We start from the raw sequence: 230,078 nt of genomic DNA, 5'->3' as shown, positions 1-230,078 counted from the left end.
CAGCGCGTTGATTTCCGCCGTGGTTGGCGCATAGACGAAATTCGGATTGTAAATATCGCCGTTGAAAGTCGGCGTGACATCGATCGTGACGCCGGATTCGCTTTGGACGAGGGGCGTCGATGCGTCGATCTGCAGGACGATCGGATTGGCGACCGTCAACGTCACCATCTCGGGGCTGCCGCTGCTCGCCTCGGTCGTAATCGAATCGGACGCCGACAGCGTCATGATCTTGCCGTCGGCGCTGATCGAAGCGATCGTATAGGTCTTGCCGGCGGCGGTCGAATTCGCCGTCGAACCGGACACGCGCAATTTCTGGCCGATCTGGAACCCGTCGGCGCTGAAATTGCCGCCGTCGGTACGCGTGATCGTCGCGGACGCGCCGCCCGAAGCCGCGGTGAAATAGACCTCGGCGCTGGCCGAAACCGGATCGACGATGCTGGCGATCTTGTAGAAATTCGGCGCCGTCGTCGCGTTGGCGTCCGCCACGCTCTCGGCGATCAGGGTGACGAGCTCCGGCGTCGCCTCGGTCTGCACCGCGTCGCTCGCCGAAAGCGTGATCGTTTTCGCGGTCACGCTTTGGATCGTATAGGTCGTGGCGCCGGGTGTCCCATTGAGCGGCGATCCGCTGACGCGCAATTTCTGCCCGGCGACGAAGCCGTCGGCTATGAAGCTGCCGGTGTCCGTGCGGGTGATGGTCGCGGCATTGCCGCCGGAGGCCGCGGCGAAAGTGACCTCGGCGGACGATTCCACGCTGCCGGTGAGCGAAATAAATTCGCCCGCCGCGAGATTGCTCCAGTCGCCGCCATCGGTGCGGGTGATGGTGTTCGCTACCGTGTCGATCGTAACGGTCGCGGTGGTGGCCGTCGAGCTGATCGTGTCGACGCCCGGATCGTTGACGGTCTGATAGGCGCCGCCGGCGCCGAATTCGGCGTTCAGCGTCTGATATTCGGCGAAACGCGCGTTCAGTAGGGTCTGGATCGCGGCGCTGTCGTAATGGAGCGTATTCACGTAGTAATCGAGTTCCGCCGCGGTGAGCTGCGGGTGGAAGGTCGCATCGAACGCCGCTCCGCCATCCGCCTGCTCGTGGCGCCAGGTCCAGTAGGTTTGGTAATCCTGCGTTTGCGACGCGACATAGGAATTGATCGTCGAGGCGACCTTTTGCGCATAGCCGGTGTCGTCGGTGAGGCCGAGATTGCTCCACACGCCGCTCAGCAATTGATTATAGGTGCGCGCGTCGACGACGCCGGGCTTGGCGGCGTCATAAAGATTGCCGTTCGGCACGTCGATCCAGACATCGCCGCCCGTGGTGATATTGTTCAGCCGCATATCGCCGCTGAACTGTTCGATATAAACGTTGGTCTGGGCGGTGATGGTGACATGGTCGCTGAGCGGGATCGTGGTCCCCGGCGGCAGGGCGCTCGCCGGCGTGTCCAGAATCAGCGGATGGGCGACGCCATTGCCGATTCCGCCGGAATGCGCGTCGAGCGTGATCGCACCGCCTGACACCAGCCCCTGGTAAAAAGTCGAGGCGTTCATCTGGCCGACGACGATGCTTCCCGCGGCCGAGAGATCGACCGACCCCAGAGATTGAGCGGCGACCAGGTCGATCGGCAGATCGCCGGTCGCCTGCGAGATCGAGATATTTCCGGTCGCGGTCGTCGCATGCAGGCGCGAATAGCCGGACACGTCCGGATTGGCCGCCGGAACCAGCGCCACGCCGCGCCCGGTCTCGCTGGCGACGAGCGGGGTGCTCGGATCGAGCGTCAGAACGGAAAGGCCGGGCCCGGACACGCTCTTGACGATATAGACCTGGTTGCTGGCGGTGGCGTTCTGCTGGCTGGCGCCGGTCGCGCCGGTATAAGACAAGGTGAAGGCCATCCCCGGCGCGAAACCGTCCCAGCCGCCGCCGTCCGTCCGCGTGATCGTTCCCGCGGCCGCGTTGAAATTGACGGTGGCGTCGACAGGCGCGCCGATGTTCTGGCCGCCGACCTTGGTCGTCAGCGGCGCTCCGTCCCCGCCGATGCCGGTCTGCGCCGAGAGAATGACCTGATTGCCGCCGACCGATCCGGCGGTTCCGGAGGTGATCGAACCCGTTGTCGTGATCGAGGTCGTTCCGGTCGGATTGACCAGGGCGCCGTCCACGATCACGTCGGCGTTGGAGTTGATCGCGATGGCGCCGGTCTCATTGCCGAAGAAATGGATTCCAATCGCGCGATGCGCCGAAATATCCTGGGTGTTCAGGATTTCGAGGCCGATGTCCTCGGCGAAATCCGCGGTGATGCTGGTCTTGCCGTACCAGGTGGTGTCGGTATGGGTCGCGATCGGCTGGAGCGGTTGGGCCGGCGCGCTCGTCGTCACCGTCTGCGACGTGAACGTATAGGCCGTGTCGTTCTCGCTGGCGCTCAGGTAGAAGTACGGTCCCGCGCCTTCCAGATGCGGGACGCCCTGGACGATCGTCGTATCCCAATGGGTGATGTCGGTCCCGAGGTTGATCAGGCCGATCCAGTCGCTCTGGACGATGCGGGTCGCCAGATGCTCCTGCTCGGAAATGCCGGTCACCCACTGATAGCGCCAATCGACGTCGGGCTGGTAGATCTGGTCGAGCCCTGAATTATTGGCGACATTCTGCGGCCCGCCCGAGGCTTGCGTCGTGGTCGTCACCACGCCGTTGTTATCCTGATAGAGCGTGGTCTTGACTCCAACCGGCTTGTGCGTATTGGGGTCGAGCGCATAGCCGGAGGTGTCGTTGATCAGAATGGTTCCCGCGCCGCGGCTCGACACGTCGAGACGGTTCACTTCGAGCGCAAAGCCGGTCTGGTTGTCGACATTGACAGCCGCATAGCCGCCCAGGGCCTTGATCTCGCCATTGGCGGTGTTGACGATATTGCCCGTCATTTCGATGTCGCCGCCATTGGCCTTGAGGTCAGTGACGATGATCTTGCGCGCGATGGGATCGAAATAGACCGAGAAGTCGCTGTTGGATTCATTGACCAGCAGGACGGGCGTCGCGCCGCCGCTCGCGATGATGTTGTTGATATCGCTGACGGCTTGCGCGCCGAGCGTCAGGTCGTATTCGGACTTGCCGCTCTGCACCAGGCCGTTCACATTGATGTAATTGGCGTTGATGATGATCTTTTGGGCGTAAAGCGAAGGCGTCGTGGGGATTTGCGCCAGGATGGCGTTGACGTCCGTCGCGCTCGCCGCCACGACGCCCGGCGCGGTCTGCGACGGATTGTTCGGATCGTAGGAGCCCGTGGTCGCGGCGTCGAAGGCCTTGTATGCTGCGCCAGCGACCTCTTCGATCGAACCGGATTCCGGCAGATTGATGAACAAGGTCCCGCCGGCCACGATCGTCAGACTATTGGCGACGATCGGCGCCAGTTGGTCGATATTGCCTTTGCCGTCAGCGTTGGTCGGCGTCACGGTCTCGATGGTGACATTGGCCGAAGGCGCGTCAATGCCGACGCCGCCGGACGCCAGCGAAGTAATGGTGATGTCCGGCCAGGGGTAACTGGTCGTATTATTGTTCTGAATATTGTTGAGATAATTGATGTCGAGGCTGTTCTCGATCAGCACGGTCGGATGCGACGCCGGATTGATGGCCGGGATCGCCGTGAAGCCGGCGGTCAACGCCGTGAACGAGGCGATCGGTGCCCCGCCGTCGGAAATCAGCTGATTGTCATGCTGGATATTCTGGTTGTTCTTCGCCTGGATCTGATCGTTAGAGGTCCATTGGTCGCCGTTGTAGTACAGGCCGCCGTTTTCGTCGGGGATGATGACTCCCTCGATGTTCAGGAAGGCCGGCGTTGCGTTGTTGATCGTGACATTGATGTCGTTCGGCGAAATGAACTGGCCCGAGCCGCCGAGTTCGTCGCCGACGACGAAGATGCGGCCGGCGTCGGCGTAGATCGGCGCCACATCCACCGCCATCACCTGGACGTCGACGGGAACGACGACCTGGTTGCCCTGACTGTCCGTCTGGAACTGCAATAATCCCTGCGCCGCGAGCTGGGCTTCCAGCGACTGGATCTGCTGCTCGTAGAACGCCTTCAGCGTCGGGTTGTTGTCGCCATATTGCGCCAGGATCTGCTGATCGGCGTTGATTTCATCGACCGTCGAAGCGCCGACCGATTGCGTCGTGGAGACGAAGGAAACGCCGGGCGACGCATCATAGCCCGTGACCTGACCGGTATTCTGATCCCAGCCCGTCAGATAGAGGTGCTGATTGCGATTGATGCCGGTCTCGACGATGCCGTCATTGGTGATATTGGCGCGCGTGACCGTCAACGTGTCGGTGTTGGCGAGGGCCAGAACCGCCGCATTGGCGCCTTGCGCCTTGAGCAGGCTGTTGGAGAGATCGCTGACCCAGCTTTCCGCCTTGGCGAGGCCCGTCATCGTATCGGTGTCGCCGAACTGGTCGGTCATCAGATTGGCGGTGCGCGCGGTGCTGAGATGCGCGCTGCTTCCGATCGTGATGGCGTCGGTCTGGATCAGATAATCGGTCGCGCCGATGCTGCTGATCGGAATCAGCGAGCCGGCGAAGCCGTCGTAGCGCGCCGTAATGTTGTAATGATCGACATTATAGGCCGCGTCCGCGCCCGCTGAGAGGTTCAAATCGCCGTAGGCGGTGACCGTCGCGCCCGAGCCGAAGATGACCTCGTTGTCGGGACGAATATCGGCGGTCGCATAACCCAGCGTCGCCGTTCCGGCGCCATAGGTTTCCGTCTCCACTTCCTGATCGACCGAACCGCCGCCGCGCGCCGAAATGTCGATCGCGCTGGCGCTGGAGAGCGCGGCGCCGGCGTCGACCAGCACTTTCGCTATGTCGGTGTGCGAGACGATGCCGGCATAAACCGCCGCGCCGGAAACGGCGCCGCCGGTGGTGAAGGCCACGGTGTCATAGACCGCGAAATCGTTTTTCGCCGCGAGGACGAAGCTGTGGTTGTTGTTGCTGACGCCCGGCTCGGTGATCGAGGCGTTCGCGTCGACTTCGACGATCGTGGTGAAGCTGATGTTGGTGTGGTCGCTCGCGCCGGCCCCGCTGGCGAGGCCGCCGGTGTCGCCCTTGATGTTCTGGGTCGTCGAGCCGGTGAGCGCAGGCTTGTCGGCATGGCTCGCCGCATTGATCGACACGCCGCCCGCCTTGATCTGCGCGGAGGCGCCGACCGTCGCGGTCGTATGGGCGGTGATGTCGTGCTCGATCTCGCCGCCTGCTCCAGCGAACAGGCCGCCAGCGAAAGTGGTGATCTGCGAGTTGAAGGTCGCGGTCGTGTCCGCGCCCAGCGAGAACGCGCCCGAGAGGTAGATCGTCGATCCGCCGCCGATCGTCGCGCTGGTCGTGGCGTTGTCCGAAGTGTCGGCGACCGAGGACGAGCCGGAGACGAGGCCGCCCGAGCCGGCGTTGGTATAGGCGAAATTGTCGTTGTGGCCCTTGGCGCTGACGCTCAGGCTGCCGTCGGAAAGCGCCAACGTTCCCATATGCACATTGGCGCCGAGATAGGCTTCCGTGTCGGTATTCGAATTCACCGTCGACGAGGCGAGACCCGCCGCGACAATGCCGAAGGAATTACTGTCGGCGCTGGCCTTCTGGCGCGTCGAATTGACCGCGCTCACCACGGTCGCGCCGGCGACGCTCAAAGTCGCGCCAGCCGCGATGAAACTCTTGACCTTGCTGTTGTTGTTGATCACCGCATTGGTGCTGGTGACGCCGATGAGCGCGCCGGCGGAACCCTGCGAATCGACGATGGCGTCATAGCCGCTCGCCGGCAGGACCGTATGCGCAAATACGGAAAGCGCATTGGCGGTAATCGAATCGGAAGCGCCGACGGACGCCGTCACATTGGGGTTGATGGTGATTTCGGTCAGAGAAACGCCGACCGCGAGCCCGCCCGCCGACACGCCGAAGACGTCGCCTTCAGTCTTGAACGTGGCTTTCGCCTCGACGCTGACGAGGCTCGCCGCATCGACCGTGGCGTGGTCGCCGATCGCGGCGGTGACGGCCGGGTCCGCCGTCAGGAAGGCGAAATTCGCCGTGCCGGCGCCGATGCCGGCGGCGATCGCATAGGTCTTCAGAGTCGCATTGACGGTCGAGCTCGCCGTCACGCTGAGGGACGCGACGGGCGAGCTGCTGCCAATATCAGCGTAGGAATCGACTGTCGCCGAGACGCTGCCGTCGACATTGAGAATGGTGAAGGTCGCGCCGGCCGCATAGGCGCCGACATTGGCCTGGCCGGCAAGCTCGGAGAAATTGCGCGTCGCCGTAGCCGACAGCGAGACATTATTGGCGAAAAGAACATTGCCGAGCGTCGCCTGGGCGACGCTGCCGTCGGTGATCGCGACCACGGCCGCGCCGAGGCCGACGAAGCCGACCTGGAGGCCAAGCGAAACGGCGTCGACATTCTCGACCAGATTGGCGTTCACGCCAATATTGCCGCCCGACGAACTCGTGCCATCGTTGGACGCATCGACATTCTCATTCAGCGTCATCACCGTCACCGAGGCGCCCGCCCCGACGACGCCGCCGGCAACCTGACCGAGCCGGGTGGTGACATTGAAGGAATCTGTCGCCTGCACGCCGACGCCCTGGGCGCCATAAACCGTGGCGCCGGCGTCAACTTTCGCGGTCGTTCCGGGAGGAGACTGCGGCGCGTTGTTTTCGGCCGCCTTGATATTGGCCGACTGCAACGACGGATTGTTGTTGACCGTGCTTTGCGCGGAGCCCTGGTTGGTGTTGATGAGGCTCGACGATCTGCCGCTGCCCGGCGTGGTCGAGGTGAATCCGCCTAGCTTTCCGGTCGCTGTGGTCGTTCCCGTCTGCGCCTGATCGGCGGCGTTGCCATCGGGCGACTTGCCGTTGGGTTGGAGGCTGTTCTGCGAATCGCCGTCACTGTTTTGATAGGTCGGCTGGATTTGCGACCCGACGGACCAGACCAGAATCGACGCGCCGACGCCCACCGCGCCGCCGGCGCCGCTGATCACATAGCCGGTCAGGTTCTTGATCGCGGCGGCGTTCACCTCGACATTGTCCTTGGCGTAAAGCTGCGCGCTCGGCTTCACTTCCGCCGCCGTATTGGCGTTGATGATGGCGACGTCGACCGCCCCGGTGACGCCGACGAAGCCGCCGGCGACGCCGATGACATAGGCCTGGAATTCGGTGTCGTCGGAGGCCGCGACATAGACGCTTTGATCCGAATTGCCGGTTCCTGGATGAGCCTCGTTGATCTGGGCGCTCGAATTGACGGTCGCCAGAGTGGTCGTGTTGATGACCGCGACGCCGACCGCGCCGGACACGCCCACGAATCCAACGCCGCCCGCGGCGACGATATGGGTGATGTCCTCGGTGGACTGGGCCTGGACGATGACGCCATGGGCCGTGGTCGTGTCGAAGGACGAGCCGCCGCTGATCGTTCCGGTCAGGACGCCGCCGACGCCGCCGCTGGCGCCGAGCCCATCGACATGGGCGTAGCTTCCGATCGTCGCCTCGGTGTCCTTGCCGACCACCATGACGCCGACGGCGCCGCCGACGCCGACGAAACCGCCGGCCAGAGCGCCCGACAATTCGAGTACATGAGTCGTGTCCTGAGCGGAGATGAAGACATCGCCTCCGGCGGAAACGACGGCGTAATCGCCGATCGAGGCGATCGTGACATTACTGACCGTCAGCACGTCCACGACCGCGCCGACGCCGACCGCGCCCGCGGCGACGCCAATGCCGACCATGACGATGTCTTCATTGCCGGTCGCTTCGACCGCAATATTGTTGCGCGCCTGGACGTTCGCATGGTCGCCGATCGTCGCGCGAACCGTATTGTCGATGACATTGACCCCGACGGCGGGCGCCACGCCGACCGCGCCGACGCCGACGCCGACGCCCAAAGTCATGTGGTAGAAATCGTCGCCAGCCCCGACGAGCACCGACTGGTTGCTGCTCGCCCCTGAAGCGCCGTTCACCGTGGCGTTGCTGCCGATATAAGCCTCGGTGTTGTTGGTGACGACATCGACGCCCGCCGACACGGCCACGCCGACCACGCCGCCGCCCAAAGTGAGCACCAGCGAGGTGATCTCGTCCTGATTGGTGGCGGCGACCGCAACGCCGTGGAAGCCGCTTTGCTGATCGACCGAAGTCGTGCGCGCGCCCTGGAAGGCCGGATCGTTGACCGACTGGCTCTGGCCGCTGCCGGTGAGATCCATGCCGCTGATTTGCGGCGTCCCCACCTGCCCTCCCGACTGGAAGGACGAACGGTCGCCCGACTGCGCCGACTGAATGGCGGACGAACCCGCAGTGCTGCCTTCGATGCCCTGGGCCGCTTTGATCGACTGGTTCGAGCCCGCTCCTTGCGAGGTGAAGGCGATCGCGTTGCTGTTGGCTTCGGCGTCGGCCCTGGTGTTGTAAAGCTTGAAATTGCCGCCGCCGATGTCGCGGACGTAATAATCGGCGCCGCTCGTCAGGCCATGAATCGCCGCGCCGCCGTCGCCGGCGTTATAGGCGACCTGGTCGCCCGTTTTCAGACCGGTCCCCGTACCGAGGTGAATCGTGCCCGCGCCCGTGCTGACGGCGCTCGACGCGAAGGTTCCGCCCGCATTGGGCGTGAATGTCGGCGCGGAATTGTCGACGCCCGTGTCGATGCGCCCGGTGTTCACCGCCAGGCCGAGGCCGTTGCCCTTCCCGCTCACATTGGCGCCGTCGCCGATGAAAGACTTCGTGTCCTTGCTGAAGACATTGACGCCGGCGCCCGCGGCGACGCCGACCTCGCCGACGGCGAGGTCGCCGACAACTTCGGTGATCTTGCTGGCCTCGTTGGCCGATATCACGACGCTGCCGCCGGCCGTCACATTGCCGGCGCCGTAATTGACGGCATTGTTGTAATAGGTCGAATTGTCGTTGGAATCGTTGTCGTGGCCGATGAAGGCGAGCGTGTTCACGTTGAAAATGTGGACCCCGGCGTCGACGCCGACCGAAACCTGGCCGACCGCGATGCCGGCCGCGACCGAAATCAGATTTTCCTGAGAATTGGCGGTGACCTGGATGTCGCCGTCGGCGGTCAGGGTCACGCCGGAATCGATATAGGCGTAGGTCGTCTTGCTGTAGGTCCCGACATCGGCGCCGACGCCGACGCTGGCGCCGCCGCTGCCGGCCAGCGAGCCCGCGACCGAAATCACCGAGGTCGTGTCGGACGCCGCGACATCGACGCCGCCGGTCGTGATCGTGATATTCGCGCCGTGCCCGATATAGGCCGTGGTCGTTTCGTTCAGAATATTGATCGGCGCCGAGCCTGCGACGCCGGCGTCGCCGCCGACGCCCGCATCGACCGCGATCGAAAGAATGTCCTCGCTCTCCGTGGCCGTGACGTTCAACCCGTCCGCCGTCACATGCGTATTGGCGCCGACATAGGCGAGCGTGTTGTCGGTATGTAGCATGATCGCCGCCACCGCTCCGACGCCCGCCGTGCCGCCGAGGCCGATGGCGCCGGCGAGCGGGGTGATCGTGAAGGCGTCGGTCGCCGCGAATGTGTCGACGCCATTGCCGTTGAGCGTTCCACCGTCGGCGAGATAGGCCCTGGTGTCGCCATGGATGTCGGCGACCGCGACCGAACCCGCGACGCCGGCCGTGTCGGCGCCGCCCGCCGTCATGACGATGAGCAGCATATTCTCTTCGGCGTCGGCCTTCACATCGACCTTGCCGCCCGCCCTGACGCTGGCGTCGCCGATATAGGCGTAGGTCGTCTTGTCGAGGACCTCGACATCGACGCTGGCACCGATGCCCGCCGAACCGGTGGTCAGGCCGAGCGCGCCGGCGATCGTCGTGATGTCGGTGTTGTTGACCGCATGAACCGAAAGGGTCTGGCCCGAGCCGAGGATGCCCACGTTCTGGTTAATCTGTGCGGAATCGTCGACATAGGCCTTGGTCGTCAGGTTGAAGACATCGACCGTGACCGCGCCGCCGACGCCGACGTCGCCCGTGCTCGCCCCGCCTGCGACCGCGATCGTGGTCGCCGAGGGCTTCAGCGAATCCGGCAGCATCGGAATGTCGATCGTCGAGCGATTGACATCGGTCTCGGCGTAAATCGCCGTCGCGCCGCTGGCGTCCGAAGCGCCGGCGATATAGGCGGTGGTGGTGACGTTGAGCACGGCGACTGAAACCGCGACGCCGACCGCTGTCCCCTCGGAGAAGCCGACGCCCGCCGCGACGGTTTGCGGCGCCAGGGTCGCATTGGCGGTGACATTCACGCCCGCTGTTGAATTCAGCGTCGAACCGCTGGCGGCATAGGCCTCGGTGTCGAAATTATTGATGATGTTGAGGCCGACCGAGCCGGCGACGCCGACGTCGCCCGAGCCGCCGCCCGCCGCGGCGCCCCAGGCGACGAAATTGTCCGACTTTCCGGCCGGCGTGATCGCCTGGATCGTGATCCCGTCAGCATCGACCTTCGACCCCGTGTCGACATGCGCCTTGTTGGTGGCGTTGATCACATTCAGGCCGACGCCCGCGGCGATATTCACATTGCCGCTGCTGAGATTGATGGCCGTGCCAACGCCCTTGGCGGTCGATTCGACGTCGGATTCCGAGTCGATCTTCGCGGATTTGGCTTTGGCGGTGATGACAGCCGAATTGGTGACGCTGGCCGCCGCCGTGACCGACATGACACTGACGCCGACCGCCGCCGCGATGCCGACGCCGCTGCCGCCTTCGCCGGATTCGGAATTGGATTTGGAATTGCCCTGACCGGCGCTGTCCGAGGCGGAAGGCATATTCTGGGTGCTGGAGCTCGACGTGGTCGAATTGTCGTTGACCTGGTGATCGACCTGGCCATCGGCGCCCGACTTGCCGCTCTTGCTGTTCTGTTCCTGGGTGTCGTCCTTCTTCTCGCCGCCGGAGGCCGCGACGGCCTGGACGTCGCTGATCGCCGTCGAATTGGCCATTAGCGTGAAGGCGCCGCCCGTGGTGGTCATGCTGCGCGCGAGTTGCGCGGTGACATTCTCGTTGATGACGGCGACGCCGACCGAGGCCCCGATTGCGACGCTGTCGCTGTTGGCCTCCGCGTCGGCCTCTGTCTTGAATTCGCCGTCATGAGTGGCGGAAATGGTGACGTCGCCGGAGCCAGTAATGGTCCCGCCCGTGCCGACATAGGCCGTCACCGTATCGTTGATGACCGCAACCGAAGCGCCGACGCCGATCGCCGCCGAACCGCCCGAGGCGCCGTTCTGACCATGGGTGAAGACGTAATCGACCGACGACGCCGTGAGCGAGAACGCGCCCGCCGTTCCCGACCACGCCACGCCATCTGCGATCTCCGAATTGACCGTGTTGTTGATCACATTGATCGCGACCGAAGCGCCGATTCCGACCTTGTCGCCCTTGCCGCCGCCGTCCGACGGCGTCGCCGCGGAGAAATTGGTCATGGAGACGGCGGAGGCGATGCTGACGTCGCCATTGACCGTCAGGCTCGCCGTGCTGGGGCCGGCAGAGCCCGGCGTCAAGCCGACGACCGCCTCCGTATCCGTGGTGACGACATTGACCGCCACCGAGCCCGCGACGCCGACGCTGCTGCCGCCGCCGCCGGATTTCGCCGTGGTGATGAAGGAATCGGATTGGTCGATCAGCTTCTGGCTGTCATTGCCATTGCCGGAGATCGTGATCGCCTTGCCGTCGATGGCGTCATTGCGGGAGGCCGCGAGCTGGAATTCGCCGGCGCCGAGTTCGATCACATAATAAGTATCGCCGCTGGTCAGATTGGTGATCGACGCGCCGCCCTTGGCGTCATAGACGATGGCGTCGCCCGTGCGCAGCCCGGACCCCTCGCCCAGATCGAGGACCGTATATTGCCCGTTGCCTTGGAAATTGATCGGGTCGAGAAGATCCGGGGCGCTTACGCCGGCGACAGTGACATATTTATAGAATGTCTGCGTGCCCGAACCTTGGGATGTCAGATTCTTGAGCCCAGCTGTTCCGCCGTTCTCAGCATTTTCCTTCGTATCGTAGAGTTTGACCTTGCCGTCTTCGCCGACGTTGACGTAATAACTGTCGGTGCTGTGCAGCCCGCTAATATCGCTGCCGCCACCTGTCACACCGTCATAAAGAACTTCATCGCCGGTCTTCAGACCCGAGTTCAGGCCGAGGAAGATGGTGTCGCCGGTCGTGTCGACGACTTGTTTGGTCGTCGGATCCATATTGATTTCGCGCTGCGCCATGGTGGCGGACACGGTCAGGCCGGCGGCGTTGATGACTGTCGCATTGCCAATATAGGCGAGATTGGTCACGTGAGCGACATCGACGGAAACCGCCGCGCCGACGCCCACTTTCGCCGTGCCCGCCGCGCTGCCGTCGGCCATGGCGTGGCCGTCGACATTGGCCGCCGAGGTCACCGCGAGCGCGCCGCCAGCGGTGACGTGGCGCGAATCCGGAATATAGGCCTTGGCCGTTCCATTCTCGATCGTGACCGCGACCGCGCCGGCGACGCTGACGCCGCCGTCAGACGTCTTGCCCTTGCTGCTGCTGGCGCCTTGCGTTCCCTTGGCGTTCGAATTGACCTCCTTCGAGGTCGTGTCGGCGTTGCTGGTTTCCTTATTGGTCGTATTGTCGACTGACTGGTCCGTCCCATTGTCGGAATGATTACCGGATCCGTTGTCGCCCTGGCCGCCCTTGACCCCGGCCTTGGCGCTGGATTCGCTGAGCGAGATCGTGCTGGCGGCGAAGCTGACGTCGCCCGCCCCCGCGCCGTTCAGGTCGCGCGCCGTGGTCGCGATCGCGGTGTCGTTGACGACCGAGACAGCAACCGAAATGCCGACGCCGACATCCTCGGATTCGGTGTCGCCCTCGGCCGTCGTGATGACCTTGTCCTGCAACGCCGCCTTGTCGTCGAGCGCGCCGCTGAAGCTCAGAAGACCCGCCGCGCCCTGAGCGCCGATCTTTGCCTCGACGTCATTATTGGTGACCGAAACCGCGACCACCGGGGTGACGCCGACCGACCCCTTCGCCCCGTTTTTCGCCTCGGTGTCCATGTCCTGGCCGAGGCTGGCGTCGAGGGTGACATCGCCGGCGCCCGTGATCGACGCGCCGTCCGCCATCTGGGCCAAAGCAGCATTCTGGCCGTAATTGATCGCGACCGACAGGCCGACGCCGACCTTGGTCCCGTCGCCGCCGCCGTCCGCCGGCAGCGCTTTGGCGACGTTGGCCACGTCCGCATCCGCCGCGAGCTTCAATTCCCCGCCGTGAAGCGTGGCGCTCGGGACGCCGAGGCCGCCTGCAGGATAGCCGGCGTCGGCTTCCGTGTCGGTAAAGGTGACATTGATCGCCAGCGAGCCGGCGACGCCGATATTGCCGCCGCCCGCGCCCGAAGTCGCCCAGGCGCCGAAACGATCGCTCTTCTCGACCAGAGTGTCGGCCGCTCCGGTCCCGGCGACCGAAGACAGGATCATCAGGCCAGTCGTCCCGCCAGCCTCCGCGTGGTCCTGCGTGTCGTAAAGCTTGAGCGTGCCGTCGTCCTGAACGTTGACGTAATAGGTCTCGCCGTCCGTCAGGCCCGAAATCGCCGAATGGCCGCTGGTCGCGTGATAGACGACAGCGTCGCCGGTCCGCAGCCCCGAGGGGCCGACGTCGATGGTGTTCTGCGCCGTATCGACCTTCGCGTTCGGATCGAAGGTCAGCGCGCGCTCGCCCTGCGTCGCCTCGATGTCGAGGCCCCGCGCGTCGATCGTCGCCTGGCCGACATAAGCGAGATTCTTGGCGTTGGCGTAATTGATCGCGACGCCGACGCCGACCCCGACGCCGCCCGCGCCCGCCCCGCGCAGGGCCTGCATCGCGCCCGCGCCTTGCTTGCTGCTGTCGAAATGGATGTAATTGCCATTGCCGGCCTGGGCGTCGCTCTGCTTGGCGTAAAGGCGGAATTTGCCGCCGCCGGTGTCATGGACGTAATAGGTCGCGTCTTCGGTGAGGTTGCCGATCGCCGTGCCGCCCTCGCCCTGGAAATAGGTGACCTCCGCGCCATTGCCGAGGCCGCTGTTGGCGCCGAGATTGATCGTGCTGTTGGCGTAATCGACATTGCCGCCGGAGCCGACGTCCGCGGCGTTGAATTCCTTCTCGCCGATCACCGCGGAGCCGGTCGCCGCCGCGGTTCCGTCGACAATGGCCGAGGACTTCACGCTGAGTTCGCCGCCCGAGGCGGTGACATTCCGCGAATCGCCGATGAAGGCCGTGGACGAGCCAAGCTCGATATTCACGGCGATGGCGCCCGCCACACTGACCGTGCCGCTCGAAGTCGAGGCGGACGGAGACTTGTCGCCCTCCGTCCCCTTGGTCGTCGTGCCGCTCTTCGCCTTGCCGGCGGCCGTGCTCGCCTCGCTGTCGGCGAAGCTCTTCTGGCTGTTGGTCTTGTTGTCGACCTGCTGGCTGCCGCTGCCGCCCTTGCCGTCACTATTGCTGCCGTCGTCGGCCTCGCCGCCGGCGACGCTCGCCTTGGCGGTCGATTGGCTCGCCGACATCAGGGTCGAAAGGAAAGCGGCGGCGCCGCCGGCCGCAATGTCGCTGTATGTCGTCGAAAGCGAGGAATCGTTGACGACATTCAGCGCAATCGAAATGCCGACTCCGGTGCTCGACGATTTGGTGTCGCCCTCGGCATTGGTCACGACATTGTCGCCAAGCGTGGAGCTCGCCTTGAAATCGCCGCCGATCGAAAGATTGGAGTTGGCTCCGACGGTCGTATGCGCGTCATTGTCGGCGACCGCGATCGCGACCACCGGCGTGATCGCCGTGGCTCCCTTGCCGCCGTTCTGCGCCTCCGTCTCCATCACGTGGTTGGCGTTGGCGTCGAGCTCCAAGCCATGCGCGCCGGTCAGCGTCACCGAATTGCCGATGTAGCCGGCAGTCGTATCCTCGCCATAGTTGAAGGCGACGGAGGCGCCGATTCCGACCTTGGTCGCGTCGCCGCCCCCGTCGGCCGGCTTGGCCGAGGCTGTGCTTTCGACATCCGCATCGGCGCTGATGGTGACATCGGGATCGCCATGCAAGGTGACGGTCGCGCTGTCGTCGATATAGGCCTTGTGCTCAAGCACGGTCACATTGACGGCGAGAGAACCCGCGACGCCCACATTCGACGCCCCGCCCGCGCCGGAGGTGGCGTCGGTGGTGAAGCTGGTCGTCCTCGGGGCTGTGACGGTCACGCCCAGAGTTCCGGCGGTGATGTCGTCGGCTCCGGTCAGATAAGCGTCCGCGTCGCGGACCGCGACATTGACGCCGACGCCCACGCCGACGCCGGTCGCGCCGGAGGTCGTGGAGGAGCCGTCGGCGGTGACCGACGCATTGTCGGCGGAAGCCGCCGTCACCGAGGCGGCGCCGGCGCCGGCGTTGATCGTTCCATTGTTCACATAGGCCGTGGTCGCGCCCGTATCGACGCTGACCGCCACCGCGCCCGCCACGGAAATGCTTCCGTCGCTGGTCGAAGCGTTATTGTCCGACAAGGTCTTCTGGCTGGTGTAATTGCTCTCGCCGGAAGCGTCGCCGGAACTGCCCGACGAGCCGCCCTGCGAGGACTTGGCCTCGACCGTGATCGTGCGGTCCGTCGAGGCGCCGATGGTGACGGAGCCGCCGTCGACGGTCGCATTGTCGACCTTGGCGATCGTGTCGCCATAGATGGTTGAAACCGCGACGCCGGCGCCGGCGCTGGCGCCGCTCGCGTCGCCCTTGGTCGTCGCATCGAGCGTGCTGTTGGCGTTCAGATTGGCCGCGCCGGAGGTCGCATTGACCAGAGCGCCGCCCGTTACGGTCAGAGTCGCGCCGCTGGAATAGGTCACATTCGAGATCGCCGCATCGGCGGACGCGCTGCCGCCGCCGCCCGGCGTCGTCGTGGCGCTGATCGTGACATTCGACTCGGCGGTCGCCGTCACCGTGGCGGCGATGAGCTGTGAACTGCCGTCGATTGCCACTTCCGGATCGGCCGCCCCCTGAATCACGACCAATTGCACCGTCGCCTGATCCGCGGCCGCGGTCATCGTCCCGTCGATCTTGGAATCGAGCTCGATGCTGCCGGCGTTGACGACGGAATTATTGGTTATGGCGATCGTCGACGTCGAATTGTTCGAGATCAGCGCGCCCGAAATGGCGCTCATCCCGAGGCCATTTGTGGAAGCGGTCACGTCGTCATGCGCGGTCGCCTTGAACGCGCCGGAAACCTGATAATTGGCGCCGCTCAGGGTGACCCCGGCGTTGTTGAAGACGAAAAGGCCGCTGGTCAGGGCGTCGGAAGCTTTTTGGGACGAAGTGAGCGAAAAATCGCCAGTGATGCTGGCGTGGCCCGAGGTCGTAATATCGGAATCGCTGGTGATGGAAATGCCGAAGCCGATATTCGGATTTGTCGCCGCATCGACGCTGAGGTGATCCGGGTTGGACGTGGAGCCGCCGGCGATCGCCTTGCCTTCTTCGAACGAAATGACCAGACCGCCATTGGGGCTGAAAAATGATGAATTCAGCAGATTGAACGTATCGAGATCGACATGAAGCGTATTCGAATTCGACAGGCCGAGGGACGTGCTCAAGTCGATCGAAACGCTGTTATCTGACCCGGCCTGCGTGAATGTGGCGACTTGCGCTCCGCCGGCCGAATTGAGATCGAGAGCAAAGCTTCGCGCGCCCGTCGCGACGAGATAGAAGGCCTGCCCTGACGCCGCCGTCGAATAGGAAAGGTCGGCCGACATCAAGAGGCGCGGCTCGACCGGCTCCAGGGCGTAAGCCGGACGGCGCTTCGGCTTGGCGCGGAAATATTCCGGCCCCGACGGCTTCTCGGCCGCCTTCGAATCAAGAGGAGCCCGCGCCGCCGTTGAAGCCGCCATTGCATCGGAGCGCGTGAAGGAGAATTTTCTGACGATGTCCCGCCAGGATGGGATTTTAAAAACCGGCGCGGCAGGCTTGCGGCGAATATTCGGCTTCATCATCGTCTCCTGTGCGGGAACGACGGCGAACGACGTGAAGCAAGCTTTCCGGAAGCGCCAGACGCCGGCCGAGCGACCGGACGCTCCGGCTCGATCGGTCAGCCTGCCAATGCCCCGGCCAAGGCCGTGGCTTGAAAATCAATACGAACTATTTTTGCGCCCCCTGAAAACCTCTGCGGACCATCTCACCCTGCCCGCAGCAACCGCTCACATCCATCGCCCCCTCTGAAATCCCGTTCGGTCTAATCTATATTTTTTTGGTCCTCTTCGATTAAGGACCATATTGTTCAAGGCCAGATTAAACCTCGGGCGTGGCGTTTTGCAAGACCAAAATCCAGTTCGGGAAGTTTTCGACGTCACATTTTTTTGCTTTTGCACGAGTTATGAGCCGTTTCTTACAGTTTAAGTTTGAACATATAAAAATACTTCCGATCGCCTCCGACGCGCCGGAAAGATCGCCCCGCTCCTGCTCGCCCTCGACAAGCCAATTGCCCAGGCCGCCGGAAAATTCCACAGAGAAGGCGGAGCCTATTCCGCGATTCTTCGCCATCCTTTCATGCAAGCATTGCGCTAGAATACGCCATAATAACCGCTCTTCAGGATCTGCAGCGCGCCATCCTGCAGCCGATAATCGAACCCGGCGTCAAACAGAAGATGATCGAACTGCGATCGGTTATCGTGAACGAACGTCTTTATTTCCTGCGGATAACCCTGCCATTCCAGGAACCAGATCAGCTGATCGACGTCGATTCCGGAGAAATAGACGCAATCATGGGTCTGTTTGTTGGCGACGCAGATCGTCCGGCAGGAGCGCAACTCGGGACGAAGCACGGCGTCGAGGGGAACGATGGTTTCGTCGAAAACGCCGGAATTGGCGATTTTCTTGGCGGCGTCGCGCAATTGCGTCGTGGCGTCGAAGAAAAAGTAGAAATTCTCCAACCGGGTCGATCCGGCGCGCAAAGCATAGGCGACCCCTGATGAAACGTCGCTGCCCGGATTGCCGACATACATGTGGATCACGTCGATCTCACGCCTGCCACAAGCCAGATCATCGTCGATATCGAGCGAAAACATGAAATAATTCAGGGATTCAGGTGGGGAGATGCGGCAGCGCGCCAGGGGCGCCAGAGCGTCGAGGACACGCGACATGGAAATTTCGCGCTGGCGGCGCTGGTAATCGTAAAAATAGAATTCCCACGCGAGACGCCCGGCGATCTGCTTGACGCCGAAGACCGAGCGCCACGGCCCGAGTTTCTCGCGCAGCGCATCGACCATGGCGTAGGCCTGAGCGTCGACGCCCGCCCAAGCGAAGGAATTATATAATAAATTGATCGACCGGAACTTGTCCTCGGCTGGCGCGGGCCGGTCGTATTCCCAAAGGCAATAATTGAGCGCGCGGTCCGTCTCGCAGGAATATTCGATTCTTTCCGCCAGCGTCATATGTCCGCGCTCCGAGATTTACGCCTCGATCACCGGGCTCAACTATTGCTCATCTGCGCGTTGAAACGTGGCAAGGCGACGACGCCATAATAGATATTGAAGAAATCGGCGCCGTCGCGATGCAGACCGCCGGCGACATGTCCGAGCGGCATGGCGCCGATTTGGTCGTATAAGGCCTGGAACTGGCCCGGCCGAATATGGAAACGGCTCCTGACGCGCTGCAGAAGGGCGTCTGCGTCACGCACCTGCAATTTGGCGTTGTAGAGGTTCAGATCGAACGAGCGCCGGGCGTTTTCGGTTTCTTCGACTTCGAGGAACTGAAGCTCCCTGGCGTCGGCGCGGCTTGCGGCGAGCCGCAGAAAGGCCTCGGCGATCGCCAGAGATTCGGCGTTGCCGCCGCTATATATATCTTTCAGACGCGCGCTGACGCCGTCCGCGTCGAGGAAAGGCCGCCACATATATCGGGTCGTCACCGCCTCGGCGCGCATCAGACTCCATTTGAAGGCGAGATGCAGCAGGACGGCCTCGCCGGAAGAGGCGGCCGCGGCGGCTTCATCGGCCGGAACGGCCCGCTCGAGATAGAGTTTGCAGACGATATTCCGCGCATCGCCCTCGAAGCCGAAATGAATGCATTTGGCCATTGCGAAATTGCGCGCCGCTTCGTCGCGCAAGCGATCGGGCATGGCCATGCGCTCGCAAATCGCCAGCGCGCTTTCGCATTTGTCGCCGGGGATATCGGAAGCATTGACGGTCAGGAGAAAACGGTTCGAGCGGAGCTCCGCCTCGCTCGCCTGGAACGAGCGCTCGTAAAGGCGCGGCGCCCCCCAATCACCGACCAGCCCCAACAAGGTCGCGGCCTGCGCGCCGGAGCGATCGGGCGGCCGCTGTCCGGCGCGAGGTCCTCCCGCGGACATCGCATGCGCCGCGTCCGCCGGCGACAGGCCCATGGCCTCCACCCGACGCGTCTCCTGGAGATGCGGCTTCAAGGCCTCGGTCAAGGTCTGAGCGAGCCGGCGCGCCGCTTCAAGAGGAATTCTGACGCGGTCGCTCACGGCGACGACCACGCCTTCCGACGGGCCCAATTCCTCGGCCCGGCCGAATTCGAGCACGATCTCGCCCTTTTCCAAAACGATCTGGAAGGCGTCGGCGATCTGCGGCGCGGGCAAGTCCATTCAATCCTCCCTCGGCAAAGGCGCAAGCAGGTCCGCCTGCCAGCCGAATCTGTTCACATAAGCCGTGTTCAGGCCGAGGCATCGCCGCGCCCCGCACTCATCCCGATGCGCGCATTGGTGGAAGCCGTTGCGCATGAACTGGACCCAGAATTCGGGATCGATGACGAGCTTCGGCTGGCCGTTGTCGAGCGCGTCGCCGAGGTCGCCCAGCAGGCATTGCGGAAAATTCTTCACCTCGGCGCGCCGCCCCAGCGCGCGGGCGCGCAGAATCGCTTCACGGAGATAGGGCAGCGTCTCGGCATGATCGACGATCAGATTCTGCTCGTCCGTCTCCCGCATCGGCCAATAGGCCCAGAACTCCATCTGGACCAGGCGCCGCAGAGGCGCAAGCGCCGAGACCACCTCGGGCAGAGCGCGATAGCTGCGCCTCGTGATCACGGTGTTGGTCAGGCTGACCACGCCGGGAAAGGCGTCGAGATTTTCCAGCCCGCGCATCGTCTGGGCGAACGATCCCGCGACGCCCGTGATCGCATCATGGGTCGCGGCGTCGGCGGCGGCGACGCTGACGAAATATTCGTCGACGCCCGCTTCGACCAGGGCGCGGCAATAATCCGGATCGGCGAGGCGCGCGCCATGGGTCTGGATGCGCACATGGTCGAAGCCGCTGTCCCGGGCGCGGCGCGCCAGCGCGGGCAGATCCGGGCGCAAAGTGATTTCGGCCCCCGTCAGGGTCAGCCCCTTCCATTTCCGCTCGCGCGCATTGGCTGCGAAAAGCGCGTCGAGCGCTTCGTCGGACTGGGGGCGCAGCCAGTCCATGGTTCCTTCAATCATGCAATGGACGCAATGGAAATTGCAGCGGAAATGGACCGCGAACTCGACGTAATCGCTCGATCGAAAGAGCGGCGCGCCCATGGTCAGCCGCTCCCGGCCGCTTTGCGGCCTGTGACGACATAGAAGGGAGAGTCGAGGAAAACGTCGCGCGCCTGAATATTTTCGAGCCCGAAAGCTTCGAACTGCGCGACATAATCGGAGGCCGGACGATAGGAATTGAAGAACAGCAGGCTTGGAATCAGTGAGAAAGGCGCGGTCACGTCGCGAAACCGCAAGGGGCCGCGCTCGAAAATCAGGATCGTCCCGCCCGGCTCGAGCGCAGCGATCGCCTTGGCCAGGAAGGCGGCGGCGTCTCGCGCCGGCCAGTCGTGCAGCATCGATTTGAAGGTGATCAGATCGTAGCCGCTCGGCAGGTCCTGATGGCGCAGATCGCCTTTGACGAAGCCGATGCGGTCCTGCTCGGGCTCGCCCAGAATATGCTCCAGGCCGATCTCGCAGACGAGCGGCAGGTCGAACACGGTTGCGCGCAGCCGGGGCGCGCCCCGGCAGACCCGCAAGGCGAATTCGCCGCTGTTGCCGCCGACGTCGAGCATGCGGCGATAGGTGGAAAAATCATGGGCGGCGAGCGCCGCGGGCGCCTCGTAGCGCGTCAGGGTCGAGGTGAGGCGCATCCAGATGCGAACGCGCCGATAATTGTCGCTCGAATATTCGAAACATTTTCGATAATCGAACAGCTGAAAAAGACGCGCCTGCGACATGAAATTCGTCGGCTGGCGCACCATGGTGGTGAAAAGATCGGCGAAATCGGTCAGGACGAATCCGGCGAAATCCAGTTTGGCTTCGAGCAGATCGCGATACTGCAGGGCCTTCCTGAATTTGGCGGTCAGTCGCACGTCGCCCGAATGCTCCTGGATCACGCCGCCAGCGACCAGAAGGTCGATGAGAAGTCGCATGCCGGCGCGATCGGCGCCTACCGCTCGGCCGAGCGCTTCGCTCGATCCGCCATAGCGCGCCCGGACCAGGCGGTCGATCAATCCCAACTCGAACGCCGTCTTGAGCGCGCGCGCGTCGACCAGAGTCTTGAGGAATTCGTCGACGACGAGATGCGGCGCCTCGGGGCGCCAATCGACCGATTCTATGACGGAAAAATCGGTCATGGCCTCAGCTCTTGGTGTCCGCGGTCACCCCGCCTTCGGTCGTGAGCCGCGCCAGCATGTCGCAAAGGCGCTTGGCCGCCACCGGCCCCATGACGATCCGGCGCTGCAGCCGCGGGCTCAACTCGATCCCGTCCGCGGCGCAGACCAGGTCGCCGAAATCGATCGCCACATGATCTTCGCGTGCGCGCGCCGTCGCCAGAGAACTGGAAATTTCCCGCTGGCGGGAGCGATCCCAGCGGACGGGTCGCGCGCGTTCGTCGGCTTCGGTCATTGGGGCTTATCCGGAAGATTGGCGATGCAACGGATTCCCGCGGGAATCTTGTTGCCGGGGTTGGCGAGCGTGAGCCGCACGCGGAAAGTGTCGCTGGCGGCGTCGATGATCGGATCTATGACGTCGATCCTGGATTGAACGGTCCGGTCGACCGGCGCCGCCAGGCGCAGCTCGACGTCGTCGCCGACCTTGACCGAACCATAGCGCCTGCTCGAAAGGACGAGATCGACGGTCAGGGGATCGACCTGGGCCAAAGTGACGATGGGCGTCGTCTCATAGATGAACTCGCCCGGCTGCAGCTTGATTTCGGTGACGATCCCGTTCAGTGGGCTGCGGATGAGCTTGAGGTTGTATTGCGCCTGCGACCGCGCCGCCTCCAGTTGCGCAATCTTGCGGTCGTCGCCGGCCTTTTCGATCGCGATCTCGTCCTGGGCGACCTTGGTCCGGGCCTCGTCGACGTCGTTGAGCCTGGACCACATGTTGTTGGCAAGCTTCTGCCGGCGCGCCAGTTCGCGCTGGTTCCAGGCCAGGTCCGCTTGCGCCGCGCGCAGCGCGGATGTGCTCTCCGCCCGGAATTTGTCCAGCGCGAGCTGGGCCTCCTCGACGCTGGTGTCGAGCTTGCCGATGATCTGGCCCTTGGTGACGACGTCGGCGCGATCGACCCTGAGTTCGGCCAAGACGCCGAAAACGCTGCTGCCGAGCTGGACGACCTGTTTCGGTTTGACCAGACAGGCGGTGGAATCCGCCAGGACCTCCGCGCCGGCAGCCTGGGGGAGGAAAGCGGACAGAAAGAAACAGAACGCAAGAATGCTTGGATTCATTTGTCGCATGGCGCGACGATAATTCGGTTCGCATCGACGATCCAGCGCTGTTTCAATGATGCCGGAGCGCGCTCGAATGTTTAACCCTTTTGCCGGGTGACGGCCGAAGCAAAACGACGATCTGCGGCGTTCGTCTTTGCAGAGCGGGCGATCCCTTGAGGATCAAGCTCCCGCAAGGGAATTACAAAGAACTCGTCAACTTCGATAACGTCCTGGATCGGCTCTTAGAACAGTTTCCATTCGGTCGGAATCGGAAGAATGCTATAGTTAATTGTTTTGACGCATATTCTTGTCCCAAAAGTCTGCAATTTTTTGGGAATACTCTAAATCGCCGCGGCGTCGAAGGCGGCGACGCTCGCGGCGCCGCGGGTTGCGGCCTGAAAGAAACCTTCGGCATGGGGGAGGACATGGCCGGCGAAATGTTGCGCCAGAGCGATTTTGCCGCGCAGGAAGGCGGCGTCGCCGCCGCCTTCGCCGAGCAGTTCCGCCGCCCGCGCCGCCTGACGCGCCAGCAGCCAGAAGCCGACGGTGATCCCGAACTGATGAACGAGCGGCACGCCGGCCGCCGCCGTCTGCGCCGGCGCGGCCGCATTGGTCGCCGCCACCCATTCGACCGCATATTGCAGCCGCGCGGCGGGCCCGGTCAGCGCCTGTCCCAGAGCGACGATTTCCGGCTGCGGCGCGCTTTCGAGTTCGGCGGCCGTCGCGCGGAGCGCCTCGATCAGACGCTCCGCCGCCGCGCCCTTGTCGCGCGCAATCTTGCGGCCGACGAGATCATTGGCCTGGATCGCGGTCGTGCCCTCATAGATCGGGGTGATGCGGGCGTCGCGGAAATGCTGGGCGGCGCCGGTCTCTTCGATATAGCCCATGCCGCCATGAACCTGGACGCCGGTCGAGGCGATCTCGACCGCGCTTTCCGTGCACCAGCCCTTCACCACCGGAATCAGAAGATCGACCATAGCCTGCGCCGCCGCCGCTTCCGTCTCGTCTGGCGAGGCCTGGGCGAGGTCCATCCCTCCGGCGGCGAAATAGGCCAAAGCCCGCATCGCCTCGACCTTCGCCTTCATGTCGAGCAGCATGCGCTTGACGTCGGGATGATAAGCGATCGGCGCGCCGCTCTCCGCGCCGATCGGCCGGCCCTGGATGCGCTGGAGCGCGTAATCGCGCGCCTGCTGGAAGGCGCGCTCGGCGATGGCCACGCCTTCCAGGCCCACATTGAGGCGGGCGTGGTTCATCATGGTGAACATATATTCGAGGCCGCGATTGGCCTCGCCGACGAGAAAGCCGACCGCGCCCTCCTTGTCGCCGAAGGACATGACCGCCGTCGGGCTGCCGTGGATGCCGAGCTTATGCTCGATCGAGGCGCAGATGAGATCGTTGCGCGCGCCGAGCGAACCATCGGCGTTGACAAGGAATTTCGGGACGATGAACAGGGAAATGCCCTTCACCCCGGCGGGCGCGTCGGGCAGGCGGGCGAGCACCAGATGGATGATATTGTCGGCGACGTCGTTCTCGCCCCAGGTGATGAAGATTTTCGTTCCCGTGATGCGAAAAGCGTCGCCGTCGGGAACGGCCTTGGCGCGGACGGCGGCGAGATCCGAGCCCGCCTGCGGCTCGGTCAGGTTCATCGTGCCGGTCCAGGTCCCGGCGACCATTTTCGGCAGGTAAAGGTCCTTCTGCGCCTGCGAGCCGTGATGGTCGATGGCGGCGATCGCGCCAAGGGTCAGCATCTGGCACAAGGAAAAAGCCAGATTGGCCGCCGTCCACATTTCCAGCACCGGCGTCGAAACCAGATGCGGCAGGCCCTGGCCGCCGAACTTCAGCGGCGCCGGCATGGCGTGCCAGCCATTGTCGCAAAATGCGGAAAAGGCCTGTTTTATTCCGTCCGGCGTTGTCACGACGCCGTCCTTGCAGACGCAGCCCTGCTTGTCGCCCGCGCGGTTGAGGGGGGCGAGGATATCGCCGGCGAATTTGCGCGCTTCCTCGAAGATCGCTTCGACCAGATCTTCCGAAACCTCTTCGTTCCCTGGCAGCGCCGCGATCCTGTCCAAGCCGCCGATCGCCTTCATCGCGAAAATCATGTCTCGGATCGGGGCTTGATAGGCGGTCATCTGATTCTCCGGAGTGGGGCGCGGCCGCGCCAAGCTAACCGCCGCCCTCGACAAATTCAACGTATGTCCATCTCGTTCGGCCGAAGGTAAACTCATCGGCCGGTGGGTGGATAAGGAAGAGAACCATGTTCAGGCTTCCGGCGCGGATCGGTCTTTTCCGGCTCTCGCTGCTCGCGGTCGTCGTCGGTCTTGGGGGGCGGCCTCGGCGCGGTGATCTTTCGCGACCTCATCGGCCTCTTCCACAATATCTCCTTCCACGGCCGCTTCGATTTCTCTTACGACGCCAATGTGTTCACGCCGCCAAGCCCTTTCGGCGCGTGGGTGATTCTCGCGCCAGTGATCGGCAGCCAGATCGTCACTTTCCTGGTGCAGACCTTCGCGCGCGAGGCCCGCGGCCATGGCGTGCCGGAAGTGATGGACGCCATCTATTACAATGAAGGGCGCATCAGGCCGATCGTCGCCACGATCAAATCCCTGGCCTCGGCCATATCGATCGGCACCGGCGCGGCGGTCGGGCGCGAGGGTCCGATCATTCAGATCGGCGCCTCGCTCGGCTCCACCCTCGGCCAGATCGTGCGCATGGCGCCCTGGCAGCGAATCACTTTGGTCGCCGCCGGAGCCGGCGCCGGAATCGCCGCCACTTTCAACACCCCGATCGGCGGCGTCATGTTCGCCATCGAACTGATGATGCCGGAAGTGAGCGCCCGCACCTTTCTGCCGGTGGCGCTGGCGACCGGCGTAGCCACTTTCGTCAGCCGGCTTTTTCTCGGCATCCGGCCAGCCTTCAACGTGCCGGCCAATCTGCTGGTCGATCACGCCGCCACTTTGACGCAACTCCTGATCAACGGCGCCATCGGCTTGCTTGCAGGCCTCGTCGCCGCCGCCTTCGTCCGTGGCCTCGCCTTGCTCGACAGCCTCTATGAGCGCATCGGGAACGGCTATCTGCGCCACGCCATCGGCATGCTGACGGTCGGCGTCCTGTTCTATTCACTGTTTCTCCTCAACGGGCGCTATTACATCGAAGGCGTGGGCTATGCGGCCATCGAGGCCATTCTCATGGGCAGGCTCGGCGCGCCGGCGCTTCTGCTGGGGCTCATGGCCGCAAAACTCTATGCGACGACGACGAGCCTGGGCTCCGGCGGATCGGGCGGCATCTTTTCGCCGTCCCTTTTCATGGGCGCGACGCTCGGGGCGGCGGTCGGAGCCTCCATCCATCATTTGGCGCCGGGAACCGGCCCCGACATCGCCAATTGCGCCATTGTCGGCATGGCGGCCATGGTCGGCGGGGCCACGGGCGCGGCCATGACCGCCGTCACCATGCTGTTCGAAATGACCCGCGATTACGACATCGTCATGCCGACGATCATGGCGACGGCCTTGGCGATTGGCGTGCGCCGCCTGCTCAGCCGCGAGGACATATACACCATGAAGCTGGTCAGCCGCCGGCATTTCGTGCCCAAGGCGCTGCACGCCAACATGTTCATGGTGCGCCCGGCCAGCCACGTGATGCGGAACGATCCCATCCTGCTGCCGGTTGACGCCGATTTCTCCGCCTTCCTGCGCGATCCCGCCTATGCCGGCGGCATGAGGCATGTCGTGGTGACGCATGGCGAGCGGCTGGTCGGCGTGATCCGGGTCAACATGGCTTTGCGCCGGGGCCTCGAACAGTCCTATGCCGGCGTGCGTGGGCGACATCGCGCAAAGGAATTTCATCATCGCCCGCGAAAACGACGTCATGTTCGACGTCGTCTCGCGCATGGCGCGCCGGCGCCGCGGTGGTGATCGGCGACAATCTTCGCCCGCGCGCCAAAAATGTCGTCGGGATCATCACCCGCGAACATATCGGCGATTCGGTCGCCGAGGGCCTCAAGCCCTATAGTTGAACCAGCCGCGCGCTTCGTCACGCCGGGGGCGGCGTCATACCGAGAAGAGCGGCGGCGGCGATCACGCCAAGCCCCAGCGCGCCTTCGACGGCGACCGACCAGAGCAGCCGCGCCAGGGCGGCGCTTTCGCCGGCGCAGAGCTTTGGCGCGGCGACGAAGCGGTTATAGACGGCAAGGACGAGCATCGCGCTCACCAGCAGCGATTTGCCCGCGACGATCCGGCCATAGAAGGTCTGCGGCCAGGACGCCGGATCGAGCGCATGATGGAAGCCGGCGTTGAGAAGCCCGGTCGCGACGACCGCGACCACGGCGAATGTCGCCGTGACCGAAAATGACGACAAAGCGGCGCAGGCCTCGCTGGCTTTTCCTCCGCGCGCCGCGCGCAGGACCAGGAACAAAGAGGCGATTCCCCCGATCCACGCCGCGCCGGAAAGCATGTGGAGGCTGTAGACCGCGATCATGAAGACGCCCCAAAGCCCCGCGCCCTGGGCGGCGTGGCCGAGCCAGGCCTGATCGATCAGGAGCCCCGCGGCGACCAGTATCAGCCCGAGGCGGCGCGGCGCGGCGCCGACCGGCAAGGCGGCAAGGCCGAGCGCGGCGGCGAACAAAGCGAGGCGGATTTCGACGATCGGGCCGAATTGGGTCTGAGTGAAGAACAGGCTCAGAATTGCCGGATCGACGGCCTGATCGAAGCCGCCGGCCATATTGGCGATGATCCCGGCGAGCCAGCCGAGGCCCGACAGGACCGCGACCGGCGCCGTGAGACGCAGGACAAAGTCGCCGGCGCGCCGGGCGCCGGTTGCGCCGGCGCCCGCGTAAAGCCAGAAGAAAGCCGATCCGAACAGGACGAAAACCGACGAGAAATGGAGCCAGCGCGTCACGAACAGAACGGAGGGGATCAGCAGGCCTTCGGCGGCGTCCATGTCACGGCGCGACCGTGAATTTGTAGGACCCGGAGGTATGGTGGGTGTCGACCGAAACCACATGCCAGCGCACGACATAGGTTCCGGGCGCGAGTTTGCGTCCGATCGACACATGAAGGGTCGCGGGACTCGACGGATCGACCCTCGCCTTGCCCTTGGCTATGGCCCCGCCCGCCGCGGAAGCCAAAGTCACGCCCGAAAAGGCGGGCGCGATATTTTCCGTAAAGTTCAGCGTCAGTTCACGCGGCGCGCCCTGGACGCTGGAGCCGACCGCGGGAACGGCATGGTCGAGAAAGGCATGCGCCCAGGCCGGCGCATTGAAGGCCGACACATTGAAAGCCGCCGCCACGGCGAGCGCGGCGACGAAGCTTTTGGCTCGAATGTTCATCTTCACCCTCCTCAATAGTGGCCGCGCGGCTGCGGCGGGCCGAACAATGGCTTGCCGATCGAATTCGGCGCGATGTCGTCGAGGAAGAAATCGACGATCGCAAGCGCGCCGATATGGGTTCCGCTGGCCGAATTGATCGGGACCTGCGCCATCACGCCGACTTCGAAATATTGCCCGATATAATAGAGCGACGGGCCGACCACGCCGGTCGTGACATTGGTCCCGAAATCGCCGGGCGTATTGGGCGCGAGATTGCTGACCGGCGTGGTGAAATCGGCCTCGAACGCGGGGATCAGCCGACGGAACAGCCACGGCAGCTCCTGCACATAGGAATTCATGTAGAACAGGCTGTATTGCAGGGTTGCGCCATAGGCGATCGTGGTCGGATTCTCGCTGCCGTCGGCGTTATATGTGCTGGCCGGAACCGAGAAGTCATATTCCCCGGTGATCGCCAAGGGCTTGAGCCAATCGGCCGAGGCGTCGCCCAATCCCTTGCCGGCGAAGAGCTTGAAAGTGATCGTCGAAAAAGGGTCCGAGGGCAGTTCGGCGCTTTGCGGGCTACCGGTATTGCCCCATTCGACATTGACCGCGGTGGCGATGATCGATTCGGCCGCGGGATTTTGCCAGATCACATATTTGAGCTCGGTCTCGATATTGGACCAGCCATGGGCGTTCGGGCGCTGCTGCCAATTATAACCGCCCGAGCCGACCGAAAAGCCGAGATCGGCGGTAATCGTCTTCATATATTCCCAGCCCAGCGAATAAGTGAGGGGTCCGGGCGAGCCGTCGGGATTGGCGAGGGTCAGATAGGAAAAGGTCGGCAGCGACAATTCGTCGTTGACGCCGGGGTCGTCGATGGTCTGCGTCGCGGGAAAGACGCGATTGCCGACGATCGTATGGGCCCGCGCCTGCGAGGCGAAGGCGGCAAGGACCGCGCAAGCGGCGAGAATGGAGGTTCTGGGCGCGCAAAGCCGCGCGCGCCCACGCAAGGAGCGGTTCATTCTGGTCTCGTGAAATTGGTGTGGCCGGGATGCGGTTCAGGCGCGCGCCGGAAGGCCGCGCCAGCGAAAGGCGCGGGATCAGGCCAGGATCGGGGGACCGCGCGCCCGCGGCTTATTCAGCGGCGGCGCGCGCGGCGGCAGGCGCGGCGCGGGAAGGGAAATTTCGTCGATCGCCAGTTCGTCGGCGCGAACCACGACGACCGGCGGCGGCGCGCCCGGAAGCGCGCAGCCGAGCGCCTGGCACATCGGGCAGAAATCGGACGAGCCATGGGCGTGTCCGTCGCCCGGCGTCTGATGGTGGAAGCAGCCCGGCGCGGCGGCGCCGACCGCCGCGACATCGCCGGCGGGACGCGGCGCGGCGGCGAACAGGCCGAAACCCTGGACCAGGAAGGCGAGCGCGGCGAGGCGCGCCAGCCAGGCCCGCCAGAAATTCCCGCTCCTGCTTTCCGCCAGCGCGCGCGCCAAAGCCGGCCCCCCGATTCAACCGACGCTAGCATTTCGCCGGCGCGGCGGGCAATTCATTTCGGTAAATTTAGACCGGCTCTAATCCTCGACTCCCTCCGGCGCGACCGAGGGTCGCATCGCGGCCGGCGGGGCGCGCTTCGCCTTGGCGTCCCGCTCGCGGCTCATGCTCAGATGACGCAGAGCGTCATAGATCGGCTCATCGCCCAGAAGCGTCGGAACCAGCATGGCGGCGAAACATGCGCCGAGCATGGGCAGGAGCAGGCTGGTGTTGGCGGTCATTTCGGTGACGAGGACAATGCCGGTCAAGGGCGCGCGCACCACGCCCGCGAAAAAGGCCGCCATGCCGACCAGCGCGAAGGACTCGGGCCGGATCGCGGCGCCGGGAAACACCGCCTGGAACAGGCTGCCGAGCATCAGGCCGGATTGCGCGCCAAGCGTCAGCATCGGCGCGAACAGGCCGCCGGGCGTTCCCGCGGCGTAGGAGACGGCCCCGAGGCCGAAGCGCAGCAGAAAGATGAGGGCGAGCACGACGAGATCGCCCTTCCCGGAAAGCGCGCTCTGGGTGAGCGGGTCGCCGCCGCCGACGAGATCCGGCGCGAAAAAGGCCAGGGCGCCGACGCCGGCGCCGATCGCGGCCGCGCGCCAGACCGGCCGGATCCGCAAGCGATCGGCATAGGCCATGGCGCCGAGAATCGCGCGGTTGTAGGCGATGGCGAGCAGACCCGCGACGCCGCCAGCGACCATGAAGAGGGTCTCCAGAGGCATCGAGGCGGGCGGCAGCGCCACGACATTGAAATCGGGGGCGTCGCCGATCAGGACGCGCGCGACCACGATAGCGGTTGCGGAGGCGGCGAGCGCGGCGATTGCAATATGGTGCTCGAATTGCTGCACCAACTCCTCGAGCACGAAAACCGCGCCGGCGATCGGCGCGTTGAAGGCGGTGGCGAGGCCGGCCCCCGCGCCGGCCGCCAGAAGCACGCGGCTGTCAGCCGGCCGCAAGGGAACGAAGCGGTCGATCACATTGGCGATGCTGGCGCCCATCTGCACGCTCGGCCCCTCGCGGCCGAGCGCGAGGCCGGAGCCGATCGCCAGCACGCCGCCGATGAACTTGACGGGCAGGAGGATCAGCGGCGCCGGCGCGCTCAGCCCCCGCAGCACGGCCTCGACATGGGGAATGCCGCTGCCTGCGGCATGGGGCGACAGGCAGCGCACCATGCAGGCCGCCGCCGCCGCCGCCGCCGCGCAAACGAGAACGGCGGCGGCGAGTCCGAGAAGGTGATGGCCATGCGCCCAGACCAAGCCTTCGGCGCGCAGACGGTCCGCCGATTCGAGAGTCATCCGGAAAAGCGCGCCGACGAGGCCCGCGCCGACGCCGGTCGCCAGGGCGAGAAGCGAAAGCGGGACAAGCCCCCGCGATTCCTTCTCCCCTTCCGCCAGCATCCGCAATTGTTCGTTCATCGGCCCATCGCCCCTGCTTTTCGCATCGCGCCATCATGCTTTTCGCATCGCGCCATCATGGCGGCAAAGCGCGCGCGGGCAAGCGGCGCCTTGGCAAGAAATTTCATTTGACAGGCGCGGCCATGCGGGTTCGGATAAGTTCAAGGTCGTCATCGGACTGTCGGACGCAGGCTCTAGCCTGGTCCGGCCGCGGCAAGTTGAATCCTCGCGCCCCAATCCCTCGCGCCCCAATGGAACCCTCGCATGGCGCTTGACCCGCTCATCCTGTCGCGAATCCAATTCGCCTTCGTGGTCAGTTTCCACATCATTTTTCCCTCCTTCACAATTGGCCTCGCGGCCTGGCTCGCGACCATCGAGGGCATGTCGCTGGTCACCGGCCGTCCGGTCTATCGGCGGGTGTTCGATTTCTGGCTCAAGGTCTTCGCGCTTTCCTTCGCCATGGGCGTGGTCAGCGGAATCGTCATGGCTTTCCAGTTCGGCACGAACTGGAGCGTACTGGCCGAGCGCACCGGCTCGATCCAGGGGCCGCTGCTCGGCTACGAGGCCTTCACCGCCTTTCTGCTGGAGGCGTCTTTCTTCGGAATCATGCTGCTTGGCCGCGACCGGACGCCGCGCTGGTTCTATTTTTTCTCCTGCTGCATGGTCGCGCTCGGCACCATGGCCTCGTCCTACTGGATCCTCGCCAACAACAGCTGGATGCAGGTTCCGCTCGGCCACAAGATCGTGGATGGCAAGATCATTCCCGACGACTGGAAGGCCATTCTGCTCGGTCCGGTCCAGCTCATCCGCTGGCCGCATATGCTGCTCGGCGCCTTCCTCACCACCAGCATGTGCGTCGCCGCGACCGGCGCCTGGCATCGCCTGCGGAACGAGGCCTGGGAGGAATCCCACGTCATGCTGGACTGGGGCCTCGGCCTCGCCGCCGTGCTGATCCCCGCGCAAATCCTGCTCGGCCATGTCGCCGGCGATCTCGTCCACAAATATCAACCGGCTAAATTCGCGGCGATCGAGGCGCGCTGGCATGACGAACAGCCCGCCTCCGAAGTGCTGGTCGCCTGGCCGGACGAGCGGGCGGGAAAAAATCTTTACGCCATCTCCGTCCCTGATCTCGGCAGCTTCATCGCCTCCGGAACCTGGGATTCGAAAGAGGTCGGCGTCGATTCCTTTCCGGCGCAGGACCGCCCCCCGGTGGTCGTGCCCTTCTGGGCTTTCCGCATCATGTTCGGCATGGGCCTCGCGATTCTGGCCATATCCTGGCTGGGCCTCGTCCTGCGGACGCTCGGCTGGCTCGAACACGCGCGCTGGTTCCTCTGGCTGACCCTGTTTTCCTTCCCCACCGGCTTTATCGCCGTGCTCTGCGGCTGGTTCACCGCCGAGGTCGGACGCCAGCCCTGGGTCGTCTACGGCCTGCTGCGCACCAAGGATGCCGTCACCCCCTCGCTCACGACGCCCGTGGCCGCCGCTTCGCTGATCGCCTATATCCTGGTCTATGCCCTGATCTACGGCTTCGGCGCGGTCTATTTCCATCGCCTGATGCGCGACGGGCTGACCCAGAAGACCCGAGCCGCCGCCGGCTATGATTTTTACGCGGAGAGGCCGTGATGAATCCCGCCGAAATGACCCAGGCCGCGCCGTCCCTTCTTGCTCTGTTCTGGGCGGGCGTCATCGCCTTTTCCATTTTCGTTTATGTCGTGCTCGACGGCTTCGACCTCGGCGTCGGCATGTTGTTCGGCACAACCCGCGACCGCGACCTGCGCGACGAAATGATGGGCGCGATATCTCCTTTCTGGGACGGCAACGAAACCTGGCTGGTGGTCGTCGGGGCCTCGCTGTTCGCCGCCTTTCCCGCCGTCTACGCGATTTTCCTGCCGGCCTTCTATCTGCCGGTCCTGCTCCTGCTCATCGGCCTGATCTTCCGTGGCGTCGCCTTCGAATTCCGTGGCCGCGGCGGACCGTCGAGCATCTGGAGCACAGGCTTCTGGCTCGGCTCGGGCGTTGTCGCCTTCGTCCAGGGCGCGGCGGTCGGCGCGATGATCCTCGGCGTCGACGTCAGGAACGGTCAGTTTGCCGGCGGCCCGTTCGATTGGCTGCGCCCCCTCCCCGTTCTCACCGGAATCGGCCTGATGTTCGGCTATGGCCTCCTCGGCGCCGGCTGGCTGATCCTGAAATCGCCGACACGCCTGCGCGACTGGGCCTATCAGCGCGCTCCCTTCCTGGCCATCGGCATGGCGGTCTCCCTCCTTCTCGCCTCGCTCCTCACCGCCATTCAGGCGCATGGCGTCATGACGCGGCTGGTCGAGCGGCCCTGGGCGGCGGGTTTCTTCGTGGTTGGCCTCATCGCCTTGGGCGGCGTGCTGCGCGGGATCGCCAGACGCCGCGACGCCCAGCCCTTCGCCTTCACGATTCTGTTCTTCCTCGCCGCCTTCGGCTTTCTCGCGGCGGCCTTCTGGCCCTATATGATTCCCTATAGCGTCACGGTGGCGAGCGCGGCGGCGCCGGACAAGTCGCTCTCCTTCCTGTTCTGGGGCGCGGGCGTGGTCGCCTTGCCGGTCGTGCTGATCTATTCCGTGGTCATTCACGCCGTGTTCCGGGGCAAGCTCCAGATCAGCGGGCATTAGGCCCCCAACCGACGCCATCCGGATAGAAATGACCGCATTCCGCCTGATCGAAGTCGTCCTCCTGGTGATCGCCGGCCTCCTGCCGATCATGAACCCGTTCAGCACGGCGCCGCTGCTGATCGCGCTCACGGCGGGGATGACAGCGGAGGAGCGCAACCGGCAGACCCTGCTCGGCTGCGTCTATGCCTTCTGCATCCTTGCGACTTTTCTCGTGGCGGGCCGGTTCATCATCAGTTTCTTCGGCATTTCGCTCGAGGGCATCAGGATCGCCGGCGGCCTCCTGGTCTCGACGCTCGGCTTCCGCATGGTCTTCCCCAAGGCGGAAACCGGCGACGAAAAGGTCGCCGCGCAAAAGGACATCGCCTTTTCGCCCCTCGCCATGCCGTCGCTGAGCGGCCCCGGCGCCATTTCCGTGGTTCTGGCGACTTCGGCGCAAATCCCCAACGACAGGATCGTCCTTGGCAATATCGTGGTGATGATCGGGATCGCCGTCACCGCCTTCATCGCCTGGCTGGTGCTGCGCGGTTCGATCTATCTCGTTCGCTTCCTCGGTCCCACGGGCATAGACGCGCTGACGCGCATCTTCGGCTTTCTGCTGATCTGCATTGGGGTGCAATTCGTGCTGATCGGCGCGACCGACTATTTCGTCCCGCTGTTCACCGGCGCGAAATGAGCCGCCAAATGCGCCTCACGCGCCGTCCGAATTCAACGGCATGACCTGTTTCAGCACGCGGTCCTCGCCGAACAGGCATTTGAACTGCTTCCGGCCTTCCGCGCCCTTGTCCGCTTCGCCATTCATCTCGAAACCGTTCGTGGACGGCGCGGCGGCGGCCTCCTCCTTGAAGCGCAGCTTGTCCTGCGTGACCCCATAGAGCTTGGCGGCGCTGGCGACGCAGGCGCGCAGCATGGGCAGTTCTTCCGCGCCCTTCACCGGCGCGGGCGGCTTTGCGGCGGAGCCGGCGCCGGAAATCTCGATCGTCATGGAATATCTGCAGGTCTCATGGCGCCGGGCCGCGCTGCGCATCAGAAAGACCTGGGCGCGATATTCCCCGTTCGCCGTGAGATTGGCGGCGAATTCATTGCCATTGATCGACCCGGTATGAACGGCCATTGCCGCGCCCGGGGCGAAGACATTGAAATAACAGGCCGTGTTTTTCGGCGCGAACAGGATCGAAATGGCCTGCCCGGCCCGGGCCTCGAACAGATATTTGACGCCGTCATAGCCCTTGATCTTGCCGGAGACCGTCGCCGATATGGAGCCCGGCTTGAATTTGACCGTCTCAATCCTCTCGGCGGCGGCGGCCACGCCAGTCGTGGCGATCAGCGCGCTGAGCCAAAGACCGCCTCCCGCCATTCGTCCCCGGAACGAAACCGCCATGCCCCTGCGCCTCGGCTCTCATGAGCCGATGCAACGATAAGGAGCGCATTCGAGCGCTTCAACCCTCGGATTTCCGCTCTTGCCGGCTCAGACCAGGCCCTTGAGCTTGACCGGCTCCCAACCGTTCACTTCCATCTGCGCCGCCAGCAGGACCGCGCGGGCGACGGCCTGTTCGTTCGCGCCGACGTCCGAAAAGGGCGTCCGTGGATCGAGCGCGACCTCGGCCAGCTTTTCCTCCCGCGCGACGACGGCGCCCGGCCGGCGCAGGCCGATCAACCGCCCGGCGCGCGGCGCGACGATGGGCGTCGCCCCGACATGGCCGAGAAGATCGCCTTTGCCGATCCTCGCCCCGATGTCGCGCGCGGCGCGGAAGCGTCCGTCGTGCGGCGCGAGGGACAGGCCCGCGGAATGGAAGCCGATCTCCGCCCGGGAGGCGTCGGCGGGCGCGCTTCCCTTGCGGATCACGGCGCCCGGATCGAGCCCTTCGGTCGCTATGACAAGATCGCAATCCTCTCCCGCGACCGGTCCCGATCCGAGACCCATGCGCAGGGGCGCGTTGAATTTCCCATCCTGCGCGCCGCCGCTTTCGCCTGCCGCATCCAAGACAATGTCCCAGGGCCAGCGCTCGACCGTGCTGGCGACCCGATGGGTCAGGACGGGGATGAAATTCTGCTGGCGCATTCCCGCCAGGAATTCGTCGGCGCGTCCGGTTACGCGCGCCTCGACGCCGTCGAGAACGGCGTCGCCATCCGACCACGCGTCAGCGAAGGACATTTTCCGGCGCAGGACCTTCGGGTCGCCGGACTGATGCATGGCCACCGCATTGCCGGCGAGGAACAGCAGCCGCGCCGCCGCGGAAGCCAGGGGTCCCAGCCCCAGAACCAGAATGGAGATTTGCTCGCTTATCATGGTGATCGCCGCCTCCGCAACCGTTCGCGACCCGATCGAACCGCGAGCGACTTACAATCGCATGGTTTCGCGGCGCTTTCGCGATCAATTCCGCGTGCCCTTTCGCACGCCGCTCAGGCGCCCATGCATGATAAGCAAAAAACCTGCCGCGATTGACGCCCCCCGGGCTCAATCCGCCACCGGCGCGAGCCGGACGCTTCCTGCGCCTTTGCGTTCGTAATATGTTCAGGCAAGCGCGATGCGATTCGCGGGATCGGAGAAGAAAGTGAGCGCCGCCGCTTTTCTCGGCAAACTCAACGAAGCGCAGCGCCAGGCCGCCGAAGGCGCGGCGGACAGGCCATTGCTGATCATCGCCGGCGCGGGCTCCGGCAAGACCAATACGCTCGCCCATCGCGTCGCCTTTCTGATCGCCTCGGGCGCCGATCCGCGCCGCATTCTGCTGATGACTTTTTCACGCCGCGCGGCGACCGAAATGTGCGGTCGCGTCCGCCGCATCTGCGCCGAGGCGCTGGGCGGCAAGGCCGGAGCCTTGACCGACGCCCTCCACTGGGCCGGCACCTTCCATTCCATCGGCGCCCGGCTATTGCGCGAATATGCGCCGCTGATCGGCCTCGACCCGGATTTCACCATCCACGACCGTGAGGACAGCGCCGACCTCATCAATCTCGCGCGCCACGACCTCGGCTTGTCCAAAACCGAGAAGCGCTTCCCGACCAAGGCGACCTGCCTCGCCATCTATTCCCGCGCCGTCAATGCGCAAGCGCCGCTCGACGAGGTGTTGGCGAGGCATTTCCCCTGGTGCGCGGGCTGGAGCGATGAACTGCGCGCGCTGTTCGCGTCTTATGTGGAGGCCAAACAGGCGCAAAACGTGCTCGATTACGACGATCTGCTGCTTTATTGGGCGCAGATGGCCGCGGAACCGACGCTCGGAAGCGAATTGGGCGCGCGTTTCGACCATGTGCTGGTCGACGAATATCAGGACACCAACCGCCTCCAGGCCGCGATATTGCTCGGCCTCAAGCCCGACGGGCGCGGCCTGACGGTCGTCGGCGACGACGCCCAGTCGATCTATTCCTTCCGCGCGGCGGAAGTGCGCAACATTCTCGATTTTCCTTCGAAATTCTCGCCGCCGGCCGAAATCGTCACCCTGGAGCGCAATTACCGCTCGACCCGGTCGATTCTCGCCGCCGCCAATGGCGTGATCGCTTACGCCAAAGAGCGCTTCACCAAGAACCTATGGACCGACCGCCTCTCGGCCGAGCTTCCCGCCCAGGTCGTGGTCGCTGACGAAGCAAGCCAGGCGTCTTATATCGTCGAACAGGTGCTGGAGGCGCGCGAGGCCGGCGAAAAGCTCAAAAGCCAGGCGGTTCTGTTCCGCGCCGCCCACCACAGCGGCCCGCTCGAAGTCGAATTGACCCGGCGCAACATTCCTTTCGTCAAATTTGGCGGCCTGAAATTTCTCGATAGCGCCCATGTCAAGGATTTGCTGGCTCTTTTGCGCTTTGCCCAGAATCCGCGCGACCGGGTCGCCGGTTTCCGCCTGCTCCAGCTTCTTCCGGGCGTCGGCCCCTCGACCGCCCGGCGCGCGCTCGACGAAATCGGCGGGGAAAGCGAGCCGCTCGCGGCGCTGGCCGCTTTGCCGGCGCCGGCCAAATCGGGCGATCACTGGCCGGATTTCGTCGCCGCGATGACGGATATCGGCCGGCGCCAATCCGGCTGGCCAGCGGAAATCGCCCGCGCCCGCGCCTGGTATGAGCCGCATCTCGAACGTCTGCACGAGGATTTCGCCACCCGCCAGATCGACCTCGTCCAGCTCGAACAGATCGCCGCGACCTATCCCTCGCGCGAGCGTTTCCTGACCGAATTGACGCTCGACCCGCCCCAGGCGACCAGCGGCGAGGCCGGCCCTCCGCTGGTCGACGAGGACTTTCTGATCCTTTCGACCATCCATTCCGCCAAGGGGCAGGAATGGAAATCGGTATTCTTGCTCAATGTGGTCGACGGCTGCATCCCCTCCGACCTCGCGACCGGAACCAGCGCCGAAATCGAGGAAGAGCGCCGCCTGCTTTATGTCGCGATGACCCGCGCCCGCGACCGTCTCCATCTGATGATCCCGCAGCGCTTCTTCACCCATGGCCAGCATGCGCGCGGCGACCGCCACGTCTATGCCGCGCGCAGCCGTTTTCTGCCCGACGAACTCACGCCTTTGTTCAAAAAAGTCGCCTGGCCCCGGATCGCCGCGGAGGGCGCTGCTTCCGGCCCCCGGCCCCAGCTTCGCGTCGATCTCGGCGCGCGCATGCGCGGCATGTGGCGCTGAACGCGGCAGGGATCATTTGCCCAGATAGGACCTGATCTCCTGCTCCACTTTCTTGCGCTCGTCCGGCGTCAGCTTGTTGGTCTGGGCGTCGAGCCAGGAATCGCGCAAGCCCGCCGCGGCGGAAAGAATCGCCCATTTCGCGCCCTCGATGCGATTCTGTTTCAGGCCGCGACCGGCGAAATACATGCGCGCGACACGGTTTTGCGCGATGGCGTTGTTGCGGTTGGCGGCGCGCAACAGCCAATTCGCTCCGCTCGCCTCGTCGGCCGGAACGCCGTCGCCATTGAAAAGAGCGATGCCATATTCGACTTCCGCCGCGAGGAAACCTTCTTCCGCCCCGCGCTTGAGCCATTCCGTCGCCCGGGTCCGATCCTTCTCGACGCCCTTGCCCTCGCGATAAAGCAAAGCGAGCGCGTAAGCGGCGTCGGGAAAGCCGAGTTCGGCCGAGTGGCGGAAGTCCGCCGCGGCTTTCGGGAAATCGGAGGCGACGCCATTGCCTTCGAGCGCCATGACCCCGAGATTGAACCAGGCGCCGGCGTGATCCTGCGCGGCGGCCTTTTCGAGCCAGAAGGCCGCCTTGGCCACGTCCTTGGTCTCGCCCTTGCCGGTAAAATAAGCATTGCCGAGCGAATATTCGGCGTTCCTGTCGCCCTGTTCGGCGCTAAGCTTGTACCAATTCATGGCCTCGGCGACATTTTGCGGCGCCCCGACGCCCTGTTCGAACAATTCAGCGATGAGGGTCATCGCCGCCCCGTCATGGGGATCAGCCTGAACGCGCTTCATCGCCTCCTCGAAGGCGGTGCGGTAATAGCCGCGCTGATAGGCGCCATAGGCGAGATCGGGCTCACCCGGCGCGAGGCGCGCGTAAGACGGGCCGGCGACGAGAACGGCGGCGACGGCCAGCGCCAGGCGGACGAGCCGGCGCCTCACGCCTTGGCCTCCACGCGGTCGAGCGCCGCCTGGGCCTCAGCGACGGCGGCGGCAATCCCGCGCGGATCGGCAAAGAATTTCGGCCCCAGCGCGACGAATTCCGCTCCCGAGCGCGCCAAAGTCTCGACATCCGCCGTCTCATGGGCGACCGCGACGCAGGGAACGTTGAAAAGTTCAGCCCACCAGGACGCGCGCTCGGCGGTCGCGGCGGCGCTGTCGGCGCCGGGATCGAGCGCGCCGAACATCAGATAATCGGCGTCGCTCTCGCCCGCCAGCATCGCCTCGTCGCGGCTGGCCAGCGCGCCGATTCCGACGATGCGTTCGGGCTTGAGGCTTTCGAGGGCCGCAGCGAAATTGTCGCCAAATCCCTCGACATGGACGCCGTCGGCGCCCGCGCGCGCCGCGAGGGCGGCGTCGTCAGGCACCAGCAAAGCCGCGCCGGCGCCCTGGACCATCGGCGCGAGCGCCTTGACGATTTTCTTGCGCGCGCCCTCGTCGAGAATCGCGAAGCGCAGCAGCACGCAGGCGACGTCGCCCGCGCCCAAAGCGGCCTCCACGGCCGGGGCGACGGCGTCGGCCTCGGCGGCCGGCGGCGTGATGAGATAGAGGCGCGGTTTGATGAAATCGTTCATGAACTCGGCAATACAGCACGACGCCTGGACATCGGCGCCTCCGCTCCCCGCATAGGGCGCCCACCTTTCGACGGACCATGCGGGGAGAGGGAATGAGAGGCGTGTCGAATTTTGACGGCAAAAATGGGGCCACGGACGCCGCAGCCCCATCGAAACCGGAAATCCGGCGCCGATCAGGCGGCCTTGGGCTCCAGTTCGCCCGAGGCATAGCGCTTGGCCATTTCGGCAAGCGTGTAAACTTTCTTGATCTTCGAGGCCTGGCCGGCCGTGCCGAATTCTTCGAGGCGCTGGCGGCAGATCCGGGTCATGGCCTCGGTCGCCGGCTTGAGATATTTGCGCGGATCGAATTCGGCCGGCTGCTCGGCGAACACCTTGCGGATCGCGCCGGTGATCGCCATGCGGTTGTCGGTGTCGATATTGATCTTGCGCACGCCATGCTTGATGCCGCGCTGGATTTCCTCGACCGGCACGCCCCAGGTCTGCGGCATCTTGCCGCCATAGGCGTTGATGATGTCCTGCAATTCCTGCGGCACCGAGGACGAGCCGTGCATGACCATATGCAGGCCCGGCATTTTCTGATGGATTTCCTCAATGACATTCATCGCCAGAATGGCGCCGTCGGGCTTGCGCGAGAACTTATATGCTCCATGCGAGGTGCCCATGGCGATGGCGAGGGCGTCCACCCTGGTTTCCTTGACGAATTTCACCGCGTCGTCGGGATTGGTGACGAGCTGGTCGTGCGACAGACTGCCCTCGAAACCGTGGCCGTCTTCCTTCTCGCCCATGCCGGTTTCGAGCGAGCCGAGCACGCCGAACTCGCCCTCGACCGATATGCCGCCAAGATGGGCCATGTCGGCGACATATTTGGTGACATTGACGTTATAGTCCCAGTCGCCGGGCGTCTTGGCGTCCTCTTTCAGCGAGCCGTCCATCATCACCGAGGTGAAGCCCGCCTGCATGGCGGAGAAACAGGTCGCCGGGCTGTTGCCATGGTCCTGATGCACACAGACCGGGATCTGCGGATAGATTTCGACCAAAGCGTCCATCATGTGCTTGAGCATGACGTCATTGGCGTATTGGCGGGCGCCGCGCGAGGCCTGGATGATGACCGGCGCATCGAGCGCCGAAGCCGCGGCCATGATGGCCAGAGCCTGCTCCATATTATTGATATTGAAGGCCGGCACGCCATAATCATGTTCGGCGGCGTGGTCGAGCAACTGGCGAAGCGTGATGCGGGCCATGTTTCCGTCCTTGTGAAAATTTCCGTCCTTGTGAAAAAAGACTTGCGCCCGCGCTTCCGGCGGGCCGGAAGCGCGGGACATCGCTCGATGTCAGGCGCGAAGAGCCTCGACGCCCGGCAGAACCTTGCCTTCCATCCATTCGAGGAAGGCGCCGCCCGCAGTCGATACATAAGTGAATTTTTCGGCGACGCCAGCATGATTGAGCGCCGCCACCGTATCGCCGCCGCCGGCGACCGACAACAGCTTGCCTTCGCCCGTCAGGCGCGCGGCGAAACGGGCGACGGCATTGGTCGCGGCGTCGAAGGGCTCCAGTTCGAAGGCGCCGAAGGGGCCGTTCCACACCAGGGTCTTGCAGGCGGTGAGGACGCTCTCGACTTCCGAGACCGATTTCGGCCCGGCGTCGAGAATCATATCGGCGTCGCCGACATGATCGACGCTGATCACATGGGACGGCGCATGGGCCTTGAACTCCTGCGCCACGACGGCGTCGACCGGCAGCACGATCTGGCATTTGTTTTCGGCCGCCGTCTTCAGAATTTCGCGCGCGGTGTCGAGCAGGTCGTGCTCGCACAGCGACTTGCCGACCTTCTTGCCCTGGGCGGCGAGAAAGGTGTTGGCCATGCCGCCGCCGATGATCAGGAAATCGACCTTTTTCGTAAGGTTGCCGAGCAGCTCCAGCTTGGTCGAGACCTTGGCGCCGCCGACCACCGCCGCCACCGGGCGGGCCGGATTTTCGAGCGCCTTGGACAGGGCTTCGATTTCCGCCTGCATCGTCCGGCCGGCATAGGCCGGCAACTTTTTCGCCACGCCTTCGGTCGAGGCGTGGGCGCGATGGGCGGCGGAAAAGGCGTCGTTGACATAGACGTCGCCGAGTTCGGCGAGCGCGTCCACGATCGCCGGATCGTTCTTCTCCTCGCCCTTGTGGAACCGGGTGTTTTCGAGCAGCAGAATGTCGCCGTCAGCCATCTTGACGATGGCGGCCGCGGCCGGGGCGCCGATGCAGTCATTGGCGAAGGCGACCGGCTTGCCGAGGCGCTCGGCCAGGGCGGCGGCGACGGGCTTCAGCGAATTGGCTTCGTCGGGACCGTTCTTGGGGCGCCCGAAATGGGCAAGCAGGATGACCTTGCCGCCCTTGCCGGAAATTTCGTTCAAGGTCGGCAGGATGCGGTCGATGCGGGTGGCGTCGCTCACCTTGCCGTTTTCCATCGGCACGTTGAGATCGACGCGGACAAGCACGCGCTTGCCCTTGAGTTCGGCGGAATCGAGGGTGCGGAAGGCGGACATGGCGGCCTCTGGCGAAAAAGACGAAAAAAAGGCGCGCTTCTCGTGAAGCGCGCCCGGGTTCGTTCAGATCAGTTTGGCCATCGCGACGGCCGTGTCGGCCATGCGATTCGAGAAGCCCCATTCATTGTCGTACCAGGACAGGACGGAGACGAAGGTTCCGTCCATGACCTTGGTCTGATCCATGTGGAAGATCGACGAATGCGGGTCGTGGTTGAAGTCCACCGAGACGTTCTTGTCGGTGGTGTAGCCCAGGATGCCCTTGAGCGGGCCTTCGGCCGCCGCCTTGATCGCTGCGTTGACCTCGTCCCTGGAGGTCGCGCGCTTGGCGATGAACTTGAGATCGACCACCGAGACATTCGGGGTCGGCACGCGCAAGGCGAAGCCGTCGAGCTTGCCATTGAGTTCTGGAAGGACGAGGCCGACCGCCTTGGCGGCGCCGGTCGAGGTCGGGATCATCGACAGAGCGGCGGCGCGGCCGCGGTAGAGGTCCTTATGGTACGTGTCCAGCGTCGGCTGGTCGCCGGTATAGGAATGGATGGTCGTCATCATGCCCTTTTCGATGCCGATGACGTCATTCAGCGCCTTGGCGACCGGGGAGAGGCAATTGGTGGTGCAGGAGGCGTTGGAGACGACCATATGATCCTTGGTCAGCTTGTCGTGGTTCACGCCATAGACGACGGTGAGATCGGCGCCGTCGGAGGGCGCGGAGACCAGGACGCGCTTGGCGCCCGCATGCAAAAGGGTCGCCGCCTTGTCGCGGGCGGTGAAGATGCCGGTGCATTCCATGGCGACGTCGACGCCGAGTTCAGCCAAAGGCAGGGCGGAAGGGTCCTTGATCGCCGTGACCTTGATCGGGCCGGTTCCGACGTCGATCGTGTCGCCCTCGACCTTGACCACGCCAGGGAAGCGGCCATGGACCGAATCATAGCGCATCAGGTGAGCGTTGGTTTCGACCGAGCCAAGGTCGTTCAGTCCGACGACCTGAATGTCGGTGCGGCCGGATTCGACGATGGCGCGCAGGACATTGCGGCCGATGCGGCCAAAACCGTTAATAAAGACCTTAACTGCCATTTCGATGCGCTCCTTGGTTCGTTCCATCCAAAAAAGACGGCGTTTTTGTCGCTCCCCCAAATTCCGGCATATTTTTGTCGCCGGATTTCGTAGGTGACCCTTTAATCTGTTTCCCGCCGCCAACGCAACTACGCGCAAGCCGAATCTGCGACCTTCGTATTATATTCCTGGCGACATCCAGGCTTCGCGGACGGGCGCCGCGGCGCCGCGCTGGCGATTTCGCGCCGAATGTGGCGATTTGCCGCGGAGGCGGACGAAACGGGCGCGGAAAGGACGGCGCCCGGCCCCGCTTCTTTTCCTGTGGTCTTAGCCGTCAGGGTCTTGGCGGCGCGCGGGACAATGATAGATTGTAACGATCGTCCGTTCTCCTGGCGCGCGAGTGAAAGCATCCCTTTGTCCCCGACGCTGAACGAACAGACACCGCCCGACGCCGCTCCCGATCAGGCGGTCGGACGCGGCGATGGCGCAAGCGGGCAGGATCGATACGACGCCGCGCGCCGGCGGCTGCGCGCGGCGTTCGACGCGCTCGACGCCGCCATCAGCCGGCAGGCGGAGCGCGCCGGCGAACAGGCGGATCAGTTCGCGGAATATTCGGCGCTGCAGGACGACCGTTCGCGGCTCGCGATCGAGCTCGACGCCGCGGCCCGGCGCGCGCGGGCGCTGGAGGCCGCCAATGGCGAGGCGTCGCGACGGATCGAGCGCGCCGCGGCGGCCGTCCGCGCCATAATCGCGGATTCTTCCCACCAATCCCGCGATCCTTCGGCGGACGCCGGAGAGAGCGAGCCAGATTCATCCACGTCCTTCGGGGAGGCGTGAATGGCCCAGGCCGTCGTCACCATTGCGGGCCGGACCTATCGCATGAATTGCGACGAGGGCGAGGAGCCGCATATCGAAGGCCTCGCCCAGATCGTGGACGCCAAAATCGCGGAGCTGCGCGGCGCCTTCGGCGAGATCGGCGACCAGCGCATCACGGTCATGGCCGCGCTGACCATCGCCGACGAACTGGTCAGCGCCCGGAAACAGCTCGCGGCCGGGAATGAGGCGGCGGCGCGGGCGCGGGCGGAAGCCGAAGAATTGCGCCGCCGCGAGGCGGAATGGGCGGAGCGGGCCGCCGAGGCGCTCAACGAGGCGGCCGAACAGGTCGAGACGGCCGCGCGCGCCCTCGGCGACGAGAAGAGCTGACGGCGCGCGTCAAGCCTCGCCGTCCGGCACGGCGCCGATCCGCGTCGCGTCGATCTGGGCGAGCATCGCGATCGCCCGGGCGCGATTATAGACCTTCAGCTTGCGCAAAATCTCGCCGACATGGGCCTTGACGGTTGTCTCGCTGATGCCGAGCCGATGCGCGATCACCTTGTTCGGCAGGCCTTGCGCCAGCAACTCCAGCACGCCTTTCTGCCGCGCGGTCAGCCGGTCGAGGCGCGTGAACAGATTGTCGTCCTTTTCCGCCGGCCCGCGATCTGCCGGCGTGGGCGGCGCCGTCATCGCGGTGGCGATCTTGCGCGCCGAGAGGAAGAATTCCTGGAGCCGTTCGCTCACCGACTCGCCCTGGCGGCGCGCCAGAGCGATCTGGCGCCTCGCCAACTCGCCGGGCGTCTGCGCCGCGCTCAGCGCCTCGAACAATTCGACCGTCGCGAGGGCGCTTTCGTGCAGCGAGCGCAACGCCCGCAACTGGAGATCGTGGAGTTCCGCCGCGACCTTCACATTCCGGCTTTCCGCCGTCTCCGCCGCCTCTTCGACGGCTGTCTGCAACAGGTCGAAGACCATGCGCGTCTGGCGCGCGAACAGGCTGTCCACGCCATTGGTTTCGGATATCGGCGCAGAGGGCCCGGAAAGGTCGTCCGCGGCGCGTTCCTCGTCCGCCGCCGGCGTTTCGCACGGCGCGAAACTCTCAGGCTGCCCTTGGGGTTCCTTGTAGCTCGCCATAGATTGATCCTGCAATGAACGGAAAGGACGGCGTTTGTTGCGCCGCAGCACGCTTCCACATTTCTATGTTGCAATGCAGCAAATCTTCTCGCGGGGCCATTGTACTTTCGACCCTCTCAAAAAGCCGTCTTCGAAAATTGCGAGACTGGCTTTCCGCGCGCCTGAAAAAGATATAGTGCGGCCTGCGCCGAAACGAAGGAGGATCGGAGAAAATCATGGCGGAACAGCTTTTTACTACCAAGCAACGCTTCGAACTGTCCGAATTGCGCACCGTCGGCGGCGCGACCATCCGCAATGTCGCCATCGGCTACGAGACTTACGGCGCCCTGAACGCGGCGCGCGACAACGCCATTCTGGTCGCGCATTATTTTTCCGGCACAAGCCATGCCGCCGGCCGCTATCGGCCGGAAGACCCCCTGCCCGGCTATTGGGACGCGATCATCGGGCCGGGCAAGGCGGTGGACACCAATCGTTATTTCGTCATTTCCTCGGACACGCTGGTCAATCTCAACGCCAACGACCCGGATGTCATTTCCACCGGACCGGCCAGCCGCGATCCGGCGACCGGAAAACCCTATGGCCTGAGCTTCCCGGCGGTCGCCATCGCCGATTTCGTCCGCGCGCAAAAGGCGCTGGTCGAATCGCTTGGCGTCACGCGGCTGCGCGCGGTGATGGGCCCGTCGATGGGCGGGCTTCAGACTTTCGAATGGGCAGCCTCCTATCCCGAAGCCGTCGAGCGCATCATCCCGGCGATTTCGACGCCCCATTTCACCGGCTGGCTTACGGCCTGGCTGTCGATCTGGACCCAGCCGATCCGGCTCGACCCGAACTGGCGCGGCGGCGCCTTTTACGACGGCGCGCCGCCGAGCGCGGGGCTTGAGGCCGCGATGCGGGCGATGACCCTGCACGCCCTGCAAAGCGCCTGGGCCGACGGCGCAGGCGGCCGCGCATTGGCGGCGGGCGCCAATTCCGCCGACATCGCCGCCCTGCCCTTCGCCATCGAGAAGACCCTCGAAGAGGCCGTCCGGGCGCGATCGCCGTTCGGCGACGCCAATCACATGCTTTATCTCGCGCGCGCCAACCAGACCTTTATTCCCGGCGCTGGGGCCGGCGCGCGAAGCGTCGCCGAGGGGGTGGCGCGAATCAAGGCGCCGACCCTGCTGATCCACGCGCCCGACGATCTGGTTTTCCTCCCCGAATGGGTCGAGACGACGGAAGCGGCCTTGCGCAGCCAGGGCGTGGCGGTCGAAACCGCTAAGCTTTCCGGCCCATACGGCCATTACAACGGCGTCATGCAGATCGCCCAGGCCGCCGACCGGATCGCCGATTTCCTCGCGCGCCCGATTTAGGGCATAGTCCGCGGCCGGACCGGGACGGGCCCGAGGCGAAGGTTCGAGCAGACCAGTTTCACCATGGCCAAGAAGACCAAGACCCCCAAAAACGCGGCGCCCGCACGGCCCAAGCAACGTTGGGCCAGCAGCCTGAGCCTCACCATGCCGCTCTCGCGGGCGCGCAAGCTCGCGGGCGACCTCTACGAGGCGGCGAGCCTCGCGCTTTGGGCCGAGGCGATCGACGGCGCGGCCGAAACGAAAAAAGCCGACCTCGTCCGCCTTCAGGACTCGATCTGCGACGCCGCCGATTTCCTCCGCGAGGCGCGGGCGACCAATCCCCGCCATCTCCAATTGTTCCTGGTGGCCTGCTTCGACCGTGATGGCCTGCCCACCACGGAGCCCCGCTTCGTCACCGCGGCGAGCGAAGCGGAGGCGATCGCGATCTGGCGCGAGGCCTTCAAGGGCGAATTCGGCCGCAAACGTCCGCAGGCCCGGCCGGCGCCGGCGCTGGCCGCCGCGCCCGGCCTGCACGATTGAACCGGCCCGCCAGCCAGCCAAGCTTGCCGATGCGAACAAGAATTTTTATGACCTTGGCGATGGAGCCGAAGGGAGCCGCCAGAATATGATTCTTTTGGGGCAAGCGCGTGGACGGGACAATAATTTCGACCTGATCCGCATCGCCGCGGCCTTCGTCGTTCTTTTCGTCCACAGCCAGGCTCTTTCCGGCGGCGGCGGATTCGCGAATCTGGCGGGCGTCCGCGATTTCACCATTGGCGCCGTCGCCGTCGACGTCTTTTTCTTCACCAGCGGCTTTCTGGTCGCCGGCAGCCTGATTTCCCGCGCCAATATTTTCGAATTCGCCTGGGCGCGCGCCTTACGCGTGTTTCCCGGCCTGTGGCTGATGATGATCGTCACCGTGACCGTTCTCGGCCTGTTCGTCGGGCCCTTGCCGGCGACGGAATTTTTCTCGTCGCCAATCACCCGCGACTATCTCCGGCACGGCGCGACCCTGATTAATGGCGTCAAATTCTATCTTCCCGGCCTGTTCCTGACCAATCCCTATCCCGGCGTGGTCAATGGATCGCTTTGGACCCTGCCGGTCGAATGGCGGCTTTACGAATATCTGGCCGCCGGATGGGTCGTGCTGGCGCTGAAGCCCGCATGGCGGATTCCCTTCTTCCGCTATGCGACGCCCGCCGTCGCCCTGGCTTTGGCTTTTGTCGTCACGCGCGCCTTTTTCCACAATGGCGCGCGGGCGGGCGCGCTGGTCCCGCAAGCGATGTTCTTTTATGGCGCCGCCCTGCAGATGTGGCGCGCCCGGATCAAGCTGTCCTATTTCCGGTTCGGCCTCATCCTCGCCGCGCTCGGCGTCGCCGCCTTGAACAGCGGCGCCTTTTTCCTCGTCTATCTGGCGGCGCTCGGCCCGCTCACGCTCCATTTCGCTTATCTGTTCGGCGGCCCGATCCGCGCCTATAACCGCCTCGGCGATTATTCCTATGGCCTCTACATATACGCCTTTCCGATCCAGCAGAGCCTCGTCGCCGCCATTCCGGGCGTCACCGCGATGCAACTCAATCTCTATGCCTCGGCCCTCGCGCTGACCTGCGCGGTTCTGTCGTGGCATCTGGTTGAAAGGCGCGCCCTGAACTGGAAAGCCGTTCCGGCCGAGGCGACCGAGCGGCTTTTCGAACGGCTCCGCGGCGGCTTTGCCGGTTGGCGCGCCCGCAGCACGGCGTAAGCCGACTTTGGCGCCGCGCCAAACTGGTCTTATATGGCGGAGCACAACGATCTCCTCCAACCAGAAGGCGGGAATGCGAAGGCAAGGCCAGCAGGCGCCGATTGCAGACAGAAGCGTCCGGCTCGCGCCGGTTCTCCGCGAACTCTGGCCCTATGTCTGGCCGAGCGGGCGTCCCGATCTGCGGCGCCGGATTTTCGTGGCTCTCGGCCTGCTCGTTCTCGCCAAATTCGCGACGGTGGCGACGCCTTTCGCCTTCAAATGGGCGATAGACGCCCTGGTCGCGATGACGAAAGGCGGCGCTTCCGCCAAGACCCTCGCCGGCCCGATCGCGCTGACCTTCCTCTATGGCGCGCTACGCGTGGTCATGGCCGGCCTGACCCAGGCGCGCGACGGGGTTTTCGCCGATGTCGCGATGAATGCCGTCCGCCGTCTCGCGGCGGATGTCTTCGTCCACCTCCACGCCCTGTCGATGCGCTTCCATCTCGAGCGCAAGACCGGCGCGCTGACCCGCGTGCTGGAGCGCGGCCGCAACGCCATCGAGACGCTCACGCGGATGGTGACGCTCAACGGCCTGCCGACGGCGCTGGAATTCACGCTCATTCTCGGGGTGATGCTGTTCCATTTCGACTGGCGCTATGCGGCGATCACGCTCGCGACCATCGCCGCCTATCTGAGCTTCACCCGGCTCGCCACCAACTGGCGCATCGGCATCCGCCGCTCGATGAACGAAAGCGATTCCGACGCCAATTCCAAGGCGATCGATTCGCTGCTCAATTACGAGACGGTCAAATATTTCGGCGCGGAACGGCGCGAGACCGCGCGCTACGACCGCTCCATGGCGCGCTACGAGCGCAACAGCGTGAAAAGCTATGTCTCGCTCGCCGTGCTCAATTTCGGCCAGGCCTTCATCTTCACCCTCGGCATGGTTTCGCTGATGGCGCTGAGCGTGACGGGCATCCGCGCGGGGCGATACAGCGTCGGCGATTTCGTCATGCTCAACGCCATGCTGATCCAGCTCTACCAGCCGCTCAATTATATGGGCCTGCTCTATCGCGAGGTAAAACAGGCGATCGTGGACATCGACATGATGTTCGAAATCCTGAAACAGCCCAACGAAATCGCCGAGGCGCCCCACGCGCCGCCGCTGCGGGTGACTTCAGGCGTCCTGCGTTTCGAGAACGTCCATTTCGCCTATGATCCGGCGCGGGCCATCCTGCGCGGCGTCAGTTTCGAGGTTCCCGCCGGCCGCACCCTTGCCCTCGTCGGCGCCTCGGGCGCCGGGAAATCGACGATTTCACGGCTGATCTTCCGCTTCTTCGACCCCCAGCACGGCCGCATCCTGATCGACGGCCAGGACATAGCCAAAGTCTCGCTCGCCTCGCTGCGCGGCGCGCTCGGCATGGTGCCGCAGGACAATGTGCTGTTCAACGACACCGTCCGCTACAATCTCCTCTATGGCCGTCCCGACGCGACCGAAGAGGAGATGCGCGAGGCCGCCCGCCTCGCCCAGATCGACAAATTCATCGAAAGCGCGCCGGGCGGCTATGAGGCCCAGGTCGGCGAGCGCGGCCTGAAACTTTCCGGCGGCGAAAAGCAGCGCGTGGCCATCGCCCGCACTTTGCTCAAGGCGCCGCCGATCCTCGTGCTCGACGAAGCGACGAGCGCCCTCGACACCGTGACCGAGCGGGACATCCAGGGCGCGCTCGACGAAGCCGCGCGCGGGCGGACCACGATCGTCATCGCCCATCGCCTGTCGACCATCGTCCATGCCGACGAAATCCTGGTGCTCGACAAGGGCAAGATCGTAGAGCGCGGCAGCCACGAAAGCCTCCTCGCCCTCGACGGCGCCTATGCCGCGCTGTGGCGCCGCCAGTTGCGCGAACGGGACGAAGCCGAGGCTTCGCCGGAGGAGGCGGCGCCGGCGGTGACCGCGCCTGAGGCGGAAGACATCCGCCACGACCGCGACGAGGCGCTGCTCAGGGCCTCCGAAATATAGGATTTGCCGGCCTATCCCGGCGCCGAGGAATTCATTGCCGCACAAATCCGTGCTTATTTGAATCTTATGCCAAAAAAATTGCGTTTTCATATATTTGAGAGCAGGATCAACAAATATCCGGCGGCGAGAATGCAGGCATAACCTTGGCGTTACGTTAGGAGCGGCGCCATGAAACTGATCATTGCCATCATCAAACCCTTCAAGCTGGAAGAGCTGCATGCGGCCCTGACCGCGCACCAGGTCACGGGAATGACGGTCAGCGAGGTGAAGGGCTACGGACGGCAAAAGGGGCACAAGGAAATTTATCGCGGCGCGGAATATTACGTCGAGACAATCCCCAAGCTCAAAGTGGAGATAGCGGTTGCGGCCGAGCAGGCCGACGCCATCGTCGAAACCATCATGCGAACCACGCGCACCGGCCAGATCGGCGACGGCAAGATCTTTGTCGTCGACGTCCAGCGAGCCTATCGCATCCGCACCGGCGAAACGGATCAGGCGGCGCTGTGAGGGCGGCGGTCGTCGGCATTTCGCCGACTGTCCCGAAACCAGCCGATTTCGTGTTTGGAACGTCCTTCGCCGCGAAGCGGCGCAACAAACGAAACCGGCGTCAGTGCGCCCGGCCGATACAGAAATCGACCGCGTCGAGCAGCGCCTTCTTCCAGGGAGAATCATTGAATATCCCGAGGGCGTCGCGGGCCATGGCGCCGTAATGACGGGCGCGCTCGACTGTATCCTCGAGCGCGCGATGCTTCTTCATCAGCGCCAGCGCATTTTCGAGATCGCCTTCGGCGCTCTGGCCCTCTTCCAGCGCCCGCTTCCAGAAGGCGCGCTCGGATTCCGAGCCGCGCCGGAAGGAGAGGACCACCGGCAGAGTGATCTTGCCCTCGCGGAAATCGTCGCCGACATTCTTGCCGAGCTTGGCCGACTGGCCGCCGTAATCGAGCGCGTCGTCGATGAGCTGGAAGGCGATGCCGAGATTCATGCCATAGGCGCGGCAGGCCTCGATCTCGGCCTTGGGCCTGGTTGCGACGGTCGGGCCCACCTCGCAGGCCGCGGCGAACAGCTCCGCGGTTTTGGCGCGGATCACCGCGAGATAGGCGTCCTCGGTGGTCTGGGTGTCCTTGGCGGCGGAAAGCTGCATCACCTCGCCTTCCGCGATGACGGTTGCGGCGACCGAGAGCACGTCGAGACAGGCGAGCGAGCCGACCTCGACCATCATGCGGAAAGCCTGGCCGAGGAGGAAATCGCCGACGAGCACGCTCGCCTCGTTGCCCCACAGCATGCGCGCCGCGAGTTTTCCCCGGCGCATGTCGCTCTGGTCCACGACATCGTCATGGAGCAGGGTCGCGGTATGCATGAATTCGACCGCCGCCGCGAGTTTGACGTGGCCTTCGCCTCGATAGCCGGAAAGACCCGCCGCGGCGAGCGTGAGCATCGGCCGCAGGCGCTTGCCGCCCGAGGAAATCAGATGTTTGGCCACTTCCGGGATCATCGCGACGTCGGAGCCGGTGCGCGCGAGAATGGTCTGGTTGACCCGGTTCATATCCTGCGCGACGAGGGCGGCGAGCCGCTCCAGACCGGATTCGCTGGATTTTTCGTCGAAAGGTATGACCAGACCCAAGGCGCGTTCCTCACTCTGCAGCGGGCGCGACCATAGTGCGCCGGGCGAAAAAGGGAAAGCCGCTTTTTCGCCACGAAGAGGGCGGCAAGCCTCGCCGCCGGATATTGCCAGCCTCTTCGCCCCGTCCTAAAATTTGGCGACCTCATCGGGCCGCGAAATGATCGAACTGCTGCGCACCAACGACATCGTGCTGATTTCCGCCATCGAGGCCCTGCTGCGCGAAGCTGGCGTCTATTATTTCGTCGCCGACCAGAACATGAGCGTGCTCGAGGGCTCCGCCGGCTTCCTGCAACGCCGGGTTTGCGTCGCCGACGACGAGGCGGACAGGGCGCGGCGCCTGCTGCGGGAGGCGGGTTTTGGCGACGAATTGCGCGAGGCCTGACCCGGACGGCCTGTTCGACGGCGGCCTTCTGTTGCATCAGCCGGCGCGCGGCCATCGCGTCGGGGCGGATGCGGTTCTGCTCGCCGCCGCCGCGCCCGCCGTCCCGCGCGGCCTCATCGTGGACGCCGGCGCGGGCGTCGGCGCCGTCGGCCTCGCCCTCGCGCTATGGAACCCGCTGGCGCAGGCGGCGCTTCTGGAAAAGAACCCCGCCGCCGCCGCGCTCGCCCGGCAAAACATACCGCTCAACGGATTGGAGGGCCGCGCCCGCGTGGTCGAGGCCGACCTGTTCGACGTCGCTGCGCGCAAGGCCGAGGGGCTCGCCGAGGCCGCCGATCTGGTCGTCACCAACCCGCCTTATCTTGCCTGCGGCGCGGCGCGGTCCTCGCCCGATTCCGATCGCGCCATGGCCCATATGCTGGACGAGGGCGGGGCGGAAAAATGGCTGCGCGCCGGGCTCGCCCTGCTGCGCCCCGGCGGAATTTTCGTGGCCATTCATCGCGCCGACGCGCTCGCCGATCTATTGGCCGCGCTCGAGGGGCGGCTCGGCGAACTGCGCGTACTGCCGATTTTTCCACGCGAAGGCGAAAAGGCGGTTCGGGTGATCCTGCGCGGGCGAAAAGGCTCGAAGGCTCCGCTTGCCCTCCTGCCGGGCCTCGTCCTGCACGAGGCCGACGGGCGGTTCACGCCAGCGGCGGCCGCAATCCACCGGCAAGGCCGGCGGATATTTCCGGACTGAATCGAAAACCGGCCCGCAGGCCGGTTCGCGACAGCTCATTTCATTGATAGCAGTAGCGCACCCGGCGCCAGCGCAAGCCATAGCGCGTATGGACGCGCACGCGGCGGATGTAGCAATGGACATAGATCGGAGCGCTGTATACGGGCGCGTCGTAATAGTCGTCGTCCCAACCCCAGCCGGCCCCCAACCCCAGCCGGTACCCCCAACCCAAGGCCGGAGCGATCACCGCGCCGCCCCAAACGGGGGCCGCCCCAGCCGCCGCCCCAGCCGCCGCCGCGCCAACCGCCGCCACGAAAGCCGCCGCCATGCCAACCGCGGAAACCGCCGCCGCGAAAGCCGCCACCGTGGAAACCACCGCCATGGAAACCACCGCCATGGAAGCCCCCGCCATGAAAGGCGAAGGCCGGTTCGGAGAGCAGGAGCGCGCCGGCCGTCATGGCCGCCAGCGACGCCGCTTTGATCAATTTGTTCGATAACGCCATAGCGAAACCTCCTCGAACCCGATTCACGGGACCATGTGCTGGCGCCCCTGAACCAGACCTGAACGCAACGGCCACGCTTTCGTTCCCGGAGGCGCGCAGGAGGCGTGGATTCCGGCGGAAGGGGCGGCGCCCCGCCCGAGAGCCTGGACGCCGCCAAAGTTGGGTATCGACCCGGGCGACGATCGTCGCCCGGCGCGGCGACGTCGGCAATATTCGCAAACGTGCCGGCGCCGGCCGCCGCCGCGGTCCCAACGCAGGTCCTATATCGCTGTTCCACAATGAAATAAATTTTAGGAAAAGCGCCGCGCCGCGCCTGTGTTGACCGGCCCTGCCCCTCCCTTTAGGTTGCGCGGCCAACCCAAATGGGCCCCAAAGCGAGCCTTGGACCGCGCAATGAGCCAGACTGCCGCCGAAAACCCCTCACTCGACCCGAAAAAGAGTTTTCAGGGACTGATCCTGACCCTGCAGAATTTCTGGGCGCGGCAGGGCGCGGTCATCCTTCAGCCCTATGACATGGAAGTCGGCGCCGGCACCTTTCACCCGGCCACAACCCTGCGCTCGCTCGGCAAAAAGCCGTGGAAAGCGGCCTATGTGCAGCCCTCGCGCCGCCCCAAGGACGGCCGCTATGGCGAGAACCCGAACCGCCTCCAGCATTATTATCAATATCAGGTCATCCTCAAACCGAGCCCGGACAATCTGCAGGAGCTTTACCTGCTATCGCTCGCCGCGATCGGCGTCGATTCCGCGCTTCACGACATCCGCTTCGTCGAGGACGATTGGGAGAGCCCGACCCTGGGCGCCTGGGGGCTCGGCTGGGAATGCTGGTGCGACGGCATGGAAGTGTCGCAGTTCACTTATTTCCAGCAGGTCGCGGGCGTCGAATGCGCTCCCGTCTCGGGCGAGTTGACCTATGGGCTGGAGCGCCTCGCCATGTATGTGCAGGGCGTCGAGAACGTCTATGACCTGAATTTCAACGGCCTCGACGGCGACGACCGCATCACTTACGGCGACGTGTTCCTGCAGGCCGAGCAGGAATATTCGCGCCATAATTTCGAAGCCGCGAATGTCGAAAAGCTGTTCGGCGATTTCGCCCGCGCCGAAGAAGAATGCAAGGCGCTGCTCGCCTTCGGCGAACAAGGCGACGCCAAGCATCATCTCATGGTGCTGCCAGCCTACGATCAGTGCGTCAAGGCGAGCCACGCCTTCAACCTGCTCGACGCGCGCGGCGTGATCTCGGTGACCGAGCGGCAGAGCTATATTCTGCGGGTGCGCGAACTGGCCAAGGCCTGCGGCGCCGCCTGGATGAAAACCGAGGGCGGAGGTTTTTGAGGTCCACCCCTCGCGACGGCTCGGCCATAGCCCTTCGCAAGATGGACGTCACCAGACCGGAAGTCGCATTCGCTCCCGAAAAGCCGCCCACCCGCCTCCCCTTCCTTTCGTAAAGTCCGTCATGTCCGACCTTCTGTTCGAACTTTTCTCCGAGGAAATTCCGGCCCGAATGCAGGCGCAGGCCGCCGCCGACCTGAAAAAACTCGTCACCGGCGCATTGATCGAACGCGGCCTGACTTTTGAGGCGGCGGAAAGTTTCGTCACGCCGCGACGTCTGGCGCTGAATGTCGTCGGCCTGCCCGCGCGACAGCCCGACCAGCGCGAGGAAAAGAAAGGCCCGCGCGTCGGCGCGCCCGACGCCGCGATCCAGGGCTTTTTGAAAAGCGCCGGGCTGGCCTCTCTGGACGAGGCCAGGATCGAGACCGACAGGAAGGGCGGCCAGTTCTATCTCGCCGTGATCGAGCGCGAAGGCCGGGCGACGCTCGACGTGCTGGCCGAAATCCTTCCCGACGTCGTGAAAAATTTCCCATGGCCCAAATCCATGCGCTGGGGAGCGCTGTCGGCCGAGCCGACCGCCCTGCGCTGGGTGCGCCCGCTCCATTCCATTGTCGCGACTTTCGGGCCGGAAACCGAAGACCCGGAGATCGTGCCGTTCGAAATCGGCGGGATTGCTTCCGGCAATGTCACTTACGGCCATCGCTTCATGGCGCCGCAGCCGATCAAGGTGCGGCGCTTCCATGATTATCTTATAGGGCTCCAGGCCGCCAAAGTCGTGCTCGACCCCGCGCGGCGACGCGACATCATCCTGCATGACTGCAAGGACCACGCCTTCGCACAAGGGCTGGAGCTGGTCGAGGACGAAGGCCTGCTGCACGAAGTTGCGGGCCTCGTCGAATGGCCGGTCGTGCTGACGGGCGAGTTCGACAAGAGCTTTCTGGACATTCCCGACGAGGTGATCCGCGCCACCATCCGCGCCAACCAGAAATGTTTTGTCCTGCGCGACCCCGAGACGGCGCGTCTCGCCAACAAGTTCCTGCTGGTGTCGAATGTGATTGCGAGCGACGGCGGCAAGGCGATCGCCGCCGGCAATGCGCGCGTCGTGCGCGCGCGCCTTTCGGATGCGCTCTATTTCTGGCAGACCGATCAGGCGCCTTTGCCGGACTTTTCGGACCAAGGCAAGCCGCTCGACCAGCGCCTCGCGAAATTGCGGGCGCTGAACATCGTGTTTCACCAGAAGCTCGGCACGCAGGGGCAGCGGGTGGACCGGATCGTCGCGCTAGCGCGCCAACTGGCGCCTTTGGTCGCCGCCAATCCCGAAAAGGCGGCCCGGGCGGCCGAATTGGCCAAGGCCGATCTGGTTACTGAAGTGGTCGGCGAATTCCCCGAGACCCAGGGCCTGATGGGCCGCTATTACGCCGAACTGCAAAACGAGGATGGCGAACTCGCCGCCGCGATCGAGGACCATTACAAGCCTCAAGGCCCGAACGACCTGATTCCCGCCGCGCCGGTGAGCATCGCGGTTGCGCTCGCCGACAAGCTCGACACGCTCGTCGGCTTCTGGGCGATCGACGAAAAGCCGACCGGCTCCAAGGATCCGTTTGCTTTGCGGCGTGCGGCGTTGGGGGTGATCCGGATTATTCTCGAGAACGGGCTGCGGCTGAAGCTTGGATATTGGATAAATGGAGGCCTCCATTCATTCACGTGGATACTGCAGCGCCAAGAATCTGTAGAAAATAATGCTCGTATATTCGCACTCGGCGGTGTGCCAGTAGATCCCACACCATCAGAAGAAGCCCGAGAAAAATATTCGCCATACGAGGCAGATTCAAAGACTGTCGATTTGTTAAATTTCTTCGCCGACCGCCTCAAGATCTATCTCCGCGACCGCGGCGCGCGCCACGACCTGCTCGACGCCGTCTTCGCTCTGGGAGAGGATGATCTGGTCATGATCAAGTCCCGCATCGACGCGTTGGAAAATTTCCTCAAGACCGAGGACGGCGCGAGCCTCCTCGCCGGCTACAAGCGCGCCGCCAATATTCTAAAGGCCGAGGAGAAGAAGGACGGCGCCGGCGCCTTCGAAAAACATCCCGAGCCCAATTTGCGCATCGAGCATGAGGAGCATGTTCTGGCCGCCGCGCTCGACCGCGCCGAGCGCGAGGCGCAGGAGGCGGTGAAGGCCGAGGATTATGAGGGCGCCATGCGCGCACTCGCCAAATTGCGCGCGCCGGTCGACGGCTTTTTCGACAAGGTCACGGTCAATTCGGAAAACCCCGATCTGCGCCGCAACCGCTTGCAAATGCTCGCGCAACTGCGCCGCGCCATCCACAGCGTCGCCGATTTCTCGAAGATCGGCGGCTGAACGGATTCATGTTGTTTCTCATTGATCGCGACTCGTCGCGATCAATGAATCCCTCGCATCAGCTCGGCGTCGCATTCGCTCCTGACCGGTTCTCGTTAACGAGAACCGGCGTCATTCCTCCAGCACGCCGGTCGGCAGGCCGTCGAAACTCAAGCTGTTCTTCTCGCGCCAATAGGCGCGAATGCCCTCGTCGCCCTTGCGCTCGGCCCATTTCACCAGCGTGTCGCGCTGGCCGGCGAAATCCATCAGCGGCACGCCATAGCCGCAGGAGGTGATGATCTCCTCCACCGCGACATCCACGATCTGCCGCCTGCCCGGCAGGTCCGCGAAAAAAGGCGCCAGTTCGTCCCAGCCGGGACCGCCGACGCCGATCGCTTTGCCCTTGCCGTAAAGCCGCAGAATATTGGGCGGGCCCGAAAAGGCGCAGAACATCAAAGTGATTCGGTCGTTGAGGCGCAGATGGGCGGCGGTCTCGTTGCCGCTGCCGGTGAGATTGAGAAAGGCGACGCGGCGCGGCCCGAGCATCGCGAAAGTCCCGTCGAGCCCTTTGGGGCTGAGATTGACCCTTCCCTCAGGCCCGGCGGTGGAGACGAAAAAGATTTGTTGCCCTGCCATGAAGGAGCGCAGATTTTCGTCGATCGCCTCGTGCCTCTTGGCCATGGCCTGTCCTTAAATTATTTGCCCTTGCATAGGCAAGGGCGCCCGCCGGCGCCGGTCGGCGCGGATGCCCTCCGCCCTCTTCAAGAGCCGGCGGCATTGTCTAACCCCAGCTCCAGCCGCTTCTTGCGGCTCAGTCCCGCGGCGACGAGAACATAGGACGCGCGGATCAGATCGCGCAATTCTTCTCCGTCCACGTCGAATCCCTGCGCCTGAATCCATTTCAGTCCGCGCGAGGCGAGATAGGGCGCGGGCCGAAAGCCGGGCCTTTCGGGGAGAACCATGAAAGCGATTTCGCTCGCCTTGAAGGAAAAAGCCGGCGCCTCTTCCGTGCCTCCGCCGATGCAAAAGACCTTGCCGCCAACCTTCCAGACATGATGGCCGCCCCATTGCACGACATGGGTCGTCGCCGGCAGGGAAGCGCAGAAGGCGTTATATTCGTCGTAAGTCATGGCTGAATTTGCCGTTCCAGCCTCAATGTTATACGGATCGCGGCCTCAACGAAAAGAGGCCTGCATGAACAGCATCGCGCTCGAAGCCGCCCAAAGAAGCGTCGAAATCGAAGCAGCCGGCGTCGCCAGCCTTCGCGCCGCGCTCGACGGCGAACTGGGCGCGGCGCTGGAAAAGGCGATCGCGACCATCCGCGCGGCGCGCGGGCGCGTGATCGTGAGCGGCATGGGCAAGAGCGGCCATATCGGACGCAAGGTCGCGGCGACCCTGGCCTCGACCGGAACGCCCGCCTTTTTCCTGCACCCGGCCGAAGCGAGCCACGGCGACCTCGGCATGGTGACCCAGGACGACGTGGTGCTCGCCTTTTCCTGGTCGGGCGAGACAGTGGAACTCGCCGACCTCATCGAATACGCCAAGCGTTTCGCCATTCCGCTGATTGCCGCCGCCTCGCGGCGCGACAGTGCGCTCGGGCGCGCCGCCGACATTCTGCTGGAATTACCGCAGGTCGAGGAGGCCTGCCCCAATGGCCTCGCGCCGACGACTTCCACCACCATCCAGCTTGTGCTGGGCGACGCCCTCGCCGTGGCCCTGATCGAGGATCGCGGCTTTTCGGCGCAGGATTTCCGCCAGTTCCACCCCGGCGGCAAGCTCGGCGCGCGGCTGCACAAGGTGGACGACCTGATGCACGCCGGCGAGGACATGCCGCTCCTGTCCGAGAGCGCCGCCATGAGCGAGGTGATCCTGACGATGACCGGAAAAAGATTCGGCTGCGTCGGACTCGTGGACGACAAAGGCCGGCTTTCCGGGATCATCACCGACGGCGATCTGCGCCGTCACTGGAGCGATCTGCTCCAGGACAAGACCCCGCGCGAGATCATGACCCGCGCGCCGCTGACCGCGCCGCGCGGCGCTCTGGCCTCTTCCGCTCTGGAGACCATGAACCGGCGCAAGATCACGGTGCTCTTCATCGTCGAAGACGGCAAGCCGGCCGGCATTTTGCACATCCACGATCTTTTGCGCGCGGGCGTGGCTTGAGCGCGGTCACGCCGTCCCAATAGCCTTCTCCATCGAACGGCCGCGTCTGGAACAGCTGCGACGGCGCGGCGCACGCGAGACCGACGACCATCGCCGCTATGAAATGACGGAGGGATGACGGGACGGGCTGTCGCCAACGCCATTCGAGATATCCAGGTCGAAGGCGGCGGCGAACAATTCCTTTGTATATTTTTCCCGCGGCTTCGCAAAAATCTCATCCGCCGCGCCCTGCTCCACGATTTTGCCGTCGCGCATCACCGCGATTTGCGAGGCCAGCGCCTTCACCACCTTGAGATCGTGGCTGATGAAGAGATAGGACAGTTCGCGTTTGATCTGGAGGTCGCGCAACAAATCGACGATCTGGGCCTGGACGGAGCGGTCGAGCGCCGAGGTCGGCTCGTCGAGCACGATGATTTCCGGATCGAGCGCCAAAGCGCGGGCGATGGCGATGCGCTGGCGCTGGCCGCCGGAAAATTCATGCGGATAGCGGTCCATGGTCGCCGGATCGAGCCCCGTGTCGGCCAGCGCCCGGGCGACCACGGCGCGGCGTTCCGGCGCTGACAGGCCCCTGTCCTGGATCAGCAGGCCTTCCTCGACGATCTCGGCGACGGAGAGGCGCGGCGACAGCGAACCATAGGGATCCTGGAAAACGATCTGCAACTCTTTGCGCAGGGGCCGCATCTGACGGGCGGACAGGCCGTCGATATTGCGGCCGAGATAAAGAACTGGCCCATCGGAGCGGATCAGGCGCAGAAGCGCGAGGCCGAGCGTCGTCTTGCCCGAGCCCGACTCGCCGACGAGAGCAAGCGTCTGGCCTTTTCGCAACGCGAGCGACACGCCGTCCACCGCCTTCACATATTCGGCCGCGCGGCCAAAAAAGCCCTTTTTTATCGGGAACCACACTTTCAGATTTTGGGTCGCCAGCACTTCCTTCGCATTGGGATCAGCCTGCGGCGCCGCGCCGCTCGGCTCGGCGGCGATCAGCATCTTGGTGTAGTCATGGCGGGGCGCGGCAAAAATCTGTTCGGTCGCGCCGGTCTCGACCACCAGGCCCTGTTTCATCACCGCGACCTCATCCGCCATGCGGCGGACGATGCCGAGATCATGGGTGATGAACAGAATCGCCATGCCGTGACGTTGTTGCAGGTCGCGCAGCAAGGTGAGGATTTGCGCCTGAACCGTAACGTCGAGCGCGGTGGTCGGCTCATCGGCGATGAGCAGATCCGGATTGTTGGCGAGCGCCATGGCGATCATGACGCGCTGGCGCTGGCCGCCGGAAAGTTCATGCGGGAAGGCGTCGAGCCTTTTTTCCGCATTCTGCAGGCCGACCTCCTGCAGGAGTTCGAGCGTGCGCGCGCGGCGCTTTTGCCGCGAAGACATGCCGTGAACTTCCAGAATTTCGCCGATCTGGCGCTCGATCCGGTGCAAGGGATTGAGCGAAGTCATCGGCTCCTGGAACACCATGCCGATCCGCGCGCCGCGCAAGGCGCGCAAAACGGATTCGTCGGCTTTCAGCAGTTCACGGCCCTGAAAACGGATTTCGCCGCCCAGGATTTTCGCGCCCGGCGCCAGCAGCCGCACGATGGAGAGAGCGGTGACAGATTTGCCGGAGCCCGACTCGCCGACGAGGCCGAGCGTGCGCCCGCGCTCCAGCCGCAGCGACGCGCTCTCGATCGCGAGCGACTCGCGGCCGGTCGGCCCGAAACCGACGCTGAGATCCCTGATTTCCAGCAGCGGCGCATCCGGGGCCATCAAAAGCCCTTTCTCGGATCGAAAGCGTCGCGCAAAGCCTCTCCGGTGAAGACCAGCAGCGACAAAGTGACCGCGATCACCGCGAAGCCCGACAGGCCGAGCCAGGGCGCCTGGAGATTGCTCTTGCCCTGCAACAGGAGTTCGCCGAGCGAGGGCGAGCCGGGCGGCAGGCCGAAGCCCAAGAAATCAAGAGAGGTCAGCGTGATGATCGAGGAACTGAGAATGAAGGGCAGGAAGGTCAAAGTCGCCACCATGGCGTTGGGCAGGACGTGTTTGACCATGATCTTGCGATCGGGAAGGCCGAGCGCCCGGGCGGCGCGGACATAATCGAAATTGCGGGCGCGCAGAAATTCGGCGCGCACGACATGGACCAGATTGACCCAGGAAAAGGCGAGCAGGATGAAGAGCAGGACGAAAAAGCTCGGCGTGACGATGGCCGAGAGGATGATGAGCAGATAGAGGCTCGGCAGCGACGACCAGATTTCGATGAAGCGCTGGAACAGAAGATCGGTCAAGCCGCCGAAATAGCCCTGGATCGCGCCGGCGGTCACGCCGACCAATGAGGATATGCCCGCGAGCAGCAGGCCGAACAGCACCGAAATGCGGAAGCCATAGATCAGCCGCGCGACGACGTCGCGGCCCTGGTCGTCGGTGCCGAGCCAGTTCCATTCGATCTGGCTGCAATTTTGCGCCTTCCCGCCCGAAAAAGTCTTGCCTTGGGCGCATTGCTTGTTGGTCAGCATCCAGGTCGGCGGCGAGGGCGCCGGCACGGGCAGCGCGAAATTATGGGTGTCGTAGGAATAGCGGACCGGCGGCCAGATCAGCCAGCCATGGGCCTCGATTTCCTTGAATATCACCGGATCGCGATAATCGGTCTCGGCCAGGAAGCCGCCGAATTTGTCTTCCGGATAGTTGATGAAAGTCGGAAACAGCAACTCGCCCTTGTAGGAGGCGAGGATCGGCCTGTCGTTGGCGATGAATTCGGCGCCGAGCGACAGGATAAAGGCGATCAGGAACAACCAGAACGAGAAATAGCCGCGCCGGTTGCGCTTGAAACCCTCAAGGCGGCGGCGGCTGATCGGCGAAAGCGCGAACATCACGTCTCCCGCGTCTCGAAATCGATGCGCGGGTCGATCCACGCATAGGTCAGGTCGGAGATCAGATTGATGACGAGGCCGAGCAGAGCGAAAATATAGAGATTGGCGAAGACCACCGGATAGTCGCGGTTGAGGGTGGATTCGAAGGAGAGCAGCCCGAGTCCGTCGAGCGAAAAGATCGTTTCGATCAGCAGCGAGCCGGTGAAAAAGGCCGAGAGGAAGGCGCCGGGAAAGCCGGAAATCACGATCAGCATGGCGTTGCGGAAGACATGGCCGTAAAGCACGCGCCGCTCGGTCAGGCCCTTCATCCGCGCGGTGATGACATATTGTTTGCGGATTTCGTCGATGAAGGCGTTGCGGGTGAGGAAAGTGGTGGTGGCGAAGGCGCCGAGCGTCAGCGCCGAGACCGGCAGCACGATATGCCAGAGATAATCCTTGACCTTGCCCAACAAAGTGAGCTGCGCGAAATAATCGGAAGTGAGGCCGCGCAGAGGAAAAATCTGCCAGAACGAGCCGCCCGCGAACAGCACGATCAGCAGAATGGCGAAGAGAAAGCTCGGAATGGCGTAGCCGACGATGATGACCGCCGACGTCCAGATGTCGAAGGCCTCGCCCTCGCGCCTGGCCTTGGCGATGCCGAGCGGAATCGAGATCACATAAGACAGGAAAGTCATCCACAGGCCGAGCGACATGGAAACCGGCAGCTTTTCCTTGATCAAAGTGATCACCGGCTCGTCGCGAAAATAGGAGCGGCCAAAATTGAACGTCGCGTAATTGCGGATCATCAGCCAGAAACGCACGAGCGGCGGCTTGTCGAAGCCGAACTGCTTTTCCAGCTCCTTGATGAATTTGGGGTCGAGCCCCTGAGCCCCGCGATATTTGCCGGAAAATTCCGAGGCTGCGCCGCCGCGCCCGGCGGCGATCGCGCTGTTGGCCCCGCCGAAGCGCGCGGTCGCGCCGGAATCCTGCCCCTGGATTTGCGCCAGGACCCGCTCGACCGGCCCGCCCGGAGCGAATTGCACGATGACGAACGACAAAGCCAAAATCCCGAACAGGGTCGGGATCATCAGCAGAATGCGCCGCGCGACATAGGCCGCCATCAGCCCTTGGCCTTTGTCGCCGCGGCCTTTTCCGCATCCCACCACCACAGAGAGGAGATGCCGAGATCGAGCTTGGGCGTCTCCTTGGGCCGGCCGAAATCATTCCATGCGGCGATGCGGCGATAGGGCGAATACCAGTTCGGAATCCAATAGCGCCCGGCGCGCAAAACCCGGTCGAGCACGCAGCAGGTCACAGTCAGTTCGGCGCGCGACTGGGCCTTGAGCGCCTTGTCGACGAGAATATCGACCGCCGCGTCGTCGATGCCGCCGAGGTTCAGTCCGCCCTGGGTCTTGCCCGATTTGGAGCCGAAATAGGCCAGCAATTCGTCGCCGGGCACGCCGCCGATCATCTTGCGGTCCACGATCATGTCGAAATCGAACGTGTCGAGCCGCTGCTTATATTGCGCGGAATCGACGATCCGCATGCGCGGCGCGACGCCAAGCAGCTGCATGTTCTTGAACATGGGCTGCGCGACCTTTTCGAAAGCGGTCGTCGTTTCCAGAAATTCGAAGGCGAGCGGCGCCCCGTCGGGCAGCAGCAATTGCCCGCCCTGCCGCTTGCAGCCGGCGGCTTTGAGAAGCTCATAGGCGCGCTTGAGCAAAGTGCGATCCTGGCCGGAGCCGTCGGAAACCGGCGGGACGAAGGGCAGGCCGAACACCTCGTCGGGAACTTTTCCACGCAACGGCTCCAGGATTTTGAGCTCTTCCGGCGAAGGCAGGCCGACCGCCTTCATGTCGGTGTTTTCGAAATAGCTCACCGTGCGCTTATAGGCGCCGTAGAACAGGTTGCGGTTGTCCCATTCGAAATCGAGACAGCAGCCGAGCGCCTCGCGCACGCGGGGGTCCTTGAAGACGGGACGGCGCAGATTGAAGAAAAAGCCCTGAAATCCGGGGCTGCGCCGATCGGGAATCTCCATCTTGATCACGCGGCCGTCGCGCACTGCGGGAAAATCATAGCCCGTCGCCCATTCGGAAGCGGTCGAGGACTCGTGGAGGTTCACGGTTCCCGCCTTGAAAGCCTCGAAGCCGACCGCGCGCTCGCCGAAATAATCGTAACGAATGAGATCGAAATTGTTCTGGCCGACATTGACCGGAAGATCCTTGCCCCAATAATCGGGAACCCGCGCATAGGCGATGTAACGGCCCTGTTCGAAGGCCCCGATCTTGTAAGCGCCGGAGCCGAGCGGCGGCTGCATGCCCGAGCGGGAAAAGTCGTGGACCTTGTAGTAAGCCTCGGACAGGATCGGCTGGCCGGCGATATTGAGGATCGAATCGCGCCCGAAATTTTCGTGGAGGGACACGAGAACGACGTCGTTGGCCTCGGCCTCGGCCTTGTCGAGGTCGCGCAGCAATTGCTGGATCAGGGGATGGCCCTTTTCGCGCAAAATATTGAGCGAAAAGACAACGTCCTGCGCGGTCATCGGCGATCCGTCGTGAAACCGCGCCTCGGGCCGCAAGTGGAAACGATATTGGCGTTTGTCGGCGGAAATCTCGACCGCGCGCGCGACGAGGCCGTAAAGCGCATTGTCCTCGTCCAGGCTGCCGGCCATCAGGCTGTCGTTGACGATCGACAGGCCGATCGCCGGATTGCCCGCCAAAATATAGCCGTTGAGCGAATCATAGGAATTCGCCACCGCCTCCATCAGCAATTGACCGCCCTTGGGCGCGCCAGGTTCGGCATAGGGAAAATTCGGGAAATTCTCGGCCAGGTTCAGATCGCCGAAGGACGACAGGCCATAGGACTTGCGCCAGCTTTCCGACGAAGGCGCGGGCGAAATCTTGGCGTCGTCGGCGCGCGCGGACAGGCCGAACAGGGGCAGAGCGGCGGCGGAAAACATGGCGGCGCGCCGCGTGACGGTGAGATGTTTCAACAATGCCAGGGAGCCTCTGGAAAAGAGGGCTGAAAGATTCGCTGGCCATTATGTCGATTTTGCGCCGGCGCGTCGCCTCCAATTCGGAAGTCCAATGCGCAACGGCGTTGCCCGTGCCCGCTCCCCGACCTATATGTCGGATGTGTGGACCGGCCGAGCCATCGGCGAGGCGAATCCGCTGGGACGGCCCGCGCAGATCAATGAGTTACGGGAGGCGCTTGCGATGCCGGACAAAGAAATTCAGCAGCTCAACGAAAAGCTCGAAAAGCTTACCGAAGCTTTGCGCAAGCGCACCCGTGAATTCCAGGAAACCGGCAGCTTCTCCGATCTGCGGCGCAAATTCGCCAATGACATCGAAAAGAAAAACGACGCCCTGCGCGCCAAAATTTCGAAGGCCGCCCAGAACAAGGATTCCTGGGGCTTCGTCAAGGCCGAGCTGTGGCGCGACTATGAAGCGATGATGAATGAAATGTCGACTATCAACGCCAGCGTCGATTCGGACGCGCTCAAGAAATCCTGACGTCCCTGGCCCGCGCGGTCACTTCGTCTCCGGCGGCCGGGCGTTCCAGTCCTTGGCCGCCGCGAGCTCCGACCGCTTGAACAGCCGGAATTCGCAAGGATAGATCGGCGCGAACAGGCTTACGGCGGTTCGCAGCCACGCCTGATCGGCCACCACCGCCACGCGGCGAAAATCCTTCCAGTGGCGCAGGCCGACGCTGGCGTCGTCCCACATGGCTTCGAGATCGAACCCCTCGAAATCCTCGGCGATGGCGTAGATCATGCTGACCGGACCATGGGCCGCGGCCGCCTCCAGTTGCGGGGTCAAGGAATCCCGATAATCTGCATGGGTCACGCGCCCATGGGCCTCAAGGCCCAGAACGCCGGGGGGAAGCCCCTCGATCGTGCGGAACATTGCGGCCTCCTCGCTCGGATGGGGACCTTTGCGTCTCCCGGATGCATTCTAGCGCAAAAACGCCTTCCTGGCCCTCGCCGCCGCGATATTTGTGGACGCGGCGGCGATCGCGAGGTCAACGAATGGTTTTCTCGTCCGGCGCGCGCTTCCGGCCGGTGACCATGGCGCGGACGAGGTTTTCGCCATGCTCGACGCTTGCGAGCGCGACGCCCGCAAGATGGAGCGCCACAAGGCCGACCATGGCGTAAGCGCCGGCCTCATGCGCCTCCTTCAACAGATGCGACCCCCAAAAAGCGTCTGTTGTCAACAACATGCCGGTCATGGTCAGATAGGTCAGCAGGCCGAACATGACGAGGATCATATATCCGCCGGCGGGATTGTGCCCGATATGGCGTGGAGCCTTGAGACGCAGACTCTGGCGCAGGAACGCCAGAACGTCGCCGAGCGGTCGCAGGAAATTGGCGAAACGCGCATGGCGCGGCCCGACGAAGCCCCAGATAATCCGCAGGATCACGAGCGACGCGATCGCATAGCCTGCCCATAGGTGGAGCCAGGCGATTTCGTCGCCGGTCACGAAGGCGATCGTGAACAGCGCGACGAGACTCCAATGGAACAGACGGACGAAAGGGTCCCACACCGCGACCGTGGCCGGCGGCGTCACGCCGCCGGCCTGCCCGGTCATCGCCGGAGCGGCCATCAATCGTCGTCCTTTTCCGCGGACTTGCCGGCCTCCTTGGCGACGCCCGAGGCATCGCCGCCCGCGACGATCACGCCCGTCGTCGGGTCGACGAAAAGCTCGCCCTTCTTGCCGGTCTTGTCGATCACGTAGAATTCGCCGCAAGCCTTTTTGATTTCGGCGTCACGGATCTGATAGCCTTGTTCGGTCACCTTGGCCTTCAATGCGTCGAGCGAGAGATAGGCCTGCGCCGGCTTGTCGGTGCAAGGGCGGCCGAGGCTTTCGGCCTGGGCGGCGCCGACGCCGCCAGCCAGGGCGGCAATGCTCGCGAGAACGGTCAATTTGCGCATCTGTGTCCCTTTCATGCGCCCGGTCCGATGTCGCCGGGCGATGGCGGGAGTTATGGGGGAGGCCGCATGACAGCCGGCTGATGATCGTCGTCAGCGACTTGTCAGCTTCGATCGGCGATGATCATGAATGGACTGAGGAGGGTTCTATCTTGTCGCGCGCGCACCCGGCGCTATTCGCTTTGGCGCTATTCGCTTTGCCGCTTTTTCCTGCCGCGCCTGTTCCGGCGGCGGCGGAAGCGGGTCGTCCCGACCAGGACGACGCGCGCGCCGCCGTCGAAAAAGGCGCCATCCTGCCGCTCGAAACCATTCTCGTCCGGCTCAAGGGACGCCTGCCCGGCGAGATCGTCAAAGTGAAGCTCGAACACGAGCGTGGCGTCTGGGTTTACGAATTCCGCGTCATCGATGGCCAGGGCAGTTTGCGCGAGATCGAGGTCGACGCGGCCACGGGCGAAGTCACGAATGAGGGAGACCATTGATGCGCATCCTGCTCGTCGAGGATGACGACCGGATCGCCGGAGACGTCGCCCACGCCCTCACGGCGTCCGGCTATGTCGTGCAGCGCGCCAAGGACGGAGAGGACGCCTGGTTCCTCGGCGATACCGAGGATTATGTCGCCGTCGTGCTCGACCTCGGCTTGCCGCGCATGGACGGTTTGGCGGTGCTGAAACGCTGGCGCGAGAATGGCCGGACGACGCCCGTTCTGGTGCTGACGGCGCGCGGCTCATGGAGCGAAAAGGTCGAGGGCATCGACGCCGGGGCGGACGATTATCTCGCCAAGCCGTTCCGCATGGAGGAACTGCTGGCGCGCCTGCGCTCGATCATCCGGCGATCCGCCGGCCATGCGTCCTCGATCGCTTCGGTCGGCGAACTCATCCTCGATGAGCGCGCGATGAAATTGAGCCTCGGCGGCGCGCCGGTCGATCTGTCGCCGCTCGAATACCGGCTGGTGGCTTATCTCATGCTGCGCCGGGGGCGCGTCGTGCCCCAGCAGGAGCTGCTCGAAAACGTCTACGGACAGGACGAACAATCCTCCAACGCCATAGAGGTCCTGGTCGGCCGGGTCCGCCGCAAGATAGGCGGCAAATGGATCGAGACCCGGCGGGGCTTTGGTTATCTGATGCCGGAAAATCCAGGGTGACGCGGCGCTCGCTCCGACTTCGCCTCGCACTCGCCGGGGCCTTGGCGATCTGCCTGGCGCTCGCGACCGCGGGCGCGGGCCTGACGTTTCTGTTCGAGCGCCATGTCTATCGCACTTTGTCCGACGACCTCGAAACCGATCTCCGCCAGCTCATCGGCGGACTCGAAATCGACGCCGCCGGCAAGCTCGTCATGGCGCGCGCGCCTCAGAATCCGCGTTTCGACGAGCCCCTCTCAGGGCTCTATTGGCAGGTCAGCTCGGAAGGCGCGCTGCTGCGCTCGCGCTCGCTCTGGGACACGACTCTTACGCCCCCGCAAGACCGGCTGAGCGAAGGCCTGACCCATTATCACCAGGTTCAGGGGCCGGGCGGCAAGCTTCTGCTGCTCGTCGAGCGACGCATCCTGGTTCCGACGCCGCGAGGCCGGCTCGCCGCCCGCGTCATCGTCGCCAGCGACCTCACGCGCCTGCGCCAGGCCCGCGACGCTTTCGTCGCCGATCTGGTCCTGAGCCTGGCCGCGCTCGCCCTCTTTCTCGGCCTCGCGACATGGCTTCAGCTCAGCCTGGGCCTGCGTCCGCTGCGGCGCCTGCGACAGCAAATCGCCGAAACCGTCGCCGGCCAACGCCACCGTCTTGCCGAGGACGCCCCGGACGAGGTGATGCCGCTGGTTCGCGAGGTCAATCAATTGCTGTCCGCTCAGGAACGCGCCTTGGAGCACGCGCGCAGCCGCGCGGCCGATCTCGCCCACGGCCTCAAGACGCCGCTGGCGGGTCTGGCCGGCGAGGCGCGAACCTTGCGACGCAAAGGCGACGCGGAAATCGCCGACGCCCTGGACTCGATCGGCGAGACGATGCGGCGCCATATCGAGCGCGAACTGGCGCGCGCGCGCATCGGCGCCGCCGCAACGCGGAGCGGGCGCTGCGCGACGCCGTTGAAAGAGGTTGTGGACGCCTTGATCCGAACCTTGGGCCGCACCGAAAAAGGGGAAAAGATCGCCTATGTAAACGCGATCGGGCCCAGCGTATCGGCGCCATTCGAGCGTCTGGACCTCACCGAACTCCTGGGCAATCTGCTCGACAACGCGACCCGGCACGCGGCGTCGCAAGTCCGCGTGTCCTGGAGCAGCGAAGTTTCGGGCCCCTCGATAAGGATCGAAGACGACGGGCCAGGCCTCGATCCCGCGCTTGAGAAAATCGCGCGCCGGCGCGGCGGAAGACTTGACCAGGGCGGCGGCGCCGGTCTCGGTCTCGCGATCGCGACGGACATTCTCGACGCCTATGGCTGGCGCATGGACTTTTCGCGTTCCACTTTGGGCGGGCTCGCCGTTCGGCTTTCGCAGGCGGGTCCCGACCCAAATAACGAGGCGTGATCGCAGCGGCGCTAGACGAGTTTCCAGAACAGCGACGCCCAGACGAGGCAGCCCAGAGAGGTCGCGCCGGCAAAGGCGAAGGTCGCGGCAAGCTGGCGCGCGAGCGCTGTCGTCTTGGTCCGCGCGATGCTCCAGGCGAGCCACAGCGACCAAACGCCCGCGCCGATCAGCAGCATGGCGCGCAGGGCGTCGAGGAAGGGCGGAACGATTCCCTCAGCCTTGAGCATGGTCACGGTGAGCGAGGACAGTCCGAGGAAGACGCCGCAGCCGGCGACGGGGATCAGGCCTTGCGCGAAATGATGGAAGGTCTTGGACGACCACGGGCCGCAGGCCCGCGCCGCCAAAGCGAGGAAAAAGCTCAACGCAAATCCCATCGCCAAGGTGATGGCGCCGATATAGATGAACAGCGTCACGCCATCGAGCGGGGTCATCGTGTCGTTGATCTGGGGATAATTGGTCAGCACATACCAGGGCAGGACCGGCTCCATCGGCCAGATCAGATTGTGACTGGCGAGCCGGTCGGCGAGAAATTGCTTTATCGAGACATAGAGATCGGAATTGGTCCAATGGAAAGCGGCCGCGGCGACGCCGAGCAGGCCGAACAGGATCAGCGCGCTCTGCCAGGGATTGGTCATGTCCCCGGCGACATGGACGATCTCGTGGTTGGGCGAGCGCCGCGCGAGGGTCACCGCGCCGCGATAGTCGCTGCAGCGCCCGCACATATGGCAGGTTCCGGCGCCGCGCATGGCGCGCACCGGAACCAAAGGCGCGCAATTCAGCGCCGCGGAATGGTCGCCGCGCTGTTTCGGCCAATGGGCCCAAGCCTCGCGATCGACCCGGAAATGCACCGGCGCCAATTTGGCGAGCAGGTTGAAGACGCCGTTGACCGGGCACAGGAAACGGCACCACACGCGCTTGCTGCGGCCCCAGAAATAGCCGACGCCGATCGCGGCGAATGTCGAGCCGCCGAGCACCAGCAGCGCGGGGCCGGGATATTGATAGACGCTGGTCATCTGGCCATAGACCGTCGTCAGCACGAAAGCGACGAAGGGCCATCCCTTCCATTGCAGCCAATGCGGGATGGCGCCGCCGCGCCCATGTTCGGCCGCGCGCTCGGTCAGCGCCCCTTCCGGGCACAAGAGCCCGCACCACAGCCGCCCGACCAGCACCATCGAGATGAGGACGAAGGGCCACCAGACGCCCCAGAACGCGAATTGCGCGAATAAGGTGGCGTTGTTCCAGATATGGGCGGCGCCCTGGGGCAGCGGCAGCACGGCGGGGACGACCAGCAGCACGGCATAGACGCCAACCACCGCCCATTGCAGGCGGCGGATGAGTTTTTGATGATCGCGCAGCCAGATCCCGAGCCGGGCCAAAGCGGCGTCGATCCGGGAAGGTTGTTGGAGCGCGGCGCTCACTGCGACGCGGTCCGAGGTCGATACAACAACCATGCTATGGCGATCCAATAGCTAAGGAACACAAGGAGTTCGGTGAGATCCGGCCGCGCCCGCCAGCCGGTGAGCGAGGAGAACAGGCCGCCGAAGCCGCCGCCGTCCGAAAGCCAGGCGGAGGCGTCCCACAAATGGCCGGAGAGGCGCGGCAGCAAGCCAAGGGAGGTGAGATTGTCGGCGGAATTCAGCAGCAGCGAACCGGCAAGCAGGAGCAGCATGACCTCGGTGATCCGAAAGAACAGCCGCCATGACAGGATGCGGCTGCCCCATTGCAAAGCGGCATAGGTCAGGACCGCGAGCGCGAAGCCGCCCAGGACGGCGACGCCCGCCGAGATCAGCGCCGTCCCGCGCGCGGCGGAAAGCGTGCCGGCGAGGAAGACCACGGTTTCGGCGCCCTCGCGCGCCACGGCGATGGCCGCAAGGGTGAAGACGCCCCACCAGTTGGAATTGTCGGCGGCCTTCTGGAGCGCGGTTTCGAGGTCGCGCTTGAGGGTGCGGCCGTGCCGCCGCATCCAGAACACCATCTGCACGATCAGGACGCAGGCCAGCAGCATCAGCCCGGTCTGGAACATCTGTTGCTTGTCGTCGTCGAGTTCGTCGCCGAACAGCATGATCGTCGCGCCGAGCGCCGCCGCGCCGAGCAGGCCGGCGCCGACGCCCGCCCACAAAAAAAGGCGGCCGCGCGTGCGCCCTTCCTCGCCTTGATGTCCGAGCCAGGCCTGTAGAATGCCGATGACCAGCAAGGCTTCGATGCTCTCGCGCCAGACGATGAAGACGATATTGCCGTACTGACCCACTTCAGACTCCTCCCCGGCCAAAGCTCATTTCGCGACCAGCACGGCGGGCGGCGTTTCCGGATGGAAATCGTCGAAAAAATCATATTCGCCGGGGTCGAGATTGCGAATGACCATCGTGGTGGTCGCGCCGGGCGCCAGCACCTTTTCCTTGTGCAATTGCTTGCTCTCGAATTCCGCCGGCCCCTTGCCCTTGTTGACCAACTCGATCTCGAAGGTCTTGTTGGCCGGCACTTCGAGCCGGCGCGGCTCGAACTTGCCGTCGGCGAATTCGATGCGGAAGGTCGGCGCATCGTCGGCGCGCGCGGCGCCGGCGGGCGCGCCGAGAAGAACGATCAGGCAAAGCAGAGCGCCGGATTTCATGTCAATAGGCGCCTTTCTTACCCGTTCCGGCATAAGTGAATTCGAATGTGGCGTCGAAGGGCTTGAACCAGGGCCCGACCCCGGTTTCCTTGTCGACATGGCGGCCGAAATGAACGCGGGGATTGTCGCTCGGCGGCTCGATATGGAGGACGAGCTTGTAGCGGCCTGGCCCCATCAGCTTGACATTGTCGCCATAATGCGGGCCGTCGGACGCCGTCATCGGCATGAGGTCGCCGGCGCGTTTCTCGGCCGCGCCTTCCTTGGTCAGCTGGTATTTGACGACGAGATAGGGCATCCAGTCGCCCGTCGCAAAACCATTGGGATTGTTTTTGGTCGCATGGATATCGGCTTCGAGATGGATGTCGGACTCCTTGACCGGGAGCATCATCCCCGGCGGATCCATCTCGATCGGCTGAAGATAGACCGCGCCGACCTCCATGCCGCCGATGATTTGCGGCGCGCCAACCGGTGTTTCCTTGGCCAAGGCAAGGGTTTCCGCGCCGAGAAGGACGGCGGCGGCGAGCAGGGCGCGGGACGGCAGTTTCTTCATGTTTCGACCTCCAATGCCGCCGAGTTTCTTTATCGGCCGCCATCGCGCAATCAAATCCCGCTTGTTTAGAAAATTTCTAATTCGATTTGCCGGGGAGGCGCAGGGCGGCCTCCAGGGCCGCGTCGAGTTCGGCGGCGGGAATTTCCTCCACCACGGGCCCGCCGGCATGAATCAGGACGCAGCGCACTCGTTTCCCCGGATAGAGCCGCGCCGCGCCGGCGCGATAAAGCGCAAGCTGGGCGACATGAGCCGGACGGCGCTCCGGGCTTGGCGCGCCGGTCTTGTAGTCGGCGAGCCACACGCCGTCTTCCGTTTCCGCCATGCGGTCGATGGCGCCGACGATTTCGACAAAGCCGCCGCCGGGCTTTTCGAGGCGCGCGGCGATGCGCGCTTCGGCGATCGACCTTGCCCCGAACAGGGGCTCAAGCCGCGGATCGTCCAGCACGGCGATCGCCGCCGCGACAAGTTTTTCCACGCGCCCGGCGCCAGGCCCCTGCGCCGCAAGGTCGCGCAGCGCGGCCGCGCGGCGGGCGTCCCGGGGCAGGTCAGGGAGGAATTGCAGCAGGCGATGGACGAGACGCCCTTCTTCCAGGGCCTGCGCGCGCTGCGGCGAGGGTGCGGCCTCCGCCGCGCGCTGGTCGGCGCCCTCGAACGCGCTCGAAGGCCGCAGCGGCGGCGGCGCGGCAAGTTCGGCGGCGGCGGGCGCGAACAGCCAGGCCGGCGGCGGGGCGGCGCGCGTTTCCTCCCGAGCCGGCGCGGCGGCGGGCGCTTCCAGGACCGTTTCCGGCGGCCCGAAACGCATAACCTTCTCGTCCCCACCCCAGGGCGCGGGAGCCTCGACGGCGCCTTCCCCCAGAGCGTTCTCGATCATCGCCCGCCAGCTTTCCGGCGCAATCGCGCGGGCGCCGCGATGGCCCGCGACATAGAGGCGCTCCTCGGCCCGGGTCATCGCGACATAGAGCAGCCGGCGATATTCCTCGCCCGCAAGTTCCTGCCGTTTTTGGCGCGCATCCGCCACCGCGGCGCAATCGAAATCCTTTTTCGGCGACCAGGCGAGCTGATCGCCTTTCGCGGTCGCCAGAGGGAAAAGCGCGCCGTCCTGATTGGCGGCGGGCGCGCCGCAGACGTCCGGCAAAAAGACGATTTTCGCTTCCAGTCCCTTGGCGGCGTGGACCGTCATCACCCGCACGAAGGAAGAAGTGAGGTCCATGTCGCGCTTGATCGAAACGTCGAGGCCCGCGACCTCGCCGAGAAAAGCGGCGAGCGAAGGCGCGCGGGCGCGCTCGTGGGCAAAAGCCAGATTGAGGAATTCGTCGAGCGCGTCGCCCGCCTCCGGGCCGAGCCGCGACAGAAAGGCGCGACGGGCGCCGAGCGGGCCGAGGAGACGCGCGAAAAAGGCGAAGGGCGGCAGGGCGCGGCCGAGGCGGCGCAACAGATCGAGTCGGGCGCAGGCCTCCTGAAATCGCTTTTCGCCGGACGCGCGCAAAGCCTCTTGCAGCGCGCCGCGCCGCAAAGGCGCGACACAAAGCAGATCCTCGTCATCGAAACCGAAGACCGGTGTCTTGAGCGCTGTGGCGAGGGTCAGATCGTCCTCCGGCAGCAGCGCCGCGCGGCCAATGGCGACGAGGTCCATCACGGCGATATGTTGGGCGAGCTGGAGCCGGTCGGCGCCCGCCGCCGGCACGCCTTTTTCGCGCAGGGCGCGGATCATGGCGTCGAAAAAGGCGTCGCGGCGGCGCACCAGGATCATGATATCGCCGGGCCTGAGCGCGCGGCGCGCGCCGTCTTCGTGAACGGTCTCGCCGGAACCGGGCTGGAGCCAGAGCCGGATCGTCTCGGCGATGCGCCGCGCGTCGGCGACGGGCGGATCGGCCTCGTCGCGAAAATCGAGCGGCAGGCGCCAGTCGCGGCTTTCCTCCTTTTCGCCGGGCTCGATCACATTCCAGATTTCGATCCGCGCCGGCAGGTCGCGCTTGAGCGCCTCATGCACGGTGCGGACATGGTCTTCCTGCGCCGACAGGCCACGAAAATGCTCCGGCTTCTCGAACACCTTGTCCACGGCTTCGAGCACGCCGGGCGCCGAGCGGAAGGAGAGCGTCAATTCAACCGGCTCGAAAGGCATTTGCGCGGCCTTCGCGCGTTTCTGAAACTCCGCCTTCTTCGTCGCGAACAGTTTCGGCTCGGCGCCTTGAAAGGAAAAGATCGACTGCTTCTCGTCGCCCACCGCGAAAAAGCTGCGCAGGCGGCGCGCCTGACCCGCGCCGGCGAAAAAATCCCCCGACAGCAGATCGAGAATGTCCCATTGCGCGGCGCTGGTGTCCTGCGCTTCATCGACCAGAATATGGTCGATCCCGGCGTCAAGTTTTTGCAATATCCAGCGCGCCGAGGAGCGCTTCAGCATCTCGCCCGTACGGGCGATGAGATCCTCGAAATCGAGAATCTGCCGCTCGGCCTTGATCGATTCATAGCGGTCGAGAATGGCGTTGACGACGACGATCAAGGCAAGGCTGCGCTCGGCGGTTTCCGCCGCCTTGATTTTTCCACGCAGCATGTTCAGCCGGTCTTGCTCGCGTGTGAGTTCGTCGAGGAGATCGGGCCGCGCTTTGGCCAGATCGGCGGTCAGCAATTTTTTCGCCGGCTCGCCCTTGAGGGTGAAGAAGACGGTGAACAAGGCCTCCCGCGCCGCATCGAACGCGCCGGCCTTCCATGCGCGATGCGCCTGCTCGAAGGCCTCGGCGTTCGCCGCATCCGTCTTCTTGCCGCCACGCAGGAAAGCCGCGAAATCGAGCCAGCGTCGCGGTCCGACGCCCTGTTCCAGCATCGCGCCGCGCAAGGCTTCCGGCGTCTCTCCGGGCGCGACGCCGAGCGCAGCGCTCAAAGCCCCGGGCGCGGCGGCGCGGAACGCGGCGCGGCGCGAAAGGGCCTCATTGAGCAGCTTGTCGAAGACGAGGCCTGCGTCCTGCGCGACGCGCGCCAGCGCCGCGCCGAGCCTTTGGTCATGTTCGGCCTGGCGCAGCGTTTCGCGGCGGGCGCGCGCGATCAATTGCTGCTGCTCGACATCCTCGACCACGGCAAAGCCGGCCGCGACATTGGCCTCGAAGGGCGCGGCATGGAGGACGCGCTCGCAGAAGGCGTGGATGGTCTGGATTTTCAACCCGCCCGGCGTCTCGACGGCGCGGGCGAAAAGTTTGCGCGCGAAATCGAGTTCGTTTCGCTCGCGCGGGCGCCCGGCGCCGGTCGAGCCAATCGCCTCGCGCAGAGCCTCGTCGTCGAGCGCCGTCCATTTCGCGAGCGTCTGGAACACGCGCGCGGCCATATTGGCGGCGGCCGCCTTGGTGAAAGTCAGGCACAGGATGCGCCCCGGCGCGACGCCCGCGAGCAGCAGGCGGATGACCCTTTGCGCCAGCACATGGGTCTTGCCGGAACCGGCATTGGCGGAGACCCAGGCGGAATTCTTAGGGTCCGACGCCAGAGCCTGCCGCGCCCGGGTCGCCTCGGGAATTTTCCGCGCGCCGCTCATGAATCGTCCCCGCCTTCACCGCCCGCTGCCGACCATTCGCGGGTCCGCGCGAGATGGTCGTAATCATTATAGCGCAGGGCGAATTGCGGAAACGGCCGCGCCGGATAGCCCTTTTTCGGATCGCGGAAATCGTTCAGCAATTCGATGAGCGCTTCATAATGTTCGGCGATGAGGTCGCCCAACGGCTCACCCTTGCCATTGGCGACCCGACGCGCCTTGTCCTTGCCGCCGCCAAGCGGAACATAAAAGGCGTCGGCTGCCTCGCGCATGCTCACGCCGTGAAAGGCGCCTTGCGACAGCATGGCCGCCTCCAGGGTGAGTTGCGGCGACCAGCCCGCGCCGACTTCCTTGTTCGAGGGCGCACGCCCGCTTTTGTAGTCGACGACCGCCGCCGTTCCGTCCTTGAGCAGTTCGATGCGGTCAGCCTTGGCGGTGAGGGTGAATTCCGAACCGTCGCCGAGCGGAATTTGCAGGCGTCCGCCAAGCTCGACCTCGACGCGCTCGATGAGAGGACGCCGCTCCGCCTCAAAGCTGAGAAAAACATCGAGCCCCTGCAGCAGGCGCGGCCAGCGGAACGCCAAAAATTCCGGGTCGGCACCGAAGGCTGCGAGCCGGTCCCGCGCCAGCCCGATCAACTCGTCGCGCGCATGTTCCGGCAAAGGTCCGGCGGGGTGGCGCCGGCAGAACTCCTCCAGCGCCTCATGCAGGGCCGTACCGATTTCCCGCGCGCCATACTCCTGATCGAGCTCTGGCAGGGCTAGAAGTCTTAAGATGAACTCCGCATAGATGGCATAGGGATCGCGCCGCAAGGTTTCGATTCGCGTCACCGACAATTTTTTCGGGCGCAGAGCGAGGTCCGGTACGGGCGCGGGCCGCCGTAAAGGCGGCGCGAGCGGCGCAGCGTCGAGTTGGCGCGCCAGTTCGAGCCAGCGGGCGCCGCGCGCGCGCAGCTCCTCGAAGATCGGGGCGCCGGCGAGCGCCTCCATGCGCTGAAGAAAGCGCGAGGGCGTGGCCGGCGCGCCGCCGCGCTTTTTCGCCCGGCTCAACACCACTTCCGGCGCTCCGAATCCCTGCACGAAATCATGGGCGGTCTGACCGATCCGCCGCTCCGGCGACGACAGGCCGAGTTGCGCGCGCATCGCCCGATTGAGGAAACAGTCGGTCTCGCCGCGCGGCGGCCAGATCGTCTCGTCCAATCCCGCCATGACAAGTCGATCGACCCCGATGAGGCGCGCCTCCAGCAGGCCAAGAATCTTGAGGCGCGGATGGGCGCGGGCCGCGCCGCGTAAAACCTGCTCGCCGATCAGGGCGTCAAAAAAGGCCGCATAGCTCTCGGCGTGAAAGGTGAATGTGGCGTTGGCCGAAGTTTCCAGTTCGGCAAAAAGCCTTTCGAGCGCCGCGCCGTCGTCGCCCGCGGGCAGCACGCTTTCATCGCCGGCGACGATCAGGCCCAAAGCCTTGCGATGGGCCGCGAGCCAGGGTTTTAGATCGGTTTCGCCGGCTTGCGCGAGCGCGCGCAGGGGCGCGAAAGCGGCGTCGAGTTTTTCCGCGAAATTTTCGAGCGCTTCCCAGTCGGCGTCCGAAATTTCCCTCTGGCGCGGATGGGCGTGTTCGCCCCCGGCCGCCGCGCGCGCGGGCGCGATGTGGTCGCGCCAGAAATCGCCGGCTGCATCGCAGCGCAACACGCCAATCTCGAACAGGCGCGCCAGCCGCTCGGCCTCTGCGCCGAGGCCGAGCGAGAAAGCGGGATGGGAAACCAGCGCCGCCCAATCGGCGCCCGCGCCTTTGAGCGCCAGCAGGATCAGCCGCGATAGCGCGCCGGCGGGCGAAGCGGCGAGCGGAGCGCCGCCCGAATCGTCGATCTCGACATTCCAGCGCAAGAGTTCGGCGCGCACCCGTTCCGCCAAGCCGCGATCCGGCGTCGCCAGAGCCGCGGTGAGGCCGTCATGTTCGAGCGCCTCGCGCAAAATGACCGCGATGGCCAGAGCCTCCTCGCGCTCGTCCGCCGCCTCGACGAGCGTCACGCCGGCCAGCGCCGCCTCCAGCGCGCCCGGCTCTTGCGCGGCGCGCCAGCGCGGCCACAGATCGGTGCTGTCGGCGGGCCGAAAAGCTTCGGAGCAAAAGGCGTCGCGCGCGGCCTGCGCGCCTTGCGCTTCGCCGAGCGTGACGATTTCGGCGCGCGTCACGCCGATGGTTTCGATCAGCCGGGCGAGAAAGGCCTGGGGATGGGTGGCGCAGGGCTCGTCGCCGTTGCGGATGGCGGCGAAGGATTCTTCGTCAAGGCGCAGATCGAGCCCCGGCAGGACGACCGCGCCCCGGGGCGCATAAGCGATCGCCTTCAAGAGACGCGCGGTGACGATATTGGACCCAGTCGAACCGACGGCGATCACAGGATCGCTTTCATGCGCCGCCTTTTCGATCGCGCGCGCGATCAAGGCCTGCTGGCGCGCCGCCTTGTCGACGAAGCCGCGCTCCTGCTGGACGGCGGGCCAGGCCCTCATCGCAATGTCGAGAAAGTTGAGCGTGATCCGCCAATATTCGTCGAATTCGCCGTTGATATTTTTCAGGCGCGCCCAGTCGATATTTTCGATGATCATTTCGTCGATCAGGGCGGCGAGATCGCCCGAGAGGCGCCAGGCGTCGGCGGGATGGGCGGCCACCAGCAGGCTTTCCGGCGCATGGCGGATGGCGCCGTCGGCGTCGATCGAGACGATCGCCTGGCTCAAGTTGCGCGCCCAGGCGAGAATGAGATCGCCCAGAATCATCCGCCGCTCGATGTCGCCTGCCGCGCGGGGCAAAGCCGGATCGAGCGGATTGTCGAAAGCCGTCTCGTCGCGCTCGCCGTCGAGCGCGCCGAGCGGCAGGATGCGCGGCAGGAGAATGGCGGGATTGTCGCTTTGGCGGGCCAGCTCGGCGGCGAGCGCGCGGCCGGCGCGGCGCGTCGGCACATAGATCGTCGTCTTCGCAAGAGCCAGCGGCCCGGATTCGCGCGACAGGCCGGGAACGACCCGGCCGTCGAGCAACGCGCTTGCGAAGGTTTCGAGGAACGGCGCGCCGGGAGGAATGGTGAAGACGCACGGCATGGCTGTTCGACCCTGGTTCTAGTGCACATTTTCGAAAAGCTGCAGACTTTTTGACAAAAATACGCGTTAAAACAATGAAGTATAGCATTCTTCCGATTCCGAACGACCGGAAACTGCTTGTCTTATGACTTTTGGCGCCGCAAAGGCGAAAAAACCTGCGCGATCTCAGGCATCGGGCGCTCCTTGCGGCTCGGGGTCAGGCGACCGCCGCCCGATAAATCCGTTCCGCCTTTTCGACGGTCTCGGGCGCGCCGACATGGAGCCAGCGGCCCTTGAGCGGCAGACCGAACAGGCGGCCCCGCTCCGCCGCCGCGAAGAAGAAGGGCGCGAGCCGGAACGGCTCCAGCGGGCAGCCCTCGAACAGCGACGATTTCACGATCCCGACGCCGCTATAGACGTAAGGCGCGCTTTCGCCCGGCGCGGGCCGCGACAGCCGCCCCTGCGCGTCGCGGAAGAAATCGCCGCGTCCCTCGACCCCGAGACTGGTCTTCCTATCGGCGAGCAGCAGGAGCACGTCCATTTTCGCGCCGTCCCAGGCGCGGGCGAGGCGCGCGACCTGCGGCTCCGGCTCGTCGATCCACAAAGCGTCGGTATTGCAGATGAAAAACGGTTTTCCGCCGAACGCCTTCAAAACCTTGACGATGCCGCCGCCCTGGTCGAGCAGCAGGTCGCGCTCGTCGGAAATGGCGATCCTGGGAATGCGTCGCCCCCGGAGATGATCCTCGATCTGGTCGGCGAGCCAATGGACATTGACGATGGCCTCTTCGACGCCGCCCTCTTCGAGCCGGTCGAGCACATGGTCGATCATCGCCTTGCCGCCGATGCGCACCAAGGGCTTCGGCAGCGACAAGGTGATCGGCCTCATCCGGGTTCCAAGGCCCGCCGCAAAGACCAAAGCCTTTTCCGGTCCCCCGCTCACGCGACCGCCTCCTCTGCGAACAGAAGCGGCAGATATTGGTCGAACCACGCCTTGAGATCGGCGAGCGCCGGGTGGCCGAGGTCCTTCTTGAGATAGTTTTTCACCCGCGGCATGTGGGCGAGATAGGCGGGCTTGCCGTCGCGCCTGTCGAGCCGGGCGAAAATGCCCAGGATCTTGCACGCGCGCTGCGCCCCCATGATCGCGTAAGATGTGGTGAAGGCGGCGACGTCGAAATTTTCCTCGGCGTTCTTGCGGATGAAGGCATAGGCGCCGAGCAGCTTCAGCTCCAGTTCGTCCGGCACGGTCACGCGGGCGTCCTGCAGCAGCGAGACGAGGTCATAGGCCGGCGGCCCGAGCACGGCGTCCTGAAAATCGAGCAGGCCGACACGCTGCGGGCCGCTGCGGTTCGCAAGCCAGAGCAGATTCGGCGAATGATAGTCGCGCAAGGTCCAGGTTGTCGGCGCCGCCACCGGGCCCGCAAGAAGCGCGCGCCAGGCGTTCTCGAATTGCGCCCGCGCGCCGGAGGCGAGCTGGACGCCGAGAATATGGGGCGCATACCATTCGAGCAGCAGTTCGACCTCGATGAGAAAGGCGTCGAGATCGTAATGCGGGAGGCGATAGGTCCCGCCGGAAAAGGCGATCTCCTCCGGCAGGCTCCGCCCATGCAGCTGGGCGAGAAGGCGGATGGCCTCGGAATAGCGCTCCGGGCGCGGCCCCCCCTCGCCGACCATGCCCTCGTCGCCGAGATATTCCAATACGGCGAGGCCGGCGGCGAAATCGGCGGCGAAAAGGCGCGGCGCGGAAAACCCCTGCGCGATCAGTGCCTCGTCCATGGCGATGAACGGCCGGATATTTTCGGCGAGATGAGCAATCGCGCTATAGGGCTTGCCGCCCTTGACCGGCGGGCCGTCGGTGCGCGGCGGCATGATCATCAGCACCGCCTTGTCGCCGTCCGGCTTGATCAGCATTTCATAGGCGCGGGTCGAGGCGTCGCCCTGCATGTGTTCGCGCTCGGCGTCGTCCCAGCCGCAGCGTTCGAGAAGGTTTTGCGCGCCGCGCAGGCGGATCAGGCGGCTCGCGGCGTCGCCATGGCCGACGATTTCGGCGCGGCGGTAATCCGGTCCGCGCTTCATATCCGCGTAGAGGGCGACGTCGAGCCGGTCCGCCGAGAGCGCGGAGCCGGCGCGCTCGGCCCATTCGACGATCACCAGCGCGCCCTCGGCCGCCTCGTCCCAGCCGAGTTCGGCGAGTTCGGAGGGGTCCTTCACCCGGTAAAGATCGGCGTGGACGATGGGAAAAGCCTCGGCGCCATAGACCTGCATCAGGGTGAAGGTCGGGCTCGGGACTTCAAGCTCGGAATCGCCCGCAAGGCCACGGATCAGGGCGCGGGCGAAAGTGGTCTTGCCGGCGCCCAGGTCGCCGCTCAAAGTGACCAGATCGCCGGCGCCGACCATGCCGGCCACCTCCTGCGCCAGCGCCCGCGTCGCCGCTTCGTCGGGCAGCTCAACCCGCCAGATCGGCTCGCTCATGCCCGCCCCTCCGCCTTTGCTTCGTCGTTCGGGCGGCATTCAATCTGGCCGCCCCGAGTAGGGAAAATGCAGGTCACGACCGTCCCTTCTCCCGGCGCGGAATCGATATGGACCTGGCCGCCATGCAGTTCGACAAAGGCGCGCACGATCGACAGGCCGAGGCCGACGCCGCGATGGCGGGAATTGACGGTATGGCTCTCGAATCGGCCGAACACCTTGTCGAGCAGTTCCGGCGGGATGCCGCGGCCGCGATCGGTGACCTTGAACACGATCTCGCCGTCGCGGCGCAATGCGGCGAGGGTGACGACCTGGCCCGGCTCGGAAAAGCCGATGGCGTTGGAGAGCAAATTGAACAGGACCTGGCGGATGCGCTGGCCGTCGGCGCGAAAGGAGCCGATGTCCGGCGCGGCGACGATCGACAATTCGACATGGGATTCCGCCAGCCGGTCCTGGAGGCCTTCCACGGCCTCGCGCATGGCGCGCTGGATATCGACGTCGCCGAGTTGCAGCTCCATGGCGTCGCGGTCGATGGTCGCGAGATCGAGAATATCGTTGATGATCGCGAGCAGCGCGGCGGAGGATTTCATGACATAGCCGGCATATTCACGCTGCTTCTCGTTGAGCGGGCCGACGCTGTTGTCGCCGAGGAGCTGGATGAAGCCGATGATATTGGTCAGCGGCGAGCGCAACTCGTAAGAGAAATGATGCACGAAATCATTGCGCAATTGCTCGGCTGCGAGCAGCGCCTGATTGCGCTCCTTCAGCGCCCGCTCGACATTCACGCCGTCGGTCACGTCGATGAAGGTGAGCAGCGTGCCGCCGTCGGGCAGCGGCGCGACGGCGCAATCGACGACGGCGCCGTCGCTGCGGCTCATGCGCCGCTCGAAACCCATGCGCACCGAATGGAGGCCGGCGACCGCCGTGCGCAGTTCGGACCAGACCCCATCGTCGGCCAGAAGCGGGCTGCAGGCGGCGGTGATCGTGTCGATATGGGGCCGCTCCGCGACCACGTTCGCCGGCAGGCGCCACAGGCGGATGAAGGCGGGATTGCAGAATTTCAGCCTGCCGTCGGCGCCGAACACCGCAACGCCCTCCTGCAGCGCGTCGAGCGTCTCGCTCTGCACCCGCGCCAGCGAATTATATTGCGACTCGAGCGCGAAGCGCTCGGTCACGTCGTCGAACAGATATGTGACCCCGCCTTGCGGATTGGGGTCGAAGGCGACGCGCAGGGTCCGGCCGTCGGGAAGGTGCCAGACCTGCGGCGCCGGCTCCAACGTCTGATAGACGCTGTGCAGCGCCGTCTTCCAGCCGCGATAATCGGCCTGTTCGGGCAGGCGGCGCGCGGCGCGCAGGCGGTCGAGAATTTCGGAATCCGACGGCCCCTGTTCGAGAAAGGCCTGGTCGAGCCCCCAGAGATGCCGATAGGCGGCGTTGGCGAAGACGAGCTTTTTCGAACGGTCGAAAATCGCCACCGCGGTGGCGATCTGGTCGAGCGTGCGGATATGGGATTCGACCTGGCGCGCATGGTCGGCGCGCAGGGCCTCGAGCTCGGCGAGATCGTCGGCCACGCCGCCGCCGCCGCCGGGCAGCGGCGCATCGAGCACGTCCACCAGCCGGCGAACCCCCTCGACCACGACATGCTCGCGCCGGCGCCAGACATTGCCGGCCTGGCGCGCGCGGGCCGCCGCCTCGCGCGCCGGACGGTCGAGCAGCTCCAGCCCGCGCGCCACCGCGTCCTGCGGGTTCTTGGCGTCCACCGCGCGGGCATAGGCCGCATTGACCCAGTCGAGCGCCTGGTCCGGGCCGCGCGTCCACACCGGATGATTGCTCAGGTCGAGCAGGCCGCGCAGCACCTCGAGCTGGGCGTTCTGCTCGGCCTGGACCTTGCGCAGCCGCATCAGTTCGAGCCGGTCGCCAGAGACGTCGCGCACCCGCATGACGACGCGGCTGCCGATCGCCCGGCCCTCGGCTTCAAGATGACGGCCGCTCTGGCTGACGAGGTCCTGCCTGAACCCCTGGCCGCGCTCGCGGAGAAGCGCGACATTGGCTTCGAGCGCCTGGGCCTGATCGGGCGGCAGCCAGGCGCCGAAGCCAAGCACTCGGCGCGGCACGGGCGCGTCGAGCACCAGGCTGACGTCGCCTTCGATCTCCGGCTCGCCATGCGCCCCGCCCCAGACCACGACGAATTGGGTCTCCGAGGCCAGAAAGGCGCGGGCGCGCTCGACCTTCTGGCGCAATTGCTCGATTTCGGCGGTGAGTTCGGTCTCGCGCCGCGACCAGCGCTGCCGGCCGGCGAGATGCAGCAGAGCGGTGATGGTGGCGAAAACGACGAGCCCCGCGCCGAGCGACAGGCCGATCGCGGCGTCGGCGCCGGCAAAGCCGGCGATCGCCTGTCCGCGCGCGCTCGCGCCGGCGAGGAGGAGGAGCGGCGCCGAAGCCAAGCCGGACGCGAGGCGCAGACGCGCGGCGCGACGCGAATCGGTCTTCCTTCCTCGTTGCGGCATGAACGGCCTTCCCTCGCCTTTTGGGGCCGCCGCCCCGCGCGAATCATCTCAATGTACCTTCTCGATTCATGGTTAAGAAAGGGGAACGAAATGAAAAACGCCTCCGGCGGCGCCGAAGGCGTTCGAGATTGGCATAGGCGCCACAGCGCGCGGGATTTCTTAAATTGGCACTCGCTTGAAAGCGAGGGCGCTAGCCGGCGTCAGTAGCGGTAATGATCGGGCTTGAACGGCCCCTCGACCGGCACCGACAGATAGTCCGACTGCTTCTGGTTCATGATCGTGAGCTTCACGCCGATCTTGTCGAGATGAAGCTTGGCGACCTTCTCGTCGAGATGTTTGGGCAAAGTATAGACCTTCTTGCCGTAATGGCCCTGGCGGGTCCACAGCTCGATCTGGGCCAAGGTCTGGTTGGTGAAGGAGGCCGACATCACGAAGGACGGATGGCCGGTGGCGTTGCCGAGATTCACCAGACGCCCTTCGGACAGCAGGATGATGCGCTTGCCGTCGGGGAATTCGATCTCGTCCACCTGCGGCTTCACATTACTCCATTTCAGGTTGCGCAGGGACGCGACCTGAATTTCGGAGTCGAAATGGCCGATATTGCAGACGATGGCGCGATCCTTCATGGCGCGCATGTGGTCGATGGTGATGACGTCCACATTGCCGGTCGAGGTGACGAAAATATCCGCGCGCGGCGCGGCGTCTTCCATCGTCGTCACTTCATAGCCTTCCATCGCCGCCTGCAGCGCGCAGATCGGGTCGATTTCCGACACCAGCACGCGGCAGCCGGCGTTGCGCAAGCTCGCCGCCGAGCCCTTGCCGACGTCGCCGAAGCCCGCGACCATCGCCACCTTGCCGGCCATCATCACGTCGGTGCCGCGGCGGATGCCGTCCACCAAAGATTCGCGGCAGCCGTAAAGATTATCGAACTTGGACTTGGTGACCGAATCGTTGACGTTGATCGCCGGCCACAGCAGCTTGCCTTCCTTCTCCATGATATAGAGACGGTGGACGCCGGTGGTGGTTTCCTCGGTCACGCCCCGGATCGCCATGGCGCAGCGGCCGTAAAAGCCGGGATTGCCCTTGAGACGCTTCTTGATCGCGGCGAACAGGACTTCCTCTTCCTCATTCGTCGCCTTGTCGAGAAAGGCGACGTCGCCCTGCTCGGCGCGCAGGCCCAGATGAATGAGAAGGGTGGCGTCGCCGCCGTCGTCAAGAATCATGTTCGGCGTGCCGCCGTCGCCCCATTCGAAGATGCGATGGGTGAATTCCCAATATTCCTCAAGGCTCTCGCCCTTGACCGCGAATACCGGGGTTCCGTGCGCGGCGATCGCGGCCGCCGCATGGTCCTGGGTCGAATAGATGTTGCAGGAGGCCCAGCGCACCTCGGCGCCGAGCGCCTGGAGGGTCTCGATGAGCACCGCGGTCTGGATGGTCATGTGCAGGGAGCCGGCGACGCGGGCGCCCTTGAGCGGCTGGGCGGAGCCATATTCGGCGCGGGTCGCCATCAGGCCGGGCATTTCGGTCTCGGCGATGGCGATTTCCTTGCGGCCCCAATCGGCGAGCCCGATGTCGGCGACGACATAATCATGGGTGAGATGGCTGACGTTCATGACTTCCCATCCTGTTGCGACGTGCGGCTTCTATATCAGCGCGAGGCGCACAAGGCAATAAACATATAAGCAAGTCTTTATATGACTATTCCGAATCGCGCGCCGCCTGCGCCGCGCGAAAAGCAATCGCCTTGTCGCCGATGTTCAGGCCGATCTGAAAGCTTTCGGCGATGCGATTGGCGCGGGCGACGAAGAAGCGCGCCGCCTCCGGGGCCAGGACGTCGCGCGCGGTCGCCGCGAAGAGGTCGAGCCAGGCCTTGAAATGATGCGGCTCGAGGCCGAGCGCCGCATGGGCCGGCAGGGGCCGGCCATTGTAGCGCCCGGTCCGCAGGCCGATCTGCGACCAGAAATCGGTCAGCTTCGAGAAATGCTCCTCCCAATGGCCGGCGAGCTTTTCTTCGAAAATCGGACCGAGATCCGGGTCGGCGCGGGCGCGGGTATAGAATTCCCGCACCAAACGCGCCATCATTTCCTCGGTCAGGCCTTGCGGCGGCTCCTCGAAATCCGCCGAGCGGATGGCGAGAGGGTGTGGCATGTCATTGTCCTCGGACGAATTTCAGACGCGCCGACGCCACGGGGCGGCGGCGCGAAAATTTGGTTTGGCGTTGGCTCGGACACTTTGCTACATGGAGGTGCGCCGGGATTCAATATTTCCGACCGACGCCGCTCCCGACGACATCGGCATGCGCCTTTTCGGCGGCCAGAGCGCGGACGGGACGGCCGAACGCAACCAGGGGTGCGCCATTGACTTCGGTTTCGAATGACCAGCAGACGATGATCGACCAGATCCTCGACGTGATCGCCACCGAGGGCATGATTCCTCGTGACAAGCTACAGGACGACGCCACCATCGAAAGCCTCGGCCTCAAGTCCATCGATCTCGTGATGATCCTGACGGCCATTGAAGAGAAGTTCGACGTCTATATCCCGATGGACGGCTCGTTTCAGGAGGCCAAGGATCTGAAAGACCTGGTCGAGGCGATCAGCGCCCATATCCTCAAGGAAAAAGCCGACAAATGACTTCCCGACGCGTCGTCGTCACGGGGATGGGCGCCGTTTCGGCGGCCGGCGTCGGCGCCGACCTCCTCTGGCATGCCGCGCGTGACGGAAAACCCTGCATCGGGCCGCTGGAGGTGCGCCAGCCCTATGGCGGCCGCATCAGGATTTCCGCCCAGGTGCGCGATTTCGACATCGAGGCCCGGCTCGGACCGCAGATCGCGCCTTTCGCCGACGCCTTCACAGCTTACGCCCTGGTCGCGGCCGACGAGGCGATCGCCCAGGCCGGGCTTGACCCCAAGGAGCGTCAGGGACCGCGTTGCGCGGCTTTGCTCGGCACCGGAATCGGCGGCCTCAAGACGATCGACGACGGCATTTACAGCGTCTATTTCGCCAACAAGCGGCCCGAGACGCTGACCGTGCCCAAGCTCATTCCAAGCGCCGGCCCATCCATGCTCTCCATGCGCTATGGCGCGACCGGGCCCTGTTTCGCCCTCGCCAGCGCCTGTTCCTCGGGCAGCCAGGCGGTCGGGCTCGCGACGCAGATGATCCGCGCCGGCATGATCGACCGCGCCATCGTCGGCGGCTCCGAGGCCTGCGCCACCAATGGCTCGATGCGCGCCTGGGAGTGCCTGCGGGTGCTGACTCCCGATCTCTGCCGCCCCTTTGCGAAGAACCGCAACGGCATGGTGCTGGGCGAAGGCGCCGCCATGTTCGTGCTCGAAGCCGAGGGCGCCGCCCTGGCGCGCGGCGCCGAGCCGCTCGCGGTCATCGCCGGCTATGGCACCAACAGCGACGCGCTGGACCCGGTGCGGCCCGACGCGACGTCGGCCGCCGCCTGCATGGCCATGGCTCTGGAAGACGCCGGCCTCGCGCCGCAGGACATCGATTATGTCAACGCCCATGGCACGGCGACGGTGATGAACGACGTCACCGAGGCGCAGGGCCTCAACATGGCCTTCGACGGCCATTGCGACAATTTGCTCGTCTCCTCGACCAAACCGGTCCATGGCCACGGCCTCGGCGCGGCGGGGGCGCTGGAGCTCGTGATCTCGATCATGGCCCTGCGCGAACAGATCGCGCCGCCCAATCTCAACACCGAAATCCAGGACCCCAAATGCCTGATCCGTCTGGTCGGCCCGGAGGCGGTGAAGACGAATATCCGGGCGGTTTTGTCCAATTCCCTGGCCTTCGGCGGCATCAACGCCTCGCTGATCGTCACGCCCTTCGACGCGGCCTGAGGTCGACGCCATGACGCCGCCCGTGCAGCGCGCCGGCCCCCTTCGCGTTTTCACCCCCGCCGAGGCGGTGCGCGCCTTCCGTCGCGAGACCGGCTGGCGCGACGAGAACGGGCCGCCGCCGGCGAGCTTCCCGGTCGTGTGGATGCGGTTGCCGGAAATCGGCGAGCCGATCCGCGCCGCCGCGCAGGAAGTTGGCCTTCCCGTCCACGAGGCGCAGCATTTCGACTATGTCCGGCCGCTGGAAACCGACGCCTCCTACGATCTGATGCTCGAATTGCGGCGCGAAAGCGATCCGATGCGGCTGATCGCCACGGCGGAGGTCTTCGACCTTTCCGGGGCCTTCGTCGCCCGGGTCATATCGACTTTGCGGCTGATCGATCCCCAATCGGTCCCGCCCCTGCCGCCGGAGGACGCACCATGATCGCCGAATGCGTCGCGCCGCGTTGTGGCGAAAAACTCCCCGCCTTGACCATCGGCCCGTTCTCCGCCGACCATCTCGCCCGCTATGCCGAAGCGTCGGGCGACAGCAATCCCCTCCATCTCGATCCCGCCTTCGCCCGCGGCTTCGGCTTTCCCGCCCGCCCGGTTCACGGCATGCGGCTGCTCGCCGCTTTCGAGCCCTTGCTCGCCGATTGGCGGCCCGATCTCGTCCTTCTCGACCTGCGCGGCCAGTTCCTCACCCCGGTGCTCGAAGGGCAGAAGGCGCTCTTGACCGCGCGCGTCGCCAAGATCGAAGGGGACGGCGCCCGCTTTATCGCGGTGGTGCGGCTGGTGGCCCAGACCGAAAGCGGCGCCCCGGCGCTGATGGGCGAGGCCCGCCTCGCCCCCGCGGCCAAGCCGCGACCTTGAGCTACGGCGAAGAGTCGGATGGACGCGCGGCGCCGATTTGACTATCCAGACGACGTCCGCGCCGTCGCTCGATCCGGAGGCCTGTATCCATGACCGACTTTCAGCCCCAGAATCGCATTATCACCGTCTTCGGCGGCTCCGGCTTCATCGGCCGCCATCTCATCCGGGCGCTTGCCCGCGACGGCTGGCGCATCCGCGTCGCGACCCGACGTCCCGACCTCGCCTTCCACCTCCAGCCGCTCGGCCGCGTCGGCCAGATCAACGCCGTCCAGGCCAATATCCGCTATCCGGACTCGCTCGCCGCCGCCCTGCGCGAGGCCGAGGCGGCGGTCAATCTGGTCGGCATTCTGGCGCCCTGGGGCAAGCAGACTTTCGACTCGGTCCAGGCCGAAGGCGCCGGCGCCGTCGCCAAGGCGGCCGCCGACGCTGGAATCGCCAATTTCGTCCATGTCTCGGCGATCGGCGCCAACGCCGATTCGAAATCCGCCTATGCCCGCACCAAGGCTGCGGGCGAGGCCGCCGTTTTGTCCGCCTTGCCCTCGACGAAAATCCTGCGTCCCTCGGTCGTGTTCGGCCCCGAGGACCAGTTTTTCAATCGTTTCGCCACCATGGCGCGGCTCATGCCCGCCCTGCCGCTGATCGGCGGAGGCCAGACGAAATTGCAGCCGGTCTATGTCGGCGACCTCGCCGAAGCCGGCGCCCGCCTGCTGCGCGGCGAGGGCCAGAACGGCGCGACCTATGAGCTCGGCGGTCCGGCGGTCCGAACCATGAAGGAATTGCTCGAATTCACCCTGGCGACGATCCACCGCCGCCGCCTGCTGACGCCGCTGCCTTTCGCCGCCGCCGCCGCTTTGGGCTCGATGATGTCGATTGCGAACAAATTGCTGCTCGGCGCCCTGCCGGCGGATTTCGTCTTCACCGCCGACCAGGTCGAATTGCTGAAGCACGACAATGTCGTCTCGCAACAGGCCGAAGCCGAAGGCCGCACCCTCGCCGGCCTCGGAATCACGCCCGAATCGATCGAGGCGGTTGTCCCGAGCTATCTCTACCGCTTCCGCAAGACGGGCCAATATGCCGGCCAGCGCGCGGTGTGACGCCGCGTCGCCGTTTGTTCGCGCCGCCCGCCGTCAATGTTTCTCACCGGGACAATTATGCTCGTCCATCAGGCATTTGACTCGGTCGATCGTCTCGTTGGCCTCGCGGACGGCGCGTTCCGATTCCTTGGCAAGGCAGGTCCGGTAGCGAAAAACCGCGGCCACATAGGCTTCGACCGATTTCTTGCACGATTCGTCGATCGCTTTTCGTAACTTGTCCGGTTCGACGCAGCTCGGCCGATAGGGAGGCGCGCAATAGTTCCAGCCCCAGCGGTCGTCACCGGCTCGGGCGCCGGTGGAATAAACAAGGGCCAGCGCGGCCGGACCAACGAATCCGATGAAGCGTCGTCTGAAATCGATCGATCCAAGTCGCCGCATCGCAATCGCCGCCCAAATCCGAGAGGGGCATGTTAGCACGGTCGCGCTATCGGGGCGCGACGGCGCGCGGGGCCGTTCGTGGGTCTGTCAGCCTCTTGTATACCCGCGCCATCAAGCCCACGCCAAACAAAGGCGTGAGCAGATTGAGCACCGGCGTGGCAACGAACAGCGCGATCATGAGGCCGGCGACGAAAATCATCAACCTGTTGGCGCGGCGCAAGGCGCGCGCGTCTTCGAGCGGCTGGAAGCGCATCGCCGCGAGCTGAAAATATTCCCGGCTGAACAGATAGGCGTTGGCGACGAAAAAGACCAAGGCGTTGAAGCCGGGCAGCAGCCAGAGGGCGAAGGCGAGGAGATTGACCAGCAAGGCGACGCCGGAGAATTTGATCGCCAGAACCATCGAAGTCAGCGGCGGAACCGCGTGCCCGCGCCGGCCGTCAGGGTAAATCCTGGCCTCGACGTGATCGGCGAGTTCGTCAAGGAAAAACCCGGCAACCAGCAGCACGACCGGCGCGATCAGAAAGATCAGGCCCACGAAAAGCCCGAGCCCCGCCGCGACCTCGATCACGGTCTTGAGCCAGGGCGCGCCTGCGAACCATGGCGCGCCGCCGGTCGCCGCCCAGATCGCGAACCGCTCCAGCGCCAGCCACAGCATGGCGAGCAGGAGCAGGGTGAGGCCGAGCGACTTGAACAGCACCGTGCGGAACGGCGACGAGAACATGTCGCGGAGACTGGCGACGGCGTCGTTGATCATCGGGGCGCCTGAAACGGTAAGCGCGGGGTCAGGCCGCCGCGTCCGAAGATGATGAGGCCTGGGTCAGGATAGCATAAAGCGCCGGAGCATCGCGCGTCGCCCGGATCTTGGCCAGCACTGCCGGATTTCTGAGCAGGCGCGCGATCACCGCCAGCGCCTTGAGATGGTCCGCCCCGGCGTTTTCCGGAGCGATCAGCCCGAACAGCAGATCGACTGGCTGGCCGTCGAGGGCCTCGAAATCGATTCCGCGCTCCAGACGGGCAAAAATGCCGAAAATGCGCGGCGCCTGGAGCAATTTGCCGTGCGGAATCGCGATTCCTTCGCCCAATCCCGTCGAATTCAGCTTTTCCCGCTGCATCCAGGCGTCAAAAATCTCGCGCGCCGGAAGGCCGGAGACCTCCGCCGCCTTTTCGCTCAGTTCCTGCAGGGCCTGCTTTTTGCCGTTCACCCGCAGCGAAGGCAAAATAGCCTCGGGAGCCAGAAGATTATCAAGCGGCATGAGGGTCGTTTTCCGTCAAGACGCCGATCACGACGCCCGCCAGAGCAAAATCCGCGCCGGCGTCGCCGGCGCTCATGAAATCGCGAACGGCGGCGCGGGTTCCGCACGAAGGCGTCCCCGTCGCCCCAAGCAAAAAATGAACCGCGATCACGCGGAGCCTTTTTCACCGGCGGTTGGATCGATCCAGCCAATATTGCCGTCGAGCCGCCGGTAGATGACGTTCACGCGGCCGGTGGTCGCATGGCGGAAGACGAGGACGGGCGCGCCGGTCAGGTCGAGTTCGAGCACGGCGGCCGAAACCGAAAATTCGTGGAGCAGCTTTTCCGATTCGGCGATGACGGCGGGTTTGAAATCATTTTCGGCGGGCGCCTCCTCGGCCTCGTCGAGGGCGCCGAGAACGGTGTAGCGGATCGGCTCGCCGATCGGCGCGGCCTCGCGCGACGAGGCCGAACGGTCCTTCAGCTTACGCTTGTATCGGCGCAGGCGACTTTCGATGCGCGCTGCGGTCTGGTCGAAGCTGGCGTAAACCTCCTGGGCGCGACCTTCCGCCTGAAGGGTGACGCCGGAGGCGAGATGCAGCGTGCAATCGGTGCGATAGCCGGAGCCCTCGGGCTCGATCGTTACGTGGCCGGTGACGGAGCCGTCGAAATATTTGCCGGTCGCCGCATTCAGCTTCTCGGAAACATGCGTGCGCAGAGCCTCGCCGATATTAATATTCTTGCCTGAGATCCGCAGGGGCATCCGTTGTTCCAATTCTTGTTCAAAGCCTTCTGCCGGAGCTCTCCCATGGCTCCGTGCGGCGGGGCGGGCGCCGCCGCCGCGCGAGGTCCGGGGTCGAGCCCGGGCAATCCCCCAAGGGTTAGAAGCCTCCGCGACCGAAGTCAATAATGCTTCTCGGGCGCGGCCGCCGCCCGGGATTTGCGCCGCAAAACAGAAGCCTCGCGCCGACCGGCCCTGGAGCGGGGGCTTACCCGGAAACGCCTGGCTTAGAAGGCCGAGGGCGCCTGTTTCTCGCGCCGCCGTTCGACGGAGGATGGAATCCGCAGGCTCTCGCGATATTTCGCGACCGTGCGCCGGGCGATGTCGATGTCCTGCGCTTTCAGCCTTTCGACAATGGCGTCGTCGGACAGAATGGCGTCGGCGGTTTCCGCGTCGATCATCTGCTTGATCTTGAATCGCACCGCTTCCGCCGAATGGGCGTCGCCGCCGCCATGGGCCGCGATCGAGGCGGTGAAGAAATATTTCAGCTCGAACAGGCCGCGCGGCGTCGCCATATATTTGTTGGAGGTGACCCGCGAAACCGTCGATTCGTGCAGGCCGACGGCGTCGGCGATGTTTTTCAGATTGAGCGGCCGCAGATGTTCGACGCCATGAGCGAGAAAGGCGTCCTGCCGGCGCACGATCTCGGTCGAGACCTTGAGAATCGTCCGCGCCCGCTGCTCCAGGCTCTTGGTCAACCAGTTGGCGGTTTGCAGACATTGCGACATATAGCTCTTGTCTTCTTCGGCCCCCCCCTTGCGCGACACCGTCGCGACATAGGCCTGGTTGACGAGAACGCGCGGCAAAGCTTCGGAATTCAGCTCGATCAGCCATGAACCGTCGCGCGCCGCGCGCACGATGACGTCGGGCGCGACCGGCTGGATCGGCGCCCCGCCGAAGGCGCGGCCGGGCTTGGGATCGAGACGACGGATTTCGGCCATCATGTCCTTGAGATCGTCGTCGTCCACCCCGCAGATCTTGCGCAACGCCGGAAAATCGCGGCGCGCGACCAGAGGCAGATTGGCGACCATGGCCTCCATCGCCGGGTCGAAGCGGTCCTGCTCGCGCAATTGCAGGGCGAGACATTCGGCCAGATCGCGCGCGCCGACGCCGGTCGGCTCGAAAGTCTGGACGAGGAAGATCACCTTCTCGACCCGCTCCAGCGGCGCGCCCAGCCTTTCGGCGATTTCTCCGGCGCTCTCGCGCAAATAGCCGGCTTCGTCGATGGCGTCGATCACCGCGAGGCCGATCATCCTTTCGACCGAATCGTCGGTCGCAAGCGCCAATTGTTCGCTCAAGAACTCGGCCAGAGTGCTCTGGCCGGCGACATAGGCCTCGATGTTCGAAGCTTCGCCCGCCGCTTCTCCGCCGCCGACGCCCGACCAGGCCGAATCGGACAGGCCCATGGCTTCGAGCTTGTTCTGCTCCGCGGCGGGGCTGAGGTCGCGGTCGCCGTCGAAGGCGTTCTCAATCTCGGACCCGAGGCTTTCCGTCAATCCCTCGGAGGTGGTGGCGAATTCGGGCGTGGCCCAGTCGCCCTCGCCCGGATCTGCGGCAAATTCCGCCGTCATTTCGCCGGCGGCGGGCGCCACGGGGGCGTCTATGCCGGTCGGCGTCGGATCGGGCCCTTCTTCGGCGCGCTCCAGGAGAGGGTTGCGCTCAAGCTCCTCCTCAACGAAAGCGGCGAGTTCCACGCTGGAATATTGCAACAGCTTGATCGCCTGCAACAATTGCGGCGTCATGACCAGGGACTGGCCCTGTCGAAGCAACATCTTGGCGGATAGAGCCATACCCAACTCGCAACTCGACGCCCAGGCCCCTCACGCGCCCACGGGACGCGGCCTGTTTTTTGCATACACTGTTTTTCAGAAGACGGCCACGAAAAAAATTAGCGCAATTCCGAACGACGCCGATCGGCCAACGCCAAACAAGCTTCTGTTCCGGCGTCGTTTTACATTCGGAAGCTCTCGCCGAGGTACAATCGGCGCACGTCCGGATTGGCGACGATGGCGTCCGGATCGCCCTCGGTCAGCACATGGCCGGAATGGATGATATAGGCGCGATCGATCAGGCCCAAAGTCTCGCGCACATTATGGTCGGTGATAAGCACGCCGATGCCGCGCCCTTTGAGATGCTGCACCAGATCCTGGATGTCGCCGACCGCGATCGGGTCGATGCCGGCGAAGGGCTCGTCGAGCAGCATGAAGGAGGGATTGCTGGCGAGCGAGCGCGCGATCTCGCAGCGGCGCCGCTCGCCGCCCGAAAGCGCGATCGAAGGCGACTTGCGCAGGCGCTTGATGTCGAATTCCTCCAGCAGGGCTTCGAGCTGCTGGGCGCGGCGGTCGCGGTCGGGGTCGGCGATCTCCAGCACCGCGCGAATATTGTCCTCGACGCTCAAGCCCCGGAAAATCGATGCTTCCTGCGGCAGATAGCCGATGCCAAGGCGCGCGCGACGATACATCGGCAGGCCGGTGACGTCATGGCCGTCGAGTTCGATCATCCCCTTGTCGGGCTTGATCAGCCCGGTGATCATGTAAAAGACCGTGGTCTTGCCGGCGCCGTTCGGGCCGAGCAGGCCGACGGCCTCGCCACGGCGGACGTTGAGGCTCACGTCCTCCACGACGCGGCGGGCCTTGTAGCTTTTTCCGAGATGATGGACGTTGAGCATGAATCCGCCGATCGCTGGCCTAAGCCGTCAATGCGCGCGCCTGGCCGGCGCCGCGGGCTGCGGCGCGCCCGGCTTCTGGCCCTGGTCGCCGGGGACGATCAGGCTGCGGACCCGCCCTTTCGAGGACACCACCGCCTGCCCGGTCGCGAGGTCGTAGGTGAGCTTGTCGCCCCGCGTCACGTTCTCGCCCTGGGAGAGCATGACATGGCCGATGAGGTAGAATTTGTCGGCCGGCTTGTCGTAGAGCAGCGAATCGCCGGTTCCGACCTGATCCTTGTTGGTGATCACAATCGGGCCCTTGCCTTCCATGCGGCGCAGGCCGGAATTGGCGGCGGCGCCGGGTCCCACCGTCTCTTTCTTGGCGGCGCCCGGCTTGCTGTCGAAGAAGATGAGCAGCGACGAGGCCTTGAGCCGCGTGTCGCCCTGCACGGCGATGACATTGCCGGTGTAGATCGCCTTTTGCTGCTTGTCGAAATAATCAAGCTTGTCGGCGGAAATATGGATCGGCTCACGGCTCGACGCCCCCGGCAGCAGCAGCGCCGATCCTTGATCCGGCTCCTTTTGCGGCGCGGCGCAGGCTGGCGCGGCGGCGAGGGCCGCAGCGAAAAAGACGGCTTTCGCCGCGCGGGAGCCCAGACGTTTCATTGCGTCGAATCCTTTTGGGGCGCGCCCGGCGCCCGTTGCGGCGGCTGGGTGAACTCGGATTTCACATCGCCTGAAAATGTGATCTGTTCGCCATTTTCGGACGATAGCAGGTGATCCGCCGAGACCCAGCCATTGGCGAAATCCAGCCGCACCGGCTCGTCCGAATGGAAGATGTTGGTCTTGAAATTCATCGTCGCGCTGCGCAGCGACAGGACGAAATTCGCGCCCTTGATCCGGACATTGCCGGACAGGTTGAGCACCTGCGCCGTGCTGTCATAGGTCCCCGTGTCGCCCAGGATTTGGGTTTCGCTGTCGTCGGCCATGCGCAGTTTGGCGTCGAGCCTGGTCAGCAGCGTGCGCGTCGGATCCTTGGGATTCTGCACCCCCGATTCGGCGGTGACGTCATAGGGCTTGCCGTCGCGGCGCAGGCCGGTCAGGCGGGGATGCTCCATGGTGATCTTGTCGCCGCTGATGCCGAAACGATCGAGCGACAAATGAAAGTTTTCCATGTCCTCGGTGCGGAAATAGGAATACCAGACAATCCCGAAGGTCGCGCCCACCGCGCCGATCAGGATGGCGCGGCGCAGCCATTTGACCAGCGCGCTGTGGCGCGCCGCCGCGCGGAACGCGCGAGCCCGGCGCGAAGAGGCGGAGGAAAAGCCGTCGTCGATCTGCCTGTCTCCTTCGCCCGCCATGACCTTGTCCTGCGCCGCCGCGGCGCCCGCCGTCATCAACATGACCTTTCGACAAATTCGTGGCGAAGCCGGTCAAGAAAAGCCGAATGAACGTAATCTGAATCCAAAAAACCGCTCCAATCCGGCCTTTGCATGGCGAAGGGCCGGCGTCAGCTATGCGCGAAAATGTCGGCGTCCGTCCAACCGAGAAGGTCGAGTTCGGCGCGCGTGGGCAGAAAATCGAAACAGGCCTGGGCGATGGCGGCGCGATTTTCGCGCGCGAGCAGGGAATCGAGCTTCTCGCGCAGGGCGTGGAGATGCAGAACGTCCGAGGCGGCATAGGCGAGCTGGGCCTCGCTGAGGCGCTCCGCGCCCCAATCGGAGGTCTGCTGCTGTTTCGAGATTTCGACGCCGAGCAGGTCGCGCACGAGTTCCTTCAGGCCGTGGCGGTCGGTATAGGTCCGGGTCAGCCGCGAGGCGATCTTGGTGCAATAGGCCGGGCCGACGCGCAAACCGAAGGTTTTCTGCAAAATGGCGAGGTCGAAGCGCGCGAAATGAAAGATCTTGCTCACCGCCGGATCGGCGAGCATGCGGACGAGATTGGGCGCCGCGCTCTGGCCCATTCCGATCTGGCTCCGGGCGATCTGGACGAGATCCGCCTCGCCGTCGCCGCGCGAAAGCTGCACGAGACAGAGCCGGTCGCGGTGCGGATTGAGCCCGAGCGTTTCGGTGTCGATGGCGACGCTCGTGCCCGGCTGGTAGTCATCGGGCAGGTCGCCGTGGTGCAAGCGAATGGTCATGACGCGTTCCATCCCGCGCCGCGCCTTGTCGCGGCGCGCGGCGCGCAAGCCCTAACATCGCCGCCCCGGGCCGGCAAGGCGCCCCGCCCGCTTCAGTCCGGTTGGGGTTTCGCCCGCGACGATTTCACCGCGCCACGCTGCTTTTTGCTGTCGAGCCGGCGCTTTTTCGAGGCGAGCGTCGGCCGGGTCGGCCGGCGCGGCGGCGCCGGCGGGCGCGCCGCCTCGCGGATCAGCGCGATCAATCGCTCGAGAGCGTCGGCGCGGTTACGCTCCTGACTACGAAATTTTTGCGCCGCGATGATCAGATCGCCGCTGGCGGCGAGCCGGCGGCCGGCGAGAGTGATCAGCCGCGCGCGCACGGCCTCTGGCAGACTCGGCGAAGCCAGCACGTTGAACCGCAATTGCACCGCCGATTCAACCTTTTGCACATTCTGCCCGCCGGGGCCGGAGGCGCGAATGAAATCCTCGCGCAATTCGGATTCGTCCAGCGCGATGGAATGGGTGATCCTGATCATGCGCCCTCTTGCGCGCGGGCCCCGGTCCGCGAATCGCGCGCAACTGTTGCCGATTGCCCACAGCCCCGCGCCGGCTTTCTGTCTAATATGAGATTCGCCGGCGCCGCCAGCATTTTCGAGACTGAATTTTAGACCCGATGATCGACCGCAACATTGAGGACAAGGCGTCGGAGGACGCCGCCAATCTTCTGCTCAGAATCGGCGTGGGGGCGGCCTTCATCGCGACGCCCCTTTTCCAGCTCGTCTCGCAGCGCGCGATCTTCATCCTGCCGCCGGTCGCCGGCGCGCTCATCCTGGGCGCCGGGCTCGTATTGGCGCCCCGAATGAGGACGCGGGACATTTTCGCTTTTCTTCTGTCCGCTCCCGGCCTCGCGGGGGCCTTTCTCGCCTTCTGGATGCTGCTGTCGCTGCTGTGGACGCCTTTCCCCTCCGAGGCCGCGCCGCGCCTGATCAAGGCGCTGCTGACGCTCGCCTGCGTCCTGCCGGCCGCCGCCTCGCTCCCCGCGCGCACCCGCGCCGCCAATCTCTATTTTCTGCCGCTCGGCGTCGCTTTGACCGCGGTCGGGGCGCTGATCCTCGCCACGCCCCTCCTGTCCGACGGCGTCGAGACGGAAGCCAGGGAAAATCTCGGCATCGGGATGGACGCGGCGCTGCTGCTGCTGTGGCCGGCGCTCGCCGCGACCCATTTGCGCCAACGCGCGACCCTGTCGGCCGCGCTCGTCATCGTCGCGGTCGCGGCGGCCGTCGCCGTCCCGGCGCCGGGCGCCTTGGCCGCGACCGCGCTCGCAGGCCTCGCCTTCGCCTTCGCGCTCAGGGGCCCCCGCCGCGCCGGCAAATGGCTCGGCCGGATCGGCGCGGCCCTTTTCGTGCTCGCGCCCCTTGGTCCCTTGCTGCTCAACCTGAAGGCCGGGCCAGACGCGCCCCATTGGCTGGTGAGCCTGAAACTCTGGCGTTCGCTGATCGTCAACGACGGCGTGCGCCTGATCACCGGCCACGGCTTCAATTTCGTCAGTTCGGGCTTCTGGCGCGGCTATATGCCGCCCCAGGCGCCGCGGACCATGCTGTTCGAAGCCTGGACCGATCTCGGCCTCGTCGGCGTCGCCGCCGCCGCCGTCCTGACCCGGCTGGCCTATCAGGCCGCGGCCAACCAGTCCGAGCGCCTGGCCCCGTTCTGGATCGGCGCCCTGACCTATGTTTTCGCCATGGGCCTGTTCGGTCTTGCCACCACCCAGGCCTGGTGGATCACCACGCTGGCGCTCGGCCTCGCCGCTTTCGCCTTCGTGGCGCGCGGCGATTACAAGACGGCGCGGCCCAGCCCGCCGCGCTGAGACCTTACGGCAACAGGTCCAGCACTTTTTCCTTGGGGCGGCACAGGCGAACGCCCTTGGGGCTGACGACGATCGGGCGCTCGATCAGCACCGGATGCCGCGCAATCGCCTCGAACAAAGCATCGTCGGACAGAGCCGGATCGTCGAGGCCCATTTCCGCGTAAGGCGGGGCTTTCCTGCGCAGGATTTCACGGACTGTCAGGCCGGCGCGGGCCAGAAGCTTTTCCAGTTCGGCGCGACTGGGCGGGTTTTTCAGATATTCGATGATTTTGGGTTCGATTCCGACGTCACGAATCATGCCGAGCACATTGCGCGACGCGCCACAGGCCGGATTATGATAGATCGTGACTTCGTATGCGCTCATGGTTGTTCTATCCGCTGAGTTCTTCACGGAGGATCTCCAGCTCCAGCCATTGATCCTCGGCCGCCGCCAGTTCGGCCTCGGTCCTGGCGAGCAGCGCCGTCGCGTCATTGAACCTTTTCGGATCGCGGGCGTAAAGCTCGTGATCGGCCAGAATTTCATGGAGCCTCAAAGCCGCCGCGCGCAATTTCTCCATCTTTTCCGGCAGCGTCTCCAGCGCGTGCTTTTCCTTGAAACTCAGCCGGCGTTTTTGTTCCGCGCGCGGCGCCTCGACCCGCGCCGGCTTTTTTTCGGCCGGCTTCGGCTTGGCGGCAGGTCCGACGCCAGCCCCGCGCTGCGCGACCATGTCGCTATAGCCGCCGGCATATTCGATCCACTTTCCTTGGCCCTCGGCTGCGACCACCGAACCCGCGACCCGGTCCAGGAAGTCGCGGTCATGGCTCACCAGCAGGATGGTGCCGGGATAATCGCCGAGCATTTCCTGCAGAAGGTCGAGGGTTTCAAGGTCGAGATCGTTGGTCGGCTCGTCGAGCGCCAGAAAGTTCGAAGGCAGCGACAAAGCGCGGGCGAGCAGCAGCCGCGCCCGCTCGCCGCCGGAAAGCTTGCCGGTCGGCGTGCGGGCCTGTTCGGGCGCGAATAAAAAATCCTTCATATAGCCGATGACATGCTTCTTCTCGCCATTGATCTCGACCCAATCCGAACCGCCGCCGGTCAAAGTGTCGGCCAGCGTGGCGTTGGGGTCGAGGGCGGCGCGGCGCTGGTCGAGCGTCGCCATCTGGAGATTGGTCCCGAGCCTGATCGTCCCGGAATCAGGTTCCAGCGCGCCGGTCAGCAGATTGATGAGCGTCGACTTGCCGGCGCCGTTCGGCCCGACCAGCGCCAACCGGTCGCCGCGCAGCATGCGCAGGCTGAAATTCCTGACGACAGCGCGGTCGCCGAAGCTCTTTGAGACATTCTCGGCCTCGACCACCAGTTTGCCGGAAACCTTGCCCTCGGCGACGCTGATCTTGACCTCGCCGACTGATTTTTTGGCGTCGCGCTTCGCCTGGCGCAGGGTGGCGAGGCCGGCCATGCGGCGGACATTGCGCTTGCGCCGCGCGGTGACGCCATAGCGCACCCAATGTTCTTCGGCCGCGATCTTGCGATCGAGCTTCTGGGCGTCGCGCTCCTCCTGCTCCAGCAGCGCGTCGCGCCAGGTCTCGAAATCCCCAAAACCCTGGTTGAGCCTTTTGGTGACGCCCCGATCGAGCCAGATCGTGACCCGCGACAGATTTTGCAGAAGGCGCCGGTCGTGGCTGATGAGGACGAGCGCCGAGCGCAGGCTCGCCAATTCGCCTTCCAGCCATTCGATCGCCGGCAGGTCGAGATGATTGGTCGGCTCGTCGAGCAGCAGAATATCCGGCTCGGGCGCGAGAGCGCGGGCGAGCGCGGCGCGGCGGGCCTCGCCGCCCGAAAGATTCTGCGGGCTTTCGTTCCCGGTCAACCCCAGCGCATGGAGCAGATAATGGGCGCGATAATCCCCGTCGCTCGGCCCCAGCCCGGCGACGACAAAGGAAAAGACATCGTCGAAGCCCGAAAGGTCCGGCTCCTGCGGCAGATAGCGCACCGTCGCGTCGGGCTGGAAAAAACGCTCGCCCTTGTCCGGCTCGATCTCGCCGGCGGCGATCTTGAGCAAGGTCGATTTGCCCGAGCCGTTGCGCCCGACCATGCAGATGCGGTCGCCGCGCTCGACGACGAGATCGGCGGCTTCGATGAGCGGCTTGCCGCCAAGGGTCAGACCGACGCCCTGCAGGGCGAGAATGGGAGGAGCCATGGAGGCATGAAACGCAAAACGGCCGCCAGGGCAAGGGGCGATGGAACATGCCATTCGCTGGCGGCGCAGATGCGATGGCGGCCACCGCCGGAAATACGCTGAAAGCAAAAGTCGAACGCCGCCCGAATTTGACGGCGCCCGACTTCATTTCGGTGGATCGCGCGGCCTATTCTTATTGGACGAGATGCGGCGCGGAATTGACCGCGTTGATGAATAATTGATTCAATGCCGCCGTGATGTCGCCGTCCGTGCTGACCTCGGCGAAGAGCTCCGGCGACGATGCGCAGCTCTGCAGGTTGCTTGAGACCTGAGACATGAACGGCGCAACGGTATTATTGTACCAGGAATTGCTCGTCACCGGATAATAAGTCGTGTAAAGCACCGCGATGCGAATTCCGCGCGCCTTGATGGTCGAACAAAGAACCGTGTTCACGGGTTGCTGGCAACGGTAAAAATTGCCGTAACTGTTCGAAAAGCTCCAGACTTGCGATGTATTGCAAGAACTGTTCTTGTAGAGAGCAACGTCGTCGACGCCGTCGGTGACGATCAGCAACACGCCTTGTGGCGAATCGCCGGCATTATTGGTGCCGCTGCCGGGATTGGCCATGACTTTTGTGTTGTTCATGGTTGTAAGCGCGTTATTGAAATTGGTGCCCGCGTCATTATTGTACGTTTTCCCCGAGAGGGTGACGGTCTTATAGGTGCTGGTCCCGGTTGGGTAGGTATAGGATGAGCCGCTCGCCAGATAGCTGTTGTCGGCCATCAATGGCGGCGTGATCGCTGAAATCGCCTTCTGCATCGAGGACACGTTCGCATCCGTCACCGGCTTGAGAGCCAAAAGTTGCGTGGCGCCGTCGCTGAAAGTATGTGCGGACATCTGATAGGCGATTTGCTGGCCAGGCGGCGCCGAACTATTGTATTGATCCATCAAGTTGTTTGCGGTCGTGACGAGGCCCTCGGCCGCCTGACGCACATTGTCGATTCGCAAGGTGATCCCGTTTTTTTCCGCATAGGTGTAGCTGTCGTTCGTGCCCCAGCCCGGATAATGTGAAAGTTCGGGATCCTTGAAATCCGTTTCATGGCAGGCGAGGGCGCAACCGGTGTTTTTCACCATCGTATTGATCCCCGCCGTGGTCGCGGGAAGCTCCATCGAGGGAGAGGAATCCAGCAGCACATAGAAATTGATATTGGGCGCCGTGGAGACATTGGCGACCGACGAGATGGTGAATTCGGTTGTCGGGCTGTGTTCCAAAGTACCGAAAAAGTTGTTGACCGAGACCGTCGCAGTGACTGTGACCGTGCGCAATTTACTGTTCATCACGATCGAATCGTTCACGTTCACGCACAAGCCCGTCGCGCCCGCAGTAGTACCTGTAGTACCTGTCGAGCAATAGCTACCGTTATTGTAATTGATATTGGCGCCATTAACCAGCGCCGCTTGAGCCTTGAACATTGCGATTGCAGCGGCCTGGGCGGTGGTGGTGTCTGCCGCGAACATTGCGGGGGTGGTCGCGGCGAGCGCGGCGGCGTCGGCCACCGCGCTCATCCGTCCGTGAATCATTGCGTCGCGTGTATAATCGATCGCGATCCCGCCCATGAGCATCATCGGAATGACGGCGAAGCCGAAAATAATCGCGACATTGCCGCGACGGTCGCGCGAAAAGCGGCCGAGCAATTTCCTGCATTTTTCTTCGATATGCTTGCTCATGTGAGCCTCAATTCGTGTAGGGAACGGTCGAGGAAATGCGTGGATTTTCGTAAAACGTGGAATTGAAGACCGTTGGGCTGACGATGATCCCATTGAAAACTGGGGTGAAGGTAAAGCTCACGCTCGCATATATGATCGATGTATTCGCCTCCGCCAATCCGGCCGGCAAAGTGACCTTGGCCCCCTGCGACAAAGCCGTGCCGTTAATGGCCTGGCTCCAGGTCACGGTCGTTTTGCCGGAGCCGTCCGTGGTCAGTTCCGCGACGACGACCGACGTGTTGGACATGTTGTAGGGCGACACGATCTGCGCCGATGCGTTCAGGATCGCCGTCATAAGGCTGGCGTTGACCGATGGCTGACGGGCGACGAGGTCGGCGATCGTATGAGCGGTGATCGTAAGCTTGCGCTTCGTGCTCATCGCATCAGTGAGGTTATATTCGCCTATGAGGAGCAGCAGGGCGATAGGGACAACCAAAGCGAATTCGACGGCGGTCACGGCGCGGCGGTCGCGCAAGAAGCGCGACGCCATCGACAAGCGCCTCATCCATGGCCAAGGACCGAGCGACCGCATTTTCAATTTCCCGCCCCCTGCAGGTTGTAAGGTTCGACCTGGAAAACCGCGGTCGACATCAAGAGACGCTTTCCGTTGGAGAGATTGGCGAGGTTGAGGCCAAGCGGCCCGAGATAGACCGGAAACTGATACATCACCCGCAACACGAGAATGCTTGCCGCGCCGCCGGTCTGGAACTGCCAATTGTTGGTGACCTTGCCATTCGAATCATAGGTCAAGGTCGGCGCGGACAAATTGGCCGACGAGAAGGAAGAGACATCCTGGAGATCGACCATTACGCCGCTGGGGCAAGTGAAAAAAACCGGCAGATTTGGACAAATGGCGGAGGTAAACTGGCTCGCGGTGAGCCCGGCGTTTTGCACCTGGCCGGTCAACAATTGCCGCGCGGCCTTCTCCGTCGCCGTCTCCAACAGATTGTCGGCGAGGTAAACTATGCCGATCTGGAAAATGGCGAAGAGAATTGCAAAAAACGGCAATGCGATCAGGGCAAATTCGAGCGACGCGATGCCACGCCGGTTGGCGATGAATGAAGTCAAAAGCCCGCGGCCGGATCGCGCCATCTTATACACAGCATCTGTCCATTCGATGCGCGCCACCTGATTGACCCGCGTTACGCGAGAAAAGCGCTCGAATGCTAATGTTGAGTTACATGAACGATCCAAAAACGGCTTGATTCGCCATGTTTTTTGTGATGACATCATTCATTGGGAAAGACAGTTAATAATATTTTGTGTTAAACAATATTTGTAAAAAGCGAATGCAGCCCCCTTCGCGCCGCAGATTTCTCATCAATACTTCATTGACGAGAAAGGGCTTTTGGCGCGAACGCGGCGCCTGCCGCTTCCGCCGCAGCGCGCAGCAGGAAAAGCTTCGCCGTTAATTCTCGTTTGTCCCACGTCGCGGGCTAAGGTCCGGACTCATGACCTGTCGCAGACGGTCGCCGGGATGGAAACGGCCATTGGCGAAGGCCGATTCGCCCCGACTGTTTTTTTCGTGAACCGCGGGCTAAGGTCCGATCCGACGAAAATCATCACTTCAAGGTTTCGAGATGGATCGCACCGCCGTCGCCGCCGCTTTCGCCGCGCTGGAAGCCCATCGGGTCGAAATCGCGGCGCGGCGAACAGTCGAATTCTTTGCCGAAGACCAGAAAAGATTCGAGCATTTCTCTGTCCGCCTCGACGATCTGCTCTACGATTATTCGAAGAACCGCCTGACCAAAGCGACGCTTGGGCATTTGTTCGATCTCGCCCGCGCGGCAAGGCTCGAAGCGCGGCGCGAGGCTTTGTTTTCCGGCGACAAGGTCAACAATACCGAAGACCGCCCCGCCCTCCACATGGCCTTGCGCAATTTCTCCGGGGAGCCGGTGCTGGTCGATGGCGCGGACGTCATGCCGGCGGTCGAGGCCGAGCGCGCCAAAGTCGCCGCTTTCGCCGCGGCCGTGCGCGGGGGGGCCATCCGCGGCGCGCGCGACGATAATTTTACCGATGTCGTGAATATCGGGATCGGCGGCTCGGACCTCGGCCCGGCCATGGCGGCGCGCGCCCTGTCGCCCTTCACGTCGCCGGAGTTGCGGGCGCATTTTGTCTCCAATGTGGACGGCGCCGACATCGCCGACACGCTGGCCGCCCTCGACCCGGCCCGGACCCTGTTCATCGTCTCCTCAAAAACCTTCACCACCCAGGAGACCATGGCCAACGCCGCGAGCGCGCGGGCGTGGGTCGTCGCCTCCCTGGGCGAGGCGGCGACAGCCGATCATTTCGCCGCCGTCTCGACCAGACTCGACAAGGTCGCCGCCTTCGGCATCAGGCCGGAACGGGTGTTCGGCTTCTGGGACTGGGTCGGCGGGCGCTATTCGATGTGGTCGGCGATCGGCCTCAGCCTCGCGCTCGCCATCGGCCCGGAAAGATTCGAGGATTTTTTGCGCGGCGGGCATGACGTCGACCTTCACTTCCGCAACACCCCGCTTTCCCACAACATCCCCGTCCTCATGGGCCTGATCGGGGTCTGGCATCGCAACATCTGGGATTTTCCCGCCCAGGCCATCATTCCCTACGACCAGCGCCTTGCCCGTTTCCCGGCCTATCTCCAGCAGCTCGACATGGAGTCGAACGGCAAGAGCGTGACCCGCGACGGCGCGCCGTCGCCGCGCGCCACCGGAGCCATCGTGTTCGGCGAGCCCGGGACCAACAGCCAGCACGCCTTCTTCCAACTGCTCCATCAGGGCACGGAAGTGGTCCCGGTCGATTTCCTGGTCGCCGCCGAGCCGATCCATGCCGACGAAAAGCATCACGAATTGCTCGTCGCCAACTGCCTCGCCCAGAGCGAGGCCTTGTTGCGCGGGCGAAGTGAATGGGAAGCGCGCGACATCCTGCGCGCCCAGGGTTTTTCCGCGGCGCGAATCGACGAACTTGCTCCCCACAAGACCTTTTCCGGCGACCGGCCCTCCTCGACCCTGCTCTATCGCCGGCTCGATCCGCGCACTTTGGGCCGGATCGTCGCGCTCTATGAGCATAAGGTTTTCGTCCAGTCGGTGATCTGGGACATCAATCCCTTCGATCAATGGGGCGTGGAGCTCGGCAAGGAATTGTGCAACCGGCTCGCGCCGCTGGTTTCCGACGCCAGCGCCGATCTAGCCGGCCTCGACGGCTCGACCGCCGGGCTGATCGCGACGCGGCGCGCGTTGACGGCGAGCTGAGAGAAGACCGTCCGCCATGAGTCGCGGCCAGAAGAAATATTGGTTCCCGGCCAAACGCTACGGCTGGGGCTGGGGTCTGCTGGGAACATGGCAGGGATGGCTCGTTCTTGGCGCCTATTGCGCCTTCGTGGTCGCAAGCATCGTCGTTTTCCCCCCGAATGCGGCGCCAGCGGCTTTCATTCTCGCCAACTGCCTTCTCGCCTCGGCGTTCGTGGCGATCTGCCGGCTGACCGGCGAGCCCCCGCGCTGGCGCTGGGGCGATCGCGACGAGGATTAGCGCCTATTCGTCCTCGCCGAATTTATTGGCGATGAGCGCCGCGAGCGCCTCCACCGCCTCCTGCGCCTGCGGGCCGGTCGCAGCGACCGTGATGGTGCTGCCGATCCCCGCGCCAAGCGTCAGAATGCCCATGATCGACTGGCCGCCGACGGTCTCGCCGCAGCGCGACACCGTGATCTCGGCTTTGAATTGTTCGACGCAATGGACGAATTTCGCCGTGGCCCGGGCGTGCAGCCCCTTGCGGTTGACGATTTCCATCTCGCGGGTTACCGCGCCCTCAGGGGGTGGGGGGGTCGGCGGGCAACCGCAGGGGCCGGCGTTGTCCAATTGGCTCATTTCCCACAAAGAATCTTGCTGGCGACATAAATATATTTTCGTCCCGCCTCGGCCGCCTGGCTCACGGCCTGTTCGATCGGGGCCTCGTCGCGCACCGAGGCGAGCTTGATCAGCATTGGCAGGTTCACCCCGGCGACCACCTCGACATGAGCGCCGTTCATCACCGAAATCGCGAGATTGGACGGCGTTCCGCCGAACATGTCGGTCAGGACGACGACTCCGCCGCCCGAATCCACCCGCGCGATGGCGTCGATAATGTCGCGCCGGCGGACTTCCATGTCGTCCTCGGGACCGATGGTGATGGTCGCCAACTGAGATTGCGGCCCGCAAACATGCTCCAGCGCCGCGCGAAACTCCGTCGCCAGATGGCCATGTGTTACTAGCACCATGCCGATCATCGACAATTACCGTCCTGTCCTCCCCCGCGCCGGGTTCCCACCCGCGCCGGACGGCGCGCGGAGGGCCAGCGGGTCGGCGACGGGGCGAAGCGCCCCCTCTCAAAGCCGCTCCAGCCGCCATGAAATCGCCGAATTCCAGACCGGCCATTTTCGTGTTTGCAGCGCACTTGGCAAGCGAAATGAGCGATTGGCGTCAATTTGTCGAAACTTCGTGCAGGAATGCCACGATGGCCGCGACCGAACGTTCCGTCGCCCGCGCCGGCAGGCGCAGGAGGGGAATATCGCGCAACCCATGGAAATCGCAAGTTAATTCATTGGATTCCGGCATCCTGGAGCAATCGGCCCGCTCCTGATCCGATTCGAGATCGACGATCAGGGCGAGAACCGCGTTTTGTTCGAAATCCTGAGGGAGGAGCCCGATGCCGCGCCATTCGGCAAGGCCGGCAACGGCGTGATGCGGGCTCAGCACCGCCCTTCCGCCGCGAATACGCGCGAGCACGCAGTCGTCGCCCACCAGACGGGCGAAATCGCCACGGCGACGCCAGGCATCGACCAGGGCGAGCGCCAGACTCGACTTGCCCACACCCGACCGCCCGCGAATCAAAACACCCTTCTCGCCGAGCGCCACGGCGTTGGCGCTGATTCGAAAGGGTGGATCAGCCTGCTGTCGCGCCATCGCGCGCCTCATTCCGCCGCCGGCAGGAAGACGATGAAGCGGGCGCCGAGCGTTGCGCCTTCTTCGTCCATGCGGTTTTCAGCGCGGATGGTCCCGCCATGGGCCTCGACGATCTGGCGCGAGATCGAGAGGCCGAGGCCGGAATTCTGACCGAAGCTCTGGTTGGGGCGGTCGGTGTAGAAACGCTCGAAGATCCTCTCGAATGCATGAGCGGGAATGCCCGGCCCGTCGTCGTCGACGACGATCTCGAAACCGGCGCGCCGCGCTTCCGCCTTCTCGCCCACCTCGCGGGCGCGGCGCACGGTCACGCGCACCTCGCCGCCCTCTTCGGAGAAGGTGCGGGCGTTGTCGATCAGATTGTTGAAAACCTGCCCGAGCCGCGAATCATGGCCGAACACCAGCCAGGGGCGAGACTGCGCGCCCGGGGCCGCATCAGCCTCGACTTTTACGCGCACCTTGACCCGATCCTCGCGCTCGACCTCATTGGCGGCGTCAACCAGGGCGCGGACGAGCTTGGCGACGTCGAGCGGCTCGCGGTCGCCGCGCGCGAGTTCGGCGTCGAGCCGCGAAGCGTTGGAAATGTCCGAGATCAGCCGATCGAGCCGGCGCACGTCGTGCTGGATCACCTCCAGAAGCCGCGACCGCGCGGCGTCGGTCTTGGCGATCGGCAGGGTTTCGACCGCGCTGCGCAAAGAGGTCAGCGGATTTTTCAGTTCATGAGCGACGTCGGCGGCGAAGCGCTCGATCGCCTCCATGCGTTTGAACAAAGCGCCGGTCATGTCGCGCAAAGCCCCCGACAAATGGCCGATCTCGTCGTTGCGGTCGGTGAAGTCGGGAATTTCCTGTCGCGACTTGACGCCGCGCCGCACCCGGTCGGCGGCCTCGGCGAGCCGGCGCATCGGCTCGGCGATCGTCCCGGCGAGCGCCGCGGAGAGCAGGAACATCACCGCCGCCGAAACCAGGAAGATGCGCACCAGGGCGCGGCGTTCGCCGGCGATGGCGTTGTCGATGTCGCTGCCCTGCGTCGAGAGCAGCAGCGCGCCGCGCACGGTGCGGAAGCGCTGGATCGGCTCGGCCACCGTCACCACCGTTTCGCCGCGCGAATTGACCCGAACGAAGGATTTCTCGTGGCCGTCGAGCGCGGACGCGACTTCGGGATAGCGGCGGCCGTTGGCGACGCCGATGTCCTGATAGAGCGGCAGATGATCCGTATTGATATTGCCGTGGAACAGGTCGCGCAGCCATTCGAGCCAGTGTGGAGCCTCCTCCTGGCCCGGCGGCGGCAATTCATTGCGCAATATGTTGGAGCGGACGGCGAGCGAGCGCGAATCGAGCAGCAGATAGCCGTCGCGGTCATAAATGCGCGCGCGGGTCTTGGTCGGCGAGACGAGGCGGCGCAGGAGCGGGCCGACCCGATCCGGGTTGATCGAGAATTCGAGCCCCGATTCGGATTCCTGATCGAGCCCGTAGCTCTGGCCGGGGGCGAGCTTCAAAAGCTTTTCCGGATCGATGGTGATGGCGTCGGCGTCCACTGTCGCCGACGATGCGATGGCGGCGGCGATGATCTCGGCCTGGGTGGTGAGGCTCTGGACGCGGGCGTCGATCAGGCCCTGGCGGAACTGGTTGAGATAGAGAAAGCCGACCAGCAGAGCGAACAGGCCGCCGAGATTGAGGAAAACGATGCGGCGGGTCAGCGACGAGGAGAAACGCGACACGAAACGCCGCAAAACGGCGCGCACGGCGACCGCCCGGCGCATGACGCTCGGTCGCGACGGCAAGGCGCGGCGCGCCCCGTCCGGCCGCTGGGGCGTTTCGTCGCTCTCCAGATGTTCCGGACCGACGCGCTCGTCCACAGCCGCCCCCGTGGCGTTACTCCTTGAAACGATAACCGACGCCATAGAGCGTTTCGATCATCTCGAATTCATCGTCCACCATCTTGAACTTCTTGCGCAGCCTTTTGATGTGGCTGTCGATGGTGCGGTCGTCGACATAGACCTGGTCGTCATAGGCCGCGTCCATCAAGGCGTTGCGGCTTTTGACCACGCCAGGACGCGTCGCCAGCGCCTGAAGGATCAGGAATTCGGTGACGGTCAGCACCACCGGCTCGCCCTTCCAGGTGCAGGCGTGACGCTCGGGATCCATTTTCAGGTTGCCACGCTCCAGGATCTTCGCCTCGGTCTCCTTCTGCGCCGCCGCCTCCTTGGGATTGGCGCGGCGCAGAATGGCCTTGACCCGTTCGACCAGCAGGCGCTGCGAAAAAGGTTTGCGGATGAAATCGTCGGCGCCCATCTTGAGGCCGAACAATTCGTCGATCTCCTCGTCCTTGGAGGTGAGGAAGATCACCGGCATGTCAGATTTCTGGCGCAGGCGGCGCAGAAGCTCCATGCCGTCCATGCGCGGCATCTTGATGTCGAAGATCGCCATGTCCGGCGGATTGTTGCGCAAGCCTTCGAGCGCCGCCATGCCGTCATTATAGGTCTGAACGCGATAGCCCTCGCCTTCCAGGGCGATGGAGACCGAAGTCAGGATGTTGCGGTCGTCGTCCACAAGCGCGATGGTCGGCATCTCAACCTCTTTTTCTGGCGCGGGCGTGGTCGAAACGGCGCCGCGAACATTATATAGGAGTCTGCGCCTGAAATTCACGCCGTTTTCAATGAACAGCCCATGAACGCCGAAAATGAACGCTTCTGACGACGCGCCGAAGGCCCCCTTCGCCCCCCTCGCCCAGAACACCTTCGACGGCCTCGCGCTGGCCAAAAAGCTGTTGCGCGCGACGCCCGCCGCCGCCCTCGCGACTTTGGCGCGCGACACGTCCTATCCCTTCGCGACCCTGACCAGCGTCGCAACCGACAGCGACGGCGCGCCGCTCCTTCTCCTTTCGGAGCTCGCCCATCACACCAGAAATCTGCGCGCCGACCCGCGCGCCTCGCTGCTTCTGGCCGAAGGCGGCAAGGGCGACGCGCTCGCCCATCCGCGCCTGACCGTCGTCGGGCGCCTCGCGCCGACCGCCGACGCGCGGGCGCGGGCGCGCTTCCTGCGCCGCCATCCGAAATCGGCGCTTTACGCCGATTTCGCCGATTTTTCCTTCTGGCGGCTGGAGCCGGAGGCCGCCCATCTCAATGGCGGCTTTGCCCGCGCGGCCGATTATCCGGGCGCCGATCTGCTCGCAAATATCAGCGACGCCGAAGCCCTGCTCGCGGCGGAGGAGACGCTGCTCGACGAGATCAACGCCTGGACGCGCGAGGCGCGCGGCGAACTGGCGCGGGCCGCGGGCGAGGACGCCGCGTTCAACTGGCGAGCGGTCGCGCTCGACCCGGAAGGGCTCGACCTCGCCGCGCCGCAATTGGCCGCGCGGCTCGCTTTCGCCCATCGGGCGGCGGCGCCCACGGCCTGGAGGGAAGCGCTGGCGCACACGTTTCCGGCTGCGCCCGAGACCGGCCGCGTCTGATGGGACAAAGCCGAAACTCGTTCTTTTTTCTCACTTGCACGGCTTTCGGACGGCGCGTAAACCGCCCCGGTCATTAGAGAGAGATTGCACGCGCTGAAGATTTACCGCGCGGCGGGAGTGAAAACATGGCTCAAACGGGTATTTTTAATCCGGAATTTCCAGTCGAATCCTTCGGATTCAAAAACCTCGGGGAAGTTTATTACAACCTGACCGCGCCCGCGCTGTACGAGCATTCCCTGCGCCGCAATGAATCCGTGCTCGCCGCCGGCGGCGCCCTGGTCGCCGAAACCGGCGCCCATACCGGCCGCTCTGCCAAGGACAAATTCGTCGTCCGCGACGAGACCACCGAAAACAATGTGTGGTGGGAGAACAACGGGGCGATCACGCCGGCCCATTTCGACGCCCTGCTCGCGGACTTTATCGCGCATGCCGAAGGCAAGGACCTGTTCGTGCAGGACCTTTACGGCGGCGCCGACCCGGCGCATCGCATCAAGACCCGCGTCGTGACCGAATATGCCTGGCATTCGCTCTTCATCCGCAACCTGCTGATCCGGCCTGCCGCCGAGGAAACGCTCGCCAATATCGCCGAGCTGACCATCGTCGATCTCCCCTCGTTCCGCGCCGATCCCAAGCGCCACGGCTGCCGCAGCGAGACCATCATTGCCGTCGATTTCGCCAGGAAGATCGTGCTGATCGGCGGCACCTCCTATGCCGGCGAGATGAAGAAGTCGGTCTTCACCTATCTCAATTATGTCCTGCCGACCGAAGGCGTCATGCCGATGCATTGCTCGGCCAATGTCGGCGACGGCCATGACACGGCGATCTTCTTCGGCCTGTCCGGCACGGGCAAGACCACGCTTTCCGCCGATTCCAGCCGGACGCTCATCGGCGACGACGAGCATGGCTGGTCGAAGGAAGGCGTCTTCAATTTCGAGGGCGGCTGCTACGCCAAGGCGATCAAGCTGTCGCGCGAGGCGGAGCCCGAAATCTACGCCACCACCGAGCGTTTCGGCACGGTGATGGAAAATGTCGTGCTCGATCCGGAAACCCGCGCTCCGGATTTCGACGACGGCAGCAAGACCGAGAACACCCGCGTCGCCTATCCGCTGGACTTCATCCCCAACGCCTCGGCCACCGGGCGCGCCGGCCATCCGAAGAACATCGTGCTGCTGACCTGCGACGCCTTCGGCGTGCTGCCGCCGATCGCCAAGCTCGACGCCTCGCAGGCCATGTATCACTTCCTGTCCGGCTATACCGCCAAGGTCGCCGGCACGGAAAAGGGCGTGACCGAGCCCTCCGCCACCTTCTCGACCTGTTTCGGCGCGCCCTTCATGCCGCGCCATCCGTCGGAATATGGCAATCTGCTGCGCGAACTGATCGCCAAGCATCACGTCGATTGCTGGCTGGTAAACACCGGCTGGACCGGCGGCAAATATGGGACGGGCCGCCGCATGCCGATCCGCGTCACCCGCCGCCTGCTCGCCGCCGCGCTCGACGGCTCGCTGAACAAGGCCGATTTCCGCACCGATCCCTATTTCGGCCTCGCCGTGCCGGCTTCGGTGCCGGGCGTCGAGCCCCATATCCTCAATCCGGTCAAGACCTGGGCCTCCAAGGCGGAATTCGCCGAGACCGCGCAGAAGCTGGTGAAATTGTTCCGCGACAATTTCGTCACCTTCGAGCCGCATGTCGACGCCCAAGTCCGCGACGCGGCTCCGGCGATCCAGATCGCCGCCGAATAACAGATTTCATTGGCGCCTTTCGGAACCCCGCCGGACCGCCGGCGGGGTTTTTCGTTCAAGGCGGCGTGAGCGTTAATGTCCGGTTCAGGCTGTAATATTCATTCTAATAATGTGATCGTAACGACACGCTGAAAAACCTTTTGCGTCTTAATGACGCCATTAAGGAATCGGAAACCGTCGCCTGTTGTTATCGTCTCAACAGTTGATCTGGGAATGTGAGAAACAAAATGCGTATCGGCTCGTCCAAGGAACTGCAAAACGAGACCCTGACCTCTCTTGGCAAGATCAGCGCCGCCTCCGACTGGCGCGGCGCGGGCGACGCCGGAGACGCCAATGTTTTCAAGCTCAAAGCCCTGCGCCAGCTCATGCGGGCGGCCGAGGACTATGACGCCGACGCTCTTCTCGACGTCGATTACACCGAGGAAACTCTTGCGCGCGCGGAACATCCCGGCGCCGCCCCGCTCAAGCGGGTCTGCGCCACCGCCGTCGCGGTGAAGCTCAAGTCGGCCTGACTCGGCCGGCCCCTCAAGCCGCGGGCGCCGCCAGAGCGGCAAATAGCTCGCGGCGTTCCGCCTTCGCTTCAGCGTTGGTGGACATACGTTCCCGGGGCGTCGCACAAAGCGGCGCCCATGGGCGGCGGCGGACCGAACGCGCCCGAATGGGCGTCGAGCCAATCGGCGAAAGTGGGCCACCACGAGCCGGGATGAACGCTCGCCCTGGCGAGATAATCCCGCGGCGCCGGCGCGCTCCGCCGCGGCCCGAGATCGAGCAGGCGGTAGGACCTTTTGCGATGGCCAGGCTCGCTCACGATGCCGCCATTATGTCCGCCCGCCGCCAGCAGGAAGACGACGTCGCCCGAAACGAACCGACGGATCTTGTAGACCGAGCGCCAGGGCGCGACATGATCGCCCTCGGTTCCGACCGCGAAGACCGGCGCGTGGATGTCGTCGAGGCGCACCGGCTTGCCGCCGGCCTCGAAACGGCCTTCGGCCAGATCATTGTGCAGGAACAGCGCGCGTAAATAGGTCGAGTGCATGCGACAGGGCATGCGGGTGGCGTCGGCGTTCCAGGCCATCAGATCGTTGGTGTGGGCCTTTTCCCCGAGCAAATAGCTCTTGACCATACGTGACCAGATCAGGTCGCGGGCGCGCAACATGCTGAAAGCGCCGGCCATCTGGCTGGCGTCGAGATAGCCCTGCCGGGCCATGATGCGGTCGAGCTGGTCGAGCTGCGTCTCGTCCACGAAGATCTGGAGTTCGCCGGCCTTTGTGAAATCGGTCTGGGCCGCCAGGAGGCAGAGGGTCGCGAGCCTGTCGTCGCCGTCGCGCGCCATGGCCGCGGCGGCGACCGACAGCAGGGTGCCGCCGAGACAATAGCCGAGCGCATGGATCTTCTCCGCGCCGCCGATCGCCGAAACCGCGTCGAGCGCCGCCATCACGCCGAGCCGGCGATAATCGTCGAACGAAGTCTCCGCCATTTCCGGCCCTGGATTGCGCCAGGAAATGCAGAAAACGGTGAAACCGCGCCCGACCAGATAGCGGATGAGGGAATTGTGCGGCGAGAGGTCGAGAATGTAATATTTCATGATCCAGGCCGGGACGATCAGCAGCGGCTCTGGACGCGTCTGCGGCGTCTGCGGCGCATATTGGATCAACTCGATCAATTCGTTGCGCAGAACGACCTTGCCCGGCGTCGCCGCGACGTCGCGCCCGACCACGAATTCCTCCGCCGCGGCGGCGGTCTTGGGGTCGAACTCGTGGCGCAGGTCCTCCAGCCAATGCTGGTAGCCGCGCACGAAATTGAGCCCGCCCTCCTTGAAAGTCGCGCGCAAGACTTCGGGATTGGTCCAGGGGAGGTTTGAGGGCGAGAACGCGTCGAGCCATTGCCGAGCGGCGAAAGCGGCGAGCCTGGCGTGGCGCGGGGAGACCCCCGGCGTGCTGAGAATGGCGGAATTGAGCCAATCCTCGATGAGAAGAAAATTGCTGGCGAAGAAATTGAACGGCGCGACGCCCCAGGCCGGATCGGCGAAGCGATGGTCTTCCTTGTCGGCCTGTGGCCGGCCCCCGGCTTCGAGCGCATACAGGCTCTGGCGCGCCGCCGCTTTCGCGACCTCGGCGGCATAGCCGGGCGCTGTCGCGGCGTGGCTCAACACATCGGCGACGGCGGGGCCGAGCGCGGCCGGCGACAGCGGACCGCCCGGAACGTCAAAGGCGAAGGGGCTCGTTTCGCACGCCGTTTCGTCTGATTTGTTCCGCGGCGTTTTCGTTTCGGTCATGAACATTCTCGCGGGCGGTTAGCAGGCCGGATACGGCTCCGGTTTTGATCTAAACCACGATGTCCGGGCGATTCCAAGTCCGCTGGCCCGGAACCCCGAGGCGCCAGGACCGCCGCGCGGACCGCGAAGAGCGCAGCCGCGGGCCCCGCATTCGCGGCGCAAGGCTGCAAGCCGGGAAAAGGCGCGGATGGTTTCAACCGCCGGCATGGAATGACCAGAAAATTGCATGGGGACTGGAATACAACGCCAGCGGCAAGCCGTTGTTAACCATGATCGACGAAGCTGGCGAGGACGCGCCCGGTAGCGTGGCCGCAGTTCGTTTTCAGGAATGTCATGACCGTTTCGCATGCCACGGCCTCGGGAGTGTCCGGCGCGCCCTCCATGACGCCGGAGACGATCGAGCCTGAGCTGGCCGAGAGCGGCAATCCGTGGCGCGACGCCGCGGTCCTGCTCGGCCGGCGCGCCGGAAAACATTTCAGAACGATCGTCGCCGCCGGCCTCATCTGCGGCGCGCTCGCCGGCATGGCCAAGCTGATCCTGCCGACGACCTACAAGGCGAGCGCGCAAATCCTGATCGACCCGCAGGAATTCCGCTCCTTCGACGCCGATCAGGCGCCTTCCGCGCTCGACGCCAATGCGGCGATCAATTATGTCGAAAGCCAGATGGGGGTGATCGGCTCGGAGCGCGTGCTGCTCCGCGTCATTCACCAACTCGGCCTCGCCGGCGCGCCGCCGCTCCAGCCGGACGCCGAAACGCCGCCGGAAAGCCCCGAGGCGCGCCGTGCGCGCGAACTTGCCGAAACCAAGACCCTGCTCGTTCTCCAGAGGGAGATCGCGATCACCCGCGCCGAGCGCAGCTTCCTGGTCACGATCACGGCGGCCGCCAAAAGCCCCGAGCGCGCCTCGGAACTCGCCAACGCCGTGGTCAAGGCCTATGGCGACGTCAACGCCATCGACCGCATGGCGTCCGCCCGGCGCCTCGCCGCCGACCTCAACATGCGGGTCGAGGATTTGCGCCGCCAGCTCGGCGACTCGGAAAGCAAGCTCCTCAATTTCAGGGTCGCGCATAATCTTGTCGGCATGAATGACAAGGCGATCTCGCAGCGGCGGATCGCCGAGACCACGGATGCCCTCACCGCGGCGGAAAATCGCGAGGCCCAGGCCCGCGCCCGCCTCAAACAACTCGAAGCCTCTCCCCGCGACGTCGGCGCGGTCGCGTCCTTCGGCCCCGACCCCGAGTCGCGGCAATTGCAGCTCCTCATCGAAAGCCGCGCCGCCGCGCGCAACGAACTCGAACAATTGCAGGGCACGCTCGGCGACCTCTATCCATCGGTGGTCGCCGGCAAGGCGAGGTTGCGCGAATTGGACCGCCGCATCGCCCAATCGCTCGCCGGCTTGCGCCGCTCGACCAAGGCCCAGCTCGGCGAAGCCCAGAGCCAGGTCGCGGCGCTGTCGAAGCAGCTCGACGGCCTCTCCGCCGAAACCACCCGCGCCCGCGAATTCGAGCCCCGGATTCAGGAGATGGAATCGGACATCGAGGCCAAGCGCAAGTCGCTCGCCATGTTCCAGACGCGCTGGCGCGAAGCCGACGACATGAGCCGGCGCGAAGCCCCGAATTTCCGCATCATTTCGCCGGCCCGCGCGCCGAGCGCCAAGAACAAGGCCGTCAGCATGGCCTTGTGGACCGTCGCCGGCGGCGTCGTCGGCGCGGCCCTCGCCTTCGGCGCGCTGGCCTTCGCCACCATTTTCGAGGCGCCGGGCGCGGCGCCCGCCGCCGATGACGAAGACGGCGAACAGGCGCGCGACGTCTTTGACGAAGAAGGCGGGAAGGAAGACGCCGCCCGCGAGGCGCTTGCGCCTTCGAGCCAGCCGCTCGAATGTCTCGGCGACCTGCCAGTGATCGCGCCCGCCGCCGGGCCGCCAGGCGACGGCGCCGCTTTCCTCAGCGAGGCCCGCAAAAGGCCTCACTCACCCTTTTCGGAAACGGCGCGCGCAATCTACCGCCGCCTGCGCGAGGAAAACGACAGGCGCCGCGATCCCGAGGACGAGCGCCCGCTGGTCGTGCTGGTTGCCGCCACCTGGCCTCAGGCCGGCGCCTCGACGCTCGCCGCCAATCTGGCGCGGGTCGCGGCGGCGGAGGGCGATCGCGCTCTGGTGATCGACGCCCATTCCGCCCATCCGGCGCAGGATCAGGCTGTATCGCCCAACGCCCCGAAAACCCTGATCAAACTGGCCGGCCGCATCCGCCCGCTGGTCCGGCTCGCGCCCTTTTCGCAATCTCTGAGCCTCATTCCGGCCTGGGCCGACGAGGAGCGGATTTGCGCGGAGATCGCCGAAGACAGCCTTTACCGTCCGGTCGCCGGCATCAACGACCATTTCGATTTCGTCGTTCTTGACGGGCCGGACGCCAGCGACGAGGAAGGGCTTCGCGCGCTCGTCCCCGCCGCCGACCAGATTCTGCTGGTCGTCTCGCGCGAACCAGGCGACGAGGCCGACGCGCCACGCCTGCTCGCGCGGCTCGGGTCGCGGCCCGGCTCCTTCGCCGCATATGTCCGCGCAGCGCCGGGCATCAGCGCCGAATCCGCGGCGGCCTGAAGCCCGCATTAACCGCCCGGCGCGAAAAACACGCCCCGCGGCCGGCCCACGCCTATAATGATGGCGGGTCACGACGGCGCAAGCCGCGCCGGGAGCGGAAATGCGTCATCGTCTCATGAAATGGCTGAGCTGGTCCGGCATGGACGCCATCGGGCGCCTCGCCATGCTCACCGCGAGCACGGCGGTCTTGTCGCGCTGCCTTAGCCCCCATGATTTCGGCGTCTCCGCGCTGGCGCTTACCGTCGTCACCGTCGCCAGCGTGCTGGTCGGCGCGCCTTTCGAGGAGGCTTTGGCCCAGCGCAAGGTTCTCCGCCTCGCCCATCTGCGCGCCGCGCTTTCGGCGAGCTGGCTGGCGAGCCTCGCCTGCGTCCTGCTCGCCATTCCCCTCGGCTTCGTCCTCGCCCGCGCCTATCACGAGCCGCAATTCGTCTGGCTGCTGCCGGTCGGCATGATTTCCGCCTTTTTCTCCGGCCATGCCGATATCGTCACCGGATTGATCCGCCGCCAGCGCCGTTTCGCCGATCTCGCCAAGGCGACTTTGTTCGGCAACGCCATCGGCATAGCCGCCTCGGTCGCGCTCGCGCTCGCCGGCGCCGGCGTCTGGGCGCTGATCGCCCAGCGCCTTCTCGTCGCGGCCGCCCGGGCGGTCCTGCTGCAGGCGGGCGCCAATGTGCTCATCCTGCCGAGCCGCTCGCTCGGCGCCCTGCGCGACCTCGCGCGCTATGGCGGCGTGTCGCTCGCGGACCGGCTGATCGACAATCTGACCTATCTCGTCTTCAACTATGCCGTCGGCGGGCTCTATGGCCTCAATGTGCTGGGCTATGTGAACATGGCGATGCGGCTGGTCGAGCCCTTGCGCTCGGCGATCGGCGCCACCGGCCACAATCTCGCCTTTTCCTTCCTTACGCGCCTGCAGGAAGACCCCGAACGGCTGAGCGCCCGCGCTCGGACCATCGTCTCCCACGCCGCGCTCGCCATCGCCCCGGTTTTCGTCGGCCTTGCCGCAGTGACTCCCATTCTGCTGCCGCTGATCGCCGGCCCCGGCTGGGACGAGGCCGTGGTCATCGGCGCGTGCCTCGCGCTCGGCACGGCGATCTGCCTGCCGGCTCGGCTCGTCATTACCGCCCTGTGCGCGCGCGGGCGGCCGGAATATAGCCTGGTCGCCAATATCGCCGCCTTCGGCCTCACCATGGCGGTGCTGGTCTTCGCCGCCGGCTTCGGCCCGGTCAGCGTCGGCCTGTCGCGCATCGCCGGCGACATGGCCCAGGCGGCGGTGGCCATCGTCGCGGCGCCCCGCCTGCTCGGCTGGTCGCGGCGCGAACGTTTTTTCGCCTTGGCGCCGGCCTGGGCTCTGGCCGCCTTGATGGGATTGGTGGTGACGCGGCTGGCGCCGGTCCTGCCGCATTTCAACCGGCCGGCGTCGCTGGCCGTGCTGATCGGCGCCGGCGTCGCGGTCTATGCCGTGTTCCTCGCCCTCTTCGCCCGTCAAAAGCTCGCCGGCCTGACCGGCATACTCGCCCTGCGCGCGCGACCGGCGCAAAGCTAGCCGTTCCAATCAAAGATTCGAGGCTCGAACCAAACCGTTCCGATGCGGTGGAATCGACCCTAAGCGGTCGGACGCCAAAACTGAAGTCAACGGTCCAGCCGATATTCCGGTCGAGCCGAACGCCAAGGCCGTCGCCATTTCTTATAAATCGCTTCGGGTCGCGTCCAGGAGCGGCATCGCGGTCGGCGCCATATTGATGGGGGCTACGAAACGGGCGCATATTTTTGCCGCCTTCGACCGTCGGCCGCGCATCGCATGCGGCAAAGTCGGCGGGCGCCGCAAGGCTGCCTGATAAGTTGGCCAACGACACGATCCAGAAAAGCGGAAGCCGGGTCTCGGAAAATATCGCAATCAATCCAAAAAGTTCCTGGCCCTGCGTTTCCGCGCGAACGCAACGTCCTTTAGCCAACGGTTGACGGGATCGAGCAAGCCCGCGCCCAAGTTTTCATCGGAGAGGAACATGACCAACGCGGAAGAGCGTTTGGAGCACGGCCATCGCGTCGTCATCGTCGGTGGAGGCGCAGGCGGTCTGGAGCTTGCGACAAGGCTCGGCGACAAATACGGCCGCAAAGGCGTGCTTGACGTCACGCTGATCGATCGAAGCCGCACACATGTCTGGAAGCCGAAGCTTCACGAGATCGCGGCGGGAAGCATGGACATGTCGGAGCATGAGGTGAACTATCTCGCCCACTCGCATTGGCATGGATTCCACTACCGCATCGGCGAGATGATCGGCCTCGACCGCGAGAAGCGCGAGGTCCATGTGGCGCCTTACGTGGATTCCGAGGGCAGAGAGGTCACGCCGAAGCGCTCGTTCGGCTATGACACGCTGGTGATCGCAATCGGCAGCCAAAGCAATGATTTCGGCACGCCGGGCGTGAAGGAATTCGCGATGAAGCTGGAAGAACAGGCCGACGCGACCCGGTTCCACGAGCGCATGGTGAACGCCTGCATTCGCGCGCACGCCCAGCAGACGCCATTACGGCCGGAGCAGCTCAAGGTTGCGATCATCGGCGCGGGAGCGACCGGTGTCGAACTGGCGGCGGAGCTGCATCGAACGACGCGCGAGGTCGTCGCCTACGGCCTCGATCGGGTGGACCCGGACAAGGACATCAAAGTCACCGTCGTCGAGGCGGCCGACCGCATTCTCACATCGCTTCCGATGCGGCTCTCGACCGCGGCCGAAGATTTACTGACGCGCCTGGGCGTCCAGGTATTGACCGGCGCCAAGGTCGCACGCGTGCTGCGCGACGGCGTCGAACTGGTGGATGGGCGCGTCATCCCCGCTGAGCTGGTGGTCTGGGCGGCGGGCATCAAGGCGCCGGATTTTCTGAAAGACATTGGCGGACTCGAAACCAACCGCATCAACCAGCTCGTGGTCAAAGCGACGCTGCAGACGACGCGGGACGAGAATATTTTCGCCTTCGGCGACTGCGCCGCCTGTCCCTGGATCGGGCACGACGGCGTCGTGCCGCCGCGCGCCCAGGCGGCGCACCAGCAGGCTTCGCATCTCTATGCCCAGTTTCGGCGACGCCTGGTCGGCAAGCCGTTGCAGGACTATCGTTACCGCGACTTCGGCTCGCTCGTTTCTCTCGGCGAGTTCAGTACGGTCGGCAGTTTGATGGGCGGCCTGATCGGCGGCAGCATGATGGTTGAAGGCTTTTTCGCGCGCATGATGTATATGTCGCTTTACAAGATGCACGAGCTGGCCCTTCACGGCATGGCCAAGATGACGCTCGACACGATCGCACGCATCATCACGCGGCGCACCGAGCCGGTCGTCAAGCTTCACTGAAACCCCCGACGCGGGGGGCGCGCCGAGCCCGGCGTCGCTGGCGGCCTGTCCGTCCATTTGGTCAGCGGCCGCTTTCCTGAATATGCCGGCCTTGCGGCGGACGACGCCTTTCCGCCGAAGAATGTCATTTGCCGGTGGGAGCCGAGCCTCGGATTTTTACCGCGAGTTCAGGACATAGCGGCGCGCGGAAAATTCCGGCGTGGTGAGCCGCAGGACGAGGTCTGAATCGTCGCCCGGTTCGTCGAGGAAGCTGCATTGCCGCCGGATCTGGTCGAAGCCCAGCGTCCCGCGCAAGGCGGCGGGACGGTTCGACGCGAAACGCAGGTCGAAAATGATCGGCCGCGCGGTTTTGTTGATCGCGACCAGATCGGTCAGGCCGTTGGAGCCGCGCGCGGCGAAGAGCGAAAGCCCGGGGCCGGCGCCGCTCTCGACCGGAAGGCTTTGCGCGCCAAACGACTGACCGTCGGCGTCCTTCATGCGATAAAGCCGGAAGGCCTCTCCGACCCAGCCCGCCAGCGCCCCCCAATGGGCCGCGACATTCACGCCCGAGCGCCCGAAGCGGCCGAGGGCGTCTGCGACCCCAAGGCCGGTCGAGAGCTGGCCCGGTCCGCCATAATTATATTCGCCGATCGACAGGCCGAGGCCGGGGAAATTTTCGGCGATGATCTCGCGCAGGCTCGGCAGCAGCGGCAGGCGCAGTCCTGACGAAGAACCGCAGCCGAGCAGGTCGCTGACCCAGGACTGTTCGCAAAAGCCCGGCTCGTCGAGCGAGCGCGGCGCATCGAGGATTTCCGCGGCAAGCGCGGGATTTTCGGAGCCATAGAGCGCGCCGCGCCGGTCCTGGGGATACCAGTGGACGTCGAGCAGATCGAGCAGGCGAACGCCCTTGCGCTCGGATTCGGCGCGGAAGGCCGCGAGATAGGCGGCAAGGAAAGTGCCGTGGGACTTGTAGTCGCCCCAGTCGGGCGCGTTCTGGAAATTGAGGAATTCGGGCGCGCCCCAGCTTGCCGGGCCGAGCACCCAGGCCTTGGGATCGATCTTCTTGATCACGGCGGCCGCGCGCAGGGATTTTTCGATCAGGCCTTTGATGGTCGGCGGGCTTTTCACGATACGGGGATGAGTCTGCGGCCAGAGCCCCGGCTCGTTGTCGAGATAATAGCCGCGCACGCCGCCCGCATCCGCGCCGCCATGCTCCGCGACGAGGCGCTTGACGAAGGCCGGAATATTGACGCCGCGCGACAAATCTTCCTTGTCCGACCAATCGACCGCGACGAAACGCGGCGACGGCGCCGCCTCGCCCGGCGGCACCGCGCCGTTGAAATCGGCGGCGACATAGCCCGCGAGCGGCAAGGTCAGCAGGCTCTTCGCGCCGACCTTCCCGCTATTGGCGAGGAAAAGTTCGACAACCTCGCCGGGACGGCCCCAGTCCGCCTTCGGCGCGCCGAGAAAGCCGAGCAGGCCCGCATTATTGGCGTGCTCGTAATCCTTGCCGGAATTGGCGGCGTTGTCGCGCCAATTATAGGTCGTCATCAGATTGCCGCCCAATCGGCGGATGGTCACGCCGGCGAGGCGGTCATATTCGACGCTCGGCTCGGCGCCGTCCATGGTTCCGATCTCGTTGGAGCCATAGATGAAGGGGTCGATCGCCGTTCCGGGCGCGCGGTCGTCGATGCGCACGGCGGCAACCCCGGCGTCGGCGGGAGGCGCCGCCTTCGACGGCCCGGCGGCGAGACGCAAACCGCCCGCCGCGACGCCGCCGGCGCTCAAGATCGCGACCATGCCCCGGCGCGAGATTTTGCCGTCGCTCAAGACACCAGTCCCCGGCCGTAAAGCGCCGGCCGGAAACGCGGCGCCCAGAAGATCTTGCCGAGACCGCCATGGACGCGCGCCGCCATTTTCTGGCTCAGTTCGGCGCCAAAAGGCGCCGCGGCCAGCGCCGCCGCGCCAAAGACGAGGGTTTGCGCGACGCCGACCGCCATCCACAAGGCGATGACGCCATAATGGCCCGGATGGATCATGTTCTGGACAAAGACCCTGATCTGGCCGCTGACGAATTTGCGTTTTTTGACATAGGCCCAGGTCAGGCGCCGTTGCGGGGCCCATTCGCGAACCAAAGCGCGCGGCGCGAAATGAAAGCGCCGGCCGCATTTCACCAATTGTTGCAGCAGCAGGCTGTCCTCGCCGCCGACCTCGTTGAGGCGCGGATCGAAATTGACCGGAGCCGACAGGCAGGCGGCGCGGTCGAACATGGAATTATTGGTGCCGAGAAAGGCGGCGAGATCGGTGATGTCTGCGCCCTCGGGGCGGCGGATGCGGCGCTCGAAAAAGGGCGCGAAGGCGCCGATGTCGCCCCCGCCCTCGGCGCAGGCCTCGATCGGCCCGAACACCGCGTCGGCGCCGGTGTTGCGGGCGACCTCGACCAGAGCGGCGAGCCAGAGCGGGGCGGCCTCCTCGTCGTCGTCGAGAAAAGCGACCCAGCGCCCGCGCGCGGCCGCGACCCCGGCGTTGCGGGCGTTGGCCACGCCCGGTCGCGGCTCGCTCACATAGATCACGGGAAAGGGCGCCTCCTCGGCGAGCGCCTCGACGGCGGCGTGGGCGTCGGCCTCCGCCGAATTGTCCACGACAATGACTTCGACCGCGAGATCGCCTAGGTCCGTCTGACTGAACAGGCTTAATAGCGCCCGACGCAGGGGCTCCGGGCGATGATATGTGGGGGTGACGACGCTGACGCGATCCATGATGAGCCCCGGGCGAGGGAAACGCGGAAAAACCGCCGCGTCGCGACCTGAAGGCTAGGGCGGCGCCGTTGAAAAGATCGGCGCGAAAATACTTAAAATTTGATCAATTCCATTAACCTGAAAGGCGCCATGACTCGTAAAATGAGCGCGATTCAGCATGTCCATTCACCAAGGAAAGGCGCGGCTTGAGGCTATATCGGCGGAGAAAGGTTCGGAACGCCGATGCTGTTCAATTCCTTCGCCTTCGTGCTTGGCTTCCTGCCGATCGCCTTTGCCGGCTATTTTCTCGCCTCGCGCCTGAACGGACGGTTCGGCGTCGCCTTTCTGGCTTTGGCCTCGCTCGCCTTCTATTCCTATTGGGACTGGCGGCTGACCTTCCTGCTCTGCGCCTCGATTCTCGTCAATTACACGATCGGCGCGGCCATCGCCCGCTCGCACGAAAAAAGCCCCCACCGCGCCAAAGTGTTTCTGATCAGCGGCCTCGCGCTCAATCTCGGCTGCCTGATCTATTTCAAATATATGAACTGGCTGATCGACACCATCAACCGGGTCTCGACCGCAGAACTTTCCTTCATCAAAGTCGTCCTGCCGCTCGGCATTTCCTTCTATACATTCACCCAGATCGCTTTTCTGGTGGACAGCTTCAAGTGCAAGGTCAAGGAACGCAATATCGGCAATTATTTCCTGTTCGTGACCTATTTCCCGCATCTCATCGCCGGCCCGGTGCTGCATCATGCGGAAATGATGCCGCAATTCGCCGATCCCTCGAACAAAAGGCCGGTTCCCGCCAATATCGCCTTCGGCCTTGCCCTGTTCCTGATGGGCGTGGTCAAGAAAGTGGTTTTCGCCGATTCCGTCGCACCCTTCGCCGACCATGTCTTCAATGGCCACGGGCCCCTTGGCGCGGCGGCGGCGTGGAGCGGCGCGCTCGCCTATACCGCCCAGATCTATTTCGATTTTTCCGGCTATACCGACATGGCGCTCGGCCTGTCGCGCATGTTCAACATCAAACTGCCGCTCAATTTCGATTCGCCTTACAAGGCGCGGTCGATCGTCGATTTCTGGCGGCGCTGGCACATGACCCTGTCGCGCTTCCTGCGCGACTATCTCTATATCCCGCTCGGCGGCAACAGGCTCGGCTTCCTGCGCCGCTATCTCAATCTCTTCATCACCATGCTGCTCGGCGGACTGTGGCACGGCGCCGGCTGGACTTTCCTGATCTGGGGCGCGCTGCACGGCCTTTATCTGGTCGTCAATCACGCTGTGACCGGCTTGCGCGAAAAATTCGGGATCGCCTGGCGCGCCTGGATGGCGCCCTTCGGCTGGGGGCTAACCTTCCTCGCCGTGGTGGTCGGCTGGGTGTTTTTCCGCGCGTCGAGCCTCGAAGGCGCGATCCGGGTGCTGGAGGGCATGGTCGCCTTCAACGCGCCGCCGCCTCATGCCGTCGCCCCTGAATATCCGCACGCCCTGATCGGCCGCCTCGAGGAATCGCCCTGGCCCTGGATCGCCGGACTGCTGGCGCTCGCTTTTCTCTCTCCCAATTCGCAGCAGGTCATCGCCTGGGCGGAGACCCGGCTGAAGGCGTTCGGCCGCGCGCCGCGCCCTTCTGTCCGCGATTTCGGCCGCCTCTTCGCGCCCTTCGCCTTCACCGGCTTTGCCGCGACGATCGTCCTTTTCGTCATCTCGCTCACGGGGATTCGCCATGGCGCCTCGCCCTTCATCTATTTCAACTTTTAGGGCGGTCGTCGTCGGCGCGGGCGCCGTCGCCGCCGGCGCCGCCGTCGCTCTGGGCGCGATCGAACTCGGCATGCGCGCCGTCAGCTACGGCTCGGTCTCGACGCTTGCTTACGGCCGCGCCAATTACAATCACGACCTGCCGGAACTCGGCTATGCCGGGCGTCCCTATGCCCATGGGATTCAGTCGAACGAAGGCGTTTCCGAAATCGCGCTCAATTCCCACGGCTTTCATGACGTCGAACATTCCAGGGCCAAGCCGCCGGGCGTCTTCCGCCTGATGGTCGTCGGCAATTCCTATACGATGGCGATTCAGGTCGCGCTCAAGGACGGCTATGTCGCGCAGCTCGGCGACGCTTTGAAAGAATGCCCGGCGCTGGCCGGGCGCCAGATCGAGACCATCAATCTCGGCGTCGACGGCTACACCATCCACCAGCAATATCTGCTGCTGCGCGATTACGGCCTGTCGCTCAAGCCCGATTTCGTCCTCCTCCAGACCAACAGCTTTGTTGTTCCCGGCGACCTCGACCCGACCAGAAACCTGTCGCCGCGCCTGGAGCGGGGCCCGGACGGCAAGACGCGCATCGATTACGCCTATAAGGACACGCCACAGTTCAAAGCCAAATCCTCGGCTTTCGCCGCCTGGCTGCAAAGGCTGAGCGACCATAGCCGGCTCATCCAATACGCCATCCAATATCGCCGCATCGCGCGCGAAGAGGCCGCCGAGGCCGATACGCCCAAAGGGGAGCCGAAAATCGACCCCGCCGTCTATCGCTCCTTCCAGCAGGGCCGCGACCTTGCCTTTGACGAAATGGCGGCAACGCTGCGCAACAGAGACATTCCCTTCGCCGTGACCATCGTTCCCGACGCCGACGGCGAAAGCAACAAGCCGATCGGGCCCGAGCCGATCCGCAACGAATGGCGCCAGCTCGCGCAAAAGGCCGGCGCGCCCTTCTTCGACGTCGAGAAAGAGGCCCGCGCGCGGGTGCGCGCGACCGGAGCCGATCTCCATGGCTTCGGCGCCAACGCCGGCTTCGGCCATCTCAATCGAACCGGCAACGCCTTTTTCGGCAAGGCGCTCGCCGCGCGCATCTGCCCGATGCTTGGCGGCGAACATTCCGCCTCCCTCGCGCCGACGGCCGCCGCGCAATGACCGCCGCGCATGTCGCGCCATCGGCGGCCGTTCCGCGCGCCCGGACGAGAAAATCCAGCGCGGCGGCGCAGCCGGCGTGGTTCACGCCGGTTCACGACCTGCTGCTCTACGCCTTTCTCGAATATACCTATATCGGGCTCACGCCCTTCACCATCACCTCGGTCGACAACCGCGTCGAAGGCAGCCCGCTGGTCCAGGTCGCCGGCGTGTCGCTCTGTTTCCTGTCGTTCGTCGTCATGTGGCCGCGGCGTGGCCAGCTCCTGCTCGCCATGCGGGAGAACTGGGCGATGTTCCTGGTGCTGGCGATCAGCCTCGCCAGCACCGTCTGGTCGCAATTTCCCGACCTGACCATCAGGCGCGCGGCGCTGCTCGTCTGCATCAGCGCGGCGGCGATCGGCGTCGCGGTCGGCGTGGATAACATGCGCGCCTTCCATACCAAATTGTTCGGTTTCATGACGGCGGTGATCATCATCAATCTCGCCCTGGTCGTGGTCTGGCCGGCGCAGGCCATTTCCGACATCGGCGTCAAGGGCCTTTATATCCAGAAGAACGTGGCCGGCATCGTCGCTATGGTCACGGTGGTCATCGCCGTGACCTGGACTTTTGGCTGCGCAAGCTGGAGCGGCCGTTTTCTGGGGATCGCCAGCGCCCTGCTCTCGACCTTTTTCCTGGTCCTCACCGACAGCAAGACCTCGATCGGCCTTCTGGTCCTCGGCCTCGCCATCGGCGCGATGTTCTACGCCGCGCAAAAGCTCGGGCCGCGTTTCGCTCTGCTCGCTTTCGCCGGCGTAGCGGCTTTGGTCGCGGCGATCGGCGCGATCCTGATCTTTTTCGATTTCGATTATTACAAAATTCTGGTCGCCTTCGTCGCCGACCCGACCTTTACCGGCCGCAATGAGCTCTGGGCCTTCGCCTATCATTCGGCGATGAAACATGAATGGTTCGGCTATGGCTATGGCGCCTTCTGGGACGTCGGCTTCGCCGACGATCCGTTGCGCAAGCTCGAGCCCGGCACCTGGCTGGGGGATTCTCCCGTAGGGCTCATCAACCAGGCCCATAACGGCTATCTCGAACTCTGGCTCCATATCGGGCTGATCGCGACGCTCATCGCCATCTGGTCGGTTTTCGCGGCGATCGGCCGCGCCACGCGGCGCGCCATCGAGACCCGCGACGCCCCCGGCGCCCGGCCGGTCTTCACCATGATCGCCCTCGTGCTGTTCCTCCATCTCCTGCACAATTTCACCGAGGCGACCCTCTATATGCGCAACAATCCTTACGCCAATATCGTCACGCTGCTCATCGCCCTGACGAGCTGGCGGCCATTTCCGCGCCCCAAGAGGTCCGCATGAGCCGCATCGGGCTTTCCATCGTCATCTGCACCTTTCATCGCAACGATCTTTTGCGCGCCTTGCTGAAAAGCGTCGCTGCGCAGGAGCTTCCCGACAGCCTTTCGGTCAGCGTCGTCGTGGTGGACAACAGCGATGAGGGTCTCGCCCGCGCCGTCGTCGCGGAGGAGGCGGCAAAAAGCCCGATCCCGATGCGCTGGATCGAGGCCCATCCGGCCAATATTTCGGTTGCGCGCAACGCCGGCGTGGCCGCCGGCGACACGGATTTCGTCGCCTTCATCGACGACGACCAATGTCTCGAACCGGGCTGGCTCACCGGCCTTTCCAGCGCGCTGCGAGAACAACCATTCGACGCCTGGCTTGGCCGGGTGATCGCCACATTCGAAAAGCCGGATCAGGCGCCGCGCGCCGCCCGCATGGTCTTTTCGCGCGAACTCGACCGGCCGGCTTCTTTCGAATTATTCGCCTTCGGGCCAAAAAAAATCCACGGGATCGGGCTTGCCACCAATAACGCCGTTTTTCGCCGCGCCACGACCCTCACTGAGCGCGAGCCCTTCGATCCGGCTCTGGGCGTCAGCGGCGGCGAGGATTATGACCTGTTCTGCCGCCTCCAGCGCCGGGGCCGGCGTTTCGCCTGGCTGCCCGGCGCCGTCGTGTCCGAATTCGTCCCGGCCGAGCGCTGTCAGAGGACTTATCTCCAGCGGCGCTTCTATGCCGGCGGCCAGCATTTCGCGCGTGCCGTCGCGCGCGGCGGCGCCCACCCGCGGGCGGCGCGCTGGATCATCCGCGCCAAGGCTTTTGTCCAGGCCGGGCTCCTCGCAGCCCGCGCGCCGCTCTACCTGTTCCAGGGCGCCGACCAACGCGCCGATTTTGGCTTCCGCCTTGCCGGCGTGATGGGAAAATTGTCCTTTGGCGCGCTCTATCCCCTCTATCAACCGAAAGGAAAATGATCACGCCGCGTCGTCTTGGCCCGCGTCTTGGCCCGCGTCTTGGCCCGCGGCCTGATCCACGATGCGGGCGTTGAAGGCGCGGCGCTCGTCGAGACCGAGCGGCAAAGTCGATTGCAGCAGGCAGGCGATGTGGTCGGGGCGCAGGGCCGCGATGAAGGCGCGCTCCTCCTCTTCACTTTGGAGCCGGTCAGTCCACAAGGAATGGCACAGCGAGCGCGGATCGGGCCAATGGCCGGCGGCGGCGAGGCCGAGAACATTATCCGCAAAGACGCCATAAAGAATATATTCCGAGAAATGCGGCGTGGCGGCGAGGACCTTGCGCCAGTCGCGGCCGCCGACTTCCTCGATCCGCGCGATCAGGCGGCGCACGGTCGAGCGCCGCCAGACCACGAGCTGGTCGATATAATCGCCATTGTGGAACGGATCGACGGCGAAGCCGAGCAGGCGGCTCGCGGTTTCATGCCACAGGCGATGGTCCGGCTCATCAATCCGGTCTGGCGTCTGATAAAGCCGCGTCCTGCCGTCGGCGCGGGCGAGCCGGTCGAGGCTCAGGGGCCGGATGAACAGAGTGTCGCTATCGACATGCAGCACGATTTCGGTCGGAGCCTGCGCCGCGGCGGCGATCTTCATCATCTGCTGGGCGATCCAGCCGCGCACCGGCGGGCTGAAGAGGCTCAGATAAACATTGCGGCGCGGCAGGCGCAAAAGCTGGCGCAGGCGCGGCCCCGGCATGGGCAGTTTCCACATCCAGCCCGGCAGCAGATCGCGGTCCTGAGACGCCACGACGCGGCGCTCATTGGCGAAGCCAGCGAAAAGCGCGAGATCGCGGGTCGGGACATAAAGCCGATGGACGAAATTTTCCGGCGCGAAACGGTCCACGCTTTCGCACAGCAGGCGGCAGCAGTCGAGATCGCCGCGAAAGGACAAAGTGACGATGGTCGCAGCATCTGGCCTGATGGCGTCGGTCATGTCGCGCCCCGGTTGCGCTCGATCCGCCGCGAAATTCCGCTTCGCCGTCAACAGAACGCGGCGCGTAGGCGGCTAAGGTGTTCCTCGATCGGGCTGACCGGGGGCGCGGAGAGCGGAGCGCTGGGGTCGAGATAGAGCAATTGGTCGAGATGGATGATGCGGGCCTGCAGGCGCAGGGATTCGATGACCAGTTCGCGCAGGGCCCTGGGCAGGCGGGCGAAAACGTCGGGCGCGGCGGCGCAGTCCTGATAGGACAATTTGACCTTGCGCTTTTCCGTGGCCGCCTGGTCCAGGGTCAATTCGCCCTCATTGACCGCGCGCTGGAGCAGAAGCCAGGAGGCGAGCTGCATCAGCCGGGTGGTCAGGCGCATGCTTTCGGCGGCATAGGCGAGGGAATCGTTGCGCGGCAGGCTTTTGGCCTCATCTCTTCCGGGTCCGTCGAGATAGGCCGCAGCCTCCTCGACCAGGCCCATGCCCTCGCGGAACATGGCCTTGAACGCCTCGGAAGCCGCCAGACGCTCCGCGAAAGAGACGGGCTCGCCGCCCTCCATATTGGTTCGACCCATGCGCCCCACCTCAACCCGCGCGCCAACGGATAGCGTCCGCACGAAGTGGACGCCCCTTCATTCAGGGAGAGAGCAGAATAACGCCGATTGCGGGGCAATGCCCGTGAAATCTGAATTAATGTTTAACCCTGCCTCCACAGATGATGCCGGCGCCATCGCAACTTCCATTACAAACCAAAGTCCATTAGGTTGCCGCAAGCCCATGCGCCGACGAACGGCGCCTCCGAAACGCATTGTCTATAAGGCGAGCTTAGCAATAACAATTCCTAGATGAAAAGCCGAACAAAAACAAAGGCGCCATTACGAACTCCGCAAATCCTGACCCAAGAGCACACATTATGTTTCGAAATAATGGGACTATTGTTCGCTACATAGCGGCGTATCTTGTGATCATTCAACACGCCTATATGCTTGCGCGCGAACATGACCCATTCACACTGTTCCGGTTCCATTGGTGGACAGGCCAGACGGGTGTCCTCATTTTCTTTGCATTTAGCGGGTATATCTTAACAACGAGGCTTTACAAAGATAACATTTACGATTTTGTTTTCCATCGCCTGTTTCGCATCTATCCTCTGCTCATCGCTGTTAACGTTATCACTGTTGCCCTCATGTGGTGCTTTACGAAGGTGTTGTAGCCCCTTAAGTTTCGGACAGACACTCTCCGGCTTCGGCGGCCAAGCGATCCGCGATGAACTCGCGGGGTGAACGATAGCCAAGCGCGCGATGCGGATGGCGTGTGTTGTAATGCTCGAACCACGACGGCAGCAAGCGGATCACGGTTTCGGCGTCCGGCAGTGGCGACACGCGCGCGTAATCGCGTTTGATCGTGCGGACGAAGGCTTCGGCCATTCCATTCGATTGGGGGCTTTCGACCGGCGTGGTCAGCGGCTCAAGGCCGATTTCGCGGGCAAAATGTTTCGTGTCGCCAGCGATGTAGCAAGACCCGTTGTCGGTCAGCCATTCGATCGGGCTGGGCAGGCGATTGACCGGGCCAAAGCGATATTCGACGGCGCTGACCATCAGGTCGCGGATGTCCTCGCCCTTGACGCCCGCCGTCGTGGCGACATGGCCGAGGGCTTCCCGGTCGCAGCAATCAAGCGCGAAGGCGACGCGGACTTTTTCGGCATTGTCGCAAGCGATCTCGAAGCCGTCGGAACACCAACGCAGGTTGGAGCGCAGAACGGCGATCTTGCCGTCATGCCGGCGGTTTTCGCCGCCGCCGGCATGACGTTGAAGCAACAGGCCGTGCGCCCTCATCACCCGATAAACCCGCTTGCGGTTGACCGGCGCCGCGCCCTCGGCGCGTCTTTTGCGGCGCAGGTCGGCCCACACGCGGGCGTAGCCCCAGGACGGCTGTTCGGCGATGATCCCCTTGATCTCGCAGAGCAGATCGTCTTCCGGCAGGGGCGGTCGGCCCATGCGTTTGGCCGCGCCGCCGGCAATGCGCGCGGCGACATTCGAGCGGGCGACGCCGAGGGTTTCGCAGACGGCCTTCATCGCGAACCGTCCCGTGGATTGAGCGTCGGCAGCGACAACGACCGCAACATCCGTTTTTTTGAGCCTACGGCGACTTCAAGCGCCTCTTTGAGGATTTCGGCCTCCATCGACTTCTTGCCGAGCAGGCGCTGCAGTTCGCGCACCTGGTCGACCAAAGCCCTGTAGGCGGACGCCGGAACGACGTCCTCCTCGGCCTGCGTCGCGGTCAGGGCGCCTTGGTTCGCCAGCCGCCGCCAGGTGAACAGCTGATTGGGGGCGATGCCGTGACGGCGCGCGACAAGGCTAACCGTCATGCCCGGCTCCATCGTCTCGGCAATGATCGCCAATTTCTCCGCCGACGTGCGCCGACGCCGTCGTTCTCGGCCCGGCAGGACCTCACTCTTCGGATTGTCACCAGTCATAAACACCACATTACTCCTACCTCTTAGCGAAGTGGGAGTGCCTGTCCGGCGACTTACGGGGCTATTTCAGAAGGACAGCACGGCACGTTATATCGAGAATGGCGCTCTCGGACTTGTCTATAATAACCTGGTCACATTTGGACAGCAGACTTTGCCTGGCGTACATATGTTCGATGCGGAACATTGGCTTGGCGATATTGTAAATATTGCGCAATGGTCGATTTTCTATGAACTGCGGGCCTATGCTCTATTGATTTTGGTTTACGTCCTTGGGATCCTTCAGAATCGGGCAGCTTTCAACGCGCTGCTCCTCGGATTGGTCATCGTGAGCCCCGTGGCGGGAACCCTCTTGCAAATAGGAGATTCGCGTGGCCCCGAGATTACTCTGGCGTTTTTATACGGTGTGTTTTGGGCAAATGAAAAAACAAGAATGGGTCTGGGCTTCATTTTTTTTGCGGCAGCCCTTTTATACGTCAGCGTCTATCTGCCCCCGTCTTACGCGGCCATGGTCGGCAATTTTTCCCTCGCGACTCTGACGGTTGGGATCGCATTCGGAAAGGCGCCTTACATCAAGCTATTAGACCGCCTGCCCGATTTCACTTACGGCCTCTATCTCACGCATTGGCCGATCATGATGATCATTCACAGATATTACAATTTCAATGGGATCAGACTCGCCATGTTCACCGGCCTGTGCGCTCTGGCCGTTTCAGCGCCCTTGCATTATCTGGTGGAAGAACCAGGCCGCAGGCTCGGCAGGATCGTTCCGCGGGCGATGCGTCGTTTGCGATCGCGCATCGACGCCGCCCGATCGCCCTTGCAGGATTATCGCGCAGAGGGACGGGACCCGAGCGAGCAAATCGGCTAGGCCAATCCTATGCGCGCGTAAACGTCGTGAACTTCTCCGTTTGAACCCGGCTGACGCGGCGTCTCGCACATCACGTAAAAAGGAGAGCTGCGCTTAAGCAGCTCCCCAAGTCGACAACAGGGAGGCGTCAGACAAGGCGAAATTCGCCTGGTTCCGGATGGAACGAAAACACCTTGCAGCAAAAAGGTTAAGATCACATTAAGGTAAATGCGTCTTCGGGGAACATCCTTTTAACTCATGACGCTACGTCATCACGGCTTTTTGAAGAAGGCGTCGGCGGCCGTCCGCGAGGCGCTCTTGCGTTCCCGCGCCGCCGAGAGCCGGCCGATCTCGTCTTGCAGCAATTCGATCCGCTCGGTCAATTCGTCCACCGAGAGAGCGTCGAGCGGCTGGCCCAGTTCGTGCCTTTGCGGCGCCTTTTTCGGCGCGAAAATTTCCTCGTCGTCCCTGGCCACGCCCGCCTCCTGTCCCGCGCCAATAGCCGCCAATGACCGTTATGAAAATTCGATTGATAATTTGCCTGTCCGCATTATATTCGCGCAATCCCCGTCATGAATGAAAATTGAGGCTGAGCCTCGGCCGGGCCGGAGCGCGAAGGCGCGCGTCCGCCGGCGGCACGAAGAGATTCGAGGAGAAACCGATGAGCAACGCCCCGCTCATGCCCAAGGCCACCGCCGTCTGGCTGGTGGAAAACACCTCGCTGACGTTCGATCAAATCGCCGAATTCTGCAAATTGCATCCGCTCGAAGTCAAGGGCATCGCCGATGGCGAGGTCGCCTCGGGGATTCGCGGCCATGATCCGATCACCTCCGGCCAGCTGACCCGCGAGGAGATCGAGCGCTCCGAAAAGGATTCGTCGCACCGGCTTAAACTGGCGGTCTCCAAGGTCCGCCTGCCCGAGGCCAAGCGCCATCGCGGCCCGCGCTACACGCCCTTGTCGCGCCGCCAGGACCGTCCCAACGCCATTCTCTGGCTGGTGCGCAACCATCCCGAGCTGAAGGACGCCCAGATCATGCGGCTCGCCGGCACGACCAAGAGCACGATCGCCGCGATCCGCGACCGCACCCATTGGAATTCGGCGTCGCTGACCCCGATGGACCCGGTGACCCTTGGCCTGTGCTCGCAGATCGACCTTGATTTCGAGGTCCAGCGCGCCGCCAAGGACCGTCCGGCTCAAGTCGAGGATCACGGCCCGACCCTCGCCCCCGCCGAGGAGACGACCCAGCCCTTCTATTACGAGCCGACCACGCATGAGGAGGTTTTCGGGACCGCCCCGAAGCCAAAGGAAGCCGAGGAGGAGGAGATCGACCTCGATTCGGTCTTCGCCAAGCTCAAGGATATCAAAACCAAGGAATGAACGGCCCAGGGGATAGAAAATGGTGCGCATCCTCGGCGTCGACCCCGGCCTGCGCCACACCGGCTGGGGCGTGATCGAGGCCGACGGGTCGCGCCTCGCCTTCGTCGCCTCCGGCGCGATCCATTCCCCGACCGGCGAGAATCTCGCCGAGCGGCTGCGCATGCTGCACGAGGGCCTTGCCGCCGTCATCGCCGCCCATTGCCCGGATGAGGCGGCAGTCGAGGAAACTTTCGTCAATCGCGACGCCCAATCGACCCTCAAGCTCGGCTATGCGCGCGGCATCGCTCTGGTGGTTCCGGCGCTCGCGGGGCTCGAAGTCACCGAATATGCCGCCAATCTGGTGAAAAAGACCGTCGTCGGCGCCGGCCATGCCGAAAAGGCGCAGATCGCCATGATGGTGAAAGTGCTGCTGCCGAAAGCCGAGGCGCTGAGCGCCGACGCGGCCGACGCCCTGGCGGTTGCGATCTGCCACGCCCAGCACAGGTCCGCCCGGAAACGCGAAGCGGCGCTCGCCGGCAAGTAATTTTTCCTTGTCGGCCCGACGGCGCTAAACTGACGCGACGCGAATCGGCCAAGCGATTTAAAAAAAGCGCGGAAAATGATCGGCAAACTCAAGGGCGTGGTGGATTCCCTGCACGAGGATCATGTGATCCTCGACGTGCATGGCGTCGGCTATATCGTCTCCTGCTCGACCCGCACCCTGCAGAACCTGCCGCGCGCGGGCGAGGCCGCCATTCTCGCCATCGAGACCCAGGTGCGCGAGGATTCGATAAAACTCTTCGGTTTCTTAAGCGATTCCGAGCGCGACTGGTTCCGCATATTGCAGAATGTGCAGGGCGTCGGCTCCAAGGTCGCGCTCGCCATTCTGTCCATCCTGCCGCCCACCGAGCTGACCTCGGCCATAGCCCTGCAGGACAAGGCGGCGGTCGCCCGCGCGCCCGGCGTCGGGCCCAAGCTTGCCGCGCGCATCGTCTCGGAGCTGAAGGACAAGGCCGGCGCCTTCGGCGGTATGGACGCCGGCGCCATCGCCCTCGCCGGCGCGGAAGCGGCGCCCGCGGGCTCGACCGCGGCGCATGAAGCGGTCTCCGCCTTGATCAATCTCGGCTACGCCCGGCCCCAGGCCGCCACAGCCATCGCCGCGAGCCTGAAAGCGCTCGGCGAAGGCGCCGAAACCGCCGCGCTGATCCGGCGGGGCCTGAAGGAGCTGGCGCAATGATTCACATGCTCCGTCATTGCGAGCGCAACGACGCCGGAAAGGCTCGCGCATGACCCCTCCCGCCAGCCGCATGGTGACACCCGAACGGCGCGAGGACGATCTTGAATCTTCCATCCGCCCGCTGACGCTCGCCGATTTCACCGGCCAGGAGGCGGCGCGCAAGAATCTCAAAGTCTTCATCGAGGCGGCCAAGGCGCGCAAGGACGCGCTCGACCACGTGCTGTTCGTCGGGCCTCCCGGCCTGGGCAAGACGACTTTGGCGCAGATCGTGGCGCGGGAGCTTGGCGTCAATTTCCGCTCGACCTCCGGCCCGGTCATCGCCAAGGCCGGCGACCTCGCGGCGCAGCTCACCAATCTCGAAGAGCGCGACGTGCTCTTCATCGACGAAATCCACCGGCTCAATCCGGCGGTGGAAGAAATCCTCTATCCCGCCATGGAGGATTTTCAGCTCGATCTCATCATCGGCGAGGGGCCGGCGGCGCGCTCGGTCAAGATCGACCTCGCCAGATTCACCCTCGTCGGCGCCACCACCCGCGCCGGCCTCCTCACCACGCCGCTGCGCGACCGTTTCGGCATTCCGATCCGGATGAATTTTTACAATGTCGAGGAATTGCAGAGCATTGTCGCGCGCGGCGCCCGGGTCATGAACTGCCCGATGAGCGAGGACGGGGCGAACGAGATCGCGCGGCGCTCCCGCGGCACCCCGCGCATCGCCGGGCGGCTGCTGCGCCGGGTGCGTGACTTCGCCCTCGTCGACGGCGACGCGATCGTGGGCCGCGACGTGGCCGACCGGGCGCTGAAACTGCTGGACGTGGACTCTATCGGTCTCGACCAGATGGACCGGCGCTATCTCGACATGGTCGCGGTCAATTTCGGCGGTGGACCGGTCGGCATAGAAACCATCGCCGCCGCGCTCTCCGAACCGCGCGACGCCATCGAGGACATTATCGAGCCCTATCTGCTGCAACAGGGTTTTCTGAACCGCACCCCGCGCGGAAGAATGCTGACGCCACTCGCCTTCCGTCATCTGGGGCTGGCCGTTCCGGCCCAGGCTCAGGCGCCGCAGATGGGCCTTTTTTCCGAGGACGACGGCTGATCCATGCCGCCCGAACCTGTCCTGCCGCACGGCGCCTTACGCGACGGCCGCCACCTCTTCCCCATCCGCGTCTATTTCGAGGACACGGATTTCACCGGCATCGTCTATCACGCCAATTATCTGCGCTTCATCGAGCGCGCCCGCACCGAAATGCTGCGCGAACTCGGCTTCCATCAGGGCGCGATCCATTCGGGCGAGAGCGGCGACGCCTTGTTTTTCGTCGTCGCCCGGATGCAGCTCGAATTTCTGCGCCCGGCGCGCATGGACGATCTACTGACCGTCGAAACGCGGCCAATAAAAATCTCCGCGGCCGTGATCGAACTTGAGCAGATCGTGCGGCGCGACGCCGACATTTTATTCACGGCCAAAGTCCTGATCGCGGCGCTCGCCGACGGCAAGCCCCGCCGCCTGCCGCGCGAAATCCGCGAAAAGCTTGAGCTTGGCTAAGCTCTTCACAAATTATAACCCATTGTTAACCATGCAACGCGCTTAACTGGCGGTAAAAGGCGTCGGCTCGACTTTATCGATCCGGGCCGTAGAAATGACCGATTCCCACGGCAGATGTTCGCGCGCGAAACGCCATCCGCGCGCCGCAGGATTTGCGAGGACCGCTTTCATGAACGAAATCGCCGCTACGCCGCTCGTCGCCGCCGGGACGGGCTCCGTCTTCGACATGTTCCTGAGCGCCTCCATCGTGGTGAAACTGGTGATGCTGGGGCTGCTCGCGGCTTCCGTCTGGTGCTGGGCGATCATCATCAACAAAACCCTGCTCATCCGCCGCGCCCGCGCCGCGATCGAGGATTTCGAGAATTTGTTCTGGTCCGGCAATTCGCTCGAGGACCTTTATCATTCGCTCTCGGCGCGCCCGACGGTCGCGACCGCCTCCCTCTTCGTCGCCGCCATGCGCGAATGGAAGCGCTCGTTCCAGAACGCCCACGCCTCTTTCGTCGGCCTGCAGTCGCGCATCGAAAAAGTGCTCGACGTCTCGATCGCGCGCGAAGTGGAAAAGCTAGAGTCCAATCTGCTGGTGCTGGCCACGGTCGCCTCGGCCGGCCCCTTCGTCGGCCTGTTCGGCACGGTCTGGGGCATCATGACCTCGTTCCGCTCGATCGCCGCCTCCAAGAACACCTCGCTCGCAGTGGTCGCGCCGGGCATTGCGGAGGCCCTGTTCGCCACGGCGATCGGCCTGTTCGCAGCCATTCCCGCCCTGATCGCCTATAACAAGCTCTCCGGCGACGTCGCCAAGACCCAGGCCCGGATGGAGAGTTTCGCCGACGAATTTTCCGCCATCCTGTCGCGGCAGATCGACCAGCACGCTGGACAGCGCAGCAACGCGGCCTGAAGGAGTCGGATATGGGAATGGCGGTTCCGACAGGCGGAAAAGGCGGGCGGCGCCGGCGCGGCGTGCCGCGCTATCGCGCCATGGCCGACATCAACATGACGCCGTTCATCGACATCATGCTGGTGCTGCTCATCATCTTCATGGTCGCGGCGCCGCTTCTGTCCTCCGGCGTGCCGGTCGACCTGCCGGCGACCAAGGCGGGCGAACTCAATATCGACAAGAAGCCGATCGCCATTTCCATTGACGACCACGGCGACCTTTATCTGATGGACCAGAAAATCGCCGATTCCGATCTTGTTTCCGCCGTCCAGGGGCGGGTCAGCGGCGGCGCCGACGAGCGTGTCTATGTCCGCGCCTCCAAGCAGGTGCCTTACGGCCGGGTCGCCCAAGTCATGTCCGATCTCACGGCGGCCGGCTTCAAGAAGGTCGCCCTGGTGACGAAACAGGAGAATGAATAGGTCTGGCCAAGTGAGATTTTCCAAGTGAGGTTTTCGCGTTCGGAGCCTGGCTTTCTTGTCTCGGCGGCAATCCATCTCGGGCTGCTGGCGTTTCTGCTCGTCCATTTTTCCCATGAGCAGAAATTCGCCGACGCCGAGGAGGCAGTGGCGGTCGAGACCATCACGGAAAGCCAGTTCCACGAGATCATGCAGGGCGAGAAGACGGCCCCGAAAGCGGACAAGCCACGCGCCGATAAGGTCGCCGAGCGCAGCGAGGCCAAGCCGACGCCGCCTCCGCCTCCACCCGAGGCCAAGCGTGACGTTCCGGTCCCGGCCCCGCCGTTGAGGCGGTCGACCGACCAGGCCGAGGCTGATCAAACGCCGCCGTCGCCTCCCACGCCGCCGCCGCGTCCAGCGCCTCCGCCGCCGCCCGTCGCGAAAACGCCGCCGCGGCCCCCCGAACAGAAACAGGAAGCGGAACGCAAGGACGCCGAGGCCGTCCGGCCGCCGCCGCGCCCGAAGCCGCCGGAAAAGGCCGAGCGCAAGCCCGCGCCCGAGCCGCCGCCGCCCGAAAAGCCGCGGGAAAAGCCCGAGCCCAAGGCCAAGGCGGAGGAGAAGCCGACACGCAAGCCGCCGAAGCCCGACGACATCGCCAAACTGCTCGCCGACGCCAAGGACAAGCCGGCGCAGAAGCGGAAATCCAGCGCGGAGAGCGAACATCGCCGCACACCCGATCTCTCGGAAATCGCCAAACTGCTTGACGAGAAGGCGCCGGACGCGAAATTCACCAGCGGTCGCGAGATCAGCCGCGCCGCCGCCCTGGGCGCCCGTCATGCGACCGGCGCGCGCATGTCGCCCTCGATGTCGGATTCGCTCAACGCTCTGCTGCAGGAGCAGTACAAGCAGTGCTGGAATTATCTGCCGCTGACCGGCGACAAATATGTCGCCAGGATCCATGTAACCTATCGGCCCGACGGCTCGCTCGCCGGCCAGCCGGTGCTGCTCAACCCGCCGTCGAACCCCCAATTCCGGGGCTTGGCCGAAAGCGCGGTGCGCGCGGTGCGGCGCTGCAACCCGCTTCGCATTCCCGCCCAATACCTGCCCTATTATGACCAGTGGAAGGATTGGGTGGTCGGGTTTGACCCCGAAATCTTGAACTAGCCCCCAAATTCCGCGCGAAAACTCAGGACCCCCCGATGCAATTCACCCCCAGCCGCCGCGCCGCCGCCGCCATGCTCGGCGGGCTCGCCCTCACCCCCCTGTTCACCCGCGTCTCGTCGGGCCAGCGCTATCTCGACGTGCATGGCGGCGGCAATTTCACGCCGGTCAATGTAGCGATCGTCCCCTTCGCCGGCGACGGCGGCGCGTCGATCAGCGCAATCATCGTCAATAATTTCAAGCGCTCGGTCTTCATCAATCCGATCGACGCCGGCGCCGCCGGCGCCGGCGTCAATCCCGACGCCGCGCCCAATCTGGCGACGTTCAAGGCGCTCGGCGCCCAATATGTCGTCGTCGGCCGCGCCGGACGCGGCCCGGACGGACGAATGAAGACCGAATTCCGGCTATGGGACGTCGGCGCCGGGACCCAGGCCTCCGGCCAGCAATATGTCACCGACCCCAATAATTCGCGGCGCGTCGGCCATATCATCTCGGACGCGATTTTCACCAAGGTGACCGGCGAATCCGGCTTTTTCGACACCAGAATCGCCTTCGTGGACGAGACCGGATCGCGTCAGGACCGCCGCAAGCGGCTGGCGATCATGGACCAGGACGGCGCCAATGTGCGCTATCTGACGCGCGGCGAGGACCTGGTGGTGACGCCGCGCTTCTCGCCCAATTCGCAGGAACTGACCTATATGTCGTTCGGCGCCGAGGACCCGCGGGTTTTCCTGCTCAATATCGACACCGGCCAGCGCGAAGTCGTCGGCAATTTCCCCGGCATGACCTTTTCGCCGCGCTTCTCGCCGGATGGGCAGCGCGTCGTCATGTCGCTCGAGCAGAACGGCAGCGCCAATCTCTACAGCATGGACCTGCGCTCGCGCAAAACCACCCGGCTGACCGATTCCTCGGCGATCGACACCTCGCCCTGCTATTCGCCGGACGGATCGCGCATCTGTTTCGAGTCAGACCGCGGCGGAACCCAGCAGATCTACGTGATGAGCGCGGGCGGCGGCCCCGCGAATCGCATTTCCTTCGGCGAGGGACGCTATTCGACCCCGGTATGGTCGCCCAAGGGCGACTATATCGCCTTTACCCGCGTCGCCAACGGCAAATTCGCCATCGGCGTGATCAAGCCCGACGGATCGGGCCAGCGCATTCTGGTCGAGAGCTTCCATAATGAGGGGCCGACCTGGGCCCCCAACGGCCTGTTCGTTATGTTCTTCCGCAACGTCAATGGCGGCCCGCATCTGTTCATGACCGATATATTCGGCCGCGCCCAATTCCCGGCGCCGACGCCGAATTTCGGCTCGGACCCGTCCTGGAGCGCACTGCTCGGCTGAAGGCCAAAAAAAATGGCGCCACGCCCCATTGCGGCCATGAACGCCCTGTTAACCATAGCGAACAAGGTCACAAAGTCGCCGGATTTCATAACCTTTCATCAAGGTTACGAAAACGCTCGCTTAATATTCGCGGTCTAGGACTCAAGGCAGAACCCGCCGCGCCTGAAGCGCAGCGGGGCGTGAAGCGAACAGAACGTTACGGCGCCCGGACGGCGCGGGCTTCGACCGCAAGCGGGCTTTCAGGTATAGGAGCGCACCGGATGAACAAACTCGGCCCGATGGTCGGCCTGAAATATGCCGCCGTTCTCGCCACGGCCCTGGCTCTCGGGGCCTGCGCCAAGAACCCGACCGACATGGCAGGCCTCGACGGACGCGGCGGCGCCGGCGGCGGGGTCGGCGCGGCGGGCTCCGCCACGCCGGGCTCGCAGCAGGATTTCGTGGTCAATGTCGGCGATCGCGTCTTCTTCGACAGCGATTCGAGCCAGTTGAGCGCCGCCGCCCAGGCCACGCTCGACAAGCAGGCGACCTGGCTCAGCCGCTATCCCAATTACGCCTTCACCATCGAGGGCCACGCCGACGAGCGCGGAACCCGCGAATATAATTTCGCCCTCGGCGCCCGGCGCGCCGAAACGGTCAAGGAATATCTGATCTCGCGCGGCGTCGCGGCCGCGCGCATCAAGACCATTTCCTACGGCAAGGAGCGCCCGGTCGCGGTCTGCGACGACATTTCCTGCTGGTCGCAGAACCGCCGCGCGGTCACCGTGCTGCGGGGCGGACAAAGCTGAAATCGGCCGCGAGGCTGGAATTCGGGCCGGCGCCTTCGAGCGCCGGCTTTTTCTTTGCTCGCTGTGGCCCAAAAACAACGCCAACGCCACTTTTTCACCTCATCGCCGGGCGACATATGCTAAATAACGATCGTTTCCCCGCCGAGGTTTGAGAAGACATGTCCATTCTGTCGCCGGGCGCCCTTTGCTTCGCCGCGCCGCGCAAAAAATTGATGACCGCCTTGATCGCCGCCGCGCTTTTTTCCGCAGCCGGAACCGCGAGGGCGCAATTTTTCGACCGCCCCGCGGCCAATGTCCCGAATCAGGGCGGCGACGCCCAGCCCAATCGAGACACATCCTCCCTGCTGCGCATCGACCGGCTGGAAAGCCAGGTGCGGAATCTGAACGGCCAGGTCGAGCAGTTGCAGTTCCAGGTCAAGCAGCTTGAGGACGTGTTGCGCAAGTTCCAGACCGACGTGGACGCCCGTTTCGACGAAAACGCGCGGTCCGGCGGACACGGCGCGACGCCGCAGCGCCGTTCTGAACTGAGCGGCCCGAGCGCCACGCCCTCCGTTGCGGCCAATGTTCCGCCGCCCGCGGCGCCCGATGCTCCGGCGCCCGCCGCCGCGCCGGACTACGGGTCGCCGACGGTCGCCAACGGCCGCCGCCATGACGCTTTCAACCCGTCCGCCGATCCCAATGCGCCGGGCGCGCCCCTGCCGCTCGGCTCAAGCGGCTCCGCAAGCGCGCCGCTCGACATTCGCCCGCCCAGCCTGCGCGGCCCCAACCCCGACGCTTTGGCCTCGGTGGAAGCGCCGTCAGGCGCGATGCCTCAGGCGACGACGCCCGCCCCCGCGCCGGGCGACCCGATCAAGGCCGAATATGAGGCCGCCGCCGAACAGCTCAGGTCGCAGCATTATGACGCCGCCCAGCAGGCCTTCTCCGCCTTCGTCGAGAAGAATCCCCACAGCCGCTATATCGCGCCGGCCATCTATCATCTGGGCGAAAGCTATTATTACCGGAACCGCCACCGCGAGGCGGCGGAACAATTCCTGAAGATCGCGACCGATTACGCCAGGAGCCCGGTCGCGCCCTACGCCATGATCAAGCTCGGCGTTTCGCTCAACGCTTTGGGCGCCAAGGAGCAGGCCTGCGCCTTCTTCTCGGAAATGCCGCGCAAATATCCCAATGCCTCCCCGGCGGAAAAACTCGCCGCGGCGCGCGAGGCGAGAAAGGCTTCTTGCTGACCCAGGACGATCTCGACCCCGGCCCTCTGTTCGCGGGCTTTGAACGGCTCTCCGGCCTCCTGGTCGCGGTGTCGGGCGGGCCGGATTCCCTGACCCTGATGCGCCTCGCGCGCCGCTGGCGCGACGCCGGGGCCGGCGTCGCTCTTCGCGTCGCGACCGTCGATCATGGGTTGCGGCCGGATTCGGGCGCCGAAGCGGCCCAGGTCGGGCGCTGGGCGCGCGAACTTGGCCTTGAGCACGATATTCTGGTCTGGCGCGGCGCAAAACCCGCCGCCGGCGTGCAGGAAAAGGCGCGCGAGGCCCGCTACGCCCTGCTTTTCGACCATGCGCGCTTGATCGGCGCGCAAGCGGTCGCCACCGCCCATCATGCCGACGACCAATGGGAGACGCTTCTCATTCGCCTCGCGCGCGGCAGCGGAATCGCCGGACTTTCCGGCATGGCCCGCGACCAGATCATGCGCGGCGGCCGGCTCGTCCGGCCGCTGCTGGGCTTAAGCAAACAGGCGCTGATCGATTTCTGCCGGCGCGAGGGCCAGGATTTTTTCGACGATCCGGCCAATGCCAACCCCGTTTTCGCCCGCGCCCGCTGGCGCGCCGTCGCGCCCGCCCTGCATGAACTCGGCCTTACGCCCGAGCGCCTGGAAAAGCTCGCCGAACGGGCGCGCAAGGCCGACGAGGCCATCGAATGGGCGGCGCGCGACGTTTTCGCACGCACAAAAGGGCCGGAACGCAATATATTCGATCTGCGCCCGGCCGAAGGCGCGCCGCAGGCGGTTCTGGAACGTCTTCTGGCGCTGATTTTCGCCGAAATCGCCGGCGCGGCGCCGGCCCGGCTGGAACGGCTGGAAGTTTTCGCCAAAAATCTGCGGCTGGCGCGCGAAAACGGCCAGCCGTTGCGGGCGACGCTCGGCGGCTGCGCGGCGCGTCTCGACGCGCGCGGCCTTTTGTCGCTACACAAGGAAAAGGAGCGCCGCCGCGGCGCGCCGACCTCCAGCGTGGCGGCCCGAACGAGCGATTTTCCCGGCCTTCCGTCCGATTGACGATTGACTTCACTTGGCAAGCCCGCTTGCCGGGCCTAAATATCGTAAGAACGCAAGCGAGCGACGCTCGACCGGAGAGGCTCCGCAGGAAAGCAAATGAATCCGAATTTCCGCAATTTCGCTTTATGGGTGATCATCGTGCTTCTGGTGGTCGCTCTGGTGGTTCTGTTCCAGAAGCCGAGCGAGCACGCGCCGACCCAGGAAATCAATTTCAGCCAGCTCCTCACCGAAGCCGACCAGGGCCGCATCCGCGACGTCACCATTTCCGGTTCGGAAATCGCCGGGCATTACAGCGACGGCAAGGCCTTTTCGACTTATGCGCCGAACGATCCGTCGCTCGTCAACAGCCTTTACAAGAAGAATGTCCAGATCACCGCCAAGCCGCCGTCTGACGGCAATAGCTGGCTGGTGACCCTGCTCGTCAACGGCCTGCCCCTCATCGCTTTCATCGGCATGTGGATTTTCCTGTCGCGCCAGATGCAGGGGGCCGGCGGGAAGGCTATGGGATTCGGCAAGTCGAAAGCCAAGCTGCTGACCGAGGCCCACGGCCGCGTGACCTTCGAGGATGTCGCGGGCGTGGACGAGGCCAAGGAGGATTTGCAGGAAATCGTCGAATTCCTGAAGGATCCGCAAAAATTCCAGCGCCTGGGGGGGCGCATCCCGCGCGGCGTGCTGCTGGTCGGCCCGCCCGGCACCGGCAAGACGCTTCTCGCCCGCGCCATCGCCGGCGAGGCCAATGTGCCCTTCTTCACCATTTCGGGCTCGGACTTCGTCGAAATGTTCGTGGGCGTCGGCGCCAGCCGCGTGCGCGACATGTTCGAACAGGCCAAGAAAAACGCGCCCTGCATCATCTTCATCGACGAGATCGACGCGGTCGGCCGCCATCGCGGCGCGGGCCTGGGCGGCGGCAACGACGAGCGCGAGCAGACGCTGAACCAGCTTCTGGTCGAGATGGACGGTTTCGAGGCCAATGAGGGCATCATCCTCATCGCCGCGACCAACCGCCCCGACGTGCTCGACCCCGCCTTGCTGCGCCCCGGCCGCTTCGACCGCCAGATCGTGGTGCCCAATCCGGACGTGATCGGCCGCGAGAAGATCCTCAAGGTCCATGCGCGCAAGGTGCCTTTGTCGCCCGACGTCGATCTCAAGGTCGTCGCGCGCGGCACGCCCGGATTTTCCGGCGCCGACCTGATGAATCTGGTCAACGAGGCCGCCCTGCTCGCCGCGCGACGCGGCAAGCGCGTGGTGACCGGGGACGAGTTCGAGGACGCCAAGGACAAGATCATGATGGGCGCCGAGCGCCGCACCATGGTCATGACCGAGGACGAAAAGATGCTGACAGCCTATCATGAGGGCGGCCACGCCATTGTCGCCCTCAATGTTCCGGCGACCGATCCGGTCCACAAGGCGACGATCATCCCCCGCGGCCGCGCGCTCGGCATGGTCATGCAGCTGCCGGAACGCGACAAATTGTCGATGAGCTATGAGCAGATGACCTCGCGCCTCGCGGTGCTGATGGGCGGGCGCGTGTCGGAAGAGATCATCTTCGGCAAGGATAAGGTCACGTCCGGCGCGCAGAGCGACATCGAGGCGGCGACCAAGCTCGCCCGCGCCATGGTGACCCGCTGGGGCTTCTCCGACGAGCTCGGCACGGTGATGTATGGCGAAAACCAGGAAGAGGTCTTCCTCGGCTATTCCATGGGCCGCCAGCAGAATATTTCCGAATCCACTTCGCAGAAGATCGACAGCGAGGTGCGCCGCCTCGTCGAGGCCGGCCAGGCCGAGGCGCGCCGGATCATCACCGAGAAGCGCGACGAACTCGAAAAGCTCGCCAAGGGCCTGATCGAATATGAGACCCTGACAGGCGATGAGATCATGGGCCTGCTGAAGGGCATCGAGCCCAAGCGCGAGTCGCCGGACGACACCCCGGCCAGCCCCCGGCGCTCGCCCATCCCCGCCGCCGGCAAGTCCAACTGGACCGGTCCGGACAGCGATCCGGGCCTCGCCCCCGCACCCCAATCCTGACGGGCTGGCTCTCCAGCCGTTGAAACGGCGGCCGCGCGGTGAAATCGACCGATTTCACCGCGCGGCCCCTTCGGTTTTCGCTGACTTCTCGCGGCGCTGTTATAGCTGTATAAGCAATGTGAACGCGGCTGCGTCAAAGTTCGTCTATATTCCGGCCGATTTGACCGATTCACCCGCGCCATATGGAGAAGCTTCCGCGATGAGCCGCAAATATTTCGGCACCGACGGCATCAGAGGCCTCGCCAACAGGGTCATCACGCCGGACCTCGCCCTCAAGGTCGGCCAGGCCGCCGGACTCATTTTTCAAAACGGCGATTACCGTCACCGCGTCGTCATCGGCAAGGACACGCGGCTTTCCGGTTATATGATCGAATATGCCCTGGTCGCCGGCTTCACCTCGGTCGGCATGGACGTGCTCCTGCTTGGCCCGATGCCGACGCCCGCCGTCGCCATGCTCACCCGTTCGATGCGCGCCGATCTCGGCGTGATGATCTCGGCCTCGCACAATCCTTTCGAGGACAACGGCATCAAACTGTTCGGCCCGCAGGGCTACAAGCTCTCGGACGAGGTCGAGTCGGGGATCGAGGCCCTGATCGATTCCGACATGGCCGCCAAGCTCGCCAAACCCGCCGATTTCGGCCGCGCCCGCCGCGTGGACGACGTGCGCGCGCGCTATGTCGAATTCGCCAAGCACACTTTGCCGCGCAGCATGTCCTTCGAGGGCATGCGGGTGGTGGTCGATTGCGCCAATGGCGCCGCCTATAAGGTCGCGCCGGAAGCGCTCTGGGAGCTTGGCGCGGAAGTGTTTTCGCTCGGCGTCGAGCCGGACGGCATGAACATCAACCGCGAAGTCGGCTCGACGGCGCCCGAGGCGCTTTCGCGCCGGGTCCGCGAATTGCGCGCCGATATCGGCATCGCGCTCGACGGCGACGCCGACCGGGTGCTGATCGTGGACCAGAACGGCCATCTGGTGGACGGCGACCAGCTCATGGCCGTCGTCGCCCAGGACTGGCAAGCCGAGGGCCGCCTGTCGCAGCCGGGCATCGTCGCCACTGTCATGTCCAATCTCGGGCTGGAGCGCTATCTTCAGTCGATCGGCCTGTCGCTCGCCCGCACCCCGGTCGGCGACCGCTATGTGCTCGAACATATGCGCGAGCATGGCTACAACATCGGCGGCGAGCAGTCCGGCCATGTCATCCTGTCGGATTATTCCACCACCGGAGACGGCCTGGTCGCCGCCATGCAGGTGATGGCGGTGGTGAAGCGGCGCGGCCGGCCGGTGTCGGAAGTCTGCCACGCCTTCGATCCCCTGCCGCAAATCCTGAAAAACGTGCGCTTCAAGGGCGGCAAGCCGCTGGAGGCCGCCAATGTCTCCAAGGCGATCGAAGCGGCCAAGGAAAAGCTCGGCGCCGGCGGCCGGCTGGTGATCCGCCCCTCGGGCACCGAGCCCGTCATTCGCGTCATGGCCCAAGGCGACGACCGCGCCCTGGTCGAACAGATCGTCAACGACGTGTGCGAAGCGGTGGCGGCGGCGGCGTGACCGCGCCGCCGACAGGTCGATCAGAATAGCGGCGCCCTCGATGCCTCTTCCCGTTCTCGGCGTTTGCGCCGGCGCCGTCGCCGCCTTTGGCGTCGCCATGGCGACCGGCCATGTTCTCGCCAACGCCGGCTTCCCCCTGCCCTCCCGCGAAAAGAGAATCGGCCAGATCGATGGGCTGCGCGGCTTCCTCGCGCTCTCCGTCATGGTCCATCATTTCGCGGTGTGGCTCCAGATGACCCGGATCACCGGGACCTGGGCGCAACTGAAAATCAACTTTTTCGAACAATTGGGCTCAACCGGCGTCGCGCTTTTCTTCATGACCACCGGCCTTTTGTTCTATCCAAGGATTCTCGCCGGATTCCGCGCCAATTCCTGGCCGGCGCTTTATATCACCCGCGTGTTCCGCCTCGTCCCGATGAGCATTGCCGCCTTCGTCCTGGTCACTTTGGTCGTCATGCTGCGGACGGGACATGGCCTCGACGCCGATTTTCCCGGCGCGGCGCTGCGCTGGATTTTCGCCGCCGGCATGCCGCCGCTGCTCGGCTATGAGGATTCCGGGCGGGTGAACGCCTATGTTCTGTGGTCGCTGACCTATGAATGGCTGTTCTATCTCGCTGTCCTCCCGGTCTGCGCCATCGCCATGGATCTGTCGCGCGGGAAGCTTCCAAGCTGGGCGCTGCCTTTCGCCGTGATCCTGGTCGGCGTGGTTTTCCGGCATGTTCTGCACGATTTCGGCTTCTCGAAATTTCTGCCTTTGTTCGGCACCGGCATGCTGGCCTTCGAGGCGCAAAGCCGGCCCGCGCTCGCCGCCCGGCTTCGAGCGCCGGCGATGACCTTGCCCGCGCTCGCGGCTTTGCTCGCCTCGATGATCCTGTTCAAAACCCCGCTCGACCTCGCTTGGCCGCTTCTCGCCTTGTTTTTCTTCGCGGTCGCCAGCGGCAATGACATGGGCGGGCTTCTGGCGACGAAAGCGGCTCTCGTTCTCGGTGAATGTTCCTATGGAATCTATCTCACCCACGGCATCGTCCTGTTCGCCTTGTTCACTTTCGGCGGCGCCCTGACCGGACTTTTTCCAACGCCCTTTCTGCCGGTGCTGCTGCCGCTCGTCGCACTCGTCGTCGTCCTCCTGACGGCGACCACCTATCTGTTGGTCGAGCGGCCGGGGATGAAAGCCGGACGGCTGCTCGCCAACAGATGGCGCGCGCTGGCGGCGCGGCGGATTTCCTTCGCCCCCGATTGAAGGGCGCCGAAGGCCTTTCCCCTTAAACTCGGCAAATTCGTTCCCAATTATGGACTTTGCGCGTTGTCGGCGTTGCGCCGGCAAATCGAGGTCCGCATGGCCGAACAACAACGCCCGCCGATTCCGCTCATTGACGTCGCCCCCGACGACGAACCGGCGGTCGCCGCCTTGCGCGCCGAACCCGGACGGCTCGGCCTCCTCCTCGCCTCGGCGCGCAGAACCTATACGCCGCTAGGGCTGCGCTCCGCCGATAAGATCAGCCGCGCCTGGGCGCGGCGCGCCGCGACGCCGCTGCGCGAGGCGATCGAAGGGGTGGACCGCGCCATGGGGCGCCCCGGCGCTTATCTGCTCAATTATTCCTATGAATGGGGCTGCACCTCCGGCGCGGCGGAGGATCCCGGCCACGGCGGGCCGACATTGCTGCGGACTTTGGACTGGCCGTTCGACGGATTGGGCCGCGCCCTGGTCGCGACGCGCCGGCAGGGCGTGGCCGGATCTTACGTCAGCCTGACCTGGCCGGGCTATGCCGGCGTCCTCACCGGCTTCGCGCCGGGCCGCTTCGCCGCCGCCATCAACCAGCCGCCCCTGCCGGGTCCGTTCGGCAAGGCGCTCGGTTGGCCTCTCGCCCGATGGCGCGTCGGCGCCTCGCGCGAAACGCCGCCAAGTCATTTGCTGCGGCTCGCCTTCGATACTTGCGAGAATTTTGACGCCGCCGTTGCGCTGCTGCGTCAGACGCCGATCTGCATTCCGGCCATATTCACCCTTGCCGGCGCGAAGCCCGGCGAGACTGTTGTTATCGAACGCACCGAGCATCAGGCTTTCACCGCGCCGGAGCCGGCCGCCGCCAATCATTGGGCGAGTTGTCCGGGTCCGCGCGGGGGGCCGCGCGACCGCGTCAGCCTGCCGCGCCGCGCCGCCATGCGCGCCCTGTTGCGGCAAGAGCCGGACTGGTCGCTCGACTGGATGCGGCCGCCGATCCATGTCGCCAATACGCGATTGGTCATGATGGCAAATCCGGCGAGCGGCCGTCTCGTGGCGCAGGGTTTTGAACGGACCGGCCCGGCGACCGCCTTACTTGAAATCGGCTGATCAGCTGGCGCGCAAAGCCTCGACCAGCGCGGCGAAATCCGCGGGCGGATCGCTCTCGAACAATAAATCCTCGCCGGTGATCGGATGTTCGAAGCCGAGCGCGCGGGCATGCAGCGCCTGGCGGTCGAGCGCCGCGAGGGCTTGTTGCGCCTTGAGGCTCAACTGGTTCGCCTTGGTCTTGAAGCCGGCGCCATAGACCTCGTCGCCGAGCAGGGGATGGCCGATCGAGCTGAGATGGACGCGAATCTGATGAGTGCGCCCGGTCTCCAGCGCGCAGGCGATCAGGCTCGCGACCGGCCGGCCCTCGCGGTCGGCGCCGAATTTCTCCAACAGCCGCCAATGGGTCACGGCCTCGCGTCCGCGCTCTTCGGACACGACGGCCATTTTCTCGCGCTGGATGGCGTGACGCCCGAGCGGCGCGTCTATCGTCCCGCTGGTCCGCTCCGGCGCGCCCCAGCAGATCGCAAGATATTCCCGGGTCAAAGGCAAGGTGCGGCCATGATCGGCGAAGAGTTTCGACAGGCCCTGATGGGCCGCATCTGTCTTGGCGACCACCAAAAGGCCGGACGTGTCCTTGTCGAGCCGATGGACGATGCCGGGCCGTTTCACCCCGCCAATGCCGGAAAGCGAATCGCCGCAATGGGCAATCAGGGCGTTGACAAGCGTTCCCGTCTCGTGACCCGCGCCGGGATGGACGACGAGCCCGGCCGGCTTGTCGAGCACGATGAGAAATTCGTCCTCGAAACATATGTCGAGTGGAATTTTTTCCGCCTTCGGCTCGGCGGGCGCGGCTTCTGGCACCTCGATCTCGACGATCTGCCCGGCCCGCATCTTCGTTTTCGGAATCAGGGCCGGCGCCTCGTCGAGCCAGACCAGCCCACTTTCGATCAGGCCCTTTATCCGGGTGCGCGAGATGCTCATCGCGCCGAGTTCCGGCCTCGCGGCAAGATAATGGTCGAGTCGCTGTCCGGCTCCGTCGTCTTCGACCACGATCTGGATCTTTGTCGTCATGAGGGGCAATAGCGCGTCTCAAACAAGTTTTGTAAAGCCCACGCATGAAGAAAACAGCAGCCGTCATCGGCGCCGGCCCGGCGGGTTTGAGCGCAGCGGAAGTCCTGGCCGAGGCCGGGCTCGACGTGACCCTTTATGAGCGCATGGCGAGCCCCGCCCGCAAATTCCTGATGGCCGGGCGCGGCGGGCTCAATCTCACCCATGCCGAGGATTGGTCGTCCTTCATCTCGCGTTTCGGCGCCCAGGCCGAGCGCCTGAAACCTTTCCTCGACGCTTTCGGGCCGCAGGACCTGCGCGACTGGTGCGCCGCCCTCGGCCAGGAAACTTTTGTCGGCTCCAGCGGCCGGGTCTTTCCCAAAAGTTTCAAGGCCTCGCCGCTGCTGCGCGCCTGGCTGCGGCGGCTCGAAGCGCTTGGCGTGAAGCTGCGTCCGCGCCATGATTTTCGCGACTTCGATCGGGGCGCGGCTGTTTTCGAGACGCCGCAAGGTCCCGCGCCGGTCGAGGCCGATGTTTTTGTCCTGGCGCTCGGCGGCGCCTCCTGGCCGCGCCTCGGCGCCAATGGCGACTGGGTCTCGCCCCTGGCCGCGGCCGGCCTGCCCTCCAGCCCGCTGCGGCCCGCCAATTGCGGGCTGCTGATCGAATGGTCCCCGCTTTTCCGCGACAAATTCGAGGGTCAACCGCTCAAGAACGTCGCGCTGGATTTCGGCGGCAAGAGCGCGCGCGGCGAATGCGTCGTCACCCGGCGCGGATTGGAAGGCGGCGCCGTCTATGCGTTGTCGGGCGCAGTGCGCGATAGTTGTAGCGACGACGGAACGGGAATCTCCCTCGACCTGCGGCCAGATCAAACCCAAGCCGACCTGTCGCAAAAACTTTGCTTGCCGCGCGGCAAGCAAAGTTTCGCAACTTTCCTGCGCAAGACCGCCCATCTCAGCCCGCCCGGAATCGCCTTGCTGCGCGAAAGCGGACCCTTGCCGGAAACGCCCCAGGAGCTCGCGGCGCGAATCAAGGCGGTGCCCTTGCGGGTGAAAGGCGTCGCCGGGCTTGAGCGCGCCATTTCGACCGCGGGCGGCGTGCTGTGGGACGCTGTGGACGAGAATCTGATGGCGAAGAGTTTCCCTGGCCTGTTCGTCGCCGGGGAAATGCTGGACTGGGAGGCGCCGACTGGCGGCTATCTCCTCACCGCCTGTTTCGCGCTTGGCCGCGCGGCCGGCAAGGCGGCGGCCAGTTTCGCCAAGCGGAATGCGGCTTGAGCGTCAGCCCTGCGGATCCTGCACAGTGGTCTTTTCCAATTGCTCCGCGATCTCGCGGCGCAAGGACCGGCGCAATTCGGCGGCGCGGTAGCGGCGCTGTTCGATGGGGGTTTCGATTTTCAGCTCCGGGACCTGCGCCGGGCGGCCGTCGTCGTCCACCGCGACCATGGTGAAATAGCAGGAATTGGTGTGGCGGCGCGTGCCTTTACGGATGTCCTCGGCTTCGACGCGAATGCCGATCTCCATCGAGGTGCGGCCGACATGATTGACGCTGGCGCGAAAGGTCACCAGCTCGCCGACATGGATCGGCTGCTGGAAAGTGACCTGATCGACCGACAAAGTGACGGCGTAACGCCCGGAAAAGCGCGAGGCGCAGGAAAAGGCGACGCGGTCCAGGAGGTTGAGCAGGGCGCCGCCATGCACCTTGCCGGAGAAATTCGCCATATCCGGCGTCATCAACACGGTCATTTCCAACTGGCGCGGATCGGTCATGATTGTTCTTCGCAACGCTGAGGGGGGATGAGGCCAGCTTAACTGGCAATCATCGCGCACGCATCCTGAGAAGGGGAATGATCGCGGCCAGAATGATTTTGTCCGGCTTGACCGTTTCTTCCCATCGGCGTATCGCCGCATTGGGATAACCTGCCCCAACGCGGGACGCCCATCTGGGAGAATGGAATGACAGAAAAGCCCGCCGCTCTGCCGAAAAGCCCCAATTTCTCGTCCGGTCCCTGCGCCAAGCGCCCCGGCTGGTCGTTCGAGGGCCTGAAGGACGCGGCGCTCGGTCGGTCGCACCGCGCCAAGATCGGCAAGGCCAAGCTGAAACTAGCCATCGACCTCACCCGCGAAGTCCTGCAGGTTCCCGCCGATTACCGCATCGGAATCGTTCCCGCCTCCGACACCGGCGCCGTGGAAATGGCGATGTGGTCGCTGCTCGGCGGCCGGCCGGTGGACGCCCTGGCCTGGGAAAGCTTTGGCGAGGGCTGGGTCACCGACATCGTCAAGCAATTGAAACTCAAGGACGTGCGCGTTCTCAAGGCGTCCTATGGCGAAATTCCCGACCTCGCCTCGGTCAATTTCGACCATGACGTGATCTTCACCTGGAACGGCACCACCTCCGGCGTGCGCGTGCCCAATGGCGGCTGGATCCCCGCGAACCGTGCGGGCCTGACCATCGCCGACGCCACCTCCGCCGCCTTCGCGCAAAGGCTCGACTGGCCGAGGCTCGATGTGACCACCTTCTCCTGGCAGAAGGCGCTGGGCGGCGAAGGCGGCCATGGCATGCTGATTCTCTCCCCGCGCGCGGTGGAGCGGCTGGAAAGCTACACGCCCCCGTGGCCGCTGCCCAAAATCTTCCGCATGACCAAGGGCGGCAAGCTGATCGAGGGCATTTTCGAGGGCGAGACCATCAACACCCCCTCCATGCTTTGCGTCGAGGATTATCTCGACGCCCTGATGTGGGCGAAGAGCATTGGCGGGCTCGACGCGATGATCGCCCGCGCCGACGCCAACGCCAAGGCTCTGGCCGATTGGGTCGCGAAAACCGGCTGGGTGGGCTTTCTGGCCAAGGCCGAGCCGATCCGCTCCAACACTTCCGTCTGCCTGAAAGTGACCGATCCCGCCATCGCCGCCCTGCCCGCCGAGGCCCAGGCCGCCTTTGCGAAAAAAATCGCCGCTTTGGTCGAAAAGGAAAAGGCCGGCTATGACATCGGCGCCTATCGCGACGCGCCGCCAGGCCTGCGCATCTGGTGCGGCGCGACGGTGGAATCCGCCGACGTGGCGCTGCTGACGCAATGGCTCGACTGGGCTTTCGCGACCGCCAAGGCCGAACTCGCCGCCGCTTGATCCGCCGCCGTCGTCGCGAACGGAGCGAAGCAATCCACCTTGGCGGCCAACCGCGGCATGGATTGCTTCGCCAGAGCCCGGCGCAGGCGCCGGACCCGCGCTCAACGGGCGCGCAATGACCAAAAACCATAGACTTTTCAAAACGACATAATGGACGACGGGTAAAAAAATCCCCCGCGTCCTTTCCTGGGGAGGAATTCATGGCGCCTCGTGTGCTCATTTCGGACGCCTTGTCGCCCGCCGCAATCGCCATTTTCAAGGAGCGCGGCGTCGAGGTCGATTTCCAGCCGGCGCTCGGCAAGGACAAGGACAGGCTCGCCGCGATCATCGGCGATTACGACGGCCTCGCGATCCGCTCGGCGACGAAGGTCACGGCCGGAATTCTGGAAAACGCCGCCAGATTGCGGGTGATCGGCCGCGCCGGCATCGGCGTGGACAATGTCGATATTCCCGCCGCCACGGCGCGCGGGATCATCGTCATGAACACCCCGTTCGGCAATTCCATCACCACCGCCGAACACGCCATCGCCATGATGTTCGCTCTGGCCCGCGAAATCCCCGCCGCCGACGCCTCGACCCAGGCCGGCAAATGGGAAAAGAACCGTTTCATGGGCGTCGAGATCACCGGCAAGACGCTCGGGATCGTCGGCTGCGGCAATATCGGGGCGATCGTCGCCGAAAGGGCGCTGGGCCTCAAAATGCGGGTCGTCGCCTACGACCCCTTCCTGTCGCCGGAACGGGCCATGACTCTCGGTGTGGAGAAGGTCGAACTGGACGAATTGCTCGCCCGCGCCGATTTCATCACCTTGCACACGCCCCTCACCGCCCAGACCAAAAACATCCTTTCGGCCGAAAACATCGCGAGGGCCAGAAAGGGCGTGCGGATCATCAATTGCGCGCGCGGCGGGCTGGTGGACGAGGCGGCGTTGCGCGCGGCGCTCGATTCGGGCCATGTCGCCGGCGCCGCCTTCGACGTTTTCGTGGAAGAGCCGGCGGTGAGAAATCCCCTGTTCGGCCATCCGCACGTCGTCTGCACGCCGCATCTCGGGGCCGCAACCGCCGAGGCGCAGGAAAATGTCGCTTTGCAGGTCGCCGAGCAGATGTCCGACTATCTGACCCGAGGCGCGATTTCGAACGCGATCAATTTCCCCTCCATTACAGCCGAAGAGGCGCCGCGGCTGAAGCCTTTCATTGCGCTGGCCGAAAGACTCGGCTCCTTCGCCGGACAATTGAACGAGGCCGGCGTGCGCAAGCTCGTCATCACTTATGAGGGCCATGTCGGCGAGCTCAAGACCAAGGCTTTGACGGCGGCGGCCCTCGCCGGTTTTCTGCGCCCGATGCTCAGCGAGGTGAATGTGGTTTCGGCGCCCGTGGTCGCCAAGGAGCGCGGCATGGTGATCGACGAGGTGACCCGGGCGGCGGAAGGCGATTACGACTCCTTGATTTCGCTGAGCGTGGAGACGGAGGGCGGCGCCTTCGCGCTTTCTGGCGCGGTCTTCAACGACGCCAAGCCTCGCATCGTCGAGATTGCCGGAATAAGGGCGGAAGCCGAATTCTCGCCCTCGATGATCTATGTCTCCAACGAGGACAAGCCGGGCTTCATCGGGCGCTTCGCCACCGTTCTGGGCGAAGCGGGCGTCAATATCGCGACTTTCGCGCTCGGCCGCGATGCGGAGGGCGGCTCGGCGATCGCGCTGGTCGGCGTCGACGGCGGGGTTCCCGAAACGGTCTTCGCCCATATTCACGCCCTGCCGGGGGTGAAACGGGTCAAGGCGCTGAAATTCTGAGCCTTGCCTGGACGCCCGCCCGCCGACTTGACTTCGCTTCGGCAAATGTCCAGTTTCCGGCCGCCCACGCCCATTCCGGACGGCGGGCGTTTGGGCGCGCGCCCTGAAGAGCCGGACCATGGCCGCCTATCTCGATTTCGAAAAGTCCGTCGCCGAACTGGAATCCAAGGTCGAGGACCTGCGCGCCCTGTCGGAGCGCCAGGATTCCCCGCCGATCGGCGAAGAGCTGACAAAGCTGGAGGCCAAGGCCGCCAAGGCTCTCGCCGACCTCTACGCCGGCCTCACCCCGTGGCAGAAGACCCAGGTCGCGCGCCATCCGCAGCGGCCCCATTGCCTCGATTACATCCGCGAACTGATCGAGGATTTCACCCCGCTTGCCGGCGACCGTAAATTCGCCGAGGACGAGGCGATGGTCGCCGGGCTCGGACGTTTCCGGGGACAGCCGGTCGCTCTCCTCGGACAGGAGAAGGGCTCGGACACCACGACGCGGATCAAGCACAATTTCGGCATGGTCAAGCCGGAAGGCTATCGCAAGGCGGCGCGGATCATGGAGCTCGCCGAACGCTTCGACCTTCCCGTCCTCTCTTTTGTGGACACGGCCGGCGCCTTCCCCGGCGTCGAGGCGGAAGAGCGCGGCCAGGCCGAGGCGATCGCGCGCGCCACCGAGGCCGCGCTCATTCTCGGGACGCCCAATGTCGCCCTGGTGATCGGCGAGGGCGGTTCGGGCGGCGCGCTGGGAATCGCCGCCTGCAACAATGTGCTGATGATGGAGCACGCCATCTATACCGTCGCTTCGCCCGAAGCCTCGGCCTCGATCCTGTGGCGCGATTCCCAGCGCGCCCAGGATGCCGCGACCTCCATGAAGATCACGGCCCAAGATTTGCTTAAATTCGGCATTATCGACGGCATCGTGGGCGAGCCTGTCGGCGGCGCCCACCGCAATCCCGCGGCCGCCATTCGCGCCGGCGGCGACGCGATGGAAAAGGCTCTGGCTCTTTTCGCCGGCCTGCCGGCGGAGAAGATCCGCTCTCTGCGCGAGGAAAAATTCCTCGCCATCGGCCGGAAGGCTTGAACGGCGCCGGACCGTCCGGCAATCGATCGGGGTTAGTAATTCCTTCACCATGACGGCGATTCACCGCCGCTCGTTAATAGAAGGTGAAAACTTGATGGTTTTAATGCCTTCGAAAAGCGGCGCGCGCTTTCACGCTTTTTCAAGCGTGGCCTGGGGCGCCGCCGATCGACGGAACATCAAGATGACAAGCCTTTTCAATTCCGGCAAAGCCGCGCGCCGACTGGTTTTCGCAGGCGCGGCCCTCGGCCTCGCGGCCGTCGTTTCCGGATGCAGCGAAACCCATGAAAGCCGCGCCTCCCAGCCTCTTTCGCGCCAGATGCTGGCCCTGATGCAGGAGAAGGGCGTCACGCCCTCCTCGCCCATGCTGATCCGCGCCTTCAAGAAGGAATCGGAATTCGAGGTCTGGAAGATGCGGCCGGACGGAACCTATGTCCTGCTGAAAACCTTCCCGATCTGCCGCTGGTCCGGCCAGCTCGGCCCCAAGCGCCGCGAGGGCGACCGCCAGTCGCCGGAGGGATTCTATTCAATCACCCCGGCGATGATGAACCCAAATTCGGCCTATTATCTCTCTTTCAACGTCGGCTATCCCAACGCCTACGACCGCGCCCATGGCGCGACCGGCAGCGCCGTCATGGTTCATGGCATCTGCTCGTCGGCGGGCTGTTTCGCGATGACCGACGCCCAGATCGCCGACATTTACGCCCTGGCGCGCCAATCCTTCGCCGGCGGCCAGCGCGCGATTCAGATGCAAGCCTATCCCTTCCACATGACCGCGCGGAATCTCGCCAAATATCGGCTCGATCCCAATATGCCGTTCTGGAAGGAGCTGGAGAAGGGCGACGACCATTTCGAGGCGACCAAACGCGACGTCGCGGTCGCCGTCTGCAACAAGCATTATATGTTCGGCGCCCATGTCGCGCCCGGCGAGGCGATCGACGCCAGCGCCCCCTGCCCGCCGCTGAAATATGACGCCACGGTCGAAACAAAGGTCGCGGCGCTCGAGCGCAGCGAAAACGGCGAGGTGCTGAACTTCGTCGCCGAGGGCGAGCGCGCCGTGCGCCTCGTCTATAAGGACGGCGCCCAGAACCCGGTCTTCGCCCGTCGGGTCGCCGAGGTCAGCCGGCCCGAGGCCCTGGTGCCGCCGATCGAGGTGGTGCTCAACGACCCCCGCAGTCGTGTCGAGGCCAGGATCCGCAAGGCCTCCATCAAGCGCGATCAGCTGCTGGTCGCCGAAGGGCAGGCCAGGAGCGCCGTTTTCGGCAAGGCGAGCGCGGTTTCGACCAAGGCTGAGGCCGCGCCCGACCTCGCCGCTCCGGCGGCCCGGCGCCCGGCGCCGGTCTCGACGCTGGACCGGCTTTCGGCCATCGCCGGAGCGTTCTGACCGGAGACGCGAAGAACCGCGGCGGCTCAGTCCTCCTCCCCAAAAGGAGCGGTCCAGCCATTGACCCGGGCGATCAGGGTCGGCGACGCCTTGAAGGTCAGCACGCGGCGGGCGTTGATTGTCGCCTCGACGCCATTGCGCGGATTGCGGCCGATGCGCTCGCGCTTCGAGCGGACGTTGAAGGCGCCGAAGGCGCGCAGCTTGACCGCATCGCCGCTCAATAGCGCGCCGACGATTTCGTCGAGCGTCATTTCGAAAAGCTCGCGCGCCTGCGCCCGCGATAGCGACGGGCAGGCGGTGTAAACCGCGTCGAGCAATTCGACGCGAGTTGTTGTCTTGCCCGTGGCGGCCTTTCTCGGCGACGCCTCGGGGACGAGCGGCGGCTCCGCCTGTCCGACGATCCTGTTCTTGTTTCGCGGTGCGTCCATCAGGCCCTCCGGCTCGGGCGGCGACTTCGCCATTCCCCTTAAATGCAAATCAAGCAATATAATGACGGTTATGACCTCCATCGGTTGCGCGAAAGTGGCTATCGTCATGTCCTGGCATGACTAATGTCTAGGATGCGCTCAAAGAAAAGGCCGCCCGGGGGCGGCCTTCTCATTGGGTAGGGCAAAGAGAATTTAGGTCAGAAGTCCATGCCGCCCATGCCGCCGCCCGGGGGCATGGCGGGAGCGGTTTCCTTCTTGGGCGCCTCGGTGATCGTCGCCTCGGTGGTGACGATCAGGCCGGCGATGGAGGCTGCATCCTGGATAGCGGTGCGCACGACCTTGGTCGGGTCGATGATGCCCTTTTTGACCATGTCGACATATTCGCCGGTCTGGGCGTCGAAGCCATAGGCGTATTCGGTGGCTTCGAGCAGCTTGCCGACCACGACCGCGCCATCGGCGCCGGCATTGTCGACGATCTGGCGCGCCGGGGCCTGGATCGCCTTGCGGACGATCTGCACGCCGGTCTTCTGGTCACTATTGGCGGTCACCACGGCGTCCAGAGCCGCGATCGCGCGCAGCAGGGCGACGCCGCCGCCCGGCGAGACGCCTTCCTCGACCGCCGCGCGGGTGGCGTTGAGGGCGTCTTCGACGCGGTCCTTCTTTTCCTTCACCTCGACTTCGGTCGCGCCGCCGACGCGGATGATGGCGACGCCGCCCGCGAGCTTGGCCAGGCGCTCCTGAAGCTTCTCGCGATCATAGTCCGAGGTGGTCTCCTCGATCTGCGCCTTGATCTGGGCGATGCGGGCCTCGATGTCGGCCTTTTCGCCCATGCCGTCGACGATCGTGGTGTGCTCCTTGTCGAGGCGCACCTTCTTGGCGCGACCCAGCATCGCAAGGGTGACGTTCTCGAGCTTGATGCCGACGTCTTCGGAAATGACCGTGCCGGCGGTGAGGATGGCGATGTCCTCAAGCATGGCCTTGCGGCGGTCGCCGAAGCCCGGCGCCTTGACGGCGGCGATCTTGAGGCCGCCGCGCAGCTTGTTGACGACCAGGGTGGCGAGCGCCTCGCCTTCGACGTCTTCCGAGACGATCAGCAGCGGCTTGCCGGTCTGGACGACGGCTTCGAGAACCGGCAGCAGAGGCTGGAGGGTCGAGAGCTTCTTCTCGTGGATGAGGATATAGGGATCGTCGAGTTCGGCGATCATCTTCTCGGCGTTGGTGACGAAATAGGGCGAGAGATAGCCGCGGTCGAACTGCATGCCCTCGACGATGTCGGTCTCGGTTTCGAGGCTCTTGGCCTCTTCGACCGTAATCACGCCTTCATTGCCGACCTTCTGCATCGCCTTGGCGATTTCCTGGCCGATGAAGGTGTCGCCATTGGCCGAAATCGTGCCGACCTGGGCGATTTCGTCGTTGGAGGTGACCTTCTTGGAGTTCTTCTTGAGGTCGGCGACAATGGCCTCGACCGCAAGATCGATGCCGCGCTTCAGATCCATCGGATTGAGGCCGGCGGCGACCGCCTTGGCGCCTTCCTTGACGATGGAGGCGGCGAGAACGGTGGCGGTGGTGGTGCCGTCGCCGGCGATGTCGTTCTGCTTGGAAGCGACTTCGCGGACGAGCTGGGCGCCGAGGTTTTCGAACTTGTCGGCGAGTTCGATCTCCTTGGCGACGGTGACGCCGTCCTTGGTGATGCGCGGGGCGCCGAAGGACTTCTCGATCACGACATTGCGGCCCTTGGGACCCAGCGTGACCTTGACGGCGTTGGCGAGGATGTCAACGCCGCGCAGCAAGCGGTCGCGGGCGTCGGTGGAAAAACGGACTTCTTTGGCGGCCATGGATCAAGCTCCTATGGGATGAAACGAGCGCGTGGTTCAGGCGACCACGCCGAGAATGTCGGATTCCTTCATGATCAACAGGTCTTCGCCGTCGATCTTGACTTCAGTGCCGGACCACTTGCCGAACAGCACGCGGTCGCCCGCCTTGACGTCGAGCGGGACGAGCTTGCCGGCTTCGTCGCGGGCGCCGGGGCCGACGGCGACGATTTCGCCCTCTTGGGGCTTTTCCTTGGCGGTGTCGGGAATGATGATGCCGCCCTTGGTTTTTTCTTCGCTGTCGAGACGCTTGACGACGACGCGGTCATGGAGGGGACGGAAGGCCATGGGACTATCCTAAAGTTGGCGCCGGCGCGGCCTGGGAGGGCCGGGGCGAGAATGAGAGCGCCTGCTAGCACTCTCATTCAAGGAGTGCCAGCCGGCTGCCGAGTAAATAGGGCCGCGTTTCAGGCGTGTCAAGGCGCGGAAAACCGCGAATTCCGTCGCGGTAAACGGCCGGCGACCTGGACCGGAAGGGAAAAGACTTTCTTATCGACAAGGGGCTAGTTTGCGCTCATGACTGCGTCCGCCGACATCCCGGACAGCCGGACAGGACTTTCGGAATGAGCGTCGTCCTGACGTTTTTGGTCAATACGATCTTCAATCTGATCGTCGGGCTGATCGTCGCCAGATTCCTCGGGCCGGAGGAATATGGCAAGTTCGCGCTGGCCGTCGCGGTGATGACCTTCGGCCAGACGCTCGCTTTCGAATGGATAAGGCAGAGCGCCGTCCGCTTCTATTCCGAGCGGACCCGGCGCGAGGCGCCGAAAATCCGCGCCACGCTCGACGCGGCCTTCTCCTGGGGCGCTGTGCTCTTCGCCCCTGTCGCGCTGGCATTCGCCTTTCTCGGGCCCCAATTCGCTTTGCCGCGCGACCTTTTCGCCCTGGCCAGCGCCGCCTCGATCGCCAATGGCCTGTTCGACTACCAGACCGCCTTGGTGCGCGCCCGTTTTGACGACCGGCTCTACATTCGGGTGATCGTGACCAAGAATCTGCTGGCCATGGTCGTGACGACCGGCGCAGCCTGGGCGACCGGCTCGGCCAAGGCCGCGCTCGTCGGCGGCATGACCAGCCTGCTCGGCTCGCTGCTGATCTGGCGCTCGGCGCTCGGCGATCGGGGCGTCAGGCTGAAGCGATCCGACCCCCAGCTCGCGCGCCATTACGCCGGCTATGCCGCGCCGATTGTCGCCGCGGTGGTGCTGTACCAGCTCATTCCGCTCGCCAATCGCGATCTCGCCGCCCAGCTTTTCGGCTTCGCCGAGACCGGGCGCTTCGCGCTCGCCTATGATCTCGGCCAGCGCGCGGTCATGGCGATCGGCTCCGCGCTCGACGTTCTGCTGTTCCAGATCGCGGTGCGCGCCCATGACATCCATGGCGTCGAGACCGCGAAAGGCCAGGTCGCGCGCAATATCGCCATTGTCTTCGCCGTCCTCGCGCCCGCCTGCGTCGGCATCTGGATCGTCCTGCCCTCGATCGAGGTTCTGATCGTGCCGCAGGCCTTTCGCGGCCCCTTCGCCCATTTCCTCGGCCTGATGCTGCCCGGCCTGTTCTCCATCGGCATGGCGCAATTCGCGATCAACGCCATTTTCCAGATCGCCCGCAAGACCCTGCCGATGATCGCCGCCGCTCTCGCCGCCTGTATCGCCGATCCATTGTTCATCCTGGTCCTGCCGCGCGGAAGCGACGCCTCGAGTCTCGCGCTCGCGCAAAGCCTCGCTTTCGCCGTTGGTCTCGTCGTACTGATCGGCTTCGCCCAGGCCAACGCCCCGCAATGGCCGCGCGTTCGCGACCTCGCTTTGACTCTCGTCGCCTGCGCCGGCATGGCGGCGCTCGCCGGCCCGATGCGTTCTCTGCGCCCCGGCCTGCTCCTGATGCTGACCCAGATGTTTTTCGCCGGCTCGTTCTATGTCCTGATCGTCGCCTCGTTCGACGTCGCCGGATTGCGCAGCGCTTTCGTCGAAAAAATCGCGCCGCTGATCGCGCGCCTGAGCCGCAAGGGCGGCATCTTCAAGATTTTTTTACCATTACGACTTGGATAACCACAACAACAAGCAAATCTTTCCGATAAAATGCCAAGTATTATAATGGACCCCGGAACCAAGTCCGGGAGCGATCGCCGTGAAGCCGCATTTTTTTTCAAGCGCCGCCGTCTGCGGCCTCGCCCTTTGTCTTGCGCCGCCGGCGCCGGCTCAGGCCGGAAACCTCGGCGGCGGTTTTATTGAATTTCTCGTCACTGGCGGCAAGATGGCGCCGCGCGCGGTCCAGCCCCGAGTCATGGCCTATGCCCGGCCGACCACTTACGCCCCTTCGGGCGTGCTGGTGAACCATGTCCCGTCAAGCGACATGCAGGCGTCGCTTTCGCCGGTCCAGCCGAGCCGCGAAGTTTCCCCCGAATTCACCCGCCGCGAGATCGATTATCCCGCCGGTCACAAGGTCGGCTCGATCGTCATCGACACGCCGAACCATTATCTTTATCTCGTCACCACCCCGGGGCACGCCATTCGCTATGGCATCGGGGTCGGGCGCCCCGGATTCACGTGGTCCGGATACAAGACCATCACCCGCAAGGCGGAATGGCCGGGCTGGACGCCGCCGGCCGACATGCTCAAGCGCCGGCCCGATCTGCCTCGCCATATGGACGGGGGGCCGGACAATCCGCTCGGCGCCCGCGCGCTCTATCTCGGCTCATCGATGTATCGCATCCACGGCACCAATCAGCCCTGGACGATCGGCCAGAACGTCTCCTCCGGCTGCATAAGGATGATGAACGACGACGTCATCGACCTCTATAACCGGGTCCATGTCGGCGCGCCGGTAGACGTGCTGTAAACGCAAAGTCGCGAAAAGAAAAAGGCGGGCCTTGGCCCGCCTTTTTCTTTTGCGCTGATGGGAAAGTGCGCTGATGGAAAGGCTCAGGCGGTCGCCTGAACTTCCGCAGCTTTTTTGGCGATTTCGCGCTTGAGCTTCAAGGCGCCGGCCGACAGCTCGGCGTCGCGGGCCTTGAGCAGGAAAGCGTCGAGGCCGCCGCGATGCTCGACCGAGCGCAGGGCGGCGGCGGCGACGCGCAGGCGCACCGAACGCTTGAGCGAATCCGAGATCAGCGAGACATTGACGAGGTTCGGCAGGAACCGCGTGCGGGTCTTGTGGTTGGAGTGGCTGACGAGATTGCCCGTCTGGACGGCCTTGCCGGTCAATTCGCAACGGCGGGACATGGAACTTCCTTTCGACTCGTATATTCGCCGGCAACAGGCGAAGCCGGCTCGCGCCGGAATTGATAAGCCTTTCGGCCGAAATTCGTGAAACCGCCGCCTCGCCCGTCGCAAAGAATGGCTCGCGCCATTGCAAACGACCCGACACCGCAGGAACTCGCATTCCGCGTCAGACGGTTCATGGAGGCGCGTGTATAAGCGAGCGGACCCGAAAGGTCAAGGCCGGAAAAGGCGGAAACGGCCCGAAACCGGCGCTTTCCGCCGCTCCGCTCGCGAATTCGAACATCACGAATCTGAACGACGAAAAATGGTCGGAGTGAGAGGATTCGAACCTCCGACCCCCTCGTCCCGAACGAGGTGCGCTACCAGGCTGCGCTACACTCCGACTTTTGCTGCGGGGAGCCCCGCCGCATTCTGGAATCTTCGCGGCGTTTTTTGCGAAAAACCGGGTCCACTTTTCGCGCGCCGCTCCAGAGGCCCGCCTTATAGCGGCGCCGAAGGATCGCGGCAAGAGGCTTGGGCCGGCTTTATGCAATTTCGAAAAGGGTGGGAAATCGCGGGCAAGACATTTGTCGGCGTCACGGCCTCGCCATTATATTCTGGCGCCATTTGCAACGAATCACTTCGGCGCGCCGGCTGTCCGCTCCCCGCGGCGGCGCGACCGGCGCAAATCTGTCCAGTCTCAAGAGCTGCTCCCATGAAAGGTTTCGTTTCCCGCAGCCTCGCCCTTTTCGGCGCGACGCTTGCGGCCGCAGCGCCGGCCGGCGGGACGGCCATGTCCGAGACCATGCACGCGAATTATCGCGTCTCGCTGATCGGCGTGCCGATCGGCGTCGCCGTCGCCAACGCTTACGTTGCGCAGAGCCATTACAAGGTCGCCCTCAATGTGCGGCTCACCGGCGTCGCCGCGTGGATCGCCAGCCTGCGCATGGCGCTGGCTTCCTCGGGCAGCTATCAGGATGGCGAATTGTCCCCCTCGGGCTACGCCACCATCGCCTCCAATTCGCGCGAGACCCGCACCCTGCGCATGGCGATGAGCGAACGCGCCGTGCGCCAGATTCAATATTCGCCGCCCTGGTACGACGAAAACAATCCCGACCGGGTGCCGCTGACCGAAGCGAGCAAGCACAATATCATTGACCCGCTCTCGGCCTTCATCATGCCGGCGCCGGCAGGCGAAAGCGCCGTCGGCCCGGCCGCCTGCAACCGCCGCGTTCCCGTGTTCGACGGCTATACCCGCTTCGACATCGCCCTCTCCTATGTCGAGGTGAAGGAAATCAGCACGCGCGGCTATTCCGGGCCCGTGACGGTCTGCGCCGCGCGCTATATCCCGATCGCCGGCCACAAGCCGGACAACAAGTCGACCCAGTTCATGGCTAACAACAAGGACATGAACATCTGGCTCGCGCCCGTTCCCCATATGCCGCTGGTTGTTCCCTATCGCGTCTCGCTGATGACCATGGCCGGGACCGCGGTCATCGAAGCCTCGGAGCTGCGCTTCGCGCCCTGATCCGGAATCGGTTGACAAGACACGCCCGAGGAGTCCGTCGCGCCTCGCCGCGCCGCCGCCGCGCGCGACGCGGCGATTCAAACACTGGGGCCTGTCGCCGCTTTGGCGCCCATATATAGCGCGAACAAAGAAGGACTCCCTCGGGGTCAGCGATTCGGGCGCGATTCGTTCGCGCAAGGTTCGGCTCCTTAACGGCCGGCCGCCACGCGGCCAAACATCACATTGATTTAAAATGATAATTATTTTGCGCCGCCGTCCCGGAATGAAACGGCCGTAAAGATTCGCGGCAAGCGGCCGCCGGCAGACCATGCGGCGGTCCTTTTTGCCCCGACCGGCAAATCTTCTATGGAATTCGCGCGGCCATTCCCTTTATTAAGGATCGCAAGCCCAAGTGGGGCTATGTCTTCGCCGCAGGTTGGTTCGATCCGCAACGCCCCTCGCCCGCGCCGAAGCTCCCATCCGGAGCCTTTGGCATGAACTCGCCAAGAGCCCTCGCCGCCCCCCGCGCGGCCGAGGCGGCGCGAAACGTCGCCCAAAAGGCCGCGATGGCGAATGTCGCCGCGATTCTCGGCCCGACCAACACCGGCAAGACCCATTTCGCCATCGAGCGCATGCTCAGTCATTCCGGCGGCATGATCGGCCTGCCTTTGCGCCTGCTGGCGCGCGAGGTGTATAATCGCGTCGTCGCCAAGGTCGGGTCCGAAGCCGTCGCGCTCGTCACCGGCGAGGAGAAGATCAAACCCAAAAATCCGCGCTATTGGGTCTCGACCGTCGAGGCCATGCCGCGCGACCTCGAACTGCCCTTCGTCGCCATAGACGAGATCCAGCTCGCCGCGAGTTTCGACCGCGGCCATGTTTTCACCGATCGAATCCTCAACCGGCGCGGTACGCAAGAAACCCTGCTGATCGGGGCCGCGACCATGCAGGAGGCGCTGGAGCGCCTGCTGCCGGGCGTAAGAATCCATTCTCGCCCGCGCCTCTCGCAACTGACCTTCGCCGGCGACCGCAAAATCGCCCGCCTGCCCCGGCGCAGCGCCATCGTCAGTTTTCGCGCGGAAGACGTCTACGCCATCGCCGAATGGATCCGCCGCCAGCGCGGCGGCGCGGCGGTGGTGCTCGGCGCTTTGTCTCCGCGCACCCGCAACGCCCAGATCGACCTCTATCAGAACGGCGACGTCGATTATATCGTCGCCACCGACGCCATCGGCATGGGCCTCAATCTCGACGTCGATCACGTCGCCTTCGCCGCCGACCGCAAATTCGACGGCTATCAGCACCGCCGGCTCAATCCGGCCGAATTCGGCCAGATCGCCGGCCGCGCCGGGCGCCACACCCGCGACGGCACATTCGGGACCAGCGGCCGCTGCCCGCCCTTCGATGAGGAACTGGCGGCGATGATCGAATCGCATGCCTTCGACCCTGTCCCGCTGTTGCAATGGCGCAACGCCGCACTGGATTTTTCAAGCATCGAATCGCTGATCGCCTCGCTCGACGAAACGCCCGGCTTGCCCGGCCTCTCGCGGGCTCCGGTCGCCGAGGACCAGGTCGCGCTCGAGGCCGCCGCCCGCGACGAGACGGTTCGGCGCAACGCCAAGACCCGCGCCGATGTTGCGCGCCTGTGGGACGTCTGCCAAATTCCCGATTATCGAAAGACGTCGCCCGCCGCCCACGCCGATCTGGCGATGACGGTGTTTGGCTTCGTCGTGCGCGCCGGGCGTATCCCCGACGACTGGTTCGCGCGCCAGATCGCGAGCGTGGACCGCACCGACGGCGACATCGACGCCCTTTCGGCGCGCATCGCCCAGGTGCGGACCTGCGCCTTCATCGCCAACCGGAATGACTGGTTGAGCGATCCAGAGCATTGGCAGGGCGTCGCGCGTCAGGTAGAGGACAATCTGTCCGACGCCTTGCACGCACGTCTGACCCAGAGATTCGTCGACCGGCGCGCCAGCGTGTTGATGCGCCGCCTGAGAGAGAATGCGATGTTGGAAGCCGAAGTCACAGCGACGGGCCAGGTCATGGTAGAGGGTCATCATGTCGGCTCCCTACAGGGGTTCTGCTTCACGCCCGACCCCCAGGCCGAGGGCGAGGAGGCGAAGACCCTGAACGCGGCGGCGCAAAAAGCTCTCGCCACCGAGATCGAGGCCCGGGCGCGGCGCGTGCACGAGGCGGTGGACGAGGCTTTCGTGCTCGCCCATGACGGGATCATCCGCTGGCTTGGCGAGCCGGTCGGACGGATCGCGGCGGGCGACCATATTCTGAAACCCCGGTTGCGGCTGATCGCCGACGAGCATCTTTCCGGCGCCCAGCTCGAAATGGCGCAGAACCGGCTCGACCTGTGGCTCGCCCAGCATGTGAAGAAAATGCTCGGCGCTCTCGAAGATCTGGAGATCGGCGACGGCCTGGAGGGCGTCGCGCGCGGGGTCGCCTTCCAGATCGGCGAGGCGCTCGGGGTGCTGGAGCGCTCGCGCGTCGCCGACGAGATGAAGACCCTGCCGCAGGACGGCCGCGCCGCCTTGCGCAAGTTCGGCGTGCGCTTCGGCGCCTATCACCTCTATCTCCCGGCCTTGCTGAAGCCCGCCCCGCGCGCGCTGGCCGCGCAGCTCTGGGCGCTGAAGCACGGCGGGCTGGAGACCGTGAAGGGCATTGACGAGGTCGCCCATCTCGCCTCATCGGGCCGCACGTCGTTTGCCGCCGACGCCTCGATCAATCGCGGCCTCTATCGCGCCGCGGGTTTTCGCGTCTGCGGCGAGCGCGCGGTGCGGGTGGATATTCTCGAACGTCTGGCCGATTTGATCCGGCCCGCCATTTCCTATCGTCCCGGGGTCACGCCCGGCGATCCGCCACCCGGCGCGGCCGATGGCGAGGGTTTTGTCGTCACGGTGGCCATGACCTCGCTCGCCGGCTGTTCCGGCGAGAGTTTCGCGAGCATTCTCAAGTCGCTGGGCTATGCGAGCGAGGCCCGGCCCGGCCCCGCGATCACCGTCGCGCTGCTGCCCAAGGCGCCGACCGAGCCGATCAAGCCGCCGACGGAGCCGATCGAGCCGGCGACCGGGGAAGCCGCGCCGGCGGAAGCGGCTGAAAGCGCCGAAGCCGAGACAACCGAAGCAGAGCCCGCCGAAACGCTGGCGGCGGTTGAGACGCCGGCCCCGGAAGAGGCGGCGACCGAGAACGAAGCTCCATCTCCCGCCGAAGCCCCGCAAGAGCCCGCGCCCGAAGCCGAGGCCGCCGCCGCGCCCGAAGCCGAGGCGGCCCCCGCCGAGGAAACCCCGCCGGCCGACGAGTCTGCGTCCGCCGGCGAGACGGCAACGGTCGCCGAAGCGGCTTCCGCCGCAGAGGCCGCGCCGGACGAGGAAGCCGCTGCCATTGAAGAAGCCGCTCCTGCCGAGGAAGCCGCCCCCGCCGAGCCGGTCATGATCGAGGTCTGGCGGCCGCAGCGGCATCAGGGCCGGCGACGCGAACAGGATCAGCGCCAGCCGCGTCGCCATGGCGGGCGCGGTTTCGCCGGCCGTCCGCAGGGCGCGCCCGGCGAAACCGCGACGGCCGAAGGCGCGTCCCCGGCCCCGGAGCGCACGCGCCGGCCCGAGGGCGGCAAGCCGCGTTTCGAGGGCAGGCGCGAGGGCGGCAAATTCGAGGGCAGGTTCGACGGCAAGCGGCGCGACGACCAGCGCAACGGCGACCGGCCGGTCCAGCACGAAAAACGGCCGCAGCGCGAAAGGCGGGCCGATCCGGATTCGCCTTTCGCCAAGCTCGCAGCCCTCAAGGCCGAGCTTGAAGCCCGCAACAAGAAGAGCTGACCTGAGCTCGCTGTTGCATTTTTGCGCTGCGGCGCCGGTATTTTTGCCGGTTGCCGGGCCATTCCGGCATGGTTAATGCTTCATTTAGGAAGCTGGGTCCATCTTCGGGGGAATGCGTCTGGGCGGGTCCACTCATGTTTGAAAGGTTGCGGCGGTTCATCGATGACCTGACCGGCTCCGAACCCGTCGAACGGGATTTCGGCGAAAGCGAGTTGCGCGTCGCCGCCGCGGCTTTGCTCGTCCATGTCGCCGAAATCGACGGCTTTTTCACCGATTCCGAAAAGCGCGCGCTTCTCCTCCTGCTCCAGCAGCGTTTCGGCCTCGACGTCGACTCCGCCGAACGCCTGCTGGCCGAGGCGCGCGAACGTGACCGCGAATCGGTCGATCTTTACGGCTTCACCTCGGTTCTGAAACATTCGATGAGCGGGCCTGACCGCCGCCGGCTGGTCGAGATGATGTGGAACATCGCTTATGCCGATGGCGCAGTGCAGGAATTCGAGGAAAACATCATTTGGCGGGTCTCCGAACTGCTCAACGTGCCGTCGTGCGAGCGCCTCGCCATGCGGCGCAAGGTCCGCGAGGAGCAAGGCTGCGACCCCGACGCGCCGGGACCGTGGGACCTCGATGCGCCGGCCACAGCTGAGGTCAAGCCATGAGCGCGCGAAAGGTCATGCTGATCACCGGCGCTTCGGGCGGCATCGGCGCCGATCTCGCCCGGGTCGGCGCCGTGAAGGGCCATGACCTCGCGCTGGTTGCGCGCAACCGCGCCGCGCTCGACGCTTTGGCCGACGAAATCGCGGCGCTTCCTGGGCAGAAAAACCCCCGTCCCCTGGTTTTCGATCTCGACCTGAGCCAGAAGGACGCCGCCAAATCCCTCGCCGCCGCTTTGGATGAGGCGGGCGCGAGCCCGAACATTCTGGTCAACAACGCCGGCTATGGCGCGCTCGGTCCCGCCGCCGAGGGCGATCTCGCCGAACAATTAGGCATGATCGACCTGAATATCCGCGCCTTGACCGAATTGAGCCTCATCTTTGCGCCAAAACTCAGCGAGACGAAGGGCCGGCTGCTCAATGTCGCCTCCATCGTGTCCTTCATGCCGGGACCGGGCATGGCGATCTATTACGCCAGCAAGGCCTATGTTCTATCCTTCACCGAGGCGCTCTCGGTCGAATTTGCGCCGCGCGGCGTCTCCGTCACCGCCCTGTGTCCCGGCGCGACGCCGACCGGCTTCCAGAGGCGGGCGCGCTTCTCGGACAGAATGCAGAAGCAGGTTTTCGTCGGCGCGCTCACGTCGCCCGAAGTCGCGAGGATCGGCTATGACGGGATGATGGCGGGAAAACGGGTCGTGATTCCCGGCCTTTTGAACAAATTGATGATCAGGGCCATGACTTTCATCCCCAAACCCGCCATTCTGGCGCTGGTTGGGTCGCTGCAACTGCGCCGCGCGGACAAGGAGGCCTCCTGAACATGCCATCGTCCGCCAACCCGTTCACGGCGCCGTCGCGCAAACCCGTGCTGATCGTGCTGCACGGCGAGCACAGTTCGCCCGGTCGGATCGGCCGGCTGCTGCGCGAACTGGGCGCCCCGCTGGACATCAGACGCCCGCGTTTCGGCGATCCCCTGCCCGAAACCATGGCCGATCATTCCGGGGCGGTGTTCTTCGGCGGGCCGATGAGCGCGAATGACGAGGAAGACTGGCTGAAGCGCGAGATCGACTGGATCGGCGCGCCGTTGAAGGAGCAAAAGCCCTTCCTCGGCATCTGCCTCGGCGCGCAATTGCTGGCGCGTCATCTCGGCCACAGGGTCGAAAGCCATCCAGAGGGCCGGGTCGAGGTCGGCTATTATCCTATCCGCCCGACCCAGCGCGGCCATTCTCTCTGCGACTGCGCCTTCCCGACAAGAGTCTATCAATGGCACCGCGAGGGCTTCGACTGCCCCAACGGCGCCGTCCTCCTCGCGGAAGGCGAGGATTTCGAGGCCCAGGCGATCCAGGTCGGCGACAAGGCCTTCGGCTTTCAGTTCCACCCCGACGTCACCTACGCCATGATCTGCAAATGGACGGTGACGGCGCTCGAGCGCATGGAGCAGCCCGGCGCCCAGAAGCGCGAGCGCCATATCGACGGCTGGTTCCAATATGACGGCGCGGTGGCGCGCTGGACTTCGGCCTTCCTGAGCCGTTGGCTCGGGCCAGCCGATTGCGCCGGCCGCGCCTTCGCGGCGGCCGAATAGGCGCTCAATTCGCCATATCCAATGTCCAGAACACCTTGTAGCGCGATTTCGGATTATAGGCGGCGGCGATCCCCATCCTTTTCATCCCCGGCGCCAGCAGATTGGCGTTGTGCGGCGGCGACTGGCGCCAGCCGGAAAAAGCCTCGGCCATCGTGTCATAGCCGGCCGAGACATTCTCCACCGCCTTGTTTTTCTCATAGCCGGCGCGATCCAGCCTTTGGGTGAGCGTGCCGCTCAGTTCGTGGCTGAGCTTGTCGCGCGCAGCCATGGCGTCGGACTGCGCCTTGGCCTGCGCCGTCAGGCCGGGATCGATCGTCACGTCGCTCAGGCCATGGTTGCGGCGATAAAGCGAGATCATGTCGCGCGCCGCCCTGACGTCCAGCGTCGCGCCGGGCTCGGCCATGGATTGGAACAGGCCGGCCTCGGGCCTGGCGGGCGGCGCGGTCTCGGCGCAGCCGGCAAGCAGCAGGCAGAAAGGGGCGGCGGCAAGGGCGAAGCGGACGGCGGGAAAAGAAAGACGAGGCAAGCGCGGCGCTCCGGTCAAAAGCGAGTGGCAAGGAAGTCGGCGAAAAGGATTAAGCTTTGCTTTCGGAGCGCCGATCGAAATAGCGGTCGAGCATCGGCTCGATATGGGGCAGGCTCACATTCATCTCCGGCGTCGAACCCGTCATGCGGATCCCGCTTTCCGCGAGGCGGCTGAAAATGGCGAACAGCAGATCGCTCTTCACCCGCCCCGTGCGCTCGACATTCTCGACAAAGCAGATCAGTTCGAAATCGAGCGAGTTCAGGCCGAGATTGGTGAACAGAACCGTCGCCGCCGGGATGCCGACGACCTCCTCATGCGATTTGGCGACGTCGAGCAACGTCTCGCGGACTTTTTCGGGCTCGGAACCCCAGAGGACCTGAATCGGGATTTTGACCCGGCCGATCCGATCGCCGCGCACGTAATTCTTGACCACCCCGGTCATGATATTGCCGTTGGGCACGATCATGGTCGCGCGGTCGAAGGTTTCGATCTCAGTGGCCCGGACGTTGATGCGACGGACATAGCCCTGGTCGTCGCCGATGACCACCAGATCGCCGACCCTGATCGCCCGCTCCCACAACAGGATCAGGCCGGAGACGAAATTATTGACGACCGATTGCAGGCCGAGGCCGATACCGACGGACAGCGCGCCGGCGACCAGCGCCAGCCTTTCGAGATTGATGCCGAGGAACGCGACCGCGAAAAGCAGCGACAGCAGAACGCCGATATAGCCGATGCTGACGCGGATCGAGGCCTTGAGGCCCTGGTCGATCTGGGTCAGCGGCAGATATCTCTTCTCGAGCCAGTTCTGAATCGCGCTGGTGACCGTATAGCCCAGCGCGAACAGCGCGAGCGCGACGAGCAGGCTCCAGGGCGAGATGGTGACGCCGCCAATCTTGAAGCCGAAAAAGGCGGATTTCATCGCTCCGACCATGTCGTGCGACTGCAGGCCCCAGGGCGCGATCACCAGCAAGGCGGCGACGGCGTAGAGCGTCAGCGAGACGACGCCGGAAAGCAGCGCGCCGATCTGCGCCAGGCTCTCCCGGCGCAGGCCGATGCTGGCGATGAGCGCCCGACTCAGCCGCGAATTCGGCCCGAAGGCGCCCTCCAGCCCTTCCGACGCCAGCTTCAGAAACAGGAACAGCAGGCTGATGATGAGCGCCATCCAGGCGATCTGGTCGACCAGGAAGGAGGACAAAGCCACATAGCCCAGGAGATCGGCGCCGATGACCGCGATGGTCGCCGCCCAGGCGGCGAAACGGATCGGCGGCCACCACGGGCTTTCGTCCACGAGATTGCCGGGGCGGCCGCTGGGGCTTTCTTCCACGTCCGGCGCGGCGACGATGCCATAGAGGCCGCGCGTCAGGGCGAGACCGACGAGAAGAGCGAAGGTTCCTCGCGCCGCGACCGACACCGGCAGCGCGGAGCCAACTGTCGCGTCGAGCGCCTCGAACAATTTTCCGAGCGTGATCAAGGTGATGACGACCAGAATGAGGTTCATCAGGCGCCGGGCGACCCGGTCGCTGAGATCGACCGGCCGCCATTTCGGGCGGTTTGGCGCGAGCAGCGCATTGCCGATCCCGACCGCGAGCGCGAACTCGACGACGCCGCGGAACAGGGCGGCGGACAAGCGCCTGAACTCATCCCCGCCGAGGCCGAACCAACGGGCAAGCGCGAAAAACCCCATCGCGCCGCCGACCGGAATGATGGCCACCGCCGCAGCCGTCCACAAAGCGGCCGCCGCCTTCTGCCATTCGCTGGGCGTCCGCCCCGATCTCTCGCGTGGAATGACCCGGCGCGCCAGCAGAGTCGCAGCGACGATCGCGACGATCAGGGCCAGCAGGGACAAGCCGAACATCCAGGCGTTCCGCCACGCCAGGGCCTCCGAGGCCTGGCTCACGAAATCCATCAAGACGCCGTGCGCGGCGGAGAAGCCGCGCGGCGCTTCGCCCGCCACGCTCATCCACAATTTCGGCGAAGCGATGCTGGATGAGGCCTGGAAGACGGAATTGGCGAAGAGGGTGCGGCGGCGTTCGGCGATTTGCGAGGCGATCTGATCGACCCGCAACTGCGCGAGATTGGCCCGCTTGATGAGATCGTCGCGCGACGTGAAGAGCTTTTGCTGATCGTCGCGCTCTTTGGTGACCGCCGGATCTTCCGGCGCGGCGCTGGGATTGGCCTTGAGATCGGGCGGCTTGCCGAGCTGGTCGAGCCGCGCCTTGACCGCCGCGAGCTTGGGCGCGACTTCAGCGATGACGGCCTGAATTTGCGCCGAGATCGGATCGAGCGCCCCCCGCAGCTTGATCAGTTCGCCATCGGTCAGGCTGTCGCCGACGATTTGGGCCTCGATCTTGTCAAGGCTTTGCTTGACCGAGTCGAGGCTCTTGGCCGGATCGACCGGCGCCGGCGCTTCGGTGGCGGCCGGCGCCGCCGTATCCGCGCTCCAGGTGGGAGCGACCGCTCCGCCCATAAGCAATGCGGCCAAGAGCGGCGCCAGCAGGACGCGGGAAAGAAAGCGCGTCACGTTGAACTCCAATTCGTTTCGCCGCGCGAGAATGGCCGGAAATCAGCCCAAATCATGGCGCTCCCGACCTTTGTCCAGCCGGCGCGGGCGGATCGGCGTAAGCGTGGCTCGTTCCGCGCCAATCTTCAACCCGCCACGCCTCGCCGTCGCGCCGCCAGTAATTCGGCCCCGCCGGCGCCTTGCCGCGCCCGCCGGGAATATCGACGACATAAACAGGCTGGCAGAGACCTGATATCCGTCCGAGCAGGGCGCGGACCAGCGCCCGCCCTTCCTCGAGCGGCAGGCGCAAATGCGACGTGCCCGGGGCGAGATCGGCGTGATGCAGGTAATAGGGTTTTACCCGGTTCTCGACGAAAGAGCGCATCAAGGCGGAAAGCGTTTCGACATTATCGTTCACGCCGCGTAACAACACGGTCTGGCTGACCATCGCAATGCCCGAATCGACCAGCCGGGCGATCGCCGCCCGCGCCTTTGGCGTCAATTCGCGCGGATGATTGACGTGGAGCGCGACATAAACGGTTTTATCGGAGGCGCGCATCGCCGCGATCGCCTCCTCGGTCACCCGCTCCGGAGCGAGCGCCGGGACGCGCGAATGGAACCGCAGGATTTTGACGTGATCGAGCTTGCGCAGCCGCGCCGAAAGTCCGGCGAGACGGCGCGGCGAGACGGCGAGCGGGTCTCCGCCGGTGACGATCAGCTCCCAGATTTCCTCATGCGCGGCAAGATAGGCAAAGGCGGCGTCGAGCGCCGCTTCGTCGAGCAGACCTTCCGTGCCGGCGCCGACGCGCTCGCGACGGAAACAGAAGCGGCAATAGACCGGACAAAGACTGGTCAGTTTCAGCAGAGCGCGGTCGGGATAGCGATGGATCAGGCCTTTGACCGCCTCATGGGCGTCGTCGCCGATCGGATCGGCGCGCTCGTGAGGCAGAATGGTCAGTTCGGCGGCGTCGGGCAGGAATTGCCGGCCGAGCGGATCGTCGCGCCGCTCGATCAGGCCCGCGACATCCACCGGCACGGCGACGCTGTAACGCGCCGCGACCTTGGCGAGACTCTCGATCTCACTCGCGCCGGCGAAGCCGGCGGCGACCAGGTCCTCGGGCCGCGTCAGGGTTTTCTGGCTCATGTTTCGGCTCATGGCGCCTTGACTTCTGGCGCGGCGACCGGCGCCCACAGGACGTCCTCGATATGGTCCGCCCCGGTCGCGAGCATCACGAGCCGGTCGAGGCCGAGCGCGCAGCCGCTCGCCGGCGGCATGAAAGCGAGCGCTTCCAAAAAATCCTCGTCGATCGGAAAAGACGAGCCGTAAATGCGCGCCCGCTCCGCCATATCGGCCTCGAAGCGGCGGCGCTGTTCGACCGGATCGGTCAATTCGCCAAAGGCGTTGGCCAGTTCCACGCCGCAGCCATAGAGTTCGAAACGCTCGGCGAAGCGCGGGTCCTCCGGCTTGCGCCGGGCGAGCGCCGCCTCGCTCGCCGGATAGTCGATGAGCGCGGTCGCGCGGCCGTGGCCGAGATTTTTCTCGATTTTTTCCGACATGATCTTGCTGAACAGGTCCGACCAATGATCGTCGGCGCTCACCCGGACGCCGAGCCGCGCGGCCTCCCGCGCCAAGCCGTCGCGATCGTCGAGCAGGGCAGGCAGATCGACGCCGGCATGGCGCGCAAAGGCTTGCGTCACGGACAAAATTTCCGGCGCGGCGCGGGGATCGAGCCGCGAACCGCCAAAGCGAAATTCGCATGCGTCCGCAGCCTCGGCCGCGAGGTGAAAAAGCGCCGCGCAATCGTCGATCAAGACGCGATAGGGCGTCTCGGCGCGATACCATTCGAGCATGGCGAATTCGGGATGGTGCAGCCTGGTCCTTTCGCCGTTGCGGAAGACATGGGCGAGCGAAAAGATCCGCCGCTCTCCCGCGGCAAGCAATTTCTTGCAGTCGAATTCAGGCGAAGAATGCAGGTAATAGGTCGTCGGCGGCGCGCCGAGGGGCTCGAAACGGGTGGCGAAACCCGCTATATGGGTCTCGTTGCCGGGCGAGACCTGCAGGGCCGACGGCTCGATTTCGACGAAATCCTCGCGCTCGAACCAATTGCGCGCCGCCTTGACGATTCTTGCCCGCGCATGCAGGCGGGTCCGCCGCGCGTCAAAAAATTCCGGCGCCCAGAAGGCGGTCTGTCGCGCCATTCGCGCCATTGCTCCGTCGAGGTGACAAAAAACTGGCTTTGCGGCGGCGATTGAGTATAGGTGTCGCCGCAAGCTTCAAGAAAGGTCCATAGACCCGACAGCCCGTCCCTTCAACCGGCGCGGCGGGCGTCGCTGCAAGGAAACCGACGCGTGAGAATCATCGCCAGCAACGTCCGCAAAGGCAATATCATCGAGCATGAGGACGGCAACCTCTACGTCGTGCTGAGCGCCGAAAGCTTTTTCCCCGGCAAGGGCACGCCGACGACCCAGATTGACATGCGCCGCCTGTCCGACGGCAACAAGACCTCGGTGCGTTACAAGACGACCGAACAGGTCGAGCGCGCCCATGTCGAGGACATGAATTTCAGCTATCTCTACCAGGATGGCGACGGCTACACCTTTATGAATGACGAGAATTACGAGCAGGTGATCGTGCCGCCCGACGTGATTGGCGAACAGGCCGCCTATCTGCAGGAAGGCATGAAATGCATCCTGTCGATCTTCAACGGCCAGGCCGTGGCGATCCAGCTTCCCACCCGCGTGACCCTCGAAGTGATCGAAACCGAGCCGGTGGTGAAAGGCCAGACCGCCTCATCCTCCTACAAGCCGGCCAAAATGGACAATGGTCTGCGCGTGATGGTCCCGCCCCATATCGGCGTCGGCGCCCGCATCGTCGTGCTCACCGAGGACAATTCTTACGTCGAGCGCGCCAAGGACTGAAACAGGTCCTGAAAAGCGGAACCAACGTTGCGGAAACGATTATCCACGAACAAGAACTTCAGCGGGGGCCGGGCATTCGTCCGGCCCCCGTTTTGGTGTGCGCCGTTCAGCGCTGGTAGAAGCCCGGCACGCCGAAATTGCCCGGCAGGAGCCAGTCGCCGAAACTGTCGTTGCGATAGGTGCCCCCCGGCGCCGGGGACGGATGTTTGATGTTGCCCGCATAGCGGTCCTGGCTGTCGACCGGCACGACATTGCCGGGATCGAGAAAGCTCCGCTTGGTCACGGTCAGTTCGGCGGCGTGCGCATCCGTCTGCACCCGAGACGTGGGCTGGCGGCTCTTGTGCTTGCTGGCGGCCTCTGCGCTGGCGCTGACCAGCGCGCCGGAGGCGAGCGCAAGAATGAAAAGGGACGTGCGACGCATGTTGGGCTCCTGACAGATGACGCCAATCTAACGCTTCGGCGCGGCAAGCGATAGCGAATCGGCCTAAAAAAAACAAAATCCGGTCCCGCGCGGCTTTCCTGCAACCATTCCTATCGCGCCCGCCGCCGCGCCGCCCCCGCCTCGGCGCAACCCGGACGGCCACGCGCCTCGGCGACGGCGAAGAAGTCGCGCAGAGGCTTGTCGTCTCCAGCCGAAACCAGATCGAGCCGGTTGACGAGGCAGGCGAGTTCGCCGGCGCTGAAGGGCGCGTCGCCCGCCCCGCAGGCGAAGCCGGCGATGGTCAGACCGGGCGGCGCGACGTTGAAGCGGAAGCCCCGGCAATTGTCGCGCGCCTGCCGGCCCTTGCGCATGGCCATGGCCGCCGTCTCGAAATCGCCGAAACGGGTGGTCCGGGCCGCAGGCGCGTCGGCGCTATCGATGCTGATGCTGACCGCGGCGGCGCGCCGCGCCATATCAACGAAGAAGGGCGGCGCGGCGACTCTTTCCGTCCCGTGGCGATAGACCGCGAGCCTTACGAAAGGCTCCTTGCCGGCGAAATCGCCAAAGGTGAGAAAATCCTCTCGTCCGCCGCCCGGCGAATGACGCCGCGCCTCGTAGACGAGCTTTTCGTCGGCGACGAGCGGCGCGGCAAGATCATAGTACTCGAAGGGCTTCGAGATTTCGGCCCAGCTCGGGCGCGGCGGCGCGGTCTGCGCGCCAACGGTCGCCTGGACCCCGGAATCGCTTGTCGTGCGCGGCCACTGGGCGAGAAAGCCGGCCGCGGCGAGAATCGCGAGGCCGACGGCGGCGATTTTGAGAATCGGCGCGCTATGCGCCAGAACGAAGCGAAAGACCGGCCGCAGGACCAGGCTGACCCGCCAGAGCGCCTTGCCCGCGAGGAAAATAGCCGACGCCGCGCCGTCGGCGGCGCTCGGCTTGTCGTCGACCGGCGGACGAGCGGCTTTCCGCGCCGCCATGGGGTGGAATTCCCGGCGATATTCATCGGCCAGTTCCGCCGCCCAAGCCTGTTCAAGACTCTCGTCGGGGCTTGCCGACGCCGCCGGCCTTTGGCTTGAACCGCGAAAAACGCGGGCGCTTTCCGTCGGCGCCGCGACGTCGCGGACATCCGGCGCCTCGGCGGGCCCGCCGCGATCGAGCCGCGCCTGAACGGCTTTGACCTCCCGGCGCCGCGCTTCGAAATCCGGCTCGCGCGCCTGGAACTCCGGCTGGCGCGCCCGGGCCCGGCGCGCGCGCAATTCGGCTTCGGCGCGCTCCAAAGCGCCTTGCGCCTCGGCCGGAGCGCCGAAAGCGCTCCTTTCGGCGCTGGGCGCGGTTGCGGGAACCGGCCGCAGGCGCGCGGCCAACAAGGCGAGGGCGGAGCGCAGAGACCCAATCTCCTCGATCGCGCGGCGGCGCAAGTCGAGACCGGGCCGACGCGCCGGAATCGGCCGGGATCCGGCCAATTCGCGCTCCACTCCATAATCCTTCGTTGGCGCGCCTTTTCGGCGAAGAACCGACATCCAATCTTTCGCGCGTTGCGTGATCAGCGCCGCTAAACTCGTATCGATACGCACGCCCCGCAATGGATTTTTCGGCGCCCTGACGACGCGGGACTTGTCCTGCTCGGCGAGCGAAGTCCGGACATAGGCGCGGAAATCGCTTCCGCGGCGGAAACTTGTGGTCGGCGGCATGACATTCCCTCGCGCTCAGTCGAGCGCATCACATGCCGTCAATTTGACGAGAATTGTTCGAGTCTTGTCTTACCGCGCCGCGGGCTTCTCGATTAACTATGAAAAAAAGGTTACCTCCAGCGCGCCTCCGGAAAATCCTTTGGCCACCCCGCTCACCAGCTGTCCCGGCGCGAAGCCGGCCGTGCGGACCGGGGTGAAATCCTCGGCGCGGCCCATGAAGCCGCGCTCGGTCAGAATGCGCAGGCTTCGCCCGGCCTGCGCCGCCAGATGGCGCGCCAAAGCCTGTTCTCCCGCTTCGCGCAGCCGCGCCGCGCGCGCCTTGATGGCAGCCGGCGCGACCGGTGGCATGCGCGCGGCCGGCGTTCCGGGGCGCGGCGAAAAGGGAAAGACATGAAGGAAGCTCAGCCCGCAGTCCTCGATAAGGGCAAGGCTGCGCGCGGCGGCGTCCTCGTCCTCGGTCGGAAAGCCGGCGATCAGATCGGCGCCGAGCGCGATGTCCGGGCGCAGACGGCGAAGCTCGGCGCAGAAGGCGACGCTTTCCGCGCGGCTGTGCCGCCTTTTCATCCGCTTCAAGATCAGGTCGTCGCCGGATTGCAGGGAGAGATGGAGGTAAGGCGCGAGCCGTTCCTCCTCGGCGAAGGCCGCCAGCAGATCGGCGTCGGCCTCGATGCAATCGATGGACGAGAGCCGCAGGCGCGGCAGGTCCGGCAATTCGCGCAACAGCAGCCGGACCAGCTTGCCGAGCTTCGGCGCGCCGGGCAGATCGGAGCCCCAGTAGGTGAGATCGACGCCGGTGAGCACGATTTCCTTGTGGCCGGTTTCGACGAATTTGCGCGCCTGTTCAAGCGCGGCTTGGGGCGTCACGGAGCGCGATCGCCCGCGCCCGGCCGGAATGACGCAGAAGGTGCAGTCATGGTCGCAGCCGTTCTGCACAGCGAGAAAAGCGCGGGTATGGCCCTCGATCGCCGTCAGAACCGGCGCCGGCTCATTGGCGCGCCGCGCGGCGTCGCTGAGAGGCGCGACATTGACCCGGTTCGGAAAATGGCTCCACGACAGGGCGCGGGTCTTTTCCGCATTGCCCATGACATGGGCGACTTCGGGCATGTCAGCGAACATTTCGGGCTCGATCTGCGCGGCGCAGCCGGTGACGACGATCCGCGCTTCGGGCCGTTCGCGCTTCATCCGGCGGATCGCCTGACGCGCCTGGCGGGTTGCTTCCGCCGTCACCGCGCAGGTATTGACGACGACAAGGCCGCTTTCGCCGCCCTGCGCCGCCAATTCGCGGACGGTCTGCGATTCGGCGAGATTGAGACGGCAGCCGAAGGTGACGACTTCGACCTTCTCCGTCATGCCGGCGCCGGCGCGAAAAGATCGGGCGTGAGGATTCGAGAGAATTCGACCTCCACCGGCCCGGTCATGACGACGTGATCGTCCGCCCGCCACTCGATGGCGAGATCGCCGCCCGGCAGCGAAATTTTCGCGCGGCGCCCGGTCAGGCCGGCGCGCGCGGCGGCGACCAGGGTCGCACAAGCCGCCGTGCCGCAAGCGAGCGTCAGGCCGGTCCCGCGCTCCCAGACTTTCAGCCGGATCGCCTCGCGCGAAAAAACCTGAGCGAGCGAAATATTGGCGCGTTGGGGAAAGATCGGGTCATGTTCCAGAACCGGGCCGATCGCGGCGAGATCGAAGGCCTCGATTTCAGGGACGAAGAAAATGGCGTGGGGATTGCCCATGCTGACGCAGGAGGCCGCGGGCAAGCCGAACCGGCCAAGTTCGACCCTTCCTGTGTCCGCGACCTCGCGGGCGAGCGGAATTTCCCGCCAGCCGAGCCGGGGCGGCCCCATATCGACAGAATAGGACAGCGCGCCCTCGCGCCGCACCGCCAAAGGCCCGGCGGAAGTGGCGAGCTGAAGCGCTTCCGCGCCCGAGAGTCCGGCGAGATAATGCGCGACGCAGCGCGTGCCATTGCCGCAGGAGGCGGAAAGCGAGCCGTCCTGATTATAGATGGTCATGAAGGCGTCCTGCCCCGGCGCCTGCGGGTCGGACAGGACCATGAGCTGGTCATAGGCGAGCCCCGGCGCGCGCGCCAGCGCCCGCGCGTCCTCCACGCGCGGCAGAAACCCGGCGCCGCGCAGATCGAGCACGAGAATGGCGTTGCCGGCCCCGTTCATTTTGACGATCTCGCGTCCCGCCAGGGGATGGCCGGGTGTGTCGATGGCGGAGGCGGCGGATAGATCGGTCATCAAACGGTCCGGGCGCGTTCATGTGCGGTTTAAGCGGAATATAGGAGAAAAGTCCAAGGACGGCCATAGAGCGGCGCGGCTCCGGGCGGTAGTATGGGCCGGCGCACGCCCGCGCGCTACGTTCAAGCGAGAGCTCACGAATGCGGATCGACAGAATGTTTTCAGGCGCGGCGCTGCTGCGGCCCATGATCTTCGCCCTTGCTCTCGTCGCGGCCTCCTTTCCGCTCGCGGCGCAGCAGCCCCCTGCCCCGGCGGCAAAGGCCGCAACTGCGCCCGAAGGCGCCAAGCCGGAGCCCGCAAAACCGGCGACGCCGGCGCCCGGCCCGGCCGTCGCGCCAAAAGGCGACATTTCCTCAAAGGACGGTTCGATCAAGGAAGAGAATGTCGCCGCCCGGCCCGTGATCGAAAGCCATGACGCGGCGGACTGGGAGGAAGGCTTCGCCAAGATCAACGAGGCGCTCGCCAAATTACGCGCCGCCGCGAAAAAGGCGGGGCTCAAGGAAAACGGCCGGCCCATGGCGGTCTTCACCGAAACCAACGACGGCGGCTTCAAATTCGACGCCATGATCCCGGTCGACGCCCAAGCCGGCCCCCAAGGCGGCCCCCAGGCCAACACCCAAGCCGGCGCCAAGCTCGACCTCGGCCCCGGAATTTCGCTCGCCCAGTCGCCGAGCGGCAAGGCGCTTCGATTTGAGCATCGCGGCGCCTATGACGACATCGACAGCACTTATGACGCCATCGCCGCCTATATGGACGCCAAAGGCCTCGAGGCGCGCGACCTCTACGCCGAGGAATATCTGACCGACGCCAAGGATTCGGGCGACATGAACGAACAGGTCGACATTCACGTCTTCCTGAAGTGACCGCCGCGTGGCGCGGCGGTCGGCCTCCGGTCAGAGTGTTTTTTGCAGGGACGCGGCGACGGCGTCGCCCATCGCTGAAGTGGAGATGGTTTGCGTCGCGTCGCCCTTGATGTCGGCGGTGCGCAGGCCCGCGGCGAGCACGTCGGCGATGGCCTTCTCGATCATGTCCGCTGCATGGCCGAGGCCGAAGGAATAGCGCAAGGCCATGCCGAACGAGCCGATCATCGCGATCGGATTGGCGATTCCCTTGCCGGCGATGTCGGGCGCCGAGCCATGCACCGGCTCATACATAGCCTTGCGCTTACCCTCAGCGTCGGCCTCGCCGAGCGAGGCGGAAGGCAGCATGCCGAGCGAGCCGGTCAGCATCGAGGCGACGTCGGACAGCATGTCGCCGAACAGATTGTCGGTGACGATCACGTCGAACTGCTTGGGCCAGCGCACGAGCTGCATGCCGAGGGCGTCGGCCAGCATATGTTCGAGCTTGACGTCGGCATAGGATTTCGCATGGACCTCGGCGACGACTTCCTTCCACAGCACGCCGGACTTCATCACATTGTGCTTTTCCGACGAGGTCACCTTGTTCGAGCGCTTGCGGGCGAGCTCGAAGGCGACCTTGGCGATGCGCTCGATCTCGAAAGTGTCGTAAACTTGGGTGTCGATGGCGCGCTTCTGGCCATTGCCGAGATCGATGATCTCCTTGGGCTCGCCGAAATAGACGCCGCCGGTCAATTCGCGCACGATCATGATGTCGAGGCCCTCGACGATCTCGCGCTTGAGCGCGGAGGCGTCGGCGAGCGCCGGATAGCAGACGGCGGGGCGCAGATTGGCGAACAGGCCCAGGTCCTTGCGCAGGCGCAACAGGCCGGCTTCGGGGCGGACGTCATAGGGCACATTGGCCCATTTCGGCCCGCCGACGGCGGCGAGCAGCACGGCGTCGGCGGCTTGCGCCCGCGCCATGTCGTCCTCGCCGATCGCCTTGCCATGGGCGTCATAAGCCGCGCCGCCGACGAGACCTTTCTCGAATTCGAAGGTCGCAACGCGCGCATCGGAGAGCACTTTGGCGACCTTTTCGACCTCGGCCGTGACTTCGGGACCGATGCCGTCGCCCGGCAACAGGAAAATTTTATAGCTCGCCATGATTCGCCTCGCGGTCGCGCGTTCTCCAAACGGCTGCTTTGCTACTCGCGAGGCCTGCCATTGGCAAGCGGCCTTGGCGGGGCGCCGGCGGGCCGAAACAAAATCCCGCGAGCGGGAGCCTCGCGGGATTTCGCCTGACGGGGAATCGGGCGGCGCGATCAGAAGGTGAAGCGCGCGCCGACCACCGGGGCCCAATTGGTCAGATAATTGAAGCCGAGCGCCGTGAGCTTGCCCGCGGGCGACACCGTGCCCCCGGCGATGCCGCCGTCCACCGTCGAAACCTCGAGGCCGCCATAAACGTCGAACCGTTTCGTAAAGTGGTAATCGGCGAAGGCCGAGGCGGCGTTGAGATCGCCCGCGCATTGCGCGGCCTTGCTGCTTTGGTTGACCGCGGTGATGCAGGTCAGGTTCTGGTAGTCCGTGCCAAATTGATTCTGGCTGACGTGATAATAGGCGCCGATCAGTTCGAGCTTGGAATTATAGGCATAGCGCACGCCGGCCCAAAACGTCTGCAAGATCTTGGGATGCGGGTAGAAGTTGTTATTGACCGAACTCAGTATATAGCCGCCCTCCTGGTTGGTCGCGCCGACGCCGACATTGTCGGACGGATTCTGCAGCTCGTCATGGGCATAGCCGGCGAAGAACTTGAATTGGTTCCAGCTGTATTTGGCGGCGAGTGCGAAGCCGACGTTGTCGGAGATCAGCGCTTGCAAGGTGTTGGCATTGTTCCCGGTCGAATTGACGACGATCCCGGAATTGCTGGTGAAGACGCTCGCGCCGGCGAGCTGCGCGGCGCTGAGCGGCGAATTGCCGCCCGCGATCACGACCGCGTCGTGATAGACGCCGCCCACCGCATCGATGTTCAAAGCGCCATAGGTTCCGCCGAGGTTGAACTGATAGGCGGTGTTGCTGGCCGGATAGCAGGTCTGAATCGCGCCGGCGACGGCGGGCCGCCCGACATAATTGCAGCCCCCATTTCCATCTGCGAATTTATACATCGCGCCGAAATGAACCGGACCATAGGTCACGCGATATTTCAGCGAATCGTCCCAGCGCGCGTCTTCGGTGGCGCCGAGGCCCTGAACGAACTGCCCGTTATAGGCGATCGGCGAGAAGGAATAGGCGGCGCCGGTCGGGTCGTAATTGACGACGAGATCGACCGAGAACGGCCGATGGCGGCCGAAGGTCAGCTCGCCGAAGGTTTTCGAGGACAGACCGACAAAGAGCTGATCGTTGAAGGCCTGACCGCCGCGGCCGCCGTCGCCGGAGAAGGAATAGGACTGGCGCGGCAGGCCCTGGTTCGACACCAAAGTTCCGGGCATGTTGGCGAGCTGGCCGGATTGCGGATTGATGCCGGTCGAGGCCATGAACACGCCGGCGAGGCCCGGCAGCAGCTCTTCCTCGCCCTTCACGCCGAGGGTGGTCTGGGAGAGATTGTTCTGCGCGACGCCCCAACGGGCGTGGTTGGTGTATTTGTTGATGAGAGACTGGCCCTCGTAGTTCTGGCCATTGTCCGGCAGGCCGTGGCTGACATAGCCGACGCCGGCGTCGATCGTGCCGAACACGGTGATGCCGTTCCAGGTCAGCGGTCCTTCCCCGTTGAGGAGGTCGCCCGAGGTCTTGCCCGCCTGCGCCAGGAAGGATTGCGGCGCGGGCGCCGCCGCATGCCGCCTTTCGACGGCTTTCGCCTGGGCAGCCTGTTTCCGCTCCAGCCGCTCAAGCCGCCGTTCCAGCGCTTCGTTCTGTTTCGCCAGCGCGGCGGCTTCCGCCTTCAACACGGCGACGTCGCTGGAGGGATCCGCCTTGGCCGCTCCGGCCGAGATCGTCACGGTCGAGGCCGCGACAGCGGCCAATACAATTCTCTTCATTAAGCTCTCCATTGCCGCGCCGCGCGCAAAGACCGCCTCCGACGCCGATATATGGAAACGCGAATATAGTGCGATATGCGCGCGTTAGATCGGTCAACCGATTGCTAGCAATGAATAATTACCATGGAAAGTCCTGAAATTCGCCACACCGAGGACCCATTGCCTGCCCGCTATGCAAAACCCCTTAAAGTTGAGGAATTTTTCGGCGACTCGGCGCCGCAAGCAACGTCAGGGAAAGTTTTCTGACTTCATGTAATAAATTTACCACATTGAAAAACGCGGCAACGCCTGCTGAAAACGGAAAATCCCGCGAGATCGCTCTCGCGGGATTTCGATTTTGAGTCTCGTCCCTTCCGGGCTTTCCGGGGAAAGCGCGATCAGAAGGTGTAGCGGACGCCGGCAGTCGGGGCCCAGTTGCTGGTGTAAAGATAGCCGGCCGCCATGCCGCCGCCCACCTGGGTCCACATCAGACCCGCGTAAGCGTCGAAGCGCTTCGTGAAGTGATAGTCGACATAGCCGGAGACGCCGTTCAGATAGCCCGAGCAATTGCCGGAGCGCGTGGCCCGGCCATAGTCGCACGTCAGGATCTGGGCGTTGGTGCCGAAGCCGTTCTGCAGCTCATGATAATAAGCCACGGTGAACTCGGTCTGGGCGTTGAATGCGTATTTGATGCCGCCCCACATTGTTTGCAGGATCTTGTCGTGCGGGAAGGCCGTGTTGCTGACGGAAATCACCGAATAACCGCCCTGGCCGATATTTGCGCCGATGCCGATCGGATCGCTCGGGTTCGAATAATGGTCGTTGGCGTAGCCGACATAGAACTTGAACTGGTTCCAGGTGTATTTGCCGGCGAGCATCCAGCTGGTGATGTCGGCGGCCGTGCCGGCCAGGTCGGGGCTCATGAAGTTCGGCAGGACCAGCGTGCCGACCGTGGTGTTGCCGACGCCGAGCGTGCCATAGGTGACCGCCTGGTTGAAGTGGCTGACCACGCCGTCCAGCTCGAACCCGGCATATTTGCCGCCGACATTGAACTGATAGCCGTCATTGGCTGTCTGCAGAGGCGTATAGAGGTTGCTGGCGGCCGCGCCGCCGCAATGGTTGGCGCCCGTGCCGCCGATGCAGGTGACTGCGCTGCCGGCGGTGCCGTCGACGAATTTATACAGGGCGCCGAAATGCACCGGACCATAGGTCAAGGTGTACAGCAGGGTATTGTCGAGGCGCCCGAGGTCGGTCATGCCGAGACCGGCGACCGGCGTTCCCGAATAGCCGATGACCGAATAGTTATAGGCGGCGCCGGCCGGGTCGTAATTGCCGAGCAGCGAGTTCGACAGCGACTTGTGACGACCGAAGGTCAACTCGCCGAAGGTCTTGGACGACAAACCGACATAGAGCTGGTCATTGAAGGCCTGACCGCCGCGGGTGCCGTCGGCGTTGACCGACTGGTTGGCGAGCGGCACGCCATTGTTGGAAACCTGCGAGCCAGGCGCATTGGCAAGCTGACCGGACTGCGGGTTGATGCCGGTCGAGGCATAGAACACGCCCGCCCAACCGGGGAGAATTTCTTCCTGGCCCTTGATGCCGAGGGTAGTCTGCGACAGACCGCTCGGCGCCATGGTCCACAGCGAATGATTGCCGAACTTCGACAGCAAGCTATTGCCGGCGTAGAAGTCGCTGCTGAGCGGCGCGCCGTGCGACGCATAGCCGATGCCGGCGTCGAACGTGCCAAAAATGGTGATGCCGTTCCAGGTCAGCGGGCCTTCGCCGTTGAGGAGCTGGCCCGGGACGTTCGAGGCCTGCGCCATGAAGGAGCCGGCGGACGGCGCGGCGGCAGGCGCCGGCTGGCGGGCGAGGATCGCCTGTTCCCTGGCCTGCTGCTTCTCGATCTTGCCCAGACGCTTCTCAAGCGCGGCGTTTTCCTTCTTGAGCGCCGCGGCCTGGGCCTTGAGAGCCTTCACCTCGCTCGCCGTCTGCGCGTTCGCGGCGCCGGCGGCAGAAAGGATCGCCGTCAAGGCGACCGCCGCCATCAATTTGGTTTTCATGCCCGTCTCCTTTGTGCGAGCCGCCGCGGCGCGGAGCGCCATCAGGAAGCTCATTCCAACAGACCGCGGCCCAGCCGCGGGTGTGAAATCTGATCACGAAGGCGTGATCGCCCTGCGATTGACTATCGATTATTGGGGAGGCGGGTGCTTGGCAATGGAGGCGAACGGAATAGAGGCGTTTTTTCGCCATAAAGATTCCATGTGTTGCGCTGACGCAATAGTTGACCCTTGGACCAAGGGCTTAATCCTGCGAAATTTGAAAGGTATATGAAAGCGCCAAGCATTGTGACGTTTTAATTCATGAAAGTGTCATAAAAGCCGAGCCATTCATCCAAAGATCGATTTTGGCAGGCAATAAAGCCTTCCGCCCGGCTCCGGCCGCGCGCGCCGCCTTGCCATGATCTATACGAACTTCTGTTACGTAACTATTTGCGAATTGGTCGCGAATGGGGCGCGGATAAGGCAAGAAACGCGGCTAGCGCCCCTGCGCGCCCTCAGGCGCCCTCAGAAATCCGTCCGGCTTCTGAGCGCCGCCGCCAGCGTGCCTTCGTCGAGATAGTCCAGCTCGCCGCCGACCGGAACGCCATGGGCGAGGCGGGTGCATTTCACATGGCAGGGGCCGAGAAGTTCGGTGATGAAATGGGCGGTGGTCTGGCCGTCGACCGTGGCGTTGACCGCGAGAATGACCTCCTTCACCCCGCCCTCGGCGACCCGCCCGATCAGCTTCGCAATATTGAGATCGTCCGGGCCGATCCCGTCGAGCGGGGAGAGCGCGCCGCCGAGCACATGATAGGTTGCGCTCAGAACGCCCGCGCGCTCCAGGGCCCACAGGTCGCCGACCGTCTCGACCGCCACGATCACGCTCGCGTCGCGGCGCGGGTCGGCGCAGATGCTGCACGGGTCGGAGGTGTCGATATTGCCGCAGACCGAACAGGTCACGATTCTGTCCTTCGCGACCCGCATCGCTTCCGCCAGCGGCCCGAGCAGTTCCTCGCGCTTGCGGATCAGGTGCAGGGCGGCGCGGCGCGCCGAGCGCGGGCCGAGCCCCGGCAGGCGGGCGAGCAACTGGATCAGCCGTTCGATTTCGGGCCCGGCGATGCGTTCCGCCATGTCAGAACGGCAGTTTCATTCCAGCCGGCAGACCGAGGCCGGCGGTCATGTCCTTCATTTTTTCTTCCAGCAGACTTTCCGACTTGCGCCGGGCGTCGGCATGAGCCGCGACGATCAGGTCTTCGAGAATTTCCTTCTCGTCTTCCTTGATCAGCGAGGGATCGATGGCGAGCCCCTGCATCGCGCCCTTGGCGGTCATCGTCACCTTGACGAGCCCGCCGCCCGAAAAACCCTCGACCGTGATATTGTCGAGTTCGGCCTGCATTTCCGCCATTTTGGCCTGCATGGCGCCGGCCTTTTTCATCAAGCCCATGATGTCCATTCAAAAATCCTCTTCTTCGGAATCGTCGATATAGGCTACGTCGTCGAGAACCGCTTCCGGCGCCTCGGTCGGCGGCGGCGTTTCCGCTTCGCCGCCGCGCACGGCGACGATCATGGCGCCGGGAAACTGCTCCAACGCCGCGCGCACGAAGGGATGCGCCTGAAGGCCGATTCTTTTCTCGTTTTCCGCGGCCTCGGCCTGTTCCATCAGGCTGGGCGCGCCCGCGGCCGAAGACAGCGCGACCATCCAGCGCTGTCCGGTCCAATCCTGCAATTTCCGCGTAAGCTGCGCCGCAAGGCCCGGCGCGCCGCCCTCCGCGAGCGCAAATTCCAGCACGCCGGGCTCGAAACGGACCAGACGCACGTCGCGTTCGAGCGCCGCCTTGATCTGAATGTCGCGCTTTTCGCCCGCGAGCGCCACAAGATCGGCGAAGGTTTTCAGTATGACAGTCGGCGGCCCTTCCGGCGCCGGAGCGGGCGACGGCGCGGTCTGCGCGGCGAGACGCGGCACCGAGCGCGCGGCGGCGCCGGCCCCCAGCGACGGCCCCGACGCGGGGACAGATGGCGGCGGCCGGGAAAGCCCTGACGCCGGCCCGCCACGCTGCGCGTCGAAAAATCTCTTCAGCGCGTCCTCGGGCGTCGGCAGGTCGGCGGCGTAAGCAAGCCGCACCAGCACCATATCGGCGGCCGGCAGCGGGCGCGGCGAATCCTTCACCTCCTCGACGCCCTTGACCAGGATCTGCCAGGCGCGCGACAGCACCGACATCGAAAGATCTTGCGCGAAAAAGGCGCCGCGCTCGCGTTCGGCTTGGGTCGCGGCCGGATCGGCGACATTGGGCGCGACCTTGGTCTTGGTGACGAAATGAACGAAATGGGCGAGATCGACCAGGACCTGGGCCGGGTCGGCGCCAGCGTCATATTGCTCCTTGAGATTTTCCAGCGCCGCCGCGATCTCGCCTTTCATCAAAGCGTCGAACAGATCGATGACCCGGGCGCGGTCGGCAAGCCCCAGCATGAGGCGCAGGTTTTCGACGCCGATCGGCGCGCCGGCGCCGTGGGCGATGGCCTGATCGAGGAGGGATAGGGCGTCGCGAACGGAGCCTTCCGAGGCGCGGGCGATCAAGGCGAGGGAATCGTGCTCGATTTCGACCCTTTCCTTGTCGCAAATCATGTCGAGATGGCGGATCAGGGCGTCGGTCTCGACCCGGCGCAGGTCGAAGCGCAGGCAGCGCGAGCGCACCGTCACCGGCACTTTCTCGATTTCGGTGGTCGCGAACAGGAATTTGACGTGTTCGGGCGGCTCTTCGAGCGTCTTCAACAGGCCGTTGAAGGCGGATTTCGAGAGCATGTGCACTTCGTCGATGATATAGACTTTCGTCCGCGCCATCACCGGCTTGTAGCGCGCGCTGTCGACGATCTCGCGGATGTCGTCGATGCTGGTGTGGGAGGCGGCGTCCATCTCGATCACGTCGACATGGCGCGATTCCATGATCGCCTGGCAATGGACGCCGATCTCGTCCATATGGACCGTGGGCTTGTCGATCGCCGGATGGCCATCGCGCGCGGGAACTTCGTAATTGAAGGCGCGGGCGAGAATGCGCGCGGTGGTGGTCTTGCCGACCCCGCGCACGCCGGTCAGCATATAGGCCTGATGGATGCGGCCGAGCATGAAGGCGTTGGAAAGGGTGCGGACCATCGGCTCCTGGCCGATGAGGTCCTCGAAACGGGACGGGCGATATTTGCGCGCCAGAACGCGATAGGCGCCGGAGGTCGCCGCTTTCTGCGGCGGGTCGCCAAACAGGGCGCCGGATGCGCTTTCAATCTGATTTGGCGCGGGATCGTCGATCATCAAACCGCCGTGAGAAGGCGCCAGCGGTCGTCGGGCGCGGATATACCCTTCAAAGGGTGGGAGGTTGAACGAAGACCCGCCCATTCTCGTTAGGGCTGCTTCCTTCCGGACCTGACCCGGTTGGCGAGTGGAACGTCCACCGCCAACCTCCCGCCGCCTATTTGGACCATGAAGGGCCTTTGCGCAAGGGGGCGCTTGTCTCATTCGCGCGAAGGCGCTACGCCGGGAGCGCCTGGGAGGCAACATGACCTTCATCCTCGATCCCCGCCTCGCCGCCGACACGTTTTTCGTCGGCGACCTCGCGCTGTGCCGCGCCCTGTTGATGAACGACAGCCGCTTTCCCTGGCTGATCCTTGTTCCCCGCCGCGCGAACTTGAGCGAAATCCACGAGCTTTCGCGCGAGGAACGGGGGCTGCTGATCGAGGAGGCGGCTTTTTCCGGCGAAAGGCTCAAAAGCCTGACGGCGGCCACGAAGATCAATGTCGGCGCGCTCGGCAACAAGGTCTCGCAATTGCACCTCCATGTCGTGGCGCGATTTGCGGGCGACGCGGCCTGGCCCGGCCCGGTCTGGGGCGCGGGGACGCCCGAACCCTATGCGCCCGAAGCCGTATCGGAACGGACACGCGCTTTCAGCGCCGCGCTCGAACTGGCGGGCGGCGCATGAGCGCCTGTGACCTTGCAATCGGCTTTGCCGGCAACACGCTCGACAGGCTTTCGGAACTGCGCGAAGACGCCGCGCGGCTCGCCAAACTGGCGCTCGCGCCGCAAGCCCGCGCGGTCGTTTTCGTCCAATCCATGCCGGTTCTGCGCGCCGAAGGCGAAACACTCGCCGCGCTCCATCCGCTTCCCAAAGCGCGGGCCCTTGGTTCGATCCTGGCGGAAGTTCTGCTGGGGCGCGATGCGACGGGACCGATTTTCGCTTTGTTGCTGCCCGACGAGGCGGCGCAAGCGGAGGCGCCGCTCGACGCCGCCGCCTTTATCGACCAGCGCCGGCTGGTCCTGCCCGGACGTCCCGAACTGCAAATTCACGATCTCCGCTCGCTGGCCAACAAGCAGGCGCTGCCGCGCGAGGAAATCGCCGTTCTCGCGCAGGCCAAGTCCATCCTGCATTATCATGCGCATCATCGCTTTTGCCCGCGCTGCGGCGCGCTGACGCTATCGGTCCATGGCGGCTGGCGCCGCGATTGTCCGGCCTGCGACTCAAGGCATTTCCCGCGCACCGATCCGGTTGCGATCATGATGGTGACGGATGGCGATTTCTGTCTGCTCGGCCGCCAAATGCACTTTCCCGAAAAAATGTATTCCTGCCTCGCGGGCTTTGTCGAAGGCGGCGAGACATTTGAAGAGGCGGTGCGCCGCGAGGTGAAGGAGGAGGCCGGAATCCTGGTCGGCGCGGTTCGCTATGTCGCCTCGCAGCCTTGGCCCTTTCCGGCCTCGATCATGATCGGCTGCGAGGCGCGGGCGCTTTCGCGGGAAATCGTCATGGACCGCGAAGAACTGGAGGATTGCCGCTGGTTCAGCCGCGCCGAGGCCCGCGCCATGATCGAGGGCCGCCACGACCAGGGGCTTTTCGCGCCCAACCCCATCGCCATCGCGCACACGCTGCTGGCGCATTGGCTCCGCAAGGATTAGCTGTGGATATAATGCAATAACTGTTCGATGGTGAATTCCTGGTTGCCGATGATCGATTTCACGAGATCACCCATCGAAATCAGCCCGACCAGTTCGCCGTCGCTGAACACCGGCATATGGCGCAGCCGCGTCCGGGTCATCACAGCCATGCATTCCTCCACCAATTGTTCGGGTCTGGCGTAGGGCAGATCGGTCTCCATCACGGCCCTTACCGCGGTGGTCGGCGAGGTCCGGCCTTTCAGAACGACCTCGCGCGCATAAGCGCGTTCGGTGATGAGGCCGACCACCCTGCCGGCTTCGATGACGACAAGCGCGCCGATATTCTGCTCGGCCATCGCCTTGATCGCGTCGAAGACAGTGGCGTCCGGGCTGATTGAGGCGACGTCGCCGCCCTTTTCCTGAAGTATTTGCTTGATCGTCGTCATTTCGCCCCCCAAACTATTTCATTCGCCAGAATACCCCTCAGCGGCCGACCGGGCGATCGCCCTCTTTTTCGGCGGCTAACAGTCATTTTCCGCGTTCAGGTCTTCAAGCGAGATGGTCGCGTCACGCGCCTGCCTCTTCAGCCGCACGCCAGCCCCGCCGCCCTTGTCCTCGATAAATTCCACGCCCGCCGTTTCGAGCGCCCCCCGGATCGCCGCGACCGTGCGCGGATGCGGCGACCTTTTCCCCTTTTCGAAATTGGAAAGGGTCACTTTCGAAACCTGAGCGTGTTCAGCCAGAATTCCGGCGGTCAGCCCCAAACCGGCGCGCGCCATCCGGCATTGTTCGGGGGAGATGAGTCTGTCGATCACGGCCGAGCCTCCGCCATCGTCGCTCAGCGTATCCGCCATCTTCGCTCAGCGTAAACGTGAATAATATGCTCAACATTGAGCTGAATTTATGACGCGGAAGCGGACCACGACCAAGCTTAGACCAATCGCGCCGACAGCAGGCCGCGCAAGGAATTGCCGACCAAAAAACCTTCGCCGAGGTCGGACAAGCGCAGGACTTTTTCGCGGGCGCGGCCTTCCGCCAGCAGATGCGCGCGCAACACGCCGGGCAGCAGGCCGCTGGCGACCGGCGGTGTCAGCAAGGCGCCGTCGCGTTCGACGAAAACATTGGTTCGCGCGCCCTCGCAGACCTCGTCCTTTTCATTGAGGAAAATCACTTCATCCGCGCCGGAGGCCGCGAACGCGTCCTCGTAAAGGGCGCGGACTGTGGTCTTGTGGCGCAGCAGCGGATCGCACGAATCGAATCTTTGGGCCGCCACCGCGACCCGCCAGATTTTTTGCGGCGGATCGGGGGCAAAAGGCGCGGCGGAAATTTCGATGGCGCCGTCGCGTGACAAAAGGATTCGCACGCGCAAGGCGGGGGAGTCGGCGCCGGCGCAAGCGTCAGCAAGCGCCGCGTCGAAGTCTTTGGGCAAAAAGGAAAAACCCAATGCCGACGCTGAGGCCGCCATGCGGGCGCGATGGCCCTCGACCAGCCAGAAGCCTGCTTCGCGGGTCCAGAGCAAAGTTTCGATCAGGCCGAAATCGGCTCGCCCGTCAGGAACCGGGCTTTCAGCAGACATTCTTCATATTCCTCTTGCGCATGCGAATCCGCCACCACCGCCGAGCCGACAGGGCAGGTCAGTTTGCCGTCCGGCGCAAGGGTCAGGGTGCGGATGGCGACATTGAAGCGCATGTCGCCGCCCGGCGCGATGAAGCCGAAAGCCCCGCAATAGACGCCGCGCGGAACGTTCTCCAGTTCGGCGATGATCTCCATCGCCCTGATTTTCGGCGCGCCGGTGACCGAGCCGCAGGGAAACAGGCCGGCGAAAATGTCTTGCAGCGCAAGCCCCGGCCGCAGCCGCGCCTCCACGCCCGACGTCATCTGGTGCAGCGTCGGAAAAGTCTCGACCGAGAAAAGGTCCGAAACTTTTACCGAGCCGACCTCTGACAGACGGCTGAGATCGTTGCGCAACAGATCGACGATCATCAGATTTTCGGCGCGGTTTTTTTCGCTGCGCGCCAAAGCCTCAACAAGCGCTTGATCTTCCTCCGGCGTCGCGCCGCGCGGGGCAGTGCCCTTCATCGGCCTCGTGAAGATTTTGTCGCCGCGCGTGAAAAAGAATCTTTCCGGCGACAACGAGAGAATGGTCTCGCCACCGAGCGCCACAATCCCGCCGAGCGCGACCGGCTGGCGCGCCCTCAAGTTGCGATAAAGGTCGAGCGGCTCGCCCCGCCAGCGGCCCTCGATCGGGAAGGTCAGATTGACCTGATAGGCGTCGCCTGCGGCGATATAGTCGCGGCAGGCGGCGAAGCGTTTGGCGTAATCCGCGAAATTCCAGGCCGGACGCAAGGCCTCGATCGTTCCCGCGCCCGCCGCGTCCAGCGCCGGCGCCTCGTGCGGCGCATCGAACACGCCGAAAAGCAGAAGCGGCCGGACGCCCTCCTTTTCCAGCAGCGGCGCGAGGCGCGGCTCGAAGGCATAGCCGCATTCATAAGCCACGAAGCCCGCAACATAGAAATTTTCGCGCACGGCCGCCTGCAAGGCGGTAAAAGCCCAGCCAACCTCCTCGGCCCGATAAGCCGCGACGATTTTTCGCGGCACGGTGAAGAGCAGCGCCCCGGCGGCTTCGCGGTCTTCGATCAGGCAAAAAGGCGCGTCCAATGGCAAGCTCGTTTTCCCCCAGCGCGGGGCATAATGCAGACCAATGCGATTGGCAAAGCCCGCTTGGGCGTTGTAGGCAAGACCTTTGGAGGTGAAGCATGGCGCTCGTTCTTTTTTCCGGCGGGCAGGATTCGACCACCTGCCTGGCCTGGGCTCTGGAGGGTTACGAGCGGGTCGAGACGATTGGCTTCGATTATGGCCAGCGCCATCGCATCGAGCTTGACCAGCGCGCGATTCTGCGCGGGGCGCTCGGCGAAATGAAACCCAAATGGGCGAAAAAACTCGGGCCCGACCATGTGCTGGAGCTTGCCGCGCTCGGCGCCATTTCCGACACCGCGCTCACCAGCGCCAAGGCGATCGAAATGGGCGAAAAAAACCTGCCCAACACCTTTGTGCCCGGCCGCAACCTCATTTTTCTGACTTTCGCGGCGGCTCTCGCCTATCGCCGCGGCCTGACGCGCATCGTCGGCGGCATGTGCGAGACCGATTTTTCCGGCTATCCCGATTGCCGCGACGACGCCGTCAAGGCCATGCAGGTCGCGCTAAATATCGGCATGGAAAGCCGTTTCGTCCTGGAAACGCCGCTAATGTGGCTCGACAAGGCGCAAACCTGGGCCTTGGCCCAAGATCTCGGCGGCGCAGGCCTTGTCGAGACGATCGTCGAGCACAGCCACACCTGCTATCTCGGCGAGCGCGGCGCGCGCCACGACTGGGGCTATGGCTGCGGCGAATGTCCAGCCTGCCGCTTGCGCGCCGACGGTTTCAGGAAATGGCGCGCAGGGAAGTGAAACCCCTTCCCTGAACGGGGTTCTCCCTGCCGCCGGCTCCCTTTTTCTTGCGCCAAGCTGAACCATTCATCGCCTCCACAGTTATGAATCGGGAGGCAGGAATGATTTTCGAGACTTTCGCGGCCGGCGGTTGCAAGTCCTATCTGATCGGTTGCGACAAGAGTCGGGCGGCCGCGCTCATCGATCCCGAACTGTCCCTGATCGACCATTATCTGGGCGCGGCGAGCCAGCACGGCGTACATCTCCGCTATCTGATCGACACCCATACCCACGCCGATCATTTTTCGGCGGGCCGGGAGCTGGCCAAAACCGTGGCGGCGCCGGTGGTCATGCATCGTCTGAGCCCCGCGCCTTTCGCCGACCTGAGGGTCGATGACGGCGACATGCTGATCGTCGGCCAGATCAAGCTGAACGTCCTGCACACCCCAGGCCACACCAGGGATTCGATGTGCCTGTTCGCCGGCGATCGGGTTTTCACCGGCGACACTCTGCTGATCGGCGGCACGGGCCGGACCGACCTGCCAACTGGCGATCCCCGTTCGCTTTATGAAAGCCTGTTTGACAAGGTGTTGAAACTGCCGCCGGAGACCCTGGTTTTCCCGGCGCATGACTATAAGGGGCGGACGAGTTCGACCATCGCCGCCGAACTCGCCAACAATCCCCGCCTCCAAAAAAAGGAGCGGGCGGAATTCGTCGCGATGATGGAAAAGCTCGACCTTGCGGCGCCGACCCATCTGACCGAGGCTTTGCGCACCAATATGAGCGGCGGGAAAACCGTGGCCCAATTGCTCGCCGAAGCGGGCGCCAGGGTGCCGTTCATGTCGCTCGCCGCGCTCCGGCAGCGTGTCGGCGGGAACAGCCACGATCTGGTGATCATCGACCTGCGCGAAGGCGACGCTTTTCGCGCGGGACACATTCCGGGAGCCAGGCATTTGCCGCGCGGTCAGCTTGAACTTCGCATCAATTCCGAGCTTCCGGATCCGACGGTGCGCATCCTGACCTGTTGCGAGTTCGGCAAGATTTCGACGCTCGCCGCGGCGACGCTGCGCGAACTCGGCTATTCGCGGGTGACCGCCCTCGACGGCGGCGTCAACGCCTGGCGCGAAGCCGGTTACGAACTGGAGACATAGCGCGGGAAAGGTCAGCGCCGCGAGGGAAAGCGATCGCAGGAGGCCTCGACATGACCGGGACGCTGGAAAGCAAGAGCTGCACGCCCTGTCGCGGCGGCGTTCCGCCGCTGACTCGCGAAGAAGCAGCGGCCTATCTCGCCAATACGCCAGACTGGCGCCTGTCGGAGGACGTCAAGCTAATCGATCGCCGCTTCACATTCGCCAATTTCCAAGACGCTTTCGCCTTCGTGCGGCAGGTCAGCGAATTGGCGGAAAGCGAAGGCCATCATCCAGACATCGCTTTCGGCTGGGGCTATGCTCAAATTTCCCTGCAGACCAAGAAAATCAAAGGCCTGCACGAGAACGACTTCATCATGGCCGCCAAGATCGACCGGCTGTTCTCACCGGAAAAGAACGGCTAACCCGGCCTGGCGTCTGCGCATTCAACAATCCGAATTGCTGACGATTTGAAGAAAAATCGCACGAAATATTAGATAAATTATCCCCATCCTTCCCCTTTCGCGACCAATCACGGGAGGAAGCGATGGAGACGAGCCTCGAAACCTTCGTGCGGCCGGACTTGTTCGTCGCCTATCTGTTCGCCTCAAGCGAACTGCTGATGACCGCCGGCTTCGCCTGGCTGGAGGACTATGCCGAGGCATTTGGCATGGGCGCCGCCGAACCGGAGGAAAACGACAGAGCGGACAGCTAGGACCGCTCGCCGCCGAGCTGCTGGCGGAACGAATGCGCGGGGTAGGAGCCCAGAATCCGCACTTCCTCGGAAAAAAACTGCAATTCCTCCAGGGCGCGGGCGAGATTGCGGTCCTGCGGATGGCCCTCGACATCGACCAGAAACTGGGTCGCTGCAAATTCGCCATTGACCATGTAACTTTCCAGCTTGGTCATGTTGACGCCATTGGTGGCGAAGCCGCCCAGCGCCTTATAGAGCGCCGAGGGCACGTTGCGCACTCGGAAGACGAAGGTCGTGATCATCGGGCCGTCGCCGCGCGGCTCGGCGCGCGGCTCGCGTGAGAGAACCACGAAGCGGGTGGTGTTATGGTCCTCGTCCTCGACGAAACGGGCGAGCACGTCGAGCCCGTAAATGTCGGCAGCGAGCAGCGGCGCGAGCGAAGCGCGGGTCTTGTCGCCCCATTCCGCGACCTCGCGCGCCGAGCCGGCGGTGTCGCCGGTCGTCACCGCTTTCAAATTGTATTTCTTGATGATCTTGCGGCATTGGCCAAGCGCATGGACATGGCTGTACACGCTGCGCAGATCCTCGATCTTCGCGCCCTTGACGCCCAGCAGATGAAAATGGATCGGCAAGAAATATTCGCCGATGATGTAAAGGCCGGAGCCGGGCAGGAAATGATGGATGTCGGCGACCCGGCCGGCGAGCGAGTTCTCGATCGGGATCATGCCGAGTTCCGCCCGTCCCTCGGTGATGGCGGAAAAAGCGTCCTCGAAACTCGCGCAGGGCAAGGTCTCCCAGCCCGGATAGACGTCGGAACAGGCGATGTGGGAATTGGCTCCCGGCTCGCCCTGATAGGCAATGATCTTCTTCATTTCCGGCTCATCAGAATTTGTCGCGCGCGCGCCAGATCCTCGGGCGTGTCGACGCCGAGCGGCACGGTTTCGACGATTTCGACATCAATGCGCATGCCGGCCTCGAGCGCGCGCAATTGCTCGAGCTTCTCGCGCTTTTCCAGCGCCGAGGGCGCCAAGGCGACGAAACGCTCCAGCGCCGCGCGGCGAAAGGCGTAAAGCCCAATATGGTGATAGAGGTCGCCCTCGCCCCAGGGCGCGGTCGCGCGGGTGAAATAGAGCGCGCGCATTCTGGTCGGGGAAAGCGGCGAACCGACCGCCTTGACCACGTTGGGATTGGTCCGCTCCTCGTCGCGCGCGATCCGGGCGGCGAGGGTGGCGATCTCGACGGAATTGTCGGCGAGCGGGGCGAGCGCGGCCCGCACGCTCCCCGGATCGATGGTCGGCAGGTCGCCCTGCAGATTGACGATCACGCCGAAACGCCGGTCCGGATCGTGGATTTGCAGGGCGGCGGCGATGCGGTCCGAGCCCGAGGGCAGGCCGGGATCGGTCACGACCGCCTCGCCCCCGGCGCGACGAATCGCCGCAGCGATTTCCGGCCCGTCGGCGGCGACGAGCACCGGCCCGATCCCGGCCTCGACCGCCCGGCGCCAGACCTGAACGATCATCGGCGCGCCGCAAAGCTCCGCCAGCGGCTTGTCGGGCAGCCGGGTCGAGGCGAGGCGGGCGGGAATGACGGTGAGGACTTCGGTCGGCATCGGGCGAAACAATGGGGCGAAACTGGAGCGAATCGGTGGACGAAAAGACGTTGCTTATCCGAGGTTTTGCCGCTTATACGTGTTGCCAAGCATCAGGCAAAGCGTTTATCAGGAGCCGCTCAGGGGAGATCGCTGGATGTTACTTCTCGATTATCGTGTTTATGGCGCGCTGTTTGGCAGCATTTTGTTCGCCCTTTTTCTCGGCGTCTTCAGTGACGCGCTCGTCGTCAGCAGTCCGGCCAATCCCCCCGGCTTCGATCTTCCCAGCAGCGCCGGGCCGGTGAAAAAGGCCGCCGCCCCCGTCGCCACGCCCCTGCCCGTCTTGCTCGCCAAGGCCGATCCCAAAAAGGGCGAGGCGCTCGCCAAGGTCTGCGCCACCTGCCACAATTTCAAGGAAGGCGCCGGCGCCAAGGTCGGCCCGGACCTCTGGGGCGTGGTCGGAAGGCCCAAAGGCAGCGTCGCCGGCTTCGGTTATTCCGACGCCATGAAGAAGAAGGGCGGCGACTGGACCTTTGCCGACATCAACGAGTTCATCACCAATCCCAAGGCCTTTGTGCCCGGCACGAAAATGGGCTTCGGCGGCGAGGCGAATCCCGAGAAGCGCGCCGACATCATCGCTTTTCTGCGCACGCTTTCCGAAAAGCCGGTCCCCCTGCCGCCTACGAAGTGAGAGCCGCGCAAATTCGATCACTGAAGCCGGGGGCGCGAGCCTCCGGCTTTTTGTCGCCGCGCCTGTCAAAAATCCGTCAGCCAACAGTCGTTTAAGGGCCGAAAGCCGTTTAAGGGCCGAAAGTCGTTAAGGGCAATGCGGGTTTTCGGGCGGCGCGTCTCATGGCCATCGATCGTCTCAACGCCGCGCTCGTGACCGGCGTTCCCGGTTGCAACTGGATTGTGCGATTCGAGGACTCCGGTCATGTCGAAGTCGGTTCGGCGGCCGATCTCGATCGGATCGACAGTCCCGGCGAGGGATATGTCTGGCTGCATCTCGATGCGATCGATCGCCGGTCGGGTGATATATTGCGCGGCGTAAAGTCGCTGACCCCCGCGGCGCGGGAGGTCCTCTCCGGCGACCCCAATCATCCTTTCGTGGAATTCGCCGACCGGCTGGTGTTCGGCGCCCTGGTCGATCACAGCCACAGCATGGACGGCCCGCAGGAAGACACCGATTATCTGCGTTTCGCCTGCGGCCCGGGTTTCGTCATCACCGGCCGCAGGATTCCCCTTTGCTCGGCGGACGCGACAAGGCGCGCGCTGGCGGACGGCGCCAGGGCCGCGGCGCCCGTGGCTTTGTTCGACCTGCTGGTCGCCAATCTGTGCAAATGCTCCGGCGCCTTGATGCGGGAGGTCGCGGCGACCCTCGACCGGATCGAGGACAATGTCGTGATCGAAGGCCGCGGCCGCGACCAGCGCGCCAGTCTCGGCCGCGCAAGGCGGAGCGCCGTGCGGCTCGCCCGCCACGCCACCGGGCTTCAATCCACCCTGGAATAGTTGGAGGACGCGGCCAAGGCCGGCCATGGCGGCCTATGCCGAGGTCGCGGGGAGCCTGGGTCAGCGGGCGGATGCGCTCGCCCGCGACGCCGCCAACCTGCAGGACCGTGCGCGCATGCTGCAGGACGAGATCAACGCCATCCTCGCAACCGAAACCAACGACCGGCTCTACACCCTCACCGTGATCACCGCGATGCTGCTGCCCGCGACCCTGATCACCGGCTATTTCGGCATGAACACCAAGGCGCTGCCCTTTGCCGAGAACGAATACGGCACGGTTTTCGCCACCGTCATCTGCATCGCCGCCTCGTTCGGCGCGCTGCTGATCCTGCGGAAAATGGGTCTGGCGGGGCCGGACGACCCGTCCGCGTCCGAGCGTTCGGGCCGGAGTCCGAAGCGAGGCCCCTGACCGCCGCCCATTCGGAAGACGGGTATGGCAAAAATGTTCTTTTCACGGGACCGCGAGGGAATTATCTATCTCCATCCTTGAGCCATGGCGGCTCGGGTCGGGGACGCGCCGTGACCCAGCAGGATTTCAGCGAATTTTTCCCAGAGGACCCCCATCGGTCGAGACATGATCTCGTCCTCGAAGTCCTGACCGCGCGCGCGGACCACGCCAGATTCATCGAATTTTTCCACGAAGACGCCATCTTCACCATGGCGGGCCACATATACGATCATCTGTTCAGCGGCGTTTTTCGCGGCCGCGAAAATATCCTCGGACTCCTGCAGAAAATCGACGCCGAGATCGAAACAAGCGACCCCCGGATCCTCAATCTGATCGTCGATGGCGACAAGATCGGCCTGAGGCGCAGCCTTCTCGTCCGCCATCGCGGCACGGCCGCGGCCGGCCGGCTCGTTCTCGGTGATTTCGCGATATTGCGCGACGGGAAGTTCGCAGAGGTTTTCGAATATGTCGACACCGGCTGGCTGAAGCAATTGTCCGGCGAGGACGACTGACCGTCGCATCCGACAGGCGAGGCCCTCGCAAAATTTTTTCAAAAAAACTTTGAACCTTTCGCGCGGTCGCCGCGACCCATGAGCGTCAGGCCGATGAGATGGCCTAAACCTCAAGGAGCAACGACCATGACCCGCACCTCTTCCCTTCTCCGCAAGTCCTTTGGCGCCCTGTTCGTCGCCGGCGCCCTCGCCTCCGCAGCTGTCGTCGGCTCGTCCGGCGCCCAGGCTTTCCCGATCTATCCCCACCCCCATCACCATCATCATTGGGGCCATGGCTGGGGTCCGGGATTGGGCGTCGGCCTCGCCGCCGGACTTGTTGGCGCGGCAATCGCCTCCGACTATGCCACGCCGATCTATTGCCACTGGGAGCGCCGCTATGACGCCTTCGGCGGTTATCTCGGCCGCGTCCGGGTCTGCGACTGACGCCGGATGAACGCGACCGGCGCGGGCGGCGGCTCCGACCAACGGACCGCCGCCAAGCGTTTCAGGCGACTTGACCTTTGGCCGCTCCCGCGAAACCCTTCGGGCGACGACGACGCCCAAAGGTCTCATGAGCCAGGACCCAATCCAGAGCCGCGACGACGCGCAGCTGATTCAGCGGATCGCCGCGGGCGACCGGCTGGCGATGCAGGTCCTGTTCAACCGCCATCGCGTCCGGGTTTTCCGTTTCATCCTGCGCTTCATGCGGGACGAGGCCGGCGCCGAGGACATTCTCGCCGAGGTTTTTCTCGACGTCTGGCGGCAGGCGGGGAAATTCGAGGGCCGCTCCAGCGTTTCGACCTGGATCCTGTCCATCGCCCGTTTCAAGGCCTTGTCGCATGTCCGTCAGCGCGGCGAGACCCCATATGACGAGGAGGCGGCGGCGGAAATCGCCGACGAGGCCGACGACCCGGAAGTGGACGTCGCCAAGCGCGACAAGAGCGCGGCTTTGCGGCGCTGCCTGGAGAAACTTTCGGTCGAGCATCGCGAGATCATCGACCTTGTCTATTACCACGAGAAATCGGTCGAGGAGGTCGGGAAAATCGTCGGCGTCCCGGCCGCGACCGTGAAGACGCGCCTGTTTTACGCGCGGCAGAAATTGTCCGAAATCCTCAAGCGCGCGGGCGTGGATCGAGGCTGGCCATGAATGAGAGCCCAAATCAGGATCTCGCGGAACTCGCGCCCTTCTATGTCGCAGGCGCGCTCTCGCCCGACGACATGACGCGCTTCGAGGCCGCCCTGGCGCGGGACCCGGAACTCGCCCGCAATGTCGCCGCCGCCCGCGCCGAACGCGATGAGGTTCTGGCGCTGAACGAAGCCCTCCCCGCCCCTTCCGCGCGCGCCTTCGACACCTTGTTCGCGCGGATCGACGCCGAGCCCGCCCGCAAGACCAACCCATGGCGCCGGCTCGATCTCGGCGGCGCGCTCGCGCGCCTCGTTTCGCCGCGCGCGCTCGGCTGGGCGACGGCGGCGGCTTGCGCTTTGGTCGCCGTTCAGGCCGGCCTGCTGACATTCGAGCAACGCAACGCCCCTGAAGCGCGTTATACGACGGCGTCCGGGCCGCACGAGCAGGCGCGCGCCGCCGGGATTTATGCTTTGGTCGCCTTCGCGCCCGGCGCCTCGATCGACGCTTTGGGCGCTTTGCTGAGCCGAACCGGAGCGCAGATCGTCGAAGGCCCGCGCGCCGGCGGCTTCTATCGCCTGCAGCTCGGCGGCCCAGATCTCGCGCCCGCCGAGGCGCGGAAGAAGATCGACGCCCTGCGCGAGGCGAAAGATCTGGTGCGCTTCGTCGCGCCGAGCCCATGAGGAGCGACCGATGAAGCTCTTACAGTTGAAGCTCTTGGGAAAGATACTGGCGGCTCTCGTCCTCGTCTTGCCGGCGCTGGTTTGCGCGCCAGCGTCAGCGCAGACTTACGGCGATAGTCCCGCGCGCGGAAATTATGGCGGCTCCGGCTATGGCGCCCCCTCGCGCGGCGGCTCCTATCGGGGCGGGCCGTTTCGGCGCGGCTTCCAGATAGGTCCGGGAATTCTCCTTCCCGCACTCGGCGCGGCCGCCGCGGCCGCCGCGGCGGCGGATGAAGAGAACACGCCGCCGCCCCGGCGCCATCGCCGCCCGCCGCGCCACACGGTCGCACAGCCGCATCCCATCGTTCAGGAGGCGCCGCCGCCGAAACATTTCGCCAAAAAGTACACGCGACGCGCGCCTGCGCGGAAAAATCTGGAGAAAAAGCCCGTCGCCAGCGCCCTGCTCAACCTGCCGGCCAGAGGCGAAACCCGTCTTGTCGCGAAGGAGGTTCTGGTCGCCTTCAAGCCCGGCGTCAGCGACAAGAGAATCGCGGCGCTCGCGCGCCGGCGCAGGCTCCAGATCGCGCAATTCCGCGACCTCGCGCTGTTGAACCAGCGCGTCTATCGCTTCCGCTACGCCGACGACAGGCCGCTCGACGGCGTGTTGTGGTCGCTCGCCCGCGAGACCTCGGTCGCCTCGGTCCAGCCGGATTACGTTTATGCTTTGGCCGGCGACGACACGCCCGCGTCTCCGGCGCCCGCGGCCTATGCCCCGGCCATGCTCCGCCTGCCGGAAGCGCATCATATCGCGACCGGCAAGGACGTGCGCGTGGCCCTGATCGACGGCGCGATCGACGCGTCCAATCCCGAGATCGCGGGCGCGGTCGCGGCGACTTTCGATGCGTCGGGCGCCGCGGCCGCGCCCAGCCTTCACGGCGTCGGCATGGCCTCGGCCATCGCCGGGCGCCGGCAGATCGACGGCGCGGCGCCCGCCGCGCTCCTGCTCGCCGCGCAGGCCTTCGACGATTCGCCCGGCGCCCAAGGGAAAGAACAAGCGAAAGAGCAAGCGACCGGCTTCAACCTGCTGGCCGCGCTCGACTGGGCGGTCGCGCAAAAGGCGCGGGTGGTCAATATGAGCTTCGCCGGCCCGGCCGATCCTTTGTTTGCGAAAATGCTGGCTGCTGCCGCCGGGCGCGGAATCGTACTGGTGGCGGCGGCGGGCAATGACGGCCCCGGCGCGGCGCCGGCCTTCCCCGGCGCCGACGCCCATGTGATCGCGGTCAGCGCCGTGGACGACCAGTCGCGGCTCTATGCGCGCGCCAATCGCGGTTCCTACGTCGACCTGGCCGCGCCCGGGGTGGACGTTCTGGTCGCGGCGCCCGGCGGAGCCTATGATCTTTCCAGCGGCACGTCGGTCGCCTGCGCCGAAGTGAGCGGGATCGCCGCTCTGCTCCTCCAGGAACATCCCGGTCTCGACGGCCCCGCCCTGCGCCGGCTGTTGCGGGCCTCGGCGCGCAAGCTCGAAAACGCGCCCGAAGCCGGCGCGGGGCTTGCCGACGCGCAGGCCGCGTTGCGGCGTGGACTTTAGAGCAAATCCCCAAAAAGCTGCAGACTTTTTGTACAATAATATGCGTTAAAACAATGAACTAGAGCATTATTCCGATTCTGAGCGAACGGAAGACTCTAATTCTGCCAAAGTAGTTCCGGGGCTCAAGTCTTAAATCCTGCCGTCCGCCTCCGGAAACGGTGAAGGGCGGTTTGCCGCCCGACTCCATGCGCGCCGGCTATTGGCGACGGTTCGATCGCCGCGTCGCTCTTCCGGCGCTTCCATTCTGGTCGAACCGCAATCGATCCGGGAGCGCCGGCGCCCTTGCGGCGAAGCGGCCCTGCGTATAGATGTCGGGCGGCCAATCCGCGATTTCGCGCGCCCCGTTCCTGCTGGTCAGAGCCATGACGATTGGATTGAAGCGCCGCGTCTTTCATTATCACCTCAAGAAATGCGGCGGCACTTCGATCAATTTCTGGCTTGATTTTTACCAGTCCGACGACCGTCGCATGGGCTATGAGGCGACGCGCGAATTGAAACTGGCGATGAACGCAGTTCCGCGCGCCACTGATTTCGAGCGCCTGATGGCCCCGCGATTCCATCAGGCTTTTTTCGGTTCGAGCTTTATCGGCTCGCATATGCCGCTGCTCAAATACGCCCCGCCCGGCACTTTCGCCTTCACTGTATTGCGCGAGCCGCGGCGGCGGATTTTTTCGCAGGTGGCCGACTGGCGCCGACTTGCCGATTACGAGTCGCATCGTTTTTTCGGCCACGAGACCAAACCGATGGTCGCCGACGCCGTCGCCGGGATGGCCTTGCGCGACTTTCTCGCCAGATATCGCAAAAGCTTTGCGCTCGACAATTACATGACCCGCGCCCTGGCGCGCGTGACCTTGTCCGAGGAGGAGGCTGTCGGCGCCGAGGCGGCTTCGCTGGTCGATGTGGCGCTCCAAAACCTGCGCTGTTTCGATCTCGTTGGCGTGACCGAAGATCTGACCCCGTTCCTGCGCCTGCTCGCGCGCGATCTGGGAATCGCGCCGCTCGCCGCCGCGCCGCGCCTCAATGTCAGCGCCTCGGCCGAAAATGCGGCGCCGGAAGTCGAGGCCGCCGCCGATCTGCTCGATGAATTGACCGAGGCCGATATTCGCGTCTACCGCGGCGCCCGCGCCCTGTTCGAGGAGCAACTCGCCGCCGGCCCGGAATATTCGACCGAAATGTTCGAGACCGAGCACGCCAGCGTCGTCCTCGCCGACGTCTTGGGCCGCAACCGGGGCGATGTCGTGTTTTCCGTCCGCTCGCCCCTGGTCGGCGCCGGTTTTCATGGGCGCGACGGGCCGGGCCTCGACAATTGCAATGTCTGGAGTGGGCCGCAGCCGCGCTTCACCCTCTATATGCCGACGCCGCCGGATGCGCGCCTGGAGTTGAAATTATGGATTCGCGCTTTCGCCGACGAGAGCCAGCGCGAAAGGCTGCGGGTCTGGACGGACGGGCGCGAGACGCCCCATCGTTTCGCGCCCGACGCTAGTGCGCCGGAAGAGAATTTCCGCGAGGTCCTGATCGTCGAGACCCGCTCTACGCGCGATTTCATCCGGCTGGAGATCGACGTCGGCGAGACCTTTACTTATGGCCGGCCCGGCGGTGCGGCGTTCGACAGCCGCCGGCGCGGCGTCGCGTTCGGCTTTTACGGCTGGCGCGCGATCCCCGAGCCCGCGCCCGATGCGCCGGACGAGGAAGCCGAGCCGGCCTACAGCGCCTTTTCGTAGAGCCGGAAAGTGCGGGTGTGGCGCGCCGGCAGCATCCGCGCCACCGGCCGGATCGCGGCGGAATTGTGCTCCAGCAGCCAGCTATATTCCACTTCCTCGACGCCTGCGGCGCGGGCGTCGGCGACCGAACGCGCCATCAACATTCCGATGGCCGCCATGCCGACCGTAGTGTCCCGCCATTTCTTGGCGACGCCCGCCAGCATCACCCGCGCGCGCCGGGTTCCGCGCACATGGACGCGCCACAGCAATTTGGCCGCGCCAAAGGGCAGCAGCTTGCCGTTGAGGCCGCGCAGCGCCTCGTTGACGTCGGGAATTTGCGCCACCACGGCGATGTCCTCGCCCTGGTGCATGGCGATGTTGAACCATTTAGGCTTGGCGATGGGCAGCATCATATCGCCGATGAAGCGGCCCTCCTCGACGCCGATCGGCGTCGCATAGAGATTTTCCGACCAGGCCTCGTTGAAGAAAGATAGAATGCGCGGCAGGTCGCGGCGATAGCTGAAATAGGACATGGAATGTATGTCGATGCGCGGCGCTTCCTTGACGCTGGCCATGTTGCGGGCGACCTTCTCCGGCAGCGCGGAGTCGGCGATGCGGCAAACATAGGCGAGAAGATCGACCGTCTTGCCGTAGCCCAGGGCCTCGATATGGCGCCTGTAATGGGGCGGGGCGTGATTGGTCTGGACGATATGGGGATGTTCGAAGCCTGAGACCAGCAGGCCGCTTTCGCCATTGATATTGAGATTGAACGGCCCCCGCACGCGTCGCATTCCCTTAGCGCGCAAAAATTGCTCGGCTTCCGCGAACAAAGCGGCGAAGACCTGCGCGTCGTCGATCGCGTCGATGAAGCCGAAGAAACCGCAGGAATCGCCATATTTGGCGATATGGGCGGCGTCGATGATGGCGACGATCCGTCCGACCGGCTCGCCGTCGCGCAAGGCGACGAAGGGCTGCACGACATTTGCGCGCGCGAGCGGCGATTTTTTGGGGTCGAGCATCATCGCGACCTCGTCGTGAAGTTGCTCGACCCATTGGGGATTGGTCGCCTGGGCGCGGCGCGCGGCGGCGAGAAAGTTGTTGAGGCCGGCCTTGTCGGTCACCGGCGCGACTTTGAGCGCGCCGCTCTGGATCGTTTCGCCCATCATTGCGCTGGCTCTCCGTCGGCGCGCAGCGCGGCGAGTTCCTCGGCGACGATCGCCGCCGCCTCGGCGACGGCGCCGGCCTCATGTTCGCTGCTCAGGAAGAAGCGCAGTCGCGCCTCGCCCTCGGGAACGGCGGGATGGATAATCGGCTGCACATTGATCCTGCGTTCGAGCAATTGTTGGCTGAGGCGCGCCGCGACCAGAGAATTGCCGACCATCGCCGGGACGACGGCGGCGCCCGCGCTGAGGCCCGTGTCCAGCCCGGCGGCGCGGGCGGCCTCCGCGAAGGCCAGCGAATTGGCGCGCAATTTCGCCACTCTGTCGGGCGAGGCCTCAAGAATTTCGAGCGCGGCCAGCGCGGCGGCGGCAAGCGGCGGCGCGAGGCCCACGCTATAGACGAAGCCGCCCGCGGAATGTTTCAGATGTTCGATCAGCGCCGTGCAGCCGGCGATATAGCCGCCGCAGGAGGCGAGCGCCTTCGACATCGTGCCCATCCAAATGTCGACCCGGCGCGGATCGACGCCGAAATGTTCGAACACGCCGCCGCCATTGTCGCCCAGCACGCCGAGGCCGTGAGCGTCGTCGATCATCAGCCAGGCCCCATGGCGCTCCTTGATTTCGACGAGCCCCGGAAGGTCGCAAAGGTCACCGTCCATGCTGTAAAGCCCTTCGGCGACGATCAGCACCCGCTGGCGGCGGGGCCGCAGGTCGGCCAGCAAAGCGTCAAGGGCGGCAAGGTCGTTGTGCGGGAAGGCGCGCCGCTCGGCGCGGCAGAATTCGCCGCCCATGACGATGCTGTTATGGGCGAGCGCGTCGTGCAGGATCAGGTCGCGCGGCCCGAGCAAGGCGGTCAGCGCGCTGACATTGGCGCCATAGCCGCTGACGAAGGTCAGGCAGGAGTCGTGGCCGTAATGGCGCGCCAGCGCCGCCTCCAACTGGCGGTGGATCGGGCGCTCCCCGGCGACCAGCCGGCTGGCGGAAGCCGAAACGCCATATTGTCCGACTGCCGCGCAGGCCGCCGCCCGCACCGCAGGGTGATGATTCAATCCGAGATAATCATAGCTGGAAAAATTCAGGACCTCGCGCCCATCGACCACCGAGCGCGCGCCGGCGTCGCCCTCGTGGAGCAGGAAATAGGGGCTCGACAGGCCAGCCTTGAGGAAAATCTCGCGCAGAAAACGCTGTTCCTCGCTTCCCGGCAGCCGGTCGAAGCCGGCCGCGGGCATTACGCGCGTAATGTCCGTCCCGGAGACGACGGAGCGCTTTTGGCCCACGCGCTGCAAGAAATTTTGCTCGGCGTCCGACAAATGCCGCAAAATTCACCCCCTGGATCGAACTAGTATGCGGCGCGAACCTGCGGCGCGCGCGCAGTCCCTCTATAAGCAATCGTAACCTTTTCGTCAGCGCTCTTGTGTTGAATTTGTCGCAGCCGGATAAAATCTCGCCGGGTTCCGAGGCCTTTCGTTGATCGAAAACGAAGCCGGCGTTAAATCGGCAGAGTTTGGGCGGTCAGCGCTAGCGGCCGGACGGGCTTTCAATTGCGAAAGTCTGGACAACAAGGTTGAAGATGTCGATTAACGTCAGTTTCCGCTTCAGCGTCGGCCTCGCGCTTTTCTGCGCGCTCCTGTCCGGGCTTGCGTCCTGCTCGGCTCTTCCCGGTCAGGGACCGGGGGCGTCGGACATCATCGGCAGCGCGAGCCAGGCCCCGCCCTATGTGGTGGTCGGGGTCACGCCGGGCGTGATCGATGTCCTCAAACAGCGCCGTTTCGACAGTTTTGCGACGCGCTTTCCCAGCCGCTCCACGCCGGTGGAGCCGCTCATCTCGGTTGGCGACACGATTGTCGTGACGATCTGGGAGGCGAGCGCTGGCGGCCTCTTTTCGTCGCCGGTCGCCGCCGGCAAATTTTCGACCGGCTCGAACAGCGCCGCTCTGCCCGAGCAGGTGGTGGGCCGCGACGGCTCCATCACGGTGCCCTATGCGGGTCGGATCCATGTCGCCGGACGCTCGCCGAGCGCGGTCCAGAGCGTCATCGAAGCGGCGCTCAAGGGCAAGGCGATCGAGCCGCAGGTCATCGTCAATGTCACCCATTCGGTGACCAATTCCGCCACCGTCGTCGGCGAGGTCACCGGGGGCGGTCGGATTCCGCTTTCGGTCAAGGGCGACCGGCTGCTCGACGTGCTGGCCACGGCCGGCGGGGTTCGCGCGCCGGTCAACGAAACTTTCGTCGAACTGACGCGCGGTTCGGTCACTTCGCGCACGCCCCTGCTCCAGGTCATCGCCCATCCGGCCGAAAACGTCTATATCCGTCCCGGCGACGTGCTGACCTTCGTGCGCGCGCCACAGACCTTCATGGCCTATGGCGCCACCGGCCGGAACGCGGAAGTCCCCTTCGAGGCCGATGGCATCACCCTGGCGGAGGCCTTGACCAAGGCCGGCGGGCTGCTCGACGAGAGGTCCGATCCGGCCGGCGTGTTCGTCTTCCGCAACGAGGTCTATTCCGTCGCGAGGACCCTGCGCCCCAATAGCCCGCTGGTCCAGCCCGGCAGCGCCACTCCGGTCATTTACCATCTCGACTTGCGCGACCCGCAAGGCCTTTTCCTGGCGCAGCGGTTCCGCATCGCCAACCACGACATCGTCTATGTCGCGGATTCGCCGTCGACGCCGGTACAGAAAATGTTCGCGATCATCGGCGGCGGCATGGGCATGGTCGGCTCCAGCGCCAGCATCGCCAACGCGGCCGCCACCATCAAATGACCAGAGATTGATTGCGGTTGGGCGGCCTCAGAGCGATTCGCGCGCCATTTTCATAGATGGCGCGGGTTCCGTCCGGGACCGCGCCGTCTCCGGCGGAATCCTGGAATTGGCGGCCAGATAGAGCGCGCGATTGCTTTCCGCATTATAGGGGCGGCGCCGCGATTCCGCCGGAAATTCCGGGGCGCTCGCAATCCGCTGCGCCAGTTCGAGATGGTTGCCGATTTCGAAAAATTCGATCGTCTCGGGAAAATATCGCGCGAATTGCATGAAGGCGAGGTTGCGCGCGGCGATGATGCGCGCGCCCATTTCGATCGCCATGCTCATCGGCCCGGACGACGACTGGCCGACTTCGAGATAAGGCAGGACGACGACATCGCAATAGGCCATCGCACGGGCAAAACCTTCGTCGGTCTGCGCGCCGAGAAAATGCAGGCGATGGCCAATGTCTTTTGGGTGATCAAGCAGAAACGAAAGATTTTTGTCGCTTATAGTGAAATTCAGGCTGGTCTTTTCGTAGACGTCGAAAATGGAGCGATCGACAAAGGCTTCCCGAAGCAATTTATTGACATAGGGATTGATTTTTTCTTCTTTCTTGATCTCGTTGGGGTGAAGACCGCCGAAAAACAGGAGGTGGTAATTCTCGGGCAGATGATGCATCGCCCGGATCATCGTCTCAAAACCCTTATATTCCGACAGAAAGCCGAAGACGCCGATGGTCTTGGCGTCCGGTGGGAGGCTTTTGAGCTGGGGTGACGCGGTTTGCGCGCCGGAGGCGCGGATTTCGGCGATGTCCTTGTCGCGCAGGAAGCAGAGCGGATGGTCGAACACCGCCGGCAGGCGATTGACGTAACGCATGACGCGCATATCGCGGCGGGTGTGGACGATCACATTGACCGGCTTTTTGCGCGCTTCGCGCCGCAGCAGGCCATAGATCCGCTTGTTCATGAATTTGACGTTGAAATGGCGGCCAACCACTGAAACCGCCTTGAACAGGTTGAAGCGCGAAAGGGCCTTGGTGACCAGATAGGCTTCGAGTTCGGGCCGTAAAATGGTGTGGAAGGTCACCGACAGCGCCGGCGCGGCTTGCGCGATCCAGCGGAAGCGCCGCACAATATCGCCCCTTTTACGGCCGAGCGTGCCGTGTTCGAGCTGGATGTTGACGAAATCGTATGTTCCGGCTTTGGCGCAAAACTCCATAATCATCTCGTCCGCGAGCCGCCGCACGCTTTTGTCGCCGGAGCGCATGAAGAACTGGTCGAGATCGAATACGTCGACGTCGAAATCGCCTTCGATCTGTTTGATCAAAAACCGCGTATATCCCGCGATGCCGCACAGGTCGTCGAATGTGCTGACGATGGCGAGGCGTGGCTTCGTCATTTGGCTACCGCTAGTTCCGTTGCTGCCGGGCCGCAAAAATACGAACGCGTCCCGGCTGGATGACCTTTCCCCCAAAACAGATTTCAAAACAATTTTTTATAGATGGCGCTTAAATCCTTTTATGAACGCTGCCTAAATGCGCAATTTATCGTCCGATTGTCAATCGCGGCCGGCCCGGCGGTTTGGCGAGAACTTCTACCTGGAGTGGCAAGGCGCCAGCTTCGAATTCGATCAGCCGTTTTTCGCGCTTTTCGCTTTCCCGCCGACGTGATAGGTGCGCTTTCGAAATTGTTTCGCGGCGATGCGGCCGGACGATCCGACGCGTCGCCTGGCGCTGCGCTTCGCTCTGGGCGGCGCCTTTCCGTCCCTTGGCGTTATGGCGGAATTGATGAAAAACGATCCCCAACTTTCAGACAGCGCAACGGCTGCGCATGATTTGGAGCGCTTGCTGCGACTGCGGGAGCAGACGATTCGCGAACGGGAGACGGTGACGCGCGAGAGGGAAGCCGAAATCGAGCGGCTTTGCGGCCTCATCGCTCAAAAGGATCAGGAAATCAAAGCAATCCAGTCGACTTTGGCGGAGCGCGAGCAGGCCATTGTCGAGCGAGAAACCGCCAACCGGGAGCGGGAGGCGGAAATCGCGCGCTTGAGTGAAATCGTCGCCCGACGCGAGGACGAGATCACGGCGCTCCAGGCCTTGTTGTTTGAGCGCGAGCGGACCTTGCGCCAGTTCGAGGCCCACGCCGGCCAGACGCAGGCGCAACCCGATCAGCCGCAATCCGAAGCGGAGACCGTTCCCGTGAACCTCATGTCTCTAGTCGATCCAGCCGGGGCCCTGCGCGAGGGCGGCCTGGACAGCCTGCTCAAAATCCTCGACCGCGTCGATGGCTGGTGCACCGCCAACAAGGCGGCCAAGCTCTATGAGCTGGCTTCGTCGCCAGACTGCGGGCTCGCGGTCGAAATCGGCATTTTCGGCGGCAAGTCCCTGCTGCCGGTCGCCGCCGCATTCGCCAGAAAGGGCGCGGGCGTGATCTATGGCGTCGAGCCCTGGGAAAACGCCGTCGCGGTGGAGACCGCCACCAATGATGTCAATGACGATTGGTGGCGCAAAATCGACCTCGTCGCGATCAAGCGCAATTTCTTCGGCCACGTCCAGCGGCTGCAGCTCGAAAAGCATGTCCGGGTTCTCGAAATCCCGTCGGACGCCGCAATTCCGGTGTTCCAGTCGGCGCGCTACGCCGACAAGATCGACCTCGTCCATGTGGACGGCGCCCATTCGGTCGAGCAGAGCGTGTTCGACTGCGCTTATTGGCTGAAGCTCCTGCGCTCGGGCGGCCATCTCGTTCTCGACGACATCAATTGGCCCTCGGTCGCACTCGCTCACGAATTTTTGAAGTCGACCGCAATATTGACTTATTCGGTCAGCAATGATGCCGAGGGGCATTTCTCAATTTTCCGTAAACCATAGGCCGAACGAGATCGCTTGGGAGGTCATTTGGAAGGCGCCTTCGAACGGGACGCCGCGCCGGACGGCGGTTCCGACATCGCCGGACAGGGTTCGCCGGCGGGTCGCGCGCCCGCCGATTCGCTTGCGACCCTGCGCCTGACCCGCGACGCTTTTGTCGCGGCAGGAGACTGGTTCGACGCCGCGCCCCTCGCCGTCCGCATCGCCCAGATCCTGCCCAATGACGCCGCCGAACAGCGCCACGCCAGCGGAATTTTGAGCCAGAGCGGCCGCGTCTCGGAGGCGATCCATTTCGCCTTGCGCGCGGTGGACCTCGACCCGTCCAATTATGAATACGCCCTGCACGCCGGCTGCATTTACAATCTGTGCGGCGACCGCAAGGCGGCCATTCCCCTGCTCCTGCAGGCGGTGAAGATCAATCCGCAGGCGGCGGAGGCTTTCCAGCAATTGTCGGCGGCCGCCGATAATCTCGGGCGCCCGGATTACGCCGCCAAGCTTGCGCTACGCGCCTGGCGGCTCGACCCGAAGAATGAGCATCGCGGCTTCGCCGCCGCCCATCTTTTCGCCCGCGCCGAGCAATGGGACGCGGCCATCGCCGTTTTGCGCAAGATGGAGGAGGCGATCCCGCCCTCGGCGGCCCTTCACCGCACGCTGAGCGGCTTTCTCGGTCATACCCGGCGGTTCGAGGAAGCCGTGAAAGCGGGCGACGCGGCGGTGGCGCTCGACGGCGACAATCCCGAATATCGCATCCACCACTCGCATATGCTGATGCAGCTCGGGCGGATCGACGAGGCCAACGCCGCGATCGCCCGGGCCATCGAACTCGACCCGTCCAATCTCGTCGCCCGCCGCCATGCGGTTTCGCTGCTGGTCGAAAAGGGCGATCTCGGCCAGGCTTTGCGCTGCGGCGCCGAATTGCTCGCCCTCGCGCCGGACGATCCGGAATATGCCGATTGCATGCGCTTCCTGCTCGAAGCCAGGTCAATGAGCGCGGCGGCCGAGGATTTCGGCCAGATCGCGGCGCTCAAGCGCGCGGCGCCGCCGCGTAAGCTGGCGGAGCCGGTCACTTTCGCGGGGGCGGCGCAGGCGCAAGCGAGCACCATTTTCGCTCTGGTGCTGCGCGACATCCGCAGTCGTTACGGCGAGAGCAAGCTCGGCTTCTTCTGGGCCCTGATGGAGCCCTTCATCCACATCGCGGTTCTGGCCTTCGTGTTCCAGTTCACCATGCACGGCAAGCCGCCGATGGGGAACAGTTTCTTCCTGTTCTATTTCACCGGCGTCATGCCTTATCTGCTCGTTTCACACCTCATCAGCCATCTCGGCGTGACCATTCGCTCGTACAAGCAGTTGATGCAGATCCCCAGGATCACGCCGCTCGATCTGCTCGTGGCGCGCGCGATCGTCGAATTGTTCACCACGGCGGTGATCTATCTGCTGTTTCTCGCCCTTTTTGGGGTTTTCGGCATCAATGCGCTGCCGATTTCGCCGCAGAACGTGCTGGGCGCCTTCGCCATCACGTGGGTTCTCGGTTTCGGCCTCGGCTGCTGCCTCGCGAGCCTGGCGGAATTCGGCGTGGCCGCCGAGCATGTCGTCAACGTCGTGCTCCGCCTGCTCTATTTCGGCTCGGGGATTTTCTACGTCCCCAGCATGATGCCGGTCAGGGCGCGCAATATTCTGTCGTGGAATCCCTTCATGCATGTCGTCGATTACATGCGGATCGGCTATTTCCGCTCCTATCATCCGAGCTGGATGGACATATCCTACGCCGTCGCCTTCTCGATTTTCGCCATGGCCGCCGGCCTCGCGTCAGTGATGGCGATGCGCCGGCGGATGAGGACGATCGCATGATCGTTTTCGACAGGGTCACCAAGCGCTACCGCGCTGGCCGAGAGGAGAAGACCATTCTCGACCGTGCGAGCTTTTCCTTCGACGCCGGCCATAATTACGGCATTCTCGGCGGCAATGGCGCGGGTAAATCGACGCTTCTGCGCATTATCGCCGGCGCCGAACACCCCAACAGCGGGTGGATCAGCCGGCGGGCGCGGGTGTCTTTTCCGCTTGGCTTCTCGGGAACCTTTCACGGCCATCTTTCGGGCCGGCAGAACGCCGCCTTTCTCGCCCGCATCTATGGCGTGGACGAGCGCCGCGTCGCCGATTTCGTTTGGGATTTCGCAGAGCTCGGGGCCTATTTCGACATGCCGATCCAGACTTATTCCTCGGGCATGGCGGCCAAGCTCGCCTTCGGCGTCAGCCTGGCCATCGATTTCGACGTCTATCTGGTGGATGAAGTCACGGAAGTCGGCGACGCGCGGTTCCGCAAGAAATGCGCCGCCGCCTTCATGGAACGAATGGCAAAAAGCGATATTATCATGGTGTCTCATAATAGCCACACGATCAAAGCTTATTGCGATCGCGGCGCGGTGTTGAACGACGGCCGCCTTGAGTTTTTCGATTCGATCGATGAAGCTATGCGCGTTCATCGCAATATATTGGGAGCAAGCGATGCTTAGCGGGCTCTTGCCGCAGGAGCGCGAGACTTCGCTGAAGCCCGCCGACGCGCAGATCCTCCCGGCGCAGCCCCGCGTCGCGGCGCGCCTGCCGGAAGGACGTGGGCTGGTCCTGCCCGGCCTCGGCGACATGCGCCCGGTGACCGGCGCGGTGGCGAGGCTGCGGTCGCTGTCGCCGCTCAAATTGTCCTTTCTCCTGGTCGTCGTCCTTCCGACCGTCATCGCCGCTCTCTACGCCTTCTTCTGGGCGTCGAACCGCTATGTGTCGGAATTCCGCGTCGCCGTGCGCGCGGTCGAGCCGATCAAGACCGGCGGCCTCGCCGACCTGTTTGGCCTGGGCGGCTTTTCCCAGGCCGGCAACGATTCCAACGCCGTCGTGCAATATCTGCAAAGCCGGGAGGCGTTCGAGCAGATCCAGCAGAGATTTCCGCTGGAAAAGAAATTCAGCGACCATTCGATCGACTGGTTCTCGCGCTTCACGGGGCGGCCCGACATCGAGCGGCTGACGCGCTATTGGGATTCGATGATCGACGCCTATTTCGAGACGTCGACCGGAACCGTCATCGTGCGCGCCTCGGGCTTCTCGGCGCAGGACGCCTATGCGATCGCCAGGCTGATGCTGGCGGATTCCGAGGCTTTGATCAATCGCATGTCGAAACGGGCGCGCGACGATTCCGTCGCCTTCGCCGAAAAGGAAGTTTCCGCCGCCGAGGCGCGGCTCGAGGAAGTGCGCAAAAAAGCCCGGGCGCTGCAGGACAAGGAGGCGATCCTCGATCCGATGAAGAGCGCCGAGGTCAATATCACCCTCACGGCCAAGCTGAGGGAGCAGATCGCGCAACAGAGCGCCGAACTCGCCACCCAGAAATTGCGCTTGTCGCCGACCGCGCCTTCGGTGCGGGCGAGCGAGGAATCGATCGCCGGGCTGAAACGCGAGTTGCAGCGAATCCGGGCGGAGGCGACCGCCGCGCGCGGCTCCCGCGCGGCGGTCGATGACAGCGGCGCGGCTCGCCCGCTGTCCACGGTGTTCGGCGCCTTCCAGCAGCTCGCCGACGAAAAGACTTTTGCCGAAAAGGCCTATCTCAGCGCGCTTGCCGCGCTGGAGACGGCGCGCCTGGACGCCAACCGCCAGCAGGTCTATCTCTCGACCATCGTGCCACCCGGCCTGCCGCAGGAGGCGGCGTTCCCACGTCCGCTGCGCCAGACTGGGATCACCTTCCTCATCGCCGCAGCGCTGTGGCTGATCGCCCTGATGGGGGTCTATTCGGTTCGCGAACATATGTGAGCGATGCTGCCGCGCACGCCGCCATCAAAATCATGAACGGGTCGCAACGCCTCAGGTGTGGGAGGCGAAACTCGTAGTCATGCCCATGAGCGTCACCTGGGTCATGTTCTTGAAGATCAGCGTTTCGCCGTCGCTGAAGGTGAGCGTCGCATTGCCGCCCGAATAGACGGACGAACAGCCCGCGCTGCATGCCCGAGGCCGTCAAGCACCTCGCCTTCGCCGTTAATGGTCAGGCTGTCCGTTTGGCGCCGGCGCCAAACGGACAGCCTGACCGGCCAACTCGCCTCGCTCCTGTCAGGTGTGTGGCGCGCCCTCTAACGCATCGGGCGTTCCGGGGGGACCAGCCCGACGGCCATGCATTTCCCGACCAGTTCGGCGAGGCTGCCGCCCGCCATTTTCTTCATGACGGCGGCGCGATGGCTTTCCACCGTGCGCACGCTGAGCCTTAGGTCATATGCGATGATCTTGTTCGGCAGCCCCTCGATCATCTTCAGCAGGACTTCCTTCTCGCGCGGGGTCAGTCTGGCGAAATTCTCCCTTGTCGAGACGAATTCCGCCGGCTCCGGGGCGTTTGCGCAGACGTTGCGAATGGCGCCGATGAGCGCGCAGGCGGAATAGGGCTTTTCGATGAAGTCGAGCGCGCCCAGTTTCATGGCCCGCACGGCGAGCTTCACATTGCCATGTCCGGTGATGACCACGACCGGCAAGGCCGAGCCGCGCTCCCGCAACCGGGCGATCAGATCAATTCCGTCCATGCCCGGCATTCGGACGTCTGTCACGACGCAGCCGTGAACGCCGCTATCGGTCGCGGTAAGAAAATCTTCGGCCGACCGATAGGTTTTCGTTTCGAAGTTTTCCGCTCGCAAAAGGATGCTGAGCGATTCGCGAACGTCATCGTCATCGTCGACAATATGGACGACCAGATTGTCGGAGGTTCGATTTCCTTGATCCATAGCGGCGTGAGATGCTCTGCAAGGATGAAAGCTGGCGCGCGCGCCGTTGCCGGCTAATGTCTGGGTCCGCCAAACCTTCATTATGCACGCCCCTCAACCACCCGCCTGGCCGTCAGCGGCGCGGAGATGACGCAGGCGCGCCCCGCGGATTCAAAACGTCTCTCGACCTTGGCGCCGGGAATGCCGCGCTCGATCAGCATTGCGCTGGCCTCTTCGTCTTTGGGTCGCATCACCTGAGCGCCTCCGCTTTCGGTTCAGGTCATTTCCAGCCCTGGCGCGCCGCCTTCGCACAGCGCGCGCAAGCCGGAGAACGCGCCGACGCCGATGACGGGAACGCGTTCGGGATTGGCGACCTGCAGGTCGATATCGTCAGTCATGTGAAAGCAGCGCGATCGGACCCGAAGCATTGCCTTCAAAAAGCATCGCTGGTTGCGGCGACGAAGGCAAACGTGCTCGATTCATCTCTTTGCCGCCCTCCCCCGCCGCCTTGCAGACGGAATCTTTTTGATTATGGAAATTTATTGATGCTAACGCGAAAGGCCGCTGATTTCGAGTAGAAAATTATAGCTCGCCTGTCCTCATGCAAAGCAGCAGCGAGCGGCTCCCGGCGTGCGACGATCCTTAAAAAGGTCGCGGCCATGGTCGATGACGCCGTCGTTCATATTGTCGAAGACGACGCGGTTCTTTGTCATTCCGCTTCGTTCTGCGGCATTGTCGCCGACAGGCGCATGCCGGAGCTGCGCGGAATCGAGGCTCCGACCAAAATCCGGCGGCGCGTCGCCGGTCGTCATGGCTTCCGCTCATGCCGATGTGGCGCTCGGCGTTCACACCGTGAAAAAGGCGCTTTCGATTTTATCGAAATAGCCCTTCGCCAGCGACCGGTTCGTCAACGCCGCGCGCCGCAGCTCCGAAGCCGAGCCGGCCTGTTGCGGGCAGAAGGGAAAACGAGGTTCCCGACGAATTGCCGGCGGACTTCCGACGTTCGAATCATGACGCGTTCCCGTTCGAGCCGACATTTGTCTCGTTGATCGTCCCCTCATAATTGGCGCTGGCGCCGCTCGCAAAACGGTCGTTCGCCAACGCTGTATTCTAAGTAAAAAATTTCATTTCTTCGCGGCAGGACGCGCTAAATTGTTTCTAAGGGGCTTATCTGCTTTAGCGAAGCGTGGACTTTGCGGAATTTCGGAGCCTATTTGCGCCATGATTTTAAAAAGATGACGACCAAAGCACCGTCATTTCCCATTGTCGCCATTTGCGCGGCGTCCGACGGACTTGGCGCGGCGCTGGATCTTTGTCGCGCTTCGGCCGCGCAGATCGCGGCGGCCTTCGTCATTTTCATCGATCCGGAGCATGTCGATCAATTTATGAACGGGCTGGAGTCAAAGGATGCGCCGCCCGTGGCTCGCTGCGTCCCGGGAACGCCGATCGAGCCGGGACGCATTCATGTGCTGCGCTCGGACCTTTACATGCGAACCGTCGGCGGAAAGCTCCATGCGGTCGAAGCCGACCGGCCCGACCTTGGTTCCGCGCGTCTCTTTCTCCGCGCGCTCGCGCAAGAGAGAGGCGCAGACGCCATCGTCGTCTTGCTCGGGCGCGACCCGGACTTCGCGCGCGAAGCGAAGGCGGTCAAGCAGGCCGGAGGCGTCGTCCTCTCCTTCATCGACCTCATGGAGCGCCAGCGGGCGGCGAATCTGTTGTGCGAGAGCGAAGCCCGCATGCGCGCCATTATCGATGGCGCGGATGACGCGATCATCGCGTCGGACAGCGCCGGCCGCATCAGATGGGTCAACAGCGCGGCAAGCCAAATCTTCGGCTATGGCGCCGACGAAATGATCGGCGCCGACATCGGCTTCCTGACGGTCGATCCCGATCGCTCCATGCCGGCGGGCGGCGTCGGGAGGGAGATCGAGGCGTTGCGCAAGGACGGCTCGCTTTTCCCCGCCGAGCTGAAGGTCTCCGAGACCCGCCATGGCGGCGAACGCCTGCGCGTCAGCTTCCTGCGCGATCTCAGCGAGAGGCGGCTGCTCGAGGCGCGGCTGCAGAAAATGGACGACAATCGCCTTGCCGCCATGGCGAATATGGCGACTGAGCTGGCCCATGAAATCAATCAGCCGCTGGTGGCGGCGGTAAATTATCTGGCGGCGGCGCAGGCGCGCGGCCGGCGCTCCGGCGCCCTGCCGGCCGAAATAAGCGAATTGATGGAGGCCGCGGCCAGCCAGGTGGTGCGGGCGGGCCGCATCGTCAGCCGGTTGCGCAGGTTTATCGCCGATACTGAGCCCGAAAAGTTCGAACAGAGACTGCACGGCCTCATCGTGGCCGCTTGCGAACTGGTCTCGCCCATGTTGCGGGAGGCCGGCATCCGCCCCGTCCTGCGACTGGACGCGACGCCGGATCTGGTTCTGGTCGACGGCGTCCAGATCGAGCAGGCTTTCGTCAATCTCCTGCGCAACGCCGTCCAGGCCATGAGCAAATCGCGAACGAAAAATCTGACCGTCGCGACTTCCGCTGGCGACGGGATGATCCGGGTTGACGTCTCCGACAGCGGCACGGGCCTGTCGGGCGCCGAACAGATCGATCTGTTCCTGCCCTTCACCACCGCCAGACCGGAAGGTCTCGGCGTCGGCCTGTCGATTTCGCGCGCGATCGTCGAAGCGCATCACGGAAAAATGTGGGCGAAGAAAAACGAGACGGACGGCGCGACATTCTCCTTCACCCTGCCGCTCGCCGGGGACGAGCCGGCAAACGAATAGTGAAACGATACAGGTTCGCCCACGCTTTGATCGAAGTCATCGGCGTAACATTGGCAGGCTTTGCTCCTTGCGCATGTTTCGTGCGACCGAGACTTTTCAGGTTCATTTTGCGCAATTTGTAATCAGAAAACATATTGAGGTTGCCGGCCGCGGATAAGCGTGCATTATCTGCCGATCACCGTTCAGACGTCCGCCAGACTGTCATGGTTTGGTCGGCTTTCGAGGAATTTTCCATGAAATGGAAGGCGCTTGCCGTGTCCTGCGGCCTTTTCATGTCTTTGCTCGCCCCTCGGGCGGAGGCGGCGCAGGTTCAAGTCGCCGTCGCGGCCAATTTCACCGAGCCGGCCAAGGAAATCGCCGCTTTGTTCAAGAAGAAGACCGGGAATGACGTGCTTCTGAGTTTCGGGGCCTCCGGCGGCTTCTATATGCAGATCATCCATGACGCGCCTTTTCAGGTCTTTCTATCTGCCGATGAAGAGCGTCCAAAACTTGCCGTCGAAAAGGGCTATGCTGTTCCGGAAAGCCGCTTCACTTACGCCGTCGGCAAGCTCGTGCTGTGGAGCCGGGTTATGGATGTGGCCAAGGGCGAGGCGGCGCTGAAGGCGGGCGCCTTCTCCCGGCTCGCCATCGCCAATCCCAAATCCGCTCCCTATGGGACCGCCGCCGTCGAAACCATGAAAGCGCTCGGCCTCTATGATTCGCTTCAGCCGAAGATCGTTCAGGGGAACAGCATCGCCCAGACCTTCCAGTTCGTGGACACCAAAAACGCTGAACTCGGCTTCGTCGCGCTCTCGCAGCTCCATGGCGTGAGCGACGGAACGCGCTGGGTCGTTCCCGGAAACCTCCACGCCCCGATCCGCCAGGACGCGGTTCTGCTGAAGAAGGCCGCGAATGACGAAGCGGCAAAAGCCTTTCTCGCTTTCCTCAAGGGGCCGGAGGCGCGCGCGGTCATCGAGCGTTTCGGCTACGCATTGCCCTGATCCATGGTGGCGCTCGAGCATATCTGGGAGCCGGTTCGCCTGACGCTGGAGTTGGCGGCGGTCACGACTTTGGCGCTGCTGGTGATCGCGACGCCGCTCGCCTGGTGGCTGGCGCGCTCGAAAGCGAAATGGAAGGAAGCGGTCGCCGCCGTCGTCTCCCTGCCGATGGTGCTGCCGCCGACCGTGCTCGGCTTTTACCTCCTCGTCGCATTGGGCCCCGACGGCCCGGGCGGGAAAATCGCCGGCCTGTGGGGCGCGCGCACGCTCGCCTTCTCCTTCACCGGCCTCGTCATAGGCTCGATCGTCGCCAGCATGCCCTTCGTGGTGCAGCCGATCCGCAACGCCTTCCAGGCGATCGGCGACCGGCCGCTCGAAGCCGCCGCAACCCTGCGCGCCTCGCCCTGGCAGGCGTTCTGGCGGGTGGCGCTGCCCCTGGCCAGTCCCGGCCTTCTGTCCGGCGCGGTGCTCGGCTTCGCCCATACGGTCGGCGAATTCGGCGTCATCCTGATGATCGGCGGCAATATTCCCGGCCGCACCCGGGTCATGTCCACCGCCATTTTCGATTATGTCGAAAACATGCAATGGGGCGAGGCCAATTTGCTCGCGGCCGGCATGGCGGTCTTCGCCTTTGTCGTGATTCTGGCGATGACTTATTTTGAGAAACGCATCGCGAGGCTGCGGTGAGCGGGCAAGGCCACGCGATCCGCGCCGCATTTCGCAGCGCACTCGGCGCTTTCACCCTCGACGCCGCCTTCGAGGCGCCCGCCAAAGGCGTCACGGCGCTGTTCGGGCCTTCCGGCTGCGGCAAGACGACCTTGCTGCGCTGCATCGCGGGTCTGATCCGGGTTCCAGACGGGTTTTTCGCCATTGACGGCGAGGTCTGGCAGGACCGCGAGGGCAGGTTTTTGCCGACCCATCGCCGGCCTTTGGGCTATGTCTTTCAGGAGGCGAGCCTCTTTCCGCATCTTTCGGTGCGGCGTAATCTGCTTTTCGGCGCGCCGCGCCAAAAAACCGACGGCCGCCCCGAGATCGACTTCGACGAGGTGGTCGATCTGTTGGGGATCCGGGAGCTGCTCGACCGTTCGCCGCGCAATCTCTCGGGCGGCGAGCGCCAGCGCGTCGGCATCGGCCGGGCCCTTCTCGCCCAGCCCAAGCTGCTTTTGATGGATGAGCCCCTGTCCGCGCTCGACCGCAGGACCAAAGCCGAAATCCTCCCCTTCCTGGAAAAGCTGCGCGACCATTTCGCGCTTCCGATCGTCTATGTCAGCCATGACGTCGCCGAGGTCGAGCGTCTCGCCGATCATGTCGTCCTGGTCGAAACGGGCCATGTCGTCGGCGCTGGACCTTTGGCCGAGGTGCAGAGCGACCCTTCGTCGCCTTTGGCGCGGTCGCGCGACGCGGCGGTCAGCTTGAAAGGCGTGGTCGTGGGCTTTGACGCGGCCTATGGCCTTCTCGACCTGGCGATTTCCGGCGGACGCCTGTTCGCCCCGGGGCCGCCGGCCCGCGCCGGCGAGGAGCGGCGCGTCCACATTCTCGCCAGCGCCGTCAGCCTCGCCCATGATGCGCCCGGCCGCAGTTCGATCCTGAACGCGGTGCCGGCGCATATAATCGCGATGAAGCCGCTCGATCCTTTCGAGGTCGTGGCGGCTGTCGCGCTCGGCGAGGATGGCGGGGGCGCGCGGCTGTTGTCGCGCATGACCCGGAAATCGTGGGTGGAGCTGGGCTTCGCCGCCGGCCAGCGCGTTTACGCCCAGGTCAAATCGGTTTCGCTCGACGCCGGACGCGGCGAAGCGGAACCATGATCTCGTCGCGAAAGCTCCAAATTGATATGGTCTTTACGGCGGTCGAAGCGATCTGGAGCCAGGGCCGCAAAGTGAAAGCCATTCTCTTCCTGTGCACGGGAAATTATTATCGCAGTCGTTTCGCGGAGGAATTGTTCAATTTTCGCGCGCCCGCGCTATGTCCAGGCTGGGTCGCGGGGTCGCGGGGAATAGCCGTCGATCTCGGAAGCGCTAATGTCGGTCCGATCGCGCGGCAGACGGTCGAAGGTTTGGGGGGGAAGGGGGGTGGATTTCGATCCTGATACGGCGCGGGCGCCGCTTCAGCTCGAAGTCAGCGATTTCGCTTCCGCCGATCATGTCGTCGCGCTGAAACAGCGGGAACATTTTCCGCTTTTGCGGGAACGGTTTTTCTCGTCGCTTTCGATCAAGGATTTTGCGCGCGTCGAATATTGGGATGTCCACGACATAGACTTCATGGCGCCGGACAGAGCGCTTCCCCTGATCGAGCAACGGCTTGACGATCTGATGACGCGGCTGCGCGGAGCTTAGAGCATCCGTTCATTCCGGATCGGAAGAATCCTATAGTTCATTGTTTTAACGAATATTCTTGTCAAAAAAGGCTGCAACTTTTTGGGTATATGCTTGTCTTATGACTTTTCGCGCCACTGAGGCAAAAAGGAACCGCTGGGAGAGCGCGGCAAAATTGACCAGCAAGGCTTTGACGCGGGCACGAAAGTCACGGGCCGCAAGCGCCACATCCTCGTCGACACGCTCGGCCTCCTGCATGGCGTGAGTATGGCCGGCCAACATTCAAGACCGCGATGGAACGCGCGATTTGTTGTGGCGGGCGCGGCGGCGATTTCCGTTTATCGAGTGCAACTTCGCTGACGCCGGACTTCCGGGACCGAAAACGGCCAAACGATTGCGGCGACGGAAACCTGGAAGATCGAGAGCGTCAAACGATTGGATCGTCATCGCTTCGTCGTCCTGGCGAAGCGATCGATCGTCGAGCCGGCTCTCGCCTGGATCCGTCGAAATCGTCGCCTTGCCCGCGATTTCGAACGCTATGTGTCAACCGTCGCCGCATTCTTACGGCCTGCCATGATCCGTCTCATTCTCAAATGCTTGGCAAGGCCTAACCTCTGTTCAGGAATCTATCGTTCTTGGATCGGCTTTGAGGCCAGTTCCGCCCGCGGCGAAGGCCCGATGGCGCAGCAGCACCCGCGCGCCAACGCCCTGGGGCAGGAATTGTTGCAGGCGCGCCGCGAAATAGAGCGGCCAGGGGAAAGCGATGATCGCCTTGCGCCGGTCGAGGCCGCGGCGAATCAGCCGCGCCGCCTTTTCGCTCGACACGAGGAACGGCTTCCAGCTGACATAAGAACTTGTCATCGGCGTATCGACGAAGCCGGGGCAGACGACGCTGACGCTCACATTGTCAGCCTGATAGAGCGTTCGCGTCGCCAGGCCGAAAGCGACCAGCGCCGCCTTGCTGGCGGCATAGGAGGGACAATCGGGCGGCGGCGCGAAGGCTGCGATCGAGCCGAACAGCGCGATCCGCCCGGCGCGGCGGCGCCGCATCAGCGGCGCGATCGGGGCCATCGCATTGATCGCGCCGCCCAGATTGACGTCGAACAGCTCCGCCGCGCCGTCCAAATCCTCGACCTCGCCGGGCGACGGGGTCACGCTGGTCACGCCGGCGCAGAGAATCAGCCCGTCGAGCGGCGCCGACGCGTCGCATTCGAGCAGAAAGGCGCCGAGCGCGGCGCGATCGCGCACGTCGATCGCCGCTGTCCACACTTTCGCGCCCTTTTGCCGCGAGTCCGCCGCGACGCGATCGAGCCGCGCCAAATCGCGTCCGATCAACGCCAGGCTCACGCCCGGAGCGGCATATTCCCGCGCCAGGGCCGCGCCGAGGCCGCTGCTCGCGCCGGTGATGACGATGTTCCGAATGTGTCGACTCCACCACAGTGAGGAGAAATTTGCAGCGCAGCGACAATTCTCGGTTGCCACTGCATCACGATTAGGTTACCGAATTTATGGCTGTGCTCAAGACCTGATCCGTTTTCTTCAGCGTGTTGTCTTGCGCTGTTGTGTCGTTGCGTCAACATTGCAGTAAAGTCGGCGCTTTCGTCACGAATTGGCTTTTGTGGAACCAGAATTGAGGCGGAGTTTGACTTTGTCGAACATGGACTTCTTCCCGACCGCAATCGAGGCCAGCCCTTCCGCCAAACAGCAACCGCATTCCTTCGCGCCGCCGATCCGCATCCAGGAAAATATACTTGCGCTCCACGAGCGCGCGACGCTTGATCGGCTCTGCGACGCCCTGCCCTCCTGGGTCAAGCCGGACCATCTCACCGCTCTCGGCCTGTTCGGCGCGGGCTTGAGCGGCGCTGGCTATGTCGTCAGCAATTGGAGCGCCGTCGGCCTGTTCATCGCCAGCCTCGGCCTCGTCCTGAACTGGTTCGGCGACTCACTCGACGGCTCGCTCGCCCGCCACCGCGGCGTCGAGCGGCCGCGTTACGGCTATTTCCTCGACCACACGGTGGACGCTTTCGGCAATTTCCTGCTGGTCGCCGGTCTCGGCGCATCGCCCTATGTCGACATGAACGTCGCGCTCATCACCCTGATCGGCTATCTGCTCCTGAGCATTTACGCCTTCCTGTCCCATCACGTTTCCGGCCGGCTGCAGCTCAGCTTCTTGCAATGCGGGCCGAGCGAAATTCGTCTCGCGCTGATCGCCCTGAACGCCTTGATATATTTCGAGGGGCCGCTCCATTTGCATTTCGCGCAGAGCAGCATTTCCGTTTACTCGCTGCTCGTGGGCTTTTTCGGTGTCAGTTTTTTCGCCCTTTTCCTGTCTAACGCCGTCGCCATGGCGCGCGATCTTCGCCGGGAAAACAAAGCCACACGCCGGTAGCAAGTTCGACGGAAGGCCCATGGTTTCCCAACGGCATGCCTGCCGGGCCGAGCGTCAGGCCCAACGGTCGGCGCGGTGGACTTTGGCCGCCGCATGGCGGATTGCAGGCGGAAATCGAGCAAACTGTTGATCGAGAGACGAGCGTGGGCTAGGAGCAAAAGCTCTGGGACGCGCAGCCAAGTGTCTGTCATCGCAGTCCTAATTTGACGGGGCGGAAATCGGGCGCTCGATTGACCAAACCTACTAGGAACCATTGTCTGGTGGCTGCGCGATCCGACGACCTGACCGAACTGGCGATTGTCGGCCGCTCCTGCCGGTTGCCTGGCGCGCCGGGCGTCGCAGAATTATGGGACCTTCTCACAGAGGGCCGTTGCGCGGTCGGCGCGATCCCACACGAGCGCTGGCCGCAACGCCGGCATTTCCATCCGCGCGCCAAGGAGGCCGGCCGAAGCTATATTTTCGCGGCCGGAATCTTGCCCGACATCTGGGGGTTCGACCCGCGCGTCTTCGGCTTGTCGCCTCGCGAGGCGGAGCAGATGGACCCTCAGCAGCGTCTACTGCTGGAACTTGCGTTTGAAGCCTGCGAGGACGCCGGGCTCCCTCCCTCGCGGCTCGCAGGATCCCGGACAGGCGTCTATGTCGGCGCTTCGGCAACGGATTATTTCACCCGCGGAACTCATGATCCGGCGGCGATGGACGCCTATTTCGCCACCGGCACCGCGCTGTCCATCGTCGCCAACCGGCTGTCTCATGTCTTTGACCTGCACGGCCCGAGCCAGGTGGTGGACACCGCCTGCTCGTCCTCGCTGGTCGCGCTGCATGCGGCGGCGGCGGCGCTGACGCGCAATGAGGTCGACGCCGCGCTGGTCGGGGGCGTCAATATTCTGGGAAGCCCCTACGCCTTCGTCACTTTCGCCCATGCCGCGATGCTGTCGCCGACCGGCCTGTGCCGCGCCTTTGCGGCCGAGGCCGACGGCTATGTGCGCGCCGAAGGCGGCGTCGTCCTTCTGGTGAAGCGGCTCGACCGGGCGCTCGCCGACGGCGATCGCATTCATGCCATCCTGCGCGCGGCGGGCGTCAATTCCGACGGCCGCACCAGCACGATTTCGCTGCCATCGAGCCATTTCCAGGCCGAATTGCTGCGGCAGGTTTACGAACGAGCGGAAATCGAGCCCGAGCGCGTCGTTTACGTCGAGGCCCACGGCACCGGCACGCCGGCGGGCGATCCGATCGAAGCCGAAGCGCTGGCCCGCGTTCTCGGCGCCCGGCGCGCCGATCCGCTGCTGATCGGCTCGATCAAAACCAATATCGGCCATACCGAGACCGCGGCCGGCCTCGCCGGCGTCCTCAAGGCCATGCTGGCGCTGGAGCACGATCTCGCGCCCGCCTCGCTGCATTTCGCCTGTCCCAATCCGGCGATAGACTTCGCCCGTCTCAACCTGCGCGTCGCCGCCCAGGCGACGCCCCTGCCGCGCGACGGCAAGCCGCGCTTTGCCGGCGTCAGCTCCTATGGCTTTGGCGGAACCAACGCCCATGCCGTTCTCGCCGACGCCCCGGCGAGACAATGCGCGCGCCCGGCGCAGCCGAAAATGCTGCTTCTTTCGGCGCGCTCCGAGACCAGCCTGCGGGCGCTCGCCGGGCGCATGGCGGAGTCCCTGGCGGAAGCCGATGACAGGACGGCGCGCGAAATCGTCGCCGCAGCCGCCCACCGCCGCGAAATCATGCCCGAGCGGCTTGTTCTGCCTGCGGATGACGGCCCGGCTCTCGCTGCGCGTCTGGCGCGTTTCGCCGACTCGGGCGCGCTAGCGGGCCTCGGCGCGCGCGCCGTCGCGCATGGCGGCGAGGTCGCCTTTGTCTTCACCGGCAATGGTTCGCAATGGCCAGGCATGGGACGCGCCGCATTCCGCGCCAACACGGCCTTCCGCGCCGCTTTCGCCGAAATCGACGCGCATTTCATTGGACTCGCCGGCTGGTCGCTGGCGGAAAAGCTGCACGCCGCCGATCTCGCCGACCATCTGACCAAGACCAGCATCGCCCAGCCCCTGATCTTCGCCATTCAGGCCGCGACGGTCGGGGCCCTGGCGGAAGCCGGCCTGCGCCCTGCCATGGTTCTCGGCCATAGCGTGGGCGAGGTCGCCGCCGCTCATGCCGCGGGAATCCTCGATCTCGCGCAAGCGGCGCGGGTGATTTTCCAGCGCAGCCGCCATCAGGAGCCGACCCGCGACAGCGGCGCGATGGCGGTGGCGTTCGGCCCGCGCGCATCCGTTGAAAAACTGGTCGGCTCCGTGCCCGGCCTCGTCGTCGCGGCGCATAATTCGCCGCAATGCGTGGCGGTCGCCGGCGATACCGCGGCGCTCAAACGACTGGACCCGGCCGCCGCCGCGGCGAAGCTGCGCATCCGCCCGCTCGACATCGCCTATCCATTCCATTCGCCGCTGATGGCGCCGGTCGAAGCGCCCCTGCTCCGCGATCTCGCCCGACTGACGCCGAAGCCGGCCGTCCTGCCGTTCCTCTCCACGGTCACCGGCCGGATTTTGCGTGGCGAAGAAGCGGACGCCGCCTATTGGTGGCGCAATGTCCGCGACCCGGTCCTGTTCCAGGAAGGGGTCGAGCGGGCGCTCGACCTTGGCGCGCGTTTTCTGGTCGAGATCGGCCCGCGCGCCACGCTCAAGGGCCATATGCGGGACATTGCGGCCGACCGCGCCATTCCGGCGCAAGTCGATTTCGCCCTCGACGAAACGGGCGAGGACGCCGGCGCCGACCCCATCCGGCGCCTCGCGCGGCGACTGATCGCGGCCGGCGCGGCAATCGACGTCGAAGCGGCCTTCGGGCCGGACCCCGGTCCCGGAATCGCGCTGCCGGCCTATCCATGGGACCGCCAGCCCTATCGCCATGCCCGCACGACC

The 230,078-nt window shown here is 64.6% G+C and carries 203 protein-coding genes, 1 tRNA gene, 1 other RNA gene and 2 pseudogenes (2 of these 207 only partly in view); 99 read left to right on the top strand and 108 right to left on the bottom strand.

The features are described 5' to 3' along the window. Positions 1-16,818, bottom strand: partial view of an LEPR-XLL domain-containing protein gene (locus K2U94_RS04555; protein WP_243066075.1) — the 5' portion only. The gene continues 11,796 nt to the left of window position 1, outside the view; the window shows 16,818 of its 28,614 coding nt (coding positions 1-16,818); the start codon lies at positions 16,816-16,818; its stop codon lies off the left edge, out of view. Between the two features lie 13 nt (positions 16,819-16,831). Here K2U94_RS04555 and K2U94_RS04550 point away from each other — a divergent pair, with 13 nt between their 5' ends. Beyond that, positions 16,832-17,146 (top strand): hypothetical protein, encoded by a 315-nt coding sequence (locus K2U94_RS04550; RefSeq protein ID WP_243066074.1) that lies wholly within the window; start codon positions 16,832-16,834, stop codon positions 17,144-17,146. Between the two features lie 69 nt (positions 17,147-17,215). Here the strand turns inward: K2U94_RS04550 and K2U94_RS04545 are convergent, their stop codons facing one another. The 8 genes from K2U94_RS04545 to K2U94_RS04510 form a co-directional block, all read right to left on the bottom strand. Then, entirely contained in the window at positions 17,216-17,467 is a 252-nt protein-coding gene (locus K2U94_RS04545) for a hypothetical protein (RefSeq protein WP_243066073.1), read from the bottom strand. 20 nt (positions 17,468-17,487) lie between these two features. Beyond that, positions 17,488-18,357, bottom strand: a complete 870-nt coding sequence (locus K2U94_RS04540; protein WP_243066072.1) for a hypothetical protein — start codon at positions 18,355-18,357, stop codon at positions 17,488-17,490. Between the two features lie 38 nt (positions 18,358-18,395). After that, entirely contained in the window at positions 18,396-19,529 is a 1,134-nt protein-coding gene (locus K2U94_RS04535; RefSeq protein WP_243066071.1) for a hypothetical protein, read from the bottom strand. Beyond that, the gene (locus tag K2U94_RS04530) at positions 19,530-20,441 is read right to left on the bottom strand and encodes a radical SAM protein (RefSeq protein WP_243066070.1); all 912 of its coding nucleotides are present in this window, start codon (positions 20,439-20,441) and stop codon (positions 19,530-19,532) included. A 2-nt stretch (positions 20,442-20,443) separates the two neighbouring features. Continuing rightward, positions 20,444-21,517, bottom strand: coding sequence for a methyltransferase (locus K2U94_RS04525; protein WP_243066069.1), 1,074 nt, complete (start codon positions 21,515-21,517; stop codon positions 20,444-20,446). A 4-nt stretch (positions 21,518-21,521) separates the two neighbouring features. Then, positions 21,522-21,788, bottom strand: a complete 267-nt coding sequence (locus K2U94_RS04520; RefSeq protein WP_243066068.1) for a hypothetical protein — start codon at positions 21,786-21,788, stop codon at positions 21,522-21,524. Beyond that, entirely contained in the window at positions 21,785-22,609 is an 825-nt protein-coding gene (locus K2U94_RS04515; protein ID WP_243066067.1) for an efflux RND transporter periplasmic adaptor subunit, read from the bottom strand. The genes K2U94_RS04520 and K2U94_RS04515 overlap by 4 nt, the downstream gene beginning before the upstream one ends. 323 nt (positions 22,610-22,932) lie before the next feature. Further along, positions 22,933-24,720 (bottom strand): acyl-CoA dehydrogenase, encoded by a 1,788-nt coding sequence (locus K2U94_RS04510; RefSeq protein ID WP_243066066.1) that lies wholly within the window; start codon positions 24,718-24,720, stop codon positions 22,933-22,935. A 210-nt stretch (positions 24,721-24,930) separates the two neighbouring features. On the opposite strand from K2U94_RS04510, the gene K2U94_RS04505 reads away from it, so the two are divergent. Further along, positions 24,931-26,502 carry a chloride channel protein gene (locus tag K2U94_RS04505; protein WP_243066065.1) on the top strand — a complete coding sequence of 524 codons (1,572 nt, stop codon included), beginning with the start codon at positions 24,931-24,933 and terminating at the stop codon, positions 26,500-26,502. A gap of 118 nt (positions 26,503-26,620) precedes the next feature. On the opposite strand, the gene K2U94_RS04500 is transcribed toward K2U94_RS04505, so the two are convergent. From K2U94_RS04500 to clcA, 5 genes are all read right to left on the bottom strand, one after another. After that, a complete protein-coding gene (locus tag K2U94_RS04500) occupies positions 26,621-27,526 on the bottom strand; it encodes a CopD family protein (protein ID WP_243066064.1) in 906 nt (301 codons plus the stop codon). A gap of 1 nt (position 27,527) precedes the next feature. Next, complete coding sequence (gene copC, locus K2U94_RS04495) at positions 27,528-27,914, bottom strand: copper homeostasis periplasmic binding protein CopC (RefSeq protein WP_243066063.1); 387 nt, start codon at positions 27,912-27,914, stop codon at positions 27,528-27,530. 11 nt (positions 27,915-27,925) lie between these two features. Continuing rightward, positions 27,926-28,915: a hypothetical protein gene (locus K2U94_RS04490; protein ID WP_243066062.1), complete on the bottom strand. Its 990-nt coding sequence runs from the start codon at positions 28,913-28,915 to the stop codon at positions 27,926-27,928. 78 nt (positions 28,916-28,993) lie between these two features. Further along, positions 28,994-29,380 (bottom strand): hypothetical protein, encoded by a 387-nt coding sequence (locus K2U94_RS04485; protein WP_243066061.1) that lies wholly within the window; start codon positions 29,378-29,380, stop codon positions 28,994-28,996. A 78-nt stretch (positions 29,381-29,458) separates the two neighbouring features. After that, positions 29,459-30,838: a H(+)/Cl(-) exchange transporter ClcA gene (clcA, locus tag K2U94_RS04480; RefSeq protein WP_243066060.1), complete on the bottom strand. Its 1,380-nt coding sequence runs from the start codon at positions 30,836-30,838 to the stop codon at positions 29,459-29,461. Positions 30,839-31,081: 243 nt separating this feature from the next. Here clcA and K2U94_RS04475 point away from each other — a divergent pair, with 243 nt between their 5' ends. From K2U94_RS04475 to K2U94_RS04465, 3 genes are read left to right on the top strand one after another with little or no spacing between them, the layout of a single operon-like run. Further along, the gene (locus K2U94_RS04475; protein ID WP_243066059.1) at positions 31,082-32,440 is read left to right on the top strand and encodes a cytochrome ubiquinol oxidase subunit I; all 1,359 of its coding nucleotides are present in this window, start codon (positions 31,082-31,084) and stop codon (positions 32,438-32,440) included. Next, the gene (locus K2U94_RS04470) at positions 32,440-33,456 is read left to right on the top strand and encodes a cytochrome d ubiquinol oxidase subunit II (protein WP_243066058.1); all 1,017 of its coding nucleotides are present in this window, start codon (positions 32,440-32,442) and stop codon (positions 33,454-33,456) included. The genes K2U94_RS04475 and K2U94_RS04470 overlap by 1 nt, the downstream gene beginning before the upstream one ends. Before the next feature lie 28 nt (positions 33,457-33,484). Next, on the top strand, positions 33,485-34,129 hold the full coding sequence (locus K2U94_RS04465; protein ID WP_243066057.1) for a MarC family NAAT transporter: 645 nt from the start codon (positions 33,485-33,487) through the stop codon (positions 34,127-34,129). A 15-nt stretch (positions 34,130-34,144) separates the two neighbouring features. On the opposite strand, the gene K2U94_RS04460 is transcribed toward K2U94_RS04465, so the two are convergent. Both K2U94_RS04460 and K2U94_RS04455 read right to left on the bottom strand, forming a co-directional pair. Then, positions 34,145-34,834: a hypothetical protein gene (locus K2U94_RS04460; protein WP_243066056.1), complete on the bottom strand. Its 690-nt coding sequence runs from the start codon at positions 34,832-34,834 to the stop codon at positions 34,145-34,147. An 87-nt stretch (positions 34,835-34,921) separates the two neighbouring features. Continuing rightward, positions 34,922-35,743, bottom strand: coding sequence for a hypothetical protein (locus K2U94_RS04455; RefSeq protein WP_243066055.1), 822 nt, complete (start codon positions 35,741-35,743; stop codon positions 34,922-34,924). A gap of 238 nt (positions 35,744-35,981) precedes the next feature. Here K2U94_RS04455 and K2U94_RS04450 point away from each other — a divergent pair, with 238 nt between their 5' ends. Further along, entirely contained in the window at positions 35,982-38,060 is a 2,079-nt protein-coding gene (locus K2U94_RS04450; RefSeq protein ID WP_425332503.1) for an ATP-dependent helicase, read from the top strand. Positions 38,061-38,072: 12 nt separating this feature from the next. Here the strand turns inward: K2U94_RS04450 and K2U94_RS04445 are convergent, their stop codons facing one another. The 5 genes from K2U94_RS04445 to gap form a co-directional block, all read right to left on the bottom strand. Further along, positions 38,073-38,990: a tetratricopeptide repeat protein gene (locus K2U94_RS04445; protein ID WP_243066053.1), complete on the bottom strand. Its 918-nt coding sequence runs from the start codon at positions 38,988-38,990 to the stop codon at positions 38,073-38,075. Continuing rightward, positions 38,987-39,622: a thiamine phosphate synthase gene (locus tag K2U94_RS04440; RefSeq protein ID WP_243066052.1), complete on the bottom strand. Its 636-nt coding sequence runs from the start codon at positions 39,620-39,622 to the stop codon at positions 38,987-38,989. Before K2U94_RS04440 ends, K2U94_RS04445 begins: the two co-directional genes overlap by 4 nt. 173 nt (positions 39,623-39,795) lie before the next feature. Then, complete coding sequence (fba, locus tag K2U94_RS04435) at positions 39,796-40,863, bottom strand: class II fructose-bisphosphate aldolase (RefSeq protein ID WP_243066051.1); 1,068 nt, start codon at positions 40,861-40,863, stop codon at positions 39,796-39,798. A gap of 90 nt (positions 40,864-40,953) precedes the next feature. Next, positions 40,954-42,147 carry a phosphoglycerate kinase gene (locus K2U94_RS04430; protein ID WP_243066050.1) on the bottom strand — a complete coding sequence of 398 codons (1,194 nt, stop codon included), beginning with the start codon at positions 42,145-42,147 and terminating at the stop codon, positions 40,954-40,956. Between the two features lie 63 nt (positions 42,148-42,210). Continuing rightward, positions 42,211-43,218 carry a type I glyceraldehyde-3-phosphate dehydrogenase gene (gene gap, locus K2U94_RS04425; RefSeq protein ID WP_243066049.1) on the bottom strand — a complete coding sequence of 336 codons (1,008 nt, stop codon included), beginning with the start codon at positions 43,216-43,218 and terminating at the stop codon, positions 42,211-42,213. Between the two features lie 393 nt (positions 43,219-43,611). Here gap and K2U94_RS04420 point away from each other — a divergent pair, with 393 nt between their 5' ends. Both K2U94_RS04420 and K2U94_RS04415 read left to right on the top strand, forming a co-directional pair. Next, positions 43,612-44,034 (top strand): DUF4164 family protein, encoded by a 423-nt coding sequence (locus K2U94_RS04420; RefSeq protein WP_243066048.1) that lies wholly within the window; start codon positions 43,612-43,614, stop codon positions 44,032-44,034. Continuing rightward, positions 44,035-44,400, top strand: coding sequence for a cell division protein ZapA (locus K2U94_RS04415; RefSeq protein ID WP_243066047.1), 366 nt, complete (start codon positions 44,035-44,037; stop codon positions 44,398-44,400). 9 nt (positions 44,401-44,409) lie between these two features. Here the strand turns inward: K2U94_RS04415 and K2U94_RS20505 are convergent, their stop codons facing one another. Then, a complete protein-coding gene (locus K2U94_RS20505; protein WP_272884843.1) occupies positions 44,410-45,141 on the bottom strand; it encodes a helix-turn-helix transcriptional regulator in 732 nt (243 codons plus the stop codon). 215 nt (positions 45,142-45,356) lie between these two features. Here K2U94_RS20505 and K2U94_RS04400 point away from each other — a divergent pair, with 215 nt between their 5' ends. From K2U94_RS04400 to K2U94_RS04380, 5 genes are all read left to right on the top strand, one after another. Next, positions 45,357-46,490, top strand: coding sequence for an E22 family MetX-like putative esterase (locus tag K2U94_RS04400; RefSeq protein ID WP_243066046.1), 1,134 nt, complete (start codon positions 45,357-45,359; stop codon positions 46,488-46,490). 63 nt (positions 46,491-46,553) lie between these two features. After that, positions 46,554-47,009 (top strand): hypothetical protein, encoded by a 456-nt coding sequence (locus tag K2U94_RS04395; RefSeq protein WP_243066045.1) that lies wholly within the window; start codon positions 46,554-46,556, stop codon positions 47,007-47,009. Positions 47,010-47,094: 85 nt separating this feature from the next. Next, complete coding sequence (locus K2U94_RS04390) at positions 47,095-48,210, top strand: acyltransferase family protein (protein WP_243066044.1); 1,116 nt, start codon at positions 47,095-47,097, stop codon at positions 48,208-48,210. Between the two features lie 73 nt (positions 48,211-48,283). After that, complete coding sequence (locus tag K2U94_RS04385) at positions 48,284-50,206, top strand: ABCB family ABC transporter ATP-binding protein/permease (RefSeq protein ID WP_243066043.1); 1,923 nt, start codon at positions 48,284-48,286, stop codon at positions 50,204-50,206. Between the two features lie 168 nt (positions 50,207-50,374). After that, the gene (locus K2U94_RS04380) at positions 50,375-50,713 is read left to right on the top strand and encodes a P-II family nitrogen regulator (protein ID WP_243066042.1); all 339 of its coding nucleotides are present in this window, start codon (positions 50,375-50,377) and stop codon (positions 50,711-50,713) included. A 100-nt stretch (positions 50,714-50,813) separates the two neighbouring features. Here the strand turns inward: K2U94_RS04380 and K2U94_RS04375 are convergent, their stop codons facing one another. Further along, positions 50,814-51,827 carry a polyprenyl synthetase family protein gene (locus K2U94_RS04375; RefSeq protein WP_243066041.1) on the bottom strand — a complete coding sequence of 338 codons (1,014 nt, stop codon included), beginning with the start codon at positions 51,825-51,827 and terminating at the stop codon, positions 50,814-50,816. 157 nt (positions 51,828-51,984) lie between these two features. Between K2U94_RS04375 and K2U94_RS04370 the strand changes: the two genes are divergently transcribed. Further along, a complete protein-coding gene (locus K2U94_RS04370) occupies positions 51,985-52,209 on the top strand; it encodes a putative signal transducing protein (RefSeq protein ID WP_243066040.1) in 225 nt (74 codons plus the stop codon). After that, entirely contained in the window at positions 52,184-52,945 is a 762-nt protein-coding gene (locus K2U94_RS04365) for a tRNA1(Val) (adenine(37)-N6)-methyltransferase (RefSeq protein ID WP_243066039.1), read from the top strand. Before K2U94_RS04370 ends, K2U94_RS04365 begins: the two co-directional genes overlap by 26 nt. A gap of 40 nt (positions 52,946-52,985) precedes the next feature. On the opposite strand, the gene K2U94_RS04360 is transcribed toward K2U94_RS04365, so the two are convergent. Continuing rightward, positions 52,986-53,321: a hypothetical protein gene (locus K2U94_RS04360; protein WP_243066038.1), complete on the bottom strand. Its 336-nt coding sequence runs from the start codon at positions 53,319-53,321 to the stop codon at positions 52,986-52,988. 499 nt (positions 53,322-53,820) lie between these two features. Between K2U94_RS04360 and K2U94_RS04355 the strand changes: the two genes are divergently transcribed. Beyond that, a complete protein-coding gene (locus K2U94_RS04355; RefSeq protein ID WP_243066037.1) occupies positions 53,821-54,756 on the top strand; it encodes a glycine--tRNA ligase subunit alpha in 936 nt (311 codons plus the stop codon). Positions 54,757-54,877: 121 nt separating this feature from the next. After that, complete coding sequence (glyS, locus tag K2U94_RS04350; RefSeq protein ID WP_243066036.1) at positions 54,878-57,115, top strand: glycine--tRNA ligase subunit beta; 2,238 nt, start codon at positions 54,878-54,880, stop codon at positions 57,113-57,115. 111 nt (positions 57,116-57,226) lie between these two features. Here glyS and K2U94_RS04345 read toward each other — a convergent pair whose 3' ends face one another. After that, positions 57,227-57,775 (bottom strand): pyridoxamine 5'-phosphate oxidase family protein, encoded by a 549-nt coding sequence (locus K2U94_RS04345; RefSeq protein WP_243066035.1) that lies wholly within the window; start codon positions 57,773-57,775, stop codon positions 57,227-57,229. Positions 57,776-57,855: 80 nt separating this feature from the next. Continuing rightward, a complete protein-coding gene (locus tag K2U94_RS04340; protein ID WP_243066034.1) occupies positions 57,856-58,224 on the bottom strand; it encodes an MmcQ/YjbR family DNA-binding protein in 369 nt (122 codons plus the stop codon). Positions 58,225-58,288: 64 nt separating this feature from the next. On the opposite strand from K2U94_RS04340, the gene K2U94_RS04335 reads away from it, so the two are divergent. Continuing rightward, positions 58,289-59,257, top strand: a complete 969-nt coding sequence (locus tag K2U94_RS04335; RefSeq protein WP_243066033.1) for a KpsF/GutQ family sugar-phosphate isomerase — start codon at positions 58,289-58,291, stop codon at positions 59,255-59,257. Between the two features lie 96 nt (positions 59,258-59,353). Here the strand turns inward: K2U94_RS04335 and K2U94_RS04330 are convergent, their stop codons facing one another. The 4 genes from K2U94_RS04330 to K2U94_RS04315 are packed head-to-tail and all read right to left on the bottom strand — an operon-like array spanning position 59,354 to position 65,077. Beyond that, entirely contained in the window at positions 59,354-61,009 is a 1,656-nt protein-coding gene (locus K2U94_RS04330; RefSeq protein WP_243066032.1) for an ABC transporter ATP-binding protein, read from the bottom strand. Continuing rightward, positions 61,009-62,106, bottom strand: coding sequence for an ABC transporter permease (locus K2U94_RS04325; RefSeq protein WP_243066031.1), 1,098 nt, complete (start codon positions 62,104-62,106; stop codon positions 61,009-61,011). The genes K2U94_RS04330 and K2U94_RS04325 overlap by 1 nt, the downstream gene beginning before the upstream one ends. Then, the gene (locus K2U94_RS04320; RefSeq protein WP_243066030.1) at positions 62,106-63,206 is read right to left on the bottom strand and encodes a microcin C ABC transporter permease YejB; all 1,101 of its coding nucleotides are present in this window, start codon (positions 63,204-63,206) and stop codon (positions 62,106-62,108) included. The genes K2U94_RS04325 and K2U94_RS04320 overlap by 1 nt, the downstream gene beginning before the upstream one ends. Beyond that, a complete protein-coding gene (locus K2U94_RS04315) occupies positions 63,206-65,077 on the bottom strand; it encodes an extracellular solute-binding protein (RefSeq protein WP_243066029.1) in 1,872 nt (623 codons plus the stop codon). The genes K2U94_RS04320 and K2U94_RS04315 overlap by 1 nt, the downstream gene beginning before the upstream one ends. A gap of 94 nt (positions 65,078-65,171) precedes the next feature. Between K2U94_RS04315 and K2U94_RS04310 the strand changes: the two genes are divergently transcribed. Further along, positions 65,172-65,597 carry a hypothetical protein gene (locus K2U94_RS04310; RefSeq protein ID WP_243066028.1) on the top strand — a complete coding sequence of 142 codons (426 nt, stop codon included), beginning with the start codon at positions 65,172-65,174 and terminating at the stop codon, positions 65,595-65,597. A gap of 18 nt (positions 65,598-65,615) precedes the next feature. Here K2U94_RS04310 and K2U94_RS04305 read toward each other — a convergent pair whose 3' ends face one another. From K2U94_RS04305 to K2U94_RS04295, 3 genes are all read right to left on the bottom strand, one after another. Further along, complete coding sequence (locus K2U94_RS04305) at positions 65,616-65,990, bottom strand: SpoIIAA family protein (protein WP_243066027.1); 375 nt, start codon at positions 65,988-65,990, stop codon at positions 65,616-65,618. 115 nt (positions 65,991-66,105) lie between these two features. Continuing rightward, the gene (locus K2U94_RS04300; RefSeq protein WP_243066026.1) at positions 66,106-66,687 is read right to left on the bottom strand and encodes a cytochrome b/b6 domain-containing protein; all 582 of its coding nucleotides are present in this window, start codon (positions 66,685-66,687) and stop codon (positions 66,106-66,108) included. Further along, entirely contained in the window at positions 66,687-67,031 is a 345-nt protein-coding gene (locus K2U94_RS04295) for a PepSY domain-containing protein (protein WP_243066025.1), read from the bottom strand. The genes K2U94_RS04300 and K2U94_RS04295 overlap by 1 nt, the downstream gene beginning before the upstream one ends. Before the next feature lie 134 nt (positions 67,032-67,165). On the opposite strand from K2U94_RS04295, the gene K2U94_RS04290 reads away from it, so the two are divergent. Genes K2U94_RS04290 through K2U94_RS04280 form a run of 3 tightly spaced genes read left to right on the top strand, consistent with a single transcriptional unit; the run spans position 67,166 to position 69,521 of the window. After that, a complete protein-coding gene (locus tag K2U94_RS04290; protein WP_243066024.1) occupies positions 67,166-67,492 on the top strand; it encodes a PepSY domain-containing protein in 327 nt (108 codons plus the stop codon). Next, positions 67,492-68,154 carry a response regulator transcription factor gene (locus K2U94_RS04285; RefSeq protein WP_243066023.1) on the top strand — a complete coding sequence of 221 codons (663 nt, stop codon included), beginning with the start codon at positions 67,492-67,494 and terminating at the stop codon, positions 68,152-68,154. Before K2U94_RS04290 ends, K2U94_RS04285 begins: the two co-directional genes overlap by 1 nt. Continuing rightward, the gene (locus tag K2U94_RS04280; RefSeq protein WP_243066022.1) at positions 68,151-69,521 is read left to right on the top strand and encodes an ATP-binding protein; all 1,371 of its coding nucleotides are present in this window, start codon (positions 68,151-68,153) and stop codon (positions 69,519-69,521) included. Before K2U94_RS04285 ends, K2U94_RS04280 begins: the two co-directional genes overlap by 4 nt. A gap of 11 nt (positions 69,522-69,532) precedes the next feature. Here K2U94_RS04280 and K2U94_RS04275 read toward each other — a convergent pair whose 3' ends face one another. From K2U94_RS04275 to K2U94_RS04225, 11 genes are all read right to left on the bottom strand, one after another. Further along, on the bottom strand, positions 69,533-70,972 hold the full coding sequence (locus tag K2U94_RS04275; RefSeq protein WP_243066021.1) for a 4Fe-4S binding protein: 1,440 nt from the start codon (positions 70,970-70,972) through the stop codon (positions 69,533-69,535). Next, a complete protein-coding gene (locus K2U94_RS04270; protein WP_243066020.1) occupies positions 70,936-71,769 on the bottom strand; it encodes an FTR1 family iron permease in 834 nt (277 codons plus the stop codon). Before K2U94_RS04270 ends, K2U94_RS04275 begins: the two co-directional genes overlap by 37 nt. A 24-nt stretch (positions 71,770-71,793) precedes the next feature. After that, on the bottom strand, positions 71,794-72,129 hold the full coding sequence (locus K2U94_RS04265; RefSeq protein ID WP_243066019.1) for a cupredoxin domain-containing protein: 336 nt from the start codon (positions 72,127-72,129) through the stop codon (positions 71,794-71,796). Between the two features lies 1 nt (position 72,130). Beyond that, complete coding sequence (locus K2U94_RS04260; RefSeq protein ID WP_243066018.1) at positions 72,131-72,679, bottom strand: iron transporter; 549 nt, start codon at positions 72,677-72,679, stop codon at positions 72,131-72,133. 76 nt (positions 72,680-72,755) lie between these two features. After that, the gene (gene addA, locus K2U94_RS04255; protein ID WP_243066017.1) at positions 72,756-76,199 is read right to left on the bottom strand and encodes a double-strand break repair helicase AddA; all 3,444 of its coding nucleotides are present in this window, start codon (positions 76,197-76,199) and stop codon (positions 72,756-72,758) included. Next, positions 76,196-79,282 (bottom strand): double-strand break repair protein AddB, encoded by a 3,087-nt coding sequence (addB, locus tag K2U94_RS04250; RefSeq protein WP_243066016.1) that lies wholly within the window; start codon positions 79,280-79,282, stop codon positions 76,196-76,198. The genes addA and addB overlap by 4 nt, the downstream gene beginning before the upstream one ends. Positions 79,283-79,478: 196 nt before the next feature. Beyond that, positions 79,479-80,201 carry a nucleotidyltransferase family protein gene (locus K2U94_RS04245; RefSeq protein ID WP_243066015.1) on the bottom strand — a complete coding sequence of 241 codons (723 nt, stop codon included), beginning with the start codon at positions 80,199-80,201 and terminating at the stop codon, positions 79,479-79,481. After that, on the bottom strand, positions 80,198-81,730 hold the full coding sequence (gene tsaE, locus K2U94_RS04240; RefSeq protein ID WP_243066014.1) for a tRNA (adenosine(37)-N6)-threonylcarbamoyltransferase complex ATPase subunit type 1 TsaE: 1,533 nt from the start codon (positions 81,728-81,730) through the stop codon (positions 80,198-80,200). Before tsaE ends, K2U94_RS04245 begins: the two co-directional genes overlap by 4 nt. Then, positions 81,727-84,234: a sensor histidine kinase gene (locus K2U94_RS04235; RefSeq protein ID WP_243066013.1), complete on the bottom strand. Its 2,508-nt coding sequence runs from the start codon at positions 84,232-84,234 to the stop codon at positions 81,727-81,729. Before K2U94_RS04235 ends, tsaE begins: the two co-directional genes overlap by 4 nt. A gap of 200 nt (positions 84,235-84,434) precedes the next feature. Then, the gene (ahcY, locus tag K2U94_RS04230) at positions 84,435-85,847 is read right to left on the bottom strand and encodes an adenosylhomocysteinase (RefSeq protein ID WP_243066012.1); all 1,413 of its coding nucleotides are present in this window, start codon (positions 85,845-85,847) and stop codon (positions 84,435-84,437) included. 85 nt (positions 85,848-85,932) lie between these two features. Beyond that, complete coding sequence (locus K2U94_RS04225; protein ID WP_243066011.1) at positions 85,933-86,382, bottom strand: group III truncated hemoglobin; 450 nt, start codon at positions 86,380-86,382, stop codon at positions 85,933-85,935. A 209-nt stretch (positions 86,383-86,591) separates the two neighbouring features. Between K2U94_RS04225 and K2U94_RS04220 the strand changes: the two genes are divergently transcribed. The 5 genes from K2U94_RS04220 to K2U94_RS04200 all read left to right on the top strand — a co-directional run bounded on the left by K2U94_RS04220 (position 86,592) and on the right by K2U94_RS04200 (position 90,027). Then, positions 86,592-86,867: an acyl carrier protein gene (locus tag K2U94_RS04220; RefSeq protein WP_336606150.1), complete on the top strand. Its 276-nt coding sequence runs from the start codon at positions 86,592-86,594 to the stop codon at positions 86,865-86,867. Next, on the top strand, positions 86,864-88,084 hold the full coding sequence (locus K2U94_RS04215; protein ID WP_243066010.1) for a beta-ketoacyl-[acyl-carrier-protein] synthase family protein: 1,221 nt from the start codon (positions 86,864-86,866) through the stop codon (positions 88,082-88,084). The genes K2U94_RS04220 and K2U94_RS04215 overlap by 4 nt, the downstream gene beginning before the upstream one ends. 10 nt (positions 88,085-88,094) lie before the next feature. Beyond that, complete coding sequence (locus tag K2U94_RS04210) at positions 88,095-88,505, top strand: hypothetical protein (RefSeq protein ID WP_243066009.1); 411 nt, start codon at positions 88,095-88,097, stop codon at positions 88,503-88,505. Further along, positions 88,502-88,933, top strand: coding sequence for a MaoC family dehydratase (locus K2U94_RS04205; RefSeq protein WP_243066008.1), 432 nt, complete (start codon positions 88,502-88,504; stop codon positions 88,931-88,933). The genes K2U94_RS04210 and K2U94_RS04205 overlap by 4 nt, the downstream gene beginning before the upstream one ends. 89 nt (positions 88,934-89,022) lie before the next feature. After that, a complete protein-coding gene (locus tag K2U94_RS04200) occupies positions 89,023-90,027 on the top strand; it encodes a complex I NDUFA9 subunit family protein (RefSeq protein WP_243066007.1) in 1,005 nt (334 codons plus the stop codon). Between the two features lie 33 nt (positions 90,028-90,060). Here K2U94_RS04200 and K2U94_RS04195 read toward each other — a convergent pair whose 3' ends face one another. The 10 genes and pseudogenes from K2U94_RS04195 to arfB all read right to left on the bottom strand — a co-directional run bounded on the left by K2U94_RS04195 (position 90,061) and on the right by arfB (position 97,719). Continuing rightward, positions 90,061-90,405, bottom strand: a complete 345-nt coding sequence (locus tag K2U94_RS04195) for a hypothetical protein (protein ID WP_243066006.1) — start codon at positions 90,403-90,405, stop codon at positions 90,061-90,063. A gap of 46 nt (positions 90,406-90,451) precedes the next feature. Next, a complete protein-coding gene (locus tag K2U94_RS04190; protein ID WP_243066005.1) occupies positions 90,452-91,159 on the bottom strand; it encodes a sulfate transporter family protein in 708 nt (235 codons plus the stop codon). 28 nt (positions 91,160-91,187) lie between these two features. Beyond that, a complete protein-coding gene (locus K2U94_RS04185; protein ID WP_243066004.1) occupies positions 91,188-91,658 on the bottom strand; it encodes a PTS sugar transporter subunit IIA in 471 nt (156 codons plus the stop codon). Between the two features lie 147 nt (positions 91,659-91,805). Beyond that, positions 91,806-92,399 (bottom strand): ribosome hibernation-promoting factor, HPF/YfiA family, encoded by a 594-nt coding sequence (gene hpf, locus K2U94_RS04180; protein ID WP_243066003.1) that lies wholly within the window; start codon positions 92,397-92,399, stop codon positions 91,806-91,808. A 245-nt stretch (positions 92,400-92,644) separates the two neighbouring features. After that, positions 92,645-94,207 (bottom strand): RNA polymerase factor sigma-54, encoded by a 1,563-nt coding sequence (gene rpoN / locus K2U94_RS04175; RefSeq protein WP_243066002.1) that lies wholly within the window; start codon positions 94,205-94,207, stop codon positions 92,645-92,647. Positions 94,208-94,368: 161 nt separating this feature from the next. Further along, positions 94,369-95,085 (bottom strand): annotated as a pseudogene (gene lptB, locus K2U94_RS04170) (LPS export ABC transporter ATP-binding protein); the annotation flags it as partial. A 27-nt stretch (positions 95,086-95,112) separates the two neighbouring features. Beyond that, complete coding sequence (locus tag K2U94_RS04165; protein ID WP_243066001.1) at positions 95,113-95,730, bottom strand: LptA/OstA family protein; 618 nt, start codon at positions 95,728-95,730, stop codon at positions 95,113-95,115. Next, entirely contained in the window at positions 95,727-96,467 is a 741-nt protein-coding gene (lptC, locus tag K2U94_RS04160; protein ID WP_243066000.1) for an LPS export ABC transporter periplasmic protein LptC, read from the bottom strand. The genes K2U94_RS04165 and lptC overlap by 4 nt, the downstream gene beginning before the upstream one ends. 107 nt (positions 96,468-96,574) lie before the next feature. Further along, a complete protein-coding gene (locus tag K2U94_RS04155) occupies positions 96,575-97,204 on the bottom strand; it encodes a ribonuclease D (protein ID WP_243065999.1) in 630 nt (209 codons plus the stop codon). A gap of 92 nt (positions 97,205-97,296) precedes the next feature. Beyond that, positions 97,297-97,719, bottom strand: coding sequence for an alternative ribosome rescue aminoacyl-tRNA hydrolase ArfB (gene arfB, locus K2U94_RS04150; RefSeq protein WP_243065998.1), 423 nt, complete (start codon positions 97,717-97,719; stop codon positions 97,297-97,299). A gap of 137 nt (positions 97,720-97,856) precedes the next feature. Between arfB and K2U94_RS04145 the strand changes: the two genes are divergently transcribed. After that, entirely contained in the window at positions 97,857-99,047 is a 1,191-nt protein-coding gene (locus K2U94_RS04145; protein ID WP_243065997.1) for a hypothetical protein, read from the top strand. A 7-nt stretch (positions 99,048-99,054) separates the two neighbouring features. On the opposite strand, the pseudogene arsC reads toward K2U94_RS04145, so the two are convergent. From arsC to K2U94_RS04120, 5 genes and pseudogenes are all read right to left on the bottom strand, one after another. After that, a pseudogene (gene arsC, locus K2U94_RS04140) lies at positions 99,055-99,411 on the bottom strand (arsenate reductase (glutaredoxin)); the annotation flags it as partial. 7 nt (positions 99,412-99,418) lie between these two features. Beyond that, positions 99,419-101,221 carry an ABC-F family ATP-binding cassette domain-containing protein gene (locus K2U94_RS04135; RefSeq protein WP_243065996.1) on the bottom strand — a complete coding sequence of 601 codons (1,803 nt, stop codon included), beginning with the start codon at positions 101,219-101,221 and terminating at the stop codon, positions 99,419-99,421. 172 nt (positions 101,222-101,393) lie between these two features. Continuing rightward, complete coding sequence (locus K2U94_RS04130) at positions 101,394-102,896, bottom strand: TadE/TadG family type IV pilus assembly protein (protein WP_243065995.1); 1,503 nt, start codon at positions 102,894-102,896, stop codon at positions 101,394-101,396. Between the two features lie 40 nt (positions 102,897-102,936). Further along, positions 102,937-103,458, bottom strand: coding sequence for a TadE/TadG family type IV pilus assembly protein (locus tag K2U94_RS04125; protein WP_243065994.1), 522 nt, complete (start codon positions 103,456-103,458; stop codon positions 102,937-102,939). 44 nt (positions 103,459-103,502) lie between these two features. Then, complete coding sequence (locus K2U94_RS04120) at positions 103,503-104,036, bottom strand: TadE/TadG family type IV pilus assembly protein (RefSeq protein ID WP_243065993.1); 534 nt, start codon at positions 104,034-104,036, stop codon at positions 103,503-103,505. A gap of 512 nt (positions 104,037-104,548) precedes the next feature. Between K2U94_RS04120 and pgi the strand changes: the two genes are divergently transcribed. After that, a complete protein-coding gene (gene pgi / locus K2U94_RS04115; RefSeq protein WP_243065992.1) occupies positions 104,549-106,195 on the top strand; it encodes a glucose-6-phosphate isomerase in 1,647 nt (548 codons plus the stop codon). Between the two features lie 16 nt (positions 106,196-106,211). Continuing rightward, positions 106,212-106,472: a hypothetical protein gene (locus K2U94_RS04110; RefSeq protein WP_243065991.1), complete on the top strand. Its 261-nt coding sequence runs from the start codon at positions 106,212-106,214 to the stop codon at positions 106,470-106,472. Positions 106,473-106,475: 3 nt separating this feature from the next. Here K2U94_RS04110 and K2U94_RS04105 read toward each other — a convergent pair whose 3' ends face one another. From K2U94_RS04105 to K2U94_RS04085, 5 genes are all read right to left on the bottom strand, one after another. Continuing rightward, the gene (locus K2U94_RS04105; protein WP_243065990.1) at positions 106,476-106,808 is read right to left on the bottom strand and encodes an HPr family phosphocarrier protein; all 333 of its coding nucleotides are present in this window, start codon (positions 106,806-106,808) and stop codon (positions 106,476-106,478) included. Beyond that, a complete protein-coding gene (locus tag K2U94_RS04100) occupies positions 106,805-107,206 on the bottom strand; it encodes a PTS sugar transporter subunit IIA (protein WP_243068802.1) in 402 nt (133 codons plus the stop codon). Before K2U94_RS04100 ends, K2U94_RS04105 begins: the two co-directional genes overlap by 4 nt. 193 nt (positions 107,207-107,399) lie before the next feature. Beyond that, the gene (locus K2U94_RS04095; RefSeq protein WP_243065989.1) at positions 107,400-107,834 is read right to left on the bottom strand and encodes an HPr kinase/phosphorylase; all 435 of its coding nucleotides are present in this window, start codon (positions 107,832-107,834) and stop codon (positions 107,400-107,402) included. A 56-nt stretch (positions 107,835-107,890) separates the two neighbouring features. Then, positions 107,891-109,639 carry a sensor histidine kinase gene (locus tag K2U94_RS04090; protein ID WP_243068801.1) on the bottom strand — a complete coding sequence of 583 codons (1,749 nt, stop codon included), beginning with the start codon at positions 109,637-109,639 and terminating at the stop codon, positions 107,891-107,893. A gap of 112 nt (positions 109,640-109,751) precedes the next feature. Further along, positions 109,752-110,447, bottom strand: coding sequence for a response regulator transcription factor (locus tag K2U94_RS04085; protein WP_243065988.1), 696 nt, complete (start codon positions 110,445-110,447; stop codon positions 109,752-109,754). A 112-nt stretch (positions 110,448-110,559) separates the two neighbouring features. Here K2U94_RS04085 and K2U94_RS04080 point away from each other — a divergent pair, with 112 nt between their 5' ends. The 3 genes from K2U94_RS04080 to K2U94_RS04070 all read left to right on the top strand — a co-directional run bounded on the left by K2U94_RS04080 (position 110,560) and on the right by K2U94_RS04070 (position 113,581). After that, positions 110,560-111,330, top strand: a complete 771-nt coding sequence (locus K2U94_RS04080) for a HugZ family pyridoxamine 5'-phosphate oxidase (RefSeq protein WP_243065987.1) — start codon at positions 110,560-110,562, stop codon at positions 111,328-111,330. A gap of 125 nt (positions 111,331-111,455) precedes the next feature. Then, on the top strand, positions 111,456-113,069 hold the full coding sequence (locus K2U94_RS04075; protein WP_243065986.1) for a phosphoenolpyruvate carboxykinase: 1,614 nt from the start codon (positions 111,456-111,458) through the stop codon (positions 113,067-113,069). 227 nt (positions 113,070-113,296) lie between these two features. Next, a complete protein-coding gene (locus tag K2U94_RS04070) occupies positions 113,297-113,581 on the top strand; it encodes a hypothetical protein (RefSeq protein ID WP_243065985.1) in 285 nt (94 codons plus the stop codon). Positions 113,582-113,649: 68 nt separating this feature from the next. Here K2U94_RS04070 and K2U94_RS04065 read toward each other — a convergent pair whose 3' ends face one another. After that, a complete protein-coding gene (locus tag K2U94_RS04065; protein ID WP_243065984.1) occupies positions 113,650-115,344 on the bottom strand; it encodes a PHA/PHB synthase family protein in 1,695 nt (564 codons plus the stop codon). Between the two features lie 333 nt (positions 115,345-115,677). Between K2U94_RS04065 and K2U94_RS04060 the strand changes: the two genes are divergently transcribed. The 3 genes from K2U94_RS04060 (at position 115,678) to K2U94_RS04050 (ending at position 121,280) form a co-directional block, all read left to right on the top strand. Beyond that, positions 115,678-117,939 (top strand): exopolysaccharide transport family protein, encoded by a 2,262-nt coding sequence (locus K2U94_RS04060; RefSeq protein WP_243065983.1) that lies wholly within the window; start codon positions 115,678-115,680, stop codon positions 117,937-117,939. A gap of 100 nt (positions 117,940-118,039) precedes the next feature. After that, positions 118,040-119,485, top strand: a complete 1,446-nt coding sequence (locus K2U94_RS04055) for an oligosaccharide flippase family protein (protein ID WP_243065982.1) — start codon at positions 118,040-118,042, stop codon at positions 119,483-119,485. Between the two features lie 460 nt (positions 119,486-119,945). Further along, on the top strand, positions 119,946-121,280 hold the full coding sequence (locus K2U94_RS04050; RefSeq protein WP_243065981.1) for an NAD(P)/FAD-dependent oxidoreductase: 1,335 nt from the start codon (positions 119,946-119,948) through the stop codon (positions 121,278-121,280). A gap of 156 nt (positions 121,281-121,436) precedes the next feature. Here K2U94_RS04050 and K2U94_RS04045 read toward each other — a convergent pair whose 3' ends face one another. Both K2U94_RS04045 and K2U94_RS04040 read right to left on the bottom strand, forming a co-directional pair. After that, complete coding sequence (locus K2U94_RS04045) at positions 121,437-123,089, bottom strand: glycoside hydrolase family 44 protein (RefSeq protein WP_243065980.1); 1,653 nt, start codon at positions 123,087-123,089, stop codon at positions 121,437-121,439. After that, positions 123,086-124,018, bottom strand: a complete 933-nt coding sequence (locus tag K2U94_RS04040) for a glycosyltransferase family 2 protein (protein WP_243065979.1) — start codon at positions 124,016-124,018, stop codon at positions 123,086-123,088. Before K2U94_RS04040 ends, K2U94_RS04045 begins: the two co-directional genes overlap by 4 nt. A gap of 222 nt (positions 124,019-124,240) precedes the next feature. Here K2U94_RS04040 and K2U94_RS04035 point away from each other — a divergent pair, with 222 nt between their 5' ends. Genes K2U94_RS04035 through K2U94_RS04020 form a run of 4 tightly spaced genes read left to right on the top strand, consistent with a single transcriptional unit; the run spans position 124,241 to position 129,201 of the window. Continuing rightward, positions 124,241-125,755 carry an MBOAT family O-acyltransferase gene (locus tag K2U94_RS04035; protein WP_243065978.1) on the top strand — a complete coding sequence of 505 codons (1,515 nt, stop codon included), beginning with the start codon at positions 124,241-124,243 and terminating at the stop codon, positions 125,753-125,755. After that, on the top strand, positions 125,721-126,905 hold the full coding sequence (locus tag K2U94_RS04030) for an SGNH/GDSL hydrolase family protein (RefSeq protein WP_243065977.1): 1,185 nt from the start codon (positions 125,721-125,723) through the stop codon (positions 126,903-126,905). The genes K2U94_RS04035 and K2U94_RS04030 overlap by 35 nt, the downstream gene beginning before the upstream one ends. Then, on the top strand, positions 126,902-128,254 hold the full coding sequence (locus K2U94_RS04025) for an O-antigen ligase family protein (RefSeq protein ID WP_243065976.1): 1,353 nt from the start codon (positions 126,902-126,904) through the stop codon (positions 128,252-128,254). Before K2U94_RS04030 ends, K2U94_RS04025 begins: the two co-directional genes overlap by 4 nt. Continuing rightward, positions 128,251-129,201 (top strand): glycosyltransferase family 2 protein, encoded by a 951-nt coding sequence (locus K2U94_RS04020; RefSeq protein ID WP_243065975.1) that lies wholly within the window; start codon positions 128,251-128,253, stop codon positions 129,199-129,201. The genes K2U94_RS04025 and K2U94_RS04020 overlap by 4 nt, the downstream gene beginning before the upstream one ends. On the opposite strand, the gene K2U94_RS04015 is transcribed toward K2U94_RS04020, so the two are convergent. The 3 genes from K2U94_RS04015 to K2U94_RS04005 form a co-directional block, all read right to left on the bottom strand. Then, a complete protein-coding gene (locus K2U94_RS04015; RefSeq protein ID WP_243065974.1) occupies positions 129,202-130,170 on the bottom strand; it encodes a DUF6492 family protein in 969 nt (322 codons plus the stop codon). 47 nt (positions 130,171-130,217) lie between these two features. Beyond that, the gene (gene rcdA / locus K2U94_RS04010; RefSeq protein WP_243065973.1) at positions 130,218-130,736 is read right to left on the bottom strand and encodes a protease adaptor protein RcdA; all 519 of its coding nucleotides are present in this window, start codon (positions 130,734-130,736) and stop codon (positions 130,218-130,220) included. A gap of 642 nt (positions 130,737-131,378) precedes the next feature. Then, a protein-coding gene (locus K2U94_RS04005; RefSeq protein WP_243065398.1) for an IS3 family transposase occupies positions 131,379-132,637 on the bottom strand; the annotation gives its coding sequence in 2 pieces (ribosomal slippage) (positions 131,379-132,298 and positions 132,298-132,637; 1,260 coding nt in all). A gap of 166 nt (positions 132,638-132,803) precedes the next feature. On the opposite strand from K2U94_RS04005, the gene K2U94_RS04000 reads away from it, so the two are divergent. After that, complete coding sequence (locus K2U94_RS04000; RefSeq protein WP_243065972.1) at positions 132,804-133,505, top strand: acyltransferase family protein; 702 nt, start codon at positions 132,804-132,806, stop codon at positions 133,503-133,505. A 251-nt stretch (positions 133,506-133,756) separates the two neighbouring features. Here K2U94_RS04000 and K2U94_RS03995 read toward each other — a convergent pair whose 3' ends face one another. Then, positions 133,757-133,960, bottom strand: coding sequence for a DUF1192 domain-containing protein (locus tag K2U94_RS03995; protein WP_243065971.1), 204 nt, complete (start codon positions 133,958-133,960; stop codon positions 133,757-133,759). A 185-nt stretch (positions 133,961-134,145) separates the two neighbouring features. On the opposite strand from K2U94_RS03995, the gene K2U94_RS03990 reads away from it, so the two are divergent. From K2U94_RS03990 to K2U94_RS03915, 16 genes are all read left to right on the top strand, one after another. Beyond that, a complete protein-coding gene (locus K2U94_RS03990; protein WP_243065970.1) occupies positions 134,146-134,862 on the top strand; it encodes a DUF1013 domain-containing protein in 717 nt (238 codons plus the stop codon). A 19-nt stretch (positions 134,863-134,881) separates the two neighbouring features. Then, positions 134,882-135,385 (top strand): crossover junction endodeoxyribonuclease RuvC, encoded by a 504-nt coding sequence (ruvC, locus tag K2U94_RS03985; protein WP_243065969.1) that lies wholly within the window; start codon positions 134,882-134,884, stop codon positions 135,383-135,385. A 75-nt stretch (positions 135,386-135,460) separates the two neighbouring features. Further along, positions 135,461-136,078: a Holliday junction branch migration protein RuvA gene (gene ruvA, locus K2U94_RS03980; RefSeq protein ID WP_243065968.1), complete on the top strand. Its 618-nt coding sequence runs from the start codon at positions 135,461-135,463 to the stop codon at positions 136,076-136,078. A gap of 49 nt (positions 136,079-136,127) precedes the next feature. Then, complete coding sequence (ruvB, locus tag K2U94_RS03975) at positions 136,128-137,174, top strand: Holliday junction branch migration DNA helicase RuvB (RefSeq protein ID WP_272884841.1); 1,047 nt, start codon at positions 136,128-136,130, stop codon at positions 137,172-137,174. Positions 137,175-137,177: 3 nt separating this feature from the next. Continuing rightward, entirely contained in the window at positions 137,178-137,621 is a 444-nt protein-coding gene (ybgC, locus tag K2U94_RS03970) for a tol-pal system-associated acyl-CoA thioesterase (RefSeq protein ID WP_243065967.1), read from the top strand. A 169-nt stretch (positions 137,622-137,790) separates the two neighbouring features. Continuing rightward, positions 137,791-138,516, top strand: coding sequence for a protein TolQ (gene tolQ, locus K2U94_RS03965; RefSeq protein WP_243065966.1), 726 nt, complete (start codon positions 137,791-137,793; stop codon positions 138,514-138,516). A gap of 11 nt (positions 138,517-138,527) precedes the next feature. Beyond that, positions 138,528-138,974 carry a protein TolR gene (tolR, locus tag K2U94_RS03960; protein ID WP_243065965.1) on the top strand — a complete coding sequence of 149 codons (447 nt, stop codon included), beginning with the start codon at positions 138,528-138,530 and terminating at the stop codon, positions 138,972-138,974. A gap of 24 nt (positions 138,975-138,998) precedes the next feature. Next, positions 138,999-140,114, top strand: a complete 1,116-nt coding sequence (locus K2U94_RS03955) for a cell envelope integrity TolA family protein (RefSeq protein ID WP_243065964.1) — start codon at positions 138,999-139,001, stop codon at positions 140,112-140,114. 35 nt (positions 140,115-140,149) lie between these two features. Next, the gene (tolB, locus tag K2U94_RS03950; protein ID WP_243065963.1) at positions 140,150-141,454 is read left to right on the top strand and encodes a Tol-Pal system beta propeller repeat protein TolB; all 1,305 of its coding nucleotides are present in this window, start codon (positions 140,150-140,152) and stop codon (positions 141,452-141,454) included. 260 nt (positions 141,455-141,714) lie between these two features. Then, entirely contained in the window at positions 141,715-142,239 is a 525-nt protein-coding gene (gene pal, locus K2U94_RS03945; RefSeq protein ID WP_243065962.1) for a peptidoglycan-associated lipoprotein Pal, read from the top strand. Positions 142,240-142,397: 158 nt separating this feature from the next. Next, on the top strand, positions 142,398-143,465 hold the full coding sequence (ybgF, locus tag K2U94_RS03940) for a tol-pal system protein YbgF (protein WP_243065961.1): 1,068 nt from the start codon (positions 142,398-142,400) through the stop codon (positions 143,463-143,465). Then, positions 143,459-144,505 (top strand): tRNA lysidine(34) synthetase TilS, encoded by a 1,047-nt coding sequence (gene tilS, locus K2U94_RS03935; RefSeq protein ID WP_243065960.1) that lies wholly within the window; start codon positions 143,459-143,461, stop codon positions 144,503-144,505. The genes ybgF and tilS overlap by 7 nt, the downstream gene beginning before the upstream one ends. Before the next feature lie 96 nt (positions 144,506-144,601). Then, entirely contained in the window at positions 144,602-146,530 is a 1,929-nt protein-coding gene (ftsH, locus tag K2U94_RS03930) for an ATP-dependent zinc metalloprotease FtsH (RefSeq protein WP_243065959.1), read from the top strand. Between the two features lie 199 nt (positions 146,531-146,729). Then, entirely contained in the window at positions 146,730-148,070 is a 1,341-nt protein-coding gene (gene glmM / locus K2U94_RS03925) for a phosphoglucosamine mutase (RefSeq protein ID WP_243065958.1), read from the top strand. Positions 148,071-148,110: 40 nt separating this feature from the next. Then, positions 148,111-149,310, top strand: coding sequence for an acyltransferase family protein (locus K2U94_RS03920; protein WP_243065957.1), 1,200 nt, complete (start codon positions 148,111-148,113; stop codon positions 149,308-149,310). Positions 149,311-149,406: 96 nt separating this feature from the next. Next, the gene (locus tag K2U94_RS03915) at positions 149,407-150,399 is read left to right on the top strand and encodes an Ntn hydrolase family protein (RefSeq protein ID WP_243065956.1); all 993 of its coding nucleotides are present in this window, start codon (positions 149,407-149,409) and stop codon (positions 150,397-150,399) included. Here K2U94_RS03915 and K2U94_RS03910 read toward each other — a convergent pair whose 3' ends face one another. Continuing rightward, a complete protein-coding gene (locus tag K2U94_RS03910) occupies positions 150,400-151,410 on the bottom strand; it encodes an RluA family pseudouridine synthase (protein ID WP_243065955.1) in 1,011 nt (336 codons plus the stop codon). It abuts the gene before it with no gap. A 44-nt stretch (positions 151,411-151,454) separates the two neighbouring features. Between K2U94_RS03910 and K2U94_RS03905 the strand changes: the two genes are divergently transcribed. Beyond that, positions 151,455-152,660 carry a BaiN/RdsA family NAD(P)/FAD-dependent oxidoreductase gene (locus tag K2U94_RS03905; protein WP_243065954.1) on the top strand — a complete coding sequence of 402 codons (1,206 nt, stop codon included), beginning with the start codon at positions 151,455-151,457 and terminating at the stop codon, positions 152,658-152,660. 3 nt (positions 152,661-152,663) lie between these two features. Here K2U94_RS03905 and K2U94_RS03900 read toward each other — a convergent pair whose 3' ends face one another. Next, on the bottom strand, positions 152,664-153,152 hold the full coding sequence (locus K2U94_RS03900) for an acyl-CoA thioesterase (protein WP_243065953.1): 489 nt from the start codon (positions 153,150-153,152) through the stop codon (positions 152,664-152,666). 186 nt (positions 153,153-153,338) lie between these two features. On the opposite strand from K2U94_RS03900, the gene K2U94_RS03895 reads away from it, so the two are divergent. The 4 genes from K2U94_RS03895 (at position 153,339) to K2U94_RS03880 (ending at position 158,745) form a co-directional block, all read left to right on the top strand. Then, entirely contained in the window at positions 153,339-154,505 is a 1,167-nt protein-coding gene (locus tag K2U94_RS03895; protein ID WP_243065952.1) for a phosphoserine transaminase, read from the top strand. A gap of 200 nt (positions 154,506-154,705) precedes the next feature. After that, positions 154,706-156,292 carry a phosphoglycerate dehydrogenase gene (gene serA, locus K2U94_RS03890; RefSeq protein WP_243065951.1) on the top strand — a complete coding sequence of 529 codons (1,587 nt, stop codon included), beginning with the start codon at positions 154,706-154,708 and terminating at the stop codon, positions 156,290-156,292. Between the two features lie 118 nt (positions 156,293-156,410). Then, positions 156,411-157,364, top strand: a complete 954-nt coding sequence (locus K2U94_RS03885; RefSeq protein WP_243065950.1) for an acetyl-CoA carboxylase carboxyltransferase subunit alpha — start codon at positions 156,411-156,413, stop codon at positions 157,362-157,364. Between the two features lie 181 nt (positions 157,365-157,545). Next, positions 157,546-158,745 (top strand): L,D-transpeptidase family protein, encoded by a 1,200-nt coding sequence (locus tag K2U94_RS03880; protein ID WP_243065949.1) that lies wholly within the window; start codon positions 157,546-157,548, stop codon positions 158,743-158,745. Between the two features lie 26 nt (positions 158,746-158,771). On the opposite strand, the gene K2U94_RS03875 is transcribed toward K2U94_RS03880, so the two are convergent. The 3 genes from K2U94_RS03875 to groES all read right to left on the bottom strand — a co-directional run bounded on the left by K2U94_RS03875 (position 158,772) and on the right by groES (position 161,332). Beyond that, positions 158,772-159,173, bottom strand: coding sequence for an integration host factor subunit alpha (locus K2U94_RS03875; protein ID WP_243065948.1), 402 nt, complete (start codon positions 159,171-159,173; stop codon positions 158,772-158,774). 197 nt (positions 159,174-159,370) lie between these two features. Further along, positions 159,371-161,008, bottom strand: coding sequence for a chaperonin GroEL (groL, locus tag K2U94_RS03870; protein ID WP_243065947.1), 1,638 nt, complete (start codon positions 161,006-161,008; stop codon positions 159,371-159,373). Positions 161,009-161,044: 36 nt separating this feature from the next. Further along, the gene (groES, locus tag K2U94_RS03865; RefSeq protein ID WP_243065946.1) at positions 161,045-161,332 is read right to left on the bottom strand and encodes a co-chaperone GroES; all 288 of its coding nucleotides are present in this window, start codon (positions 161,330-161,332) and stop codon (positions 161,045-161,047) included. Between the two features lie 275 nt (positions 161,333-161,607). Here groES and K2U94_RS03860 point away from each other — a divergent pair, with 275 nt between their 5' ends. Both K2U94_RS03860 and K2U94_RS20625 read left to right on the top strand, forming a co-directional pair. Then, positions 161,608-163,083: a lipopolysaccharide biosynthesis protein gene (locus tag K2U94_RS03860; protein ID WP_243065945.1), complete on the top strand. Its 1,476-nt coding sequence runs from the start codon at positions 161,608-161,610 to the stop codon at positions 163,081-163,083. Positions 163,084-163,162: 79 nt separating this feature from the next. Further along, a complete protein-coding gene (locus tag K2U94_RS20625; RefSeq protein WP_243065944.1) occupies positions 163,163-163,873 on the top strand; it encodes a L,D-transpeptidase in 711 nt (236 codons plus the stop codon). Positions 163,874-163,956: 83 nt separating this feature from the next. Here the strand turns inward: K2U94_RS20625 and rpmB are convergent, their stop codons facing one another. Both rpmB and K2U94_RS03845 read right to left on the bottom strand, forming a co-directional pair. Beyond that, entirely contained in the window at positions 163,957-164,256 is a 300-nt protein-coding gene (gene rpmB / locus K2U94_RS03850; protein WP_243065943.1) for a 50S ribosomal protein L28, read from the bottom strand. Between the two features lie 305 nt (positions 164,257-164,561). Beyond that, positions 164,562-164,638, bottom strand: a tRNA-Pro gene (locus K2U94_RS03845). A 312-nt stretch (positions 164,639-164,950) separates the two neighbouring features. Between K2U94_RS03845 and K2U94_RS03840 the strand changes: the two genes are divergently transcribed. The 5 genes from K2U94_RS03840 to K2U94_RS03820 all read left to right on the top strand — a co-directional run bounded on the left by K2U94_RS03840 (position 164,951) and on the right by K2U94_RS03820 (position 171,789). Further along, positions 164,951-165,763 carry a DUF3108 domain-containing protein gene (locus tag K2U94_RS03840; protein WP_243065942.1) on the top strand — a complete coding sequence of 271 codons (813 nt, stop codon included), beginning with the start codon at positions 164,951-164,953 and terminating at the stop codon, positions 165,761-165,763. 473 nt (positions 165,764-166,236) lie between these two features. Then, complete coding sequence (locus tag K2U94_RS03835; protein WP_425332502.1) at positions 166,237-169,560, top strand: helicase-related protein; 3,324 nt, start codon at positions 166,237-166,239, stop codon at positions 169,558-169,560. Between the two features lie 134 nt (positions 169,561-169,694). Next, positions 169,695-170,216, top strand: a complete 522-nt coding sequence (locus K2U94_RS03830) for a tellurite resistance TerB family protein (protein ID WP_243065941.1) — start codon at positions 169,695-169,697, stop codon at positions 170,214-170,216. Next, positions 170,213-171,025 carry an SDR family NAD(P)-dependent oxidoreductase gene (locus K2U94_RS03825; protein WP_243065940.1) on the top strand — a complete coding sequence of 271 codons (813 nt, stop codon included), beginning with the start codon at positions 170,213-170,215 and terminating at the stop codon, positions 171,023-171,025. The genes K2U94_RS03830 and K2U94_RS03825 overlap by 4 nt, the downstream gene beginning before the upstream one ends. Positions 171,026-171,027: 2 nt before the next feature. Further along, a complete protein-coding gene (locus K2U94_RS03820; RefSeq protein ID WP_243065939.1) occupies positions 171,028-171,789 on the top strand; it encodes a glutamine amidotransferase in 762 nt (253 codons plus the stop codon). A gap of 4 nt (positions 171,790-171,793) precedes the next feature. Here K2U94_RS03820 and K2U94_RS03815 read toward each other — a convergent pair whose 3' ends face one another. The 4 genes from K2U94_RS03815 to epmA are packed head-to-tail and all read right to left on the bottom strand — an operon-like array spanning position 171,794 to position 177,017. After that, on the bottom strand, positions 171,794-172,315 hold the full coding sequence (locus K2U94_RS03815; RefSeq protein ID WP_243065938.1) for a CAP domain-containing protein: 522 nt from the start codon (positions 172,313-172,315) through the stop codon (positions 171,794-171,796). A gap of 49 nt (positions 172,316-172,364) precedes the next feature. Next, positions 172,365-174,839 (bottom strand): DUF3772 domain-containing protein, encoded by a 2,475-nt coding sequence (locus K2U94_RS03810; protein ID WP_243065937.1) that lies wholly within the window; start codon positions 174,837-174,839, stop codon positions 172,365-172,367. Positions 174,840-174,891: 52 nt separating this feature from the next. Then, a complete protein-coding gene (locus K2U94_RS03805; protein WP_243065936.1) occupies positions 174,892-175,962 on the bottom strand; it encodes a lysine-2,3-aminomutase-like protein in 1,071 nt (356 codons plus the stop codon). An 8-nt stretch (positions 175,963-175,970) separates the two neighbouring features. Next, positions 175,971-177,017: an EF-P lysine aminoacylase EpmA gene (epmA, locus tag K2U94_RS03800; protein ID WP_243065935.1), complete on the bottom strand. Its 1,047-nt coding sequence runs from the start codon at positions 177,015-177,017 to the stop codon at positions 175,971-175,973. Between the two features lie 150 nt (positions 177,018-177,167). Here epmA and efp point away from each other — a divergent pair, with 150 nt between their 5' ends. Further along, positions 177,168-177,737 (top strand): elongation factor P, encoded by a 570-nt coding sequence (efp, locus tag K2U94_RS03795; RefSeq protein ID WP_243065934.1) that lies wholly within the window; start codon positions 177,168-177,170, stop codon positions 177,735-177,737. A gap of 106 nt (positions 177,738-177,843) precedes the next feature. Here efp and K2U94_RS03790 read toward each other — a convergent pair whose 3' ends face one another. From K2U94_RS03790 to dapF, 4 genes are all read right to left on the bottom strand, one after another. Beyond that, complete coding sequence (locus tag K2U94_RS03790; protein ID WP_243065933.1) at positions 177,844-178,158, bottom strand: hypothetical protein; 315 nt, start codon at positions 178,156-178,158, stop codon at positions 177,844-177,846. Positions 178,159-178,268: 110 nt separating this feature from the next. Continuing rightward, a complete protein-coding gene (locus tag K2U94_RS03785) occupies positions 178,269-179,849 on the bottom strand; it encodes a hypothetical protein (protein WP_243065932.1) in 1,581 nt (526 codons plus the stop codon). 96 nt (positions 179,850-179,945) lie between these two features. Further along, complete coding sequence (mtaB, locus tag K2U94_RS03780) at positions 179,946-181,199, bottom strand: tRNA (N(6)-L-threonylcarbamoyladenosine(37)-C(2))-methylthiotransferase MtaB (protein ID WP_243065931.1); 1,254 nt, start codon at positions 181,197-181,199, stop codon at positions 179,946-179,948. Continuing rightward, positions 181,196-182,089, bottom strand: a complete 894-nt coding sequence (gene dapF, locus K2U94_RS03775) for a diaminopimelate epimerase (protein ID WP_243065930.1) — start codon at positions 182,087-182,089, stop codon at positions 181,196-181,198. The genes mtaB and dapF overlap by 4 nt, the downstream gene beginning before the upstream one ends. Before the next feature lie 140 nt (positions 182,090-182,229). On the opposite strand from dapF, the gene K2U94_RS03770 reads away from it, so the two are divergent. Beyond that, entirely contained in the window at positions 182,230-182,952 is a 723-nt protein-coding gene (locus K2U94_RS03770; RefSeq protein WP_243065929.1) for a GyrI-like domain-containing protein, read from the top strand. A 30-nt stretch (positions 182,953-182,982) separates the two neighbouring features. Here K2U94_RS03770 and leuB read toward each other — a convergent pair whose 3' ends face one another. From leuB to ffs, 7 genes are all read right to left on the bottom strand, one after another. Beyond that, positions 182,983-184,089 (bottom strand): 3-isopropylmalate dehydrogenase, encoded by a 1,107-nt coding sequence (leuB, locus tag K2U94_RS03765; protein ID WP_243065928.1) that lies wholly within the window; start codon positions 184,087-184,089, stop codon positions 182,983-182,985. A 158-nt stretch (positions 184,090-184,247) separates the two neighbouring features. Continuing rightward, complete coding sequence (locus K2U94_RS03760) at positions 184,248-185,957, bottom strand: porin (RefSeq protein ID WP_243065927.1); 1,710 nt, start codon at positions 185,955-185,957, stop codon at positions 184,248-184,250. Between the two features lie 377 nt (positions 185,958-186,334). Next, positions 186,335-187,996 carry a porin gene (locus K2U94_RS03755; RefSeq protein WP_243065926.1) on the bottom strand — a complete coding sequence of 554 codons (1,662 nt, stop codon included), beginning with the start codon at positions 187,994-187,996 and terminating at the stop codon, positions 186,335-186,337. A 504-nt stretch (positions 187,997-188,500) separates the two neighbouring features. After that, on the bottom strand, positions 188,501-189,106 hold the full coding sequence (gene recR, locus K2U94_RS03750; RefSeq protein WP_243065925.1) for a recombination mediator RecR: 606 nt from the start codon (positions 189,104-189,106) through the stop codon (positions 188,501-188,503). Position 189,107: 1 nt separating this feature from the next. Then, complete coding sequence (locus K2U94_RS03745; RefSeq protein ID WP_243065924.1) at positions 189,108-189,428, bottom strand: YbaB/EbfC family nucleoid-associated protein; 321 nt, start codon at positions 189,426-189,428, stop codon at positions 189,108-189,110. Beyond that, entirely contained in the window at positions 189,429-191,276 is a 1,848-nt protein-coding gene (locus K2U94_RS03740; RefSeq protein ID WP_243065923.1) for a DNA polymerase III subunit gamma/tau, read from the bottom strand. A 55-nt stretch (positions 191,277-191,331) separates the two neighbouring features. After that, an RNA gene (gene ffs / locus K2U94_RS03735) (signal recognition particle sRNA small type) lies at positions 191,332-191,428 on the bottom strand. Between the two features lie 92 nt (positions 191,429-191,520). Here ffs and K2U94_RS03730 point away from each other — a divergent pair. Together K2U94_RS03730 and nudC are read left to right on the top strand one after the other, a co-directional pair. Further along, a complete protein-coding gene (locus K2U94_RS03730; RefSeq protein ID WP_243065922.1) occupies positions 191,521-191,940 on the top strand; it encodes an HIT domain-containing protein in 420 nt (139 codons plus the stop codon). Further along, the gene (gene nudC / locus K2U94_RS03725; RefSeq protein ID WP_243065921.1) at positions 191,937-192,908 is read left to right on the top strand and encodes an NAD(+) diphosphatase; all 972 of its coding nucleotides are present in this window, start codon (positions 191,937-191,939) and stop codon (positions 192,906-192,908) included. The genes K2U94_RS03730 and nudC overlap by 4 nt, the downstream gene beginning before the upstream one ends. On the opposite strand, the gene K2U94_RS03720 is transcribed toward nudC, so the two are convergent. The 4 genes from K2U94_RS03720 to K2U94_RS03705 form a co-directional block, all read right to left on the bottom strand. After that, positions 192,905-193,333 carry a CBS domain-containing protein gene (locus K2U94_RS03720; protein ID WP_243065920.1) on the bottom strand — a complete coding sequence of 143 codons (429 nt, stop codon included), beginning with the start codon at positions 193,331-193,333 and terminating at the stop codon, positions 192,905-192,907. The genes nudC and K2U94_RS03720 overlap by 4 nt on opposite strands. Before the next feature lie 75 nt (positions 193,334-193,408). After that, entirely contained in the window at positions 193,409-193,702 is a 294-nt protein-coding gene (locus K2U94_RS03715) for a helix-turn-helix domain-containing protein (protein WP_243065919.1), read from the bottom strand. A gap of 116 nt (positions 193,703-193,818) precedes the next feature. Next, positions 193,819-194,463: an aminotransferase class IV family protein gene (locus tag K2U94_RS03710; protein WP_243065918.1), complete on the bottom strand. Its 645-nt coding sequence runs from the start codon at positions 194,461-194,463 to the stop codon at positions 193,819-193,821. Beyond that, complete coding sequence (locus K2U94_RS03705) at positions 194,415-195,545, bottom strand: aminodeoxychorismate synthase component I (protein WP_243065917.1); 1,131 nt, start codon at positions 195,543-195,545, stop codon at positions 194,415-194,417. The genes K2U94_RS03710 and K2U94_RS03705 overlap by 49 nt, the downstream gene beginning before the upstream one ends. A gap of 98 nt (positions 195,546-195,643) precedes the next feature. Here K2U94_RS03705 and queC point away from each other — a divergent pair, with 98 nt between their 5' ends. From queC to K2U94_RS03685, 4 genes are all read left to right on the top strand, one after another. Next, on the top strand, positions 195,644-196,333 hold the full coding sequence (gene queC, locus K2U94_RS03700; protein ID WP_243065916.1) for a 7-cyano-7-deazaguanine synthase QueC: 690 nt from the start codon (positions 195,644-195,646) through the stop codon (positions 196,331-196,333). A gap of 101 nt (positions 196,334-196,434) precedes the next feature. Continuing rightward, positions 196,435-197,463, top strand: coding sequence for an MBL fold metallo-hydrolase (locus K2U94_RS03695; protein ID WP_243065915.1), 1,029 nt, complete (start codon positions 196,435-196,437; stop codon positions 197,461-197,463). Between the two features lie 50 nt (positions 197,464-197,513). Then, entirely contained in the window at positions 197,514-197,864 is a 351-nt protein-coding gene (locus K2U94_RS03690; RefSeq protein ID WP_243065914.1) for a 4a-hydroxytetrahydrobiopterin dehydratase, read from the top strand. Positions 197,865-197,986: 122 nt separating this feature from the next. Then, positions 197,987-198,154 (top strand): hypothetical protein, encoded by a 168-nt coding sequence (locus tag K2U94_RS03685; protein ID WP_243065913.1) that lies wholly within the window; start codon positions 197,987-197,989, stop codon positions 198,152-198,154. On the opposite strand, the gene K2U94_RS03680 is transcribed toward K2U94_RS03685, so the two are convergent. Both K2U94_RS03680 and K2U94_RS03675 read right to left on the bottom strand, forming a co-directional pair. Further along, on the bottom strand, positions 198,151-199,005 hold the full coding sequence (locus K2U94_RS03680) for a prephenate dehydratase (protein ID WP_243065912.1): 855 nt from the start codon (positions 199,003-199,005) through the stop codon (positions 198,151-198,153). The two genes, K2U94_RS03685 and K2U94_RS03680, sit on opposite strands and share 4 nt — an antisense overlap. Next, entirely contained in the window at positions 199,002-199,742 is a 741-nt protein-coding gene (locus K2U94_RS03675; protein ID WP_243065911.1) for a 3-deoxy-manno-octulosonate cytidylyltransferase, read from the bottom strand. The genes K2U94_RS03680 and K2U94_RS03675 overlap by 4 nt, the downstream gene beginning before the upstream one ends. Positions 199,743-199,878: 136 nt before the next feature. Between K2U94_RS03675 and K2U94_RS03670 the strand changes: the two genes are divergently transcribed. The 9 genes from K2U94_RS03670 (at position 199,879) to K2U94_RS03635 (ending at position 207,263) form a co-directional block, all read left to right on the top strand. Further along, complete coding sequence (locus K2U94_RS03670) at positions 199,879-200,412, top strand: c-type cytochrome (RefSeq protein WP_243065910.1); 534 nt, start codon at positions 199,879-199,881, stop codon at positions 200,410-200,412. Positions 200,413-200,573: 161 nt separating this feature from the next. Then, positions 200,574-201,230, top strand: coding sequence for a CorA family divalent cation transporter (locus tag K2U94_RS20410; protein WP_252393663.1), 657 nt, complete (start codon positions 200,574-200,576; stop codon positions 201,228-201,230). 25 nt (positions 201,231-201,255) lie between these two features. Beyond that, positions 201,256-201,639, top strand: a complete 384-nt coding sequence (locus tag K2U94_RS20405; RefSeq protein ID WP_252393662.1) for a CorA family divalent cation transporter — start codon at positions 201,256-201,258, stop codon at positions 201,637-201,639. A 110-nt stretch (positions 201,640-201,749) separates the two neighbouring features. Continuing rightward, positions 201,750-202,190, top strand: coding sequence for a nuclear transport factor 2 family protein (locus K2U94_RS20500; protein WP_243065909.1), 441 nt, complete (start codon positions 201,750-201,752; stop codon positions 202,188-202,190). 126 nt (positions 202,191-202,316) lie between these two features. Continuing rightward, positions 202,317-202,613 (top strand): hypothetical protein, encoded by a 297-nt coding sequence (locus tag K2U94_RS03655; protein ID WP_243065908.1) that lies wholly within the window; start codon positions 202,317-202,319, stop codon positions 202,611-202,613. A 127-nt stretch (positions 202,614-202,740) separates the two neighbouring features. Further along, positions 202,741-203,316 carry a sigma-70 family RNA polymerase sigma factor gene (locus tag K2U94_RS03650; RefSeq protein ID WP_243065907.1) on the top strand — a complete coding sequence of 192 codons (576 nt, stop codon included), beginning with the start codon at positions 202,741-202,743 and terminating at the stop codon, positions 203,314-203,316. Beyond that, a complete protein-coding gene (locus K2U94_RS03645) occupies positions 203,313-203,975 on the top strand; it encodes a hypothetical protein (protein WP_243065906.1) in 663 nt (220 codons plus the stop codon). Before K2U94_RS03650 ends, K2U94_RS03645 begins: the two co-directional genes overlap by 4 nt. A gap of 10 nt (positions 203,976-203,985) precedes the next feature. Beyond that, positions 203,986-205,542: a S8 family serine peptidase gene (locus K2U94_RS03640; protein ID WP_243065905.1), complete on the top strand. Its 1,557-nt coding sequence runs from the start codon at positions 203,986-203,988 to the stop codon at positions 205,540-205,542. Positions 205,543-205,904: 362 nt separating this feature from the next. After that, the gene (locus tag K2U94_RS03635) at positions 205,905-207,263 is read left to right on the top strand and encodes a hypothetical protein (protein ID WP_243065904.1); all 1,359 of its coding nucleotides are present in this window, start codon (positions 205,905-205,907) and stop codon (positions 207,261-207,263) included. Here K2U94_RS03635 and K2U94_RS03630 read toward each other — a convergent pair. Together K2U94_RS03630 and K2U94_RS03625 are read right to left on the bottom strand one after the other, a co-directional pair. Continuing rightward, positions 207,245-208,408 carry a hypothetical protein gene (locus K2U94_RS03630; RefSeq protein WP_243065903.1) on the bottom strand — a complete coding sequence of 388 codons (1,164 nt, stop codon included), beginning with the start codon at positions 208,406-208,408 and terminating at the stop codon, positions 207,245-207,247. The genes K2U94_RS03635 and K2U94_RS03630 overlap by 19 nt on opposite strands. After that, positions 208,405-209,631 (bottom strand): aminotransferase class I/II-fold pyridoxal phosphate-dependent enzyme, encoded by a 1,227-nt coding sequence (locus K2U94_RS03625; protein WP_243065902.1) that lies wholly within the window; start codon positions 209,629-209,631, stop codon positions 208,405-208,407. Before K2U94_RS03625 ends, K2U94_RS03630 begins: the two co-directional genes overlap by 4 nt. A 341-nt stretch (positions 209,632-209,972) precedes the next feature. Here K2U94_RS03625 and K2U94_RS03620 point away from each other — a divergent pair, with 341 nt between their 5' ends. Further along, positions 209,973-211,160: a polysaccharide biosynthesis/export family protein gene (locus K2U94_RS03620; protein WP_243068798.1), complete on the top strand. Its 1,188-nt coding sequence runs from the start codon at positions 209,973-209,975 to the stop codon at positions 211,158-211,160. A 27-nt stretch (positions 211,161-211,187) separates the two neighbouring features. Here K2U94_RS03620 and K2U94_RS03615 read toward each other — a convergent pair whose 3' ends face one another. Then, positions 211,188-212,537, bottom strand: coding sequence for a glycosyltransferase family protein (locus K2U94_RS03615; RefSeq protein WP_243065901.1), 1,350 nt, complete (start codon positions 212,535-212,537; stop codon positions 211,188-211,190). Positions 212,538-212,925: 388 nt separating this feature from the next. Between K2U94_RS03615 and K2U94_RS03610 the strand changes: the two genes are divergently transcribed. The 4 genes from K2U94_RS03610 to K2U94_RS03595 are packed head-to-tail and all read left to right on the top strand — an operon-like array spanning position 212,926 to position 217,791. Further along, complete coding sequence (locus K2U94_RS03610; RefSeq protein WP_243065900.1) at positions 212,926-214,005, top strand: class I SAM-dependent methyltransferase; 1,080 nt, start codon at positions 212,926-212,928, stop codon at positions 214,003-214,005. 15 nt (positions 214,006-214,020) lie between these two features. Next, positions 214,021-215,850, top strand: a complete 1,830-nt coding sequence (locus K2U94_RS03605) for a tetratricopeptide repeat protein (protein WP_243065899.1) — start codon at positions 214,021-214,023, stop codon at positions 215,848-215,850. Then, entirely contained in the window at positions 215,847-216,512 is a 666-nt protein-coding gene (locus tag K2U94_RS03600) for an ABC transporter ATP-binding protein (RefSeq protein WP_243065898.1), read from the top strand. Before K2U94_RS03605 ends, K2U94_RS03600 begins: the two co-directional genes overlap by 4 nt. Continuing rightward, the gene (locus K2U94_RS03595) at positions 216,505-217,791 is read left to right on the top strand and encodes a KpsE/RkpR family capsule polysaccharide export protein (RefSeq protein ID WP_243065897.1); all 1,287 of its coding nucleotides are present in this window, start codon (positions 216,505-216,507) and stop codon (positions 217,789-217,791) included. Before K2U94_RS03600 ends, K2U94_RS03595 begins: the two co-directional genes overlap by 8 nt. A gap of 314 nt (positions 217,792-218,105) precedes the next feature. Here K2U94_RS03595 and K2U94_RS03590 read toward each other — a convergent pair whose 3' ends face one another. After that, complete coding sequence (locus K2U94_RS03590; protein ID WP_336606179.1) at positions 218,106-218,657, bottom strand: response regulator transcription factor; 552 nt, start codon at positions 218,655-218,657, stop codon at positions 218,106-218,108. On the opposite strand from K2U94_RS03590, the gene K2U94_RS20620 reads away from it, so the two are divergent. Further along, complete coding sequence (locus K2U94_RS20620; RefSeq protein ID WP_336606185.1) at positions 218,580-218,801, top strand: hypothetical protein; 222 nt, start codon at positions 218,580-218,582, stop codon at positions 218,799-218,801. The two genes, K2U94_RS03590 and K2U94_RS20620, sit on opposite strands and share 78 nt — an antisense overlap. Positions 218,802-218,824: 23 nt before the next feature. Here K2U94_RS20620 and K2U94_RS03585 read toward each other — a convergent pair whose 3' ends face one another. The 3 genes from K2U94_RS03585 to K2U94_RS03580 all read right to left on the bottom strand — a co-directional run bounded on the left by K2U94_RS03585 (position 218,825) and on the right by K2U94_RS03580 (position 219,535). Continuing rightward, positions 218,825-218,974 (bottom strand): hypothetical protein, encoded by a 150-nt coding sequence (locus K2U94_RS03585; RefSeq protein ID WP_243065895.1) that lies wholly within the window; start codon positions 218,972-218,974, stop codon positions 218,825-218,827. A 24-nt stretch (positions 218,975-218,998) separates the two neighbouring features. Continuing rightward, complete coding sequence (locus tag K2U94_RS20495; protein WP_272884839.1) at positions 218,999-219,121, bottom strand: hypothetical protein; 123 nt, start codon at positions 219,119-219,121, stop codon at positions 218,999-219,001. A 201-nt stretch (positions 219,122-219,322) separates the two neighbouring features. Further along, entirely contained in the window at positions 219,323-219,535 is a 213-nt protein-coding gene (locus tag K2U94_RS03580) for a hypothetical protein (RefSeq protein WP_243065894.1), read from the bottom strand. A gap of 423 nt (positions 219,536-219,958) precedes the next feature. On the opposite strand from K2U94_RS03580, the gene K2U94_RS03575 reads away from it, so the two are divergent. From K2U94_RS03575 to K2U94_RS03555, 5 genes are all read left to right on the top strand, one after another. Then, the gene (locus tag K2U94_RS03575; protein ID WP_243065893.1) at positions 219,959-221,494 is read left to right on the top strand and encodes an ATP-binding protein; all 1,536 of its coding nucleotides are present in this window, start codon (positions 219,959-219,961) and stop codon (positions 221,492-221,494) included. A gap of 272 nt (positions 221,495-221,766) precedes the next feature. Next, the gene (gene modA / locus K2U94_RS03570) at positions 221,767-222,474 is read left to right on the top strand and encodes a molybdate ABC transporter substrate-binding protein (protein WP_243068797.1); all 708 of its coding nucleotides are present in this window, start codon (positions 221,767-221,769) and stop codon (positions 222,472-222,474) included. Positions 222,475-222,477: 3 nt separating this feature from the next. Further along, positions 222,478-223,158, top strand: coding sequence for a molybdate ABC transporter permease subunit (gene modB / locus K2U94_RS03565; protein ID WP_243065892.1), 681 nt, complete (start codon positions 222,478-222,480; stop codon positions 223,156-223,158). Beyond that, positions 223,155-224,276, top strand: a complete 1,122-nt coding sequence (modC, locus tag K2U94_RS03560) for a molybdenum ABC transporter ATP-binding protein (protein WP_243065891.1) — start codon at positions 223,155-223,157, stop codon at positions 224,274-224,276. Before modB ends, modC begins: the two co-directional genes overlap by 4 nt. Before the next feature lie 264 nt (positions 224,277-224,540). Continuing rightward, complete coding sequence (locus K2U94_RS03555) at positions 224,541-224,804, top strand: hypothetical protein (protein ID WP_243065890.1); 264 nt, start codon at positions 224,541-224,543, stop codon at positions 224,802-224,804. A gap of 45 nt (positions 224,805-224,849) precedes the next feature. Here the strand turns inward: K2U94_RS03555 and K2U94_RS03550 are convergent, their stop codons facing one another. Together K2U94_RS03550 and K2U94_RS03545 are read right to left on the bottom strand one after the other, a co-directional pair. Further along, the gene (locus K2U94_RS03550) at positions 224,850-225,065 is read right to left on the bottom strand and encodes a hypothetical protein (RefSeq protein ID WP_243065889.1); all 216 of its coding nucleotides are present in this window, start codon (positions 225,063-225,065) and stop codon (positions 224,850-224,852) included. Between the two features lie 336 nt (positions 225,066-225,401). Next, positions 225,402-226,265, bottom strand: coding sequence for an SDR family NAD(P)-dependent oxidoreductase (locus K2U94_RS03545; protein WP_243065888.1), 864 nt, complete (start codon positions 226,263-226,265; stop codon positions 225,402-225,404). Positions 226,266-226,413: 148 nt separating this feature from the next. On the opposite strand from K2U94_RS03545, the gene K2U94_RS03540 reads away from it, so the two are divergent. Beyond that, a complete protein-coding gene (locus K2U94_RS03540) occupies positions 226,414-227,172 on the top strand; it encodes a CDP-alcohol phosphatidyltransferase family protein (protein WP_243065887.1) in 759 nt (252 codons plus the stop codon). 260 nt (positions 227,173-227,432) lie between these two features. After that, positions 227,433-230,078 carry the 5' end (the start) of a type I polyketide synthase gene (locus tag K2U94_RS03535; protein ID WP_243065886.1) on the top strand. The gene runs 4,623 nt beyond the window's last position, so only the first 2,646 of its 7,269 coding nucleotides appear in the window; the start codon lies at positions 227,433-227,435; the stop codon falls past the right edge of the window.

The organism is Candidatus Rhodoblastus alkanivorans (assembly GCF_022760755.1).
Lineage (GTDB): Bacteria > Pseudomonadota > Alphaproteobacteria > Rhizobiales > Beijerinckiaceae > Rhodoblastus > Rhodoblastus alkanivorans.
This window is presented reverse-complemented; position numbering and strand designations above follow the sequence as displayed.

Coding starts and splice junctions, on each gene's coding strand:
- K2U94_RS03785 (WP_243065932.1), bottom strand. CDS start 179,849: ATGCCGCCGACCACAAGTTTCCGCCGCGGAAGCGATTTCCGCGCCTAT.
- K2U94_RS04370 (WP_243066040.1), top strand. CDS start 51,985: ATGATCGAACTGCTGCGCACCAACGACATCGTGCTGATTTCCGCCATC.
- groES (WP_243065946.1), bottom strand. CDS start 161,332: ATGGCCTTCCGTCCCCTCCATGACCGCGTCGTCGTCAAGCGTCTCGAC.
- K2U94_RS04395 (WP_243066045.1), top strand. CDS start 46,554: ATGGCCAAGAAGACCAAGACCCCCAAAAACGCGGCGCCCGCACGGCCC.
- K2U94_RS04035 (WP_243065978.1), top strand. CDS start 124,241: ATGCTGTTCAATTCCTTCGCCTTCGTGCTTGGCTTCCTGCCGATCGCC.
- epmA (WP_243065935.1), bottom strand. CDS start 177,017: ATGGCGCGACAGACCGCCTTCTGGGCGCCGGAATTTTTTGACGCGCGG.
- groL (WP_243065947.1), bottom strand. CDS start 161,008: ATGGCCGCCAAAGAAGTCCGTTTTTCCACCGACGCCCGCGACCGCTTG.
- leuB (WP_243065928.1), bottom strand. CDS start 184,089: ATGGCGAGCTATAAAATTTTCCTGTTGCCGGGCGACGGCATCGGTCCC.
- K2U94_RS04440 (WP_243066052.1), bottom strand. CDS start 39,622: ATGAACGATTTCATCAAACCGCGCCTCTATCTCATCACGCCGCCGGCC.
- K2U94_RS20405 (WP_252393662.1), top strand. CDS start 201,256: ATGGCGGCCTATGCCGAGGTCGCGGGGAGCCTGGGTCAGCGGGCGGAT.
- clcA (WP_243066060.1), bottom strand. CDS start 30,838: ATGAACGAACAATTGCGGATGCTGGCGGAAGGGGAGAAGGAATCGCGG.
- K2U94_RS04500 (WP_243066064.1), bottom strand. CDS start 27,526: ATGGACGCCGCCGAAGGCCTGCTGATCCCCTCCGTTCTGTTCGTGACG.
- modB (WP_243065892.1), top strand. CDS start 222,478: ATGGTGGCGCTCGAGCATATCTGGGAGCCGGTTCGCCTGACGCTGGAG.
- K2U94_RS03585 (WP_243065895.1), bottom strand. CDS start 218,974: ATGCGACCCAAAGACGAAGAGGCCAGCGCAATGCTGATCGAGCGCGGC.
- recR (WP_243065925.1), bottom strand. CDS start 189,106: ATGGCGGAACGCATCGCCGGGCCCGAAATCGAACGGCTGATCCAGTTG.
- K2U94_RS03830 (WP_243065941.1), top strand. CDS start 169,695: ATGTTTGAAAGGTTGCGGCGGTTCATCGATGACCTGACCGGCTCCGAA.
- K2U94_RS03745 (WP_243065924.1), bottom strand. CDS start 189,428: ATGGACATCATGGGCTTGATGAAAAAGGCCGGCGCCATGCAGGCCAAA.
- K2U94_RS03710 (WP_243065918.1), bottom strand. CDS start 194,463: ATGTCTGCTGAAAGCCCGGTTCCTGACGGGCGAGCCGATTTCGGCCTG.
- K2U94_RS04085 (WP_243065988.1), bottom strand. CDS start 110,447: ATGCCGACCATCGCGCTTGTGGACGACGACCGCAACATCCTGACTTCG.
- K2U94_RS20505 (WP_272884843.1), bottom strand. CDS start 45,141: ATGGCGAGCTACAAGGAACCCCAAGGGCAGCCTGAGAGTTTCGCGCCG.
- addA (WP_243066017.1), bottom strand. CDS start 76,199: ATGAGCGGCGCGCGGAAAATTCCCGAGGCGACCCGGGCGCGGCAGGCT.
- K2U94_RS04305 (WP_243066027.1), bottom strand. CDS start 65,990: ATGTTCCGCACGATCGAGGGGCTTCCCCCCGGCGTTCTGGGCCTTGAG.
- K2U94_RS03760 (WP_243065927.1), bottom strand. CDS start 185,957: ATGAAGAGAATTGTATTGGCCGCTGTCGCGGCCTCGACCGTGACGATC.
- ruvA (WP_243065968.1), top strand. CDS start 135,461: ATGATCGGCAAACTCAAGGGCGTGGTGGATTCCCTGCACGAGGATCAT.
- K2U94_RS04125 (WP_243065994.1), bottom strand. CDS start 103,458: ATGGCGTCGCGCTTCTTGCGCGACCGCCGCGCCGTGACCGCCGTCGAA.
- hpf (WP_243066003.1), bottom strand. CDS start 92,399: ATGCCCCTGCGGATCTCAGGCAAGAATATTAATATCGGCGAGGCTCTG.
- rpoN (WP_243066002.1), bottom strand. CDS start 94,207: ATGGCTCTATCCGCCAAGATGTTGCTTCGACAGGGCCAGTCCCTGGTC.
- K2U94_RS20495 (WP_272884839.1), bottom strand. CDS start 219,121: ATGACTGACGATATCGACCTGCAGGTCGCCAATCCCGAACGCGTTCCC.
- K2U94_RS03685 (WP_243065913.1), top strand. CDS start 197,987: ATGGAGACGAGCCTCGAAACCTTCGTGCGGCCGGACTTGTTCGTCGCC.
- K2U94_RS03655 (WP_243065908.1), top strand. CDS start 202,317: ATGACCCGCACCTCTTCCCTTCTCCGCAAGTCCTTTGGCGCCCTGTTC.
- K2U94_RS03915 (WP_243065956.1), top strand. CDS start 149,407: ATGGCCGAACAACAACGCCCGCCGATTCCGCTCATTGACGTCGCCCCC.
- K2U94_RS03635 (WP_243065904.1), top strand. CDS start 205,905: ATGACGATTGGATTGAAGCGCCGCGTCTTTCATTATCACCTCAAGAAA.
- K2U94_RS04090 (WP_243068801.1), bottom strand. CDS start 109,639: ATGCGCCGGGCGGTCGCCGTGCGCGCCGTTTTGCGGCGTTTCGTGTCG.
- arfB (WP_243065998.1), bottom strand. CDS start 97,719: ATGATCAGGATCACCCATTCCATCGCGCTGGACGAATCCGAATTGCGC.
- K2U94_RS04275 (WP_243066021.1), bottom strand. CDS start 70,972: ATGGTTGTTGTATCGACCTCGGACCGCGTCGCAGTGAGCGCCGCGCTC.
- K2U94_RS03730 (WP_243065922.1), top strand. CDS start 191,521: ATGACCTTCATCCTCGATCCCCGCCTCGCCGCCGACACGTTTTTCGTC.
- K2U94_RS04145 (WP_243065997.1), top strand. CDS start 97,857: ATGATCGACCGCAACATTGAGGACAAGGCGTCGGAGGACGCCGCCAAT.
- K2U94_RS04105 (WP_243065990.1), bottom strand. CDS start 106,808: ATGAGCCAATTGGACAACGCCGGCCCCTGCGGTTGCCCGCCGACCCCC.
- K2U94_RS04390 (WP_243066044.1), top strand. CDS start 47,095: ATGATTCTTTTGGGGCAAGCGCGTGGACGGGACAATAATTTCGACCTG.
- modA (WP_243068797.1), top strand. CDS start 221,767: ATGTCTTTGCTCGCCCCTCGGGCGGAGGCGGCGCAGGTTCAAGTCGCC.
- K2U94_RS03835 (WP_425332502.1), top strand. CDS start 166,237: ATGAACTCGCCAAGAGCCCTCGCCGCCCCCCGCGCGGCCGAGGCGGCG.
- K2U94_RS04070 (WP_243065985.1), top strand. CDS start 113,297: ATGCGTATCGGCTCGTCCAAGGAACTGCAAAACGAGACCCTGACCTCT.
- K2U94_RS03900 (WP_243065953.1), bottom strand. CDS start 153,152: ATGACCGATCCGCGCCAGTTGGAAATGACCGTGTTGATGACGCCGGAT.
- K2U94_RS03650 (WP_243065907.1), top strand. CDS start 202,741: ATGAGCCAGGACCCAATCCAGAGCCGCGACGACGCGCAGCTGATTCAG.
- K2U94_RS03580 (WP_243065894.1), bottom strand. CDS start 219,535: ATGACGACCGGCGACGCGCCGCCGGATTTTGGTCGGAGCCTCGATTCC.
- K2U94_RS04490 (WP_243066062.1), bottom strand. CDS start 28,915: ATGAACCGCTCCTTGCGTGGGCGCGCGCGGCTTTGCGCGCCCAGAACC.
- lptC (WP_243066000.1), bottom strand. CDS start 96,467: ATGTTGATGACGGCGGGCGCCGCGGCGGCGCAGGACAAGGTCATGGCG.
- K2U94_RS04185 (WP_243066004.1), bottom strand. CDS start 91,658: ATGCCGCTTGATAATCTTCTGGCTCCCGAGGCTATTTTGCCTTCGCTG.
- K2U94_RS03755 (WP_243065926.1), bottom strand. CDS start 187,996: ATGAAAACCAAATTGATGGCGGCGGTCGCCTTGACGGCGATCCTTTCT.
- K2U94_RS04195 (WP_243066006.1), bottom strand. CDS start 90,405: ATGCGGCGACTTGGATCGATCGATTTCAGACGACGCTTCATCGGATTC.
- K2U94_RS04470 (WP_243066058.1), top strand. CDS start 32,440: ATGAATCCCGCCGAAATGACCCAGGCCGCGCCGTCCCTTCTTGCTCTG.
- fba (WP_243066051.1), bottom strand. CDS start 40,863: ATGGCCCGCATCACGCTTCGCCAGTTGCTCGACCACGCCGCCGAACAT.
- ruvB (WP_272884841.1), top strand. CDS start 136,128: ATGACCCCTCCCGCCAGCCGCATGGTGACACCCGAACGGCGCGAGGAC.
- K2U94_RS04110 (WP_243065991.1), top strand. CDS start 106,212: ATGAGTCGCGGCCAGAAGAAATATTGGTTCCCGGCCAAACGCTACGGC.
- ftsH (WP_243065959.1), top strand. CDS start 144,602: ATGAATCCGAATTTCCGCAATTTCGCTTTATGGGTGATCATCGTGCTT.
- K2U94_RS03550 (WP_243065889.1), bottom strand. CDS start 225,065: ATGTTGGCCGGCCATACTCACGCCATGCAGGAGGCCGAGCGTGTCGAC.
- glyS (WP_243066036.1), top strand. CDS start 54,878: ATGTCCGACCTTCTGTTCGAACTTTTCTCCGAGGAAATTCCGGCCCGA.
- K2U94_RS04400 (WP_243066046.1), top strand. CDS start 45,357: ATGGCGGAACAGCTTTTTACTACCAAGCAACGCTTCGAACTGTCCGAA.
- K2U94_RS04510 (WP_243066066.1), bottom strand. CDS start 24,720: ATGACCGCCTATCAAGCCCCGATCCGAGACATGATTTTCGCGATGAAG.
- K2U94_RS04060 (WP_243065983.1), top strand. CDS start 115,678: ATGACCGTTTCGCATGCCACGGCCTCGGGAGTGTCCGGCGCGCCCTCC.
- K2U94_RS03695 (WP_243065915.1), top strand. CDS start 196,435: ATGATTTTCGAGACTTTCGCGGCCGGCGGTTGCAAGTCCTATCTGATC.
- K2U94_RS03640 (WP_243065905.1), top strand. CDS start 203,986: ATGAAGCTCTTACAGTTGAAGCTCTTGGGAAAGATACTGGCGGCTCTC.
- K2U94_RS04360 (WP_243066038.1), bottom strand. CDS start 53,321: ATGGCGGTGGTTTCCATGGCGGTGGTTTCCACGGTGGCGGCTTTCGCG.
- K2U94_RS04415 (WP_243066047.1), top strand. CDS start 44,035: ATGGCCCAGGCCGTCGTCACCATTGCGGGCCGGACCTATCGCATGAAT.
- rpmB (WP_243065943.1), bottom strand. CDS start 164,256: ATGTCCCGCCGTTGCGAATTGACCGGCAAGGCCGTCCAGACGGGCAAT.
- K2U94_RS04080 (WP_243065987.1), top strand. CDS start 110,560: ATGAACGCTTCTGACGACGCGCCGAAGGCCCCCTTCGCCCCCCTCGCC.
- K2U94_RS04235 (WP_243066013.1), bottom strand. CDS start 84,234: ATGCCGCAACGAGGAAGGAAGACCGATTCGCGTCGCGCCGCGCGTCTG.
- K2U94_RS04100 (WP_243068802.1), bottom strand. CDS start 107,206: ATGATCGGCATGGTGCTAGTAACACATGGCCATCTGGCGACGGAGTTT.
- K2U94_RS03905 (WP_243065954.1), top strand. CDS start 151,455: ATGAAGAAAACAGCAGCCGTCATCGGCGCCGGCCCGGCGGGTTTGAGC.
- K2U94_RS03885 (WP_243065950.1), top strand. CDS start 156,411: ATGGCCGCCTATCTCGATTTCGAAAAGTCCGTCGCCGAACTGGAATCC.
- K2U94_RS04215 (WP_243066010.1), top strand. CDS start 86,864: ATGACTTCCCGACGCGTCGTCGTCACGGGGATGGGCGCCGTTTCGGCG.
- K2U94_RS04205 (WP_243066008.1), top strand. CDS start 88,502: ATGATCGCCGAATGCGTCGCGCCGCGTTGTGGCGAAAAACTCCCCGCC.
- K2U94_RS04530 (WP_243066070.1), bottom strand. CDS start 20,441: ATGGGCGCGCCGCTCTTTCGATCGAGCGATTACGTCGAGTTCGCGGTC.
- K2U94_RS04345 (WP_243066035.1), bottom strand. CDS start 57,775: ATGGCCAAGAGGCACGAGGCGATCGACGAAAATCTGCGCTCCTTCATG.
- K2U94_RS03740 (WP_243065923.1), bottom strand. CDS start 191,276: ATGATCGACGATCCCGCGCCAAATCAGATTGAAAGCGCATCCGGCGCC.
- ahcY (WP_243066012.1), bottom strand. CDS start 85,847: ATGAACGTCAGCCATCTCACCCATGATTATGTCGTCGCCGACATCGGG.
- rcdA (WP_243065973.1), bottom strand. CDS start 130,736: ATGGGTCGAACCAATATGGAGGGCGGCGAGCCCGTCTCTTTCGCGGAG.
- K2U94_RS04455 (WP_243066055.1), bottom strand. CDS start 35,743: ATGATAAGCGAGCAAATCTCCATTCTGGTTCTGGGGCTGGGACCCCTG.
- nudC (WP_243065921.1), top strand. CDS start 191,937: ATGAGCGCCTGTGACCTTGCAATCGGCTTTGCCGGCAACACGCTCGAC.
- K2U94_RS03600 (WP_243065898.1), top strand. CDS start 215,847: ATGATCGTTTTCGACAGGGTCACCAAGCGCTACCGCGCTGGCCGAGAG.
- K2U94_RS04025 (WP_243065976.1), top strand. CDS start 126,902: ATGACCGCCGCGCATGTCGCGCCATCGGCGGCCGTTCCGCGCGCCCGG.
- tolR (WP_243065965.1), top strand. CDS start 138,528: ATGGGAATGGCGGTTCCGACAGGCGGAAAAGGCGGGCGGCGCCGGCGC.
- K2U94_RS04325 (WP_243066031.1), bottom strand. CDS start 62,106: ATGTTCGCGCTTTCGCCGATCAGCCGCCGCCGCCTTGAGGGTTTCAAG.
- K2U94_RS04320 (WP_243066030.1), bottom strand. CDS start 63,206: ATGGCGGCCTATGTCGCGCGGCGCATTCTGCTGATGATCCCGACCCTG.
- K2U94_RS04545 (WP_243066073.1), bottom strand. CDS start 17,467: ATGGCGAAGAATCGCGGAATAGGCTCCGCCTTCTCTGTGGAATTTTCC.
- K2U94_RS03840 (WP_243065942.1), top strand. CDS start 164,951: ATGAAAGGTTTCGTTTCCCGCAGCCTCGCCCTTTTCGGCGCGACGCTT.
- K2U94_RS03610 (WP_243065900.1), top strand. CDS start 212,926: ATGAAAAACGATCCCCAACTTTCAGACAGCGCAACGGCTGCGCATGAT.
- K2U94_RS04295 (WP_243066025.1), bottom strand. CDS start 67,031: ATGAAAGGGACACAGATGCGCAAATTGACCGTTCTCGCGAGCATTGCC.
- tolB (WP_243065963.1), top strand. CDS start 140,150: ATGCAATTCACCCCCAGCCGCCGCGCCGCCGCCGCCATGCTCGGCGGG.
- K2U94_RS03620 (WP_243068798.1), top strand. CDS start 209,973: ATGTCGATTAACGTCAGTTTCCGCTTCAGCGTCGGCCTCGCGCTTTTC.
- glmM (WP_243065958.1), top strand. CDS start 146,730: ATGAGCCGCAAATATTTCGGCACCGACGGCATCAGAGGCCTCGCCAAC.
- K2U94_RS03820 (WP_243065939.1), top strand. CDS start 171,028: ATGCCATCGTCCGCCAACCCGTTCACGGCGCCGTCGCGCAAACCCGTG.
- K2U94_RS03680 (WP_243065912.1), bottom strand. CDS start 199,005: ATGAAGAAGATCATTGCCTATCAGGGCGAGCCGGGAGCCAATTCCCAC.
- K2U94_RS04260 (WP_243066018.1), bottom strand. CDS start 72,679: ATGAAGAAACTGCCGTCCCGCGCCCTGCTCGCCGCCGCCGTCCTTCTC.
- K2U94_RS04020 (WP_243065975.1), top strand. CDS start 128,251: ATGAGCCGCATCGGGCTTTCCATCGTCATCTGCACCTTTCATCGCAAC.
- K2U94_RS04265 (WP_243066019.1), bottom strand. CDS start 72,129: ATGAAATCCGGCGCTCTGCTTTGCCTGATCGTTCTTCTCGGCGCGCCC.
- addB (WP_243066016.1), bottom strand. CDS start 79,282: ATGCCGTGCGTCTTCACCATTCCTCCCGGCGCGCCGTTCCTCGAAACC.
- K2U94_RS04450 (WP_425332503.1), top strand. CDS start 35,982: ATGCGATTCGCGGGATCGGAGAAGAAAGTGAGCGCCGCCGCTTTTCTC.
- K2U94_RS03645 (WP_243065906.1), top strand. CDS start 203,313: ATGAATGAGAGCCCAAATCAGGATCTCGCGGAACTCGCGCCCTTCTAT.
- K2U94_RS03920 (WP_243065957.1), top strand. CDS start 148,111: ATGCCTCTTCCCGTTCTCGGCGTTTGCGCCGGCGCCGTCGCCGCCTTT.
- K2U94_RS03825 (WP_243065940.1), top strand. CDS start 170,213: ATGAGCGCGCGAAAGGTCATGCTGATCACCGGCGCTTCGGGCGGCATC.
- K2U94_RS04310 (WP_243066028.1), top strand. CDS start 65,172: ATGCGCAACGGCGTTGCCCGTGCCCGCTCCCCGACCTATATGTCGGAT.
- K2U94_RS04190 (WP_243066005.1), bottom strand. CDS start 91,159: ATGATCAACGACGCCGTCGCCAGTCTCCGCGACATGTTCTCGTCGCCG.
- K2U94_RS03805 (WP_243065936.1), bottom strand. CDS start 175,962: ATGAGCCAGAAAACCCTGACGCGGCCCGAGGACCTGGTCGCCGCCGGC.
- ruvC (WP_243065969.1), top strand. CDS start 134,882: ATGGTGCGCATCCTCGGCGTCGACCCCGGCCTGCGCCACACCGGCTGG.
- K2U94_RS04000 (WP_243065972.1), top strand. CDS start 132,804: ATGTTCGATGCGGAACATTGGCTTGGCGATATTGTAAATATTGCGCAA.
- K2U94_RS03860 (WP_243065945.1), top strand. CDS start 161,608: ATGAGCGTCGTCCTGACGTTTTTGGTCAATACGATCTTCAATCTGATC.
- K2U94_RS03630 (WP_243065903.1), bottom strand. CDS start 208,408: ATGATGGGCGAAACGATCCAGAGCGGCGCGCTCAAAGTCGCGCCGGTG.
- K2U94_RS04065 (WP_243065984.1), bottom strand. CDS start 115,344: ATGACCGAAACGAAAACGCCGCGGAACAAATCAGACGAAACGGCGTGC.
- K2U94_RS03575 (WP_243065893.1), top strand. CDS start 219,959: ATGACGACCAAAGCACCGTCATTTCCCATTGTCGCCATTTGCGCGGCG.
- K2U94_RS03595 (WP_243065897.1), top strand. CDS start 216,505: ATGCTTAGCGGGCTCTTGCCGCAGGAGCGCGAGACTTCGCTGAAGCCC.
- K2U94_RS03625 (WP_243065902.1), bottom strand. CDS start 209,631: ATGCCCGCGGCCGGCTTCGACCGGCTGCCGGGAAGCGAGGAACAGCGT.
- K2U94_RS03990 (WP_243065970.1), top strand. CDS start 134,146: ATGAGCAACGCCCCGCTCATGCCCAAGGCCACCGCCGTCTGGCTGGTG.
- K2U94_RS04015 (WP_243065974.1), bottom strand. CDS start 130,170: ATGACCGACGCCATCAGGCCAGATGCTGCGACCATCGTCACTTTGTCC.
- K2U94_RS04210 (WP_243066009.1), top strand. CDS start 88,095: ATGACGCCGCCCGTGCAGCGCGCCGGCCCCCTTCGCGTTTTCACCCCC.
- K2U94_RS03895 (WP_243065952.1), top strand. CDS start 153,339: ATGACAGAAAAGCCCGCCGCTCTGCCGAAAAGCCCCAATTTCTCGTCC.
- K2U94_RS04335 (WP_243066033.1), top strand. CDS start 58,289: ATGAACAGCATCGCGCTCGAAGCCGCCCAAAGAAGCGTCGAAATCGAA.
- K2U94_RS04355 (WP_243066037.1), top strand. CDS start 53,821: ATGAGCCAGACTGCCGCCGAAAACCCCTCACTCGACCCGAAAAAGAGT.
- K2U94_RS04225 (WP_243066011.1), bottom strand. CDS start 86,382: ATGCCACACCCTCTCGCCATCCGCTCGGCGGATTTCGAGGAGCCGCCG.
- tolQ (WP_243065966.1), top strand. CDS start 137,791: ATGAACGAAATCGCCGCTACGCCGCTCGTCGCCGCCGGGACGGGCTCC.
- K2U94_RS04535 (WP_243066071.1), bottom strand. CDS start 19,529: ATGGACTTGCCCGCGCCGCAGATCGCCGACGCCTTCCAGATCGTTTTG.
- serA (WP_243065951.1), top strand. CDS start 154,706: ATGGCGCCTCGTGTGCTCATTTCGGACGCCTTGTCGCCCGCCGCAATC.
- K2U94_RS04520 (WP_243066068.1), bottom strand. CDS start 21,788: ATGACCGAAGCCGACGAACGCGCGCGACCCGTCCGCTGGGATCGCTCC.
- copC (WP_243066063.1), bottom strand. CDS start 27,914: ATGAACATTCGAGCCAAAAGCTTCGTCGCCGCGCTCGCCGTGGCGGCG.
- pal (WP_243065962.1), top strand. CDS start 141,715: ATGAACAAACTCGGCCCGATGGTCGGCCTGAAATATGCCGCCGTTCTC.
- K2U94_RS04465 (WP_243066057.1), top strand. CDS start 33,485: ATGACCGCATTCCGCCTGATCGAAGTCGTCCTCCTGGTGATCGCCGGC.
- K2U94_RS03880 (WP_243065949.1), top strand. CDS start 157,546: ATGACAAGCCTTTTCAATTCCGGCAAAGCCGCGCGCCGACTGGTTTTC.
- pgi (WP_243065992.1), top strand. CDS start 104,549: ATGGATCGCACCGCCGTCGCCGCCGCTTTCGCCGCGCTGGAAGCCCAT.
- K2U94_RS03690 (WP_243065914.1), top strand. CDS start 197,514: ATGACCGGGACGCTGGAAAGCAAGAGCTGCACGCCCTGTCGCGGCGGC.
- K2U94_RS03615 (WP_243065901.1), bottom strand. CDS start 212,537: ATGACGAAGCCACGCCTCGCCATCGTCAGCACATTCGACGACCTGTGC.
- K2U94_RS03770 (WP_243065929.1), top strand. CDS start 182,230: ATGCGGATCGACAGAATGTTTTCAGGCGCGGCGCTGCTGCGGCCCATG.
- K2U94_RS04300 (WP_243066026.1), bottom strand. CDS start 66,687: ATGGCCGCTCCGGCGATGACCGGGCAGGCCGGCGGCGTGACGCCGCCG.
- queC (WP_243065916.1), top strand. CDS start 195,644: ATGGCGCTCGTTCTTTTTTCCGGCGGGCAGGATTCGACCACCTGCCTG.
- tsaE (WP_243066014.1), bottom strand. CDS start 81,730: ATGAGCGAGCCGATCTGGCGGGTTGAGCTGCCCGACGAAGCGGCGACG.
- ybgF (WP_243065961.1), top strand. CDS start 142,398: ATGTCCATTCTGTCGCCGGGCGCCCTTTGCTTCGCCGCGCCGCGCAAA.
- K2U94_RS04540 (WP_243066072.1), bottom strand. CDS start 18,357: ATGACGCTGGCGGAAAGAATCGAATATTCCTGCGAGACGGACCGCGCG.
- K2U94_RS04460 (WP_243066056.1), bottom strand. CDS start 34,834: ATGGCGGTTTCGTTCCGGGGACGAATGGCGGGAGGCGGTCTTTGGCTC.
- K2U94_RS04055 (WP_243065982.1), top strand. CDS start 118,040: ATGCGTCATCGTCTCATGAAATGGCTGAGCTGGTCCGGCATGGACGCC.
- dapF (WP_243065930.1), bottom strand. CDS start 182,089: ATGACCGATCTATCCGCCGCCTCCGCCATCGACACACCCGGCCATCCC.
- K2U94_RS03670 (WP_243065910.1), top strand. CDS start 199,879: ATGTTACTTCTCGATTATCGTGTTTATGGCGCGCTGTTTGGCAGCATT.
- K2U94_RS04155 (WP_243065999.1), bottom strand. CDS start 97,204: ATGACCATTCGCTTGCACCACGGCGACCTGCCCGATGACTACCAGCCG.
- K2U94_RS04285 (WP_243066023.1), top strand. CDS start 67,492: ATGCGCATCCTGCTCGTCGAGGATGACGACCGGATCGCCGGAGACGTC.
- K2U94_RS04165 (WP_243066001.1), bottom strand. CDS start 95,730: ATGAAACGTCTGGGCTCCCGCGCGGCGAAAGCCGTCTTTTTCGCTGCG.
- K2U94_RS04200 (WP_243066007.1), top strand. CDS start 89,023: ATGACCGACTTTCAGCCCCAGAATCGCATTATCACCGTCTTCGGCGGC.
- K2U94_RS03720 (WP_243065920.1), bottom strand. CDS start 193,333: ATGACGACGATCAAGCAAATACTTCAGGAAAAGGGCGGCGACGTCGCC.
- K2U94_RS04380 (WP_243066042.1), top strand. CDS start 50,375: ATGAAACTGATCATTGCCATCATCAAACCCTTCAAGCTGGAAGAGCTG.
- K2U94_RS04385 (WP_243066043.1), top strand. CDS start 48,284: ATGCGAAGGCAAGGCCAGCAGGCGCCGATTGCAGACAGAAGCGTCCGG.
- K2U94_RS04430 (WP_243066050.1), bottom strand. CDS start 42,147: ATGTCCGCCTTCCGCACCCTCGATTCCGCCGAACTCAAGGGCAAGCGC.
- K2U94_RS04075 (WP_243065986.1), top strand. CDS start 111,456: ATGGCTCAAACGGGTATTTTTAATCCGGAATTTCCAGTCGAATCCTTC.
- K2U94_RS04340 (WP_243066034.1), bottom strand. CDS start 58,224: ATGACTTACGACGAATATAACGCCTTCTGCGCTTCCCTGCCGGCGACG.
- K2U94_RS04475 (WP_243066059.1), top strand. CDS start 31,082: ATGGCGCTTGACCCGCTCATCCTGTCGCGAATCCAATTCGCCTTCGTG.
- mtaB (WP_243065931.1), bottom strand. CDS start 181,199: ATGACGGAGAAGGTCGAAGTCGTCACCTTCGGCTGCCGTCTCAATCTC.
- K2U94_RS04330 (WP_243066032.1), bottom strand. CDS start 61,009: ATGGCCCCGGATGCGCCGCTGCTGGAAATCAGGGATCTCAGCGTCGGT.
- K2U94_RS03910 (WP_243065955.1), bottom strand. CDS start 151,410: ATGACGACAAAGATCCAGATCGTGGTCGAAGACGACGGAGCCGGACAG.
- K2U94_RS04030 (WP_243065977.1), top strand. CDS start 125,721: ATGGCGCCTCGCCCTTCATCTATTTCAACTTTTAGGGCGGTCGTCGTC.
- K2U94_RS03675 (WP_243065911.1), bottom strand. CDS start 199,742: ATGCCGACCGAAGTCCTCACCGTCATTCCCGCCCGCCTCGCCTCGACC.
- ybgC (WP_243065967.1), top strand. CDS start 137,178: ATGCCGCCCGAACCTGTCCTGCCGCACGGCGCCTTACGCGACGGCCGC.
- K2U94_RS04525 (WP_243066069.1), bottom strand. CDS start 21,517: ATGACCGATTTTTCCGTCATAGAATCGGTCGATTGGCGCCCCGAGGCG.
- K2U94_RS04515 (WP_243066067.1), bottom strand. CDS start 22,609: ATGAATCCAAGCATTCTTGCGTTCTGTTTCTTTCTGTCCGCTTTCCTC.
- K2U94_RS04135 (WP_243065996.1), bottom strand. CDS start 101,221: ATGGCTCCTCCCATTCTCGCCCTGCAGGGCGTCGGTCTGACCCTTGGC.
- K2U94_RS04050 (WP_243065981.1), top strand. CDS start 119,946: ATGACCAACGCGGAAGAGCGTTTGGAGCACGGCCATCGCGTCGTCATC.
- gap (WP_243066049.1), bottom strand. CDS start 43,218: ATGGCAGTTAAGGTCTTTATTAACGGTTTTGGCCGCATCGGCCGCAAT.
- K2U94_RS20410 (WP_252393663.1), top strand. CDS start 200,574: ATGGCCATCGATCGTCTCAACGCCGCGCTCGTGACCGGCGTTCCCGGT.
- K2U94_RS04040 (WP_243065979.1), bottom strand. CDS start 124,018: ATGGATCGCGTCAGCGTCGTCACCCCCACATATCATCGCCCGGAGCCC.
- K2U94_RS03790 (WP_243065933.1), bottom strand. CDS start 178,158: ATGCGTCGCACGTCCCTTTTCATTCTTGCGCTCGCCTCCGGCGCGCTG.
- K2U94_RS03875 (WP_243065948.1), bottom strand. CDS start 159,173: ATGGACGCACCGCGAAACAAGAACAGGATCGTCGGACAGGCGGAGCCG.